This window comes from Methylobacter luteus IMV-B-3098, from assembly GCF_000427625.1.
Lineage (GTDB): Bacteria > Pseudomonadota > Gammaproteobacteria > Methylococcales > Methylomonadaceae > Methylobacter > Methylobacter luteus.
This window is the reverse complement of record NZ_KE386569.1, coordinates 4,373,798-4,543,119: the sequence shown is the minus strand read 5'-3', so window position 1 is coordinate 4,543,119 and position 169,322 is coordinate 4,373,798. Positions and strand designations below refer to the sequence as shown.

Annotated in this window: 157 protein-coding genes and 1 tRNA gene (1 of these 158 cut by a window edge); 81 read left to right on the top strand and 77 right to left on the bottom strand. The window is 48.5% G+C overall.

Annotation, left to right across the window (positions count from 1 at the left end):
- Both METLU_RS28865 and METLU_RS0123520 read left to right on the top strand, forming a co-directional pair.
- Positions 1-242 (top strand): hypothetical protein (locus METLU_RS28865; protein WP_231383687.1); only part of this gene is annotated, 242 nt, incomplete at its 5' end.
- A gap of 214 nt (positions 243-456) precedes the next feature.
- Positions 457-660 (top strand): hypothetical protein, encoded by a 204-nt coding sequence (locus tag METLU_RS0123520; RefSeq protein ID WP_027160328.1) that lies wholly within the window; start codon positions 457-459, stop codon positions 658-660.
- An 80-nt stretch (positions 661-740) separates the two neighbouring features.
- On the opposite strand, the gene METLU_RS0123515 is transcribed toward METLU_RS0123520, so the two are convergent.
- Positions 741-1,139: a HEAT repeat domain-containing protein gene (locus METLU_RS0123515; protein WP_231383686.1), complete on the bottom strand. Its 399-nt coding sequence runs from the start codon at positions 1,137-1,139 to the stop codon at positions 741-743.
- Positions 1,140-1,301: 162 nt separating this feature from the next.
- Positions 1,302-1,544: a SlyX family protein gene (locus METLU_RS0123510; RefSeq protein ID WP_407939103.1), complete on the bottom strand. Its 243-nt coding sequence runs from the start codon at positions 1,542-1,544 to the stop codon at positions 1,302-1,304.
- A gap of 283 nt (positions 1,545-1,827) precedes the next feature.
- On the opposite strand from METLU_RS0123510, the gene METLU_RS0123505 reads away from it, so the two are divergent.
- Positions 1,828-2,199 carry a DUF6164 family protein gene (locus METLU_RS0123505; RefSeq protein ID WP_027160325.1) on the top strand — a complete coding sequence of 124 codons (372 nt, stop codon included), beginning with the start codon at positions 1,828-1,830 and terminating at the stop codon, positions 2,197-2,199.
- A 230-nt stretch (positions 2,200-2,429) separates the two neighbouring features.
- On the opposite strand, the gene METLU_RS0123495 is transcribed toward METLU_RS0123505, so the two are convergent.
- The 3 genes from METLU_RS0123495 to METLU_RS0123485 all read right to left on the bottom strand — a co-directional run bounded on the left by METLU_RS0123495 (position 2,430) and on the right by METLU_RS0123485 (position 3,475).
- A complete protein-coding gene (locus METLU_RS0123495; protein ID WP_027160324.1) occupies positions 2,430-2,792 on the bottom strand; it encodes a DUF2956 family protein in 363 nt (120 codons plus the stop codon).
- Positions 2,793-2,838: 46 nt separating this feature from the next.
- Positions 2,839-3,039, bottom strand: coding sequence for a hypothetical protein (locus METLU_RS28860; RefSeq protein ID WP_051300185.1), 201 nt, complete (start codon positions 3,037-3,039; stop codon positions 2,839-2,841).
- A 124-nt stretch (positions 3,040-3,163) separates the two neighbouring features.
- Positions 3,164-3,475, bottom strand: coding sequence for a DUF3301 domain-containing protein (locus METLU_RS0123485; protein WP_027160323.1), 312 nt, complete (start codon positions 3,473-3,475; stop codon positions 3,164-3,166).
- A gap of 78 nt (positions 3,476-3,553) precedes the next feature.
- Here METLU_RS0123485 and METLU_RS27595 point away from each other — a divergent pair, with 78 nt between their 5' ends.
- Positions 3,554-3,967, top strand: a complete 414-nt coding sequence (locus METLU_RS27595) for a GFA family protein (RefSeq protein WP_081679189.1) — start codon at positions 3,554-3,556, stop codon at positions 3,965-3,967.
- Positions 3,968-4,608: 641 nt separating this feature from the next.
- Here the strand turns inward: METLU_RS27595 and METLU_RS26380 are convergent.
- The gene (locus METLU_RS26380) at positions 4,609-5,424 is read right to left on the bottom strand and encodes a sterol desaturase family protein (RefSeq protein WP_051300183.1); all 816 of its coding nucleotides are present in this window, start codon (positions 5,422-5,424) and stop codon (positions 4,609-4,611) included.
- Positions 5,425-6,156: 732 nt separating this feature from the next.
- Here METLU_RS26380 and METLU_RS0123470 point away from each other — a divergent pair.
- The 13 genes from METLU_RS0123470 (at position 6,157) to METLU_RS0123405 (ending at position 19,129) form a co-directional block, all read left to right on the top strand.
- Positions 6,157-6,666 carry an Hsp20/alpha crystallin family protein gene (locus tag METLU_RS0123470; RefSeq protein ID WP_036243438.1) on the top strand — a complete coding sequence of 170 codons (510 nt, stop codon included), beginning with the start codon at positions 6,157-6,159 and terminating at the stop codon, positions 6,664-6,666.
- A gap of 66 nt (positions 6,667-6,732) precedes the next feature.
- Positions 6,733-6,963, top strand: coding sequence for a cold-shock protein (locus METLU_RS0123465; RefSeq protein WP_036243437.1), 231 nt, complete (start codon positions 6,733-6,735; stop codon positions 6,961-6,963).
- 407 nt (positions 6,964-7,370) lie between these two features.
- Complete coding sequence (locus tag METLU_RS26375) at positions 7,371-8,411, top strand: helix-turn-helix domain-containing protein (RefSeq protein ID WP_081679188.1); 1,041 nt, start codon at positions 7,371-7,373, stop codon at positions 8,409-8,411.
- A gap of 258 nt (positions 8,412-8,669) precedes the next feature.
- On the top strand, positions 8,670-9,776 hold the full coding sequence (locus tag METLU_RS0123455; RefSeq protein ID WP_027160320.1) for a Do family serine endopeptidase: 1,107 nt from the start codon (positions 8,670-8,672) through the stop codon (positions 9,774-9,776).
- A 57-nt stretch (positions 9,777-9,833) separates the two neighbouring features.
- On the top strand, positions 9,834-10,289 hold the full coding sequence (locus METLU_RS0123450; RefSeq protein ID WP_027160319.1) for a hypothetical protein: 456 nt from the start codon (positions 9,834-9,836) through the stop codon (positions 10,287-10,289).
- 14 nt (positions 10,290-10,303) lie between these two features.
- Positions 10,304-10,843, top strand: a complete 540-nt coding sequence (locus tag METLU_RS0123445; RefSeq protein ID WP_027160318.1) for an HPF/RaiA family ribosome-associated protein — start codon at positions 10,304-10,306, stop codon at positions 10,841-10,843.
- Between the two features lie 683 nt (positions 10,844-11,526).
- A complete protein-coding gene (locus METLU_RS0123440) occupies positions 11,527-12,357 on the top strand; it encodes a hypothetical protein (protein WP_027160317.1) in 831 nt (276 codons plus the stop codon).
- 466 nt (positions 12,358-12,823) lie between these two features.
- Entirely contained in the window at positions 12,824-13,594 is a 771-nt protein-coding gene (locus METLU_RS0123435) for a HEAT repeat domain-containing protein (protein WP_196806596.1), read from the top strand.
- A 398-nt stretch (positions 13,595-13,992) separates the two neighbouring features.
- Positions 13,993-14,451, top strand: coding sequence for a hypothetical protein (locus tag METLU_RS0123425; RefSeq protein WP_027160315.1), 459 nt, complete (start codon positions 13,993-13,995; stop codon positions 14,449-14,451).
- A 92-nt stretch (positions 14,452-14,543) separates the two neighbouring features.
- Entirely contained in the window at positions 14,544-15,059 is a 516-nt protein-coding gene (locus tag METLU_RS0123420) for a TlpA family protein disulfide reductase (protein WP_027160314.1), read from the top strand.
- A 192-nt stretch (positions 15,060-15,251) separates the two neighbouring features.
- Positions 15,252-15,476 carry a DUF4266 domain-containing protein gene (locus tag METLU_RS0123415; protein WP_036243436.1) on the top strand — a complete coding sequence of 75 codons (225 nt, stop codon included), beginning with the start codon at positions 15,252-15,254 and terminating at the stop codon, positions 15,474-15,476.
- The gene (locus METLU_RS0123410) at positions 15,463-18,168 is read left to right on the top strand and encodes a DUF3570 domain-containing protein (protein ID WP_196806595.1); all 2,706 of its coding nucleotides are present in this window, start codon (positions 15,463-15,465) and stop codon (positions 18,166-18,168) included. Before METLU_RS0123415 ends, METLU_RS0123410 begins: the two co-directional genes overlap by 14 nt.
- A gap of 49 nt (positions 18,169-18,217) precedes the next feature.
- The gene (locus METLU_RS0123405) at positions 18,218-19,129 is read left to right on the top strand and encodes an FAD:protein FMN transferase (RefSeq protein WP_027160311.1); all 912 of its coding nucleotides are present in this window, start codon (positions 18,218-18,220) and stop codon (positions 19,127-19,129) included.
- A gap of 125 nt (positions 19,130-19,254) precedes the next feature.
- On the opposite strand, the gene METLU_RS26990 is transcribed toward METLU_RS0123405, so the two are convergent.
- From METLU_RS26990 to METLU_RS0123370, 7 genes are all read right to left on the bottom strand, one after another.
- A complete protein-coding gene (locus tag METLU_RS26990; protein ID WP_027160310.1) occupies positions 19,255-21,972 on the bottom strand; it encodes a glycosyltransferase family 2 protein in 2,718 nt (905 codons plus the stop codon).
- Between the two features lie 64 nt (positions 21,973-22,036).
- Positions 22,037-22,816 (bottom strand): PIG-L deacetylase family protein, encoded by a 780-nt coding sequence (locus METLU_RS26985; RefSeq protein ID WP_051300180.1) that lies wholly within the window; start codon positions 22,814-22,816, stop codon positions 22,037-22,039.
- Positions 22,797-23,963, bottom strand: a complete 1,167-nt coding sequence (locus METLU_RS26980) for a glycosyltransferase family 4 protein (RefSeq protein ID WP_081679185.1) — start codon at positions 23,961-23,963, stop codon at positions 22,797-22,799. Before METLU_RS26980 ends, METLU_RS26985 begins: the two co-directional genes overlap by 20 nt.
- A 61-nt stretch (positions 23,964-24,024) precedes the next feature.
- Complete coding sequence (locus METLU_RS0123385) at positions 24,025-25,659, bottom strand: GNAT family protein (RefSeq protein ID WP_027160309.1); 1,635 nt, start codon at positions 25,657-25,659, stop codon at positions 24,025-24,027.
- A complete protein-coding gene (locus METLU_RS26355) occupies positions 25,656-26,876 on the bottom strand; it encodes an ABC transporter ATP-binding protein (protein WP_036243434.1) in 1,221 nt (406 codons plus the stop codon). Before METLU_RS26355 ends, METLU_RS0123385 begins: the two co-directional genes overlap by 4 nt.
- A gap of 241 nt (positions 26,877-27,117) precedes the next feature.
- On the bottom strand, positions 27,118-27,984 hold the full coding sequence (locus METLU_RS0123375) for an SEL1-like repeat protein (RefSeq protein WP_231383684.1): 867 nt from the start codon (positions 27,982-27,984) through the stop codon (positions 27,118-27,120).
- A 403-nt stretch (positions 27,985-28,387) separates the two neighbouring features.
- Positions 28,388-28,474: transfer RNA gene (locus METLU_RS0123370), tRNA-Leu, on the bottom strand.
- Positions 28,475-28,691: 217 nt separating this feature from the next.
- Between METLU_RS0123370 and METLU_RS0123365 the strand changes: the two genes are divergently transcribed.
- The 3 genes from METLU_RS0123365 to METLU_RS0123350 all read left to right on the top strand — a co-directional run bounded on the left by METLU_RS0123365 (position 28,692) and on the right by METLU_RS0123350 (position 31,332).
- Positions 28,692-29,366 (top strand): DUF3047 domain-containing protein, encoded by a 675-nt coding sequence (locus METLU_RS0123365; protein WP_051300176.1) that lies wholly within the window; start codon positions 28,692-28,694, stop codon positions 29,364-29,366.
- A 5-nt stretch (positions 29,367-29,371) separates the two neighbouring features.
- Positions 29,372-30,334 (top strand): arsenosugar biosynthesis radical SAM (seleno)protein ArsS, encoded by a 963-nt coding sequence (arsS, locus tag METLU_RS0123360; RefSeq protein ID WP_027160306.1) that lies wholly within the window; start codon positions 29,372-29,374, stop codon positions 30,332-30,334.
- 296 nt (positions 30,335-30,630) lie between these two features.
- Positions 30,631-31,332: a hypothetical protein gene (locus METLU_RS0123350; protein WP_027160305.1), complete on the top strand. Its 702-nt coding sequence runs from the start codon at positions 30,631-30,633 to the stop codon at positions 31,330-31,332.
- A 132-nt stretch (positions 31,333-31,464) separates the two neighbouring features.
- Here the strand turns inward: METLU_RS0123350 and METLU_RS26975 are convergent, their stop codons facing one another.
- Both METLU_RS26975 and METLU_RS28175 read right to left on the bottom strand, forming a co-directional pair.
- The gene (locus METLU_RS26975) at positions 31,465-31,908 is read right to left on the bottom strand and encodes a PIN domain-containing protein (protein ID WP_027160304.1); all 444 of its coding nucleotides are present in this window, start codon (positions 31,906-31,908) and stop codon (positions 31,465-31,467) included.
- Positions 31,905-32,069 (bottom strand): PIN domain-containing protein, encoded by a 165-nt coding sequence (locus tag METLU_RS28175; protein WP_155920698.1) that lies wholly within the window; start codon positions 32,067-32,069, stop codon positions 31,905-31,907. The genes METLU_RS26975 and METLU_RS28175 overlap by 4 nt, the downstream gene beginning before the upstream one ends.
- A 355-nt stretch (positions 32,070-32,424) precedes the next feature.
- Here METLU_RS28175 and METLU_RS0123335 point away from each other — a divergent pair, with 355 nt between their 5' ends.
- The 4 genes from METLU_RS0123335 (at position 32,425) to METLU_RS0123320 (ending at position 37,966) form a co-directional block, all read left to right on the top strand.
- Positions 32,425-35,667 (top strand): DEAD/DEAH box helicase, encoded by a 3,243-nt coding sequence (locus tag METLU_RS0123335; RefSeq protein ID WP_027160303.1) that lies wholly within the window; start codon positions 32,425-32,427, stop codon positions 35,665-35,667.
- Between the two features lie 196 nt (positions 35,668-35,863).
- Complete coding sequence (locus tag METLU_RS0123330) at positions 35,864-36,553, top strand: TIGR04283 family arsenosugar biosynthesis glycosyltransferase (protein WP_027160302.1); 690 nt, start codon at positions 35,864-35,866, stop codon at positions 36,551-36,553.
- The gene (locus METLU_RS0123325) at positions 36,541-37,332 is read left to right on the top strand and encodes a sterol desaturase family protein (RefSeq protein ID WP_027160301.1); all 792 of its coding nucleotides are present in this window, start codon (positions 36,541-36,543) and stop codon (positions 37,330-37,332) included. The genes METLU_RS0123330 and METLU_RS0123325 overlap by 13 nt, the downstream gene beginning before the upstream one ends.
- Before the next feature lie 4 nt (positions 37,333-37,336).
- Positions 37,337-37,966 (top strand): TIGR04282 family arsenosugar biosynthesis glycosyltransferase, encoded by a 630-nt coding sequence (locus METLU_RS0123320; protein ID WP_027160300.1) that lies wholly within the window; start codon positions 37,337-37,339, stop codon positions 37,964-37,966.
- Positions 37,967-38,100: 134 nt separating this feature from the next.
- Here METLU_RS0123320 and METLU_RS26345 read toward each other — a convergent pair whose 3' ends face one another.
- Complete coding sequence (locus METLU_RS26345; protein ID WP_231383683.1) at positions 38,101-38,679, bottom strand: hypothetical protein; 579 nt, start codon at positions 38,677-38,679, stop codon at positions 38,101-38,103.
- A 132-nt stretch (positions 38,680-38,811) separates the two neighbouring features.
- On the opposite strand from METLU_RS26345, the gene METLU_RS0123310 reads away from it, so the two are divergent.
- Entirely contained in the window at positions 38,812-41,493 is a 2,682-nt protein-coding gene (locus METLU_RS0123310) for a bifunctional acetate--CoA ligase family protein/GNAT family N-acetyltransferase (RefSeq protein WP_027160299.1), read from the top strand.
- 56 nt (positions 41,494-41,549) lie between these two features.
- On the opposite strand, the gene METLU_RS0123305 is transcribed toward METLU_RS0123310, so the two are convergent.
- Positions 41,550-42,335: an OmpA family protein gene (locus tag METLU_RS0123305; RefSeq protein ID WP_081679184.1), complete on the bottom strand. Its 786-nt coding sequence runs from the start codon at positions 42,333-42,335 to the stop codon at positions 41,550-41,552.
- Positions 42,336-42,408: 73 nt separating this feature from the next.
- Positions 42,409-42,798 carry a DUF4398 domain-containing protein gene (locus tag METLU_RS0123300; protein ID WP_027160297.1) on the bottom strand — a complete coding sequence of 130 codons (390 nt, stop codon included), beginning with the start codon at positions 42,796-42,798 and terminating at the stop codon, positions 42,409-42,411.
- Between the two features lie 39 nt (positions 42,799-42,837).
- Between METLU_RS0123300 and METLU_RS28520 the strand changes: the two genes are divergently transcribed.
- Positions 42,838-43,395, top strand: a complete 558-nt coding sequence (locus tag METLU_RS28520) for a hypothetical protein (protein ID WP_196806594.1) — start codon at positions 42,838-42,840, stop codon at positions 43,393-43,395.
- 518 nt (positions 43,396-43,913) lie between these two features.
- Here METLU_RS28520 and METLU_RS0123295 read toward each other — a convergent pair.
- From METLU_RS0123295 to METLU_RS28170, 3 genes are all read right to left on the bottom strand, one after another.
- Positions 43,914-44,153 carry a hypothetical protein gene (locus tag METLU_RS0123295; protein WP_027160296.1) on the bottom strand — a complete coding sequence of 80 codons (240 nt, stop codon included), beginning with the start codon at positions 44,151-44,153 and terminating at the stop codon, positions 43,914-43,916.
- Complete coding sequence (locus METLU_RS0123290; protein WP_027160295.1) at positions 44,150-44,443, bottom strand: hypothetical protein; 294 nt, start codon at positions 44,441-44,443, stop codon at positions 44,150-44,152. The genes METLU_RS0123295 and METLU_RS0123290 overlap by 4 nt, the downstream gene beginning before the upstream one ends.
- An 821-nt stretch (positions 44,444-45,264) precedes the next feature.
- Positions 45,265-45,420: a hypothetical protein gene (locus tag METLU_RS28170; protein WP_155920696.1), complete on the bottom strand. Its 156-nt coding sequence runs from the start codon at positions 45,418-45,420 to the stop codon at positions 45,265-45,267.
- 164 nt (positions 45,421-45,584) lie between these two features.
- Between METLU_RS28170 and METLU_RS0123285 the strand changes: the two genes are divergently transcribed.
- Complete coding sequence (locus tag METLU_RS0123285) at positions 45,585-46,148, top strand: hypothetical protein (protein ID WP_155920695.1); 564 nt, start codon at positions 45,585-45,587, stop codon at positions 46,146-46,148.
- Positions 46,149-46,508: 360 nt separating this feature from the next.
- On the opposite strand, the gene METLU_RS26970 is transcribed toward METLU_RS0123285, so the two are convergent.
- The 8 genes from METLU_RS26970 to pap all read right to left on the bottom strand — a co-directional run bounded on the left by METLU_RS26970 (position 46,509) and on the right by pap (position 56,366).
- Positions 46,509-48,419: a hypothetical protein gene (locus METLU_RS26970; RefSeq protein WP_051300174.1), complete on the bottom strand. Its 1,911-nt coding sequence runs from the start codon at positions 48,417-48,419 to the stop codon at positions 46,509-46,511.
- Positions 48,416-48,748, bottom strand: a complete 333-nt coding sequence (locus METLU_RS0123270) for a hypothetical protein (RefSeq protein ID WP_027160292.1) — start codon at positions 48,746-48,748, stop codon at positions 48,416-48,418. Before METLU_RS0123270 ends, METLU_RS26970 begins: the two co-directional genes overlap by 4 nt.
- Before the next feature lie 403 nt (positions 48,749-49,151).
- The gene (locus METLU_RS0123265; protein ID WP_027160291.1) at positions 49,152-51,506 is read right to left on the bottom strand and encodes a phage/plasmid primase, P4 family; all 2,355 of its coding nucleotides are present in this window, start codon (positions 51,504-51,506) and stop codon (positions 49,152-49,154) included.
- A 145-nt stretch (positions 51,507-51,651) separates the two neighbouring features.
- Positions 51,652-51,987, bottom strand: a complete 336-nt coding sequence (locus METLU_RS0123255; RefSeq protein WP_027160290.1) for a hypothetical protein — start codon at positions 51,985-51,987, stop codon at positions 51,652-51,654.
- The gene (locus METLU_RS0123250; protein ID WP_036243431.1) at positions 51,987-52,202 is read right to left on the bottom strand and encodes a hypothetical protein; all 216 of its coding nucleotides are present in this window, start codon (positions 52,200-52,202) and stop codon (positions 51,987-51,989) included. Before METLU_RS0123250 ends, METLU_RS0123255 begins: the two co-directional genes overlap by 1 nt.
- A 180-nt stretch (positions 52,203-52,382) precedes the next feature.
- Positions 52,383-53,102, bottom strand: a complete 720-nt coding sequence (locus METLU_RS0123245; protein ID WP_027160288.1) for a hypothetical protein — start codon at positions 53,100-53,102, stop codon at positions 52,383-52,385.
- The gene (locus METLU_RS0123240; RefSeq protein WP_027160287.1) at positions 53,102-54,169 is read right to left on the bottom strand and encodes a tyrosine-type recombinase/integrase; all 1,068 of its coding nucleotides are present in this window, start codon (positions 54,167-54,169) and stop codon (positions 53,102-53,104) included. The genes METLU_RS0123245 and METLU_RS0123240 overlap by 1 nt, the downstream gene beginning before the upstream one ends.
- 715 nt (positions 54,170-54,884) lie before the next feature.
- A complete protein-coding gene (gene pap, locus METLU_RS0123235; RefSeq protein WP_027160286.1) occupies positions 54,885-56,366 on the bottom strand; it encodes a polyphosphate:AMP phosphotransferase in 1,482 nt (493 codons plus the stop codon).
- A 371-nt stretch (positions 56,367-56,737) separates the two neighbouring features.
- On the opposite strand from pap, the gene METLU_RS0123230 reads away from it, so the two are divergent.
- Positions 56,738-56,932 (top strand): hypothetical protein, encoded by a 195-nt coding sequence (locus METLU_RS0123230; RefSeq protein ID WP_027160285.1) that lies wholly within the window; start codon positions 56,738-56,740, stop codon positions 56,930-56,932.
- Between the two features lie 227 nt (positions 56,933-57,159).
- Here the strand turns inward: METLU_RS0123230 and lpxD are convergent, their stop codons facing one another.
- The 3 genes from lpxD to METLU_RS26335 all read right to left on the bottom strand — a co-directional run bounded on the left by lpxD (position 57,160) and on the right by METLU_RS26335 (position 59,396).
- On the bottom strand, positions 57,160-58,200 hold the full coding sequence (gene lpxD / locus METLU_RS0123225) for a UDP-3-O-(3-hydroxymyristoyl)glucosamine N-acyltransferase (protein WP_027160284.1): 1,041 nt from the start codon (positions 58,198-58,200) through the stop codon (positions 57,160-57,162).
- 129 nt (positions 58,201-58,329) lie between these two features.
- Positions 58,330-58,839, bottom strand: coding sequence for a DUF2380 domain-containing protein (locus METLU_RS0123220; RefSeq protein ID WP_036243429.1), 510 nt, complete (start codon positions 58,837-58,839; stop codon positions 58,330-58,332).
- Positions 58,840-59,051: 212 nt separating this feature from the next.
- Positions 59,052-59,396: an HPF/RaiA family ribosome-associated protein gene (locus METLU_RS26335; protein WP_036243428.1), complete on the bottom strand. Its 345-nt coding sequence runs from the start codon at positions 59,394-59,396 to the stop codon at positions 59,052-59,054.
- A 238-nt stretch (positions 59,397-59,634) separates the two neighbouring features.
- Between METLU_RS26335 and nhaR the strand changes: the two genes are divergently transcribed.
- Complete coding sequence (nhaR, locus tag METLU_RS0123210; RefSeq protein WP_027160282.1) at positions 59,635-60,543, top strand: transcriptional activator NhaR; 909 nt, start codon at positions 59,635-59,637, stop codon at positions 60,541-60,543.
- A 68-nt stretch (positions 60,544-60,611) separates the two neighbouring features.
- On the opposite strand, the gene METLU_RS0123205 is transcribed toward nhaR, so the two are convergent.
- The 4 genes from METLU_RS0123205 to METLU_RS28515 all read right to left on the bottom strand — a co-directional run bounded on the left by METLU_RS0123205 (position 60,612) and on the right by METLU_RS28515 (position 63,908).
- Positions 60,612-61,706 carry a 5-(carboxyamino)imidazole ribonucleotide synthase gene (locus METLU_RS0123205; protein ID WP_027160281.1) on the bottom strand — a complete coding sequence of 365 codons (1,095 nt, stop codon included), beginning with the start codon at positions 61,704-61,706 and terminating at the stop codon, positions 60,612-60,614.
- Positions 61,703-62,200, bottom strand: coding sequence for a 5-(carboxyamino)imidazole ribonucleotide mutase (purE, locus tag METLU_RS0123200; protein ID WP_027160280.1), 498 nt, complete (start codon positions 62,198-62,200; stop codon positions 61,703-61,705). The genes METLU_RS0123205 and purE overlap by 4 nt, the downstream gene beginning before the upstream one ends.
- 1,029 nt (positions 62,201-63,229) lie before the next feature.
- The gene (locus METLU_RS0123185; protein WP_027160279.1) at positions 63,230-63,595 is read right to left on the bottom strand and encodes a hypothetical protein; all 366 of its coding nucleotides are present in this window, start codon (positions 63,593-63,595) and stop codon (positions 63,230-63,232) included.
- A 139-nt stretch (positions 63,596-63,734) separates the two neighbouring features.
- The gene (locus METLU_RS28515; RefSeq protein ID WP_196806593.1) at positions 63,735-63,908 is read right to left on the bottom strand and encodes a hypothetical protein; all 174 of its coding nucleotides are present in this window, start codon (positions 63,906-63,908) and stop codon (positions 63,735-63,737) included.
- Positions 63,909-65,035: 1,127 nt separating this feature from the next.
- Between METLU_RS28515 and gltA the strand changes: the two genes are divergently transcribed.
- The 13 genes from gltA (at position 65,036) to nirJ (ending at position 76,105) form a co-directional block, all read left to right on the top strand.
- Positions 65,036-66,334 (top strand): citrate synthase, encoded by a 1,299-nt coding sequence (gene gltA / locus METLU_RS0123170; protein ID WP_027160277.1) that lies wholly within the window; start codon positions 65,036-65,038, stop codon positions 66,332-66,334.
- Between the two features lie 81 nt (positions 66,335-66,415).
- The gene (locus tag METLU_RS0123165) at positions 66,416-67,693 is read left to right on the top strand and encodes an alginate export family protein (RefSeq protein WP_196806592.1); all 1,278 of its coding nucleotides are present in this window, start codon (positions 66,416-66,418) and stop codon (positions 67,691-67,693) included.
- A gap of 175 nt (positions 67,694-67,868) precedes the next feature.
- Positions 67,869-68,582 (top strand): MBL fold metallo-hydrolase, encoded by a 714-nt coding sequence (locus METLU_RS0123160; protein WP_027160275.1) that lies wholly within the window; start codon positions 67,869-67,871, stop codon positions 68,580-68,582.
- Between the two features lie 2 nt (positions 68,583-68,584).
- Entirely contained in the window at positions 68,585-69,502 is a 918-nt protein-coding gene (locus tag METLU_RS0123155) for a sulfite exporter TauE/SafE family protein (RefSeq protein WP_027160274.1), read from the top strand.
- Between the two features lie 55 nt (positions 69,503-69,557).
- Positions 69,558-71,144, top strand: coding sequence for a nitrite reductase (locus tag METLU_RS0123150; RefSeq protein ID WP_027160273.1), 1,587 nt, complete (start codon positions 69,558-69,560; stop codon positions 71,142-71,144).
- Positions 71,144-71,455 (top strand): c-type cytochrome, encoded by a 312-nt coding sequence (locus METLU_RS0123145; RefSeq protein ID WP_027160272.1) that lies wholly within the window; start codon positions 71,144-71,146, stop codon positions 71,453-71,455. The genes METLU_RS0123150 and METLU_RS0123145 overlap by 1 nt, the downstream gene beginning before the upstream one ends.
- Positions 71,456-71,461: 6 nt before the next feature.
- Entirely contained in the window at positions 71,462-71,767 is a 306-nt protein-coding gene (locus tag METLU_RS0123140; protein WP_027160271.1) for a c-type cytochrome, read from the top strand.
- Positions 71,768-71,848: 81 nt separating this feature from the next.
- Positions 71,849-73,012, top strand: a complete 1,164-nt coding sequence (locus tag METLU_RS0123135; protein WP_027160270.1) for a cytochrome D1 domain-containing protein — start codon at positions 71,849-71,851, stop codon at positions 73,010-73,012.
- 1 nt (position 73,013) lies between these two features.
- Positions 73,014-73,472, top strand: a complete 459-nt coding sequence (locus tag METLU_RS0123130; protein WP_027160269.1) for an Lrp/AsnC family transcriptional regulator — start codon at positions 73,014-73,016, stop codon at positions 73,470-73,472.
- Entirely contained in the window at positions 73,465-73,974 is a 510-nt protein-coding gene (ahbB, locus tag METLU_RS0123125) for a siroheme decarboxylase subunit beta (RefSeq protein ID WP_027160268.1), read from the top strand. Before METLU_RS0123130 ends, ahbB (METLU_RS0123125) begins: the two co-directional genes overlap by 8 nt.
- Positions 73,967-74,410 carry an Lrp/AsnC family transcriptional regulator gene (locus METLU_RS0123120; RefSeq protein ID WP_027160267.1) on the top strand — a complete coding sequence of 148 codons (444 nt, stop codon included), beginning with the start codon at positions 73,967-73,969 and terminating at the stop codon, positions 74,408-74,410. Before ahbB (METLU_RS0123125) ends, METLU_RS0123120 begins: the two co-directional genes overlap by 8 nt.
- A 2-nt stretch (positions 74,411-74,412) precedes the next feature.
- Positions 74,413-74,919, top strand: coding sequence for a siroheme decarboxylase subunit beta (gene ahbB / locus METLU_RS0123115; protein ID WP_027160266.1), 507 nt, complete (start codon positions 74,413-74,415; stop codon positions 74,917-74,919).
- A gap of 1 nt (position 74,920) precedes the next feature.
- A complete protein-coding gene (gene nirJ / locus METLU_RS0123110; RefSeq protein WP_027160265.1) occupies positions 74,921-76,105 on the top strand; it encodes a heme d1 biosynthesis radical SAM protein NirJ in 1,185 nt (394 codons plus the stop codon).
- A 51-nt stretch (positions 76,106-76,156) separates the two neighbouring features.
- Here the strand turns inward: nirJ and METLU_RS0123105 are convergent, their stop codons facing one another.
- The 5 genes from METLU_RS0123105 to glnK all read right to left on the bottom strand — a co-directional run bounded on the left by METLU_RS0123105 (position 76,157) and on the right by glnK (position 83,158).
- Positions 76,157-79,375 carry a DUF748 domain-containing protein gene (locus METLU_RS0123105; RefSeq protein ID WP_027160264.1) on the bottom strand — a complete coding sequence of 1,073 codons (3,219 nt, stop codon included), beginning with the start codon at positions 79,373-79,375 and terminating at the stop codon, positions 76,157-76,159.
- Positions 79,376-79,466: 91 nt separating this feature from the next.
- Positions 79,467-80,771, bottom strand: coding sequence for an ammonium transporter (locus tag METLU_RS0123100; RefSeq protein ID WP_027160263.1), 1,305 nt, complete (start codon positions 80,769-80,771; stop codon positions 79,467-79,469).
- Between the two features lie 16 nt (positions 80,772-80,787).
- Entirely contained in the window at positions 80,788-81,126 is a 339-nt protein-coding gene (locus METLU_RS0123095) for a P-II family nitrogen regulator (protein ID WP_020159458.1), read from the bottom strand.
- Between the two features lie 237 nt (positions 81,127-81,363).
- Entirely contained in the window at positions 81,364-82,806 is a 1,443-nt protein-coding gene (locus METLU_RS0123090; RefSeq protein ID WP_027160262.1) for an ammonium transporter, read from the bottom strand.
- A gap of 13 nt (positions 82,807-82,819) precedes the next feature.
- Positions 82,820-83,158: a P-II family nitrogen regulator gene (gene glnK, locus METLU_RS0123085; protein WP_027160261.1), complete on the bottom strand. Its 339-nt coding sequence runs from the start codon at positions 83,156-83,158 to the stop codon at positions 82,820-82,822.
- A 656-nt stretch (positions 83,159-83,814) separates the two neighbouring features.
- Here glnK and METLU_RS0123075 point away from each other — a divergent pair.
- The 4 genes from METLU_RS0123075 to ntrC all read left to right on the top strand — a co-directional run bounded on the left by METLU_RS0123075 (position 83,815) and on the right by ntrC (position 89,264).
- Positions 83,815-84,987, top strand: a complete 1,173-nt coding sequence (locus METLU_RS0123075; RefSeq protein WP_027160260.1) for a porin — start codon at positions 83,815-83,817, stop codon at positions 84,985-84,987.
- Positions 84,988-85,161: 174 nt separating this feature from the next.
- Positions 85,162-86,571: a glutamate--ammonia ligase gene (glnA, locus tag METLU_RS0123070; RefSeq protein WP_027160259.1), complete on the top strand. Its 1,410-nt coding sequence runs from the start codon at positions 85,162-85,164 to the stop codon at positions 86,569-86,571.
- 232 nt (positions 86,572-86,803) lie between these two features.
- Positions 86,804-87,850: a nitrogen regulation protein NR(II) gene (gene glnL, locus METLU_RS0123065; RefSeq protein ID WP_027160258.1), complete on the top strand. Its 1,047-nt coding sequence runs from the start codon at positions 86,804-86,806 to the stop codon at positions 87,848-87,850.
- Positions 87,843-89,264: a nitrogen regulation protein NR(I) gene (gene ntrC / locus METLU_RS0123060; RefSeq protein WP_027160257.1), complete on the top strand. Its 1,422-nt coding sequence runs from the start codon at positions 87,843-87,845 to the stop codon at positions 89,262-89,264. Before glnL ends, ntrC begins: the two co-directional genes overlap by 8 nt.
- 344 nt (positions 89,265-89,608) lie before the next feature.
- Here ntrC and METLU_RS0123050 read toward each other — a convergent pair whose 3' ends face one another.
- Both METLU_RS0123050 and METLU_RS0123045 read right to left on the bottom strand, forming a co-directional pair.
- Positions 89,609-90,898 carry a TolC family protein gene (locus METLU_RS0123050; protein ID WP_027160255.1) on the bottom strand — a complete coding sequence of 430 codons (1,290 nt, stop codon included), beginning with the start codon at positions 90,896-90,898 and terminating at the stop codon, positions 89,609-89,611.
- Positions 90,885-91,496 (bottom strand): TetR/AcrR family transcriptional regulator, encoded by a 612-nt coding sequence (locus METLU_RS0123045; protein ID WP_027160254.1) that lies wholly within the window; start codon positions 91,494-91,496, stop codon positions 90,885-90,887. The genes METLU_RS0123050 and METLU_RS0123045 overlap by 14 nt, the downstream gene beginning before the upstream one ends.
- 78 nt (positions 91,497-91,574) lie before the next feature.
- Between METLU_RS0123045 and METLU_RS0123040 the strand changes: the two genes are divergently transcribed.
- The 4 genes from METLU_RS0123040 (at position 91,575) to rsmA (ending at position 96,071) form a co-directional block, all read left to right on the top strand.
- On the top strand, positions 91,575-92,591 hold the full coding sequence (locus tag METLU_RS0123040) for an HlyD family secretion protein (protein WP_027160253.1): 1,017 nt from the start codon (positions 91,575-91,577) through the stop codon (positions 92,589-92,591).
- 4 nt (positions 92,592-92,595) lie between these two features.
- Positions 92,596-94,212 (top strand): DHA2 family efflux MFS transporter permease subunit, encoded by a 1,617-nt coding sequence (locus METLU_RS26330; protein ID WP_155920693.1) that lies wholly within the window; start codon positions 92,596-92,598, stop codon positions 94,210-94,212.
- A gap of 70 nt (positions 94,213-94,282) precedes the next feature.
- Positions 94,283-95,281 (top strand): 4-hydroxythreonine-4-phosphate dehydrogenase PdxA, encoded by a 999-nt coding sequence (gene pdxA, locus METLU_RS0123030; protein ID WP_036243427.1) that lies wholly within the window; start codon positions 94,283-94,285, stop codon positions 95,279-95,281.
- Between the two features lies 1 nt (position 95,282).
- Positions 95,283-96,071, top strand: coding sequence for a 16S rRNA (adenine(1518)-N(6)/adenine(1519)-N(6))-dimethyltransferase RsmA (gene rsmA, locus METLU_RS0123025; RefSeq protein WP_027160251.1), 789 nt, complete (start codon positions 95,283-95,285; stop codon positions 96,069-96,071).
- A gap of 162 nt (positions 96,072-96,233) precedes the next feature.
- On the opposite strand, the gene METLU_RS0123020 is transcribed toward rsmA, so the two are convergent.
- Positions 96,234-96,563 (bottom strand): hypothetical protein, encoded by a 330-nt coding sequence (locus tag METLU_RS0123020; RefSeq protein ID WP_155920692.1) that lies wholly within the window; start codon positions 96,561-96,563, stop codon positions 96,234-96,236.
- Positions 96,560-97,111, bottom strand: coding sequence for a hypothetical protein (locus tag METLU_RS26965; RefSeq protein ID WP_051300166.1), 552 nt, complete (start codon positions 97,109-97,111; stop codon positions 96,560-96,562). Before METLU_RS26965 ends, METLU_RS0123020 begins: the two co-directional genes overlap by 4 nt.
- 545 nt (positions 97,112-97,656) lie before the next feature.
- Between METLU_RS26965 and METLU_RS26320 the strand changes: the two genes are divergently transcribed.
- Positions 97,657-99,909 carry a chemotaxis protein CheB gene (locus METLU_RS26320; RefSeq protein WP_081679182.1) on the top strand — a complete coding sequence of 751 codons (2,253 nt, stop codon included), beginning with the start codon at positions 97,657-97,659 and terminating at the stop codon, positions 99,907-99,909.
- 37 nt (positions 99,910-99,946) lie between these two features.
- On the opposite strand, the gene istB is transcribed toward METLU_RS26320, so the two are convergent.
- Both istB and istA read right to left on the bottom strand, forming a co-directional pair.
- Entirely contained in the window at positions 99,947-100,702 is a 756-nt protein-coding gene (istB, locus tag METLU_RS0123000) for an IS21-like element helper ATPase IstB (RefSeq protein WP_027160249.1), read from the bottom strand.
- Between the two features lie 43 nt (positions 100,703-100,745).
- Positions 100,746-102,287, bottom strand: coding sequence for an IS21 family transposase (gene istA, locus METLU_RS0122995; RefSeq protein WP_027160248.1), 1,542 nt, complete (start codon positions 102,285-102,287; stop codon positions 100,746-100,748).
- Positions 102,288-102,469: 182 nt separating this feature from the next.
- On the opposite strand from istA, the gene METLU_RS0122990 reads away from it, so the two are divergent.
- On the top strand, positions 102,470-103,288 hold the full coding sequence (locus METLU_RS0122990; RefSeq protein WP_081679181.1) for a PAS domain-containing protein: 819 nt from the start codon (positions 102,470-102,472) through the stop codon (positions 103,286-103,288).
- Positions 103,289-103,325: 37 nt separating this feature from the next.
- Positions 103,326-105,380, top strand: a complete 2,055-nt coding sequence (locus METLU_RS26315) for a PAS domain S-box protein (RefSeq protein ID WP_051300164.1) — start codon at positions 103,326-103,328, stop codon at positions 105,378-105,380.
- Positions 105,381-105,451: 71 nt separating this feature from the next.
- Here the strand turns inward: METLU_RS26315 and METLU_RS0122980 are convergent, their stop codons facing one another.
- Positions 105,452-105,871 (bottom strand): GNAT family acetyltransferase, encoded by a 420-nt coding sequence (locus METLU_RS0122980; RefSeq protein WP_027160246.1) that lies wholly within the window; start codon positions 105,869-105,871, stop codon positions 105,452-105,454.
- 608 nt (positions 105,872-106,479) lie between these two features.
- On the opposite strand from METLU_RS0122980, the gene METLU_RS0122965 reads away from it, so the two are divergent.
- The 4 genes from METLU_RS0122965 to METLU_RS0122950 are packed head-to-tail and all read left to right on the top strand — an operon-like array spanning position 106,480 to position 109,190.
- Positions 106,480-106,779: a DUF6763 family protein gene (locus METLU_RS0122965; RefSeq protein ID WP_027160245.1), complete on the top strand. Its 300-nt coding sequence runs from the start codon at positions 106,480-106,482 to the stop codon at positions 106,777-106,779.
- Between the two features lie 14 nt (positions 106,780-106,793).
- A complete protein-coding gene (locus tag METLU_RS0122960) occupies positions 106,794-107,645 on the top strand; it encodes a P-loop NTPase family protein (RefSeq protein WP_027160244.1) in 852 nt (283 codons plus the stop codon).
- Between the two features lie 12 nt (positions 107,646-107,657).
- Positions 107,658-108,722: a homoserine O-succinyltransferase MetA gene (gene metA / locus METLU_RS0122955; protein WP_027160243.1), complete on the top strand. Its 1,065-nt coding sequence runs from the start codon at positions 107,658-107,660 to the stop codon at positions 108,720-108,722.
- The gene (locus tag METLU_RS0122950) at positions 108,723-109,190 is read left to right on the top strand and encodes a nucleoside deaminase (protein WP_027160242.1); all 468 of its coding nucleotides are present in this window, start codon (positions 108,723-108,725) and stop codon (positions 109,188-109,190) included.
- A 63-nt stretch (positions 109,191-109,253) separates the two neighbouring features.
- On the opposite strand, the gene METLU_RS0122945 is transcribed toward METLU_RS0122950, so the two are convergent.
- Entirely contained in the window at positions 109,254-109,661 is a 408-nt protein-coding gene (locus tag METLU_RS0122945; RefSeq protein WP_027160241.1) for a hypothetical protein, read from the bottom strand.
- A gap of 280 nt (positions 109,662-109,941) precedes the next feature.
- Here METLU_RS0122945 and purM point away from each other — a divergent pair, with 280 nt between their 5' ends.
- Entirely contained in the window at positions 109,942-110,985 is a 1,044-nt protein-coding gene (purM, locus tag METLU_RS0122940; RefSeq protein WP_027160240.1) for a phosphoribosylformylglycinamidine cyclo-ligase, read from the top strand.
- A 189-nt stretch (positions 110,986-111,174) separates the two neighbouring features.
- Here purM and METLU_RS0122930 read toward each other — a convergent pair whose 3' ends face one another.
- The 4 genes from METLU_RS0122930 to METLU_RS0122915 all read right to left on the bottom strand — a co-directional run bounded on the left by METLU_RS0122930 (position 111,175) and on the right by METLU_RS0122915 (position 114,777).
- Positions 111,175-112,230, bottom strand: coding sequence for an AI-2E family transporter (locus tag METLU_RS0122930; protein WP_027160239.1), 1,056 nt, complete (start codon positions 112,228-112,230; stop codon positions 111,175-111,177).
- Between the two features lie 252 nt (positions 112,231-112,482).
- Positions 112,483-112,845, bottom strand: coding sequence for a hypothetical protein (locus METLU_RS0122925; RefSeq protein WP_027160238.1), 363 nt, complete (start codon positions 112,843-112,845; stop codon positions 112,483-112,485).
- Positions 112,846-112,978: 133 nt separating this feature from the next.
- Positions 112,979-113,515 carry a cob(I)yrinic acid a,c-diamide adenosyltransferase gene (gene cobO / locus METLU_RS0122920; protein WP_027160237.1) on the bottom strand — a complete coding sequence of 179 codons (537 nt, stop codon included), beginning with the start codon at positions 113,513-113,515 and terminating at the stop codon, positions 112,979-112,981.
- On the bottom strand, positions 113,512-114,777 hold the full coding sequence (locus METLU_RS0122915; RefSeq protein WP_036243426.1) for a cobyrinate a,c-diamide synthase: 1,266 nt from the start codon (positions 114,775-114,777) through the stop codon (positions 113,512-113,514). The genes cobO and METLU_RS0122915 overlap by 4 nt, the downstream gene beginning before the upstream one ends.
- Before the next feature lie 234 nt (positions 114,778-115,011).
- Between METLU_RS0122915 and METLU_RS0122910 the strand changes: the two genes are divergently transcribed.
- The 3 genes from METLU_RS0122910 (at position 115,012) to METLU_RS0122900 (ending at position 118,059) form a co-directional block, all read left to right on the top strand.
- Positions 115,012-115,542 carry a hypothetical protein gene (locus tag METLU_RS0122910; protein WP_155920690.1) on the top strand — a complete coding sequence of 177 codons (531 nt, stop codon included), beginning with the start codon at positions 115,012-115,014 and terminating at the stop codon, positions 115,540-115,542.
- Complete coding sequence (gene galK, locus METLU_RS0122905) at positions 115,539-116,615, top strand: galactokinase (RefSeq protein WP_027160234.1); 1,077 nt, start codon at positions 115,539-115,541, stop codon at positions 116,613-116,615. Before METLU_RS0122910 ends, galK begins: the two co-directional genes overlap by 4 nt.
- A gap of 418 nt (positions 116,616-117,033) precedes the next feature.
- Positions 117,034-118,059, top strand: coding sequence for a sterol desaturase family protein (locus tag METLU_RS0122900; RefSeq protein WP_027160233.1), 1,026 nt, complete (start codon positions 117,034-117,036; stop codon positions 118,057-118,059).
- A 52-nt stretch (positions 118,060-118,111) separates the two neighbouring features.
- Here the strand turns inward: METLU_RS0122900 and METLU_RS0122895 are convergent, their stop codons facing one another.
- From METLU_RS0122895 to METLU_RS0122805, 19 genes are all read right to left on the bottom strand, one after another.
- On the bottom strand, positions 118,112-119,503 hold the full coding sequence (locus METLU_RS0122895; RefSeq protein WP_155920688.1) for an O-antigen ligase family protein: 1,392 nt from the start codon (positions 119,501-119,503) through the stop codon (positions 118,112-118,114).
- 10 nt (positions 119,504-119,513) lie between these two features.
- The gene (locus METLU_RS26960) at positions 119,514-121,370 is read right to left on the bottom strand and encodes a hypothetical protein (protein ID WP_051300160.1); all 1,857 of its coding nucleotides are present in this window, start codon (positions 121,368-121,370) and stop codon (positions 119,514-119,516) included.
- A gap of 226 nt (positions 121,371-121,596) precedes the next feature.
- A complete protein-coding gene (locus METLU_RS0122885; RefSeq protein WP_027160231.1) occupies positions 121,597-122,880 on the bottom strand; it encodes a glycosyltransferase family 4 protein in 1,284 nt (427 codons plus the stop codon).
- Positions 122,881-123,738, bottom strand: a complete 858-nt coding sequence (locus tag METLU_RS0122880) for a dTDP-4-dehydrorhamnose reductase family protein (RefSeq protein ID WP_027160230.1) — start codon at positions 123,736-123,738, stop codon at positions 122,881-122,883.
- Position 123,739: 1 nt separating this feature from the next.
- The gene (wecB, locus tag METLU_RS0122875; RefSeq protein WP_027160229.1) at positions 123,740-124,867 is read right to left on the bottom strand and encodes a non-hydrolyzing UDP-N-acetylglucosamine 2-epimerase; all 1,128 of its coding nucleotides are present in this window, start codon (positions 124,865-124,867) and stop codon (positions 123,740-123,742) included.
- 2 nt (positions 124,868-124,869) lie between these two features.
- Positions 124,870-125,889, bottom strand: a complete 1,020-nt coding sequence (locus tag METLU_RS0122870) for a polysaccharide biosynthesis protein (protein ID WP_027160228.1) — start codon at positions 125,887-125,889, stop codon at positions 124,870-124,872.
- Between the two features lie 289 nt (positions 125,890-126,178).
- A complete protein-coding gene (locus METLU_RS26305; RefSeq protein ID WP_051300158.1) occupies positions 126,179-126,667 on the bottom strand; it encodes a helix-turn-helix domain-containing protein in 489 nt (162 codons plus the stop codon).
- 685 nt (positions 126,668-127,352) lie between these two features.
- Positions 127,353-128,444: an acyltransferase family protein gene (locus METLU_RS26300; RefSeq protein WP_051300156.1), complete on the bottom strand. Its 1,092-nt coding sequence runs from the start codon at positions 128,442-128,444 to the stop codon at positions 127,353-127,355.
- 489 nt (positions 128,445-128,933) lie between these two features.
- The gene (locus tag METLU_RS0122855) at positions 128,934-130,067 is read right to left on the bottom strand and encodes a glycosyltransferase family 4 protein (RefSeq protein ID WP_027160227.1); all 1,134 of its coding nucleotides are present in this window, start codon (positions 130,065-130,067) and stop codon (positions 128,934-128,936) included.
- Complete coding sequence (locus METLU_RS26295) at positions 130,064-131,134, bottom strand: glycosyltransferase family 4 protein (RefSeq protein WP_051300154.1); 1,071 nt, start codon at positions 131,132-131,134, stop codon at positions 130,064-130,066. The genes METLU_RS0122855 and METLU_RS26295 overlap by 4 nt, the downstream gene beginning before the upstream one ends.
- Positions 131,122-132,570 (bottom strand): O-antigen polysaccharide polymerase Wzy, encoded by a 1,449-nt coding sequence (wzy, locus tag METLU_RS0122845; protein ID WP_027160226.1) that lies wholly within the window; start codon positions 132,568-132,570, stop codon positions 131,122-131,124. The genes METLU_RS26295 and wzy overlap by 13 nt, the downstream gene beginning before the upstream one ends.
- Before the next feature lie 208 nt (positions 132,571-132,778).
- Entirely contained in the window at positions 132,779-134,641 is a 1,863-nt protein-coding gene (gene asnB / locus METLU_RS0122840; protein WP_027160225.1) for an asparagine synthase (glutamine-hydrolyzing), read from the bottom strand.
- 364 nt (positions 134,642-135,005) lie between these two features.
- A complete protein-coding gene (locus METLU_RS0122835) occupies positions 135,006-135,515 on the bottom strand; it encodes an acyltransferase (RefSeq protein ID WP_027160224.1) in 510 nt (169 codons plus the stop codon).
- Positions 135,516-135,541: 26 nt separating this feature from the next.
- Positions 135,542-136,810, bottom strand: a complete 1,269-nt coding sequence (locus tag METLU_RS0122830) for a lipid II flippase MurJ (protein ID WP_027160223.1) — start codon at positions 136,808-136,810, stop codon at positions 135,542-135,544.
- A 580-nt stretch (positions 136,811-137,390) separates the two neighbouring features.
- On the bottom strand, positions 137,391-138,407 hold the full coding sequence (locus tag METLU_RS0122820) for an NAD-dependent epimerase (protein ID WP_027160221.1): 1,017 nt from the start codon (positions 138,405-138,407) through the stop codon (positions 137,391-137,393).
- A gap of 3 nt (positions 138,408-138,410) precedes the next feature.
- Positions 138,411-139,679, bottom strand: coding sequence for a Vi polysaccharide biosynthesis UDP-N-acetylglucosamine C-6 dehydrogenase TviB (tviB, locus tag METLU_RS0122815; RefSeq protein ID WP_407939121.1), 1,269 nt, complete (start codon positions 139,677-139,679; stop codon positions 138,411-138,413).
- 19 nt (positions 139,680-139,698) lie between these two features.
- Complete coding sequence (locus METLU_RS28165) at positions 139,699-139,863, bottom strand: hypothetical protein (protein WP_155920685.1); 165 nt, start codon at positions 139,861-139,863, stop codon at positions 139,699-139,701.
- Between the two features lie 43 nt (positions 139,864-139,906).
- Positions 139,907-141,166 (bottom strand): outer membrane beta-barrel protein, encoded by a 1,260-nt coding sequence (locus tag METLU_RS0122810; RefSeq protein WP_081679179.1) that lies wholly within the window; start codon positions 141,164-141,166, stop codon positions 139,907-139,909.
- A gap of 165 nt (positions 141,167-141,331) precedes the next feature.
- Entirely contained in the window at positions 141,332-141,625 is a 294-nt protein-coding gene (locus tag METLU_RS0122805; protein WP_027160218.1) for a hypothetical protein, read from the bottom strand.
- A gap of 731 nt (positions 141,626-142,356) precedes the next feature.
- Between METLU_RS0122805 and METLU_RS28160 the strand changes: the two genes are divergently transcribed.
- The 13 genes from METLU_RS28160 (at position 142,357) to METLU_RS0122735 (ending at position 156,754) form a co-directional block, all read left to right on the top strand.
- A complete protein-coding gene (locus tag METLU_RS28160; RefSeq protein ID WP_155920683.1) occupies positions 142,357-142,518 on the top strand; it encodes a hypothetical protein in 162 nt (53 codons plus the stop codon).
- Between the two features lie 136 nt (positions 142,519-142,654).
- Positions 142,655-143,206, top strand: coding sequence for a polysaccharide biosynthesis/export family protein (locus tag METLU_RS0122790; RefSeq protein ID WP_027160217.1), 552 nt, complete (start codon positions 142,655-142,657; stop codon positions 143,204-143,206).
- Positions 143,207-143,333: 127 nt separating this feature from the next.
- A complete protein-coding gene (locus METLU_RS0122785) occupies positions 143,334-145,544 on the top strand; it encodes a GumC family protein (RefSeq protein ID WP_027160216.1) in 2,211 nt (736 codons plus the stop codon).
- Between the two features lie 124 nt (positions 145,545-145,668).
- A complete protein-coding gene (locus tag METLU_RS0122780; RefSeq protein ID WP_027160215.1) occupies positions 145,669-146,355 on the top strand; it encodes a hypothetical protein in 687 nt (228 codons plus the stop codon).
- Positions 146,339-147,106 (top strand): metallophosphoesterase family protein, encoded by a 768-nt coding sequence (locus METLU_RS0122775; RefSeq protein WP_051300152.1) that lies wholly within the window; start codon positions 146,339-146,341, stop codon positions 147,104-147,106. The genes METLU_RS0122780 and METLU_RS0122775 overlap by 17 nt, the downstream gene beginning before the upstream one ends.
- Before the next feature lie 96 nt (positions 147,107-147,202).
- Complete coding sequence (locus tag METLU_RS0122770; RefSeq protein WP_027160213.1) at positions 147,203-149,491, top strand: Tex family protein; 2,289 nt, start codon at positions 147,203-147,205, stop codon at positions 149,489-149,491.
- A gap of 57 nt (positions 149,492-149,548) precedes the next feature.
- Complete coding sequence (locus tag METLU_RS0122765) at positions 149,549-150,148, top strand: exosortase system-associated protein, TIGR04073 family (protein WP_027160212.1); 600 nt, start codon at positions 149,549-149,551, stop codon at positions 150,146-150,148.
- A gap of 242 nt (positions 150,149-150,390) precedes the next feature.
- Complete coding sequence (locus METLU_RS28510; RefSeq protein ID WP_196806591.1) at positions 150,391-150,537, top strand: hypothetical protein; 147 nt, start codon at positions 150,391-150,393, stop codon at positions 150,535-150,537.
- Positions 150,537-151,382: a 5-bromo-4-chloroindolyl phosphate hydrolysis family protein gene (locus METLU_RS0122755; RefSeq protein ID WP_027160211.1), complete on the top strand. Its 846-nt coding sequence runs from the start codon at positions 150,537-150,539 to the stop codon at positions 151,380-151,382. Before METLU_RS28510 ends, METLU_RS0122755 begins: the two co-directional genes overlap by 1 nt.
- Before the next feature lie 27 nt (positions 151,383-151,409).
- The gene (locus METLU_RS0122750) at positions 151,410-152,564 is read left to right on the top strand and encodes a toxic anion resistance protein (protein WP_027160210.1); all 1,155 of its coding nucleotides are present in this window, start codon (positions 151,410-151,412) and stop codon (positions 152,562-152,564) included.
- Between the two features lie 199 nt (positions 152,565-152,763).
- A complete protein-coding gene (locus tag METLU_RS0122745; RefSeq protein ID WP_027160209.1) occupies positions 152,764-153,855 on the top strand; it encodes an SPFH domain-containing protein in 1,092 nt (363 codons plus the stop codon).
- A gap of 11 nt (positions 153,856-153,866) precedes the next feature.
- Entirely contained in the window at positions 153,867-155,039 is a 1,173-nt protein-coding gene (locus METLU_RS0122740; protein WP_027160208.1) for a hypothetical protein, read from the top strand.
- 365 nt (positions 155,040-155,404) lie between these two features.
- Positions 155,405-156,754 carry a cytochrome-c peroxidase gene (locus METLU_RS0122735; RefSeq protein WP_231383682.1) on the top strand — a complete coding sequence of 450 codons (1,350 nt, stop codon included), beginning with the start codon at positions 155,405-155,407 and terminating at the stop codon, positions 156,752-156,754.
- A 174-nt stretch (positions 156,755-156,928) separates the two neighbouring features.
- On the opposite strand, the gene METLU_RS0122730 is transcribed toward METLU_RS0122735, so the two are convergent.
- The 3 genes from METLU_RS0122730 to METLU_RS0122720 form a co-directional block, all read right to left on the bottom strand.
- Positions 156,929-157,291, bottom strand: a complete 363-nt coding sequence (locus METLU_RS0122730; protein ID WP_027160206.1) for a roadblock/LC7 domain-containing protein — start codon at positions 157,289-157,291, stop codon at positions 156,929-156,931.
- 9 nt (positions 157,292-157,300) lie between these two features.
- Positions 157,301-157,864 carry a protoglobin domain-containing protein gene (locus tag METLU_RS0122725; protein ID WP_027160205.1) on the bottom strand — a complete coding sequence of 188 codons (564 nt, stop codon included), beginning with the start codon at positions 157,862-157,864 and terminating at the stop codon, positions 157,301-157,303.
- 716 nt (positions 157,865-158,580) lie between these two features.
- Positions 158,581-159,177: a DedA family protein gene (locus METLU_RS0122720; protein ID WP_027160204.1), complete on the bottom strand. Its 597-nt coding sequence runs from the start codon at positions 159,175-159,177 to the stop codon at positions 158,581-158,583.
- 729 nt (positions 159,178-159,906) lie between these two features.
- On the opposite strand from METLU_RS0122720, the gene METLU_RS0122715 reads away from it, so the two are divergent.
- Positions 159,907-161,040, top strand: a complete 1,134-nt coding sequence (locus METLU_RS0122715) for a Glu/Leu/Phe/Val family dehydrogenase (RefSeq protein WP_027160203.1) — start codon at positions 159,907-159,909, stop codon at positions 161,038-161,040.
- Positions 161,041-161,155: 115 nt separating this feature from the next.
- On the opposite strand, the gene METLU_RS0122710 is transcribed toward METLU_RS0122715, so the two are convergent.
- Positions 161,156-161,950: a hypothetical protein gene (locus METLU_RS0122710; RefSeq protein WP_027160202.1), complete on the bottom strand. Its 795-nt coding sequence runs from the start codon at positions 161,948-161,950 to the stop codon at positions 161,156-161,158.
- Positions 161,928-162,797: an Hsp33 family molecular chaperone HslO gene (hslO, locus tag METLU_RS0122705; protein WP_027160201.1), complete on the bottom strand. Its 870-nt coding sequence runs from the start codon at positions 162,795-162,797 to the stop codon at positions 161,928-161,930. The genes METLU_RS0122710 and hslO overlap by 23 nt, the downstream gene beginning before the upstream one ends.
- Positions 162,798-162,892: 95 nt before the next feature.
- On the opposite strand from hslO, the gene msrA reads away from it, so the two are divergent.
- From msrA to METLU_RS0122675, 6 genes are all read left to right on the top strand, one after another.
- Positions 162,893-163,540: a peptide-methionine (S)-S-oxide reductase MsrA gene (msrA, locus tag METLU_RS26290; RefSeq protein ID WP_036243423.1), complete on the top strand. Its 648-nt coding sequence runs from the start codon at positions 162,893-162,895 to the stop codon at positions 163,538-163,540.
- A 188-nt stretch (positions 163,541-163,728) separates the two neighbouring features.
- Positions 163,729-164,472, top strand: coding sequence for a CDP-diacylglycerol--serine O-phosphatidyltransferase (gene pssA, locus METLU_RS0122695; protein WP_027160200.1), 744 nt, complete (start codon positions 163,729-163,731; stop codon positions 164,470-164,472).
- A 244-nt stretch (positions 164,473-164,716) separates the two neighbouring features.
- Entirely contained in the window at positions 164,717-166,261 is a 1,545-nt protein-coding gene (locus METLU_RS0122690; protein WP_027160199.1) for a 2-isopropylmalate synthase, read from the top strand.
- 19 nt (positions 166,262-166,280) lie between these two features.
- Positions 166,281-166,997 carry a uracil-DNA glycosylase gene (locus METLU_RS0122685; RefSeq protein ID WP_027160198.1) on the top strand — a complete coding sequence of 239 codons (717 nt, stop codon included), beginning with the start codon at positions 166,281-166,283 and terminating at the stop codon, positions 166,995-166,997.
- A 2-nt stretch (positions 166,998-166,999) separates the two neighbouring features.
- Positions 167,000-167,539: a ribosomal protein S18-alanine N-acetyltransferase gene (rimI, locus tag METLU_RS0122680; RefSeq protein WP_027160197.1), complete on the top strand. Its 540-nt coding sequence runs from the start codon at positions 167,000-167,002 to the stop codon at positions 167,537-167,539.
- 453 nt (positions 167,540-167,992) lie between these two features.
- Positions 167,993-169,322 carry the 5' portion of a TonB-dependent receptor plug domain-containing protein gene (locus tag METLU_RS0122675; RefSeq protein WP_027160196.1) on the top strand. 932 nt of this gene lie beyond the right edge of the window, so 1,330 of the gene's 2,262 nt are visible here — the first part of the coding sequence; it begins with the start codon at positions 167,993-167,995; the stop codon falls past the right edge of the window.

The following is a 169,322-nucleotide window of genomic DNA, read 5'->3' as shown; positions in this document are numbered from 1 at the left end:
GAGTTCGACTATTATACAGAATCGAAACCCGTTGTCAACACCCTGTTGACTTTATTTTTCATCCTGAAAAACCGGAGCCGTTCAACCAGCCCCGAAGAGCCGACCATTATAACCGATCTGCTCCGCTTGTCAACACCCTTGTCAACTTTCTTGCCGTCGTCCCTGAGGCCCTGCCGAGGCGTCGCCCCGAAAGAACCGCATATTCTACCGATCTTTTTCCAATCGTCAAGCAATTATTTTAAGTAATTACCCGTATTGTTATCATCATACTTTTTGGAAACAATAAAAAACCAAAGATAGTGCTTATCAATTAAGATGTGCGATTTGTACTGTTTCTGCACCCAAAGCTGAAGATTAGTTTAAAATCGACATGTTTCGATAGTTCAGCTTCCAGATTTTTATCATATAAAATTTTGGAGCCTTTACTTCATACCAACATGTAAACTGGAGATAAAAATGAATAATAAGAACCCTATTCAAATTGATAGCAATATGCGACAAGAATTTATAAGTCAATTAAGCGAGGCGTTTCTTGCAACCAAAGGTTACGGCATCTATGCTTATTTAAATCCGGTAGATGTTAATAACTTGTTTAACCAATATATTAGCCTTGATATTTCTGCCAAAGATTTTGCTCGAAGATTCGTTAAATCTAAATAATAAAGACAGCCATCTCTCAGAGCTTTATAGTCTTCATAAGACTTATTGCTTAATAATTAACTGCAAACCAACAGCTCGAACTATGCTGTTTGCTGATTCTGTAGACTATACCTTGCTATAGAAGCGATTTCCTCATCCTGATCGTTAACAAACTGTTCTAACGCATGCCCTCGTTTCACCACAATAAAACGAACATAATCATTTTCGTCGTTAATTAAGGCATCCAATAGCCTCTTATCATCACAATATTTCGCAACTGTGGCGCGAACTCGCCAATTACTATCATTGATTAGTATTTCATGGCCCACTTTTTTGCGAGCTACCGCAGCTCTTACCAGTGCAGATTCATCGTTGACTAGTATGTTTAACGCAAAACATAAATCGACACATTCTAGTCTGATATATTCATCCTGCTCTTTCAATATGTCTTCTTCACCGTAACTTCTGCCTGAAATCGTTACTGTTTCATAGCTTGTCATTTTATTTGCCACCATTAATCTCTACACTTAATTCCATATTTTATTTAAAAAAATTTTATAAAACTTTAATCTAAAAGCTTTTGGGATAGAGATCACTTTTAATTTAGATCTAAAATTTTAAACCTTCTTTTTTCTCATCCTCTTTTAGATCATTATTAATTGCTAATAATGAGGCGGCGGCTGATCAATGCCCTCTTCAACATTTATAACACTTGACAGACTTTTAATGCGCTCATTAAGCAATTTACAAGTCGCTTCTAGCCGAGTAATTTGCTGTTGTTGCTGACCAACTATTTTATTCAATTCTTGAATAAGATCCTCCTGATACGCTACTTTTATTTCTAGTTCAATTATTCGATCTTCATGCATAATTAATTTCTTGGAACTTACTAATTGGCGTTTCAATTTTTTCCTTCACAGCTTATTCAATTTATAAGCTTTATGAATATCTGTGATAGAAAAATCTGACTATTAATTTTATTTATGAGCTAGAATAAGACTTAAAACTTTTAAACTTGCCATTTATTAACAATAACTTGCTCATGCGGACCTTTCCATTTAGCACTGAAACAGAAAAACATCTAGCATGATCCGTGCTTGTCTGAAAAATAACATTTTATTAAATTTATGGTCAAAAAATCACTCGCTCAAGTTCAAAATTACTTAATATTTTAATCATATTTTTGAGATGTCTACTCTACTATTCCGCCTTACGAATGTACCCGAAGACGAGGCTGATGAAATTCGTGAATTGCTACGATCGAATGAAATTGACTATTATGAAACATCCGCTGGAAACTGGGGTATATCCATGCCCGCACTCTGGCTGATAAAAGATGAAGATCTTTTTAAAGCCCAGCAATTACTTGAAGAGTACCAACGCCAAAGATTGATCACTCAACGTGAAAAATATCTGCACCTTAAAAAAACGGGAGCAAATATTTCACTTATCAGCAGCATCAAAAAGAGGCCTTTGCAATTTATCGTTTATTTAGGAGCCATCCTGTTTATACTGTATATCTCCATCAAGATGGTGTTTGAATTTGGATTAAGATTCTAGGTTTTATTATTCTCATCTCTCCTGATCTTATTGAGTCTCTGCTTGAATTTTTCTTTATTTAAAAAGAAATATAGTAAAATCAAAAGTATAGGCCAAACTAAAAAGACCAATAGTTTCAAAATAGTTCCAAAGCCCATAATCGCCACCCTAATATTGTAGATTCGCAATCTAGTGCGTTAGGTTAACCGTAAATTTACAAATTAAACTTCAAACGCATTCGCCATAATTTTTCAAATCAATAGATAAATACCTATACCCACCCATGCCAAGACTATCACCCACCAAGACAACCTCAACACCAATAACAAACACGAAAACCAGCGTCGTTGATAAATAAGTGGCTCCTGCATTTGCTGATTGTCTGACTCCACCAACCCTACATGTTGACTAGAAACTGTTTTGAGTTTTTCATTTAAGCATCTAGCGCTACTTTTCTGTTGCTTTTTTTTATATAGATCAATCCCTTTTTGGATACATTGGACAATCAGTTTGGTTTGTTGTTTGATTTGATTGGAACATTGAGCCCCTTCGGCTTTTTGCATCGCTTCATCCTGAATCTCTCGCGACGGCTTCTGACAATTCTGTTTGATCATATTTATTGATAGCCCATTGATTCTCAATAGCTTAAAACAGCGATTCTTATAAAACGGAAATCACCAAAGCAATAATCACAAAAAGAGTAAAGATGCTTTTATTAGAAGGCTCCGCTATTACTTGCTTCAGCTCAGCTATTAATTCATGTTTAACATTGCCTGACCTTATGATTCCTTTGCATTGTCCACGAAATGAACTCTTTTCCTCCAGTACCTCCTCTTCGGCAATAAGCTCGTAAATTTTCAAATAAAAACTGCCGCGTTTCGGACATTTAGACTCAGAATCGCTTCGTTTATGACCACATGGTGGTCAGTTACTCATCCCTCAATTCTCCATAAAAGACATTCTTGCATACTCGTTTATTTATCTTTTAAGACAATCGATACGGTTCCATTTGAATTGATTCAATCAGGCAGCCGAACATAATAATTTGTCCGTTATACCGCTCATTTCCAGTCGAAGAAAATTCAAACTGAAATGAACGCCAAAAATGTATTTTTCCTATTTTATCTCTTTTTAGCCAGAGACCATTCAAAGCGATATAGTCATCCAGCATTTGAACATTCATATCCAAACAATGCTGCTTGGTTGCTTTAAGCGCTATTGATTTTACCTGCTGAGCACTGAACCAGTACAGATAAGCAATTATTAATAAACTGATTAAAACGATATCAATTATCATGCAATAGATAGTTAATGTTCAGATATGTTGCGTTTATTGCACTAAAGGTTATCATAAACTATTGTTTCAGGAGATATTATGAAACTTCCTATTACGGGTGGTTGCCTTTGTGGTGCTATCAGGTATGAAATCTCAGCCAAGCCCATCAGTGGCTTCAATTGTCATTGCCGATCATGTCAAAAAGCGCTAGGCGCCCCATATTTAGCTGCCATGCTTGTGCCAGCATCCACTCTTAAAATAACCGGCGACTATAAAGAGTATGCCACTATTGCTGCCAGCGGCCATACTGTTTATCGTGCATTCTGCCCCCAATGCGGAAGTACATTGTTTGGCAGGAATAGCACTTTTACTGAATTAAGACCGGTTACCGTAGCAACACTGGATGATCCGAGTATTTTTCAACCACAACGAGATATTTGGGTAGCCGATGCTCAACCATGGGATTATATGAATCCTGATCTACCGAAATTTGACGGCAATCCTTGGCATTGATCACTTTACCCCATAAATTTATTCAATTTTACTTAATATACATCATTTTCGGGTTAACCTAGGTTTTCTCAGCTTGATGTAATTGGAATACGACCAGAATCAGTTCATGAACATTCTATTGTTTGACTTTATGGTTCTAGTGCGAATAAACATGAGTTTGTAGGTTTTTTTATATAACTGCATCTAAACAAAGTGCAGGCCATCCATTTTATTTTTCCAAATACCCCATTCAGCCTGTAGCTATCAACGGCGGCATATGAAGATGCCGCGCTTGGTACGATATTTTAGAAATGTCTGTACAACAGATAGTTATTTATCTTCTTCGTTAATTGAATGAACTTATCTGCCAACCATTGAGCAATTAACGACAGGGCGCTCAAGCGCCAACAATGCCACATCAATATAAATGACTCATGACATTGTAAACTTTGTTGTAATGATTGAACCGAGTAAGGAAGTCCTTATTACTCCCCAAGCAATAATATTTAACGTTGCATGGCATGCTTACATAATGAGGCATACCTTAAGCTTGGAAGAAATGAAACACATACCCGATTTCATTAATTCCATTTTTAAATAATATTAAAGCATAATTGGTACCTAAACAGACACTCTCGCAACAATTTTCATACAAATCAATACTATGGATAAACCCGTACAAACCCGAAAAGCAACAGTTCCATAAAACTCCGGGCTTTCACATATTTAAGACCAATTTCAGCGGGTTTTATCTCGATCATTGTATTGAATATGCGATCCCATATTGAAAATACAGCGCCATAGTTACGATCATGCTCTTCTCGCCGAACTGAATGATGAGCCTTATGTAAATAGGGAACGATGATAATCCGGCCCAGCCATTTCTCGCCTGGCACTGAAATATCCATATGATGAAATATGACAAATACAGTAATTGCAGCTTCACTGATGATCACCACGGCCTTATCCACGCCCAATACAACAATATAAAGAGCTTTTACGCCGGTAGTAAGCAATAGCTCAACAAAATGTAAACGAAATGCTGTTGAAGCGTTAAAAGAAGGATCGCTATGATGCACCTTGTGAAACATCCACAAGAAGCTAAATGTATGATTGGCCTTATGCCAGAAATACAAAGTCAAATCGAGCAGCATAAATGACACCACTATCTTGACAACGGGATTTGAAATCCGGCTCAGCAACCCTTCTGTGGAATACTGATCAGCGATAGTCAATAAAGAATAAACCGACAACAGCGACATCAAGATGCTATTAAAAATAAACATGATGATGTTGGTTAAATAATTCTGCCGAAAAGTTTTTAACGACCTATCATTATTGGCATAGAAGCTTTCAAATATTAACATGATAACGAAAGCCATTAAGATCACCAGCAACTGCAGCTGCTCATGGGTAAACTCGGGTAACAATGATTGAACACTAGGAAATGTAAGTTCTAAACAAAATTTTCGCAGCATCACATCCTCCTCATATAAGTTTGAATAAACTATACAATTTAAGAAAATTTGACGTCTTAACTAACAATTCACTTGATGCTCTAAGTTATACTGAAATTATTTATCTTTTAAATTCAAATAGTTGACATTAAAAAAAGGTAGCTAACTTCTTCAATACCCTTCAATTTACTTTATTGATATTATCGTTCAATCTAACACGTTAATCTTAGTCGCGCCTTATGATTAAACAGAAAATTTAGATAATCCTTTCCCTGTGCGCAGTTGAAATATTGCGCACACGCTGATGATCCGTGTTAGGCACTGCCTTTTATAAAATTTTTCATATTCAGCAGACAAATCACTTATCACTTGCCGAGAGTCAATGGTTTTTGGGATAAATATCTATTGATTATTATAAATAGGCACTCCTGATGACTGTTTTAAAGCCAACCGGCAGTCAAAGCACAGCAAGAGGAATTCGAGCCTAATCCAGTGGAATAGCAGCTACTCTAAGTGCCCAAAGCGTCCATAAAAGAAATACTTCAAAAACCAGTTGCTCTTGCGTTGATTTACCTAGGTATTTGCACCAATTCTACTGCTTTTGAAAATACGCTACATTTTGACTCAGGAAAAAACTTGAACCTTGCTTTAGAAGTTTTTCTATGAGTCTACGAACTGAATCACTTCATTCGATTGCACGCATAAAGATTTTTTCCGCTGGATTTGTCAGTTATACGTAGTTAGGAAGCAATTATGAAAAATAAAGATAAAGACAAAGATAAGGATGTCGCTAAAGCAACACCAACCTCATCGCCTCTAGGCACCGGGTTGATTGCTTTTGATGATTTGGATCGTTGGTTTGATAATTTACTTTCCCGTCGCTGGTTGCAATCGGACTGGAAATTTCCTAATTGGCCGGAAAGAGAATTTGCTCTAAGCCGAAATCTCCCAAAGGTCGATATTATCGGGCACGATAATGAAATAAAAGTTCAGGCTGCCCTATCGGGTGTAAAAAAAGAAGATCTGGATGTTTCAATCAACAAACAAACCGTCACTATCCGCGCATCCTCCAAACAGGAGGAAGAAACAAAAAACGCGGATTATTACTGCCGAGAAATAAGCCGCGGTGAGTTTCAACAGACTTTATCTTTACCTATTCATATGGATGGCGAGAAAGCTAAAGCGTCATTCAAGGACGGGATACTTGACATTACCATACCCAAGTCAGAGCAAAGTAAGCGCAGAAGCATAGAAATTATGTAATGTCTGATTACTTTGAGCTACTTTTTTCAAAAACCACATTTTTTAATACTTTAGGATTCTTGAATTATGTCTACTAATACATCATCTACTACTTCTTCTATTACTGGCACAGTTAAATGGTTTAATGCTGACAAAGGATTCGGCTTTATTGAGCAGGAAAAAGGCCCAGATGTTTTTGTTCATTACAGTAACATTAATAACCCAGGCTTTAAATCACTCAATGATGGACAAAAAGTACAATTCAACGTCACAAAGGGGCAAAAAGGGCTCCAAGCTGAAAATGTAATTGTTATTTAATTTTGTGCAGACGGATGCTTTTTATATCCGTTCCACGTCCGATTTAATGGCGCTAATTTCATCGCCTAAAAAGGAGGGTCAGGGTCAGATGGAGACAATAAGAAAAAACTTATTTATCGCACTCACCCCGACCCGCTCTTAGTGGTTAAAGGCAATATCTTCTGGCTGTACGATAGAGATTATGCGTTGTACTCTGAAGAGAAGATACTTTATTCAAGTCAACTGCACTAAATTTAAGCAATGACTTGAATAGCAGAAGTTTGTCGGCTTTATCTTCATTCCGAAGGGTAACTGTATTATAGAAATGGCGTGAATAGATTAACAATAATTATAAGCATCTACCAATCCCTGTAGCCGAAGCCCATCGTAAAAGGATTCCTCAACATTTGAAAAAATGGAGTTGAAAAATGACCCGATCAAAATTCATAGGCGTCCCCATTGAGTTAGATGTCGATTTGCATGATGGGGAAGAATTTCTGGGGAGGTTCAAAACCAGCGCAATCAGTTTTGACGAAATCAAGCTTGCTGCAAGAGAAAAAGTATTAGGCAGCCGTCATTGCGTTGACATTACTTTTACGATTGATCATGGCATCAATAAATATTTCAGAATGAAAGGGATTCTTTCACATCAACCGGAAAATATTCTAAAACTATCTTTTTCTCGTTCTTATCTGAAATATTTCGAAGCAATAAACCAATTGTTGATGACTATTGACGAACCGGATGTGCAACCGGCTAAAGGCCCGGCCAATAACTTTGACGTGTGCAAAGATTGTACAACCTATTCATCCTGCCTTATGTCCAGTTTGGAAATTTCCGACCGCCAGCAACTGCAAAGCATCATTTCTCAACAATATTATCTGGACAGCGGCCAACATATTTTTCACGCCGAACAGTCGTTTCGATATCTGTATCTGGTCCGTTCCGGCACGATCAAATCCTGGTGTGTTTTCGGAGATGGCCACGAACACATCATTCAATTCCATTACCCGGGCGATATCATAGGATTAAGCGCGATCAGTTCTGGCATTTATGACTGTAACGCGACAACACTGAATACCTGTAGCCTTTGTAAAATACCTTTTGATCAATATCAAAAATTGGTTGATAGCACCCCTTCACTCAGCCATCACTTTATTAAGCTGATGAGCCGGGAAATCGTTCAAAATAAACACTTGATGGAGCTGCGCGGCAATAGAAGCGCACCTGCACGTCTCGCCATTTTTCTGAATGACCTGTCTCGAAACCTGAGCGAACGCGGATTTTCCGCAAACTCCTTCAATTTACCCATGAGTCGTCGTGATATAGCTGATTATCTTGGCCTCGCTGAAGAAACCGTAAGCAGGGCTTTCAGTCAACTTCAGGAAGAAGGATTGCTGGACGTCCAACGCAAATACATCCGTATACTCAACAATAGCAATGACATAAGAAGCTTCAATATCCAGTAGTCGCTCCAGAATAAGGCATTGACGGCCCTTGCAGATATCACTTCTCTGACTGAAAAGAATCCTGTCTTGGCTGATTCTTTATCTATGCGCTGGAGTAGCGCTCATTAATTATCGAGTTTAATGTTACGCAACTGAGTTGAGTCAATGTGTAAATTCTAAAGAAAAGCATAATTTATTTAGGATTTTTTGCCCGAATACCAGTTCTAATTTGTTACTTAGAACATACTTGCCACTAGCAATGAGTGTTACGGAGCAACTATGAAAAAACCGATTTTTATATATTTTCTAGCAATTGCTCTAATAACGGCAATTTCAGCCAATTTACAGACAATAAATGCATGGGCTCAAATACCCATATCCAATAACCCTCTGCCGGAAATGCTAAAAAAAGTAATTCCAGCTGTCGTCAATATTTCTACTCGTACACGGTTCAACCATTTAGAAAACCCCTTATTGAAAGACCCTGCCTATCGCCAATTATTTGACAAGTCAAACAGGCCAATGGAGTGGGAAGTCCAAAATCTTGGATCAGGAGTTGTTATAGATGCCAACAAAGGCTATGTCATTACCAACCATCATGTTATTTACAAAGCTGATCAAATAATGGTGACACTACAGGATAACCGAAGCTATGAAGCGACTGTAGTAGGCAGCGATCCGAACACGGAAATAGCCTTAATTAAAATCAAATCCGACAGATTAATCGAACTTCCCCAAGGTAATTCTGATGTATTACAAGTCGGCGACATCGTCGTTGCAATAGGCAGTCCTTTCGGTCTTGGTCAGACGGTCACCTCCGGCATAATCAGCGCATTAGGACGCTCCAGCCTGGGCCTGGACGGCTATGAGGACTTTATTCAAACTGACGCTTCTATCAACCCCGGAAACTCCGGCGGTGCACTGATTAATTTGCAAGGTGAATTGATTGGCATCAATACGGCCATAGTCGGTCCTAACGGAAGCAATGTCGGTATTGGATTCGCCATCCCTATTAATATGGCTAATCACGTTGTTAACCAAATTATTCGATACGGCAATATAGAGAGAGGACAGCTAGGCATTCAGATTCAAAATCTCGATCCGAATCTGGCCCGGGCGTTTAACATTGATCAACAGGAAGGAGCTGTTATTTCGGGTATTGTTCCCGGCTCTCCAGCTGATAAAGCGGGATTGAAAAAAGGAGATATCGTCATTGCCATTAACGGTCAACCAGTGGATACCTCAACTAAACTGAGCAATAGCATTGCATTAATGAGAGTAGGCGATAAGGTCATTCTTCATATCTTCCGTAAAGGCCAAAAGAAAACCATAGAAACTCGAATTGCAAAACCCCATAATAAAACGAGGCTTGCTGATCAATATTAGCCACTTTCCTACTCAGGAATATACACGGTTGGTTTACGAATATTAAGGAATCCGGTTATGAAAATAACACAGCGACGGTTCATAAATATAAATCAACACATTGAATCAATGAGTGAAGTCCGGAAAAGCTTCCTACTGATGGCCTGCGTCTGGTTTATCTTCATGATGGCAAGCGGAGGGCGCATGCCGCTTACCGCCCTACTGATTAATCAAAATCGATTTTTTGCTCTCTTTACCCTGCTGCTGGGCAGCGCCATGGATGCTGTCTTAATAGTGGAACTGTTGCGATCGGCATTCCCGATGACTCGAGTATGGGGCGACATCAAACACTTCAGCATTATCGCAATTGTCTGGGTGATCTTGATACCGTTGTCGGTTCATATACTGCTATTAATCACCCAGCCCAAACCTGGCAGATCATCCAGTGCTCTACCGGACTCAAGCCAGAATACCAGCATCTATTTTATAGCCCAATCGCACAGCAGCTATTTCAGTCATTCATACTTTATCTGAGCAGGTGAATAATCATGCAAATTCCATTACAAATTACCTTTCGGGGCATACCTCATTCTGATGCCGTAGAAGCCAGAATTCGCGAGAAAGTAGCAAAATTGGAGAAATTTCATAGCCATATCATGAGCTGCCGCGTTGCCGTAGAATCGGAACATCAACGCCATCACCAGGGCAATCAATACCATATTCGTATCGATATCACCACGCCTCGGAAAGAGCTGGTCATTAGTCGGGAACATCATGACAAGCAGGCTCATGAAGATATTTATGTTGCCATACGTGATGCTTTTAATGCAGCAGCAAGACAATTGGAAGATTACGCCCGTGTTCAACGTGGCGAAGTTAAAACCCATAATTTGCAGAATTTCGGAACAGTAGTGCGCTTGCTACCTGAAGAAGATCATGGCTTTATTGAGGCCGAGGATGGCCGAGAAATTTATTTCCATAAAAATAGTGTGGTAGAAGGATTTGATCAGTTAGAGGTGGGCAGTGCAGTTCGCTATGTGGTAGAAGAAGACGATCTCGGCCCTCGGGCCAGCACTGTTTACACGTAAACTACCCTTTTTAATAACTTATCCTTGATCTGATCGGCGAAAGAATATTTAAATTCACAGACCGATCAGACTCCCGCCTTCTTGATATCTGGCAGTAGTTCGTTTGGAAAAGCGGGCACTTTATCACAAGCTCTTACTTTTTAGCCCTGCATTAATCATCCTTACCAATATGCCTTCGCAACAGTTTCTGGAGCCTGAGCATCTTAATTTTAAATACATTGACGCATCATTAACCTTAATCAATTTAATTAAACTATGTTACTTAACCTATTTTTTCTGTGTTATATAACGCACTTTAGTTTAATGCTTGCCAGAATCGACTCCCCAGGTAGACACACCAACTGAAAATCAGGGTATATCACACAAAAATACTTATGCCGGCGGGATATTCAAATCGTTTTTTACGAATTTCTGCTCATGTCATTGACAGTGATTGCTTCAATACATGCACCAGAAGCGCTTCAATCTCGGCATACTAATCAGTAAAAAATCATATAGTTAGAAATAATTACACTCCGTTCAATAAGTTCCGGCACTCCAACCAAAACCAAAAAGTCCCATGGCATACTTTGTGCTTCCTTTATATAGAGGTAATTAAACAACAAAGGCTGAGGGAGCGATTTGATATTTCGCCTTTTGCTGAAAATGTTATTAACAACAATAAAATGTCCTAGGAGGACTTCATGCTAAGCTCGACATCTTTTAAAAAACTGGCCCTTTGCTCAATGACAACTGCCATATTGGCCGCCAGCCAAAGCGGCTTTGCTCACACCCGGCTACAAACATCGACTATCCTTGAGGGTACAAGAGTCTACAATAACGTAGTCATCGGACACGGTTGCCATAATGCCACCACCAACTCAAACAGTACCCCGGTAATGGGCACAAGCGTGGTATTCCCGGACTCTACCGCTACTGTTACCTCCAAGCCAGTCGGCGCCGCCGCGGATGTTGCACCTACTGCTGCCGGTTCCGTGACGGATTGGTTAGATGGAGCCGGAGAGGGTTACAGCAAGAAAGTTTATAGCAAGGAAGTCTTTTCAGCCGAAGGTCAAAAAACCAATTCATTAGGCAATGCGGTCGGATTCTGGACGGGAGGCGGCAGCCTGCCAGGAATCGGCTATACCGGCCTCATCCCTTTCAAGACAGACGCCGTCAGCATCAAACCTGAATCCTGCGCCAAAACCGTCACTTTCGTAGTGCCTATTTCCGATGTTTGTGAGCTGACCCCTGCCAACGGATTCAGCGACGAAAATGTTAATATGTGGACACCTACAGTGGGTTCTAATTTTGACGGCATCGGACTGCATGGGGAAAATTCACCGGCCACGCTGAAAGTCGTCAGAAACACGACAGGAACTCCGGCTACTTTGACTTCTGCCGAAGTTAAAGCGAATCCACTGCCAGCATCTTGCGGCGAAGGCCTTGATATAACCATTACGCCAACTGCTGAGCAGATCAACCGCGATATGCCGGCTATAGATAACGGCGTGCAAGTGTGGCCTGCGCAATAAGACTGCCTGAATAACAAGTTCTTACTTGCAGCCATACAGGTTGCGTCAGCAGTTCGGTTCAGTTCTTTTATTGCAAAGGAAACCTGAGCTTTTACCAATCTACGGCGACGGATATCGCCGTAGATTTTCATTTTAAATTAAGGTAACGTTCCTTTTTTTAAAATACATTGAGCTTTTTCCTTATTTGTCTCAAGCCAAGGAAAAAGCCAGATCTTGATCAGCAGTTCACCATACCAAAACTAACAGAAAGTACAGGAGGCCTTATGATTTTATTCCAGTGCTTCACGCTCTTCATAAGCATTTACTCACTGACGAAAATAGAGCGCTGTTATGTTTGCATATGTCGCAAGAGGCAGCCTTGAACTCAACTAAAACCTGGATGACTTGTCTATGCTTGCTGATTCCCGGGATATTATCAGCTGCCGGGAACGCCAATAGACTGGAAGAACAAAGCGTCCGGTTCCTCATGACCGAAGACACAGGAGCCGAGCTACAGTTGGAAGCCAGACAGGCGCCATTGGCTCAGGTGCTTAACCGTATCGCAACCCAGACAGGCGTGCGGATAAATTATTCGGTTCTGCCTGAGGGACTCGTGACGGCAACTTGTGTGGGGTCCACTGTAAAACAGGTTCTGGAATGCCTGCTGGCTCATAAAGCGGATCTTATTTTTCGATATCCCTCGCAAGCCGCAAAAACTGTCTCGCCCAAGCAACCAGCGGAAGTCTGGGTGCTCGGAGCAAAATTCGATGTAAATCAAACGAATTCCGAGACGTGTATATCAACTGGATTTCAGCAACAGGCAACGCAAAAGCTGGTTGACGTAAAAATGGACTCGGCCCAAACCGAGCCGGAGCCGGATGAGACCAATGAACTGGTGGAAATGGCAAAGTCGGAAAATCCCGCGGAACGGGCAGAAGCTATCGGACGCCTAATGGCGGCGGGACGAAAAGATGATGCCTCCGTTAAAGAAGCTCTGGAAACCGCGCTATCGGATAAGGATGCAAGGGTAAGGGTGCAGGCTATTTTCAGTTTGTCGCAGCGAGAAGGCGCCGGAGCTGCGGCAGCGCTGCGAGAAGCTATTCACGATACGGATGAAGGAGTACGACTGACGGCTGTTGACCGGGCGGGAGACGATGTCGCCTTGCTCCAGCAAGCACTGACTGACGAGGCAGAGTCGGTACGGGAACTGGCAGCAATGAGGCTTAAGTCGATCTCGAAACCAAATGATTTTCGGTGATTACGCAATAACTTCCCATTTTTCCTGGATGTTCATAAGCGAGTAGAGCATGTCAAGAGCATAAAAGCCAAGAGCCATAAAATAGGGTAAAATCTCCTGTTCACATATGTCTTTCATCCTGAGGAGGAATGAGAGCGAGGTACGGATTTTGAGACAACCGCAATCAGCCTGCTGACTCAAAGAATAAATGGTTGATAAAATACCGTCATCAATTTGTGATTGGTAGCGGTTAATAATAGAGCTCCCGGCATTGACATTTTCTTTTCAGTAAGAAATGGAGCCGAAAAAGCAAGACGGGTTAAACCCCGCTTGATCAAAAAATGGCCGGGGACAAAATGAGCAACACTTGTTTAGGGTTAATTTTCCGCTAGCTTGCTAGTGGCATGAGGAGGATATTTATGAAAATTGCATCTTTAAAAAAAGCTTTTATAACGGCGTCAATCTTGGCCGTGGCAGGAAACACGGGTATCGCGTTGGCCCATAGTGGTGGCGCGATAATCGATTCCACCGGCAATAATCCCAGAGCAACCGATCTTGCCGTTGTCACTTGCTTTGATGATGGCGGTGGAGCGCCGCACCATCTTACCGCCCAGGTAAAGGACATGTCCGCTCCGGTATCAGGATTATTGCTGAGCCTTCATCTTTTCAAAGGCAACCAAATGACGAGCATTACAGATACCGTCTCTGGAGACCAATTCTATAGCCCCACTATCAGCCTTAACCGTGGCGCTGGTGTGTATTACATGTCAGTCACTAAAACCAAAGCTGGCCGTAGATCTTTTGATATCATCTGGCATTGCATGACTAGTGGCAATCAACATACGGGTACGGACATCCAAGTATTACAATTCCAGTAATTGTTAATGTTGGCGGTACCTTGCCTGATCGCTGGCGCCGCCTTCAAACAATTTAATAGCCTGCCTGCGCGATATAAAGTAAAGATCAACAGATGAACCAGCGAATATTAACCCTATTCTGCGCCATGCTGGCGCTCGGCCCAATTCAGACAGCAATAGCAGCCGAAACCGGCAGCAAAGCGCCTGACTGCACATTAACATCGATCGGCGATGGTAAAAGTTATAACTTGCAACAATTCCATGGCAAAGTCCTTTATATCGATTTCTGGGCCTCCTGGTGTCCGCCCTGCCTGAAATCCTTTCCATTTCTAAATGAATTGGAACAGGACCTCAAGGAACAAGGACTGCAAGTCATAGCCATCAATCTGGACGAATCATCTGAGGATGCTCAGGCATTTCTCGCCAAGACCCCGGCACAGTTCATTGTAGCAACCGATTCAAACGAACAGTGCGCCAGAAGCTTCGATGTCAAGGCCATGCCCTCCTCCTACCTGATCGACCGCAATGGCGTCATTCGTCATGTCCAGTTGGGTTTTCGGCAAGGAGAAGCCAAGGAGCTTCGAACGCTGGCAGAACAACTGCTGACGGAAAATCCAAAACCGAAATAACGAAGACACGTACGATAAAATAAGAATAATTTTAAAATTAAGTAAGCCTTCATTGCAGGTCAGGCAATCGCCTTATGCCTCCGGATATCGCGGTATAGCTGAATATAAACCTTAACTGCGTTTAGTAAACTGATGACAGTAGGGTTTGTAGAATTTGGTCAGCTATATCATCGATCTGATGAGAAACAAAAAATGAAAATAATAAAACAAGCGCTGCCAGCGCTATTTCTCGCCGCAAGCGCCTGTGTGTCGGGATGTGCACAAGTGGCTCCATGGGAGCGCGGCAATCTGGCCAAACCGCACATGGCATTGGATCCTCACCCCTTGCAAAGCGCATTCCGGGCCCATAGCTACGGCAGCCGTGAGGCCGCATCGGGCAGCGGCTCGGCTGAAGGGGGCGGCTGTGGCTGTTATTAAACTCAAATCAAGCAAGCCCCGCCGAAAACAGCAGAAGCCCTCGAGTCCCATAAGCACGTCCTTGCACGCATTGACTGCGGCAGCTCTGTCCCTGCCGGGGTTGATGCCGGCATCAGCCAATGCCGCGGATGAGGAAGCCAGCTTTCAATATGGCCACTACCAGGAGGGTAAACGTGATCTTGCAGGCGTGAATAGCCGGTTCGATCCTATTGAGGTCAACACTATTCAGGGCAACGCGAAAATCAAATTGTCTGACCGGATCAAATTTGCATTCAATTACATACAGGATACCTGGAGCGGCGCCACGCCGGTTGCGACTGCGCCGCTGTCTTTTGGCGGCAATAAAGAAGGCGGCATAATTGCCGGGGCGACGCCCTTCCTGCAAAACAATACGGTATTTTTTGACAGGCAACTGAATCCGCTCAAGCAGGATCCATCAACCGGCCAGTTCACAAAAGACCCGCAATTAGTGCACACGCTTTCCACCGCCTCACCGGAAACCCGCAAGCAGGGGGACTTCAAGCTGGGTTACGAATGGGATGAGGCGGCGCTGGACGTGGGCGGCGGCATTTCCTCGGAGAGAGACTATGAATCCCGATTCGGCAGCCTGGCGGGACGTTGGGACTTCAACCAGAAACTCACCAGCCTGAATCTGGGTTTAAGCTACACCAACAGTGATACCGACGCTACACTCGATCACGATGCCACGCCCTATATCTACGATACATCCGCGGGTTTACGTGCTTACAACAGTACCTCCACCAACAGCCAGATTGAGCTCGAAGGCGGAAACAAAATCCTGTCCGGCAATCGTCAGGACTGGGCTACGACGCTTGGCCTGACCCAGGTGCTGAACAAGAATGCCGTCATTGAGACCGGCGTGGGTTACACGCGCAGCACCGGGTATCTGGCCAATCCTTATAAAGCCGTGGAAACCGCGTTCATTAATCCTGATCAAACGGGCGATGTCTTGAGCGGATTCGCTATCGGCCTGCTTGAAAAACGCCCCGATGAGCGAGATCAATTGACTGCCAACATGCGTTATGTGCAGTACATTGAAGGCCTGGACGCAGCGGTGCATTTTGATTACCGATTTTTTCACGATGACTGGGGGATTAATGCCCACACTTTCGAAGCCGACTGGAGCCAACCGCTGGGCAATGGCTGGACCGTTACGCCCAGGGTGCGCTATTACTCGCAGGATGCAGCCGACTTCTATCAGCCTTACATGATCTCCCAGCAGGCATACAGCAGAACCGCCGTCGATGCGAACGGCAACAGGATTTCGCTGAACGCCGATGCGCCGAATAATGGGCTGGAGTATGTTTATGATCCCGACACCGGCAATTATGTTGACCAGAACGGTGGGCGGATCCATGAAACCCAGTTTAACCCGATACCCAAAACCGTCTATTTTGATCCCAATAAGCTGCCCGCCCATTACAGTAGCGATCAACGTCTGTCGGGCTATGGCGCCTTGAGCGGCGGCATCACCGTCAGCAAGCAATTCGCCAAAGGCGTCACCCTTGAGGCAGGCGCGGAATATTATACGCACGCCGGTTCATTGAAGCTGGGTGGCGGCGGTGAAGGCGACTATGCGGATTTCGATTTTTACATGGTCAACGCGGCGCTGAAAGTGGATTTGTCGGCGCTCGCGCCGACCGGCGGCGATGAGCACGCCCATCATCATGGTCATCACGGCGGCCACGCGCCGGCCGGCGTCATGTTCGACCACATGCTGAGCAAATCCGGCGACTTCATGGTCGGCTACCGTTATATGTACGGCACGCAGGCCGGCGACATGCTGCACGGCTCCAGCGAAATCAGCGATCAGGTCATCGTCAATAACGGCTGCGAAGGCAATCCCTGCTTTCTGGCTCCCAGCGGCATGAACATGCACATGCACATGATCGATCTCATGTATGCGCCGACCGACTGGCTGAACCTGATGCTCATGCCCCAGTTCGTCGATATGGATATGTCCATGCGCAAGCTGGACGGGGCGCCGCCGCCGGCTACCGATACCGAACGCGAGCTCATCACGCATCACACCTTGCACGAAAGCGCAACTGGCGGCATCGGCGATACAGGCCTGTATGCGATGATCAAGCTCTTCGACAGGCCTAACCATCACCTGCATGCAACCCTGGGCCTCAGCGCGCCGACCGGCGATGTTGGCATCAAGCTCAGAGATACCCATCGCATAGAGGCCGGCTTTATCCACTACGGCATGCAGCTGGGCAGCGGTACCTGGGATTTCAAGCCGAGCATCACGTACACGGGCCAGATGGACCAATGGTCATGGGGCGCTCAGCTTAGCGGTACCAAGCGCCTTGAGGATAAAAACGAGTCGGGCTTCGCGTTCGGCGATATCTTCCAGTCCACAGCCTGGGGCAGTTACAACCTGCTGCACTGGCTCTCGGCATCGGTGCGCGGTGTATATACCGTTCAGGGATCGGTACGGGGCGAATACATCGAGCCATTCAATCCGCTGGGACCGATGGATTACCCGTCCAGTCATGGCGGGCGATACTGGGACATCGGCCTCGGCCTCAACGCCGTCGTGCCCAGCGGCAGTCTTGCCGGCAACCGGCTCGGCGTCGAGTGGCTTCAGCCTGTCGATGACGATGTCAACGGCTATCAGCTCCCGCGTGACGGCGCGCTATCAGCCACCTGGAGCTACGCGTTTTAATCCGGATCGCGGCGTACTTATCTGATGAGCAGTCTTGAATGGCAATAGCATGAAATTCTATCACTCTACATTCAAGGCCATGGGCACGCCGTGCGACATCCAGCTCTACGCCAGAACGCAGGCGGAGGCCAGACAGGTTGCGGACGCGGCCATTGCCGACGTCCATCGGCTGGAAGCGCTTTATTCGCGCTACCGTGACGACAGCTTCCTGTCCGCCATTAACCGTGTGGCGGACACGGGCGGCAGCATTGCGGTAGATGAAGAAACGGCCGGGCTACTGAATTATGCGGCGACCTGTCACGATCAAAGCGATGGCCTGTTCGACATCACCTCCGGCATTCTGCGCCGCGCCTGGCGCTTTGACCAGGGCAGACTGCCTGACCCTGCGCAGATTCAGGCATTGCTCGAAAAAGTGGGCTGGCACAAACTGCGCTGGAAACCGCCGATGCTCGAATTCCCGATGCCGGGCATGGAAATCGATTTCGGCGGCATCGTCAAGGAGTATGCCGCCGACCGTGCTGCGGCGTTATGCCAGGGCGCCGGTGTCCGGCATGGCGTGATTAACCTGGGCGGCGACATCAAAGTCATCGGTCCCCGTGCCGACGGCAGTCCGTGGCGCATCGGCATACGCCACCCGAGGCACAAAGAGGCCATCATGCAGACGATTTTATTGCGGGAGGGCGCGCTGGCCAGCAGCGGCGATTACGAGCGCTGTATTATGGTGAATGGCGTTCGCTACGGCCATGTACTCAATCCCAAGACCGGCTGGCCGGTGCGGCATTTAGCTGCGGTCAGTGTAATCGCCAACTTCTGCGTCGTCGCAGGCAGCGCCTCCACTATTGCCATGCTCAAGGAAGAGAATGGACCTGCCTGGCTGGACAGCCTGGGCCTGCCGCATTTATGGGCGGATATGCACGGCAGAACCGGTGGTTCAATTGAGGCGCAGGCGGTTACCGAGTAATCCATTTTAAAGAGAACGCCCACCCCGAGGTGATACTCAATAAAAACAGGTGGTCAATTTCAACCTGAATCAGGTGTTCCATTTGGGCCGGAATATACAATGCCAGCCCATGCAGATCAGAAAATTTATAGCGTTTCGACCGCCGCCTGAGTTAATAAGCCCACCAGCTCCGCTCGCGACAAACTGTTCAATCTGTTCTCTCTCCAGACATATTCATCTTTAATGATCAAGCCGTTTTCCTTGTAAAAGCTTCTAAGGCTGGTCATCATTTTCACCGGATTGTATCGATCGTTAACATAACGATCCTTCATGTCTATGTTTTTACGATAAATCAGATGTTCGTGCCAAACCCACGAGCCAGGACTGTTAACAAGGCGTTTGCCCGCTCTTTTCAAGGCCATGGAAACGCCGGCATCTTCAAATACATTGGGATAACCATCATGTAAAAACAGCGCCGGGTTCACGGTAAATAGCGTCGCGCCGATCGGGCACCAATCGCACTCCCTGAACTGAGCGGTTTCCAGATCATAAACATGCTTTCCCTTATCATAAAGATCGAGCTGGACTAATTGATCATCAAGATAAGTGATTTCCCCCCCGCTAAACTGCAAACTCTCGTCAGGAAAAATCACTTTACAGCAAACCGCGCCGATATTGTCGTCCGAGGAAGCTCTGACCAGCAATTCCTCCAGCCAACCGGGTTCTGCAATTTCATCATTGTCAAAAATAATAAACCAGTCTCCGGCGGCATGCTTCAGCGCTTCCCGCCGTCCACCGGCCGGACCCAGGTTAGTATCGTTATAAATGACCTTTAAATTATCGAAGTGGCCTTCAATATGAAATTTAATGAAATTCACCGTCTCGGGAACGGAACCGTTATCAAACAGGATGACTTCATGAGGGATATGGACGGTTTCCTTCAAGCTGATCAAGGCTTCCAGGGTTTGCTCTTTTTTACCGTATGACAACATGATGATGGAGACAAAATGCGCGAATTTTCCATTTCTTATGTCCTGGCGCATCCTTGCTTCCTTTTGAATCAGCTGCGTATTGGCCAGTTGCTTGTCATTCATGGCCACCGTCGTTTGCTTGTTGTGCAATCGATGGAAATACAATTTATCGGGAATATGGACAAATGCCTGCGTTGGATAATGAAATGCAATGCGCATGAGCATGTCATAATCTTGGGCGGAATCAAATCGCGGATCAAATAATCCCACTTTGGCAAAAGCGTCCCGGTGGATCAGCTTGAGGTGGGTCGCAAACATCCTGTCGAGATTCTCTAAAAAATAATTCTGCCTTGGCAAATGCTCGAATGAGATCCTGTTAACTTCCAGCCCATCTTCATCAATGTTGATGCGTCCGGTATGCAAATAGACCGTATCATTTTGCCAGGCATTCATAGCCACCTGAATTGCGTTATCGGCCAGGTAATCATCGCAGTCCAGAAAAGCGATCACATCACCTGTTGACGCAATCAATAACCGGTTTTGCGTGGCCGATATACCCTCATTTTTAACCGAATATAATATTTTTAGTTTTGGCTCATCGCGATATTGTTCGATGATCTTTCTGACTTCGGGATCCGTTGATGAATCATCGCAGATGACGACTTCCAAATCCTCGTAAGTCTGCCCTAAAGCGCTCTCAATGCACTCCCGTAAGTGAGCGGCATGGTTATAGACTGGGATGACAACACTAACCTTTAACTCCCTGGAACCTTTCAAAAGCCTTCTTCCTGGAGTTCGCGGAATAAATAAGGCCTTTAAATTATGCTTTAAATTAAAAGGTATAAGTCTGATTAAAGGCTGCAAATATTTATTCTGATACGCCCTAATAAGTATTAGCCAGACAGTCTGTTGCAACATGAATATTTTTCTGGATTTTTCTGCCACGATACGCCGGAAAGCTCTTAAAGGTTTGGTTATCCGCCATGATAAAGAATTTAGTAACAATTCATTAGCCTGTTTAGTATTTTCTAGATCCTGGTTGGCAGCCGATAGTTGAAGCAGCAGTTGTTGCTTTTCCTGATCCAGGCCAAAGCGCAGCGACTCCGTCTTTTCCAAAAGTTTACCAAGTAGCCTTGCATGCGCAATAATTTCAATAATCTCGGACGTCGACCATTTATGCCGCCATTTTTCTACCAGCGCATTCAAGGCATTCACCGAGCGCGCTTCATCTGAAAATACGCCTTCGCCGGACGAGCCGTTCATTATCCTGTAATTTGCAGTAACATGCTCGTTCCAGATAAATTTTCCGTGTGCTTGCAACTGCAACCAGAAATCCCAATCTTCGAATAAATCAAACGCTTCATCAAAACGGCAAGCGGCAGGGCTCTCAATAACGCTTCGATGAAAAAGCACGGCATGGACAGGTATATAATTTTCCAGTTTTAGCGCGGCCGGATTGTAGTCCTGATTAAACAGCTTAATTGCAGCGCCTGTCTCCTGGTCGATACACCTGACGCCGGAATAGGCCGCAACACAATCAGCGTTCGGTTGATTTTCAAGTAATTCCAGCAATTGCCGGATATGTTCCGGTTCCAGCCAATCATCATCATCCAGAAAAGCGATATATTTGCCGGTGGCCTTTTCAAGCCCCGCATTGGCTGCTTTTGACCGGCCCATGCTTTCAGAAAACTGCAGTGGAATAATAGTGATACCGCCAGTATTGAACGGGCGGATTGTTTCGCTGACATCATCTCCGCCATCATTCACGACAATAATTTCAATTTTGGAATAAGTTTGCGTGGCAATAGACCGTAACGCTTCCGCCAATAACCCCGGACGGTTTTTTGTGCGAACGATTACAGTGACCAACGGTAAATTCTCGACTCTATCCATAGAAAAATTATTGTTTTTTTGCATAGTTATATAATATTTGGAATAAAGCGATGGGTCACGAAAATCATTGTTTCAGCCGTTTTTCAATATAGACTCGCAAGGTGAGCATTCTTCCTGGCATGTCTCCCCAAATGCCATTTTTTTCAGCCTCGACAAAGGCTTCCGCGAGTCCGGATTGCCCGTTTTCGGACAGATAAAGCCCCCGGTAAGCAGCCAGGCCCATGCTGGCGGTAAGATAGTCGCAATGCGCGAGCGGCAGCTCATACCGGGAAAGCGCCGACCGTTTAAGCTCGGCCACGCTACGGATATCGACCACCCAGGTGGCGGGAAGAGGGCTCCAGATTTCGTAGAAAAAAGCCCGGGCCTTTCCTTGCCATCGCCTCCAGCAAGCGCATACGGCCTGACCGATGGCTACGTGGTCGCGGTGATAGTCGAGCATCGACGGCATAAACAGCCAGTCCGGCTGAAACTGATCCAGTATTGCCATGATTTTCCGCTCGAAATCGGGCGTATTGCGGAAATGACCGTCGGGTTCGTCAAGAAATATCAAGTCATCGATCCCGAGCTCCGCCAGGGCCGCTATCGCTTCCTTTTTGCGAATTGCCACCGTGCCTTCGGGCAAACTGCCCGCTCCACCGCCATCAGTGACAAAAACAACCTTGATTTCGCAGCCTTTTTGCCTGAGCAATGCCAGAGTCCCGCCGCATCCTATGGTTTCGTCGTCCTGATGCGGCGCGAAAACCAGCACCCTGCCGTTTTCGGGCAGCGCTAATGCTTTCGGCAACGGGCACGGCCTCAGTCTGGCTATCCGGGCCTGCCACCATTTATTGATAAATCTTTTCATAATTATTTGCGATTTTTACAATGTCCGGCCACGCTTCCGCTCTTGCCAGGCCTTTTTGCGCAATTGATTGTCTCAGCGCCCCATTGTCCAGCAGACGCCGCATGGCGTCAGTCAGCGCTTCAGTTTCAGGCGGAATCAGCAGCGCGCCATCACCAACGACTTCCGGCACGCCGCCCACCGCCGTGCATAACACGGCCAGTCCGGCCGCCATGGCCTCGAGATTGGCAAGCCCGAAAGATTCGGAAGCAGAAGTGCTGACATATAAATCGGCGGCGCACAGGTATAGCCCAACGTCATCAGTGGAAGCAAACAGAATATCCCTCCCAAGACCTTTCTGTTTGCCTAAAGTCTGCAGACTACTGTAGTCCCCTTCTCCCAGAATCACCAGCTGAATATCAGCTTGTCTTTTCAGCCGGGCGCAGGCGTCGATCAGCATGGGAAACTGCTTGACCGGCGCAATGCGTCCGACTCCCAGCACATGCAGAACATCATCCTGCCAGCCCAGCCGCCGCTGCGCCTCTTCCCGGCTGTAGCGGTTCAGCGCCGGCCGTGCGTGATAAATGTGCCGCCATGTCGCCGGAATAGACGCAATATTGAGGCCAAGAGCCACTTGCTCCATGGCACTGCGCGTCGGCGATACGACCCAGGACGCAGCATGCAGTGTGCGCGCCTCCCAGCGTCGCATCCAGTGTACCACGCGCGCGCCCATCCGGACGCCGTCCGCATGAATGGCGTCCGTATAGCAGCCGAAGCCGTGTTCGGTCACGCCCCAGCGCGCCTTAAGCCCGGGATGGAAGCGTGAAAAAAAGCTGAATCCGGCGGCAATGATGGGATCATGGCAATGCACATGGGTATGCCCGTGCTTTGCCGCTATCCTGGCGGCAAGCCGGCCCATGTTCAAACGCTCCAGGACCACATAAATCAGTATCGGGAAGTCGGTATCGGCACTCAATCCTGCGAACAGGCTGGACAGCAGACGATGAAGTTTTCGCTGCCATGCCCTGGCTCTCACGCCTAAGTCGTCCTGGCAGGCGTAATCGATCACGATGTTTCTTCGCTGAAATTCATCGACTAAAGGCGCAAGGCTGCGCCCGAGGCCATAACGCCTGTCAGCCTGGGTTTCGCGGGTCACCATGAGAATTTTCATGTCTCGGACGCCAATGGCTGCCACGATATGATAGAGGCGAGCATGAAACAGCGTTTTCCCGTCATCTGAAATCCGTATCGCCGCCCAGAAACCACCAATGGTCCTGATGTTGGTCGGTCATTTCTTTTAGCGCGGGCGGGTCGATATAAACGCCGCTTATTTCAAACTGTGCGGATGGGCTCGGCAGCATCGCAATGACGCGGGTCGTCATCCAGCTGAATACCCGCTGGCGATTCGTTTGTCCGGCAATGTTCAGAGACGCTCTCAGCAACAGATCAAAGACGTCAGGCCGACCCACGAAATCCATCAGTTCCAGCCCCTGCCCGACATCATGGTCACGCAACACCACCGCGCCAATGGCCTTGCCGAACCCTCGCCACGAAACCAGATAAATATGATAGGTATTTAACGGGTGTTCCAGATAGCGCCACCTGAAAAAACCGGCATCTTTCCGAGGTAGCACATAATCCGCCATAGACTGCCGCATCCCTTGCCAGAGCTTATCCAGGACAGCAAGATTGCCCTCATGCAACGGTTCCACTTTGAGCCAGAAAGGCAGGCGCGTTGCCTGGCCTGTGGTCCAGGATGCTTCGAAGAATGTATCGCCCCGCGCATACATGCCTAATCTCTCGCCCAACTGTGCGGCTCTGCCAGTGGGGAAACCGAAAGCCAGCCGGCAAGGCTTATCGGGGCCTGTCTGCGCGCGCAGAAACGTTTCGGCCGTTTGCGCAAAAGCCCCGCGCCGGGTCAAAATGCCGCGCACTTCCGGAGCGACCATCACATCGCAGATTTGCACCGCCATCAGTTCTTTTTCATGCAGCCAGAACGGCCTGGGGATACCGCCATAATAAGCGACCGCTCTGCCTGCGATATGGGCCATAATCCCCTGTCTGCAGGATTCGGCATATTTCCAGTTCCACAAACTGGGCGGCATGGACTGGCCAAAAGCGCTAGTAAATAATGACAATAATAGGTCCTGGTCATGTGCCGATGCCCATCGGAGTTGCCAGTCCGTTTTTGTAACGGTATCAGCCGATTTGACAGCGGATTGATCAAGCCCTAGCGTAGTAAGCACGGTCTGCCAGGCTCCAGGCGCGACAAACAGAATATTTTCCGACAAAGGCCGGCGATAGCCATGTTGTTCAAGGAATGCCGCCATCTGTCGGGAAACAGCCTGATCGCCATCGGCACGATTCAGATTGCCAATGAAGTGCGTCACGGCTAAAGCCGGAATCTGCTGGAGCGCAAGGGTTATTTCATCAAAAGAGCCTGCTCGCCACGCCTTTTGATCTTGTACAAGCAGATGGAAACCCTGCGCGCGCATTTGCTCAAGAAAGGCAATCGGCGAAAAGCCTGCCGCCCACAGCGAGCATGGCGAAAATTGACACAGAATTTTCAGCTGCGGCGACCGCTTCAGGATGACGGCGAGATTATGAAACGCTGCGGGTTCACAGCCTTCCCGATTGATTCTGATGAAATCCAGCGGTGCCAGATCAAGGCTGTCATATTGCTGATCAGACTCAATGGCCGCGGCTTGCCCATCCGGCAAAACAAGATCGCTGAGCAGCCGCGCGTAATGGCCGACATGAGCGCCGATCTCGAGTACCCGATCGCCGCAGTTGATCAATTGCCGGCAAAGCGCGGCAGTTTCCGCGTCGGGTCGCTCGTCTGATCTTACCGCTAAACCGGCCATCATCGGCACCTCCAGGCATGAGGTATCATAAAATAACCCTGCAACCGGCCCTCTTGCTGTACCTGGAGATTGGCGACGGCATTGGCTGAATCGTAAATATGCAGGCCGCGCTCGCAAAGCAGATGCACGCTCAACAGATACTCGCCCTTGAGCAGGGGCAGCCGATCGAAAGCAAGACTCACCTGGCCTGATCCGTCCGGCTTCCGACGCAGGGCAAGCTCGTCTTCCCAAGTGGCCGCGCTGGTCAGCGTGCGCCCGTCCGTCGCATGTAGCGTGAACCCCACACACGGACAAGGCAAGTCAGGATCGGAAGCAAAGCCGATATGCAAGGCCAGGCATGAGCGGCCACTTATGGCGATCACGCCCTTGCTCGCCTGACCATCGACTTCCACATTGACCGATACGATATGCGCATGCCCCTGGGGCGGTGTGCTTGCGGGCTTCAGTTCATTCCCGACACTGACATTGGTCGGTTCCAGCGCCCCCCTGTCCAGAAAACTCTGATAGGCGGCTACCACAGTTCCGGAATCACCCTCCGCTATCATTCTGCCGTTGTTAATCCAGATGGCACGCTCGCACAGCGATTCAACCTGAAATAATGAGTGGGAGCAAAACAGAATGGTCTTGCCGCTATCGCGCAGTTGCATGATGCGGTTAAAGGACTTGCGGGCAAAAGCGCCGTCGCCGACCGACAATGCCTCGTCTATGACCAGAATATCGGGATCAACGCTGGTGGCGACTGCAAACGCCAGTCGCACATACATGCCGCTAGAGTAAGTCTTGACGGGCTGGTCAATAAAATCGCGGATGCCGGAGAAATCGATGATCTCCTCCAGGCGATCCTGAATCTCCTGTCGCGACAGACCCAGGATAGCGGCGCTCATGAATATATTCTCGCGCCCGGTGAATTCGGAATTGAAGCCGGCGCCCAGTTCCAGAAGCGCAGCCACCCGTCCCTTGACTGAAACCTCGCCGGTAGTCGGCGTCAACGTGCCGCAGATCATTTGCAGCAGCGTGGATTTGCCCGAACCATTGCGGCCGATAATGCCGACCACTTCGCCCGGCATTACATCAAAACTGATGTCCTGCAACGCCGAAAATTCCCGGAAATACTGGCGTCTGCCACGGAACAGCAGTTGCTTCAGGCGATCATGCGGCTGCGCGTAAAGCTGGTAACATTTACTCAGATTTTTAACACTGATGACCGGCTCAGGTGGCATTAGCAAAATCCTTGCGTGTTTTCTCAAATGCCGACCGGGCCGTCAGGGCAACTACCATAAAAGGGAAACGGGAGTTTATCTGTTTTACTGCCATGATACTTGAAGATTCGTAGTCAACTTAACAATCACTAAGTCAGCTAGATTTATATAACTTGGGAAACTCATCAGCCTGCTCTTGCCTAAAGGATTGTCCCAAATTATATCAAAAAAGAAACAAAAAATTGGGCTGTAACCCAAACTCTTAATGTTCCCTCATCCATTCCGACGCCAACCTCTGGGCTTCACTGATTTGTGCGGGCGTCATTTTCTCAGCCACGATATCCCGGTTTCTTTGCGCCGGCTCATCACCGTTGGCGCCGGCGATATTGAAAAACATATGGGCTTTGACATAATCTTGCGGGACACCTTCGCCACTGAAATACATATTGCCCAGATTAAACATCGCATCAACATTCCCTTGCTCCACCGCTTTCATATACCACATGACGGCCTGTGCATAATTTTGCATCGTGCCTTGTCCATTGCCATACATGGTGCCTAAATTGAACTGCGCGCCACTATTCCCTTGTTCGGCCGCTTTCAGATACCATTCGATAGCCTGGGAGTAATTCCGGGGAGTGCCCTGCCCATTGGCATACATGTTGCCCAAATTGAATTGCGCGCCGGCATTGCCCTGTTCGGCTGATTTGACATACCAGTTATAGGCCTGCGCGTAATCTTGCGGCGTGCCTTGCCCATTGGCATACAGTGTGCCCAAATTCAACTGCGCCTCGGCAAGGTTGTGTTCCGCGGCTTTGGTATACCACTTGACCGCCTGACCGTAATCCTGATCTGTACCGTGACCTTCGGCGTACAGCAGCCCTAAATTGAACTGCGCGCTGGCATTATTTTGTTCCGCGGCTTTGGTGTACCATTTGAAGGCCTGAACGAAATCCTGATCCGTGCCCTGCCCATTGTCATACATGATGCCGACATTAAACTGTGCGTCACCGTTGCCTTGCTCCGCCTCTTTCTTGCAGGCGATGAAATTTGTCCGATCATCCTTGTTTTCGTCATAACATTCTCCCCAGGCATTGATGGAGAATTGCGCCAAAAGCAATACTAGCAATGTTTTTCTCATTGTTTAAACATCACAGTGAATCTAAAAAGCATCAGTGGATTTCTACCTATTGGATTGGCAAGACTGTTAATCGATATTTATTATAATGATGCGCGGATATCCGGTAAAAAGCATCTTTACCAACCTCATCATGCTTTATGTCTGACTATTCATCATTAATTCCAGTTAACGAATTAGGGTCAGGCAAATCGCATCTAACAAACTCCCTGAGTGTATTTTTCAGGGTATATCCGGAATTTGCGAGAATATATTTAACCTGAAGCCAAACAAAATCTGATTATCAGGCATGAATTAAACGAAAAAATCACATTCATTCATTCAAAACTAATCGCATAATTGTCGGACATAAAAAAAGAGCTGTACAGAACACTGTAAGCCCTTGATTTGATTATGGTGCCTCGGGCCGGAGTCGAACCGGCACGGTGTTACCACCGAGGGATTTTAAGTCCCTTGCGTCTACCAATTTCGCCACCGAGGCATCGATAACGTTTGTGAAGCGCGTATTATATAGCAACAAAAAAAATAAACTAGCTCTGTATTAAAATTTTTTATCAAAAGTTCAATTTTTTAATGATATTGCCGGCGGCGCCGACGTCTTACGAAAATAACCATGGCGAAAGCAATATTTCTCATGCAACTGTAAGTTTTTTTGATCCGGAACGACACAATTATCAACATGCAACATCAAATGATTTATGAACATACTGCAAAACGCTTACGGCACAGGTAAATTTTCAGCGTGCCTGTTCCTGCTATTCTCATCCCTTGCGTCCGCGCAAGATCATGAGAAGCTCATGATCGGCCACTTTTCCGCCGGCTCACTGGCGCAATGGCAAAGCAAGGCATTCAAAGGCCAAACCGAGTATCGGATTGTCGATCTTGAAGGGACGAAGGCATTGCAAGCGGTCAGCAACGACAGCGCCTCGGGGCTGCTCAAGGAACAGCGCGTCGATCTCCGGAAAACGCCGCACATGAACTGGCGCTGGCGCATCGAAAACCGTCTCGGCAATATCAATGAGCAGGAAAAATCCGGCGACGACTATGCCGCCCGCGTTTATGTCGTGGTCAGCGGCGGATTGGCGTTCTGGCGCACCCGAGCCCTCAATTATGTCTGGGCAAGCACATCACCTAAAGGTAGAATCTGGCCCAATGCGTTTGCCGGCGACCGGGCCATCATGATCGCACTCAGATCGGCCGGCGACCAGACAGGCGTCTGGCATACCGAAAAACGCAACATCCTTGCCGACCTGAAACAACAGTTCGGCGAAGACATTCAATATATTGATGCCGTCGCCATCATGACCGATACCGACAATGCCCAGGGCAAAGCGACGGCCTATTACGGCGATATTTATTTCAGCAAAGAATGAACACCATGCACAATACCTCACAGCACCAGGAACCGACCGACTTCCCTGCCATTAGCAGAAGTACGCTGGAAATACTGCAAGTTAATCTGGGCTACCGGTGCAACCTGAGTTGCACGCACTGCCATGTCAACGCCGGGCCCAAACGCACCGAAGCGATGGATCAAGCCACCATGGATCAGGTTCTGGACTTTATTGAAAGAGAAAACATACATACGCTCGATTTAACCGGCGGCGCGCCGGAGATGAATCCGCACTTCAAATATCTGGTCAAGCGGGCGCGGGGCATGAACGTCACCGTGATCGACCGCTGCAATCTGGTCATCCTGCAGGAATACGGCTTTGAAGATCTGACCTTGTTTCTTGCCGACAACCAGGTCGTCATCACCGCCTCGCTGCCCTGCTATCTTCAGGACAATGTCGACAAGCAGCGCGGCAAAGGCACGTTCATGTCCAGCCTGGCGGCACTGAAAAAACTGAACCGTTTCGGTTACGGAATACCGGACAGCGGCCTTCAGCTTAATCTGGTCTTTAATCCGCAAGGCGTCAGCCTGCCGCCTGAACAGCAGCCGCTGGAACAGGCCTATAAAAAACACCTCAGTGAAAACTACGGCATTGTCTTCAACAAACTGCTCGCCTTGACCAATATGCCCATTCAGCGCTTTGCCAGCTCACTGTCCAGAAAAGGCCAGTTTAACAGCTATATGCAACTGTTAAAAGACAACTACCGCCCGGAAAACCTGGACAGCGTCATGTGCCGCAATACCTTGAGCGTAGACTGGCAAGGCTATGTCTACGACTGCGACTTCAACCAGATGCTGCAACTGCCGCTAGGCGCAAGCCCGGACGGCAAAACCCGTCTGAGCGATTTGAAGCGCGGCGCCCTGACCGGCTCGCCCATTACCGTGCGCCAGCATTGCTACGGCTGCACGGCGGGACAAGGCAGCAGCTGCGCCGGCGCATTGGGCTAAATCAACTGATATTACCCACGGGTGTTTTATCCGTTTGCCCCTGGCATTGCAGCTCTTGTGCTCTTTGTCGATATTCGGCGGAAATGGCCGTAAGGTACGCATCGCGTACCTTTTCAGAATCGGCAAATTTTGGAAACGGCATGCGGCCCTCATCCGGGGCATAAATGCATGCCCTACAGAACTAACTGCGCAACATCAGTTTCTTATCGTTTTTTATTGTCTAATCTGGAGTTGAAAACAAAATAAGTCGACTTTGCGGGCTGTGCAAAGGCCCATCATCCATTTAAGGAGGCAACATGAACGACCATGAAGAAGAATTCAAACGGATAATCAGCACCATCATCTATGATTATAAAACCGTTGCCACCTTACCGTGTCCTGATCAATATGTAGGCACGGCCATTTATCAGGGACCTGAACAGGGCTTCAAGTATGAGGGACAACAAAATGAAAGCCATTTCACGCAAAGGCTCGATTTGCCCGAGCACCTGGACCAGTCAACCGGCCCGCGGCTCATCATTGTTCTGGAAAGCCCGCACAAGGATGAATTCAACAAGCTGACCAAAGCCCCTATTGGCCCTGCCAACGGCGTCACCGGCGAAAACATCCGCTACTTTCTGGCCTACGCGACCAAAAACCTCAACGTTCAGGACTTTCCCGCACAGCAGTCGTTCGACCTGATCCTGATGAATGCGATCCAGCATCAATGCTCGCTGGGCAAACCGCCGCAAAAATACCGTACCGAAGTCTTTATGAAATGCTGGGACAATCCGGTCATCGGCAAGCGTTATTTCGTCAAACGACTTCGCGACTACATGAAAGACACCAAAACCGTCGTGATCAACAGTTGCACCGCGTCGGTCAGAGATCCGGTCGATGAAGCCATATCCGATGCCATAAAAGCCTCGAATTACTTCCGACTGTGCCATCCGTCAAGCCCTTGGTGGTCAAGCGGCAAGTCATGGCTGCCTAAGAAGCGGAAAAAGTCGTCGATGTGAATAGGTATAAGATTCACCAAAACGATGCGCTTGGCTCCTCAGCGCATCCTGCGGCTCTATATCAGGATTTATTTTATCAAGTTATGAGTTGGACGCTTTTCAGGAATAGGTTGATATGTTTTATTATCGCCTTTACAACTGATATTTAATGTTTTTGCCTTCAACTTTCACAATATTCGATTTAATTAACTTACTAAATTCACGTTGAACACCTACATTATCACTATTTAGACCAAGGTGAGACTTTACAAAACCTTTCAATGCTTTTTCTGTTTTTGGTCTTTTGGAATCTTCCGTGCTTTTTAATCTCTTAACTAGCTTTAATTGCCGCTCATCGGATAAAGGAAGATCTTTTTTGATTGGACTTAATTGGTTAACTACAGGTGCCTTTGCTTTAAATTTTTGTCTCTCACAAAACCTTCCATTTTCGTTAAGGTGCATTATTAAAGGATCAAAGCCAGTATCATTAGAAACTACTACAAATTTGACATCACTATCAGCTAGAGCATCAAACTTACCTAAATAATAACTTATATGAAAATCTAGATTATCAGGTGAGGTAGCTTTTAATTTCAAAAAATGAATTCAGATAATAATTCAATTTTTTCATCACCTAAGTTAATTTTATTCTGTCTCGCACCGATAAATACATAAACTTTAGAAAATGTCATCAGCTCAATGCCATCAAGAGTTGCACCGTTTTCATAATCAATAAAAGCCCATGCTTCCTTATGCATTTATATTCCTTATTATTCTTCTTCTATTCATAATAGCTTTATGTAAAAGCATTAATAAATTATTATTTAAATTTTGATATTTTATATTTTCTCCATCTCAATTGATAAGAATATCTCTTAATCCTAGTTTTTCAAGTTGAGTAACATCCAATGCGATTTCTAGGTTTTACGCGAGACGAATTGGCAATAACCATCCTTTTCACCTATACAAAGCAGGAGAAGTCAATTCCTCAACCAATCATCCCGAATCCACAAGCCCAAACAAAAAACAAACTTGCACACCCCCCTCGCCTTCCCTATAGTGCACAGCTTTTCCGTATTATTCTTCCGCCCGCCATTCAATGGGCCATGATTCATGAACAACCCTAAACAACTGCCCCTTTCCACTATACGCCACGCATGCAGCCTGAGTTCTTATGAACGCGGGCGCGATTACTATGCGAAAGGCCAGGTGGTTAAGCTGACTGTCGGCAGCGAAGGAGCTCTTTTCGTACAGATCAATTCATCGGTCAAAGGCAGCGTAAAGACTCCGTACAACCAGAATATCCGCATAGTCTGGCGCCCTGATTACAGCGCCGCGACGATAGAAGGCGACTGCTCCTGTCCGGTCGGCTTTAACTGCAAACATGTGGCGGCGGTTTGCCTGCAGTATCAGGACTCGATTCAGGCGATTTCTCCGGCCCCGGACTCGAGCTGTCTGGACTGGCTTGCCAGCCTTGACGCGCCGGCGCCCCAACGCGACACCTACCAGGAATTCATCGCTTATGTGCTGAAGCCCGGCAGGCAGATCCATGAATTCACGGTGGAATTTCACCTCACGAAAGAAAAAAAATCCGGCGGCCTGAGCAAAGGCAGAAAAACCACGCTGAACAATCTGCGCTACAGCTACGCGCACATGCCTTCCATTCAGCCGGAGGACGTAGAAATCACCTCATTGCTGTTAGCACTGAGCAATTCCTATACTGTCGGCGAACCGTCGATCAGGGGCGCCGCCGGCTCGGTTGCTTTGTCGAAGCTGGTGCAGACAGGGCGTCTTTACTGGCGGGACTTTGAGCGGTCATCGCCTCTGAAAGCGGCCGATGCGCGGGAATTACGCCTGGACTGGCAGCGGCAGAAAGACGGCGCTTACCGATTGGATGTTTCCGTCGAGCCTGAAGCACTGTTGATCTTGACCGATCCGCCCTATTATCTGGACACCGGGCTGGGTACTACCGGCATGGTTGATACGCACAATCTGAGCACCGATCAGCTCAGAAAGGTTTTATCGGCCCCGCTGATTCCACCCGAGCACGTCGAGACATTCAGCGAGCGCCTGATCATTGAACACCCCGGACTGCCGCTGCCGGCGCCGAAAAAAATCGAACTGATCCAGCTTCATGATCTTGAGCCTGTGCCCCGTTTGTTATTGCAGGGCCAGCCCATCGATGACCATTACGTGCACTTCATGGCCCTGGAGTTCGTTTACGGCGAATGGGCGCTGCCGGCATTGGCTCAGGAACCCTACAGCGTAGTAAAGACAAATCAGGGGTTCCTGCGCATCCAGCGCGATACGGAAGCCGAACAACTGGCCGTAGATCGACTGGCTGAACTGGGATTTGCCGGTGCCGGCAGCGCCCATTCGCGAGAACGGGTATTCTTCAGCAGTGCCCAGTCCCCGCTGGACAACGCGGCCCATTGGGGCGACTTCCTGCTCAATGTATTGCCGGAACTCGAGCAGGAAGGCTGGCTCATCGACACGGATGAAAGCTTCCGGCTTAACTTTCAGGCCGCCCAAACCTGGGATGTCGAGATCAGCGAAAGTCCTTACGACTGGTTTGAAATGCGCTTTAACGTCGACATAGACGGCCAGTCGTTGCCTTTGCTGCCGCTGATCATGCCGATTCTGGAATATTACGATCTGGACAACCTGCCCGACCGGCTCAACCTGCATATCGGCGATCATCGTTACCTGACCTTGCCGACCGACAAAATCAAGCCGTTCCTGACCATCCTGATCGAACTGTTCAACAGCAACGGCTCGCTGGCCAACGACGGCGCTCTCCGGCTGTCGCGCTTCAATGCCGCCAGCCTTGCCGACATGGAAGCGCACAATTACGGCCTGTTCAGGCTGAGCGGCGGCGAAGCGCTACGCGAACTGGCCCAGAAACTGAAAAACTTTGCCGGCATCGAGGAAGTCGCCGTGCCCGCCGGCCTGAAGGCGGAATTGCGCAATTACCAGCGGCACGGGCTTAGCTGGCTGCAATTCCTGCGCGAATACCGGTTTGCCGGCATTCTGGCCGACGACATGGGACTTGGCAAAACCATACAGGCGCTCGCCCATCTGCTGATGGAAAAACAGAGCGGCCGCATGACCGCGCCCTGCCTGATCATCGCGCCGACCAGCCTGATGGGCAACTGGCGGCGCGAAGCCGAACGCTTCACGCCCGACCTGAAAATGTTGACCTTACAGGGCACCGACCGCAAACAACATTTCGACGAGATCAGCCATTACGACCTGGTCCTGACCACATATCCGCTGCTGCCCCGCGATGAACAAACATTGCTCGAGCAGGACTATTACTACCTGATTCTGGACGAGGCCCAGGTCATCAAAAATCCCCAGGCCAAGGCCGCCCGCGTAGTCCGCCAGATCAAGGCCCAATACCGTCTGTGCCTGACCGGCACGCCGATGGAAAACCATCTGGGCGAACTCTGGGCTCAATTCGATTTCCTGATGCCGGGTTTTCTGGGCAACAACATCACCTTTAAAAAACTGTACCGCACGCCGATTGAAGTCCACGGCGACAACCAGCAACGCGTGCGACTGACGCAGCGCATCGCGCCATTCATGCTGCGCCGCAGCAAGCAGGAGGTCGCGACCGAACTGCCGCCCAAGACCGAAATCATCCGTTCCGTGCCCTTGGGCGAAAAACAGGCGGCGCTGTACGAAAGCATCCGCCTGACCATGGAGAAGAGAGTCCGCGATGCGATTGCCATGAAAGGCCTTTCGCGCAGCCATATAACGATTCTCGATGCCCTGCTGAAGTTGCGCCAGACCTGCTGCGACCCGCGCACGCTGCCGCTGGAAAGCGCGCAAAAAGTCAAACAGTCGGCCAAGCTCGACCTGCTGATGGAGATTCTGCCGGAGCAACTGGAAGAAGGCCGGCGCATCCTGGTATTCTCGCAATTCACGCGCATGATCGCCCTGATTGAAGATGAACTAAACGCGCGCGATATTGCCTACAGCAAACTGACCGGCCAGACGCGCAAGCGCGAGGAAGCCATCGAGCAGTTTAAAAGCGGCGCCGTGAACGTCTTCCTGATCAGCCTGAAAGCCGGCGGTGTCGGCCTGAACCTGACCGAAGCCGACAGCGTGATCATTTACGATCCATGGTGGAACCCGGCCGCCGAAACGCAGGCGGCCGACCGGGCCTACCGGATCGGCCAGGATAAACCCGTGTTCGTCTACAAACTGATCACGGAAAATACGGTCGAAGAAAAAATTCTCGTCATGCAGGAAAAAAAGCGCCAGTTGGCCGAAGGCATTTACAAAGGCGGCGGGGACGAATCACTGCAACTGACTGCCGCGGACCTGACGGCCTTGTTTGAACCTTTATGATTGACCGGTTCAAGCGGAACGGGGTTTGCAACCGCGTCCCTAACGTTTGTGCGATGCCCGAGCCGTAGGGTACGCATCGCGTACCTTTTCAGAATCCTGATAGCCGGGCGCTGCTCGGCAGCGCATAGCTTCGGTTCCAACCGCGCGGCACGGCATTGCCAATTGAACCAATTGGCCCATTGTATTAGCGACTACCATGAAGTTTTCGATCATTATCCCAACACTGAATGAAGCCCAAAACACCCAGGGCTGCCTGATGGCGCTGCAGCCGTTGCGCAGCGACTGCGAAATCATTGTCGTCGACGGCGGCAGTACCGATAACACACCGGCTGTCGCCGAACCGCTGGCGGACCAGGTCATAAGCTCGGCAAAAGGCCGCGCCCGGCAGATGAATGCCGGCGCCAGGCAAGCGACGGGCGAGGTATTGGTGTTTCTGCATGCCGACACGACTTTGCCTGACAATGCCATACCGCTGATGCGACAGCAGATCGACCAACCAGCCCCCTGGGGACGCTTTGATATCCGCTTGAGCGGCGATCATTTCATGCTCAAAGTCATCGCACGGATGATGAACTGGCGCTCCCGACTGACGGGCATCGCCACGGGCGATCAGGTTATCTTTGTCACGCGTGATGCGTTTATGGCGGTCGGCGGCTATCCCGACATCAGCCTGATGGAGGATATCGCCATTTGCAAGGCGCTGAATAAAATCAGCCCGCCGCTCTGTCTGAAAGCCAAGGTGACCAGCTCGGGCCGGCGATGGTTGCAATTCGGCCTGTACAAAACCATACTGCTCATGTGGAGCCTGCGCCTGCGTTACTTTTTCGGCGAAGATCCGCAAACACTGGCCCGGCTTTACAGTGGAGGACATTTATGGAAGCCCTGATTCGCCTGTCGGCATCGATCGGCATCTTTTTAACCATGATCGGCTGGGAGCGCATTAGCCCCCGAAGAAAATTAAACATCAGCCTGCGGCAGCGCTGGTCCGTCAATTTGGGACTTGCCCTGTTCAATATGACGATCATGAGCCTGACACTGGGCGGCATTGCCTATCTGAGCGCGGTCCATGCCGCCGACATTTCCTGGGGCCTTCTGAACCAGTGGCGCACGCCGACCTGGCTGTCGATCATCGTCACGCTGCTGTTTCTCGATTTCGCGCTCTATTGCCAGCATATTCTTACCCATAAATGGCCGCCGCTCTGGCGCCTGCACCAGATCCACCATACCGATCTGGAATTTGACGCCACGACAGCCGTGCGCTTCCATCCGCTGGAAATCATGCTGTCGATGCTTTACAAGGCGGCCTGCATTTATCTGATCGGCGCCCATCCCACAGCCGTGATCGCCTTTGAGATCATTCTGAACGGAGCGGCTACATTCAACCACAGCAATGTATACATCCCGCCGGCCATCGACAGGAAATTGCGCTGGCTGATCATTACGCCCGACATGCACCGTGTACATCATTCCACTGTCCCTGTTGAAACGGACAGCAATTACGGCTTTTCGATTTCATGGTGGGACAGGCTTTGCAATACCTATACGCCCGATCCCAGATACGGCCAGACGACCATGCCGATTGGCCTGAACGCCTACCGCAGCCCAAAGGACTTGAGTTTCGCGCGCTTGTTGCTGTTGCCATTTAAAGCGCTAAAACGCGGTTGATTCAATGACATACAAATACCCCGATACTGTATTAATGGTTTTCTGCAAGGCGCCGGTTCCGGGCCAGGTTAAAACCCGATTAACGCCGGCATTGACCGCTGAACAAGCGGCCGACGTTCATGTTCAACTTACCAAAAGAGCGCTGAAACTGGCGACGCAAAGCCGATTATGCCCCGTGCAACTCTGGTGCGCGCCATCTATCGATCATGGCTTTTTCACCGCCTCGGCGACCGCTTATCGCCTGGAGCTGAAGCAGCAACAGGGCACCGGTCTGGGCGAGCGCATGCATCTGGCTTTCGAATCGGCGCTGGCTGCTTATCCGCACGCCTTGCTCATGGGCTGTGATTGCCCGTCATTAACTGAATCCGATCTGGAAGAAGCCATAAAAGCCTTGCGTGAGGACCAGGATCTGGTTCTGGCGCCCGCCGAAGATGGTGGCTATGTCTTGATCGGCCTTAACCGGCCCTGCCCCGAATTGTTTACCGGCATGATCTGGGGCACATCGAAGGTTCTAGCGCAAACCCGCGCCCACATCGATCAATTGCAGCTACGCCATTATGAATTGAGGGAGCAGTGGGATCTTGATACGGTGAGAGATCTGGATCGTTATCGTGCCTTACTATTGATTAACTGATGTTGCGTAGTTGTAAGGTCGAATTCACTTGTGCCCTTTAGGGTATTCGACCCGGGACAAACGCTCGTGTACCGGCTCTATCCAGTGCGAATGAATTCGCACCTACACTGCACGCACCTTATCTGTGGGGCGACCTAAGCCGCCCTGTCTCCCCCCGCCGCTATTTTCCGGCTCCAGATAAAACCCAATCCCAGCATTACTAAGCCGGCCAGAACCGCCAGTATTTTATTGACCGGAACGCCCACTAAAAATACAAAGTACTGATGCCGAAGATGACCTGACTCATCCTGTATGATCACTTTCAAGGCATGAACGCCGCGTTGACGGATGGCTTGTTGAATCGAAACAAGCCCCGCCCCGAACTGTTTGGCGGGCTGCTGCTTGATAACGGTAAAAGCCTTTTCGGCATTTAAAAGCCAGTCTGACCATGAAGATAGTTCCAGCAATTCCAGCGCGATCTGGCTGTTTTCCAGCCCTTCTTCCAGTGGCTCGACCGCGATAATGATCTGCCCGAGTTCAGGAAAAACACGACAAAAATGCTCATTCTCCAGCCCCGGCTGAAACTGGTAGCCGCTCACCCGAAGCCTGGTATCGCCTACGTCAATAAAACAGTTCTGGCTGTGATGCTCTCCGGCATGCGCGAATACGGGCTCGGACATAACAAGGCCAAACAGCGCGGCCATGAATAACTTTGAGATCAAACGTGTCAACATAACCATCATTCATTCAAAAAGACCAGTGTACCATTTTGGCCCGCCCTCAGCCCTTGCCACTAAAATTTGGTTGGCCTGGAAGCGCAAAATGGTAACATTTCGGTTCTTTTTCATATTGTCACCGGAGCCACCATGGGACCTCATTATCTAAGCCCTTTTTTCACGCCCAAGACAGTAGCTATCGTGGGCGCATCCGGTCGCGAGAACAGCGTCGGCTATCGCCTGTTGCTCAATATGCAGGAAGCGGGCTTCAGAGGCGGGCTGTATCCGGTCAACAACAAACGGGAAACGATGCAGGGTTTAAAAGCCTATCCGGATCTGAGCGCCGTTCCCGAAGAACTGGATCTGGTCGTGATTGCGACACCGGCCGCCTCTGTGCCGGACATCATGCGCCAATGCGGCGAGAAAGGCGTCGCCTCGGTCATCATCATAACAGCGGGCTTCGGTGAACTGGGCCCTGAAGGCAGACGACTGCAACAGGAAGTGCTCGATATCGCACACCGTTACAGCATACGCATCGTAGGGCCGAACTGCCTCGGCATCATCCGGCCCAGCAGCCATCTGAATGCAACCTTTGGCGACGGCACGGTCAAAGACGGCCGCCTGGCGCTGCTGTCGCAATCGGGCGCCGTCTGCACAGCCATTCTGGACTGGGCCAAATCCCAGGGCATCGGTTTTTCCACGGTCGTTTCGATGGGCGCAGCCGCCGATGTCGACTTCGGTGAAGTGCTGGATTATCTGGCCATGGATGCCAAAACAACCGGCATTCTGATGTATGTGGAAGGCATACGCGATGCCCGCCGCTTTTTAAGCGGTCTGAAAGCCGCCGCGCGCCTGAAGCCGGTTATCCTGATCAAGTCCGGCCGCCATGAGGCGGGCAGCAAGGCGGCTATGTCGCATACCGGCGCGCTGGTCGGCGGCGATAATGTCTTTGACGCGGCCATCGAGCGGGCAGGCGTCGTCCGGGTTTATAGCATCGCCGAGCTGTTTTCGGCCGCGCGCGTATTGGCCAATAATTACATAGTCCGTCAGGATCGGCTGGCGATTATTACCAACGCCGGCGGCCCCGGCGTCATGAGCACCGACCGCGCCGAGGATGTCGGCATAAAGATGGCCGAGCTGAACCCGGCCAGTCTGGAAGCATTGAACGCGGTATTGCCGGCGCACTGGTCGCATGCCAATCCTATCGACATTCTCGGCGATGCCACGCCCGAACGTTACAAGCAGGCGCTGGATATCTGCCTGAAAGACAAAAACATCGACGGCGTGCTGGTTATTCTGACGCCGCAGGCCATGACGAATCCTACCCAGGTCGCCCAGTACGTTATCGAGGGCGCCAGCTCAAGTCAGAAACCTGTTCTGGCTTCATGGACGGGCGGTGCGCGCGTGCAGGAAGGCCGGAACCTGTTCGATAACAGCAAGATCGCCCACTTCAATACGCCGGAAGTCGCGGTCGATGCCTTTTCGTTTTTAGCGACTTATAGCCGCAACCAGATCCTGCTCAAGCAAATCCCTTCGCCTTCTGATGAGCTGGCGCTGCCCGATGTAGCTGGCGCGCGGCTGATTATCGAGCGTGTGCTGTCGGAAGGCCGGCAAATTTTAACAACGCAGGAGTCGAAAGCGATACTGGCGGCCTTCCATATTCCGGTCACGCAAACCGTGAAGGTATCCAGCGCCAAGGATGCCATGATTGCCGCGGAAACCCTGGGATTTCCGGTGGTATTGAAAGTCAACATGGCCGAATTCAGCCATAAATCTGATATCGGCGGCGTCAGGCTGAATATCAACAGCGCCCTGGACGTTTCCCGCAACTTCACCGAAATGGAATCAGCCATCAAACGCCAACACGCCGAGATTGCTGAAGTCGGCATGACGGTTGAGCCGATGTTCCGCTCGCCCAGCGGTCGCGAACTGATGATCGGCGTGGTCAGAGACCCGGTATTCGGACCCGCCATCAGTTTCGGCTTAGGTGGCACCATGGTGGAGATTATGCAGGACACCGCCGTCGCGCTGCCGCCGCTCAATGCCTATATGGTCGAGCATCTAATTGCCAAAACCAAGGCGGCCAAGTACTTGCAGGCTTTCCGCCAGTTGCCGCCGGCCCATATGAAAACCCTGGTTGATGTGTTATTGAATATCTCTATCATGGTCAGCGAACTGCCGGAAATTCTGGAGCTGGACATCAATCCGCTGATCGTCGACGAGCACGGCGTCATGGCCGTGGATGCCCGTATCAAGGCCGAAGTCTCTCATCAGCTCATGCCCTACTCGCACATGGCGATTCATCCCTATCCGCATGAATTGACCCAGCATTATCAATTGGCCAACGGCATGAACATCACCATCCGCCCTATTCGCCCCGAAGACGCGGACATGGAAAAGGATTTCGTACATCGCTTGTCGGAGCGCACCAAGTATTTCCGCTTCATGCAATCGTTGCAGGAACTGACACCGGAGATGATCGTGCGCTTTACGCAGATCGATTACGACCGTGAAATGGCCTTTGTAGCTATCACCGATCATGACAACATGCCCGCCGAACTGGGAGTAGGCCGTTACATGATGAATCCCGACGGCCACTCCGTGGAATTTGCGCTGGTGGTCTCCGATGACTGCCAGGGCCTGGGCATAGGCACCCGCATCATGAAGACCTTGATGCAGGCGGCCAAATACAAAGGCATGTCTTTTTTTGAAGGCGAGGTACTGGCAATCAATGAACCCATGCTGTCACTGATGAGAAAACTGGGATTCAGCATCGAAGCCATTCCCGGCGACAATGAAGTCGTGCGCGTGGTTAAGGATTTAAGGCAATGAGCAATCCCTGCACCGGCAATAATACCGGCGCAGGAACGCAGATTTCACCCAAATCATCAACGTCTCAGCCTGGACTGTTCGCCTTCGTTCAAGATAGTGACTTCCACCCGCCGGTTATTTGCACGTCCGGCTGCGGTGCTGTTGGTGTCGACAGGATACTCTTCGCCATAACCGACATCGGTTACACGCGAACTGTCCACGCCGTTGGAAATGAGAAAGTTTGCCACGGAGTGGGCACGCCTTTCAGACAGAAGCTGATTGCTCTGGCTTGAACCGACACTGTCCGTATGCCCTTCAACCATGATATTGCGCTTGGGATTTTCTTTCAAAAAGGATGCCAACCGGTAAAGGTTCTGCAACGCACCCGGCTTGAGATCGGCCCTGCCTGTCTGAAACAGCACATCCCCCATAGTGACCATCATGCCGCGATCGGTTTGCCGTGCCCTTAACTCCTCAAGCTCTTTTTTTCTGGCGTCCAGTTGCATTTGCTTACTTTTATCGCTTAACCTTTCAAACTCATCATGGCTTATCTTTTCCTGGGCATTTGCCTCGGCAATTTTTATATTCTGATTTGCCATGTAAACCAAATGATCAACATATTCTTCATCGTCGTCATCTTCCCAGGCATCATGGGCCCTATTGAGAGCCTGCTCGGCATCGTACAAGGCCACAGGCGCATTACTGGCAATTTTCGGGTCCTGTTTGATCTGGTTCAGATTCTGCCTTGCTTCCTCTAATCCCCTATGCGGCTCTGAGGCACACCCCGCCAGCATTAATACACTCCCTATTAGAATTCCTGCCTTGCAATAAACTGAAGCCGCATTCCACTTTTTAGTTGACATAGTGTTACTCCTTAATCAAGGTTAACTACCTAACGCTCAAGAACAGCCGCCTGATTGTTTATTTACCTTCATTTTATCTTTGCATCTGTTGCTGAGTCCCTATTTCTTGGCGTAATGAGCCGATGCTTTTCTTTAACTCTTCCAGTTTCTTCGTGGATGTTGCAGAATCAATTTTTGCGGCAGCCAGATTGGCGCTAATCATCGCTTCATCGGCCAGTGCCGCGGCTTTTTCGTAATGCTCTTCGAACATTGCCGCCCTGGCCTGATCCAGTTTCTCATGGGCGATTCGCATCTCTAACGGAGCATACCTATCGCCGCCGTCTACATTGGCCTGATTAAAGGCATGTTCCGCGGCGGAGATTTTGTCGACAGGGGGATTACCTTCGCAACCGCCCAGCAGGAACATAGCAGACAGCAGTAGCAAGGGCTTGGATGGGTTAAATGGTTGATATTCATGTGTCATTAATATTCTCCTTAAATTCATGCTTAGAAAAATTTCCAGATGAAGGAAGGAAATGCTGAACATCATTCCATGAGTTTTCCCTCAATTCATGACATAGATGCAATCATTTATACTCAGAATAGAGCAGGAGAAAATTCGTATGACTACTTATCCGACAATTTAATTAGTCATTTAGTAAATAGTATAAATATAATCAATAGCTTACTATGTGCTTCAGTTTCTTATTGCAGAAAATGTCGCAATTTTGTCGCACTTGCTAAAAAAATGCCGCACTTGTTGCCGATTTATCGGGCATTGATTAATGGCAGGATTTCCTGCTATCCACCAATGGTGGGAATCTCTAAAGGCGGCATCGAGTTAGTGCATCCTTGCCGCTACCGATTTTTCGGAAACGCAAAAATACCGCTCTGTCTGGCGCGGCTACTAAACTCTACATTTATGCAGAATTTCCTGCTGTTGAATCCATCCGCCAATGGCGGCCCGATACTGTGCCGTGAATCTCGTAGCGATTTAAATAGATTCCAGACTTGTGAGGCCAATGCAATATTGCGTCGGCTAAAGGTGGGAATTAGCCCCTTTTATCGGAATTGGGGCTAAGTATTGCTTAGGTCGTAAAAGGGCGATATGCCGTCCTTTTAGCTACCCTCTGCCATGGTAGTGAAATATGCCGGGATTACTTAATACTGTTTACTGATTTTGAACCACAAGTTTGACATCGCCAGCCGCCTATTTTTATTGAATGGAGAAACCACGGAATCAACCATACGCCCATGGTTACAATACTAATCAGCAAATGCAGTATGTGATTTGTTCCGGGCCTGAATACGATCACGTCTTTTTTGCAATTTTTGCAGTATCCTGATTTTCTTTGTTCGGCCATAAATGTCCTGTTTATACTGTTTATCCTATTGGCTGATATTAACCGGAATCATGGGATTTTGCATTAATACCCCGGCTAAAATTTAATATTCCCCCATTGGGGTAAAAAGGTCGGTATGTCGTCCTTTTAATTACCCCGAATCGGGGAATTAGTAGCGGAGTTTTTCCGCATCCAGAAACAAAAAAGGCCGGTGATTAGCCAGCCTTGATTGATGAAGGATTATTGCTCTTTAGTGTTATGCTTCCGCGCCTGCTGTCTTTGCTGCCCTAAAGGTATTCATATCGGTAAGTTCGGCTTTGATTGCTGGCAAAGCCCACTCAATCAGTTTTGCATCCTCAGTTGATTCGCATTTCTCAAGTAACCGGCTTAAAACGCAATAGCCCTCAAAGGTAATGCTATGAATTCTTTCAAATCTGCCTTCATTCCATAAGGCTGAAAACTCTCGTTCGCGTTTCGGACTAATATCGGCAATCATACGTTTTCCCTTGCTGCCTGTCTGTTTGCTTCGTGATATGCGTCAACAATGCACCGCATATCCTTAACCATCTGCCTCACTGACTCTAAAGACCAATACATAATTTCGTCAGACATTTTTACCGGCTCGTCATCGTCATTAACAAATTGATCGCTAATCAATGCCAGCATGCTATCGGCCTGTAACGCCAATGTATCAATAGAGTCTGATAAATTAAGCGGCGTTGCTTCTTCATCCAGGCCAGCTAGACGGTGGCTAAAGTTTGGGTTTAATTTTGTCTCTGTATTCATAGCGGTTCTTCTTGTTCTTGGGTTGAATAACGCCGCCAACTTTGGCGACTGGCTTAAATGGGTGTGAGAAATCGTTATATAGAGCGATCCAGCCGGAGCTGTCCCAAGCAAGCCAGTCATAACAGAATGGACAATAAAACGGATATGCCCACAAAACTGCGGACACAAAAAAACGCCATGTAAGGCGCTGTGCTGCCTATATAAACGGGTTCTCACGCCCGACACTGTTTGTACAGTGCAATATAAGCATAGTCGCCAAAAGTAAAACGGTCAATAGTGCAGGGGTAGAGCTTGCGCCGATAATATCAGGAAATTTAACAAAATCAGGATATTGGGGCAATAAATCAATTCTGATATGCTGCGGTTCATCGGATTGAGCGGAATACTTGCGTACTAAGCTACGCACTAAAACCGCCTGAAATCGAATCCTATGCCGCATACGGACTTAGTTCTGCCGCGAACCATGCTCGGCTTTTTCTGTTGCTTTATTCGCGTCCATAATGGCATTACAGAGCGCGCCAATCCTAGAACCAAGCGTTCACAATCATTCGGCTATTCTGTTGCGTTATTCTGTTGAAAATGGGCGTCAAAGCCGCGCCAATACTAGAATGAACTGTTGAGAATCATTAGGCTGCCGTTTCGATACTCCTGCTCACAATAAGCCCCTAAACCGTGTCCTTTCTTGACCTTGGCGCTCATGATGGCGCTCACAATCGTTTAGAAATATTCGGCTTTTTAGCTGGATATCCAGCAATTAAATAGCAGGAATTCCTGCTATTAAAGGGTGCGATTCCGTACCTTTTAGAATCGGAATTTTTCCGTTACGCTCTGACAGGGTAACGATTTTTACTCAATTTGAGAGAAAATACCGTTTGAGAATCTGTTTCTTTTGGTGTTTCTTTTGCTTCTATCCGAAGCTCAATGCCTTGAGCAATCCCGATTCTGCATAAAATAGCTGTTTCTTTTTGACGCATCATAACGCTTTCAAAGTGTGGCAATGCGCGCTGAAATCCTAGATGGTCATGTCGATATTCCCGGATATGTTCAAAAACGAGTTCTCAGATAACCATTTCGAGTAATGGTGCGAAGTTCCTGTTTGAGATATATTTGTTTTTCAACAAAAATAATAAGAGAAAACACAATGCTAATTACATGCAAGGAATGCGGACACCAAGTCAGCGATAAAGCCGATAAATGCCCGTCATGCGGTATTAAGATGCCAAAAAGATATTCTTTTATTGAGTCGATGGGCTTTATCTTGTTTGGAGGATTTGTTGTCTTTTATTTTGCGACTAATGATAATGAGACAAAATACCATAAGGAGCCAGTAGTAACCCAAGCAGTAACAACGGAACCAGCGCCAAAAGAGCCTGTTAAACTCTCCTGTGCAACTGATTGGAAATTATGCAAAACAACAAGCGATCTTATTAACGAAAATAAAGAGATGGCAATACAAATTCAAGTTGCCTGTAAAATGGCGTCCGAGGAAAAGCATACTCAATCAATTGATTGGGGAGGATTCTTTTCTCCTAATTTTTCCTCTTATATTCCAGAAGATTTTTCTGGAGATAAAAAGGAGGTTACTGTCATTGATGATGTGGCAATGTATGAAAATATATACGGGGCAAAGGTCAAGACAAAGACGTTATGTGTTTATAATTTAAATACTATGAAGGCTGTTACTGTTCTTACTACGCAGATGTAAATTAATTAAACTGACCACCGCGCAAAATGCGCGGCCTGTTGAATCAGAACCGCGCCAGATTGTTATGCTATTCGGCTAAAGCTTTAAGCAATATCTCAAGCCCGTCATCCGTTATGATGTAGTAGGTAAGCACGTTTTTAAATATCAACCGTTCAAAATTCTGCTCAAACCGGTTGTTATTGAGCTTGTCTTTGAGTTCGTCAATAAATAGACGCAGTTCTCTATGGTCTAGGTTTAGGACTTTGGCTAAATGCCATGAGGAATGATTAAACATTATTGAATTGTCTCGGTTCACATAGGGAAGTGAGACAAAACCCATTGCAGGCTTTGTCTCATCTGTCTTTTATTGAGACAGTTCCATTACTGCCGCATACCTGATGCAGCATTAAATACCAGTGTTTGACGCTGTATCTCTGGAACGATCTCTTTTGCTATTCCTGCCGGGTCTGTTGCGGCTGTCTGGATATTCACGTTTTGTATATTCGTTTCAGAAGTCACATTGCTGTTGTGACTGTTCACAGTGCTGTTGGTGGTCGATTCATGTTTAGCATTAATGGCCTGTCTTGCCGGTGATTGGATAGCCGCGCTCTGTTGCTGTGGCTGTCCGGCAAATAGAGAAACAATATCGCGCCCATATTGCGCGTACTGGCTCGCCTTTGTTCCGTTGGCATCCGAACTATCCTTGCCATTTTTATAAAGGTTGATAGCCGCGCCAGCCCCTTTTAAATGCGCCGCCATGACAAAGCCTGATATGTCCTCCGGTGAACTGCTTGCTTTCAATGCGCCCGATTTGACGCCGGTCTGAATGTTCATATTGGCGTTTTTAGCAAAAGCCCTGTCTTGGAGTTCACCAGACCGCATAAAGCCTTCAAAACCGCCCTCAGTCGTCCAGTTTTCATTGTTGTGTAAGAACTTAGCCTGCCCGCCTTTAAACCAGCCTTTGCCCGCTTCCTTTTTAGCCGCTTTCAGTTTTTCCAAGTCCACTAGACCGGCATCGGCCAGGGCATCCGCGCCAAATTGATATTTCCCGATGTAGCCGTATTTGTTCTCTGCTCTCAGGTCGCCGCCGCTTGATTCATGCTTCATCGTTTCAGCGGCCAGCGCCCGTGTCTGGTGGTCATTTAAGCCCATGATTTCACCGCCGCGATAATTCCAGGCCGCATCCTTTAGGCTCATGTGCGCGTGTGCTTTGTCGTGCTTAGTCTCTCCGTCCATGCCTACCGCATCAGTAACAGCGTTAGCGGCATCTTTAACAACGTCCGGCGCGCCAGACTCAAACACTTCATTGACCATTGCGCCGAACTTATCAGGAACATTAAGCAATTCTTCTATTTTGGTTAAAAAGCTGTCTACTTCCTTAACGGCATCAGAAAACCAGTTCTCAACATCATCAGACCTAAGCCAGTTTGAAAACTCCATTAAGTTATCTATTAAACTTTCAATCTGTGGCTCAAGCTTGGATAGAATAATCTTACCCGTGCCTTCAAATGACGCGCTTAAGTTGTTCCATTTTTCCGCGAGCTTGCCTAATTCCTCGGTCTGTTCTTTGGTAAGTCCGGTCAGTTTGGCGTATCCGTCGCGTTTTTCCTTTAGAGCAACTGAACCCATTTTTAATAGGTTGTATTGCTCTCGATTTATGCCCATTCTATCGGCAATCGCTAAGGCTTCCTGTTCGCCTTGCTTCATCATGGCCTCATGCAATATATCAGCCTTTGCTAATAGTAGAGTTTCAGCGTCTTTGAAGTCGTCAGCTTTTGCACCATATCTTCCGCCCCATTGAAAAAAAGCGTTAATGTCCTCGTTCGGCATCCCCATTTTAAAATCGGCCGCCGCTTTAGACTGTCGCTGTAACAACTCAAACATTCCCTGAGCTGTGCCGCCTGCGTTCTTTGCCGCCAATGCGTAACCGTTAAGTCTCTCTGCACCAATGCCTAAATTCTCAGATAGCCGGTCAAGTTCCGCTGATGATTGAATGGTGTCTGATGTAAAGTTAGATAGCCCCTTGCCAGCCGTAAACACGGCCAGCATAGACAATGCCTGATTTCTTATTTTGGCGAAACCTTGAGCAATTATTTTTGATTGCGATTCAATTTCTCTAAATCTGGCTTTCTGTGCTTCGGCGTTCTTTTTGTCGATAGCTTCAAGTTCATTGCCTTGGCTTCTGGATTGATTGATAAAGGCTGTTTGCGCTTTGTTAGCTTCCTGTGTGCCTTTTTTGAACTCGGTTGCGTCCAATCCGAGAGTTACTATTAAGGTGTCTATTACGTTCATTTATTAGCCTTTGGTGTGCGTTTAATCATCGCTTCATAGTGGTTTTTGGACAGGTGAAAAGCCTCATGTCCGGTTAATTCTGGTCTTTCTTGGTAGAGACTAAAGCCTGCTGCTATATAATCTCTCAGCGTCTGCTCGTTGGTGTCTTTATAAGTCAGGTCGTCATCATTGTTTATAAGGTCGATTAGTGCCGCTTCCTGCGTTACTCCTGCTCTGCTGGATAGGTAGCCGGTCACTATTGCCGTTCTAATGGCTCTTTCTTCCAGTTGTCTCACCAAAGGAAGGTGGGAATATTGGTTTATTGGGAATTGAATAGTTTTCTCTGTCATTTGTTTTCCTTTAGTCATTTAGAGATATGCCCAACAAAAGGCGCGCCGTTTTTTCTCGTCTTGTCTTGAACCCCATCCTTAAAAGAGTTTTATTAAAATTCCCCCTGGTCATAAACCTATCGGATTTAGCAAGACACCATTCAAAATAATCACCATATAGATTACATAGCCGTGTTTCGGCGCTCTTGTTCTTAATACTGCATCTTTTAGTAATCCATTCGCCAATGTTCCGTTTTGACTTTAAGTCTGTTTTCATAAATTAATGTTGTGCTTAGTTGTGATTGATTAAGATTTATATTTCAGTGCGGATAGTGCGGATAAATGTCATTTTTCAAAAGTCCCCCATATAAAGTTTGTATGGAGGAAAAAGGAAAAACTCTAAAAATCCGCACTATCCGCACTTTTACCAACCTTTAGTTGCTCTATATGAATCAGCATAAGTTGAGTCATTTACACTTGGTGACTCTTTTACGCCTATGCCAAACCATAGCCTTTTTCCGTTTGATTGGCGGCAATAAAGGCCGCGCTCCGCAAGCCTGCGCCCTAATGCTATATTGCTATTGGGTCTTAACCCGTTACTGATGCACCAGTTTTTGTAGCAGATATACATATCGGCTGATGATGTCTCATGACTTGGTGAAAGCTCGCAACATTCTTCAATCCATCTGCCAGTAATGTCCTGTTCCTGCTGATATTCTCCGGTGGCATCCTTTATAACCTTTGGCACATCGGATAAGCCGCGCTTTTGCCATTCAAGACACCCTTCAACCATCCAGGCTAAAATGTGTTCTGATTCGGTTCTGAGTTTGTTTAATAGATTCGGGTCTTTGTCCTTGCCTTTGAACTGGCGCGTAAAGGGTATTAGCATCACTCGCCGCCAGATTCCGTAATCATTGCCCTTAATGATGGGCTTATGGTTGCCGCTCATCATCAGCTTAAATTGTGGTGTGAACTGTACGGGGTTTTGATGCAGTTTCCTTGTAGTAATGGTGTCCTGTCCGGTAATGGCTTTTACTTTCGATTCTGAGAACGCTACACCATCCTCGGTTTCTGTCGTGATAGCCAGTCTAGCCCCGATTAAATCAGCCATATCAGGACTGGCAGCGCCTGCTTGCCGCTTTCCTTCCGTGAATGTGTCTACATCGGCGGCTCTGGCATAATCGCCCATGAGATAGCGTATAGTCTCGGATAATATGCCTTTACCGTTGCTTCCCAAGCCATAGCAAAAAACAAAGATTTGTTCACTTGTAGAGCCTGTTAGAAGATAGCCGCACCAGCGTTTAAACCAGCTTATTAACTCGGCGTCATCGTTAAATAGCTGGCTGATAAACTTAGTCCATTGCTCAGCCTTTGAGGAATCGCCCAGCCTTGCCACATTCACTGACTTGGTGATTAAGTCGGACTGTTGCGCTGGTCGTGCTTCGCCTGTTTTCAGGTCAATCACCATTCGCGCATTATCAAAACCAATTTTGAATAGGTCGGCATCCATCATGCTAATAGATAGCCTTATACGTTCTTCATTACTGAGTAGCGATACAGCCGCTTCAATGGTGCGTTGCTTCTGGCTGGTGCGTGACCATTTGTAGAAATATTCAGACTCGGCTAAATGAAGCGCGCCTTCGTTATATATCTGGGCCGGTAGCTTAGCCGCCAACCCTTTAGTTATTGCCCCGTCTAAGTCCCATATCCACGCGCCATCCCGCCAATGCACCCATGCTTTGGCATCATGGGTATAACGGATATTTTCACTATAAGCATCCATCAGCCGCATAGCATTACCAAGCTCGGATAATGGGCGCGTGTTGTGCGTTCCGTCTCTGGCATCCATGCCAGATAATGACGGGATAGAGAGCTCAACCGGAACAACCTTTGATTCTTCTAGGGCTTGCTCAATATGCGCCTGTACCGCTTCTAATCCTTCATCCTGCGCCATGTCGTTAAAATCCCCAGCCGATACCGGAAACACCACGCCAGCGGCTACGGCCTGCGCTGCTTCGGTGGCCTTGGTGCGCCCGGGGTTGCCTTCGGTCTGGGTGTCATCATCACCGCAGATTAAAAGCCGGGCTGATGATGTAAACGCGCTTTTTCTGACCATTTCCGCCACTGGTTTTAAATTGCCTGCCGAAAAGCACACACAGACCGGATAACCTGTCGCCTGATGTAAGCTGCAAGCGGTCGCGAACCCTTCGCTTAGAAGCAATATAGGCGCGTTTTTAGGCTCACCAATCCATATATGACCATGACGCATTTTGCCGCCTGTCATAAAGCGTTTAGCGCCGTCTGGTGCGATTCTTTGCAGGCTTTGGATAGTGCCAGCCGCGCTATAAACGGGAATCAATAACCAGCCTTTGCTATCAATGCGCGCCATGTGCGGCTTAATGCCTTTTTTGACTAAATAAGGGTGCGATTCCGGCGCGGGTGGTGCCGGTTCCCATTCCGCCCGAGCATTGGCCGCCGCTGCTTGATAGCCGGATTCCCGTTCTTGATGTGCCGATTTCCGTGCGGCTTTTATCTTACGTTTGAACTCTGCTTGCTCGATCGCGTTTAACGGCTTATCTCGTTGGGCTTGCCATGTGTGGTGTTCACCAGACCGCCAGCAACCAAACGCCGCGCCTTGTTCGTCTGCAAATAAATGAACCCATCCTGATAAATCAGAGCGTTTTCCATTGGTCGAAAAGCGGGTAGTCTTACCGGGCGGGATAGTGTCAGGCGGGTCGAAACCCGCCGCTTTCATTGCATCGGGTAAGGTCGCCATCATGCGCCCCTCACGATTACCAGCCAAACGGATAACCGGATAAATTCGGCCTTTACCTGTCGCACAGTTTCGGTAAAATGGCTTTGCAGTTTTTTGATATTGGCCGCCTTGGTATTGCTGTACCGGGCGGCCTGTTTACTGTTCCCCATCATGCCCCCCGATTGCCTTCAAAGCGCTTAACCGCTTCAATAAATTTGTCTAACCGCTCGCCTAATTCCTGCCTCAAGCCTGCCAAAATCTCAGACTCGATTAAATACCGGCCATAAGTCGCCGTCCTGCCGGTGGGGTCGCTTGTTGGGGCTGTCTCTTCCTTGGTTTGAATTGTCCAGTGGTGCCGGTTCCGTAGTTGCTCGATATAACCTGATAGCCGGTAAGAGCCGGTTTCAATCTGGAATTCTTTATGTGTGAACTTACGGCCTGTTAAAAGGCGCATTAGGGCGCGGGCTGTAAGAGTGTCGATTCTGGGTAATGTTGGGGTAATCATTACTTACCCCCTTGATTTTGACCAGCAACCCATCCAAAGAACTTTCCTTCATCAATTAAGACTTTTCGCCCAATACGAACGATCGCGCCAGCCTTAGCAAGTCCGTTTTGGGCTTCATTAAAGATTAAGGCGCGTAACCCGCCGCGAGTGAAAGCGGGGTGTTTTTCTGAAAATTGATTTACTGTTAAGTATGATAATAATGTTTGAGTGCTCATAATTTACCTTTTGTTTCTGAATTGTTCCGCTGTTTTGCTAGCGGTTGAGATAAATTATAAGTAGTTGATTTTATTAAAAAACTAGGAAATATAGGATTTCCTATATAAAGAAAATCTCCTATATCTAATGCTCTGATTTATCGGCAAGCATAAAAAAAGGGCTTATCGCCCTTTCTCTATTTAACGCCGCCTTGTATTTGGCAATAACGGCTTAGCTTCTGGTAGCTGAATCCACTTTCTAAAAACTGCATCGTTTTTCCCCCATAAGTCTGGCTTATCTTCTTGAAGCTCAGCTATTATAACCTTATCTACTTTCCCGCCCTTGTAATCTGTTCTCTTTACCCATTCCTTAACGTGCTCTGTCCGTTCCCTGTCTCTACAAATTGCCGGGTCCGTCTGGCATCCCAAGAATGCAGCTATCTCGTGCCGGTCAAATCCTATTTCCATAGACCTAATGAAGTCTGCTCCTTTATATGCTCCATCATTTGGGTTGTGGCTTCTAAGCACTAATGACTCATCTATACCTTGTTCTCTGGCGCTTTTCTGTTCCTTGATATACAGGTTATCGGCGTATATTTTTCTTTCATGCCATCCCGCCATGTGTCTTAGCATTTCCATTCCTTCAATTGATACGTCGTCACAAAATATTGGCTTGAGTGGGCCTTTTTTGGGCTTTAGCGCGTTCTCTAGCTTAAATGGCTCTTTGTTGATTTTTGCCCATTTAGGGGGTTTTGCTGAGTTACTTAAGGCTTGATAGAGATTATCGGCGGCTTCTGAAAAACGTGCTTCTTCACTGTTTGAATATTGCAGTTCGGTATAGCTGGCTAATTCCTCCATTAGTTCGTGCAGCGAAATAAAGTCTATTGTCTTTGGTGCGGCCCAGCCTGAAAAATTAACCATCACACGCCCCCAAAGATTTTAGTATTCATGGACTCAATTACTGAGCTTACATGACCGTCTGATAGGTGGGCATAGCGCCGAACCATATTTAAAGTTCTATGTCCTAGAATCTCGGCTATTTCAGCCAAGCTCGCCCCGTTCATGGCTAAATAGGAAGCTGTGCAATGGCGTAAATCATGCCAGCGGAAATTGTTTATTCCTGCGGCTTTTAGTGCTTTTTGAAAGGATGGCCTTAGGTTGATAGGCTGGTCTTTGTTTTTCTTGCCCGGGAATAATAGCTGCGTGTCAAGTCGTCTTACTTTGGCGTGATTCAGTAGCAACTCTAAAGCATGACCGGCCAACGGAACTCGGCGGCGGTCTCCGTTTTTGGTTTCGTGCAAGATGATATAGCGGTCTTTAAGATTTACGTCAGACCATTTCAAATTCATCAATTCGGCTTGTCTCATTCCGGTAGACAGTGCCAACGTGACGCATATATATAGATGCTTGTTTTTGGATTGCTTGCAGGCTTGCAAGAGCTTGTCGCGTTCTTCATCATCCAGAAATCGAACTCTACCTTTTGGCTCCGGTGGCTTTGATACGCTTTTCATAGGATTTGATTCTAGCCATTGCCACTCCTTCACGGCATGAGAAAATGCGCTAGACAATACGGCCATATATCTTACTTTTGTTGAATTGCCGCGCGGCTTCCCTCTTAGCGTTATACCTTCGCCTAGTTCATCACGGCATTGGGCAATTAACGCTGGTGTAATATCCGCTAGAACATACGCCCCAATCTTATCTTTCCACCACCCAAGCTGCTGCTTCTGAACTCTGGGCCTCTTTGATTTGCTTGGCAATACTTCATTAATGTATCTGTCCACCAGTTCAGCCAACGTATGCTTTTTTGCTGCGGCTGTCTTAAAGTGCCTGCCTTCGCGGATTGCTGACTCTGTGTCCTGAACCCATTTTTTTGCATCGGTCTTTCGTTTGAATGTTGCCGTTTGGCGCGGATAGCCTTTCAGTCGAACTTCGGCTGTATAACGGATGCTTCCGTCTTTTGATGTGCGTTCTTTGATAGTAGCCATGCTTGCCTTCTATATTTATAGGGTAGGCAATAGGCACTTGATATAATGAGTGAAGCCATTGCTTAATCCGGTTAATTAAGTATTTGGTCATGGGCTGGTTGGTGCTGGAAACACCTTCTGGCCCGCTTTGTGTCTAGGGTTCTATTATATATTTTTGTCGCAATTTTGTCGCACTTGACCATAAAAACAGGCAATAAATAGCAATATTCAGCAACAAGCAATAGACTATAAGTGATTGATTTATCTATTATTGGTTACTGCGGTTTATTGTGGTTTTTTGTGTTCGTATGACTACTTATGAACATTAAAAAATACTGATTAGCTGGTTTTGAGAAGTTCGGTGTTTTCTGTTCAGCATTAGGGAAATCTTGACCTATTTTTTTAACGTTTCCAGTTTACTGCTTAAATTAGACGCGCTCTCGATTATGATTGAGCACGCACCCTTGCCAGGATTGAGCAATGAACCGCTTTTCATATTTTTTATCAGTAACCTGTTGAAATTTAGCCCGCCTTGGGTATGAAAAGGTTATTGGACTGAAGCGATTAATTTCCAAAATTGATCAGCCTGTGCGGTAATTGTGGCCCAATGAAAGAAAAGAGGCTCAAGCTTTACTTCTGACATCTGATATAGAATTTTTGTGACAAAATTAAAAAGATGTAGATAGTCCGATTTGGCACCATAACGTCAGTGAACATATTTTAAAATAGACAGCTTTCAGCCCAAAGCCGATTCCAGCTTCTCACAATAACTTTTCAACGCTTTAATACGGGCGTATTTTTTATCATTGCCTTCAATCAATACCCAAGGTGCTGCCTGGGTACTGGTCCGGGTAATCATTTCATTAACGGCCAATTCATACTCGGCCCATTTCTCGCGATTGCGGTAATCTTCCTCGGTTATTTTGTATCGTTTATAACTGATCTGTTCACGAGCCCTAAATCGTCTTAATTGCTCGTCCTGATCAATATGCAGCCAGAATTTCAGGATGATAATGCCGTCACGCATCAATTCTTCCTCAAAATTAACGATTTCTGAAAAACCGCGCGCCCATTCATATTCCGCCGCAAAGCCTTCGACACGCTCAACCAGCACACGCCCGTACCAGCTTCTATCGTAAATAGTGATTTTGCCTGCGCGCGGGATATGGCGCCAGAATCGCCACAAGTAATGCTGGGAGCGTTCTTCATCTGTGGGTGCGAAAACAGGAATCACACGATAATTTCTTGCATCAAGCGCATGAATCAAGCGCCTGATGGCCCCGCCCTTCCCGCCGGCATCCCAACCTTCGAAAACTAATATGCTGGAGCGCTTTTTCTGGCGCGCCAGCCTTGCCAATTTGCTCAGTTTGCCCTGGTAAAAATTCAGTTGATTATGGTAAGTTTTTTCATCCAGTTTAAGCGACAGGTCGAGCTTATCCAGCGGATTATGTCTCGCATTAATGACGCCGGAAGCAGCTGTTTTTTCGATAACTCTTTTGTCTGCGTCTCTCTGCTCAATATGTCGGCTGATTCTGTCCAGCACATGCCGGCCCACCGCTAGGCGTCTGTAATGTCTATCCGTACCGTCAATGATCAGCCACGGCGATGCGCCGGTGCTGGTTTCGGACAATACCTTCTCAGCCACGTCGATAAAGTCGTCATACATTTCCAGATGCTTTTTATCGCGACTGGTTACCCGCCAACTGGTTTCCGGATTTTTTTCGAGTTTTTTCAGCCGCTTTTTCTGTGCTTCCCGGCCAAGATGCAACCAGCATTTAATGATCAAAGCGCCATCATCGATCAGCATCTGCTCGAATTGTTTGATATGCATGAGATCCATCTGCAGTTGTTCATCATTGATCTCATGATGAACATGTCGCGATAACGGCTCACTGTACCAGGAACCGGCATAAATGCCGATAGCGCCTTTAGCCGGCAAAGTGCGCCAGAATCGCCAGAATTTAGGCCGCTCCTTCTCTTCATCACTCGGTTCATCGAATGCATTGGTCTGTATATAATGCGGGTCCATCCATTCATTCAACAAATTGATCACCTCACCTTTGCCGCCTCCGTCAACACCCGATATAAGGACAACGACAGGAAAACCTGTTTGCCGGATCTCCTGCTGAGCCGTCAGTAATCGCGTTCTCAAATCAGGCACTTGCTTATCATAATCGGATTTCTTTAAGGTATGACCCAACTCGGCAATTTCAAACATTCTGACCTTCCTTCTGCCTCATCAATGCGATTTTTAACCGGCTGTACATCACCTCATGGCTAAAAATACGTTGCGACAGACTTTATGCTTGCTGTAAAAACAAAAAAATTAAATTACTTTATTATCAATAACATATTAACTAATGATTAAAAATTTTGCCAATAGATAAGGCGCTTGTGCAAGGCCAAACAACAAGGCGATCAAGAACATTTTATTTTAGTTTTGACACAACACCTTATCTCATGATAAAAATTATCCCGTCGTTTATAAAAACTTCGACGATCGACTCGGTGAATAAATAATTACTGAGTTACCCCTTTGAGGAGAGGGGACAAAAAACATTACTACAATAACTATATGAGGATTTAAAAATGGCTGAAGAACAACAAAGAGATAATTTCTGGCTGTATATTGGCGGAATCATCGTTCTAACTATCGTATTAGTTGTTATGCTCAAAGGCAGAGAAACTGAGCATTTGAAAAGCGGCGCAGTAGCTGAGCTTCAAAAAGAAACTTTCCAACAAATTGAAGCAAGAAAAGCAACTAAAAATAAAGCTGTAGAATAAGATACTGCTACCCCCCTCGTATATGTCTGCGAGGGGGGTATGTTAAAAGTTATTAGTCCTTTAGTATTTTTCCGACACTGTTATTAAACAGTTTTGCCACGTAACAGTATCCCCTTCCTAATCTCTATCAGAAAGCTTGCCGTTGTATCAGAAACGCCGCTCTCCCCAACCAGAGCAGCATTTCATGTCGATATTTGCCTGTTTTAGAATTTCTTGAGGCGTACCACTTATACGTCCTTTTCAAGAAGACTGAGCCTCTCTTCCAGGACTTTCACTTTCTTCAAAAGCTCAGGTAGTTTGCTAATGGCAACCTGTTCCTTATAAGCCACCTTCTTGTCCTTGGCAGGACTACCGAACACCTGAGTACCGGCTTTGACATCGCCGGCTATGCCCGAACGCGCCATGACTACTGCTCCACGACCGATCGTGACATGATCGGCAACGCCGGCGCTGCCGGCCAGGATGGCATAGTCTTCAATCGTGCAGGAACCGGATACCCCGGTCTGACCGCACATGATTACGTGCTTACCGACTTTGTTGTTATGCCCGATCTGCACCAGATTATCTATCTTGCTGCCCATTCCGATAACCGTACTGCCCAATGCGCCCCTGTCGATACAGGTATTGGCGCCGATTTCGACGTTATCTTCGATAATGACATTGCCGACCTGCGGCACTTTAACGTGAGCACCGTTGCGGAATTTATAGCCGAATCCTTCGGCACCGATAACGGCACCGGAATGTATGATGACGTTATCGCCGATTTCCACATCGTCATAAATAACGGCATACGGATGAATGCGGCAATTCTTGCCTATTTTTGCGTTTTTACCGATATAGACGCCAGCCAGAACTTCACTGCCATCACCAATCAACGCATTTTCACCAATCACGGCGTACGGACCGATATACAGCTCGCTACCCAATACGACATTATCTTCGAGCACGGCCTGTGGCGAGATTTGTCGGCGGTAAATTCTGGCCGGGTGCAGCAACTCGACGGCTTTAATAAAACTGATCTCAGGATCGGCGCAGACCAATAACGCCATGCCTGGCGGAACGTTTTCAACAACAAAACCTTCGGCAACAAAACAGGCGGAAGCCGTGGAATCCTTGATATGTCCGGCATAACGGCTGTTAGTCAATTGCGTGACCTGTCCGCTTTGTGCCGTCATGATATCCGCTGCGGAATGAATTAATGCTGATGCATCCCCGCCTTCAATCCGGGCTCCGCAAAAATCGGCAAGTTCTCTTAATATAACCGGCATATTGTTCCTGCTATTATTTTGTTATAGCGCCAAACTATATGGCACATAGTTACTGAAAAGAATAGTTTAGCAAAAACTTATAATTCGGTATGACAAAATACACTTTTAATAAAGAGGATTCTCCGGCATTCAGGGTTGTTTTATGGTTTTCAGAGTATTATCGATTTTAACGATCAAGCTTTCCACGCCTTTTAACGTCAGTTTTTTATCGCTGCCTTTAATCTCTGAAATGTAGTTACCTATTAATTGGCTGTCGCGCACGCTGACCAAATGTCCCATAAGATAAGCAAACAGGAAACTGGGCTTATGCAGGCGCCCGACCAGTATATAGTCGGCACCGGCTTTTCTGGCCAGTTCGGCCGCCACATCATCATGATCGAAGAGATAGCCGACCCCGGCATTGGCGCGCCGCTGAGCCTCCAGGCTTACCGGTACGACTTCATACCCGGCTTTTATCAGTCCGTTTTCCAGCATAGCTCTTATGCCAGCCGTGCGTTCAACCTCAGCCGGTATACCGGGCGCCAGAGTCAGATCTTTCAGCTCGAAATCCAAAACGGCGATACGCTGCTGGGCAAAGCTGTTCAGGCTTGTCAAACACAAGACCGATAAGGCAATCATCTGTCGTATACGAGAGTTCATGCATTCTCCTTTGGAGTATAAGTTGGATTAGCTGGACGATTCGGGCAGATACAGTAAATTAATCCCTGGGCTTGGATAAAAATTGATTCGGCAGATGGTTAGAGCGCCAAAGCTTGATTAATACTGCACTTAACTGTGGCGTTGTAAATGGCCCTCTCCCGAATGGAGAGGGCGCGTGAGTGTTTTAATTGAAAAAAATAGTATGAATTAATCTACGCAGCAGTTGAATCAACCGGGTGTAATGGGCGTTTGAATTTGCGATGTTTAGCTACATGACGCGTGACAGTGCGCCCGGCTCGATCGGTCGCATTGTCAACAGCCGCATACATGTTGTCCTCAACATCATCAATAATGACATCTGATTGATGCGGAATCACTACTTGAATATGACAGCGTTTATCAGCTCCGCCTTTAAGGCCATTGATACTGGAAAGGCGCACGATAATACGCTGAACAGAATCATTGCTGCTGACTAAGGCGCTATTAATGCGTTTAACGACATAACGCTGCAATGCTTCGGTCAAGGAAAAGTTTCGAGCTTGAATATCAATTTGCATACTGCACTCCTAGATGAGTATTACCAGATGAGCTTTTAAATTACCTCGTACCGTACCAAATAAAAAGTCGGATATTTTTTATTAATTGATCGAATTAATCGAACTTTTTTATTTTTTAAAGAAGCAAATGTCTATTGCCGTACTGGATTAAGTGAGTAAATAAAAAATCGTCGGAGTATTATTTAATCAGTGATAATGTTCTAATGACCTGAATCAGCGCATGAACTGAGCAATATTTATGATTAACTATAAGCATCTCCATTACTTCTGGATGGTCGCCAAGGAAAAAAGCATTGTCCGAGCCAGTGAACGCTTGAATCTGACACCGCAGACTATCAGTGGACAGCTAAGCCTGCTGGAAGAAACTTTAGGGGTGGCTTTATTTGATCGTGTAGGACGCCATCTCGAACTCACAGATACCGGACATAAGGTTTTAACTTACGCCGATGAAATTTTCTCGCTAGGCAGCGAATTGGAGAACGTGGTTCATGATAAGCCTACTGAACCAGTATTGACATTCAATGTAGGCATTGCCGACGTCGTGCCTAAATCCATCGTCTATCGGCTGCTTGAGCCGGCTTTGCGCATGCCGACCCTGGTACGCATCAACTGCCGGGAAAGAGATCTTGACTCGCTTTTGGGCGATCTGGATCTGCACAAGCTGGATCTGGTCATATCAGACAACCAGATTCCTGTGGATACCAATATTCGCGGCTTCAGCAGGCTACTAGGGGAATCAACGCTGACTTTTTTTGCCGCGCCCAAATTGGCAGACACTTTTGAACAGGCGTTCCCGAATTGCCTCGATAATGCTCCGCTATTATTGCCGGGCATCGCCAGCGGAATAAGGACTCAACTACAACAATGGTTTGACAGGCGGCATATCCATCCGCGCGTTATTGGCGAATTTGATGACAGCGCGCTGATGGAGAAATTTGGCCAGGCCGGTATCGGTATTTTTGCCGTACCGACGGCCATCAAGGCAGAAATAGAAGACAAATGCGAGGTGATTTCTATTGGCGAGGCTGAAGATTTAACCGTTCAATTCTATGCCATTTCGATGCTGAGAAAAGTATCCCATCCGGCCGTAACAGCTATTACTGCCAAGGCCGGAGAATGGCTATCCCGCAACAAGGCAAATTCATAAATGAATTTGCTCCGCACGAGGAATCCTCCGTCCGCGGCTTTGTCGCCGCAACCTGCAAGAGACTGGGGTTATGAATCATCAACCTGATCGGCAAGCGCAACCAATGCTCTAACCAGGTCTGATAACTTCTCCGAATCTTCCGCACGCACTGTCGCATGGGCGACTTTACGGCCCTTCCTCGGGACTTTGTCATAAAGATGCAGATGTGCGTTCGGAATTTTCAAGACATCATCGTTAGCCGGCAAGCCACCGATAAAATTCACCATGGCGGCCTTGCCAACTGGTGTCGTAGCACCTAAAGGCTGATCCAGAATGGCGCGCAGATGATTTTCGAACTGACTGGTCTCAGCGCCTTCAATCGTCCAATGGCCGGAGTTATGCACACGCGGTGCGAATTCATTGGCGACCAGCTTACCGTCCACCTCAAACAGTTCCAACGCCAGCACGCCGACATAATCCAGCGCTTCCATTAACATAGAAACATGAGATTCAGCCTGCTTTTGCAGCGTATCGCCATCACAGCATTCAGAAACCCGCAGAATGCCGCCGCGATGCAAATTTTCAGATAACGGATAGAAAACGATAGCACCTGAAACATTGCGTACCGCAATAATCGACACTTCGCGTCTGAATGGCACAAACGCCTCAACGATAGCGGGCACGCCTTGCAGCAATTCCCAGGCCGGCTCCAGGTCGTCAACCGACTTGAGCACAGACTGGCCTTTACCATCATAGCCCAGGGTGCGGCTTTTCAAAATGGCCGGCCAGCCGATGCCCGGCATAGCCTGTCTCAGATCTTCAAGACTGTTCACGGCTGCGAAAGCCGGTGTCGGAATCCCGATTTCCCGGAAAAAGCTTTTTTCAATGAGCCGATCCTGAGCAACCGCCAGCGCCTTGGGGGCAGGATGCACCTGTGTCCGCGCCGACAGAAACTCGGCGACATGCGCCGGGACATTCTCAAACTCATAGGTGACGACATCGGCGCGCTCCGCCAGTTGCGCGAGCAAGGCTGGATCGCTGTAGTCCCCATGCAGGTGTTCACCCAATTTGTTGGCGCAGGCATCGGCCGACGGGTCCAGAAAAATAAAATCCAGCCCTAACGGATAACCCGCTAACGCAATCATACGCGCCAGTTGCCCGGCTCCGAGAATTCCAATTTTCATATCCTATCCTCCCTCGGATCTGAATGCTCAAGCACTGTTTCGGTCTGTTCACGTCGATAATCGTTTAATGCCGTACGGTATTCGCTGTGCTTGTTGCTGATAATGGCTGTCGCCAGTAAAGCTGCATTAATGGCTCCTGCTTTGCCGATAGCCAATGTACCGACCGGAATGCCGGCAGGCATCTGAACGATCGATAACAAGGAGTCCATGCCGTTTAACGCCTTGGACTGTACCGGAACGCCCAGAACAGGGACGGCGGTTTTCGCTGCCGCCATACCGGGCAGATGAGCGGCGCCGCCGGCGCCCGCGATGATCACTTCCAGGCCTTTAGCTTCCGCCGCCTCGGCATACTGAAACAGTTTGTCCGGCGTCCGGTGCGCCGAAACGACTTCAGCCTCATACGGCACTTTTAGTCGATCAAGCGTTTCCGCGGCAAAGCGCATGGTTTCCCAGTCAGAGGTCGAGCCCATAATGATGCCAACCAGTGCTGTCATGTGTTACTCCTTTCAGTATCAGAATAATCCGGACACAACGGGTCCTGTTAATAGTTAAATATAAAATTATCTCATAAATGTCGCGGTGATGTTTCTTAAGTTTTTTGCATAGCCTACAGGCCATTGACGGAAGCCCTGATCAGGGAATCTGTTATGGCCATTCAAGAAAAGCAGTACGGGCAAGCACCGTGTAATTGAAATTTTTCTGGGCAGACATCTGCTTTTGGCTTCAGTAAGTTAATGTTTATAGTTAATCAAAAATACTGAAAAACAATAATGAATTGCCGGATTGAATAAACGAAATGACACGACTGAAACTGAAATAACTGGAGGGAGGGATAGTATTTCGACGTTTTTCTTCGCCGTTTGGCCGTTTCAAGATAAGCCTGTAATGGCACGTAGCGCTTTTAACTTGCCTTCGCTTATCCGATACTTAACTGGAATACTGTTCTTTGATTTAATACATGTGGAGCCAACTCTTACCGAAGTAATACAAAACAGTGTGCGCGGCCGAATATAGGATTGCTCCCTTACATAGGTCTTCAATTGGCGGTTTTTTATTTTTTATTTACAGGCCGGGATCTGGAAAATTTTGAGGATTTGGCGCTGGCACTCGCGGGCTATTTCTGATTTTGCCGGCAATTATTAAGCGGTGAATTAGTGCGATTCCATCGCCTGGGAGAATTGGCGCAGAAGAGCAATTGCCCAGAGTTTGAGGAAGAATATCAAAAAATGATATGAAAAACCGAAAGGGGCTGCAAATTTGCGAAAATCGTTATTTTCTTTCCGCTGACAAACAGTGACAGTCATTATCTTTTATCTGGCAAACGTTGCGTCGCGCCGTTTCCTTGCTTGCAGGAAAAGCCAAGTCCCATCCTGTTTCTCATATTCTGCATTGGCCATGCTAATGCGTTCGACACATCATTGACAGATATCTCTCACATCAGAATGAATTTAAACCCACTGCCCAACAATACCGTTAATGTGAGCAAGAGATCCATTCGGATCTCTTGCCGCTCAAACTTCCTGTTAGCCTTTTCCGGGCAGCATGCCTACTGAACCGGGTTTAATGCGTTTACAAGTAACGACCATATCTTCCAAGTGACATTGAGCTTTGCCCTTGCTATCGGCATCCGTACATTCGTCACAGACGGGTGTGCCGAGATTTTTCACTTCTTCAACGTGCCAGCCGTAACCTTGTGTTTGGCAAAACTTCTTGCTGAATCTGTTCACATTATATTGCTTTGAAGCAGTTTCAATCGCTGCAGACTTAGCCTCGCACTTTGCGGAAGGCAGCGTATTCGCCATAAGATCCCTGTAAATATACTCTGTCGCCGATGCGCCACCTGAAAAAAGCGATAATGCCGCCAATAGGCCTATCAAGTTAAATTTCATAATTTTCTCCTCATCATTCTATTATTTTAAGCGATCGTTGATGCGCTATATCTTCTATATTATGGTGTTGTCCCTAAACCATGGCATACTGCCTTTTCTGCAAAAAAGGGATCAACAAAATATCCCGTGTACCCAGGATTTAGTTTAAAACGCGAATATTCATAAGCGCGGATTCTTCTTGCAACTGCTCTTTGATCGGAGCAAATTTATCTTCCTCACTTTTCTTAACCAGGACCATAACCGTCACTAAAGCAAATGTTAAGCAGCCGACATACAGCCAGAATTTATCTTTTGTTTGTGATTCATCATTCATTTTTTGCACCTTTATGTTTATCAATTATCTATGGATGTCACAGCTGATAAAAAAGCTCCGGCCTAAAACCCGTGCCGGAACTAAATCACAGCTGAAGCATCTTTTTATTTACGCATCCAGTAATTTCCGCAAAGAGGACGATTTCAGTCTGATATTGCACGATCATTGGCATCAGTCACGCTCTGCTTTGCCCTATGCTGGAATAGGGCATGCTAGAAATTGCTGAACTCATAAAACCTCTCACCTAGTAGTGAATCGATACTATAGGAAAGCCCAGGCCCACTGTCAAATAAATATCGAATCAATACTAAATGAAATTGATCTTACCTTCCTCCCGCCTTCAGAGCAATAAAATCTACTTGAGCTAATCTTCGACTTTTGCAATCGGCGCCGACAAAGAGCAACCCTTTCCTACCGTAGTCTTGGCATTGTTCAGCCACAGTTTGGCGTGATTTTTTTAAAAAAGTATTTGGCGCAGTTTTATATTTATTTGAAGAGTATGAAACTAAAACGACTATTAATTACTCTTTAAATAAAAAAACTGTTTTTTTAGATAGCTCGGAAACTCTAGTTTTCCGGGAGAATCACCTTGATATCTCTTAACGATATGCCTGACTGACAATCAATAGAGGACGTTGACTAAATTTAGAGAGGCTTTCCATGTATTATTTCTGCAAAAACGCCTTGTTTGGCTCACTGACTGTTATTGTGTTTATCAGCTTTATTTTGAGCGCATTTATTGCCTCAAGCCTTTTATTTATCGGCTTTCTGTTACGGTTTACCTGGGATTACAGCAATCTCGCCATACAAAAAAAACTCAATTACATATTTGAAATTTAGCGATACATTACAGTCCTCTCTCAAACTGTTTTCCATCGCCTAATTCCAACCTTGAATATCAAGGAGTAGAGTTCTCTTCTTTTGTTATCAGTCTTGACTTCTTTATGAGACAGTCCTCTAAATTATTTTTTCTCCGGCAGCGATATTTCATCCGAGATTAACCTTCTCCATTTCGAATTATGGTTCTTTACGCGGGTCAAATAGCTGAGCATGTAATTTCTGTTTAAATATCATTTAGCTTTGTGATACTGTCATGAAGTAACATTTTTACAACGGAGATCAGTACCATGACTAACCAGCGCAGTGTTACCCTAGTTAACGAGGAAACTCAGCCCATCTGTGAGTTGCCTGTTTTATCAGGCACTACGGGGCCCGACGTCATCGATGTCCAGGAGTTGTATAAAAAGACCGGTATGTTTACCTATGACCCCGGCTACACTTCGACGGCCAGCTGTTCTTCAAAGATAACGTATATTGATGGTGAAGCCGGCATATTGCTGTACCGCGGTTATCCGATCGAGCAATTGGCGGAACAATGCACTTTTCTGGAAGTTTGCTATTTGCTGCTGAACGGCGAACTGCCAAACAGTGATCAACTGAAGCAGTTTGAACAATCCATCACCAAACATACGATGGTGCATGATCAGCTCACTAATTTCTTTAAAGGCTTTCGCCGGGACGCCCATCCTATGGCGATCATAGTTGGCGTAGTCGGCGCCCTGTCGGCCTTCTATCATGATGCCCTGGACATTACCAACAAGAATGACCGCGACCTGTGCGCCATTCGCCTGATTGCGAAAATACCCACTATCGTAGCCATGAGCCATAAGTACAGCATCGGCCTGCCATTCATGTATCCGCAAAACAAGCTGAGTTATGTGGAAAACTTCATGCGCATGATGCTGGCCACACCCTGCGAGGATTTTCAACCCAACCCGATCCTGGTGCGGGCACTGGACAGAATCCTGATTTTGCATGCCGATCATGAACAGAATGCCTCCACGTCAACAGTCCGTCTGGCCGGCTCCAGCGGCGCCAATCCTTATGCCTGCATCACTTCGGGAATTGCCTGTTTATGGGGGGCCGCGCACGGTGGCGCCAATGAAGCGGTATTGAACATGCTGGAAGAAATCGGCGATGTGTCCAATATCGATTCTTATATCAACCGGGCCAAGGATAAAAACGATCCGTTCAGATTGATGGGATTCGGTCACCGCGTTTATAAAAATTATGACCCGCGCGCCAAATTAATGCGGGCAACCTGCCATGAGGTGCTTAATGAGTTGGGACTGCATGACGACAGGTTGTTCAAGCTGGCGCTGGAACTGGAACGCATTGCCCTAGAAGACGAATATTTCATCGAGAAAAAACTGTATCCGAATGTCGACTTCTATTCAGGCATCGTACTGCGCGCCCTAGGGATACCGAGTAATATGTTTACCGCCTTGTTTGCCATGGGCCGCAGCGTGGGCTGGATTTCGCATTGGGATGAAATGATATCGGATCCGGAACAGAAAATCGGCCGTCCCAGACAGCTTTATATCGGCCAAACAAGCCGCGATGTTCTGCCTATGGCCGCGCGCTAATTATTAAACATAGCATGTAGGGCGTATTATCGGTCAGCAGCATCGGTCTTGTATTGTTCGCGATCAATCATGGGAAATAAAATGTCTTTATATAAAGCATCGGCTAATAGCACCTTCAGTGTCAAAATAACGCTTTTATCAACGACCGTTTTATCACTTTTGATAGCCCATACGACTGCCCTGGCTGCGATGGACGATTCCATCGAAAAGGCATTGAAATTCGGTCAGGCCGATGACGCCAAATACGGACAGATAAAATTCAACCTGCGCTATCGGTATGAGAATGATGACAGCAAAGCGCCTGACAAAGCCGTCGGCAATGCCTCGACTGTTCGCCTGCGCCTGGGCTATTTGACGCCCGAATTCCACAGTTTCCAGATTTTCGCCGAATATGAAGGCAATCAGGATGTAGGCGCCAATACCTACAACAGCCTCAGAAACGGCCACGATACCTATGAGACCATCGCCGATCCGCAGCAGCACGAACTGAATCAATTCTGGCTCAGCTACAATGGCCTGCCCGACACAAAAATCAAACTGGGCCGCCAGCATATCACACTGAACAACCAGCGTTTTATTGGCGATCAGGACTGGCGGCAAATGCAGCGAACCTTTGACGCGCTAACGATTACCAATAAATCATTGCACAACACGACCATCCATGCCGGCTACATAACCAGTGTCAGGGATGTTACTGCCGAAAAAATCGACATGGACAGCCAGTTTATCAACGCCGGCTATGATTTCAAGCGCATCGGCACCTTATCGGCTTACACCTACCTGCTAGACTTCAACGACCGGCCAACCGACAACATAAAATCCAGTCAGACCTATGGCGTGCGTTTCAACGGAGGCGCCACGATCAATGACGATGTCTCAACGATCTTTACCAGCGAGTATGCCTATCAACAGGATTATGCGAATAATCCCGACGATTACGAAGCCGACTATGCCCTGTTAATAGCCGGCCTGAATGCTTATGGATTCATTGTCAAGGGCGCCGTGGAACAGCTGGGAGGTAAAGGCGCCGGCCCTGCTTTCCAAACGCCTCTGGCATCGGATCACTACTTTAATGGCTGGTCGGATCAGTTCACGGTCATACCGGTCAATGGACTGCGCGACACCTATGGCTCGATCGGCACCACAGTCATGGGCATCGATATCGAAGGCATTTATCATGACTTTACCGATGACACCGGCAAAATCGACTATGGCGAAGAATGGGATTTCATGGCCGTCAAAACCTTCGGCAAACACTACAGCCTGCTCGCCAAGTATGCTTATTACGATGACAACGGCGCGCTTACCGGCCTAACCGACACGCATAACTTCTGGCTGCAAGCCGAGGTCAGTTTCTAAACCACTTGATCAGATCATTCAATTAAATACCCGAGCCCGCGTAGATCCCGGCAATTTGAAATAAAGGCTGACAGATCCGGTCTAATTTTTAATAAGATTATCAAACGCTGTCAGGTATTGTTTTATAATCAAACATTAGTTTTTTATTATTTACTTAAATAAAGAGGTTACCCCGATGATCTTCAGACAACTTTTTGAACCCGACACCTGCACATACAGCTATCTCATCGGCTGCGAATTCACTCAAAAAGCCGTCCTGATCGATCCTGTCGCAAGCGAGGTGGATAGCTATGTGGCGCTTTTAAATGAATTGGGCCTAACGCTGATCTATACAATGGAAACCCATGTCCACGCCGATCACATCACCGGCGCAGGCCTGTTGAGAGACAGGCTGGGCAGCAAAGGCATCGTTCACCGCGATGCCGGCGCCATGTGCGCCGATTTACTGGTCACCGATGGTGTGCCGCTTCAGGCGGGCGAGATTGAAATACTCGTTCTCCATACACCGGGCCACACCTCGGGCTGTGTCAGTTACGTGGTCGGAGACCGTGTTTTTTCCGGTGATGCATTATTCATCAATGGCTGCGGACGCACGGACTTCCAGCAGGGCGATGCCGGCATGCTGTATGACAGCATCACGCAAAAGCTATTCACGCTGCCGCCTGACACGCTGCTATATCCAGGCCATGATTACAACGGCAAAACAGTATCCACGATCAAACAGGAAATAGCGACCAATACCCGTTTGGGCGGCGGCAAGACACGCGATGAATTCATTGAAATCATGGCGAATCTGAACCTGCCCTATCCCAAATATATTGATGAAGCACTGCCCGCCAATCAGTCCTGCGGTAAGCCGGATAAACACGAACAAGTCATACAAGGTTAACGATGCTGCTGTTAATTGCGCTTTCTCTGTTGATCGGTGTTCTGCTGGGCCTTCTCGGTGGCGGGGGCTCAATCCTGACCGTGCCGGTCCTGGTTTATCTGGCCGGCCTGTCGGCTAAAAACGCGATCATCACATCATTAATCGTCGTCTGCCTGACCAGCTTGATAGCCGTAGCCAACCATGCCCGCCGCGGCAAGGTTTGCTGGACGACCGGGCTGGCCTTCGGCCTGACCGGCATGATCGGCGCTTTTCTGGGCGGACGGCTCGCAACTTACGTTCCGGACTCGCTGCTGTTGGTACTGTTTGCCGCCATCATGCTGACTGCTTCGCTGTCGATGCTGCGCAATGAAAAAACGCCCAAGCCCGTGCAGACGCCGCAACTGTCATCACAAAAGCCCTGCCCCCGACACTTACCGTTTATAGCGCTGATGCTTGACGGCTTTCTGGTAGGCTCAGTGACGGGTCTGATCGGCGTGGGCGGCGGTTTCCTGATGGTTCCGGCACTGAATAACCTGGCAGGACTGCCCATGCATGCCGCCATAGGCACGTCACTGTTTATTATCGTTATGCAATCTTCGGCGGCCTTGGCCGGACACGCCAACCATATGACCATCGACATTGTTTTAACGGCGTTGTTTACAGCTTTCGCCATTATCGGCAGTTTTGTCGGCAGTAGCTTGTCCGGCAAGGTCTCCGGCCACCATTTAAGACGCGGCTTCGGCCTGTTCGTTTTCATTCTCGGCTGTTTCCTGCTCTATCGCGAGATCAATCCACCCATGATTGCGCAGTTAAAAGACCTCGTCATACGCCATCAGGACTTTATTCTCGGGGCATCGACCATTCTGCTCATTATGCTGTCTTATCGGATATGGCTATGGGCACATACGGTACAAAAAAACAATGATCGTAATCAAACTTGAGCTTTCAGTGTTAATTAGATAATATTGATTCAATACTACCTGGAGTCCATAAAGAATGAAAAATACCAAAAAGCTTTTGTCTCAATCAGTCATTGCCGGCTTAACCGCTCTCGTTTTGCCTTTAGCCGTACAGGCTAAATCCGATAACGCCCAAAACATGCACCAGTTGTATGAAGATAACTGCGCCAGCTGTCACGGCTCCGATCATGGCGGCTACCTGGCGCCGGCGTTGAATGCCGATACACTGAAAGGCCGCAGTCCTACCGCTTTGCGCACCGTGATCATGACTGGAAGTTTCGACACGCTGATGCCTCCATTTTACGGCCGTTTAACGGACGATCAGATCCGCGGCCTGGTCAGTCATCTGCAAAAAACACCCACGCTGGATAACCCGGCCTGGACGATTGATGACATGAAATCGTCATTAAAAGTGTACGTCAAAGACGAGAGCACCTTGCCCGACAAACCGACCTACGAAATCAGCAGCATGGATGATGTCATCGGTGTGGCAGCGCGCGGCAAGTACGGACGCGGTGATGGCTCCAAAGCCGTTTTCATCGACAGCACCACACATAAACAAATCGGCGAAGTCCCAACTGGCACTGCAGCGCACATCATCGACTACAACCCGGCCAATCCGCGCTGGGCTTATGTAAAAACCGACACGGCGGAAATTTTCAAAGTCGACCTGTATTCCATGAAAGCCGTGCGTAGCATCAAGACCGGCTTTAACGGCCCGGGCATGGGCGTATCGCGTGACGGCAAATACATCATGGCCGGTTCATTCGTGCCGCACAATGCCGTCATCCTGGACGCCGACACGCTGGAACCTTTGAAAACCTTTGAACTGGAAGGTGTTGACCCGGACGGCAAAATGGTTACCTCCGATTCCGGCATGGTGATCGGTACGCCCTATGACGACATTTTCGCCATTGCGCTGGAAAACGCCGGCCAGGTCTGGGTGGTCGACTTGAAAAAAGATCAGGATTTCCCCGTCACTAAAATCACTGATGTCGGCCGCCATCTGCACGATGCGTTCCTGACCCACAACGGCCGCAAACTGATGATCGCTTCTTACGATGACAGCATCGTCGCCGCGATCGACCTGAAAGACCGCAAGGTCATCAAGAAACTGGAAGCGGGCTGCGTGCCGCATGTAGGCGGCGGTTCCGCCGTGAAGGTTGACGGCCGCACGCTGGGCTTCGGCACCAACTTCGGCGATTGCGACAAAACAGTCGTCAGCGTCTGGGATCTGGATACCATGGAAGTCGTCAAACAAATCCCGGTTTCCGGCGGCACCGAATCACCGGCCGCACACGCTAACGCGCCTTATGTAGCCGTGGATATCATCAGCAAAGACAGACGCGCGCGTACTGTTCAGCTGATTGACAAGAAAACGCTGGAAGTCGCAAAAACGCTGGATGTCGGTGGCCACGCCTACTTCCCTGAATACAGCGCGGACGGCAAATTCCTGTATGTCAGCGCCGGTTACAGCGGCGATGAAGTCGTAGTCTATGATTCCAACTCGCTGAAAAAAGTCGCTTCCGTCTCGATGGAAAGCCCGGCCGGTATTTTCTCGCACGGCCGCGTTAAATACATGACCCGCGGTCTTTCTCCGGACGAAATGGAAGGGGCGAAATAATGAGAATATTTGCTCTTTCCACTGTGTTGATTGCAGGTCTGGCCGTCGCTCAAAGCGCTAACGCGGCAAGCATTTATGCAGGCCATGCGATTGCGGCAGCTGTCTGCTCACAGTGCCACGGCATTACAACCCCGTCCGCCGGCGCGCCTTTTCCGCCGTTGGCCGGACGTGATGCCGAATATCTGAAATCAGCGCTGAAGCAATACCGCGATAAGACGCGCGTATCGGACATCATGAATAATATTGCCGGCTCATTAAGCGATAACGATATCGATAATGTGGTCGCCTATTATGCAAGGCTGAAACCGTAAACGCGCATGAGAAAACTGCTGCTGTTAATGCTGGTTTCCAGTACAGCTCTTGCCGGTGAACCATCGGCAGACAGGCAAAACGCGCTGCGCAACATGCTCAAGCATGATTGCGGCGCGTGTCATGGCTTAACATTAAAAGGCGGCCTGGGCCCTGCCCTGCTGCCTGAGGCATTGGCCGGGAAGTCGGATGATTTTCTGGCCGATGCCATTCTTAACGGCCGCAAAGGCACTGCCATGCCGCCCTGGCAACAATTTATCAACCGCGATGAAGCGCTCTGGCTAATTAAAGTTTTACGCAATCCTGAGCATTAATCCATACTAAGCAACAGGATGCGCCCGCGCATCCTGTCCTGTTCAAAACTTTAAGGTGCGCAAGCGCATTATTGATCCATTATGAAAAAGCTAATCCCCATTCTAGGCTTCATATTTTCCCTTAATGCCGTGGCGGAACCGCGCGCTACAGGGGATTTAGGCGTCGTTATTCAACGCGAAGACGGCAAGACCCTGATTATTAACAGCACTGAGCACAAACAACTGGCTGAAATCGAAGGACTGGGGGACTTATCGCATGCGTCGGTTGTCTTCTCTCGAGACGAGCGCTATGCCTATGTTTTCGGCCGCGACGGAGGCCTGACCAAAGTCGATCTGCTCAATGATGCCATAGCCAAGCGCATCGTTCAGGCCGGCAACAGCATTGGCGGCGCTATCTCACAGGACGGCCGCTTCATCGCCGTATCTAATTACACGCCTGGCGGCGTCAAGGTTTTTTCCTCTGATACGCTGGAACTGATCGCCGACATTCCGGCCGAATATGACGATGGCAAGCTATCCAAAGTGGTAGGGATTGTCGACGCGCCCGGACAGCGCTTTGTCTTCAGCCTGTTCGATGCCGGCGAAATCTGGGTGCTGGACCTTAAAAACCCTAAACAGCCTGCCGTGCAAAAATTCAGGAATATCGGCAAGCAGCCATATGATGCCTTGATATCGCCGGATGGCCGTTATTATATCGCCGGTTTATTCGGCGAGCCTGGCCTGGCCCTGCTGGACTTATGGAATACGTCAGAAGGCATAAAACGCATACTGCCGGAATACGGCAAAACCGATGAAAAACTGCCGGTTTACAAAATGCCGCACCTTGAAGGCTGGGCTATTGCCGGCGATTATCTGCTCGTACCGACCATCGGCAAACACGAAGTGCTGGTGATCGACAAACGCCAATGGCAACTGGTGAAAGCCATCCCGGTAGCCGGACAACCGGTTTTTGTCAGAGCCCGGCCCGATGGCCGGCAAATCTGGGTTAATTTTGCCTTCCCCGATAACAGCCAGGTGCAGGTCATTGACGTCAAGGATCTGAACATCAGTAAAACCCTGACGCCAGGCAAGGCCGTGCTGCACATGGAATTTACGCCGCGCGGCGAGCAGGTCTGGGTGGCCGTACGGGATGACAATCAGCTGGTTGTTTACGATACCGAAACACTAACTGAAATAGCTCGTCTGCCGGCAAAAACGCCCAGCGGTATTTTCTTCAGCTCGCGGGCGCACCAGATAGGTCTGTAACATGCTGACGCCATTGCACAAGCGACTGCTGAATGATTTCCAGCACGATTTTCCGCTCACGGAGCGCCCTTATCAGGCCATTGCCGATGAACTGGGCGTTGCTGAAGATGATGTGATCTCGGCCTTGAACGATCTGAACGACAACCACTTTATCAGCCGCATAGGGCCCGTTATTCCGCCCAATCACATCGGCATCAGCACGCTGGCCGCGATGGCGGTGCCAGAAGAGCGGCTGCAGGAAGTCGCCGACAAAATCAGCGCCTATGCGGAAGTCAACCATAATTACGAGCGCGAGCACAGGTTCAACCTCTGGTTCGTGGTCATCGCCTCCGATGCCGCCCACCTGCAGGACGTAATTGACGCCATCGAACATGAAACCACTTATAAAATCATGCAACTGCCTTTGCTGGATGATTTTTTTATTGATTTAGGCTTTAAGCTGGACCTGAATAATGATTGACAGCCGCGACCTTGAACTACTGGAGCACATACAAACGGGACTGCCCGTTTGTTCCCGACCGTATGCCGAAATCGGGCACTGGTGCGACATGCCCGAATCGGAAGTGATTGAACGCCTGGCCCGGCTGAAACAACAGGGCCTCATCAAACGCATGGGCGTCATTGTCAAGCATCGGAAGCTGGGTTATCGCGCCAACGCCATGGTCGTCTGGAACGTGCCCGACGATCTGGTCAAGCAACTGGGCGGCCACATGAGCCGGTTTCCGTTCGTGACACTGTGCTATCAGCGGCCGAGACGACCGGACTGGCCTTATAATTTGTATTGCATGATCCACGGCAAAGACAGAGCTACTGTCCTGCAGCAACTCGAACAGCTTGCCGACGCCTGCGGCCTGACGAGCTTTGACCACGAAGTTTTATTCAGCCGCCGCTGTTTCAAGCAGCGCGGCGCCGTCTACAAGAACATCGCAACCGTAGCTGACGCGGAAGTAGCCCATGGATAATCTGGACAGAAAAATCATCAATGCATTGCAAGGCGGCTTTCCGATTTGCGATGCGCCTTACCGGCAGGTCGCCTTGACACTGAATATCACGGAAGCCGAACTGCTGACCCGGCTCCAGAATCTGCGGGCTAACGGTATACTGACGCGCTTCGGACCGCTTTATAATGCCGAGCAAATGGGCGGCGCACTGACACTGGCTGCCGTTAAAGCCCCTGAAGACCGGGTTGATGAAATCGCCGGCATTATCAATGCCTTTCCCGAAGTAGCCCACAATTATGCACGCCAACATACCCTGAACATGTGGTTCGTGATCGCCACGGAAACGCCCGAACAAGTCTGGCAGACCATTGAAGCGATAGAGCAGCAAACTGGACTGGCCGTCTACAATATGCCGAAAATAAAAGAGTACTTCGTCAACCTGAAGCTGGAGGCCTGACCATGCTCGATGCCATAGACCGCAAAATCATCGAAGCCACGCAGGCCGGCCTGCCGCTGACGCCGGAACCTTACCAGACGATCGCCGAAAAACTGAATCTGACCGCCGATGAGGTCATGACGCGCCTGTCGGCCATGCAGGCCAGCGGCATCATCCGCCGCATCGGCGCCGTGCCCAATCACTACAAGCTGGGTTACCATTACAACGGCATGACGGTCTGGGACATACCCGATGGCAGGATCGACGAACTGGGGCGGCAAGTCGGGCAACTGGAATTCGTCAGCCATTGCTACCACCGCCCGAGACATCTGCCCGACTGGCCCTATAACCTGTTCGCGATGGTGCATGGCAAAACGCAGGCCGACGTTGACCGACAGATCCGGCAGATCGCCGACCTGCTTGGCGACTACAATCGCGGCTGCGATGTGCTGTACAGCACGAAAATCCTGAAAAAAACCGGTTTTCGCAGCCGCTCTAAAAGTACCCCATCCGATACCGTAGCCCCATAATATGTTCAGACTCAGCCACTACATGCGGGAACTGATAGCCCCGACGCCGATAAAACCGGCACGCAAGCCGGCCGCGCCGGTCGTTATCTGGAACCTGATCCGCCGGTGCAACCTGGCCTGCAAGCACTGCTACACGACCTCGGCCGATATCGATTTCCCTGACGAACTGAGCACGCAGGAAGTCTATAGGGTCATGGACGACTTGAAGGCGTTCAAGGTGCCGGTGCTGATCCTGTCGGGCGGCGAGCCGCTGCTGCGCCCTGATATTTTCGACATTTCGCGCCGGGCTAAAGACATGGGCTTTTACGTCGCACTGTCGAGCAACGGCACGAAAATTACGGCCGACAATATCGATGAAATCGCTTCGATTGATTATCAATATATCGGCGTCAGCCTGGATGGCATCAAAGACACGCATGACCGGTTCCGGCGCATGCCGGGTTCGTTCGACGAGGCGCTGCGCGGCGTGCATCTGTGTCTGGAGAAAGGCATCAAGGTCGGCATCCGCTTCACCTTGACGCAGGATAACTACCAGGACTTTCCGGCCCTGCTGCAATTAATGGACGACCATGACATCGACAAGTTCTACCTGTCGCACCTGAACTACGGCGGCCGCGGCAACAGAAACCGCAAGGATGACGCGCATTTTCAGATGACGCGAGAAGCGATGGATTTGCTGTTCGAGACGAGCTACGAATGGCTTAAAGCCGGCAAGGACCGCGAATTCGTCACCGGCAACAACGATGCCGATGCCGTTTATTTTCTGCACTGGGTCGCCAGAAAATTCCCCGATAAAGCCGACCATATCAAGGCCAAGCTGGAACAATGGGGCGGCAACGCCTCCGGCGTCAATGTGGCCAATATCGACAATCTCGGCCATGTGCACCCGGACACGTTCTGGTGGCATTACGATTTGGGCAATGTCAGGCAGCGCCCTTTTTCGGAAATCTGGATGGATGTTTCCGACCCGCTGATGGCCGGGCTTAAACAGAACCCGAGGCCCTTGGAAGGCCGTTGCGCAACCTGCCATTTCCAACGCATCTGCAACGGCAATACCCGGGTCAGGGCGCAGCAAACATCAGGTAATGCCTGGGCCGAAGATCCGGGCTGTTATCTGACTGATGCAGAAATTGGAGTTAATCCTGGGGAACAGTTTAATGGCGTAATCGATACTAATATCATGTAAAGAGACCAAACTCTTGCCGCCTCTTGAATGCGGTAAATGCGAGAGGATCCATTATTCAACCTTTAACGACAACGTGCTAATAATCTCGTCATTCTCCCGTTTAGGATCAACCGAGGGATCGAGAATAAACACGCGGTCATTATCTATGCCGCCTTGCTGAACGAGATATTTTGCAATCGCCTGAGCCCGGTCCGCGGCCAGCTCTTTAAGCCGCTTTTGTTCCGGCTGGATAGCGGCGGTCAGCTTCTGCCTGGCGACTTCGTAAAAATCGCCGGCTTTCGAATCCTTTAAGCGCGGTGTGCCGAAAAACGATCTGTCCGCCAGCAACGGAAACTTCTCTATAAACATATCTGCCAGTAAGCGCTTGTATTGTTCATCGGATAGTTCGATATATTCCGCGAGTATTTTTTTGCTACCCTCTTTGTCTATCTCCGACACCCGCCTTTTCTTGAGCTGATCCAACAAGGCTGCATCGGTCATGGCGGGCCAGTCCTGCTCCAGGAAAGCAGCGCCTTTGATGTCGACATTCAGCGCCGGCCGGTCATTGAGCGCTTTGGCCACTGCCTTCAGCTTCTTCTGTTGCTGTTCATCCAGTTCGGCCTTGCCGGCGGCGAAACTGATCGAGCTCAGATCCTCCTTGCCATTAGCCAGTGAAGCCAGCGCATTAAACGGCGACTTGACTATTTTGGTAATGACATTCACCAGGGCATCGGTAATGATCGCGCCGATGCTGAATTTCGGGTCTTCAAGACTGCCGGTAATCGGCACATCGATTTTTATTTTTCCCTCTGAATCTTTCATCAGCGCCACAGCCAATTTAAGCGGCAAGGACACGGCATCAGGATTCTCCACTTTCTCGCCCAACGTGAGCTGGTCGATCAGGATGCTGTTCGATGCGGTTAATTTACCGTCATCAACGGCATATTTCAGCCCCAGTGTCATCTTGCCTTTTTCAACCTTATAACCGGCAAACTCCACCATATAAGGCGAAATCAGCGGCATCGGCATGCCGCGAAAATTCATTTCCAGATCGAAATCGCCCTGATACGGGCTGACTTCGCCCTTGATATCGACCGGCGCCAGATCGTAGGCCATACCTTTTAAAGCGACATTGATCCGGGACTTTTCTTCCGAGGAAAATCCGCCGGCACCACCATTGAGATCGGTAATATGTGCCGCGAAAGGCAAAATCAACGATAAATCGGCGAAATCCGAAGAGCCGTCCGTTATCCGAATCCGGTCGATTTTAAAATATAACTTTTTGCGATCGGCAGATGCCTTTGTTTTGACCGGCTGCGTTTTTTTGCCCTGCTTCGCTTTTTTAGCAGCCGGCGGCGCTTTCTTAGCCGGCTTCGTTTCGGTTTTTTCACCAGCCACCATCACGTCATTGAAATTGACCGACTTGTCCTTCTTGATGATCACCCTCGCGTAAGGTTTGTCGATAGCCAATGTGCCGGCCGTATAACGCTCGGCCAGCACATCCGCCTTTATATCGTTCAAGGCCAGATTTTTCCATTTGATAAAATCCTTATTGACCAGCTGATCGCGCGTCAATAAATAGGCAATGCCGGTATTACCGTTAAACTTGATATCCGGCGGCTTTTGTTCCTGTAGCGCGACCGACAGTTTGCCGTCCATATTGAATTTGCCATCCATGATATCGAGCCGAGCAAACTTATCCAGATAAGACTGGAAGGCTTCCAGGCCGATATTCTTGACGCCGACGGACATTCGGGTGGAAAAAGGCTCGCTGACCATATCGCCTTTAAGCGCTATCGACCCATTTTTATTGACGCCTGCATTGAGTTGAAAAGGCATGCTAGTGCCAGCCTCAGTGCTGAAATTGTTCAGCTTGAAATTAACGTCGGAGAGCTTCACCGCGACAGGGTTTTTCAACGTCTTGTCTTCAAAAGCCAGCGCTGAATTATTGAGCGCGATGTTGTTGACTTTAAGTTTCCATGGCGTTTTTTCAGCGGCTGGCGGTTGAGGCGCCGAGTTGGGAGCCTGAGCTTCATCGCCTTTATTGGCCGCGAACAAAGCCTGGTAATTGATGACGCCCTCTTTGTTCAGCCAGGCCTGAACATCGGCGCCGTCGGCTGAAACGGAATCGATTCCGACTTGCTGCCGGCTCAGATCCAGGTCGATTCCGCGCACTGAAAAACTCGGCAGTTTAATTAAAACTTTATCCTGCTCTCGTTCCGAAAACTGGAAGTCGCGAATGTCAAACCGTCCCTGGCTGATCACAAGTTTGAGGTTGTCGTCCGCATAACTGGCCTTGTAATCGACTTCGAGCAGTTCTTCGCCCTTCAAGTTATAGGGAACTGAATCCTGCAACGCCAGCTTCTGAACTCTCTCAAGCGTCACCTTTTCCAGCTTGACATGGCCTTCCGAGGATATAGGGTCGGTATTTAGCGTGCCTTTCCAAGTCAGGTGCTCGCCCGTATTCAGCACTAACGACAAATCAATGCTGAATCGGCCTTTCTCTTTTAAAGAATTGATCTTGTAAGTGGTCGTCAGCAGTTCGTCGCCCTTGAATTCAAGCGGAGCTTTTTCCTGTGTGCCCAGCGCCAGGATTTTTTGCAGCTTGATTTTATCGAGCTTGATACTGCCTTCTGAAACCACCGGGTTAATGCCGGCCGTGCCCTGCCAGTCAAACTGGCCGCCCGGCGACAGCACGAGCGACAGACTTAATTTGAACAGCTTGTCGGCCAGCGTCGAGAAATTATCTATCTGGAGATTGATCGGGAAAATCTGCTCTTTTATCGGCCGCCCGGCAGAGGCATCTTCGTAAGCCAGTTTCCCTTCCGCCATCGACAGTTTCCCGATCGTTACAGGAAACATTTCCTCTTCTTCCTGTTTGGGTTCAGCTTCATCCTTGATCAAGTCGGTAAAATTGAAGTCCCCGCTTTTTTGTCTGGCGATATGAACAAAAGGCTTTTCCAGCCGTACATCGTCAATAACCAATGCGGACTGTTTGATGGATTCAAAGGCATTAATATTGAAATGGAAGTGATCGAAAGCGGCGAAAGGCTGGCCGTTTTTTTCCTGTACCTCGACGTTCTGCAAGCTTGCAAACAGTGTAAACGGATTAAACTGAACCTTTTCCACGGATGCTTTCCTGCCGGTTTGCTGCTCAATCATGTCGGGCAGTTTTGCTTTCAATACCGCCGGCACAATATAAAAACCGGCCACGGCATAGACAGCCAGAACAATGGCGATCGTCAATAAAACCTTTGCAATGATGGATACTGCTTTCCGTGTGTTTATCATAACCCCTGCAATCAGATCAGTTTCACCTGCAACCATTTTAAACAAAAAAGGCGACCCTACCGCCGCCTTTTTTGTGACAAACCACTGAGATTTAACTTATATATTCTGATAAATTCTGATAGCCGGTTTCTTCGTGCAGCACGATGTCCAGTCCCTGCATTTCCTCATCGGCTGTTACCCGCAAGCCTATCAGTTTATCCAGCATTTTCAATATCAGATAACTGAAACCAGCGCTCCAGAGCACCGTAACGGCAATCGCCAGTGCCTGCACGCCGACCTGGTCCATGATCGTTACGCCATCGGCCAATCCCAGGCCGCCCAGACTGCCCGCCGCAAACACGCCGGTCAATAACGATCCGACAATGCCGCCTACTCCATGCACGGGAAACACGTCCAGTGAATCGTCGATTTTCAGCGTGCGCTTTACATAGTGCGTCGCGTAGAAACAGACGATGCCGGCGGTAATGCCGATTGCCAAGGCGCCGACCGGACCTACGAAACCGGAAGCCGGCGTAATCGTGCCCAATCCTGCTACCATGCCGGTCACAATGCCTAAGACACTCGGTTTGCCAAAATGTTGCCATTCGACAAACATCCAGGCCAAAGAACCGGAAGCCGCGCCGATGTGCGTGACCAGCATGGCCATGCCGGCATTGCCATTAGCAGCCAAAGCGCTGCCGGCGTTGAAACCGAACCAGCCCACCCACAACATGCCGGCGCCGGTCACGACCATGGTCATGTTATGCGGCGGCATGGCCGTGGTCGGAAAGCCGCGCCGATTGCCCAGCACCAGCGCCGCCACCAGGGCCGCAACGCCGGCATTGACGTGAATCACGATACCGCCGGCGAAATCCATCGCACCCAGATCGGCCAGCCAACCACCGCCCCAGAGCCAGTGGCAAACCGGCAGATAACAGAGAATCAGCCACAAACCGCTGAACCAGAGCATTGCCGAAAACTTCATGCGCTCGGCAAAACCGCCGACGATCAGTGCCGGTGAAATAATCGCGAATGTCATTTCAAACATGAAATAAACTGTTTCGGGAATATCGCCTGTCAGTGATTCAGTCCTGATATCCGGTAAAAAAAACTTCGACGTGCCGCCTATCAGCTTTTGCAGATCGCCGCCATCAGAAAAAATCAGGCTATAGACACCGGCCAACCAGAGTATGGAAACCAGACAGGTAATTGAAAAACACTGCATCAAAACCGACAGCACGTTTTTGCTTCTGACCAGCCCCCCATAAAACAGCGACAGTCCCGGTATCGTCATAAACAAAACCAGCGTCGTCGATGTTAAAACCCAGGCCGTATTAGCCTGGTTCAACTCGCCGGCCACAGCCAACTCCGGCAGTAATAATAAAGTTAAAAACAATTTACCAAATTTAAACAACATTCTATTTCCGACATAATTAAATAGCGTCCTCCCCGGTTTCACCCGTTCTGATCCGAATCACCTGCTCCAGATTGGAGACAAAGATTTTCCCATCACCGATTTTGCCTGTATTGGCCGCTTTTACGATTGTTTCTACCGCCTTATCCAAAATATCATCCGGCACTGCGATTTCCAGCTTAACCTTGGGCAGGAAATCCACCACATACTCAGCCCCCCGGTACAGTTCGGTATGGCCTTTCTGGCGCCCGAAGCCTTTAACCTCGGTGGCAGTCACGCCGGCAACGCCAATTTCAGATAACGCCTCTCTTACATCATCCATCTTGAACGGTTTAATGATTGCTGTGATTAATTTCATGATTTCTCTCGATTATTAAGTAAAAATTAGGAATAACATCAGCGGTCATCATAGTGAATTATCAATCAACATACAATTGTCCGTCCGGCCGCCTTGGCATGCCGGAAAAACCCGTATTAATCCAAACGAAAACGGGCGCATTGCGCGCCCATCTTCTATCCGGTGTCGATGACTTCAGTTCACCGTTTCATAATGCTCCAAATATTGACTTTATTGAGCTATCCAAAAGCGCCCAAATTAAATGTTATAGGCCGTTTCGCCATGCTCCGAAACATCAAGTCCTGCGCGCTCGACCTCTTCGCTGACCCGCAATCCGACCAGCATGTCCACGATCTTATAAGCAATGAAGGACACCACACCGGACCATATGATTGCAACGCCGACCCCCCATGCCTGGCTGGCGATTTGGCCGGCCACGCTGTATTCGGCTACGCTATTGGTGACATAGTCCCAAACGCCGGTGCCGCCCAGTGCCGGATTGGCAACGATACCTGTGCCTAAAGCGCCAATGATGCCGCCGATCCCGTGCACACCAAACGCATCCAGCGAATCATCATAATTAAGCTGGCTTTTCAGGCTTGTAACTGACCAGAAACAGATAGCGCCGGCGACCAGCCCAAGAATGATAGCGCCCATCGGCCCGGACCAGCCACAGGCAGGCGTAATGGCAACCAGGCCAGCAATAGCGCCCGAAGCCGCCCCCAACATACTGGGCTTGCCGCGAGTTATCCATTCGGCAACCATCCAGGCCAGGGTAGCCGCCGAGCTGGCCAGCAGTGTATTGACAAAAACCAGAGCGGCTAGACCGTTGGCTTCCAGATTGGAGCCCACATTAAAGCCAAACCAGCCGACCCACAGCAAAGCCGCACCGACCATGGTCATCGTGACGCTATGCGGCGCCAGGGATTCCTTTTTGTAGCCGATGCGTTTGCCGATCATCAGGCAACCTATCAAACCGGCAATGCCTGCATTGATATGCACCACCGTGCCGCCGGCAAAATCCAGCGCACCTTTTTGGAACAGGAACCCTGCCGTAGCACCGGCTGCTTCAGCAGCCGCGGCATCGGTATAGGCATCAGGACCCGCCCAAAACCAGACCATATGCGCCATCGGCAGATAGGCGAAAGTAAACCAGATCAGCATGAACAATAATATGGCTGAAAACTTGACGCGCTCGGCAAAGGCGCCGACGATCAGCGCAGGCGTAATGCCGGCAAAGGTAAGCTGAAAGGCAACATAGATATATTCAGGCACATAAACGCCCTTGCTGAATGTGCCGACTGCCGACTCCGGCGTTATGCCTTTAAGAAACATCTTGCTGAGCCCGCCGAAGAAAGCGTTGCCCTCGGTAAATGCGATGCTGTAACCGTAAATTGCCCACAATAGCGCCATCATCGAAAAAATCACGAACACCTGCATCAGCATGGAAAGCATATTCTTTGCGCGCACCATGCCGCCATAGAATAGCGCCAGACCGGGCACGACCATCAGAATGACCAGCACTGTCGCAACGATCATCCAGGCGGTATCGCCTTTTTCGATCGGCGTAGCCGCCGGCGCAGTTGGTGCAGGAACAGCCGGCGTTACGGTTTCCACTAAAGCCACGCTCGGCTCTGCGAATGAAAGCCCTGCAAATCCCAGTAACGTAAACAGTATCAAGGTGTTTAAAAGTCTTCTCATATCTCCCCCTAATTTATAATGCTTCATCGCCGGTTTCTCCGGTACGAATCCGGACAACCTGCTCCAAATTAGTGACGAAAATCTTGCCGTCCCCAATTTTGCCGGTACTAGCGGCTTTGGCGATCACCTCTACGGCCTGATCGACCAGTTGGTCGCCTACCGCAACTTCAACTTTTGCTTTAGGTAAAAAATCAACCACATACTCAGCTCCGCGATACAGCTCGGTATGTCCTTTCTGGCGGCCAAATCCTTTGACTTCGGTTACCGTGACGCCGGAAACGCCTATATCTGAAAGGGCTTCGCGGACGTCGTCCAGTTTGAAGGGTTTGATAATAGCGGTTATCAGTTTCATACAACACCTCATTGCTTACGTTAACTGTTGGAATATCCAATGCACAGACTGTGCCAAGCAAAAACCCCTGATAAATGCTGAAAAAAATAGTGTTTTATAAAAAAAGCCGCACAACTGCGGTGCAAACCCGGTTTTTTCAGCACCATTTTGAAGCTTAAAACCGCTTTAAAGTAGTGCAAGTTTTTAGCCGCCCGGATTGTGGATAGCCAAAATCATTGCAAAGAACTTTAATCAAAATTTTTATTGCAAAAGACACCTAACGCCTGAGATGATTCAGCTTGCGCTACAATAAATTAAATTATTGGCATTATGTAAATTATGCGTTCCCGCGGAATAACTTCAGGGCAGAACTGCGCATATGACAGAACCGCACCAAGTTGGGTCAAATAAAGAATTTTTCGCACCATTTCTGCTCATAGCTGACAGCATCGGTTCGGCTGAATTCTTTTAATTCTTAATCCCAACCCGGCCTAAGCATATTTGGCCCGTATTTTGCTGTTGAAATTTGGACTGTATTAATAAAGCCACAATTTGCGTTTCAAACAACAATGTCTGAAATTAGTTTTATCGATATATTTTTAATTTAGACCAAGCCTGGCATCCCGACCAATTATTTTCCGGGGTGTTTTATAAGCATCTGACAAAAGGCACTACCTATGCTGACTCATCACAAAAAAAATAATGGCTGGCCACTGACTTTGTGCAGCGCCCTGCTTTGCTCATCACTGGCACAGGCGGACGACAAAGGCGCGGTTGAAAGTCTGACCGGTTTCAATATTAATGAAACAGCGCCCATGAAAAACCTGGGCATCAATGTCGGCGGCTGGATCTCAGCGGGTGTCGCAGGCAATCCAGACTCCCCAGAAAGCAGAACAAATGGCCCCGTCACTTTCAACAATCGCGCCAACGAATTCAATGCCCATCAGTTGTATGGCTTCATTGAAAGAGCCGTTGACGCCGAAAGCGACCAATGGGACCTGGGATTCAGGGCCGATGTGGTTTATGGCATAGACGCTTTTTACACCACGCAAGCCAACTTTGACGACAACCTGATTACGGACAATTCTTCACGCCTTTACAAACTCGCGTTCCCGCAAGTCTATGCGACAGTTTTCGCGCCTGTCGGCAACGGCATCACGACCAAGATCGGCCATTTTTATACCATTATTGGCAATGAAGTCGTCACCGCGCCGGACAACTTCTTTTTCTCTCATGCCTACACCATGCAATATGGCGAACCGTTCACGCATACCGGCATCATATCGTCCTACCCCGTCAACAAGAACATCAGCATTACCGGCGGTGTTGTGTCAGGCTGGGATTCGTTCTTTCAGGAACCGGCCAATTTCCTGGGCGGCGCCACCTATACCACCGACGATGAAAAAACGTCATTGGCCTTCTCGCTGATCACCGGCGACGTCAACAAGAATGATGAGCACAATCGCACGATGTACAGCGTTGTGTTAAGCCACGACATTACCGACAGTCTTCATTACAAACTGCAACACGATCTAGGCATAGAGGAAAAATCGCTAGGCGCGGATTCGGGCAAATGGTACGGCGTCAACCAATACCTGACTTATGATGTGTCCGACAAAGTCGGTGTCGGTACGCGCCTGGAATGGTTCCGCGACGAAGACGGCTTCAGGGTCAACGGCAACAAAGCTCATTTTCTGGCCGCCACTGTAGGGCTGAACTACAAGCCCATGTCCTGGCTGACACTGCGCCCCGAGGTCAGATATGACCATTCAATCGAAAACAGCGCGTACAACGATGGTTTAAGCAATGACCAGGTCCTGATTTCAGCCGATGCAATCGTTCGCTTTTAATCCCAGAGCTTTAAATTTTATGCGACACAAGGATGTGTTTCATATTTCAAGCGATGCACTAACACCGGGCTTATTCAGCCCATTTTTTTAGTGGCTAAGCTATAAAAAAAAAGGTATGTTATACCGTTTGCCTTTTATAATAATCCGTTCAAGACCATCCAGGAGACAAAGTAAATGTCTGTAGAAAAAGTACTTAAAATGATCAAAGAAAACGACGTGAAATTCGTCGATTTTCGTTTTTGTGACACACGCGGCAAGGAGCAGCATGTCACATTCCCGGCCCATACCATTGATGAAGATACCTTTGAAGAAGGCAACATGTTCGACGGTTCGTCAGTTGCCGGCTGGAAAGGCATCAATGAATCCGACATGATCCTGATGCCCGATCCGACTACCGCGGTCATGGATCCGTTCTTCGATGACAACACGCTGATCCTGCGTTGCGACATCATCGAGCCAAGCAACATGCAAGGTTACGAGCGCGACCCTCGCTCTATCGCCAAACGCGCGGAAGCCTACCTGCAATCAACCGGCATCGCCGATACCGCTTTCTTCGGTCCTGAAAACGAATTTTTCATTTTCGATGACGTCCGCTGGAACGCCGACATGAGCGGCTCTTTCTTTAAAATCGATTCACAGGAAGCCGGCTGGAACTCGGAAAAAGTCTATGAAGACGGCAACATCGGCCACCGTCCGGGCGTTAAGGGCGGTTACTTCCCTGTGCCACCGGTTGACTCATTCCAGGACATGCGTTCCGCAATGTGCCTGACGCTGGAAGAAATGGGCATGCAAACCGAAGTTCACCACCACGAAGTGGCGACGGCGGGCCAATGCGAAATCGGCGTAAAATTCAATACGCTGGTTAAAAAAGCCGATGAAGTATTGCAACTGAAATATGTCATCTCCAACATCGCGCACGCCTATGGCAAAACCGTCACTTTCATGCCTAAGCCCCTGGTTGGCGACAACGGCAGCGGCATGCACGTACACCAGTCTTTAGCCAAAGGCGGCGTGAACCTGTTCTCAGGCGACCTGTACGGCGGCCTGTCCGAAACGGCCCTGTACTATATCGGCGGCATCATTAAACACGCGAAAGCCCTGAACGCTTTCACAAACGCATCAACCAACAGCTACAAACGTCTGGTTCCAGGCTTTGAAGCCCCGGTCATGCTGGCTTATTCCGCACGTAACCGTTCCGCTTCCATCCGTATTCCATACGTACAAAACCCTAGAGGCCGTCGTATTGAAGTGCGCTTCCCTGACTCGACCGCAAACCCATACCTGGCATTCTCAGCGATGATGATGGCCGGCCTGGACGGCATTCAGAACAAGATCCATCCTGGCGATGCCATGGATAAAGACCTGTACGACCTGCCGCCGGAAGAAGAGAAAGAAATCCCGCAAGTCTGCCACGCCTTTGACCAGGCACTGGACGCATTGGACAAAGACCGTGAATTCCTGACCAAAGGCGGCGTATTCACTAACGACGTGATTGACGGCTACATTAAACTGAAAATGGAAGAAGTCACTCGTCTGCGCATGAGCACGCACCCTGTGGAATTTGATTTGTACTACAGCTTGTAAGCTCTGCAGTGGTCAACTGACCGCTTATCAAGCCTACACAAAAACGCCCCATTTTGGGGCGTTTTTCATTCTAGCGACTTGCATTGCCGTTCCGGCGTTTTATCATATAGCGGTGCAAACCCGCCTGTTCACTCAGACATTTTTTCTAAAACCGTTAAAACACAATCCATGCACCATGGTCTGATAATTGCTTGGATTAAAGCACAGCATCAATAAAGCCCTTAGAGGAACCGTGTATAAACGCATACTTGAACACCTTAACGAAGCCATTTTGCTGTTTGACCATCAGTTGAAGCTCACCTACATCAATACGGCAGGCGAGATGTTATTGGCCGACAGCGCACGCCATCTGATAGGCCTCAGCGCTCAAGATTTATTCAGGTCTTCCGATTCGGCCCTGCTCCTGAACCTGCAGCAATGCCTGACGATGGAAGAGCCGCTGGTCGATCGCGAACTGAGCCTGGACCGCATGGCTCAGACTGTCACTATCAACTTTAGCGCGACGCCCCTGCATAAGCACCAGCAACTGTCGGAAATCCTGGTAGAACTGCAACAGGTCGACACTCACCTGCGCATATCGAAGGAAGAACAGCAACTAAGCCGGCAAAACACAGCCCGACTGCTGGTCAGGGGGCTGGCCCATGAAATCAAGAATCCGCTGGGCGGCCTGCGCGGCGCGGCGCAACTGCTGGACCTGGAGCTGCACGAACCGGAGCTCAAGGAATACACGCAAATCATCATTGCCGAATCGGACCGGCTACAGGGATTAATGGACAAAATGCTGGGCCCCAACAAACTGCCTGATAAAAAAGCCTTGAACATTCATGAAGTCTTGGAGCGCGTCAGACAACTCGTGCAAGCCGAATCGGCCGGTCTCAAGGTCAGACATGACTATGACCCCAGCATCCCCGAGATTCATGCCGACAAGGACCAATTGATCCAGGCCATCCTGAATATCGCCAGAAATGCCGCACAGGCTATGGAAGGCAAAGGTGAAATCATGATCAAAACCCGTATACACCGGCAGATGACCATAGGCCGCAAACGTTACAAACTGGCCGTCAAAATCGACATTATCGACTACGGCCCTGGCATAGATGCCGACATGCTGAACCAGATCTTTTATCCGATGATTACGGGGCGCGCGGAAGGCACCGGACTGGGGTTATCGATAGCGCAATCCCTGATTAATCAGCATAACGGCCTGATCGAATGCAGCAGCGAACCTAGCCATACCGTGTTTTCGATCTTTTTACCCGTGGAGCCTGGCCATGCATAGCCTTGAAACCGTCTGGGTCATTGACGACGACAAATCCATACGTTGGGTTCTGGAAAAAGCGTTCGAAAAAGCCGCCATCACAACACGCAGCTTTTCCAGCGCGAAGGATTTGCTGACGGCCCTGCAGCATGAGTCACCCGATGCCCTGCTGACCGATATCCGCATGCCCGGCATGGATGGTTTGGAACTGCTCGATAAAATCCAGCACAGCCATCCCGATCTGCCGGTTATCGTCATGACCGCGCACTCCGATCTCGAAAGCGCGGTCTCGGCATTCCACGGCGGCGCCTTCGAATATTTGCCCAAGCCCTTCGATATCAAGGAGGTCGTCGATCTCGCGCATCGCGCCTGCGTTCACAGCCGCCAGCAGCGGGAGCGCGCCCGCGGCCATGAAGAAGCCACCCTGATAGAAACCCCGCCGGAAATCATCGGCGAGGCACCCGCCATGCAGGAAGTCTTCCGCGCTATCGGTCGGCTGGCCCGTTCGCACATTACCGTGCTGATCAATGGCGAATCGGGTACCGGCAAGGAGCTGGTCGCCAAAGCCCTGCACCGGCACAGCCCCCGAGCTCAAAAACCTTTTATCGCCCTGAATATGGCCGCCATTCCGAAAGACCTGATGGAATCGGAACTGTTCGGCCATGAAAAAGGCGCGTTTACCGGCGCGCAAGCCCGGCGAGCCGGCCGTTTCGAACAAGCCAATGGCGGGACGCTGTTTCTGGACGAGATAGGCGACATGCCGGCCGAACTGCAAACGCGGCTGTTACGCGTGCTGGCCGATGGCGAATTCTACCCGGTCGGTTCGCATGCGTCCGTGAAAGTCGATGTGCGCATTATTGCCGCCACGCACCAGAATCTGGAAATCCTGGTCAATGAAGGCCGCTTTCGCGAGGATTTATTTCATAGACTGAACGTCATTCGCATCCATATTCCGCCGCTGCGCGACAGGAAGCAGGACATACCGCTGCTGCTGCGCTATTTTCTTAGCCAGGCCGCGATTGAGCTGAATACCGAAATCAAAACCCTAAAGCCCGAAGCCGAGACATTTCTGAGTTCGCTGGAATGGCCCGGCAACGTACGGCAACTGGAAAACTGCTGCCGCTGGATGACGGTCATGGCGTCGGGCCGCGAAATTCACATCCACGACCTGCCGCCCGAACTACTGCATACCCACTCGGAAAAAGACGCCATAGACGGCGATTGGCAATCGCTACTGAGAACCTCGGTAGATCAGCAACTGCAGGCCAAAAAGCCCGAAATCGCCAAACACATCATTCCAACCGTCGAAATACTGCTGATCAAGGCCGCATTGGACTTCACGCACGGCAAACGCCACGAAGCGGCGATCATGCTCGGCTACGGACGGAATACCTTGACGCGCAAGATAAAGGAATTGGGAATAGAGGAAGAGTAATTTTGACAGGCCGGAAATACTACGACCCACATCGATGAAAGCTGATGCCGGAGTGGTTTGTGCTCCCTTACAAAGCCGTAGGATGTGCTGACGAAGGAAGCGCATCAATCGCGAATGACGGGCCTCCTTCGTCAGCCCATCCTATAGTTCTGCACTTGACTCCAAAGGAGGACAAAACCCTCGTGGAGTATATGAAAACATTCACAGACCAGTTTCGCGTCAGGAAGCCATAGGCTTTCACCATGAATTAATGCAGTAATCAAGTGCCCACGGCACGCGCCAACGTGCCGTAAGCTAACCTCGCTGTTTGTCAGACCATCGCCATTCGGGTAACTTAGGAAACCTCACAACACCCCCACCGCACGCCGCAGGCGCAAGGCAGCCAGCGCGGCATCGTAGTTGGCATTGTTGAAATTATCGTGCGATGTAGTGCGCAGGTCTTCGGCTTTCAGTACGTCGGTATTGGTCGACAGGCCCTGCTGGTAGCTATCGGTAGTCACCCGCATGTTTTCTTCAGCCTGCTCAATGGCTTGTCCGGTCACGGCGATGCGTTTTTGGGCTTCCTGCCGATCCAGCCAAGCCTGACGTACTTGCAGGCCAATCGTGCTGGTCAAGTCGTCGCGCTGCTCCTTCAGGGAGATGGCCTGCCGGGAGATAGCGTCGCTTTGATGGCGCGTGCTGCCGTCGAACAGTTTCCATTTGACGCCGGCGTTGACCATCCACATGCTTTCAGCGGCCTGGTAGCGGTTTTCCTGGTACTGATAACCGCCGTTGATGGCGACCTGCGGCAATACGCCGGCCTTGACGCTCTGCGCCTGTTGCTCCAGAGACTCGATTTGCCGCGTCAGCACGGCCAGTTCGGAACGTTGCTTAAAGGCGTTATCACTCAGCGCTTTCAGGTCTTCCTTGAGCATGTCTGGAAATTGCTTGACCAGTTTGACCTCATCGGCAAGATCGCGGTCCAGCAGCCGGTTATAGCCGGCTTTGGCAATATCGAGCCGGTTGCCGACCTGAACGACCTGCTGCTCGGCATTGACCAGTTCCACGTTCGCCGCCAGCACATCATTACGGGCCACCATGCCCTGGTCGAACAGATTGTTCACGTCGACGGCATGCGCTTTCAGACTCTCGACATGGCTTTGCGCGACCTGCAGAGAGCTTTCGGCGCGCAATACCGCGATATAAGCTTCGGCCACCTGCATTTTTATATCCAACTGGGCCGTGGTTTCATTGTGCTGCGCGGCCTGGAGGGACGCTTCGGCGGCATTGATGCTGTGGCTGATGCGGCCGCCCGTATAAATAGGCAGCGTAGCGATAGCCTCCGCATCCATGCTGCCGGGCTGCGCGGTATTGAACTGGGCCGTTCTGCCGTCTATCTGCGTCACGGCGCCCGGCGTTTCACTACGCTGAGTATAACCGCTGCTGACATTAAATTCCGGCAGCCGCTGCCCCCTGGCCGAATTCAGCTGCTCTTCGGCGGCGGACGTATCAGTTTTGGCCGCCTTGATCTGGTGGTTATTATCAATGGCGCTGTTCCAGGCCTCTTCCAGGGTTTCGGCCGATACGACAGGCGCGCACAGGCCGATTAAAAAGCTGATTAAGCTGGCGCGCAGATAGTTGTTATTGGTCAGCATGCAAAATGCCCCGCATATAAAAGGGAATGACTTGATTAATCACGCGGTTTTTCTCGTCCGTCGAGGGCAGCGGTTTGATCGCCAGCAGACAGGGAAGATACAGATCACCTTTCAGCAGATTGAAAAACGCATTCGCCGCAAACGTTGGATCGGCAATGTTAAAGCGGCCGCCGGCATTCAGTCGTCGCAGATAGTTTTCCAGCCAGTTCAAGGCCGGCAACGGGCCGCTTTCATAGACTAGTCGACCCAGCTCCGGGAAGTCGTGGCTTTCCGCGATGACCAGCCTGTAGATGGCCAGCCCGTCTTCCGCGAAAAGCAAATCCATAAACGAGGTGGCGATCTTTTTCAGATTATTTTCGACATCGTCCGATTCGGTAACGGCCTCGGTCATGGTGCGCAATAACGCTGTGCATAAGGCTGAAACGACGGCGGCCAGTAGCGCGGGTTTGCTGTCAAAGTGATTGTACAGCGTCGCCTTGGAAACGGGCGCGGCCTGCGCGATTTTGTCCATGCTGACATTCCGGTAGCCGTGCGCCAGAAACATGCGCGTGGCGGCGTCAATAATGGCTTGCCGCTTGGGATCAATGGATTTCATCATTGCCGAAAGAAAACTGTTTTGATAAATAAAGTTGATCAGCTAGACTAAACTAAACCGTTTAGTTTATCAAGGTAGTTTATGCGACGCTCCCGTTCCATTTTATTAGGTTTATTGATTGCTGCTGTCATGGTTGCCGCGGTCGGCTATTGGCTGCTTGACCGCCGCCAATATGAAACCACCGACAACGCTTACTTGAGATCCAATATTGTGTTGATCAGCCCCAAGGTGGAGGGTTATGTGACAACGCTGGCCATCGATGATAATCAGGCTGTCAGGCAGGGCGATGTGCTGGTCACGATAGACGACCGCGATTATCAGGCCAGAGTCGCTCAGGCGGAAGCGGACATCGCGGCCGAAATGGCGCATATTGACCGCCTCCAGGCCATGAAGACATCACAACATGCCCGCATAGACGCAGTCAGGGCCAACATAACCGCATCGCAAGCACGGCAAGAGCAAACCCAAAAAGATCTGCACCGATTCAGCAATCTGATCGAGCGCGGCTCGGCGCCGGCTCAGTCCCTCGACAAAATCCAATCGGAATCCAAGCAGACTGGCGCCGAACTCAAGGCGACGCATTCGACGCTGGCGGCGGAGCGCAATCAGTTGACTACGCTCGATATTGAAATCGCCGAAACCGAAGCACACCTGAAAAATATTCAGGCCCAATTGACGCTGGCTCAAATAGCGCTCGACCATACCAAGGTGCACGCGCCCGTCGACGGCATCATCGGCAAGCGCGGCGTGCAACTCGGGCAACTGGTCCGTCCGGGCGTTACCCTGGCCTATCTGATAGAAAACCATAAAATCTGGGTCGAAGCCAATTTCAAGGAGACTCAGCTGGAACACATGCGAGTGGGACAAGCTGTATCCATCAAAGTGGATGCCTATCCCGGCTTCGAACTGCACGGCAAGGTCGACAGCTTTGCGCCGGCCAGCGGTTCCGAATTCAGCATCCTGCCGCCCGAGAACGCCACCGGCAACTTCACGAAAATCGTGCGCCGGGTACCGGTCAAGATCATCTTCGATGAAGGCCAGGATATCAGCTTGCTGAAGCCGGGCCTGTCGGTCGAAGCCAAGGTTAAAGTGCTGTAGGCGTATGGCGGCGCAATTACAAAAACAGCCGGAGGAAGTACCAAACCAGTCGGCGGAAGTACAAAACCGGCCAGAGGAAACCGGGCTGACCACGACGCAGTGGATCGGCTTTTTCAGCATGGCGATCGGCGTTTTCATGGCAGTGCTGGACATTCAGATTGTCGCCAGCTCGCTCAAAGAAATACAGGCCGGGCTGTCCGCCACGCAGGATGAAATCGCCTGGGTGCAGACCTCCTATCTGATTGCCGAAGTCATCATTATCCCCCTGTCGGGCTGGCTGGGGCGGGTCTTTTCGACGCGCTACCTGTATGCCATCTCGGCCGGCGGGTTCACGCTGGCCAGTCTGCTCTGCGCGTTTGCCTGGAATCTGCCGTCCATGGTCATGTTCCGCCTGATACAAGGCTTTCTCGGCGGCGCGATGATTCCGGTCACCTTCACGGTCATCTTCATCCTGTTCCCGCCGCGCCTGCAGCCGGCCATGACCATCGTGCTGGGCCTGATCGTCACGATCGCGCCGACCGCCGGCCCGGTCCTGGGCGGCTTCCTGACCGAAAATTACAGCTGGCAATCGCTGTTTCTGGTCAACGTGGTGCCGGGCATCGTGGTCTGCGTACTGGTCTGGCTGACCGTCGATATCGATCAGCCCGAATGGCATCTGCTGCAAAAAATCGACTTCATCGGCATCGCCCTGATCGCGGTTTGCCTGGGCTGCATGCAATATGTGCTAGAAGAAGGCGTGCGTTACCAGTGGTTTGAGGATCGCCTGATCATGACGCTGACCCTGATCGCCGTGGTCAGCGGCATCGCCATGCTGATCTGGGAATTAAAAAACCCGCATCCGATCATCGACCTGCGCGCCTTCCGCAATGTCAATTTTGCCGTAGGCTGTCTGTACAGCTTCGTGCTGGGCATAGGGCTTTTTACGATCATTTATCTGGTGCCGATTTACCTGGGCAGCGTCAAAGGCCTGAACAGTCTGCAAATCGGCTATTACCTGATGGTGGTCGGCCTGTTCCAGCTATTGTCGGCGTTTATCGCGGGCCCGCTGGAGAAGAAAATGGATCTGCGCTGGATGCTGTGCCTGGGCTTTGGCCTGTTCGCGCTGGGCTGCTGGATGAATGCCGGGCTGACGGCCGAATCCGGCTATTGGGAATTCTTCTGGCCGCAGGCCATTCGCGGCACAGCGCTGATGCTGTGCTTTCTGCCAATCAACACGCTGGCATTAGGCCTGCTGCCGATCGAAGAAGTCAAAAACGCCAGCGGCCTTTATAACCTGATGCGGAATCTGGGCGGTGCAATTGGGTTGGCCGTGGCCAATACACTGGTCAGCTATTTGACGAAAAGCCATTATGCGGACTTGCGCGAATCGATGACGGCCACCGACTACCCGGCGCAGCAACTGTGGGAAGGGCTCGCCGAATCGATGGGCCAGTTCAATTTGTCCGAACCTTCGTCAGCGGCATTGAAACAGATCACCGCATTGGCCTGGCGTGAAGCGGAAGTCATGACTTTCAATAACCTGTTCCAGATTATTGCCGTAATCTTTCTAGGCTCATTGGTCATCGCGCCATTCCTGAAAAAAGTGGATAGCGAGAAAGTCGGCTCGATCCAGATGGAATGATCCGCCGGGGCGATTTTAGAATCTTCTTGACTCTTTATACTGTAAAATCTTTCATTTTATCCCGAATACTATGACCGCCAGTCCATCCATACCGCGCCTCGCATTGACGCCAGGCGAACCCGCAGGCATCGGCCCCGATCTATGCGTCCAGCTGGCCCAACAGGATTTGCCCTGCGAGATCGTCGCCATCGCCAGCCCCGATTTACTGGAACAGCGCGCCAGGCAACTGGGCCTGACAGTCAGGATCAAAACTTTTGACAGCACACTTCCGCCTAATCCCCAACAGGCCGGCAGCCTGACTGTGCTGCCGGTCGAACTGGCGGAACCGGCCCAGTGCGGCCGGTTAAACCCGGCCAACAGCCGCTATGTTCTGAAAACCATCACGAAAGCGACCAAAGGCTGCATGGAGGGTATGTTTGACGCCCTGGTGACGGGCCCCGTGCATAAAGGCATCATCAATGACGCCGGTTTCCCTTTCAGCGGCCATACCGAATACATTGCCGACATTACCGGCGGGCATCCGGTCATGATGCTTGCCACGCCCGGCCTGCGCGTGGCGCTGGTCACGACCCACCTGCCCTTGTCGGAAGTCAGCCAGGCCATCACGCATTCGCGGTTAAGAGCCGTCCTGCTTATACTGGATCAGGATCTGCGTTCGCGCTTCAAGCTGGACAATCCCCGCATCCTGGTCTGCGGCCTGAATCCGCATGCCGGCGAAAACGGCCACCTCGGCCGCGAGGAAATCGACATCATCGAGCCGGTGCTCGACAGTCTGCGCAAACAGGGCATGAATCTTCAGGGCCCGCTGCCGGCCGATACCCTGTTCACGCCGAAATATCTGGCAGCAGCCGATGCCGTACTGGCCATGTATCATGACCAGGGCTTGCCCGTGCTCAAGCACATGGGCTTCGGACAGGCCGTCAATATCACGCTGGGCCTGCCGATCATCCGCACCTCGGTGGACCACGGCACGGCTCTGGATCTGGCCGGCACCGGCAAAGCCGAAATCGGCAGCCTGCACAGCGCCATACAAACCGCATTACTCATGGCAACCAACACGACTCGATAACATGGCCCACATACCACGCAAGCGCTTCGGTCAGAACTTTCTGCACGACCACAGGATTATTTACAACATTATCTCCAGCATACAGGCCAGGCCCGGTGAGCACTGGGTCGAGATCGGCCCGGGCCAGGGCGCGCTGACCGAACCGCTGCTGAAGGAAGGCGTGCGCCTTGATGTGGTCGAGCTCGACAGGGATCTGGTCGCGCTGCTCAAGGAAAAATTCAAACGGCACGATCGCCTGCGTATACACAGTGCCGACGCCCTGAAGTTTGATTTCACGTCGCTGGCCGACGACAGCCAGAAACTGCGCGTTATCGGTAACCTGCCCTACAACATTTCCACACCGCTGATGTTCCATCTGCTGGACAATGCCGCCTGCATACAGGACATGCATTTCATGCTGCAGAAGGAAGTCGTGGACCGGATTTGCGCCGCGCCCGGCAGCAAGAAATACGGCAGGCTCAGCGTCATGATGCAGTATTACTGCGCAACAGAGCTCTTGTTTGACGTGCCGCCCGAAAGCTTTGACCCGGCGCCTCAGGTCACGTCGGCCATCGTGCGGTTGATTCCACACCAGCAACCGCCTGTTGAAGTCAATGATATCGCCAAACTCAACAAAGTCGTCACGCAGGCCTTCTCGCAACGACGCAAAACGCTGCGTAATTCCCTGAAAACATTGATTGCAGAGCAAGATATCGAGGCCTTGAACATAGACCCGACGCTGCGCGCCGAAACGATCTCCCTGAGCGATTTTGCAAAACTGAGCAATCTGTTGCAAAACGATGCCGCCTGATCTGCGACAATCTGACACGCGACAATCTGTCACATTCTAAAGAATATTATTTATTGCTAATATATGCTCAATTCTTGAGATGCAATCTCTCTTAGAGACTTTAGAATTAATCCTCCTCTTAAATGCGACCTTAATGGTCGCATTTTTTTTGCCTGCCGTTTTTCATTCGGAGAATCGAAAGGCATGCGCCATATACTGGATCATAAGAATGGCTGTCACTACACCAACTAACCAGACTGCCGCGATTCGGTTCGGACGAGGTCCTCGCACTGCCAAAACCAGCGCAGTCGCCAGCGATATTGCCAGCACGCCCGGAAATACCCAACCAAGAACAAAATGCAATAGATTCGATATAAGTAGTTCGCAGGTAACGCCTAATCCGGCAACTTGATACAAGCTGGCATAGGGCGTAGCTTCGAAGATCAGCCTGGCAAAGAATAGTGCCATGCAAGTAACGATCAGATATTGAATCAACTTGACGCCATGCATCATTTCTCCTTGGTGCCCAAGGCAGAGTTAACCGGCGTCCATTGTTCGGCAATGGATGTCCATGTAGATGCTTGGCTAGCTTTACACACGGAATAATCAAGTTTCATACTATTTTCTTTAGGCATCCTGGGGACCTGGAATGCGCCCCAGATGGCAATTGCGACAAAAAGACATGGCGCTAACAGCAGTCTTAAACCGCGAAAAGTTGCCGCTTTGCCTCTGAGTATTTTTGTCGGTTTAAATACTTTTGAGCCTTTTGGCGGATATTGCCCTTGCTTCAAAGTCTTGATTCCCGGCCAGACAGTACAAGCCCCAATAAGAAGCCCAAAGAATATTGGAAGCCCTACGAATAATCCAGCCCACAGGGCAAGAACCCCGGAGTATCCGAATACGCTGTGGCAATACGCGGTACTCGCATACCACCTTATCCAAGGGAAAACCCACTTTTCATGAGTGATATAAATAAACGCCCCAATAGCAAAGTAAAGGATTCCCAACTGGATCTTTTCCTGTTTTGTATACTCGTCAGCAAATTCCTGATCAATTGCCATGCTTACCTGCTGCTAATTGTAGCTATACGGTATATTTGCCGTATAACTGAAAATTTTGTGTCCGGAAAATATTGATACATCGTATAGGCTGAATTTAGCATGACGAATATGTCTAAAAAATAATAACGGTCAGATTAGGTATAAACTGATGTTACGCACAGACGATTTCATCCCGTTTGCCGCGCCGAGTACCGCAGCTTTCGGCGAGAACAGCCCGAAGGGGCGCTGCATGGATGCAGCGCGTTGCCAGAGGGCCAAGGATGGCCCTTCTGGCAACCCTCGTCGAAAGCGAGGAGCACAGGATACAAGCGGCAACGGGTCGCCTTTTCTTTGGTTACTTTCTTTTGGCGACGCAAAAGAAAGTAACTCGCCTTCGGGTGCGAGAACCCGATTAAACCAAACTGTCGCACTAGCGACACTTTGCTAAATGGATCTGAATTCAACTTATTGCGTAACATCAGGTATAAACTTACAAATTATCTCTACGCTGTCGAGACCGACTTTTTATTGCAATTCTTAGTTAAATAATTCAACCACTCACACCTGTGAAAAAAAAATCATCAGCTGACAAAACATTCCCTATTGTGGGCATAGGTGCCTCGGCGGGAGGACTGGAAGCACTGCAACAGTTTTTTAACGCCATGCCCGCCGACACAGAACTCGCTTTTATTGTAGTGGTACATTTGGATCCAAGCCACGTCAGTCTATTGCCTGAACTATTGCAAAAACAGACGCCGATTAAAGTCGTCCAGATCACCAACGGCATGCTAGTCGAGCCGAACAGGGTCTATGTTATTCCGCCCAATAAAAGCTTATCCATCTTCAACAGAAAATTACAGTTGACGGATCTGGAGCTCCCACGATCCAGCCACTTACCCGTCGACTTGTTCCTTCGTTCACTCGCCCAGGATCAGGGCGACAAGGCAATTGGCATTATTCTATCCGGTACCGGCTCCGATGGCAGTTTGGGATTAACTGAAATAAAGGCGGCAAACGGACTGGTGATGGTGCAGGATGAAGCCTCGGCTCAATATAATGGCATGCCGAAAAATGCGATTAACATGGGTGTTGTTGATTACATACTACCGCCCGGCGAGATGCCGGCCCGGCTAATTCAATATAGCCAATCCAAGAAAAGCATTAAAGTGCCCTCTATCCGTCAACAGGGAAATACTGAAGATCTTTTACAAACAATATTTTTTCTGATCCGCAACCAGACCCGTCACGATTTCTCGTTGTATAAAAAAAACACGATTTACCGACGCATCGAACGGCGCATGCATTTGCATCAAATCACAGACATGGCGGATTATGTTGCTTTTTTGCAAAAAAATGAACAGGAAGTTGGCACACTGTCTAAGGAATTGCTCATCGGCGTGACCAGTTTTTTTAGAGACCCCGATGCCTATGACATTCTGGCGCACAAGATTCTACAGCCATTTCTTAATGAAAGACCCAGTGATTATACCCTGCGCGTATGGGTTCCGGGGTGCAGCACGGGTGAGGAAGCGTATTCCATTGCCATTGTTGTTCGGGAATGCCTGGATAACATAAACCATCATATCAATGTACAGATTTTCGGCACCGATATTGACGAACGGGCCCTTGAAACAGCCAGACGCGGACTTTATTTCTCCGGCATCAACGTTGATGTTAATCCAGAGCGACTTAAACGTTTTTTCATCAAGGAAGACGATAGCTACAGAATCAAAAAGTCGATTCGGGAAATGCTGATCTTCGCCGCGCATAATGTCATTATGGACCCGCCCTTTACCAAACTGGACCTCATCAGTTGCAGAAATCTACTGATTTATTTTGGACCGGAATTGCAAAAAAAAATCTTGCCAGCCTTTCATTACAGTTTAAAAGAGGATGGCATTCTATTTCTGGGTCCTTCGGAAACTACCGGGCAATCTGACCATTTTTTCACCGTATTGGATAAAAAATGGAAAATTTTTCGACGAAGTCATTCAGCCGGCGCCATGCCCAGATCCCTGAATCTTCACAAAGCGGTCAATCCGATCATCAACAATGACGTAAAAATACCCAACATCATTCAAAAAACAGAAGAATTAAGTATGTTGCAACTGGTTGAAGCTATTCTCAAGCATAGCTCGGCACCTCCCTGCACCATTATTGATGCAAAAAACAACATCATCTATGTGCATGGCAAACTGGGAAAGTATCTGGAACCCGCGGAAGGAAAATTCAGCGTTAATATCTTGGACATGGTTCGCCACGGACTCAAGGTTGAACTGACTTCGGCGATTACCCAGGCGACTCAGACCAGGAAGAAAGTGCGAAAAAAGGCCCGCTCCATTCAGCAGGATGGCAGTCAAATCGGCGTGAATATGACAGTCAACCCCATTCTGGAGCACTCATCCACGCCCGGATTAATGATGGTGACGTTTGAAGATACGTTGGAGGAAACCCTGTTAAAACAGGCAAAATTACAGCGCTTACCGGCAACGACAAAAGAAATCGAAGCACTGCAAAGGCAATTGGATTTTACCAAGGAAAATCTGCAAACCACCATCGAAGAACTGGAAACCTCCAATGAAGAACTCAGATCGACCAACGAAGAACTCCAGTCCACCAATGAAGAATTGCAAAGCACCAATGAAGAGCTGGAAACCTCGAAAGAAGAACTGCAATCACTGAATGAAGAAGCCGTCACCGTTAATGCGGAGCTGCAAAGTAGAATCGATGAATTACAGTCAGCTAATGACGACATGAAAAATCTGTTTGACAGCACTGCGTATTCTGATTTATTTGAACACCGATTCTGGACAATTTGAACAGTTAAAATCCTAACGCATCCGTGGCAGTGAATTTTTATCCCAAGTGTTCAACTTGAGTCAAGGAATTCAATTTTTTACGCATCGATTCGCCTTTCAGATTGATCCGGTGCGAGTTGTGCACCAACCGGTCCAAAATGGCGTCGGCCAGGGTGTTGTCGCCGATCGACTGATACCATTGATCGGTGGGCAATTGACTGAGGATGGCGGTGGCGGATTGGTCATGCCGATCATCCATGATTTCCATTAAGTCATTGCGGGTGGCGGCTTTTAACGGCTCCAACCCCCAGTCGTCGATGATCAGCAAATCGAAGTTGGCCAGGGTTTTGAGCAGTTTGCTGTAACTCCCGTCGGCTTTGGCCTGGGTCAGGGCCAGGATGAGGCGGGAGAGCCGGACATAGCGCACGCTGTACNCTTTCAAGCANGCNTGATGNCCCAGCGCACANGCGAGATANGTCTTGCCGCTGCCGCAGGGGCCGGTCAGCAACAGGTTCTGCGCTTTGCGGATCCAGTCGCACTGCAGCAATGCCGCCATTTGGCTTTGCTGCAACCCCCGGGGATGCTGGTAATCGATGCCTGATGCGTGAGCTTTGAGTTTAAACTGGGCCGTCCGGATCAGTCGTTCCTGTTTGCGTTGCTGGCGTTCCTGGTTTTCCTGGTCGACCAGCAGTTGCAGGCGTTCGGCAAAAGACAGGCCTTCATAGGGGCCAGGTTGCTCCTGTTGCGTTTGCAGGGCCGAGGCCATGCCGGTCAGTTTCAGTTGCCGCAGTTGGCTGAGGGTTTGTGCAATCATTTTTGGGTAATCCTTGGGTTAATCGTTTATGGGGCAACGGACTTCAGTGAAAACTGTCAGGTCCGCGAATATTTTCATGATCCTGGGGAAGTAAAGAGGTTTGCACAAACATGGGATCCGGTAACTGATCGCGGTGACTGAGCAGAATGGCTTTGATGTTTTTCAATCGATACAGGCCCTCCCGATTGGCGAGGGCGCAGGCCCGGTTCAAACGTTCGGGCGGATAGCTACGCTGCAGATTCAGCAAACCCAAGCAGACGCGGTAGGCCTGTTCCGGATGCTGTTGACGGTTTAACTGAGCGTTCACCCAGCGCAGCACCTCAGGCCCCAGCGATTGCGCCCAGTTCATCAGCCGTCCCGGCGTCCATTGTTGATGCCTGGCGTGTTTTTCCGGCCTATGCGCTGGTTCTGTTGTGGTGCCGGGATGGAACTGGCGGACATGGGTGGCGATGCGCCGATTCAGAAAATAAACCTCGATCAAGCGCTCGCCGGCATGAATCTCCACCGGTTCGCCGACGCAATGATGCGGGACTGAATACAGGTGGTGCTCGTACTGGACGTGGTAATCGATAGCGACCCTGGCGGTCTTGATCGCGACATACTGATAGGCGTGTTTCGGCAGCGGTGCCAACGCCGGCCGATCGAGTTGCTCGAACCATTGCCGGCGACTGCCCGGCCACTGCTTGAACGGCTTATCGTTCAGCTCGGTCAGCAGGGCTCGAATGCACTGATTCAGTTCGGCCAGCGAGAAAAACGTCTGATGGCGCAGCCGGGCCAGGATCCAGCGTTCGACCAGTTGCACGCCGACTTCGGCCTTGGCCTTGTCTTTGGGCTTGTAAGGCCGGGCCGGCAGCACTGCCACTCCGTAATGGGCGGCCAGCTGTTGATAGGCCGGATTGAGCTCCGGCTCATAGCGGCAAGCCTTGCTGACCCCGCTTTTCAGATTATCGGGCACCAGCAGCGCCGGACAGCCGCCGAAAAACTCGAAGGCCCGCACATGGCTGCCTAGCCAGTCCGGCAGACTCTGGCTCCAGGTGGCTTCGGCATAGGTGTAACTGGAAGCGCCCAGCACCGCGACAAAGATACTGGCCGGCCGGATCTCGCCGCCAGCGCAGACGATGGGCACGGTCGGACCGGCATAATCGATGAACAGCTTGTCGCCGGCCCGATGCATTTGCCGCATGGAGCGCTGCTGCCGCTTCAGCCAGTCGGCATAGCGGGCGCAGAACTGCGAGTAGCTGTAACAGCGGTTCGGATACTGTCGGGTATATTCTTCCCACAGCAACTGTTTGGTCACGCCTTTTTTCCTCAGCTCCTGATGAATCTCCGACCACACCGGCTGCTGAAATTTTCTGGCAGGCCGGGCATCGGATCCTGGATATAACCTCAACGCCAGGGCTTGGTCATCCAGATCATCCGGCAGCGGCCAGCAGAGCTGATGCTGCTCGGCCAGCTTGAGGATGTTTTGAATGCTGCCGACACTGATCTTGGTGCCGGCGCTGATTTGCCGAATACTCAATCCGGCACTGAGACGCAGTCGTAAAACTTCTCTGATTTTTCGCATGGCAATTCGTTGGGCTGACATATCCTTTCCAAAAATCGGAACAGGATACTAAGGTTTAACAAAACAATGCGTTAGGAAGGATTCTGGCCATCTGAACAGCCATTCCGGCAACTTGAACACCGATTCTGGAAATGCTCCAAAAAGTGTTCAGCTTGAAACCAGAATCAATGTTCAACTTCGTTCAGAATCAGTGTTCAGATTGAATCAGAATAGGTGTTCAGGTTGGGCCAGAATATGCAAGCACCCAGATCGCCACGCTTTTTCTGGACATTAAAGGCTGTATCCGTCGTTTTACACCCAAAATAAAGGAGATCATTAACTTGGAAGTCGCCGATATCGGCCGCCCGATTGCTCATTTCGCTTTATCTTTGCAAGGCATAAATTTAACGGTCGTTTCCAGCCAGGTACTCAAAACCCTCGATAAGCATGAATCAGAACTCTACGATGATAAAGGCCGTTGTTTTTTTACACGTATCCTGCCCTATCGAACCACTAATAATGTCATTGATGGCGTGATTATCAGCTTTGAAGATATCACCCATCGAAAAAAGGCCGAGCAGGCCCTCATCAACAGTGAAAGACGCTATAAGAGCTTGTTCGATTTCAGCCCTGTTCCGATGTGGGAAACTGACCTTTCCGGAATTGAACTGGCCTTGCATGAACTGCGTCACCAAGGCGTAACCGATCTGAATGAACACTTGACCCAACATCCACAGGAAGCGGAAAGATTATTAAAAGTCATGCGTGTTTTGCATATCAATAATGCCGCCATGACGTTATTTAAAGCGGATAATAAGGAAAAGCTGGCATCAAGCATACCGGAATTGCTTATCAGGAGCAGCCTCCAGCCCTTTATAACGCAATTGCAGGCTATCTGGGATCAGAAAGACAAACTCAGCTATGAATGTCATTGCGACGATCTGCAGGGAAATTCATTGGCTTTAAATGTAGAATGGGTGGTGCCCTGCGAAGTCAGCCAATTAAATTATAGCAACGTGATTGTTCTAGCCCGGTTGATTTAAAAGCATACTCTATAACACAATCCGGATTTGCCTCTTTATGATAAATAAATCGGATAAATTTAATGATCTTAGAAATCGGGCGGAAGAATTATTAGCCGAGCCTCACTCATCGTCAACGCCTTATTCAATGGATGAGTTCCATGACCTGTTGCACGAACTAGATACCCATCGCATTGAATTGGAATTGCAAAACGATGAGCTGCTTAAATCCCAAAAACAACTTCAGGATATAACTCAGGAATATATCGAACTTTATAACTTCTCTCCGGGCGGCTACCTCACCCTCAACAGTGAAGGCGTCATTCTGAACGCCAACATGGCGCTGGCCAGTATGTTAGGCGTGGAAAAACAGGCCCTTATCAATAAACCCTTTTCAGACTTTGTGCTGGATCTCGATCAGGATGTCTTGTATCTCTATCGCCAGGCATTGTTGAACAATAAATTCGCGCAAAACTGCGAATTGCGCTTACGCAAGAATAATGGGCAACCTTTGTGGGTTAAGCTGGATGGCCTATCTAGAATGGACCGGGAAAGACATGATCTTAATCTGGCGCTCACGGACATCCATCAGTTAAAAGAAACGCAAGGATTGTTGAGCAAAAGCGAGGCAAACTTACGCGCTATTTTCGATAATGTGCTTGACGGCATCATCAAGATTGACGAACACGGCATCATCAAATCGGCCAATGCCGCCATCGAGAGTATTTTCGGTTTTTCCACTGAAGAATTGTCCGGAAGCCATATCAGCAAGTTAATGCCCAAACTCGACTGGCGGGAATATGAAGGCCAACTGACCAGCCACAAGAACGGAGGCAAAAACCAGATTATCGGCATCAGATGCGAACTGGAGAGTCTCAAAAAAGACGGTTCGTTGTTTCTTATGGATCTCGGTATCAGTCAAATCAGCAACGGCGAGCCGCGTTGCTTTCTTATCACCGTCCACGATATAACAGAGCGCAAGCAAACGGAAATAGCCCTTAAACAGGCAGATAGCCGAAAAAACGAATTTTTGGCCATGTTGGGACACGAACTCAGAAATCCACTGGCGCCCATCCGTAATGCAGTCCAGGTATTGAAAACCCAGGGCAACATCAACCCAACCTTGGACTGGTGCAGCAGGATCATCGATCGGCAGGTCAGTCATATGGCGCGACTGCTCGACGACTTGCTTGATGTCGCGCGCATCATGCAGGACAAAATCACGCTTAAGATTGACCGTTTTGACTTCAACGAGATTGTAGACAGCGCCATAGAGACTTGCCACCCGTTGACCCAATCGCGCCAACAGGAACTGGTCATTTCCCGCCCCGATACGCCGAAGTGGATCGAAGGCGACCGTGTCCGCTTGACTCAGGCACTGTCTAACCTGCTGAATAACGCCGCCAAATACACCGATGAGGGAGGCAGGATTACCCTGAATGTGATGCAGGAAGCTGACTATTTGGTGATTAAAGTACAGGATACCGGATCAGGCATAACGCCTGAGATGCTACCTCACATTTTTGATCTTTTTACCCAGGCCGACTCGTCTTTAGCCCGTTCTCAAGGCGGTTTGGGCATTGGACTTACGCTGACGCGCAGGCTGGTCGAGATGCATGGAGGTACAGTCAGCGCATCCAGTGCGGGCAATCTGCAGGGCAGCGAATTCACTATGCGCTTACCATTATTCAATGCGCCTTCAGCGACCCGATCACTACGACCCGACGCAGGTTCATCGGTAGCTAAACTGCGTATCCTGCTAGTGGACGATAATGCCGATGTCACGGAAAGTCTGGCCCTGTTGCTGCAGATACAAGGGCACGAGGTCGATACCGCGGACTGTGGATTAAAAGGCATGGAGAAAGCACAGACTTTCCGGCCCCAAGTTGTCCTGCTGGACATCGGTCTTCCCGATATCAGCGGCTACGAGGTTGCAAAACGGTTGCGTGAGTTGCCGGAAACACGACAAGCGTTCCTGGTCGCCATCAGCGGGTATGGGCAACCTGAAGACCATGAACAATCAAAGTCCGCCGGCTTCGACCATCACTTGCTCAAACCCATAGACCACTCGAATTTGTCCGCTTTACTGACGACTGTAATAGGTCAAACCTGATCCGACAGTTATCGATTTTTAGAAGTACCATCGCACTGCCAAGACCAGCGCTGCAATCATTGGCACTGCCTCTAATTATCGCTTTCAAGCCGCTTGCCCAGGCTAATCACGTTGTCCTTACCATACCCTATTGCCTCGTAAAACTTGATCACATCAGTATTGGACTGGCGAACCTGAAGATTTATTTTGGGGCAGCCCTTCTGCTTGATTCGTGCCTCAACAAACGCCACGAGTTGGCGGCCGTAGCCTTTTCGTTGATGCGTTGGCGAAACAGCCAGGTAGTTGATCCAGCCCCGATGCCCTTCATAGCCCCCCATTACGGTTGCGACGATAACGCCCGCAACCTCTCCAACAATAAACAGGTCCGGATCCACTTTTAATTTTCTTTGGATATCTTTGTAGGGATCGTTCCACGGCACTATCAGATTACACTCATGCCAGAGCTTAACGACACACTCCTGGTCTTTCGCCTCAAACGACCGCATTTGCATGCACTGGCTCCTGATTGTCGCTGGCTCGGTATATTCGATCTATTTGCCGCATAATCTTCAAAATAAAACCTTTAATTAGTTTATTGCCTTAATCAATAAACGGCTGCCTGGAAAAAACATAGCGCCGAGAAATACTTTCAGCCTATTGGATGGATGCAGAAGGCAGACTAATTACCGGTCCGCGACAATCTGCCACGCGACAATCTGCCACATTTCATCACTTATCATTTATCGCTAATATACACCCAATTCTTGAGATGCGATCTCGTTTAGAGACTTTAGAATTAATCCTCCTTTAAATGCGGCTTTAATGGCCGCATTTTTTTGCCTGCCGTTTTTGCTTCATTCATCAGATTGAATATCATGTTCCTACTGATGCGTTATTCTATTTAGCGGCACAGCAGCCACTTCTTGCGTTTCTGCCACAAAAAAGACTATCCTGATAGCGACTTGTCATGCTGATCAGGCATGGCCCGAACAGCAGTTTTCATCACACAGCGCGGCACGAATTCCCTCTTGCCAAGCCAAAATATTTTGGTATTTTCTTTGGCATTGTTAATAATATCGGCTATTTTCTGTAACGTCGTAACAAGCATTGAGGTAACACCATGACAACAGTAGCAGACCCCATCATTGGTAGCTGGTATAAAGACGTAGAGAACAATCTGACGTTTAAAGTCGTCGCCATTGAAGAAAGCGACGATTCAATTGAGGTCCAATACTATAACGGCGATATCGGCGAGTATGACCATGACAGCTGGTATAACTCGACCTTCGATTATATCGAAGACCCTGAGGACTGGAGCGCGCCCTTTGACGACCTCGAAAACGACGATCTGGGTTATACGGACCCTGACAACCACAGGCCTAATCCTGACGATATGGATATCGAAGATTATCTGGATTAATTAGGAATTATCACATGAAAATGAGTCCCCGAGAATTCCTGGACTGGCAAACGAAAAGAATTACCCTGTTGGCAATGTCCGGCGCGGGAAAAACCACGCTGGCTAATAAGCTGCCGAAATCCAAATGGTTTCACTATTCCGGCGACTACCGGATAGGCACGAAATACCTGGAAGAGCCGATCCTGGACAATATCAAGCGCCAGGCCATGCGAGTGCCGTTCCTGCGCGAGTTGCTGCTGTCCGATTCCATCTATATCGCCAATAAAATAACTGTGGACAACCTCGCTCCTGTATCGACTTTTCTTGGCAAGCTCGGGAATCCCGAGCTTGGCGGATTGTCCTTGCAGGAGTTCAAACGCCGGCAAAGGCTTCATCATCAGGCTGAAATCGCGGCCATGAATGATGTGCCTGAATTTATTCAGAAAGCCGAAGATATCTATGGCTATAAAAATTTTATCAATGACGCCGGCGGCAGCGTTTGCGAGCTGGACAGTCCGGAAGTGCTGGAAACCCTGGCCCTGAATACCTTGATCATTTATATCAAAATCCCGCCGGCCATGGAGCAGACCATCATTGAGCGCGCCAAAACCGATCCCAAGCCCCTCTATTACCGGGAAACGTTTCTTGATGAAAAGCTGGCCGAATTCATGTCGCTGAACGGTTACGCCGATCCCAATGTCATACCGCCCGATGAATTTGTCACCTGGGTTTTCCCGGAATTGTTCAAGTCCCGGCTGCCCCGCTACGAAGCGATCGCCGAACAGCATGGCTATACCGTCGATGCGCGCGATGTCGCCGAAGTGAAAGACGAAGACGACTTCATCAGGCTGATTGCCGATGCGATTGCCAAGCAGCAATCCAATTAACGAAGAAAAATTATGCCATTAGTCGCTCACTCTGACTTACCGACTTTCCAGCGCCTTCGAGAAGAAGGCGAAGAAATCCTGGCGCCGGATCGCGCCAGCCAGCAGGACATACGGGAAATGCATATCGGCCTGCTCAATATGATGCCCGACGCTGCGCTGGAAGCGACGGAACGGCAATTTTTCCGGTTGGTCGGCGCTTGCAATCAGATCACGCAATTCCATGTCCATCCTTTTACGATCGATGGCCTGCCAAGAGGCCCCGAGGCGCAAGCCCATATCGACAAATATTATGAGTCGTTTGAAAAAATCAAGCAGGATGGCTTGGACGCGCTAATCATCAGCGGCGCCAATGTGACTCATCCGAGATTGCCCGAAGAGGACTTCTGGCAACCGTTGACGGAAGTTTTTTCCTGGGCCAAGGAGAACGTCACCTCGGTGCTTTGCTCCTGCCTCGCCACGCATGCCTTGATCCAATACTGTTACGGCATAGAGCGCACGCGCCTGCCGGCGAAACGCTGGGGCGTCTTTGCTCACAAGGTAACAGACCGCAAACATCCGCTGGTGGCGGAAATCAATACGCGCTTTGACGTGCCCCATTCGCGCTTCAATGAGATATTCCAGAGCGATATGGAACGGCACGGGCTCAAGGTGCTGGTTGTCAGCAAGGAAGCCGGCGCACACCTGGCCGTCAGCCCGGACGGCTTCCGCATTGTTTATTTCCAAGGCCATCCTGAATACGACGACATCAGCCTGCTGAAGGAATACAAACGGGAAGTCATGCGTTTTTATCGGGCCGAAATCGAGGAATACCCGCCTTTCCCCGAAAACTATTTCAACACCTATGTCCGGCAGGTATTTACCGATTACGAACAGCATGTCAGATCCGCCAGAAAAACCGGCCGACCGCTGGATGCCTTTCCGGAAAGCCTGGTTCTGGAACATATCGATAACACCTGGCGCGATACGGCCAAGGCCGTATTCAACAACTGGCTGGGAAAAGTCTATCAGTTAACCAACCAGGATCGGCGCCTGCCCTTTATGGACGGCATCGATCCTGAAAACCCTTTAGGTCTCTAGATGCATGAAGAATTTTTGCAGCACGCCATCGATCTGGCCGTCAACAACGCCATCACAGGACTAGGCGGCCCATACGGAGCGGTCGTTGTAAAAGACGATCAGGTGATTGCGGCCAGCGCCAATGGTGTTACCCGCACACTGGACCCTACGGCACATGCAGAAATTATGGCCATCCGCATGGCCTGCAAAAGATTGAATGATTTTCAGCTCCGCGGCTGCATTCTATACACCAGTTGCGAGCCTTGCCCCATGTGTCTGGGCGCCATTTACTGGGCCCGGATGGAAAGAGTCTATTTCGGCTGCACGCGCTATGAAGCCGCTGCCGCCAATTTTGACGACAGCTTCATTTATGATGAAATTGCCGTGCCGCCGTCCGAACGCAGCATCGCCATGCTGCATTTAAACTTGCCCAATGCCCGGCAACCGTTCGACATCTGGATGGAAAACAGCCTCAAGATGCCTTATTAAGCGCTCTCGAATGAAGCCTTGAAAAGAGCGGCCGACCGGCCGCCCTGTAATTTTACCTTAGCGCTATTTCTCAGCGACTTTTACCAGCCAGCCCATCTGATCGTCACAGCCCAATACCGCCTTGACGCTGGCATTTATTCTGACGAAGCTGCCATTGAACTCCGCAGGGAGCTTGGCCTTTATACGGTGAAAGCTGGAGGTGCTTTCCACGTTAAACGGCAGGTTCTGGTTCTTGGCGGTCAGCTTGAGCGTTTTGGGGTCCGACCACGGCGATATCATAAAAGTAAGTTCGGATTCAGGCGCAACTTCAGTCTTTTCAGGCATTTTGTAGACAGGTAGACTAAAGTTCATGAACTTGGGTTTTTTGCAGACTTCTTCGGTTTCGCCCTCGCTGCTGTAAGCGAACGCCGCACCATTAAACAGAACCGCGGCAATCAATAGCGCGGCTTTTAGTACTTTTATTGTCTTCATATATCTTCCTCAACAGGGATTTCTAATTTTAATTATCTAATTTATCCAGATTCACTTTAATTATTTTTTTATTGAAATTCAACCGAGCTAAATTTTTATTATAACGTTCCCGTAACAATTGATATTACAACTACTGGCGCCTGTATTATCGTCATTATGCGAATTTGATCCCGGTCAGCGATTCAAATAAAGCATTACACTGCCTTATATCCTTCGCACAAAACCGGCGATGTCTAGTACAATATTGGCCATCAATCATTACTTTGAAGAGAACATCACATTGAGCGAACAAAATCAAGACAGCTTGAATTACAAAAGTGCCGGCGTTGATATCGAGGCCGGTAATGCACTCGTTGAACGCATCAAGCCTATTGCAGCCAGAACACGCACTGCGGGCGTACTGGCAGGCCTGGGCGGTTTCGGCTCAATGTTCGAACTGCCGCTGGACCGCTATGAAAACCCGATCCTGGTCTCCGGCACCGATGGCGTCGGCACCAAGTTGAAACTGGCCATTGAGTCCGGCATGCATGACACGGTCGGCATCGACCTGGTTGCCATGTGCGTCAACGACATCATCGTCCAGGGCGCCGAACCCTTGTTCTTCCTCGATTATTTCGCGACCGGCAAGCTCGACGTGGACACCGCCGCCTCGGTCATCGCGGGCATCGGCAAAGGTTGCGAACTGGCCGGCGCGGCGCTGGTCGGCGGCGAGACGGCTGAAATGCCCGGCATGTATGCCGACGGCGAGTATGATCTGGCCGGCTTTTGCGTCGGCATCGTCGAGAAAAGCAAAGTGCTGGACGGCAGCAAGGTTAAAATCGGCGATAAACTGATCGGCATTGCCTCGTCCGGCCCGCATTCCAACGGTTATTCACTGATCCGCAAGATCATTGCCCGCAGCCAGGCGACGCTGAGCGATGATTTCCAGGGCATACCGCTAGGCACCGCCCTGCTGGAGCCAACCCGCATCTATGTCAAATCATTGCTGGCGCTGCTGGACAAAATTGATGTTCATGCGCTCGCGCACATTACCGGCGGCGGCCTGACCGAAAATCTGCCGCGCGTACTGCCAGAAGGCCTCGACGCGCGGATTGACCTGTCCAGCTGGCAGTTCCCGGCCATCTTCCAATGGCTGCAGCAACAGGGCAATGTCTCGCAGGCCGATATGCTGACAACCTTCAACTGCGGCATCGGCATGATCGTCTGCGTCGCCGCGGAGGATGAAGAAGCGACACTGGAAACTCTGGCCAGCCTGGGGGAAACCGTTTTCGCTATCGGCGAACTGGTGGCATCTGAAGGCAAAGCGGAAGTCGTCTACATCTAAAACGCGGGACGACCGTCTCTGCGAAAAAAATTCCAGCATTACGGTTCCTGTCGGGCCGGATTCATCCGGCCCGAAATACCGCCCAGTCAGCTGTAGACTCGCTTGATAACCAGTCCTTCATCGCTGGCATTGCCTACAGAACACAATGCGGGCAATAAAAAACCGGCGCGTTTAATGACTTTCATACGCTTACTGTTTGCTGTAAAAAACACTGTCTCTATAGATGTCATGCGCATGCCGCACCAGCACCATGATAACCGATGCCACCGGCAGGGCCAGCAGTATGCCCAAAAAGCCGAATAACTGCCCACCGGCCATGATCGCGAAGATAACGGCCACCGGATGCAGGCCGATTTTATCGCCGACCAGCAACGGCGTCAGCAACATGCCTTCCAGAGCCTGGCCGACCGCGAACACAATGGCGACCGGAATCAGATACACTGCATCCTGAAATTGCACCAGGGCAGCCACGCAGGCCGTGACAATGCCGACGATTCCCCCCAGATACGGCACAAAACTGACCAGTCCCGCCACCATGCCTATCAATAAGGCGAGATCCAGCCCTATTATCCACAGCCCGATGCTGTAGATTCCACCCAGAGCCAGCATGACATAAAACTGGCCGCGCACAAACGCGGCCAGCACCGAATTGACTTCGGTAGCCAACTTGGCCGCCGTCGGCGCGATGCGGCGCGGCAACAGATCATAGATATTGGCCACCAGCTTGTCCCAGTCACGTAACAGATAAAATGTCACAACCGGTATCAGCAGCAAATTCATGAGCCAGGCCGCGATAACCGCACCAGATTGAGACAGCGAACTCATGATAGTAGCAGCAATACCGCCGGCTTTCTGCCAGTGGCTTTTAAAGACATCGATCAGTTCATTGATCTCGATTGGCTTAATGTCCAGATCAAGCTGGCGCTGAGCCCAGGGAATGACGGTCTGATTCAGCCATGCCGCGTAAGCCGGCAGATTACTGATGAAGCGTGTAATCTGATATTCCAGTTGCGGAACCAATAGCAACAAAATCAAAATTAATATCAGCGTCATGACCGAAAATACGACAATGACTGAGTTGGTTCTCGACAGGTGGTAGATTTCGAGTTTATCGGCCAGTGGATCGCCAAGATAGGCCAGCATCGCGGCAAAGGCAAACGGCATCAACACCGGCGCCAGCAAATAGATCAGCCAGGCGCCAACCGCGATAAAAGCAAAAATCAGCCATTTTTGTGAATCAGTCATCGAGAACTCCATTTATGTATTCGCCGGCCTGTTCCGGTTAACGGTCCCCGGCTTTGCTTGATCATAATCTTTAATATTAAACATGAGTATGAGTAAAGACAGGATTATGCAGTAATAACATAATAGGAAACTGTCACGAATTAAGCTTGAGGTCGAAGGAGCGCAGAAGTTAAGCTGAAGAACGCATCTGGCCGACCAAAACGGTTATCCAAGGTCGGCCAATAATGTTATATAGTGAAATATCTATCAAAACTAGACTTTTTTCTTGATGATGACTTTATCGTCAATAATGAGTTCGGAGATGCCGCCCAAATTCAGACTCAAGGTGCAGGATGCCGTTTTAAATCCGCCCTTGTTTTCGCCGACCCACTTCAGCGTAATATAAGTATCTTTATCGCTCTTGGTTTCCGAAGGGAAAAATACCTGCTCGCCGGTATGCTGCTTGATCGCCAGCGGGCACTTGCTATTGGCCATCGTCTGCATGGCGGCATAGGTTCTGATCTGCGATGCGGCCTCCATTTGTTCCGGAGATTGGCTTTTATTGGAGCCGACCATGATGAAGCCTATGACAAAGAAGCCCACCACCGCTATTATCAATTTAGTTGTATCACTCATTTGCGTTCTCTTCCTGTTTTAATAATTACGCGCCGTGCTAAAGGCGCCATGGAGCATTACCTTACGGATTCTATGCGAATTGCCTGTCCTCGGCAATGAAAGAATAAACGCTAAAAATGGCTCCTTTTGCGTCCTAAAATTCAATCCCTTGCTCGGCTTTAATGCCTTGCTCGTAGGCGTGTTTGATTTTGGTCATTTCAGTCACCGTATCGGCGCAGGCAACGACTTCGGGCGCCGCATTGCGGCCGGTCAGGATCAAATGCATCCAGGACGGTTTTTCCTGACGGACGAAATCGGCGATCTCCTGGCCCGAAATCCAGCCATAGCCGCAGCAGTAATTGATCTCGTCGAGCAAGACCAGATCGAACTCGCCGGAAGCGATTTTCTGCTTGCTGAACTCCCATATCGTCCGGCTGGTTTTGATGTCCTGTTCCGGGTTCTTGGTATCCCAGGTAAAGCCGTCTCCCAGGGCATGCCATTCGATGTTCTCGAAGCGCTCGGCGGCCTTTTGCTCGCCCGTTTGCCATTGTCCCTTGATATATTGGATCACGCAGACTTTCATACCCCAGCCCGCGGCACGAAACACCATGCCCAGCGCGCTGGATGATTTGCCCTTGCCCTCTCCGGTATTGACCACTACCAGCCCGTGCCGTCTGTCTCTCGCTTTCATAAAAACCATTCCGTAATCTGATCACTACTTTGAAAATACCAGTGCACATACGAAGCGCGCACATTTTTATAACGCACGCCGCTGTCGCCCGATGCACAATCAAAACATTTCTGAAGCCCCTCATCCTGCTCGCGCCTGGAAAAATGAAACTCATGCCCTCGCGCCCCTGAGCCGTCTTCCCGGTACCCCAGCGCGGCCAGCCTCGGCTGCATGACCGAAGCATAAGGAAAAACGCCGGCCATGGGCCAGTGGTTGCCTGCCGCATCGACCAGTTCCCGACCCAGCAGCATGGCGCCGCCGCATTCGGCCAGCACGGGTTTTCCCGCTTCAATGAATGATCTTAACGATGCCCAGCTTGCGGACTCCGACAACGGCTGCGCATACAGTTCAGGATAACCGCCAGGCAGCCAGACCGCATCAGCCTGTTCAGGCACGCTGTCGCCGGCGATCGGCGAGAAAAACCGGATAGCCGCGCCCTGCGCCGCCAGCCAGTCCAGATTGGCCGGATAAATAAAGCAGCAAGCCTCATCACGGGCCACGGCCACGGTTTTGCCTTTTAGTCGCGGTTCGCTTTGAACCGGTATCGGTGCGGCCGCTGCCATTTCAGAAAAAGCCTGTTCGAACAGCGGCTCATCCGGATGAAAAAACGGCAGAAAATCGGGCACGAAGCCTTCCTCGGGGCGTTTCAGCCCCAGATGCCGCTCGCCCAATCTTTCCTGGCTGCGCGCCATCCAGGCAATCAATGGCGGCAAGTCATAGTCATTCAATGCGGTCTTTAATAGACCGGCATGACGCTCGCTGCCAACTCTGTTGGCGACAATGCCGGCAATACTGACGCCCCGCTGTTCGGCAAACTGGCAAAAACCGCTGACCAAGGGCGCAATGCTGCCGCTCATACCGCCCGCATCGACGACCAGTATGACCGGGCAGCCCAGTACGCGCGCCAGATCAACGCTGGAGCCTGCCTGTCCGACGCCGGAGGCACCGTCGAACATGCCCATGACGCCTTCAATCAGGGCAATATCGGCATCTTTCGCCTGCTGCAGCTGTAACTTGCAAGCCTCGGCACCCATCATGCGTGTATCCAGATTGTAAGAAGGTCTGCCGGTAATGGCCTGATGCCACAATGGGTCCAGAAAATCAGGACCGGCTTTGAAAGCGGCGACAGCCTGTTTTTTCTCGCGGAGGTATTGCAGCAGCGTCAACATGACCGTTGTTTTGCCGCAGCCGGAGTGCGTGCCGGCCAATACTGCTGTTTTCATGCATGTTCCCTGGTTAATAATTTGCTCATTGTACCGGGTTGGCATTGAAATTTGTAATTCAGCCTCGACGCGTCATTTTCCCCGGCATCTGCAATGATTGATCTTATGGATTCCGAGTGAACTTACCGACCATTCAGGGTATCGATACAAAATATTACGCGAAGTGCTCTGTTGAGGCGGCCTGACGGGCTATGCAAAGTTGATTAATTATCCTGATTCAATATGGAGAACACTGTGACTTGCCCCTATCCCTGCCGTCAATTAGCAGGCAGACGCCGGAGATCACTGAATGGATCTTGGCGATTTGTCTTCGATGAAGAACGCAAATTCCGTCAACCATCCGATATTTCCCAATGGCTTCCGGTTATTCTGGCGCCGTTCCCGCCGGACTTGAAAACTCACGGCATTGACGAGCATGGATTTAATCCCGCCTGCTTTTATGAGCGTGCTTTTCATCCCAAGGCCGAAAGCAGTCACATCCTGATGCCGGCCAGATTCGGCGGCGTTGCCTACGCCGAATATGTTCACGAAGTGAAACAGACGCGGGACCACTCGATCGCCCAGAACGGCGAGGAATTCATCCGCATCTATAAAGGGCTCATCGAAGTTTTTCCCCAAACGACGCTATTCCGCAGCTTCGGCCATACACAATTTACCGATACTTTTCAGAAAGCGAACGGTATGTTCATTATGGACATGCTGCCTGAGGATAAAGCGCTCGAACTTCAGAACATTGCAGTCGATATAGGGAGTCTGCAGCCATGAAAACATTCGCCGCCATCTTTGGCACACATCCTACGGCCAGCGCCGAAGCGCCGGGGCGCGTCGATCTGCTCGGCGAACATACCGGCTACAATGACGACGGTTATGTGTTGACAACGGCGATCCCGCAATCCACACACGTGCTGCTACGGCCTAACGAGGGTAACATTTTCAGGGTTTACGCCGCCAATCTGAAGCAGTTTATAGAATTCAATATGCTTGAGATGCCGGAGGAGCATTTCGGCCATTATATTTACGGCTGTCTGCGCCAGATAGAGGAACTCGGTATCGACTTACCGAAACTGGACATTTATATCGCATCCGATGTCCCCATCGGACTGGGTCTGTCCTCCAGCGCCGCGCTTGAGGTGGCGATGCTGAGGGCTTTACGCGTACTGCTTTCGCTCCCGTTGGACGATGTCCAGATTGCCCAGCTCGCGCAACGTGCCGAGATCGACTATGCGGGCGTTTATTGTAGCCTGATGGATCAGATGGCATCCAGTCAGGCTGACACGGGCCAGATGCTGTTCCTTGATACTCGCACGCTGGAACACCAAAAACTGCCGCTGCCGGCCGGAACGGAAATTCTGGTCATCGATTCAGGCGTTACACATACCCTGGCGAGCGATAAATTCAACGAACGCCGCACCGAATGCGAAGCAGCGGCAAGGTTGCTGGGCGTGGCCACATTACGTGATGTACCGGACCCTAGCCTGACTGAATCCTTGCCGGAGCCGTTATGCCGCCGCGCCCAGCATATCGTCAGCGAAAACAACCGTGTGCAGTGCGCACGCGAAAACATCAGTGCCGAGAAATTCGGGCAACTGATGAATAGTTCACACGACAGCTTGCGCAACAATTACGAAGTGTCTACACCCGAACTCGATGAGCTGGTGTCGATTTTGCGGCACCAAACCGGCGTGTATGGCGCGCGGCTCACCGGCACCGGTTTCGGCGGCACTTGTGTTGCGTTATGCGAGCAAGGCGCAGCGCTGCATATCGGTCAGGAAAGCGTAAAGCTTTACAATCAGCCCGGCCGCTCCGGCCGCCTGCTGGTCCCGAAACCACCGGAGTGAGCATATGTTGATTTGATGCCACGCTATGGCCTGCCGTATTAGCACAATGCTGTTATATCAACACGGTCGGTTCCGATGTTTAACTATGGATAAGTTCTAAAATCAAATCCGGCGCCAAGAGATCTTATTGGTGCAAAAACAGAGACATTGCGCCTTACTGATGCACCGAACCTGTTGCTGGTCGTTCGCCCGGCCGTCTTTTTTATAAGCTTTTGTACTTTCTTGAATGCTTGTCTGGCCTTATCCGACAAGCCTTTGGCTAATTTCTCATGACTGCGATCCAGTTTATGGCATGCCTATTGCAGTTATCTCAATGTCTAGAAAAAAATTCGGAACCCACTGTCATTAAAGGTTAATAAATTTTATTTAAGCTTCTGGCCGTAGGTTGTTATATCCCTTAAACCATAAGGAAAAATCGATGTCACACTTAACTGCATTTTTTGAATCCGTTATAACGTGGGCTGCGTTGACATCAGGAGAACTGGCCACGACAGCGCTGCTTGTGTTTTTCATCATACTATCAACACTTGAGGCACGCGCCCCTAAAATCCAAAATCCTCCATCAGGGAAACGTCGATCTATTCAGGCCAATATCAACTTGTTCGTTTTTAACAGCGCCGCGCTCTCGCTATTGCCGATTTCGTCTCTGCTGATACTGGCTGAACAATATTCAGGTAAAGGGCTACTGAGTTATATTGCCAATCCCGTGTGGAAAATCATCGTATCGTTTTTGTTGCTCGATCTGATGTTTTATCTCTGGCATAAAGCCAGTCATAGCTTTGATTGCCTATGGATTTTTCACAAAGTCCACCACAGCGACCCGCATTTAAATGTCTCGACAGCGTTTCGTGTGCACTTTGCGGAGTTGCTCGTTATTACGGCACTGAAAGCTGTTTACATTGTGCTGTTGGGTACGGATAAAACGATTGTGCTGATTAATGAGACTATCATGACTCTGTTCGTCATGTTCCATCACGCGAATATTTCATTCCGCAACGAAAAACTGCTAGGCAAGATCGTTATCGTGCCCTATCTGCACCGGGTCCATCATTCAACTGAACGCCACGAGCATGACCGCAACTACGGTTTGGTACTGTCAATCTGGGATCGCCTGTTCGGTACCTGCGCGGAGTTGGAGCCGGCTGAGATTGGCATCAAAAGCAGTGTGCCTCAGGACCTGCTGAGCCTTTTGAAACTGGGCTTCACCAACGCCACTGCCCCGGCAGCGCCTGTCCTTGTCCCCGAACATGTGAAACCAATGATCGCCGAGGCCGCCTACTTCAAAGCCAAAAGGCGCGGTTTTTCTCCCGGCTATGAGCTTGGCGACTGGCTGGAAGCCGAAAGAGACATCGTCAGACTGGTTTGTAAGGACCGCCTTCAGCGAAAACCGATGCCTAAGCAGAAACTGTTCAATCCCAGACTGATACGCTCCCGCTATGTTTGAGCATCAGAGTTGGCATGTCCTCATAGTGTATAGGCCGGGCCTACAAACCGGCCTATCTTTTACTGCCCATGATATGAGGCTGAGCGGAAGAACTGAAAGACTGCGCGCAGGCAAGTCCCATCAATAAGGCATAAACATAAGGAACAGCCGGAATTTGCATGCTGAAATCAACCAACGCATGAACTCCAATCAAGACCGTAGCGGCAACACCGATTGCCGGATAAATCATATCTCTCTTTCTAAGCAGAAAGCCTTTAAAGCAAAGCCACATGATTTTTAAAAAGCAATAAAACAACGCCAGGGCAGCCGGGAAACCGAGTTCAAAAATGGTTTCCAGATACGTGTTATGGGCATAGTCATGAATCAGCGGAACTGCTTCGATCCCGGCGATCTCCATAGTCTGATACAGATGAAAAGCCTCCTCATAACTGCCCAATCCGAAACCTGTCCAGGGATTACTGGCAATGGCGTTCCAGGTCAAGCCATAGACAGTCGTTCTGATTCTGCTTTCCTCATCCAGGCGTCCGAAACGATCAAGTAAGCCATCACTGCTGACGAAAAAAATAACCGCTCCCAACGCGGTCAGGGAACCCAGGATAACCAGCGTGTTTTTATTACGGGTACGGGGATTGACATAAAAAAGTATCAAAAAAACCAACAGGGCCAGACTGAAACTTAAAAAACCGCCGCGCGAATGCGACAGGATTAATGCCGAACTGATGGTGAAAAAAGCCAACAAAGGAAACCATGCACTCGTAATCAGATTCTCAATAAAACGTTGTCTGCCCAGATTGCCGGACAGATTATATTCCGCCAATATTTCCATGCGTTCACTCAGCAAAGCCAACGAGCACAGCAGCGTTAACCCCGCAAATGTCGCAAAATGATTTCTATTGATAAAAGTCGAAGATACGGAATCGGCATAGGGCCTTTCGTGCCACAAAACCACTTTGAAATCACCCAACTGAATGATCAGTCCATATACCGAGTAAATAAAGCCGGCCACCATTAATCCGTAAAAAGCGGATCTAGCTTTGTGCCTATCCTGGCCAAAACATAATGCCAACCAAAACACTAACGCGTAGCTTAACAAGCGCATGATTGAAGTCGTCGTATCGGCCGGATTCAAAGAAATAGCACCGGAAGAAAAGTCCAGCAGTTCATTTTGCGTTTGCCATAACGGGTGAAGCCACTCAGCAGCGGCTAGACCGGTTGTTTGTATCCAGGCCCAACACAGCACGACACAGAACAACACCGCCACATCGCCAATAGAACTCAAATGCTGAAAAAAAGGCGTTTGCCGTTTTCTGACAAAGAACTGTACAGCCCAAGCCATGCCTAACAGAGCCACCGACAGTGAACACAAACTCCATGACCAGGGACGATTGGCTCCGTATGGCAAAGGCGACAAAAATACAACAGCCAGCAAACTATAGAAGATCACTGTTCTTCGCCTAGTGAACGCCAACGGTATAAGCGCGCCATTCCATTAGTTTGATCTTATGCTGATCAGCAATCTGTTTTAGTTTGGATAAGTTATCGGTTGAAATGGAGGTCGTCAGTATGACTTCATCGATATTATGTTTCGAAACCAAATCATTGAAATCGTTTAACTCGCCCAATACAGCTTTCCCGTAAACATATTTCTCCTTCAATGAGCTATTGTCATCTATAAAACCGACCACATTCACAGAACCCAACTCGACACTATGATTTAAATGACGTTCACGCATGTATAAACCGCCATGCGTACCGGCGCCATAAACCAATACGTTGCGTTTATTATGATTATGGGCAGCGGCGCACCATTCCCTGACGACTTGATGAAGAGTCCGAATGCCGATTACGCCTATCAAGGAAAATAAACAAAACAACAACAACTGATTGAATGCCGAAATGTTCGCGTTGTTCGTCAGCAAACAAATCAATGCCCAGCTAATGCTGCAACCGACAACAACGGCCAGCATCAGGGACAGATAATCCCTGAAAAAACTGTTCCGCCAGATTTTAATATAAGCCTTGGATACAAACAGTGCTAAAAGGACGGGCATCACCCATATAGGCAAACGGAAAGCCCAGTCGCTCATGCCATGAAACGGCTGCTCGCCCGATAGAGCGATGACGCCTGCCAGCCAGGCGGAAAGCGACATCCACAGCAAATCGAACAGCGGGTAAAAAATCAGCTTGAAACGCGTGAGTTGAGGCCTGTCATTGGATCGGGCCAGTAGCCTGGTGGTCTCCCATAACTCGATCTGCAGCACATACTTAACAAGCAGATAAACAGCGGTGATAAATATAATCAAAAACAAACCGCTGGCAGCCTCCTGGGCGACAATGAAGAATAACCCCAAGCCGACGATCAACATATTAACCGCGTACAAAACCAGTGCCACATGGTGCTGTTTAAGGCCATAATCAAGCAGTCTGTGATGCAAATGCTCTTTATCAGGCTGCATGATCTTAACGCCCGGCTTGCCGTCTCGATCAGCCAGTACCTTACGGATTGAACGCCGCCAGATAGCCAGCAATGTATCGGTAATTGGAATGCCCGCAATAAAGAAGGGCACGGCCAGGATGACAAAGAAAGAGCCCTTGCCGCCCGCATGCAAACTGATACTGGCCAAAGCAAAGCCCAAAAACATGCTGCCGGTATCGCCCAGGAAAACTTTGGCCGGAAAAAAGTTATAGCGGAGAAATCCTACGCAGCCTCCGGCCAAAGCCAGGCAAATCATTGCGTCTCCGGGCACTCCCCGGAACAGAAAAACAGCCGCCAGGCCCACACTGGAAATCATCGCCAATCCCGAGCATAAGCCGTCCAAACCATCTATTAAATTAAATGCATTGACTATGCCCAGGGTCCAGATCAAAACAAAAATCAAACCGCCCCAAAACCCAAAATCAAAGCCCAACAAGTTAAATTGGTAGCCCGATAATAAATAGAGAGAAACAGTCGCCAGTCCCTGCCCTGCCAGCTTGCTTACAGGTGATATGCCCTGGTAATCATCGACTAAACCAACGATCAGTAAAATAGCCGACGAGATAAAAAAAGCATGCCACCAATTGACGCCCAGCCGGCCTGCAAAGTCCGGCCAGAGATAATGATAAAGCATGAAACAAGCGAAATTAAATCCAATAAATACGATGAATCCACCGCCTAATGGCGTGACTTTTTTATGAATACAACGCTCATTGGGAACATCCATTAAGCCGACATACGGAGCCAACTTTATAAACAGCGGAGTCAGCATGATAACAATCGCGGCAGATATACCAAATACTGCCCAATATTCGAACAAATAATCAGATAGCATTTATGTGTAATCCTTTAAGTTAAAAAGTATGATGGGTAAATGAACAATAATATCTACATGAAAAGCCAGCCGGCATACCGACTGGAAATGGTTCCGCTTTTTTCTTTAAGGCAAGCCCTCTTCTTTTCCATTGATTGAATTCAACTTAAATTTTTGAAAACTGAATTGCGCCAGTGCTTTTACCTGTCTATTACGATCCGTCTGTAATGATATGGACTCTGGCGACTTATCCATTTTTAGCAATCAGTTTCGATGTAGCGTGATGGGATCGGGCTTTCGCTGATTCCGCTTCGCTATTGCTTATCCCATTAACACCATGGCCGACAGCAAACGCCGTAATTTTGTCTACTGCGGATTCAACCGAAAATTGCTCATTCAGTAGCTTGTTCGCATTTTCTCCCATTTGAATCCTCGATTTCTCATCGTGTAGCAGCTTCAAGGCATTGTTTAACAGGCCTTCATCATCGCCATTGACAGTTATCAGCCCGGCGCCTGCATTTTCTATGACAGGCTTCAGATCATTGTCCGAATTGATGCTGCCCAATATGGGCATATGCTGAACCATATAGCCTAACAACTTGCCGGGAAAATTATGGGTCGTATGATCTCGATGAAGCGTAAAAAGCCCGATATCGAATTCGGCCAGCATCTGTTTGAATTCACCCTGCGAAACAGCCGGCATGAGCGAGATATTTATCAGCCCTTCGGTTTGAATGCTGTTACGGACAAGCCCAACCTCATCTCCTTCACCGACCAGAACAAAGTACGCCCTGGCTTCTGCCCGCATGTTCTTGGCCAGACGCACAATGTTCATCATATCCTGGGCATGGCCGATATTGCCGCCATAAAAATAAACGACCTTATCCTTGAGCCCCCAGGCTTCGCGATAATGGCTGCCAGATAAGGAAACGGGCTCGTTGGCCGCCCAGTTGTAAAGCACGTCTAAAGGCTTGCCGGTTTGTGCCGTTTTAGCAAACCATTCCCTATTTTTAGGAGATTGAATTGCTATCGTGTCTGCCGCCCGATAGCTGAGCCACTCGAAAAATCTGAAATATTTGGTGATGGGCGAGCGGGCGCTCAAAATGCCGTTGTCAATGACCCACTGCGGGAAGAAATCCCGCAAGATCAGATAGCTCGGCGCACCCCAAAGCTTCTTCAGCTTCATGACCAATCCGCCCCAGAAAATCGACGGCGAATAATAAATGATCAGATCATGCCTGTTGTTTTTAAAGTACTTTTTATAGGCCTGCCAGGCATTGTACGAAAGCAATGTCTCATTAATGGCTCTTTTGACTTTGGAAACGTTTTTGATTTCACCGGAACGAAAACGGCAGACCGTAACGCCATCCAAAGTTGTCATTTGAGGTCGATTGCTGACTCTGTGATCGGGTGTGATAACGGTGACCTGATCCCCGCGAGCTACAAACTCAACAGCCAGTTCATGCATCATCTTGGCCCCCACCTTGATGCTGCCGGGCAAATAATCGTCAATTATTAACAGGATTTTCATTTATTTCGGCCGGTAATGAGGGTAATAGTCAACATGCGTATACATCCACTCACGAGCTTCAACCAGCATGGCCTCATACTCCGGTTTTGGATAATTAAAGTCAGTTCTCGTGCACACTAAGCTTTTATCAACCGCATAACCTTCATAAGGCAATATGGAAATATCCCTATCCCATACCTTGGCAATAAGCTTCAGCAATTCGTATTTCGATATTTTTTCGCTGGGGCATAACTGGTAAAGCCCTGTAATGCCCCGCTTGATCATTTCATGGGTGACTTTTGCCAGTTCCAGTGTCGTGACGCCCGACCAGTAAGCTCTGGAATAACCCTTGATCTCGCCTTGCTGTTTAAAAAACCAATCCAGCAAGCCTGTGCCATTGTGTTTGAGTTCCGGGCCAATGATGGAGGTACGAATGGTCAGATCGTAATCATTAATGACTTCGCCCAGCGCTTTTGTTCTGGCATAGTTATCGTTGCCATCTCTGAACGAATCTTCACGATACTGGCCGTCCTTGCCCGAGAACACGCAATCCGTGCTGATATGGACCAGCTTGAAATCAAGCTGTTTACCCAGCCTGGCAAGAAAATGCGGCAGATAACTGTTGATTTGTATGGCGGTGCACATGTCGTCAGCAGATTTGCTGACCAGCACGCCAATGCAATTAATCACCAGGTCCGGATTGATTACGCTGAGATAAGCTTGCAGTCCGGAAAAATCAAGAACATCCAGCTTCTTATCGACATGCCGGCCGTCCTCGCGCGCCACGCCGAATACCTGATAATCACCGGTAGTCTGCAGGTATTCGGCCATAATATGGCCGGCCATGCCGGCACTGCCTAATACGATCACTTTTTTCATATCAGTAGTGCTTCCATACCGTTCTGTTAATGTAATCCATATAACTGACGATAATCCTGACGACCTTCTGGGAAACATTGTCTACGTCATAATCTTTCACCAGATGAATGCCATTCGGATTTTCGCGCCACTGATCGGTGACGATATCAATCGCATTGACGATGTCCTCGGCTTTAAGGCCCGACATGATCAATGTGCCTTCATCCATGCCTTCGGGTCGCTCATGGGCCTGACGGATGGTAATGGCTGGAAAGCCCAGTATGGACGCTTCCTCGGTAATGGTGCCGCTGTCGGAAATCGCGCAAAAAGCATGCTTTTGCAGACAGATATAATCAAAGAAACCGAGCGGCTTCATAAACTCGATCAGTGCGCTGAACTGCTTGCCGCTGAAAGATTCCAGTTTTTTCCGGGTGCGCGGATGAGTCGAGACAATGATCCTTTTGCCGTATTTCTCGGCGATACTATTTAACGAAGCCAGAAGATCATTAAAATTTTCCTCGGAATCGATATTCTCTTCCCTGTGCGCACTGACAATAAAAAAGTCCCGTGACGCCAATCCAAGCCGTTCCAGTACGTTCGATTTATCAATATCGGCCTGATAATGATTCAGCACCTCCAGCATTGACGAACCGGTTTTTATAACCGTTTCCGGATGAACACCTTCGGACACCAGATAGCGTCTGGCATGCTCGGTCAGCGTCATATTGATGTCACTGAGATGGTCGACTATTTTCCGGTTGATTTCTTCAGGCACGCGTTGATCGAAGCAGCGGTTGCCTGCCTCCATGTGAAAAACGGGTATCTTTCTGCGCTTGGCGGAAATCACGGACAGGCAGCTATTGGTGTCCCCGTATACCAGAAGGGCATCAGGACGCACCTCAGCTAAAAGCTGATCGGACTTTATAATGACATTGCCAATGGTTTCGGCGGCATTATTGCCGGCCGCGTTTAAAAAATAATCGGGCTTTCTGATGCCCAGTTCATTGAAGAACACTTCATTGAGCTCAAAATCGTAATTCTGGCCCGTATGCACCAAGACATGATCCGTGTATTTTTCAAGCTGGGCAATCACGCGGCTCAGTTTGATGATTTCCGGGCGCGTGCCCACGATGGTCATAATCTTTTTCATGGCTATCTTAAATCTGACTTGAGTTCGTCATTGATATAATCGAGCTTCATTAATAACTCGATCATACCTTCAACATCCAAACGTTCGGTGTTTTCGGAGGTATAGTCCTGTCCTTGAGATAAAACCTGCTCACCTTCTTCAAAATATTTGGCATAGTTCAGATCGCGGGTATCCGCAGGAATTCTGAAATACCCGCCCAAGTCTTCGGCTTTCAAATACTCTTCCCTGCACAGCAGCGCTTCATGCTTTTTCTCGCCGTGACGCGTACCCAAGATACGAATTTCATTCTTGGCATTAAAAATTTTCTTCAAGGCTTTAGCTAACGTTAAAACTGTTGCTGCCGGCGCCTTTTGAACAAATGTATCGCCTTGCACGCCATGCTTGAAGGCAAATAAAACCAGGTTAACCGCATCGGGTAACGACATCATGAAGCGCGTCATATCAGGATCAGTGATGGTCAACGGCATGCCCGATTTGATCTGTTCGATAAACAAAGGGATCACGGAACCGCGTGATGCCATGACATTGCCATAACGGGTGTTGCATATGACCGGTCCTTTACCAGGCACGTTACGGGATGTTGCAACAGCTACCTTCTCCATCAAGGCTTTGCTCATCCCCATCGCGTTAATCGGGTAAACGGCTTTATCCGTACTCAACACGATGGCATTTTTCACCTGATTTTTAATGGCCGCTTTCAGTGTATTTTCCGTGCCCAAAATATTGGTTTTAACGGCCTCGATGGGATAGAACTCACAGGAAGGGACTTGTTTTAAAGCCGCCGCGCTAAAGACATAATCAACGCCGCACATCGCCGCATCAATACTATCGAAGGAACGCACATCACCAATGTAAAACTTTATCTTGTCATTGTTATACTGAAGCCGCATGTCGTGTTGCTTTTTTTCATCACGACTGAATATGCGAATTTCCTGAATGTCGGTATCAAGAAATCTATCCAGCACAGCGTTACCGAAAGAACCAGTGCCACCAGTAATCAATAGCGTTTTATTAGCAAACATTATTTATCCGATATAATTATCGTTAAGAAAAAAATCTACAGTTTTTAAGTGGTAATCTGGCACAGCCAGATTGTGATGCTCGTTTGCAAGCCATCAGCTGTTACTCATCAATCAGCCAGCAAAATCGGTGTGCATCCGGTAACAGTTGGCCGAACATTGTTAAAAAACAACTTTAACGACAAAAAGGAGTTGATTTTGGTCGTTGCTTCCTTTCCGCTTTTTGGTCATACGGAATGGTTGGGAGCTGTATGCAAAACCTGCCTCGTGGATATAGGCCAATTAAAATGCACTATTCAGTGCCCGCCTGACCCAGGCAACAATCTCTATTTTGGCCTGCATCATCGCGCTTTTTTAAACTGTACCGAGTTCGCTTCCAGACATAGCCTAGACGCTTCAGCTCTGTTCGCAAAGTGGTACTGCCTATCTGGACGCCGAATGTTTTTTCCAATCTGCTCAATAGCAGTCGAGCTGTTAACGGTTCAGCCTCAATCCAGTTTCTGAGCTGATCGCGATGTTCATCTCTCAGCTTATTCGGCGCACCGCTACGAGGCTTATCCGGCAAGCTTGCAAAGCCAGTTTTCAACCATTTCCTTCGCCGTTCGCGAATCGCTTCCCGAGTCAGCCCCTGTTTTTCGGCGGTTTCCTTGACTGAGCGCCCTTCCGCTAACATCAGGATTGTCTCCGCTCGCTCTCTCTCCCGCCAATCGGCGCCCTTTTTAATGAGTTGCTGAAGCAATTCTCGATCGGTTTCGAGTAATTCTATTGGTTTAACCCCCATTTTTTATTTGGTCCTTTATATGTGGAAAACGGGAACTTTAATGCATATTAATTTTTCAAAATTTTATATATTAAAATTAATTTTATAACATATTTATATTTAGAAAAATTATAATTTATAAAGTTTGTGACAATAATCACCTTTGTTATCACTATATAAATTATTAGTACTAGATAAACATTATCTTCTGAATTTTCATTCTTTTACATTAACTTATATGTAAAAAAGATTTTAAACACATGTCAACTTATTGATAGCAATTAACAAGGAGCTTACTTATAAAAATATAGTTTATTATATTTTTCTATTAAAAAGTTGATAACTTATAAAGTTTGTGATGAATATCACCTTTATTTTACAGCCTGGTTATACTGCTTGTTTGTTTTCAGTATTACCAGAATATGGACAGGTATTTCTAGACAGAACCAGTTTTTATATGCGCCGGTCAGATTGGAATATAGTTGATTTATGGTTAGCGTTTACTTATCTGAAGTAACGAGTACTTTTCCATATTTATAATCTTCCTATAAATCACTTGACTCAAAATAGCATATAACATGCAACTATATCCTATTGTTTGAACTCCCAAGCTAAAGTATAAAGCTGAGTACGTAGACTCGATGCAGGTTTGTAGAGCTTTGCATTTCATCATGCAGGAAACGCTTCGCGGAGGAAATGCCCAAATCTATCGCGTCTTTATACTACTCACTTCCTGTATTGCAGTGTTTACTAGGCGCTGCATGAAATTGATAGAGTTGTTAATGGCATTTTTAAGTGGTAATGAAAATTTTTTCTCAATAAAAACATGCACAGCATATGCTGCTCCGAGAGCAGCAGCTATAGTGCTCCAAAGAAGTAGATGAGGATTGATTGCCGGATAGGCAATGTTAAAAATCATAAATCCGATATTTTGGTGAAGAAGATAAAGCGGATAGGTGAGCGAACCAGCCAATAGCCAGTTATTGCGACTAAAAAAACCTGTGCGTTTTAGAGAAACCAGGAGCATCACAAAAAAGAAAACGGTAATAATTCCGGCAACTACGTCGCTACTCATAACCGTATTGTAGTGCTTCTCAAAAGTTGACAGGCGATTGACCGTCTGAAATACGGCGAGACCCCACGACAAAATAATCATCCCAACTCTTGTTAGAGAAACGCCTTGAGACCAGATCAAGAAATAGGTCGCACCAGCTATAAAATAAGCGGAGAATTCAACTATCAGAAGAGATCGCAGTGAGCTTATGGGCATGATCTCAAGAGCAATCGAGGCGATCAGCCATAAAATTAGAAATAACTGTGCCTGATGAATTCTGCCAATTGCCAAAATGACTGCAACCAAGGCGTAAAACTTCATCTCTACCAACAAAGTCCCGTAAACACCATCAATGGAAGGCACGCCGACAAAACCGTTCAGCATGGTCAAGTTAATTAGATACTGACTTATAGATGCCGAAAATCGTGAGCCCCCGATAGCAATGATTGCAGCGAATGTAATAGTGCAACACGCCCAAAAAGCAGGATAAAGCCGAACAACTCTTGAAACAAAAAAGCGTCTCAAACTTCCGCTTGCAGCGGTCATCAGAATGACAAATCCGCTGATGATGAAAAATAGCTCAACGCCAAGATAGCCATACTTGGAAAAAGGGGCCAATAATGGGTATGGCATGACTGACATCGCATCTGCGGCGTAGCCTCTAAACGAATAATGGAAAAATACAACCGATAATGCAGCAAAGAATCTCAGCAAATCGATTTCATTGACTCTGGTATTTGTCATATGTAATTACCGTCTGACTTATAGTTAGGCGCATCAAAAAGGCGCCGCACATTATCTATATGGAATTATTTGAAACATGTGGAATCACGTCTTTTAAACGGCAACGAGACACTTCAGATATAACCCAAACTATTGAAGCATCAATATCATCTCCGCCCATTCGCGCCAGCTGGCACCTAATTTTTAACAGAGTGCTAGAGCAATTCTATTTAGCCACATTTTCTAAATCTTTAATATAATAAAAATAGGAAATTTAATATTAAAAATATTTAAAACGAAATATTTCTATTACAGATAAATTTTTACACTATTACATTATAAATATAATAGCTTATAAAATTTGTGATGAAATTCACCTTTAATACTGCTTGTTTGTTTTTCAATATTAATAGGATATCGGTAAATAATTTTAGGCTGGACCTGCCTATCTGTATGGACTTGTTAGGTTGGAATATGCACTTATCTAAAATTAATAATTATTTATCTGATTTAATTATTTTTTATAAGAAAGTCTATTGTTTTTTGCGCAGTATTGCTCCAATCAAATTTTAACGCCTGTTTATACGCCCTATCAGCCATTTCATTCATCATTGAAGCATCTGTTTCCGTACTCATGATTTTTTCACACAAATCGGCTGGCTCGTAAGGATCAAAATAAACTACTGCATCCCCGCCAAACTCAGGCATCGGCTCTATATTTGAACAAAGTACCGGTTTCCCGGCCGCGAGTTTTTCAAGCAAGATATTTGGGCAGCATTCGCAGGATGAAGCAAACAGCAAGACCCTGGCAGACTTATAAAGACTGGGTAATTTTTCATAATCAACTTTTCCTAAGTAAATCACTTTATCCGCAAGCCCTAGCTGATCAATCAATGCCATGGTTTCTTCGCCATATTGATTATATTTCGGCCCAGCCAAAACCAGAGGATACGGAAAATTATTGTCCAGCAGTTTCCTCCAAGTTTTTACAATCTCTTTTTGCGCCTTATAGACATCCAATATTGAAACATACAGATAGAATTGGTTTGGCTTCAGAATATCCGGCAAATCATAAGAATCTTCAGCATTTAAAAACCGACTGTTAAGCCCATGTGGAACAACAACGCCTTTATTCTCTATATCCGGCATATATTGCTTAATAACCGACATTGAATACTCGGATATAAACACGACCCTATCTGACTTTTGATATGACTTCAAAAACACAAAGCGCAACAACCACAGTTTGAATCGAATAATTGAAATAAGCGGAAACCGCTTCCGCTCCCTGTCATCAAATGGCAGCATATTTCTTAAGGCAGTGGCGCTGAGACAGCCTTTTGGGGCGGTGGTAATCATGACACCACCGGGCGCATAATAGATCGTCGCTCGCCATTCTTTCAACTTGAAAGGCAGAGTAATCCGCTCCCACATAGTCCGGTGCAGAATGCTTTTTGACGCCCATACCGCTTCAAAGAGTTCTATACGATCTGAACTGTATTGTGAAAACAACTGTTTATTCTGACTATTTACCAAAAGCAAGACCTTAAAATCGCCTTCTGGTAAATAACTGAGCAAGTTAATCAGATAAGTCTGACCGCCGCCTCGAAGAGCACTTAGGGCGTTAATTACAATAATTTTCATTTTATTGTGCCCGTGCAGAATGTTAGATAGTCATCTGATATTTTTTCTACAGCAAAACCATTAACTATATTTGCCGCTTCTTTGGATAACTGCGTCCTAATTTCTGCGTTATTAATTAAGGTTTCTAATCGGTTAGCAAGAAGCTCAACATCCCGCACAGGCACCAGGTAGCCATTTTTGCCATCAATAATTATATCTCTTGGCCCGGCGTCACAATCAAAACTGACACAGGGAAGTCCAGCAGCCATTGCCTCTACAAGCGCATTAGGAAAACCTTCTGAGATGGATGGAAAAGCAAATACAGATGCCTTAGCTAGCCAGTTATCTATTTCATTAACTGCACCAGGCATTATTACTTGATCATTTAAACCTAACCTTTCAGCCTGTTTTTTTAACTGATCATATAACGGTCCATCACCTAATATAGCTATTTTCCATTCTGTATCTTTAATTTTTTTGAATGCCTCTAAAAGATACTTTTGACCCTTTTCATTAACTAAACGGCCGACATTTAATATAATTTTCTCTTTCTCAATATTTTCGTAAATAGAAATAGCTTTTAACGGATTTGGAATAACCATTACATTTCTATTACCTGTATTTTTTTCAAGAACTAATTTAGCCAGACTGGTTTGAGCGATAATTCCATCAGCAAATCTATAAGTAATTTTTCTTAGAAATGAGATAAGAAATGGCAACTTTTTTTTAGGATTACTTCGGTCTGAGACAAATACTTTCACATTCAGATAAGAAGCAGCAAGAATCGTCAATATATTGTACTTACTCATAAAGCTTAGTACAAAATCAGGCTTTTGTTCTTTTAGTATTTTTCTTAATTTAAAGAAAACTTTCAGTTCATTAAAAACCTTAATGAATAGCCCCGAATGACTAAACCCTAGATTATGAATAATTACATTATCGTTGATATAATAAAAGTTTTCAGATTTAGCTAATAATACAAGGTGTATTTCATGTTGTTGAGTGCTCCAGGCATTTGCCAGCTCTGACATAACTCGCTCAGCTCCACCTTGACGCATGGTGGGAATAACCAGAACTACCTTATACACTCTCTTTTCCTCCATCTAACAAAAAAATAAGATAATCCCAGGCCCCAAATAATCATTCTAAGAGGATCAAAAAAACTGCCCCGCCCCATATAAAATGCCATGCTAGCAAGCAAAGCGGCTGTTACCATCCAATAATAGTTTTGCTGTAGCTTAAGCTCGTTTTCTACTTTCTTAAAAAACATTCCTAAAAGAAATAAGCAAAACAATACGCCGATCAAACCGAAGTTTAGAAATATATCCGCTACCAGGGAAGTTCCTTCGCCCGAGGGTGGGTAAAGTCCAAATTTCAAATATGTAATATATGCCGACGAACCCATTTCATAGGTAACATCTTCTGAAAGCTGTAAATAAATATTCTGAGCAAAAGGGAAAATACTCAGTATTTTGTCAAGCCAAAGCTTGCCATAGAAATAATCATGATATTGCGGTACAGCTGATAATGTGCTGTATAGTGTTCTTGCACTATTCGCCAGTTCCAAAGTAATATCATAACCCGATGTCATTTCGAAGTTATCTAACCCTGATGATAATATATTATCGCCATCCTTAGCGCTTCTTCCTAACCCGATCAATGTTAACAATAGCGACCCGATAATAGTCATTATAATTAGTTCTATAAATTTTATAGGTCTAATTAAGCTTCCAAATAAAACAAGAAATGCAAAAATAACTTGTATCGATGCCCCTCTATCACCAATAGAAAAAAATAACAAAATATAGCAAATAGTCAGAAATAAATATTTTTTATCCAAGCTTAGCAGCCAGACCATACTATTAAATTTAAAATTATTCTTATAGTTTAATAAAATAGTAGCGGTTATAACTACTATTGAAAATGAAAGAAGTAACTGAAAATATGCTGCAATACCTTCACCCGCAGCTGAGCCTCCCGAGCCTTTATATACACCGCCTGATAAATAATCAGATCCTGCTGTAGATAGAAACAGCACATTTAATATTACAGTAAGCCATAACAATTTTTTATAACTAAAAGAATAATCGACATTAACAGGCACTGTTCTTATCGCCAGAAAAGAATGCCCTAAAAACCAGGATACAATACCTGCTGCCGCGAGCCATGTTCCATAATTGACATAAAAGGAACTCATTGTGACTTTTGCGAATTTATCCGGATAAACTTCACTAATAGAAAACATAATCGGCCATTGAAAATGAACTATTCCATAGCCTAAAAGGAACATAATGTCCAAACGAAACCAATTTTTATTATCTTTTTCACTTAATAAATGAATAAAAGTTGCAGCAAAAAAGACAATAATATAAATAAGTAAAATTTCGGGATCAGTTACACTTTCAAATTCAGGCTTTACAAAAAAAAGCACCAATAATAAGAGAATAAAAGCTAATCTAATGTATATTGCATTTATTTTTATCAAGCTATAGATTCCCAACAAAAGGCCCACAATGATTCTCATGCTACCAAGTCTTAATAATTTCGATGTTAATTCCTCAGTACTTGGATCACTATTAACAAATCATCTTTTCAACTCCGCCCCCACCTTAATTTAATTAAGACCTGATCTGTGCCAAAGTTTGTAAATTATCAAGTCCGGAAGCTGGCATATTGCAGATATCCAATACCATCTACTGTTTTTATTTTTTCGGTTAACGGATATTCAATTATTATGAAATTTGATATTCACGTCGCCAAAGTTCAAACAGCACTAAGCTAAACAACCGTTCGCTATTGTGTTTTCCGGAATCCTGCCCTTGAAGCAATTGACTTACAGCGTTTCGATCGAATAAACATTGCTTATCCAGCAAAACTTCATAAAACATTTCCCGCCACAAGCCAGCTTTCAACCAATTAGGCAACGGAATGGAAAAACCATGTTTGCGTTGCAGATCGAATTCTGGAGGCAAAACGCGAGCGGCAAGCCGCTTTAGTAGAATCTTGCGTTGATCTATTGTTGTTTTAAGAGACGACGGCACTCGACCAAAGGCAAATTCAATGATGCGGTAATCAAGCAGCGGTGCGCGGATTTCCAGTGAAGTTAACATGCTGGCTCGATCTACTTTGACTAAAATGTCTTCTGCCAGATAATTATTGAAATCCATACGAGTAACGCGTTGCAGAAGATCCGTTGTTTGAGGAACTCGCTTACTACGAATCTTTTCTGCTACTGGAGAGCAAGAATCAATGGAGCTTAACAATTGTCGGCGAGCTAAAGGATCAAAATAAGTAGCAACTGACGGCAGATCCCGGGAAAGATCAGTTCCGAGAGACTGTAACGTGTGCCGTCCTTTGAATCCTGTAGGCAGCAAACTACCGCCGATTGCAAGAGGTTTGCGCAGCGCCGTGGGAATCCATCCAAATTTTTGATGCGTCCATAAAAGCCGGTTGTAATAAGCATACCCGCCGAATAATTCATCACCCCCATCGCCACCTAACGCCACGGTGCAGTGCTGTCTTACCAACTGGCTAACCAAGTAAGTGGGAATCATGGAAGAGTCAACCATCGGCTCATCATATTGACGCGCTAAAATAGGCAATAAATCGGGACTGACATCGTCTGCTTGGAGTTCGATATGCTCAGTCCCAAAGTTCTGAGCTATTAGGCGCGCATGCGGGGCTTCATTGTATTTATCAAAACTTGGAAACCCCACGTTAAAGGTTTTAACTCGGCTAGATTCACGCACCGCCATTGCAGTTATTAAACTCGAATCAACGCCTCCACTTAACAGAACGCCGACAGGCACATCCGCGACTAATTGACGACGAACCGCATCCTGCAAGAGCACTTCCAACTCGTCCAGTAGTTCATCTTCATCGACTTGGAAGGAGGTGGGGAAAACATCCTGCTCTGGCAGACTCCAGTAGCGCCACACTTTGATTGTACCCATTGCACAATCAAACAGTATTGCATGTGCTGGCGGCAGTTTATTCACGCCCTGTATCGCGCAGTGATCGCCCGGGATATAGCCCATGGATAAATAACAATCCAGCGCTTCGTAATTAATAGCATGGTTGAATGCGGAATCAGCCAACAACCCTTTCAGTTCAGAGGCAAAACGTAATTCACCGCTAGCCTGCGCATAGAACAAAGGTTTTTCCCCGGCCCGATCACGAGCCAGAAAAATTTTTTTTACCCTGGCATCGTATAGGGCAAAAGCGAACATGCCGTTGAGCCGTGAAAGACATTCCGTTCCCCACTCAAGGTAGGCCGAGAGGATCACTTCAGTGTCACTGTGAGAATTGAAGACGTAGCCTTTTCCTTTAAGCTCTTGCTTCAAGTCGAGATAGTTGTAGATTTCACCATTGAATACGATAGTCAGATTCTTTGTCATATCGTGCATTGGCTGATGTCCAGCCGGAGAAAGATCCACAATAGAGAGTCGCCGATGAGCCAGGCCTACTCGTTTATCTGCAGACCACCATTCTCCTGCATCATCTGGCCCACGATGCGTCATGGCATCACGTCCTTTAAGCAGCCATGCTTGCTGCTCAACCGGCGAGCTAGAGGCAATACCCACAATACCGCACATTACACAGCACTCCTTATTAAAAACAATTACGTACCTTCGTGAATAGGTTTCAGTAATTGCTTCAATTGTTAATTTTTTATGTAAGCAGACACGTTAGCAGTTAGCTGGAGCGGCCAGAGTGTCTGAAGAGTTCAATTAATCACGCCTGATAGCGCACCAGCATTATCGAATGGCGCAAATAACGCGGAGGTTTCGTCTAAAATTTTTCTGTATCTGGTCTTTCACTAAAACTAAATGAACATCCGCTGTCGCTGTATCAAGAACAACGTTTTAAACTCCCTCATATCGGCTTGTGCAAACGAGCACCAACATTTTTAGCGAATATCACTAGAAGCTTATGAGCCGATTCCAGATAAAATCCTTCTTATAAATTAAACATCGTCCTTATAATTTTTTCTTTTTTAACTTGCTCTGTTGAAAGTGTATTTATGAAAAGATGACTATTTTTTTCTTTAAATTCATCAATTGAGCAAATATATTTAACTGGCACCCCGGCATAAACACTATTGGATTTTAATTCGCCTCTGACAAGACTACCGGCCCCGATAATAACATTATCTCCAACTTTAGTACCTGATAATATAGTTACATTAATACCAATATAAACATTATTTCCGATAATAATCTTTCTAAATAAATCAGCTTTTTCAAATTCCTTATGTAAATTCCTTAAAACATGCACAGCACCATCATGATTAAGAAAATATACATTTATAGAAGTTCGAATATTGTCACCGATTTCTATCAAGTAAGGCTCAGATCCAAAATACTTTGTATTAATAATAGGATTGGCTCCTAATTTAACACCTATAAATTTTGCGTACTTCACCGGACTAAGAAATTTATAAGCCAGATATTTTAATATTTTATTCATTTTAGTTTATCGAAATTATATTTGCTTCAGCATGCACTTAGTTCTTCTTTCTTTTTTAAAAACTGCTTATTTTTTATAAAATATAAAATTAGATTTGTAAATTGTGCAAATGAAAATAACAATAACATATCAACATAACTTAATGAGTAAATCTTAAAAGCCATATATGCTGAACAAATCAAAGCAAAAAACACAAAATTCACAAGCAGATTGTAATTAAATAATTTAAATATTGATATTGCTCTGGAATAGGGAATGTTTATTGCCCATACAAAGTAGAACACAGCCATATAACTAAAAATGCGTTGTATTTCTTTAATCTCTTCAAAAGAGAATTTACCTTTAAAAAACAGACCCAAAATATAAGGCAAAATGAAATATAATACCGTGAACCCTATCACAAGCAAGAGAACTGTTTGAACTAAGACATCCCTTCTCAATCCGTTAACTTCATTAAACTTTTTATGGGCAACAACTTCATTAAGCTTAGCTACGTATACGTTCACTATTGGTGCATTAGTTATCTGAAACAAAGCCACCGAGAACTTATTAGCATAATTGAATAACGAATAAACGCCGCTACCAAAGCTCGTAAAAACAGAGACTAAAATAATATCCTTGAATCCATATAGCAACAAACCAATATTCATTTTTATTGAGTTTCGGTAGATATTAGGCATATCTTTTTGATAAATGGATAACCGATATCTATAATTCAATCTGAAAAAGACCAGGTAGAGTTGCCATATAACGGCTAATATAGCGGCAACGATAGTAGAATATGCAATAATGAGTATATTGCCTTCTGAAAAAAATAATAAGACTATTAAATTAACACTTGTTATAAAAATATCAACCAGGTAAAAAACAGCAAAGTGCTTCTCAAGATTCAACAATGACTTATTAAATAAAATAATACTTTGAAGAACTAAATAATAAATAAATATATCTAGAAACTCTTTTTTACCCGGGGAAATTACACGAAAATTATCGGTGATTAAAAAATATAGCAGAATCTCTACAAAAGAGATCATAATTACATTATTGAGTAATACTGAATATAATTTTGATGCCAACTGTAAGTTTTCTACTTTTAGTTTTGCATAATAGGGACTCATAGCTCCCCATACACATTGAGCCAAAATACCCATATAACCCACTATTGCAATGGAAACAAAGTAAATATCGGTATTGGCGCCCGCACCAAATTTGCGACCCAAAAAAATAATAAACACAAATGAAATAGCTATATTTATAAGTGACAATAAATTATACTGTAAACTTTTGCTAAACATTATATTGCCAATTTTAAAATTAAAAGTTATATGTTTTTTTTGATATTTGGCTAAATTGTTTACGCTCGCTTATTGAGCATAAATCTAATCATAACGATTTATATTAAGACTTTAGTAGCTTGAGTAAGCCATTCATAATCATCAATTGTCCTGGATCATTATTTATTCAGACAAATATTTTTAAACTTCTCAGCGACAAAATAATAAGAAGAAGCCCTTCCCGGGCCATAGTTTCAATGTGACGGTTAATTGAAACTTATAAGGTTCTATAGCCTGATCCGACATCGACCACGAATCCCTTATCAACTTAGAACTTACGTCTTCGCGTCTGATTGACTTCTTTTTCAGGAGTATTTTTACGCCTTTTCTATTGAACAGGATTCGGGTGGCGCTGATATACATCAGCACATCTAACGCATCCACTAAGGATAATCACCCTCGCCCTTGATCTTTTTGTACCAAAATCACATTTCACGGAACAGGAGCTTTTTAGTACTTCGGCTATTATGTCGATAACCAATAATATTTAAGCACCCGCCTTTGCCTCGGCTTGCCGGCAAGAGTTTCCGGAAAAATGAAATTAATTGGTTGTTACGTTGTTGTACGCCAGATACCAATCAACAAATTTTCCAATGCCTTTTTCGATAGTCGTATCGGGTTTGTACCCTACATCCGTTACCAGCGCTTCCACATCGGCATAAGTATCCGGTACATCCCCGGGCTGTAATGGCAGCAGCTGTTTTTCTGCTGTTTTACCCAGGGCTTTTTCCAGGGTTTCTATATAAGTCAGCAATTCGACCGGGTTTTGGTTGCCGATATTGTAGACCCGCCATGGCGCCTTGCTGGTGCCCGGATCCGGCAGTTTGCCGGTCCATTCCGGGTTGGGCTTGGCGGGATTGTCCAGCGTTCTGATGATGCCTTCGACGATATCATCGATATAAGTAAAATCCCGGCGATGCTTGCCATAGTTAAATACCTGGATAGGCTCGCCCGCCAGTATGGCCTTGGTAAATAAAAACAGAGCCATATCCGGCCTTCCCCACGGACCGTAAACGGTAAAAAACCTTAGCCCGGTGGTCGGCAGTTGATATAAATTGCTGTAGGTATGCGCCATCAGTTCGTTGGCTTTCTTGGAGGCGGCATACAGGCTGAGCGGATGATCGACATTGTCATGCACGGAAAACGGCATGGTTTCATTGGCGCCATAAACCGAGCTGCTGGAGGCATAAACCAGATGCTCTACCTGATGATGCCGGCAGCCTTCCAGAATATTGATAAAGCCGACGATGTTACTGTCGATATAAGCATGAGGATTCTCTATGGAATATCGGACACCGGCTTGTGCGGCCAGGTTGACGACCCGTTGAGGCTGATGTTGTTTAAACAGCCGCTCCATCGTTTCCCGGTCGGCGATATCGGCGCGCACGTCGGTATAATTCTTATGATCCAGAATGCGAGCCAGGCGGGCCTTTTTCAGGTTGACATCGTAGTAATCATTAAGATTATCCACACCGATGACTTCATCGCCTCTTTCCAGTAATTTGATGGCCAGGTGATTGCCGATAAAGCCAGCGGTGCCGGTGACTAATACTTTCATGGGTTATAGCCTGTCATCAGTTTGGTTGGCGGGAAAAAGATATTTAAGGTCATAAATCACAGAATTCGGCTTGGCGTACCCTTTAATCTGTTCAATGGGCAGTTGCCTGAATTGCTCATGCGCAACAGCCAGGATGACGGCGTCATATTTTTTTGCTTCCGGTTTTTCAATTAAGGCGATGCCGTATTCATGCATGGCTTCTTCCGGACTGACCCAAGGATCATAGACATGGACATTAACTTCATAGTCCTGCAGTTCTTTGATGATATCGACCACCCGGGTATTGCGTAAATCGGGGCAGTTTTCCTTAAAGGTCAGCCCCATGATCAAGACATCGGCCTGCTGAATATGGATGCGCTTTTTCAATAGGTTTTTTATGAGCTGCGATACCACATATTCGCCCATGCGATCATTGATGCGTCGTCCTGACAGGATAACTTCAGGATTGTAGCCGACAGCCTGAGCTTTATGAGTGAGGTAGTAAGGATCCACGCCGATGCAATGTCCGCCTACCAATCCGGGCCTGAACGGCAGGAAATTCCATTTGGTTCCCGCAGCCAACAAGACTTCTTCAGTATCAATATCCAGACGGTTGAACAGGATGGCCAGCTCATTGATCAAGGCGATATTGACATCACGCTGGGTATTTTCAATGACCTTGGCCGCTTCGGCTACTTTGAGACTGCTGGCTTTATGTGTACCGGCGGTAATAATGCTTTTATAAAGGCTATCCACATAATCCGCAGTTTCTTCAGTAGAGCCTGAAGTCACTTTGAGAATGTTGGTGACGCGGTGCTCCTTATCGCCCGGATTGATACGCTCCGGACTATAGCCCGCATAAAATTGCTCGTTGAATTTGAGACCCGAGTGTTGTTCCAGTAAGGGCACGCACACTTCTTCGGTGGCGCCGGGATAGACGGTTGATTCATAAATAACCACGTCGTCGGGTTTCAGTATTGTTCCGATAGCTTCGCTGGCTTTTATCAGCGGCGTTAAATCCGGCTGTTTGTGTTCATTGATGGGTGTAGGTACGGTAACAATATAAACATTGCAGTTTTTAATATCTTTTAACGAGGCGGTATAGCTTAAAAGTGCTGCCTGACCAAGCTCTTCACTGCTGACTTCCAGCGTCAAATCCTGGCCTGACTGCAATTCCTGTACGCGTTTTTGATTGATATCAAAACCGATGGTTGGATATTTTTTGCCGAATTCTACAGCAAGGGGCAATCCTACATAACCTAATCCAACTATTGCTATTTTTGTTTGTTCCAGTGTTTTCAAAATATATCTCCTAAATATCATGAAGAGGCCAACCTTCAGGCGCAGTCAAACAATACCGAGCCGCTATCACAACCATCCGATCTTTCCATGGAAGGCTGATATTTTCTGTACCCGAAGGGCCATTATCGATTAAAAATATCTTTTTAAGTTTAAAGCCAACAGCTTTTTTAAACATAAACCAACCGTTTTTTCTGTCAGCTTTTCAATTTTAAACTGACTTACAACTGCGCACCCAATGAAAAATAAACATTGTTAATATCGTAGTCAGCATTGTTGAAGTTTGTTGATCTGGTTCTGAAGTTGTATCCACTTTTAAGAAAGAAATTGCGATTAAGCAGATATTTTGCTGATATACCTGCATAATAAATATCTTCTTGGCGGCCTGCCCCGCCTCGGTAATCATTGAAGATGTAGCCGGCACTGGCATTTAGCAATACGTTGCGCAGTAATTCATGATCGATAGTTACAGTTGATGCAGTACTGAAGTAGCCGGATGAAAAACCCTGAGTTGTCTCGTTAATGGCTCTGTCAACTCGGGCGGAAACTGTAGTCAGTCCCGTTGGCATCCATTTCAGGCCAAAACCGCCAGTTATATCACTGATAGTTTTTAACTGAGCATCATCATATTCTTGCCTTGCATACCCGATATAAGCATCACCCACTAATTTCCCGGTAAAATCTAAGGCAATACCGGTAACCACTTCATAACCATCCGACGAACGCTGGAGGCCAAAATCATCAAATTTTTGATCATATTCGATAAAGTTGTAACTGCCTCTGACAAATGCTTCATATCCCGGCATGATCTCGTAGCCAATACGTCCGGTCGACGTATTTTTCTGACGATCACGGTCATCATTATTAATAAAAGTGTTGCTACTGCTTATGCTGTTTTCATAGTCCAGATGTTGGGTATCATTTAGAACATTAAATCGAATGCGATTGATTTTATGCTCATAACCGATCAAACCGCCGGTTGTATCATACTGAACAGGTTTTGAGGCATTAAAAGGGGAATCAGGTGAGCCCCTGTCTTCGTATTGATGAGCATAATAAAATTTTGCTGTAGCGAAGTTTTCTCTCAATACATCCAGACGACCATTCAAATCGAAGGCATAATTTTCTTTATCTTCACTACTATGCGAGGAATAAAGCTGCATATCCGTGCTGACATTGGCTTCTAATGCGTGACGGTTCCAGTTGCTTCTTGCATTAACTCCTGGCTGCAAGTGAAAAATAAAGTCGTCTTGGGTGTTATTTTGCTGTGAATAAATGTTGTCCTTGTATTCATTCTGGTTTTCAAAAAAGGGATGAATCATGAAACTGCCGGCTCTGATACCTGCAGGACTATAATCCCTGATTGTCCGCTCATTGACGCCCACACCTCTTTCCACGTCCGCACCCCATACAGATGCCGAACAAACTGATGCCAACGGCAAAACAACATACTTAAAAATTCTGATTTTCTTTCTAGCCATGCAACATCTAACAATATTAAGGCGCTTACCCACCCATTGTAAAAAAGGCTTTAGTCACGGCAGCGCGACTAAAGCCCTTATCAAAAGATACTCATCACTTTCAAGCCGATTGGCTCTTATGATGTACCTATCTCTTTAATCACCCATTAAATTTCAACTGACAAATCAGCTAGGTGATACTGGGTTTCCACCACCGTTTTTAAGCGCGTTTTCAAGCCCGTTTAAAGCATTTGAACCTTCTAGCCGAGAAATAAGACCGTTTAGTACAGCATCCCGAACACTCAACTTTAATTCCTTAACAGCCTTTGCGGTCTCGTTCGCTGGAATTTTGCCATTGTTTTCCAGAATATCTTCAATAGCTTCATTCACATGCTCTTTCGCATCATTTTTTCCATTATTATCTGCATAACTTAAAGAGGAAAATGCGGCCAAGGCCAAAACTAATAAAATTTTTTTCATAATTAAATATACCTATATTCATTAAAATCGATAAACAGTATGGCCTAGATAACATAAAACGAAATAAAATCGTCAATAATATTTAATATAATTAAGAATATAAAATAATATTAATTTTATTACATAATTCAATATATCCAATACCAATTAAGTTAAAAATAGATTAACTTGTTTTCTGATGTAACCAGTCTCAATAAAATTAGACTTAATTTAAACCTAATTTAACTCAAGACTTAAAACCTGCAAGCAGTATAACTGATGCCATAAAAATAAAGGTGACTCTCATCACAAAGTTTATAAATTATGAGTTTAGATAACAGAAAATATAATAAACTTAATTATAGTTTCAACAATATGTTAAGTTCTTCACAAAAAATTGATATGCATTGCAGTTCCGTTTTTATAATATAAAGGGCAAATAAAAATGGGAATTAACCAATGAAATTGCTCGAAGCTGATCAAGAATGACTCCAGCGCCTCGTTAAAAACCATACGTTTCAAACAGGTCCACAGAGATTGCTGCATTGATCAAACCAGCGCAGATTGGTGGGATTGAGCAACCCATGTCGATAAAACGGGCTTGAGTCTAACCATCGAGTCGTCCCGCAAGAATAAAAACGGAGCAATAATTGAATATCATCGGCGCCAGATTGACGCTAGCTCCGCCATTTATGACAAAACGATGACAGGTCGTGATTTATCTGCGCTGCTTTGGATTTTAACGATAATGATTGAATGAAGTAAAAACACGAAATAGCTGTTTGAGTGATGCTCATTCAGATAACCCAGAAAGCTACAACATAATTGAAGCCATTGATGAAACTGGCGCTGTCTTTTTGAAAAAATACATGCTGACTTTTTACCATGAACTCATTATAGCCATTTATACATGACTGCGAGCCTATGGCTTTTGAGACATCAAACTCTTAATAGTAAATAATAGTTAAAATCTGATTTATCCGTATATACCATCATCTCCAGATATTACGAACTAAAGAATAGAATTAACTTAAATAAAAGGTATTTTAAGTGAAAAGAAATCTTATCTTCTTGCATTTTCCAAACATAATTTTCCTTGTTTTCTTTATTGTATTTAACACACATGCTGAAGATCAAAAAGATCAAAACTATCGTTTGGGCAGCGGCGACAAATTAAAAATCACCGTTTTCAATCATGAAGACTTAACCGGCGAATACACCGTTGATGGTGCCGGCAATGTTTCGGTACCACTCATAGGCACGATCACTGCCAAGAATCTTAGTCTCTCGGAATTTGAAGAGTTATTAAGATCCAAATTGAGTCCCGATTATATTCTGAATCCTAAATTCAGCATTCAGATGCTCAACTACAGGCCTTTTTATATTTTAGGTGAAGTGGAAAAGCCGGATTCCTACCCTTACGTAAGCGGCATGACTTACTTAACGGCTGTCGCTATTGCCGGCGGATTTACTTACCGTGCCAAACAGGGCCATGTTTTTGTGATTCATGCGAACGACTCAGCACAAAAAGAAGTACAAGCGAATATGGATATGCCGGTTATGCCAGGCGACATCATCAGAGTCGATGAACGGATGTTTTAATGTTCCGCGGAAAAGTGTTTTTGCTGCGATTTGGCGGCAAAGTCACTTTCTACAAAGCTATTACCTTTAATTTTATAAGCTCTCAAGGACTTCCCTCATGCAGCCAAGCAAACCCTCATTTGCGACAATGGACAATAATACTGCGTTTCAAGATGAAGAAACCCTATCAATAAGTCATATACTGCATGTGTTCTGGCTACGCCGCCAGATGTTCATTGCGGTTTTCGTGTCTGTTTTTATTGCCGGTGCCATTGTTTTGTTTCAATTAACACCGAAATATACGGCCGAAGCCAAGATTCTGGTGGGCGCGGCAAAAGCTCAAGTTGTTGATGTCAAAGCCGTGTTAAGCGGCGACATGAGCACTGACGATGCTGTAAAAAGTGAAGTGGAAATTTTAACCTCAAGAAGTCTGGCTAAGAAAGTTATCGCTAAACTCAACTTATTAGACCGTGCCGAGTTTAATCCAGCGCTTAAGGAAAAAAGCTTTCTTTCAAACCTGAATCCTGTCAACTGGATTCCTGATGAGTTTAAAGAAGCGCTAGGCACGCATTCCGAGCCATTAACCGAAGAAGAAGCCGAAGAACGACGTTTGGCAAAGGCGACGGATATTTATCTGGAGAAATTAACGGCGACACCGGTCAGGGGTTCTCAGGTTATCCTGATTACTTTTAAGTCTACCGATCCCAAACTGGCCGCAAAAATAGCCAATACCCATGCCGATATTTATATTGTCGATCAGCTTGAAGCCAAATTTGAAGCCACCGAGAAAGCCACTGCCTGGCTTAATGACCAACTGACCGAGTTACGCGTCAAAGTGGCCGACTCTGAAAAAGCGGTGGAAATCTATCGCAGTACCCATAATTTATCCAGAGGCGCCCAGGGTGAAGGACTGCTTCAGGGACAATTATCCGAGATTAACAGCCAATTGATTATTGCTAAGGCGGCGCGCGCCGAAGCCAGTGCCCGATTAAGCCAGGTAGAAAATTTATTGAGGAACGGCGGGGACATTGAAACGGCTCATGAAGTGTTATCCTCCAGTCTGATCCAAAGCTTGCGCCAACAGGAAGCCGAGCTTAAACGAAAAATATCCGAGATGGCCGTTGAATTTGGCCCCAAACACCCGAAAATGATTCGGATTCAGGCTGAAATCGCGGATCTGCAGGCCAACATCCAGTCTGAGATAAAAAAAATAGCCGCAGGCCTTAGGAATGAACTCAATATAGCCAGCAGCCGCGAACAAAGCCTGCAGGGCAGTTTGAACTCAATTGAATTCAAATCCGGCAGCAGCCAAAAGGATGAAGTCGCATTAAGAGCTTTGGAACGCGAAGCCAACGCCAATAAGATATTATTCGAAACCTTTTTAAACCGCTTTAAAGAAACATCCACTACACAAGGCATGGCCGAAGCCGATGCGCGGGTTATTTCGGCTGCCGAGATCCCGCAGCAGGCCTCTTCCCCAAAGAAAACCCTGATACTCATAGTCATCTTTACCATGGCGGGCGTTATCAGCTCAGCAGTCATTTTCATGCTTGAAATGCTTAATCCGGGACTAAGGTCCCCGGAAGAGGTCGAATCGCACTTAGGCATGCCCACCATCGGTTTGATCCCTATGATGAATGAACAGGATGCCATTGAGCATATTCTGACAAAGCCGCATTCAAGCCTTGCTGAAGCCATCAATTCCCTGCGGGTGTCCATCAAATTATCCTCTCCTGATAAAGAGGTTAAGTCGGTGATGATCACATCCTCTGTCCCCTCGGAAGGAAAAAGCACACTGGCCTTATGTCTTGCTCGAGGGGCAGTTCAATCAGGGCAGAGGGTCATCATTATCGATGCCGATTTGAGACGGCCGACAATCGAGCAAAAGCTCGGCTTGCTGACCAGATCCAAGGGACTGACCGATTTGCTTGTATCTGACGGGAAAAATATAGTTGATTTTATATTTAAAGACGAAAAATCGAATCTTTACGTAATGCCCAAAGGGCATGCCGACTATGTTAATTCGACCGAACTTTTCAATTCGAATCGAATGAAAAAATTCATCAGTATCATGAAGGAAAAATTTGACTTGGTTATTTTTGATATGCCTCCGGTTATGGCCGTTGCCGATGCGCGTATTCTGGCCTCGCTCATGGATAAAACCATCTATGTAGTCAATTGGGATAAAACGCCCCGCAAAGTCATTAAAGCCGGCTTGCAGCAAATGTTCAGCGCCAATGCCAATATTGCCGGCATTGCTTTGCAGCAGGTGAACTTAAAGCAATATGGTGGTTTTTCTTCCAGCAATTCCGGGCATTTTTATCATTACGGCAAGTATGGACAGTATTATTCTAATTGATGACCAATAACGGGTATTAAAGGGTCAACAATAAATTTGAGGTAGCTGAACCCGGCGCAGGATGACTTAATCGCGGTCATATAATACCTCCAACAAGTTCATTGATCATTTCCGGCTAATTTCCATGATAAGCTTCAAGCATTTTCTTTCGTTTTGCATTTTATGTCTTGGCCTGGCTTTATGTTTTATCGCATTGCCCAGGGTTAAAGCAGCGCTCAACCATATACCGGTTGAAACCGGGATTGAAAAGATTGCCCGGCATCGGCCAGTGGACGATACCGAAGCATCCCGCCTGATTAAAACCGCTCAGCAAAGTATTGCGCTGTCTGATCATCCTGACTATTGGCAGGATTTAAGCGAGCTTTTTTACTATCAGGCCCAAAAACAAAACTTCTACAGTGATGCCGGTCAGTCCTTATTGAAGCAATCAGCTGACAGCGCCCAACAATCTTTACACCGTTCTCCGGCCAATTCGCGGTTATGGTATAAATTGGCGACTATTGATGTTTTATTACACGAACAACCTGATAAAATTCAAAAGAAATTATTGATGTCCATTATGGCGGGCCCGCATGAAACGGCTGTTTTAATCCCGCGCCTCCGGCTTTGCTTATCGATGCTGCCTTCATTTACACAGCATGATAGGGATGTGTTAAGCGGCCAGGTCGTGGACGCCTGGAATCTATCTCATAAACGATTCATAAAAGCCTTTGACAGTACGCTATACATGGATACCATTAGCGCTTTGTTAACCAATAGTCATCCACTTATTCTTAAAGAGATGGTCGCAGAATTTGAAACAACTCATTAATCGATTCTTTAAAACAAAACCCTACCCGACACCTGCTTTACCCGACAACACTCGCGTTTATTGTATCGGCGACATTCATGGCCGCCATGACCTGCTGGTTAAACTGCTGAGCCAAATCAAACAGGATGCGGCCGGCTTTTCCGGCCGCGTGATCATGATATATCTGGGCGACTTTATCGATAGAGGCATGCAATCCCGGGAAGTCATCGAGGAACTGTTACAGAATGAACAGCCGGGTATCGGATACGTTTATTTGCGAGGCAATCACGAACAGACCATGCTCGATTTCCTGCGCGAAGAATCCGTTGGGCGCTCCTGGTTTACTTATGGCGGCCAGACGACTTTAGCCAGTTATAATGCCTGTGACGCCAAAATACCGTCCAAACGCGAAGACTTTATAACCATACAACAACGGTTGTTAAAAAACCTGCCGCGCGCGCATTTTCAGTTTCTGAACAATACTTTATTTTCCTATTCATTGGGCTCTTATTTCTTCGTTCATGCCGGCATCGACCCCGACCTTCCGCTATCCCGGCAAAGACCTGAGAACATGCTGTGGATACGCAATCAATTTATCAGTGTAAAGAAGTCCTATGAAAAAATTATCGTCCATGGCCATACCATAACTGATGAACCTGAACTGCTGCCTAATCGCATAGGCATCGACACCGGAGCTTATGCATCGGGCATCCTGACATGCCTGGTATTACAGGCAGACCAGCAAAGACTTATCCAGACTCGGCCTGTATAACAGTCAGATCATTCAATCGCCGTTAATCCCTAAATGCTTGCCAGCGCTACATGCTGCTACAATGCCTGTTTTTCAAACCGAACAAAACCCTAAAAAATGGACGTAATCCAACGTATAGCCGAAGAATTATCCGTCAACAGCCGACAAGTCAGCGCCGCCGTATCGTTACTGGATGAAGGCGCGACAGTACCGTTTATCGCCCGTTACCGCAAGGAAGTGACCGGCGGCCTCGATGATACCCAGCTAAGATTGCTGGAAGAGCGTTTGACTTATCTGCGCGAACTGAACGAGCGCCGCAAAAGCATACTGGACAGCATCAGTTCCCAGGGCAAGCTGACGCCGGAACTGGAAAAAGCCATCCACGAGGCCGATACCAAAACCCTGCTCGAAGACTTATACCTGCCCTACAAGCCCAAACGGCGCACGAAAGCGCAGATTGCGCGTGAAGCCGGGCTCGAACCTTTGGCCGACGCCTTGCTCGATGACCGCGGCCTGATTCCGGAACAGATCGCGGCCAGCTATATCGATGCCGACAAAGGCGTGCCGGACATCGCCGCCGCGCTCGAAGGCGCACGTCAGATCATCATGGAGCGCATTTCCGAAGATGCCGAGCTGCTGGCCGAACTGCGCGAGCGCATCTGGCAGAAAGGCATCCTGCATGCCACGGTCGTCAAGGACAAAGAACAGGGAGCAGCCAAATTCCAGGATTACTTCGATTACCAGGAAGCCATCAACAAGATCCCATCCCATCGCGCCTTGGCATTGTTCCGCGGCCGCAATGAAGACCTGCTGAACATTGCGCTCAAACCCGGCGCCGAAGAAAAAGAGGAACACGATCTTTGCGCGCAGCTGGTGGCGCGCCATCTCCGTATCACCGACGCGTCCAGACCGGCCGATGCCTGGCTGGCTGAAACGGCCCGTCTGGCCTGGAAAATCAAGCTGTTCACGCGCATCGACCTGGACTTGAAACTGCGGTTGCGCGAGGCGGCCGAGCTTGAGGCCATACGTGTCTTCGCGAGCAATTTAAGAGACCTGCTGCTGGCCGCGCCGGCCGGCCCCAAGGCCACGATGGGACTGGACCCGGGCATCCGCACCGGCGTCAAAGTCGCGATCGTCGATCCGACCGGCAAACTGCTGGCAACCGAGACGATTTACCCGCACGCGCCGCGCAATCAGTGGGACCAGTCGATAGACACGCTAGCCCGGCTGATCGCGCAGCACAAGGTGGACCTGGTCAGCATCGGCAACGGCACCGGCTCGCGCGAAACCGACCAGCTCGTCGCCGATGTGCTCAAACGGCACAGCGAGCTTAAATTCACCAAGCTGACCGTATCGGAAGCCGGCGCGTCGGTGTATTCGGCCTCGGAGCTGGCCGCCAAAGAATTCCCCGAACTCGACGTATCGTTACGCGGCGCCGTGTCGATCGCCCGGCGCCTGCAGGACCCGCTGGCCGAACTGGTCAAGATCGAGCCCAAATCGATCGGCGTCGGCCAATACCAGCATGACGTCAATCAGGTGCAATTGGCGCGCACCCTCGATGCCGTCGTCGAGGATTGCGTGAACGCGGTCGGCGTCGATGTCAACACCGCGTCGGTGGCCTTGCTGAAACAGGTCTCGGGGCTGTCGGCCAGCGTCAGCGAAAACATCGTCGCGTTCCGCAATGAGCACGGCCCGTTCCGGAACCGCGCGCAACTGAAAAAAGTGCCTCGGCTCGGCGACAAGGCTTATGAACAGGCCGCAGGCTTTCTGCGCGTCATGAACGGCGACAATCCGCTCGATGCCTCGGCGGTGCACCCTGAAGCCTATCCGGTCGTCGAAGCGATCATCGAGAGCACCGGCAAATCGATACGCGACCTGATCGGTCAGAGCCATTTCCTGCGCACGCTGAACCCGGCCAATTACACCGATGAACACTTCGGTCTGCCTACCGTGACCGATATCCTGCAGGAGCTCGAAAAACCGGGCCGCGACCCGCGCCCTGAGTTCAAAAGCGTGCAGTTCAAAGACGGCGTCGAGAAAATCACCGATATCAAACCGGGCATGACGCTGGACGGCGTGGTCACGAACGTCGCCAATTTCGGCGCGTTTGTCGACATCGGCGTGCATCAGGACGGCCTGGTGCATATCTCGCATTTATCGGATACCTTTGTCAAAGATCCGCGCGAGGTCGTGAAAACCGGCGATCTGGTCAAGGTCAAGGTTTTGGAAGTCGATGTCGAGCGCAAGCGGATCTCGCTGACCATGAAAAAAGAGCCGGCTGAAGCCGTCCCCAGGTCCGAACGTCCCCATGTAAAACCGGACAGGAAACCCAGACAGCAAAGCCCTGAGCCCCAAAAAACCAATGGTTCGATGGCTAACGCATTTGCGAAGGCGCTCAAAAAATAATTCGAAAAAGCTCTGCTATACTTGAGTGAACTATTAAACCAATGCGCAGGACTTAACATGACTAAACTTGACCGCTTTTTTGCACCGCTATTATTAACAGGTCTGCTGACGGCCTACACCCCCTTGACCCAGGCCGCCGACATGCAACAGGGTTATGGTGATACGTCTTATACAGCCGCGCCGCTGATTGACAAATCACATCAGCCGACAACTTATGGCGGCAAAGTCGGCAGAAAAGCGTCGTCCGCATTTGCGAACCTGACGACAAGTTGGCTGGAAATTCCCAAGAATATGATCAACACCACCAATCAGAGCAATGTCTTCTACGGCATAGTCGGCGGACTTTTCAAAGGCGTGGTGAATATGGCCGGTCGCCTGGGCGTCGGCGTTGCCGATCTGATCACGATTCCAATTCCTACCAAACCGGTCGCCTATCCGGTTTATATCTGGGAGGATTTTGATGTCGACACCACCTATGGCGAAGTGTTCCGTCTGGATACGACTGAAGCACCTCCTGCCAAGCCCGTAGCGGTTGCAGAGCCTGCGGCGCCAGTCGTGCAACAACCCAGCGCACCTGTAGTCGACCACTCTGATGAATACACCAGAGACACCAACAGAACGTTGGACAACTACTTCAAAAAAGAAATGATGAAGTAAACCCTATTTTCTTTTAACCCTATCAAACAAAAAAGCCCGACGGAACATCCCGCCGGGCTTTTTTGTTTGATGCGGATATACACCCCCTCAACGTTGAAAATCTGAAAATCGACACCACTATATATAGTTGGAAACTCGGGATGCTTAACCATGTCACAGAAACAGTCCGTACGTTGTTTTACAGATGTCATGACTGTAGTGGATAATGAAAATTAAATTAACGCTGATGGGAGTTGAGGTCGATGCCCGTTATATTACGCAGAGTGCTCGGTTTTATCATATTGGTTGCCACAATAGGTCTGGCGACCTGCCAATCGCTGGTGAAGGCCGAGCCATTAAATTCCAGCTATGCTGCTGAAGCCCTTCCAGCCAGCCAGCGGGCACAGTAATGAATCAATTAAGGAAACCCAAACGGTTTGTCGCCGATACCTTGCAACGCTATTCCCCACGCGGATTACTGCTTTATTTCCTGCCGTTGGCACTGATTCCGGCGACGTTTATCGCACTGGGAAAAGGCCATTTGTTGGGCGTTCTTGTCAACGCCATCGGTTTCGGGCTTTATATGCTGGCGGCCTGGTGCGTGCGCAAGGGGCTTCAGGCCGAGCATATTTATAATAAAAGCCGCATCGCCCGCCCGCCCCAGCCGCTGAAAATGACAGCGGCCATTATAGCAGCGTTGACTACCGGCATGGTTGCCTGGCTGGGTGCCGGACGCCCACTGCCGGTAGCGCTCCTGTTCGCGGTCGGCGCATTTCTGGGCATGTATTTGAGTTACGGCTTCGATCCACGCAAAGAGAAAAACATAGTCGCCGCGCATGGCTATTCCAGGGATGAAATCCTGCAGACTCTCGAGGATTCGTCGCGCATCATCCGCGGTATAGAACAGGCCAACGACCGGATTCGCAACGCCGAGTTAAACCAGCGCATCGAACGCATTTGCGAGATTGCCGACAGCATTCTGGCCGAAATCGAGGCCGACCCGCGCGATATCCGCCGCGCACGCAAATTCCTCAATGTCTATCTGGACGGCGCCAGACAGGTGACAGAAGGCTACGCCAAGACCCATCCGCAAACCCAATCCGGGGAGCTGGAACAAAATTTCCGCAATGTGCTGGAAACCATCGAATCGGTATTCCAGGAACAGCATCAAAAGTTATTGGAAGAGGATGTTTTTGATCTGGATGTGAAAATCGAGGTTTTAGCCACACAGCTCAAACGAGAAGGCATCCTTTGATGCCCTCACACCATAGAGGATTCAATCATGAGTGAACAACAGGCATCCACGACGACTCAAGCGGCAACCGACACGACCGATAGCTCCGCGTCAAGGGAGATTGTCCCCGGAGTCACAGCCGACATGGTCCCGATTGCCAAAGCGCCGGTGGAAAGGCAACAGCAGATTCAGAAATTACTGAGCGAGATCGATGTCAACAATACCCAATCGATCATTTTCTTCGGCAACAAGGCGCAGGAACAATTGACCACGATTTCCGACCGCATGCTGGACGGCGTCAAAAACAAGGAAATCGGACCGGCTGGCGATGATTTGAACGAAATGGTGGCGACGATACGCGGTTTCGAAGTCGATGATCTGGACCCGAACAAGAAACAGGGCTTTTTCGACCGCTTGCTGGGCAAGGCCAAGCCGGTCGTCAAATTCCTGCAGCAATACGAAGAAGTGCGCAAACAGATCGATACCATCACCGATAAGCTGGAGCGGCACAAAACCAATCTGCTGACCGACATCATCTCGCTGGACAAACTCTATCAGGCCAATCTCGACTATTTCCATACGCTCGAGGATTATATCGCCGCCGGCGAAGAGAAACTGCGCCAGCTGGATGAAGTCATTATTCCGGAACAGGCCAAAAAAGCCGAAACCAGCGCCGAAATCATTGACGCGCAAAACCTGCGCGACCTGCGCGCGGTCCGCGATGACCTAGAACGGCGCGTGCATGACCTGCGCCTGACCCGGCAGGTGTCGATGCAAAGCCTGCCCGGCATCCGCCTCGTGCAGGAAAACGATAAAGGACTGGTCAACAAGATCAATTCGACCATCGTCAACACGGTGCCGCTATGGCGTCAGCAACTGGCGACGGCCGTGACCATTTACCGCTCGTCGCAAGCAGCGGAAACGGTCAAAGCCGCGACCGATCTGACCAATGAGCTGCTGGCCGCGAACGCCGAAAATCTGAAACAGGCCAATGCCGAAACCCGCAAACAGCTGGAACGCGGCGTATTCGACATTGAAACGGTCAAAAAAGCCAATGAGACTTTGATCGCGACGATAGAGGAAAGCCTGCAGATCGCCGACCAGGGCAAGAAGATGCGCAGCGAAGCGGTCGCGCAACTGGAGCAATGCGAAACCGAACTGCGCAAAACGCTGGCCTCGGCGCATGCCAAGGCAGCCAGTTAAACCATTAATTATTTTTTACCATGAAGATCACGAAGATTTATGTTGTTTCCTGTAGGCTGGGTTGATAAACCCAGCATTTCGAAGCCGCCTATGCCGGGTTTATCAACCCAGCCTACATCTCTTTGTGATCTTCGTGGTTTTATATGAATTTGAGTAAAGTCAGTTTTTAACCACGTTAATCAAGAACAGGAGCAAAACAGTGGGCATTCTGGATAAGCTATTCGGCGAGTTTGTCGATGTCATCGAATGGACCGATGATTCCAGCGACACGATGGTCTACCGGTTCGAACGCTACGGCAATGAAATCAAGTACGGCGCCATGCTGACGGTGCGCGAATCGCAGACGGCGGTGCTGGTCAGCGAAGGCCGCGTAGCCGATTTTTACGAGCCGGGCCTCTATCAGCTCGAGACGCGCAACATGCCAATCCTGACCACGCTGGAAAGCTGGCCGCATGGTTTCTCCAGCCCATTCAAGGCGGAAGTGTATTTCTTCAATATGCGCCGCTTTACCGACCTGAAGTGGGGCACCAAGAATCCGGTCATGTTGCGCGACAAAGAATTCGGGCCGCTGCGGCTTCGGGCTTTTGGCACGTATTCTATCCGCATCAAGGAACCGCTCACGTTCATCAAGGAAATCGTCGGCACCGGCGGCCATTTCCAGACCGGCGACATCAGCGATCAATTGCGCAACCTGATCGTCTCGCGTTTTGCCAGCATTATCGGCGAATCAGGCATCCCGATTCTGGATCTGGCTGCCAATTATGACGAGCTGAGCAACTACATCACCCAAATGATCAGTCCGGAATTTGCCGCCTATGGACTGGATGTCCTGCAACTATTGGTCGAAAACATCTCGTTGCCGCCGGAAGTAGAAGCGGCCATGGACAAGCGCACCAGCATGGGCATTATCGGCGACCTGAGCCGTTACACGCATTACCAGGCCGCCGAAGCGATGGAAGCCGCCGCCAAAAACCCGTCCGGCGCAGCCAACGAAGGCATCGGCATGGGCATGGGGTTTGCTGTGGCCAGTCAAATGAACCGGGCCTTTTCGCAGCAGTCCCCAACCACACCGCCTCCCCTGCCGGGCTCGGTAGTTTATTACGCTGCCATAAACGGACACCAACAGGGACCTTTCGAGCGTCCCGTGCTTGAACAAAAAATCAACAGCGGCGAAATCAACCGTTCGACGCTGGTCTGGCATGCCGGCCTCGCAGAATGGACGCCGGCCGAACAGGTGCCCGAACTGGCCGGGGCCTTCGCACAGGTGCCGCCGCCGCTGCCCAACTCATAATCAGATTATCCGTGCTCAAGACCAAAACCTCATCCCGGCAAGCGCCGGGTCGCTTCCCATGCGCGCAATGCGGAGCCGTGCTCAAGTACGCGCCCGGCACGACACTTCTGGTCTGCGATTACTGCGGTTTTGAAAACCGCATCGAATACCACGCCGGCGTCATTGAGGAATACGACCTGCAAAAAGCTCTGCGGCAATTGTCGGAGCCTCGCACTGAAGCGCCCAAGGCACAGATTCATTGCAACGAATGCGGCGCCGGATTCCAGTTTGAAGCCAATATTCATGCCGGTGAATGCCCTTTTTGCGGCTCGCCGATTGTCACGACCACCACGCAAAGCAAGCCCATACAGCCGAAGTCGCTGCTGCCCTTCCGCATTAAAGAATCCGAAGCGCGACAGCGGTTCCAGCGCTGGATCGACGGTTTATGGTTCGCGCCCAATGCCGTCAAAAAATATGCGCGCAGCGAGTCAAAACTGACCGGCGTTTACCTGCCTTACTGGACATTTGACAGCGATACGGAGACGGACTATACCGGCGAACGCGGCGATATTTATTATGTCGATGAGCCCGTCCAGATCACGCGCAATAACCAGGTCGTCACGGAAATCAGGCGCGTGCCGAAAATTCACTGGACGCCGGTCAGCGGCCATGTGAGCCGTTTTTTCGACGACGTGCTGGTCGGGGCCAGCAATTCATTGCCGCGCAAAATTCTGGATGCCTTACAGCCCTGGGATATGGAGCAATTGATCCCCTACGATGAAAACTATCTGAGCGGTTTCCGCAGCGAATTTTATCAGGTCGATCTGGACGAAGGCTTTGACCACGCCAAACAGGTCATGGACAGCGTGATCTATCGCGACATCGCCTATGACATCGGCGGCGACCATCAACGGATTCATCAGATCAGGACGCGGCATAGTGCCACCACCTACAAGCACTGCCTGCTGCCGGTCTGGTCTGCTGCCTTCCGCTACCGGAACAAGTCCTATCGCTTCGTCATCAATGGCCGCACCGGTGAAGTCCAGGGCGAACGCCCCTACAGTTGGTGGAAGATCGGCTTTGCGGTACTGGCAGCACTATTGCTGGCGGCTGGAGCTTATTATTATCTGGAGAGCACGGGCGCTTTACAGCACAGGCAGAGCAGCACTTACAGTGTGCCTTATTACAACAGCGACCATTATTAAATACACGTGCAACTGCTTATATTTTTGGCGGTATAAGGTTATTAATCAATAAATTTGACCCAGTTTAAAAGCGACTATCCATCCATTTTTAAAACCAGACTATAGACCAGAAAACCCAACAAAAAAACAGGTGAAATGCCTTATTTCGGGTAAGGCATTTCACCTGTTTTTTTAATATTTTCCCGCATATTTCAATATTGCATTTGTTTTATATGGCTTTATTTATCATGGTATAAAGTTTGCTTAATCTAGTAATGCGAATTATGCATTACTAAACTAATTAAATTCATCAGTCTATTCGGTCATGTAATGTATCCCTCGCACATTCATGGCAGCTCCCTAATAACAATAACGGATAGATTACGATGATACATTTTGCTTTACCTTCCCGATTAAAACTGAAGACCATGGTTTCCGCCGTTTCGCTCGCGCTATCGGCCTTGACACCGTCTTTAACTTTTGCCGTCCCCGCCAATGATGCCGACTTTCCGGCCAGGAATACGGCCAAAGAGCAATTAGGCAAATTTCTGTTTTACGACAAGATTTTGTCAGGCAACAAAAATACCTCGTGCGCCACGTGCCATCATCCCCTGGCCGCTACCGGCGACGGCCTGTCGCTAGGGGTCGGCGAAGGCGGCAAAGGGCTGGGCGTCATGCGTGACACAGGCACCGGCAGCGATGCTATACACGAACGCGTGCCCCGCAACGCGCCCTTCGTGTTTAATCTGGGGGCGAGTGAATTTGTCCGCGTATTCCATGACGGGCGTATCGAAAAAGACAGCTCAGCTCCGAGCGGTTTCAGGACGCCGGCAGGTGATGCATTTTTGCTGGGCGTAGATAATGCGCTTGCAGCACAGGCCGCATTTCCTCCTACCTCCACTACGGAAATGGCCGGGCAAGCCGGTGAAAATGAAGTGGCAGATGCGGCCGCCGCCGGCAATTTGCCTCAAGTGTGGCATCTTTTGACTCAGCGGGTCATGGCCATTGAGGAGTATCGCACTCTTTTTGCCCAGGCTTATCCTGGCCTGAAAGGCCCTGAGCAGGTTACCTATTCTCATATTGCCAATGCCATCGGCGCTTTCGAAGCCTCCGCGTACAGAGCCGATAACAGCCCTTACGACTACTATATGATGGCGCAAACGACTGCAATGAGCAAAAACGCCGTGGAAGGCATGAAAATTTTTAATAAGGCGGGATGCGCCAGCTGTCATTCAGGAAAATTCCAAACGGATCATGCCTTTCATGCACTGGGCATGCCGCAAATTGGTCCCGGAAAAGGCGATGGCTTTGAAGGTCATGATGACTACGGTAGGGAACAGGTTACAGGCGATCCCAATGACCGGTATAAATTCAGAACGCCAAGTCTTCGCAACGTAGCGCTGACCGGCCCCTGGGGGCATGACGGGGCTTACAATACTCTGGAAGCCGTGGTCAGACACCATCTGGATCCGGAGCAAAGTCTTGAGACCTATGACGTCACCCAGGCCGTTCTGCCGTCCCGCGCGGATCTGGATGAACAGGACTTTATTGTCCATAACGACGCCACAAGCCGCTTCAATCTGGCGAACAGCATAGAAATCAATCCGGTTGCGCTTACAGATACACAAGTCAAGCTGTTGCTGGATTATTTACATGCCCTGACCGATCCAAACAGCCTGGACCTCAGGTCTACGGCACCTGCCAGAGTGCCTAGCGGTTTGCCACTGGCAGACTGAACGCTCCATTCAGTCAACATCGTCGCCCTTCAGGTTTAACGGTCAAGCAAAAAGCCGTAGATCGGGCTTTCGCCAGCCCGATCTACGGCTTTCAATTCATCACAGCCGAATCTCTACAGCCCGGAATCTATAATTTATAAGCAGAGGTATCGTTTTTTGGTCACTGGCAGACAATCAGAGCAATTCAGCGATACTGTTGGCGGCTCTTTTGACATCCAGGAAAATCAAACCCAGCTTGGCATTGGGCTTGGCCAGTACGGTCAATACCGCTTCCTTGCCGGCATAAGCCATCAGCACGTAACCGGAAGCGCCTTTAATCAGCACCTGCTCCAGTTCTCCGCGGACCAGTTCCTGCGCGGTACGATCACCCAGCGACAACATCGCGGCGCTCATGGCGCCAACCCGGTCTTCATCCATTGAAGCCGGCAGTACCGAGGCCATCATTAAACCATCGGTCGAAATAACGCCTGTCGCTTCAATATCCGCGGAAGCGCCATTCAATTCTGACAGCACCGAAACTAACATGTCTGAACGCATCGGAATCTCCTATTTGTCTTTGTAGGCCGTAGCCAGATTGGTAAATAATGCACGGCTCATGCCGGAAATCTTGAGAAATTTTTCCAGCTCCTCGGCCAGGCTGGCAGCTTGATAGGATTGCTGCATCACCAGGAGCGACATACCGGTTACGGCATTGATCGCAGCCAGTACTTGAGCGCAATATCCTTTATCATGACCATAGGTCTCAACAATCAGGCCGATCAGGCGATGATTGATCAAGGTCATCGCCCCCGCCATGAACTCAACCGGTAAATTGACTCTAACATGCACATCGCCCACTTTGTACATGTGTTCGGTATAGTTTGCATCGAAAGGTCCGCTAAATAATCCTTCCATCCAGCGGGTATGGGTTCTCTTCAATGTTTCAACCCGCCCTTCGAGAAAAGTGGATGCTTCCGGAATGGTAAGCAGATGTTGATAAAAATCTTCAGTGATTCCGGCCAGCTTGGGTTTAATCTGTCGGCCTACCTCGACTAACAAGTCTTCTCGCTCGGGCGTTAAATCGCTGAACGATTTGGCGTAGTGCGTTAATTTGCCAAAGTCATATGCCATATGGAGCTCCTAATATGTACTTATAATTATTATATTTTTTTAGCTATTCAACATGATGTCGAATAGCTATTGAATAAGGGTATTCGTTAACCCTTGTTGAAGTATATACCAAGTGTTTTAGTAGGAATTAACAGCGTTCTTTTATTTGTATTTTTTGTGAACCAGTTCACAAAAAATACAAATTTCCTTTTTGGGGATCAATTCGAGATTTGTTTAACAGTTGCTGTTAAATAATGCGGTTACCGTGTGATGTAAGAATTAAATAACACCGGATATCGAAGGAGCGCTGCTTGTCCGGCAACTGGAGGGTAGCGAGCGATCAGGTTTTATGTTTACAACAACACCGGTTCAGTTTTGAACGATGATATGACGCGTATTTTTGTAGAACAAACGTTCATCGGCAACACGCTGGGAAAGATTTGAACTGTGCTCTAAATCAAATGCGCTGCCGATACGAACAGGTCGGCAGACAGGCCGTCCTGATTGGTTTTAGGCGGCCTGAACCTGCCGCTTTCCCTAAAACCTGACTGCAGTAAATGAACCTTATTACCAGGGCTACCGTTTACAGAGTGCCATAGCCCGTTCTGTCCTGCTGAGCCAGAACGGGTAAAGATGGGGGATTAATAAAGCAATATAATTGAGCGAAAAAGCATGACCGAAATTCGCCAGCTAATTTCGCAACGGCGCCTTCGGCACCGCCACCTCGTTTCGTCTTGTTATAAATTCGAGGAGCGGTTCTGGCGTTTTTGCAAAAAGTGCTGCTCCAGCTTGTGAAAATAAGTATAAATCGCGTAAAGGAAAACTCCCGCCACAGGCAGCGCAAAATACCAATGCTGTTTGGCTATAGCCAATATATTTAATATTTCCGCGCCAAAAAAATAGGCAGGGGTTATTGTAATTGCCGCCCATACCCACGCACTAATCAGATTGATCAATGCGAACTGTTTTGAGGAGTACTTCGTGATGCCGATCGACATGGGAATAACAGTACGCAACCCATACATATAGCGCTGCATGAAGATAATAGGCCAGCCGTATTTTTTCAGCAGCAAATGCGCAATCGCAAATTTACGGCGCTGACTATGCAATTTGCGCTGAATAAAGCCCTTATTAAAGCGGCCGATATAAAAATAAATTTGATCACCAGCGAAGCCGCCCAGGCCCGCCACAAAGACCGACATAAAATACTGCATATCGCCGGTATGAGACATGATCCCGGCCATGATCAGGCCGATTTCACCTTCTAATATGGACCACAAGAACAGGATAATGTAACCATATTCCTTAAGCCAACCGATAAATAACTCTTCCATCAAATCTTTAATTTCAGTGAGATACTACTCTAATTGCAACTACGATTATCCATTCATAGTCTGACTTGTTATGTAACCTTCCATATCGCTATAGGCCCGAATGGAGGGTAGCGGAAGACTATAGGGTAATAGAGCGTTCAAATCAACAAACTAAGCATAAACTTTGGCTGAATGGACGCAATTGTGACTCTGAGGTCAAGGTATTGAAATGCATCTTTCCGCCCCATGCAGAGACGACCTTAGTTGCTCATGGGCGAGAATTTGCCCCACAAACTATAAAAATCAGCGAAAAAACCGGGCTATTGGCCTTCTTTTAAAAAATTAAAAACCGGCCAGCCCTGTACGGTTTTTTCCAGTGCAATGATTTTATCTCGGGAAAGATTTTATGCCGGGATTGCCTGCCACGGCTTTGCGACGGGCAGCCCTTGCCAATCCATCTACAGCACCACATACATCCGCTGTAACTGGGTGTATCAGAGCGCAGAGCCTATGGACTCATCATTACGATGCCATTCTGCGCCGTTAGCCGTGCAGGTCATCACTTAAGCAAGCTGAAGCTTGGACCAACGTAAACAGCGCTTCCAACGTTATAACCTGAAAATAGGATCCAATCATCAGCCAGAAATAAGCATAATTCTAAAAACTTCAGTTAAGTAATCCAGGTCTTACGTTTCAAGAACGCAACTTTTTATTAATTCCGAGATAACTCAAATCAATAAGAGAAATACTATGCAAGATCTTTTCCATTTTGCTGATGAAATAGGCCCTGCAAAAATCATCCATATCTATGAACCTTCCGCCGGCCTAAAAGGAATATTAGTCGTGGATAACGTCGCTGTGGGCCCAGCCATTGGAGGGGTGCGCATAGCCAGGGATGTTAGCCTTGATGAGTGTTTTCGTCTTGCGCGGGCCATGACCTTTAAAAACGCCGCAGCCGGCTTGCCTCATGGCGGGGGCAAAATGGTTATTTACGGTGACCCCAAAATGCCCAAACACCAGAAACAGCAAATCATACGCGCAGCCGCTGCATTATTGCGTAATGAAGAATCCTATATTTTTGGACCGGATATGGGTACAAACGAAGAATGTATGGCTTGGGTCAGGGATGAAAACGGCCGATGTATTGGCTTGCCAAGCGAACTCGGCGGCATTCCTCTGGATGAAATCGGTGCGACAGGCTGGGGCATACGCCAAGCGACAGAAATTGCGTTGCATTATCAGCATTCAAATTTAAAAAATGCGACGGTCGTGATTCAGGGCTTTGGTTCCGTCGGCAAGCATGCCGCCCGGTTTTTATCCGAACAGGGTGCAAGATTAATTGCCGCCAATGACAGTCGCGGCACTATCTACAATCCGGAAGGCCTGGATATACCCACATTATTCGCGCTTAAAGAAGAAGGTAAAAGTGTTGCGGATTACCCTGACGGCAAGCGTCTGGATCAGGACAGGATTCTCGACATAGAATGCGACATCTGGATTCCTGCCGCCCGTCCCGACGTGATTCATGAAGACAATGCGCATCGGCTCAAAACCCGTTTGATTGTAGAAGGCGCCAATATTCCTGTAACCCATGGCGCTGAAAGGCAATTGTTTGAACGAGGCATTATCTGCATTCCTGACTTCATCGCCAATGCGGGCGGCGTCATCTGTGGAGCGATGGAATACCGCGGTGCGACTGTAACGGCCGCATTACAGACCATAGAGGAAAAAATCAGGCAAAATACCGAAAAAGTCCTGAGAATTTCACTGGCGCAAAATATTCTTCCCAGGGAAGCCGCGATGCAAATGGCAACCGAGCGTGTTAAAAAAGCGATGTCTTTAAGGCGCTGGTCGCTCTTTTCATCAGCATCGCATTTCTACTAGAGCTTGAACCGGCCAACCAAGGCATAAAACCGCCCATGCGTAACACCGGAAAATTTCAGCCTGCCGCCAAGGTTTTTTAAAAATTGGCAGGCATTGATGCAAGCGTTCTGCCGGATTATGAAGCCTTTGCCGATTCACTCCCATTATCAAGAAACTTCCGGTAATTGATTGAAACCTTAAGGCCCGCGAAGCGACCAGCCATTTTAACCAGCTCCTGCGTCGACTTGTCGAAAGTCAGTTTTACCTCGCTTAAGGCGCGGTCTTCATAGCCTTCTTCTATACCGTGGGTTTCCAGCAGAAAATGATAAATATACACTTCATTTTCTTTTTCTATCTGCACTTCCAGCGGCGCGCCCAGGTGCGCGATGACTGTCGGTTTTTTGGGCAGGTCGGCGGAAATTTTATCTATCAGATCGGTATTGGCCCGCAGCTGCTGTTTTTCCTTATCGATTTCAGCGCCGCCGATCGAACGCAACGACACCTCCAGAAACTTCGGCGGCGCGATTTGCAGGAACAATGGCGAGAAAGACCAGGAGGAGATGCGATCTTCTCTGTTAAAGGTCAATTCGGAATAAAACTTGACCTCAGGCTTGACCAGCCGATTATGGCCGTCGACCTTGCGAAACCAGTAACGGAAGCGCCGCCCCTCCGAGGTAGCATCATTTTCACTGGGATACAGCTTGGCCAATGAGACAAAATCCTGGCTGTACATGATCGGCTTTTTGAATTCCAGCGTGAAATCATCGGCCGCCACTACCGTAAAGTAGCGGTCGAATTCGCCCATTTGCAAATAGGTCTGATAGGCTCGCACCCAATAAATGCAGCCGGTCAGTGAAACGGCCAGCACCAGCAGGCCGATCATGCGAAGGCCGCGCTTGATAGTGCTGTCAATGCCGCGTTTCGGATTCATTCGTAACGATCTCACGGGACAGGATGCCTTCCACGTCAACCTTATCAAAATGATATTGCTCGCTGCAAAATTCGCAACCGACTTCGATGACATCCCGCTCTTTCAGAATGTTTTCCAGCTCCGCCCGTCCCAGCGCCAGCAAGGTTCGCTCCAGCCTTGCGCGGGAACAGGCGCATTTGAATTCGACCGGTTCGGGATCGAACATTCTGACTTTTTCCTCATGAAACAGGCGATGCAGCATCTGTTCGCAATCCAGCGTCATTAACTCCTGCTCAGTCACGGTGTTTGCCAGCATCTCGATGTGGTCCCAGTCGGCCCGATAATTTTGCTGCGCCGGCAATTCCTGCAACATTAAACCGACCGCCTGTGTGTCACTGGCAAACAGCCACAAGCGCGTACGCAGTTGCTCCGATTGCGTAAAATAGGTTTCCAGGGCATTTGCGAGCCCTGTGCCCTGCAATGGCACAATGCCTTGATAAGGATCGGAATTTTCAGGCTCTATGGTCAATACCAGACGCCCGTGTCCGAACATCTGCTCCAGCGAACCGCCCGTTACCATGTCGGCGCTTCTTGCCAGCCCCCTTATTTTGCGATCATGCGTGCACTGCGCAACCAGCGTTCTCAGATCGCCGTCGCCCTGTGCCTGCAATATCATCGAACCTTTGAATTTGATAGTCGCGGACAGCATCGTGACAGCGGCCAAGGCTTGCCCCAACTGTTGCATTACGTTAAAAGGGCCTCGCTGATGCTTCTTCGCCGCCTGCCAGCTGGCTCCCAGCTTGACCCATTCACCACGAACGCCCAGCTCTTCAAATAAAAAACGGCGTAAAACGTCTTGCTCTATCATGATTCTCCCATTAATTGTATGCGCTTTATTCTCATTTCAGATCAGAGTAACCTGTGTTCAAACAGTTCCTAATCCACCTACGAAGGGCTATAGCTATGATTATCTCATCAAAAAAGCTCGTACTGCCAGACCCGACGGACGCACTGCCCGGCCGCGATACGCCCATGCCCGTCACCAACCGGCATTTCATTACCGGCAATCCGATTTTGCCGCCATTCCCGCCTGGCATGGAACAGGCCTTGTTCGGCCTGGGCTGCTTTTGGGGCGCCGAACGAAAATTCTGGGAATATCCGCACATATACAGCACGGCCGTCGGCTACAGTGGCGGCTACACGCCCAACCCGACTTACGAGGAAGTCTGCTCGGGGCTGACCGGGCATGCCGAAGTGGTGAAAGTTATTTACGATCCGGCCTTGACGTCCTACGGCGAACTGCTGCGGCTGTTCTGGGAAGCCCACGATCCGACCCTGGGCATGCGGCAAGGCCCTGATGTCGGCACGCAATACCGCTCAGGCATTTACACCTATACGCAGGAGCAGTTCGAAGAAGCGCTCACATCGAGAGTCCATTATCAGCAGCGGCTCTCCGAGGCGGGGCTCAGGGAAATAACGACAGAGATCCTGCCGGCCGGCGAATTCTATTACGCCGAGGATTATCATCAGCAATACCTGGCCAAAAGGCCCATGGGTTATTCCTGCGTGATACCTATTGAACTCAGCGGTCGGCCAAAATATGGAGATTAAAATAACGCCTGATGTTCAATAAGAAAACAGACTCAAAATTGTCACGCTACTGATCGATAATGTCGGGCTTGAATGTACTGAATTATTGCCCAGCATCGGTTATTAATTTATGCCCCGCCGGTAGGCTCATTGTATAATTCGGCGCACTGTTTTTTATTTACATACAAAGCAAGGACTGATTGAACTTTATGACCCCTGAAAAGCGCCCTACTCGCCGCCGCCGTGGCATTTACCTGTTGCCTAATCTGTTCACCACGGGAGCCATGTTTGCCGGTTTCTATGCCATTACCTCGGCGATGGGCGGCCGGTACGAAACCGCAGCCGTGTCGATTTTTGTCGCGATGGTGCTGGACGGGCTCGACGGCCGCGTGGCGCGCCTGACCAATACGCAGAGCGAATTCGGCGTGCAGTACGACAGTCTGTCAGACATGGTTTCGTTCGGTGTGGCACCCGCCCTGGTCATGTATCTGTGGGCTTTTTCCAGCCTCGGCAAACTGGGCCTGTTCGCGGCCTTCGTCCATATGGCCGGCGGCGCTTTGAGGCTGGCGCGTTTCAACACCCAGGTCGAGTCTGCCGACAAACGCTATTTTCAAGGGTTGCCCAGCCCCGCCGCGGCCGCTATTCCGGCCGGCTTTATCTGGATTTGTCTGGAATATGGCTACGACGTTGAAGTACTTAAATATGTCGCGATTGTGTTGACGATCAGTACGGGGCTGCTGATGGTCAGCAACTTCCGCTATTCCAGTTTCAAGGAAATCGATTTGAAAGGCAAAGTGCCTTTTGTCATGGCTATTGCCGTCATGCTGGGCATTGCTTTCGTTATGGCACAGCCGCAAATTATGCTATTTGCCTTGTTTTTGGCGTATGCGATTTCAGGGCCGGTCATTACACTGGTCATGCGCAAACGCCGGTTACAGGGGCGCAAGCCTTGAAAAATCCGCTTGAGAGCCCACTGTCATTCGCGTATAGTCATTATCATGTCCATCCAGTCCGTTATGCCTTTTAAAAACGTTTTTACCAGCGCCCTGTCTGTCGGGTCAGGGCTGCGCGCATTGCCGTGTCTATCTTTAAGATTCCTGCCCTGACGGGCGCATTCTTCTCTCTTGCTTTATTTGAACCCCCTTTACTAATCGCTATCAACGGAAGCGTTGATAGTTCTCCATGCATGGAGCCCCTATGAAAGACAAGTTAATTATATTCGATACCACCTTGCGCGATGGCGAACAAAGCCCCGGCGCCTCGATGACGCGGGATGAGAAAGTCAGGATTGGCAAGGCGCTGGAGCGTTTGAGAGTAGACGTGATCGAGGCAGGATTCCCCATTGCCAGTATTGGCGACTTCGAAGCCGTCCAAGCTGTAGCCAAAGCCGTTAAAGATAGCATCGTGTGCGGCTTGGCCAGGGCGCTGGACAAGGATATCGATCGCGCCGGCGAGGCGCTTAAGGGCGCCAGCCGGTCACGTATCCATACTTTCATCGCCACCTCGCCGATCCACATGCAGATGAAACTGCAGATGCAGCCGGAGCAAGTGATCGAGTATGCCGTCAGAGCCGTAAAACGCGCTCGGCAGTATACCGATGATGTCGAATTTTCGGCCGAAGATGCCGGACGTTCGGAAGAGGACTTTCTGTGCCGTATTTTTGAGGCCGTCATCGATGCCGGCGCCACGACGCTGAATATCCCCGATACGGTCGGTTACAGCATTCCGCAACAGTTCGGCGAGACGATCTCTAATCTGATCCGGCGCATCCCGAATTCTGACAAGGCTGTTTTCTCGGTCCATTGCCATAACGACCTGGGACTGGCCGTCGCCAACTCCCTGTCTGCGGTCATGAACGGCGCGCGCCAGATTGAATGCACGATCAACGGCCTGGGCGAACGCGCCGGCAATGCTTCGCTGGAAGAAGTCGTCATGGCGGTCCGCACGCGTCAGGATGTGTTTGGGTGTCAGACAGGCATCGATACGCGCGAGATCGTCACCTGTTCAAAGCTGGTCTCGTCGATTACCGGCTTCCCCGTGCAGCCCAACAAGGCCATCGTGGGCGCCAATGCCTTTGCGCACGAATCCGGCATTCACCAGGACGGCGTGCTGAAAAGCCGCGAGACTTATGAAATCATGCGCGCCGAGGATGTCGGCTGGACAGCCAACCGCATGGTCATGGGCAAGCATTCCGGCCGCAATGCGTTCAAAAGCCGCATGACCGAACTGGGTTTTGAATTCGCTTCCGAAGAAGAGTTGAACGATGCCTTTTTCCGCTTCAAGCAACTGGCCGATAAAAAACACGACATTTTCGATGAAGACCTGCAGGCGTTGATATCGGAGGTCGGTTTCGAGTCTGAAGACGAACATGTCAAATTGATCGCGCTGAAGGTCTGTTCCGAAACCGGCGAAATCCCTAACGCCACGGTCACCTTGCGCATCGGCAGCCAGGAAGTCATGGGCAACGCCAATGGCGGCGGCGCTGTCGACGCCAGCCTTAAAGCCATCGAGAAGCTGGTGAAGTCCGACGCTTCGCTGGAGCTTTATTCGGTCAACAATATTACCAACGGCACCGATGCCCAGGGCGAAGTCACGGTACGCCTTGAAAAAGCAGGCCGCATCGTCAATGGCCTGGGCGCCGATACCGACATCGTCATTGCTTCGGCGAAAGCCTATGTCAACGCCATCAACAAGCTGCAGACGCCGGATCAACGCCGGCATCCGCAAAAAGGCGATGTTTAGCCTTTGCTGATAAGACATCATGGATAACGCGCTGCGTTTGCAATACCTGGAGGCGATGGGCATCGATGTATGGGTGCCCATCGCCGCGCCCGCGTCTGACCAGAGATTGCTGCCGCTTGCTGATAGCGTAGCGCCGGCTATTGCTGCATCGGCGCCGTCCGAATACGAGCCAACGCCAGCCGATCCGGATAATTGGGAATCGCTGCAAGCCGAAGTGGCGGTATGCCGAAAATGCGTTTTGTGCGAGACGCGCACGCAGACGGTTTTCGGCACCGGCAATAAACAGGCTGACTGGCTGGTGATCGGCGAAGCGCCGGGGCAAAGCGAGGACCTGCAAGGCCAGCCGTTTGTCGGCAAGGCCGGGCAACTGCTAACGGAAATGCTTCGAGCGTTGGGCCTGGCCCGGGAGGACGTCTTCATCGCCAATATTTTGAAATGCAGGCCGCCCGACAATCGCGACCCCAAAGCAGACGAAATTGAAGCCTGTCATGCGTATCTGCAACGGCAACTAGCGCTGGTTCAACCCAAGATCATCTTGGCTGTAGGGCGCATTGCCGCGCAGTCTCTGTTAAAGACTGAGGCCCCATTAGCCAAGCTCAGAAACAAAGTGCATACTTTAGATGAAACGCCGGTCGTTGTGGTTTATCATCCGGCCTATTTATTGCGTTCACTACAGGAAAAGCGCAAAGCCTGGATGGATTTACAGTTGGCGATGAAGACGTACACAGAAGGTTGATTATGCGGGTAATGTTAGAGAAGATAAAAAGTTGGTTGGTTTATGATGCGGATAGGGAATTCTATGCCAAGGTATTTCCTGATTCCATGAGTAGAAGGGATCTGATGCGGATTAGAAGAATGACGATGTCCGATCTGCCCAGCGTGGCGGCGATCGAAAAAAAAGGTTATCAATTCCCGTGGGGCGAAGACATTTTCAGGGATTGCCTGAAAGCGCGCTATGATTGTTGGGTCTGTGAAGAGCGGGATAAAGTGCTGGGTTATTGCATTGCTTCCATCGCCGTCGGCGAGGCGCATGTCTTAAATCTTTGCGTGGACCCTGCCGAGCAAGGCCAAGGCATCGGCCGGAAATTGCTGGAAAATCTGATTGAATCAGCAAGAGGTCGGGCCGAAACCGTTTTTCTGGAAGTCCGGCCTTCCAACACAGTCGCCATTGCCCTTTACGAAAACATTGGCTTCAACGAAATAGGCATCAGGAAAGGCTACTACCCGGCTGAAAATGGCCGCGAAGATGCGCTGATGCTGGCATTGGAGCTTTTTTAACAGGATTGTTCGCAGGGACGCTTTTATTATTCACCGGCTTCAAATAACGAGGCTGATCTTTTGATTAAACATACGGTGTAGTCCTACTTCTGGCCTTTTCCTCTCCCTGCCCTGCCAAAGCCATCAATCTGAATCGACACGATTGTTGTTGATATTTCCCGTCATAAAATCCTGCCCGCCGGCAGATCTTTAAAGCCTCTTCTTGAAGCAGATCAATATATATTTTTGTTAAAACATTACCCGGCATCTGCCTGGACTTTACTTGAAAATAATTAAACTATGTTATTTAACACACTAAAGTAGGTTATTTCCCACACTCTAGTAAGTCATTAATTACATTTTTAGCAACAATCCTCATTTTCTTTGGATGAGCAAGGCCTGGCGCCTTGTTAAGTATTAGGCATGAAAAATGCTTATTATTAGAAAGTTATTAACTAATAAATAAGTAAAATAATGAAGAAGTACTTACTCTTATTGGGAGCCAGTTATTTAGGAAGCGGGATTGCTGCCGAACCTGTAACCACAGATAGATCCGACATCAACGCCAGCCAGAAGGAAGACCATGCGCAAAGCGCCGACGATGCCACGATTCTGGACACGATGATCATCAAAGGCCAATCCTCCAATATCGATGTGCCATTCGGCTCTTATCTCGACCATTCCAGGATAGCGCTGTCCAGAACGGCTATCAGCGACACGGCCAAAATGTTCAGCGATGTGCCCGGCATGAGCCTTTCGGGCGGCGGCGGTATTTCCAGTCGCCCCATTCTGCATGGCATGGCCGATGACCGCCTGCGCGTACAGGTAGACGGCATGAATTTGATTTCGGCTTGCGCCAATCACATGAATCCGGCGCTGTCCTATGTCGCACCCTCCAGCGTTCTTAGCGCCCAGATACTGGCCGGCATTACGCCGGTGAGCCTGGGCGGCGACAGTATCGGCGGCACGATTCGCGTCAATTCGGCCGATCCCGAGTTTGCCGAGGACGGCGAGATGCCGTTAATCAGAGGCCAGCTTTCAGGCTTTTACCGCAGCAACGGCGACGCTTACGGCGGCAACATTTCCGCCTCGATAGCGAACGAGAACGCATCGCTGACTTACACGGGTTCTTCGGTACAGTCGCGTAACTACAAAGCCGGCGGCGATTTCACGACTGTCAACCGCATCAACGGCAAGGACGTCGTCGGATCATCAGCTTACCGGTCCGAAAACCAGTCGCTGTCATTGGCCTTGCGCAACGACAAGCACCTCGCCGTTATTAAGGTAGGTCAGCAAAATATCCCTTACCAGGGCTTCCCCAACGTGCGCATGGACATGACTGGCGATGACAGTTGGTTTGCCAACGTCTCCACCCAAAGCCAGTTCGACTGGGGCAACCTGGAAACACGCGCTTATCACGAGGACGCCCGGCACAAGATGAACTTCCTGAAGGACAAGGGCGGCGAAACGGGCCGGACCATGCCCATGGATACGCACGGCATCAATCAGGGCTTGATGGTCAAAGCCAACATCGATGTGACCGACAGGCATTTGCTGACCGTCGGCAGCGAATATCAGCGCTATCGATTGAATGACTGGTGGGACCCGATCGGCACCAATCCGATGAAAATGATGCAGGGGCCGGGACCGTTCTGGAACATCTTTGAAGGCAAGCGCGACAGGCTGGATGTGTTCACCGAATGGGAAGGCCGCTGGAACCAGCAATGGCTGACCCTGCTCGGCATCCGCGTGGGCGGCGTGGAAATGGATACCGGCGAGGTCGTGGACTATGGCAAGCTCACTC

Bases quoted from the DNA above. Each gene is read 5' to 3' on its own strand.
- METLU_RS0123520 (WP_027160328.1), top strand. From the start codon at position 457: ATGAATAATAAGAACCCTATTCAAATTGATAGCAATATGCGACAAGAA.
- METLU_RS0123515 (WP_231383686.1), bottom strand. From the start codon at position 1,139: ATGACAAGCTATGAAACAGTAACGATTTCAGGCAGAAGTTACGGTGAA.
- METLU_RS0123505 (WP_027160325.1), top strand. From the start codon at position 1,828: ATGTCTACTCTACTATTCCGCCTTACGAATGTACCCGAAGACGAGGCT.
- METLU_RS0123495 (WP_027160324.1), bottom strand. From the start codon at position 2,792: ATGATCAAACAGAATTGTCAGAAGCCGTCGCGAGAGATTCAGGATGAA.
- METLU_RS0123485 (WP_027160323.1), bottom strand. From the start codon at position 3,475: ATGATAATTGATATCGTTTTAATCAGTTTATTAATAATTGCTTATCTG.
- METLU_RS27595 (WP_081679189.1), top strand. From the start codon at position 3,554: ATGAAACTTCCTATTACGGGTGGTTGCCTTTGTGGTGCTATCAGGTAT.
- METLU_RS26380 (WP_051300183.1), bottom strand. From the start codon at position 5,424: ATGCTGCGAAAATTTTGTTTAGAACTTACATTTCCTAGTGTTCAATCA.
- METLU_RS0123470 (WP_036243438.1), top strand. From the start codon at position 6,157: ATGAAAAATAAAGATAAAGACAAAGATAAGGATGTCGCTAAAGCAACA.
- METLU_RS0123465 (WP_036243437.1), top strand. From the start codon at position 6,733: ATGTCTACTAATACATCATCTACTACTTCTTCTATTACTGGCACAGTT.
- METLU_RS26375 (WP_081679188.1), top strand. From the start codon at position 7,371: ATGACCCGATCAAAATTCATAGGCGTCCCCATTGAGTTAGATGTCGAT.
- METLU_RS0123455 (WP_027160320.1), top strand. From the start codon at position 8,670: ATGAAAAAACCGATTTTTATATATTTTCTAGCAATTGCTCTAATAACG.
- METLU_RS0123450 (WP_027160319.1), top strand. From the start codon at position 9,834: ATGAAAATAACACAGCGACGGTTCATAAATATAAATCAACACATTGAA.
- METLU_RS0123445 (WP_027160318.1), top strand. From the start codon at position 10,304: ATGCAAATTCCATTACAAATTACCTTTCGGGGCATACCTCATTCTGAT.
- METLU_RS0123440 (WP_027160317.1), top strand. From the start codon at position 11,527: ATGCTAAGCTCGACATCTTTTAAAAAACTGGCCCTTTGCTCAATGACA.
- METLU_RS0123435 (WP_196806596.1), top strand. From the start codon at position 12,824: ATGACCGAAGACACAGGAGCCGAGCTACAGTTGGAAGCCAGACAGGCG.
- METLU_RS0123425 (WP_027160315.1), top strand. From the start codon at position 13,993: ATGAAAATTGCATCTTTAAAAAAAGCTTTTATAACGGCGTCAATCTTG.
- METLU_RS0123420 (WP_027160314.1), top strand. From the start codon at position 14,544: ATGAACCAGCGAATATTAACCCTATTCTGCGCCATGCTGGCGCTCGGC.
- METLU_RS0123415 (WP_036243436.1), top strand. From the start codon at position 15,252: ATGAAAATAATAAAACAAGCGCTGCCAGCGCTATTTCTCGCCGCAAGC.
- METLU_RS0123405 (WP_027160311.1), top strand. From the start codon at position 18,218: ATGAAATTCTATCACTCTACATTCAAGGCCATGGGCACGCCGTGCGAC.
- METLU_RS26990 (WP_027160310.1), bottom strand. From the start codon at position 21,972: ATGGATAGAGTCGAGAATTTACCGTTGGTCACTGTAATCGTTCGCACA.
- METLU_RS26985 (WP_051300180.1), bottom strand. From the start codon at position 22,816: ATGAAAAGATTTATCAATAAATGGTGGCAGGCCCGGATAGCCAGACTG.
- METLU_RS26980 (WP_081679185.1), bottom strand. From the start codon at position 23,963: ATGAAAATTCTCATGGTGACCCGCGAAACCCAGGCTGACAGGCGTTAT.
- METLU_RS0123385 (WP_027160309.1), bottom strand. From the start codon at position 25,659: ATGATGGCCGGTTTAGCGGTAAGATCAGACGAGCGACCCGACGCGGAA.
- METLU_RS26355 (WP_036243434.1), bottom strand. From the start codon at position 26,876: ATGCCACCTGAGCCGGTCATCAGTGTTAAAAATCTGAGTAAATGTTAC.
- METLU_RS0123365 (WP_051300176.1), top strand. From the start codon at position 28,692: ATGAACATACTGCAAAACGCTTACGGCACAGGTAAATTTTCAGCGTGC.
- arsS (WP_027160306.1), top strand. From the start codon at position 29,372: ATGCACAATACCTCACAGCACCAGGAACCGACCGACTTCCCTGCCATT.
- METLU_RS0123350 (WP_027160305.1), top strand. From the start codon at position 30,631: ATGAACGACCATGAAGAAGAATTCAAACGGATAATCAGCACCATCATC.
- METLU_RS28175 (WP_155920698.1), bottom strand. From the start codon at position 32,069: ATGCATAAGGAAGCATGGGCTTTTATTGATTATGAAAACGGTGCAACT.
- METLU_RS0123335 (WP_027160303.1), top strand. From the start codon at position 32,425: ATGAACAACCCTAAACAACTGCCCCTTTCCACTATACGCCACGCATGC.
- METLU_RS0123330 (WP_027160302.1), top strand. From the start codon at position 35,864: ATGAAGTTTTCGATCATTATCCCAACACTGAATGAAGCCCAAAACACC.
- METLU_RS0123325 (WP_027160301.1), top strand. From the start codon at position 36,541: ATGGAAGCCCTGATTCGCCTGTCGGCATCGATCGGCATCTTTTTAACC.
- METLU_RS0123320 (WP_027160300.1), top strand. From the start codon at position 37,337: ATGACATACAAATACCCCGATACTGTATTAATGGTTTTCTGCAAGGCG.
- METLU_RS26345 (WP_231383683.1), bottom strand. From the start codon at position 38,679: ATGTTGACACGTTTGATCTCAAAGTTATTCATGGCCGCGCTGTTTGGC.
- METLU_RS0123310 (WP_027160299.1), top strand. From the start codon at position 38,812: ATGGGACCTCATTATCTAAGCCCTTTTTTCACGCCCAAGACAGTAGCT.
- METLU_RS0123305 (WP_081679184.1), bottom strand. From the start codon at position 42,335: ATGTCAACTAAAAAGTGGAATGCGGCTTCAGTTTATTGCAAGGCAGGA.
- METLU_RS0123300 (WP_027160297.1), bottom strand. From the start codon at position 42,798: ATGACACATGAATATCAACCATTTAACCCATCCAAGCCCTTGCTACTG.
- METLU_RS28520 (WP_196806594.1), top strand. From the start codon at position 42,838: ATGAAGGAAGGAAATGCTGAACATCATTCCATGAGTTTTCCCTCAATT.
- METLU_RS0123295 (WP_027160296.1), bottom strand. From the start codon at position 44,153: ATGATTGCCGATATTAGTCCGAAACGCGAACGAGAGTTTTCAGCCTTA.
- METLU_RS0123290 (WP_027160295.1), bottom strand. From the start codon at position 44,443: ATGAATACAGAGACAAAATTAAACCCAAACTTTAGCCACCGTCTAGCT.
- METLU_RS28170 (WP_155920696.1), bottom strand. From the start codon at position 45,420: ATGATGCGTCAAAAAGAAACAGCTATTTTATGCAGAATCGGGATTGCT.
- METLU_RS0123285 (WP_155920695.1), top strand. From the start codon at position 45,585: ATGCTAATTACATGCAAGGAATGCGGACACCAAGTCAGCGATAAAGCC.
- METLU_RS26970 (WP_051300174.1), bottom strand. From the start codon at position 48,419: ATGAACGTAATAGACACCTTAATAGTAACTCTCGGATTGGACGCAACC.
- METLU_RS0123270 (WP_027160292.1), bottom strand. From the start codon at position 48,748: ATGACAGAGAAAACTATTCAATTCCCAATAAACCAATATTCCCACCTT.
- METLU_RS0123265 (WP_027160291.1), bottom strand. From the start codon at position 51,506: ATGATGGCGACCTTACCCGATGCAATGAAAGCGGCGGGTTTCGACCCG.
- METLU_RS0123255 (WP_027160290.1), bottom strand. From the start codon at position 51,987: ATGATTACCCCAACATTACCCAGAATCGACACTCTTACAGCCCGCGCC.
- METLU_RS0123250 (WP_036243431.1), bottom strand. From the start codon at position 52,202: ATGAGCACTCAAACATTATTATCATACTTAACAGTAAATCAATTTTCA.
- METLU_RS0123245 (WP_027160288.1), bottom strand. From the start codon at position 53,102: ATGGTTAATTTTTCAGGCTGGGCCGCACCAAAGACAATAGACTTTATT.
- METLU_RS0123240 (WP_027160287.1), bottom strand. From the start codon at position 54,169: ATGGCTACTATCAAAGAACGCACATCAAAAGACGGAAGCATCCGTTAT.
- pap (WP_027160286.1), bottom strand. From the start codon at position 56,366: ATGTTTGAAATTGCCGAGTTGGGTCATACCTTAAAGAAATCCGATTAT.
- METLU_RS0123230 (WP_027160285.1), top strand. From the start codon at position 56,738: ATGGCTGAAGAACAACAAAGAGATAATTTCTGGCTGTATATTGGCGGA.
- lpxD (WP_027160284.1), bottom strand. From the start codon at position 58,200: ATGCCGGTTATATTAAGAGAACTTGCCGATTTTTGCGGAGCCCGGATT.
- METLU_RS0123220 (WP_036243429.1), bottom strand. From the start codon at position 58,839: ATGAACTCTCGTATACGACAGATGATTGCCTTATCGGTCTTGTGTTTG.
- METLU_RS26335 (WP_036243428.1), bottom strand. From the start codon at position 59,396: ATGCAAATTGATATTCAAGCTCGAAACTTTTCCTTGACCGAAGCATTG.
- nhaR (WP_027160282.1), top strand. From the start codon at position 59,635: ATGATTAACTATAAGCATCTCCATTACTTCTGGATGGTCGCCAAGGAA.
- METLU_RS0123205 (WP_027160281.1), bottom strand. From the start codon at position 61,706: ATGAAAATTGGAATTCTCGGAGCCGGGCAACTGGCGCGTATGATTGCG.
- purE (WP_027160280.1), bottom strand. From the start codon at position 62,200: ATGACAGCACTGGTTGGCATCATTATGGGCTCGACCTCTGACTGGGAA.
- METLU_RS0123185 (WP_027160279.1), bottom strand. From the start codon at position 63,595: ATGAAATTTAACTTGATAGGCCTATTGGCGGCATTATCGCTTTTTTCA.
- METLU_RS28515 (WP_196806593.1), bottom strand. From the start codon at position 63,908: ATGAATGATGAATCACAAACAAAAGATAAATTCTGGCTGTATGTCGGC.
- gltA (WP_027160277.1), top strand. From the start codon at position 65,036: ATGACTAACCAGCGCAGTGTTACCCTAGTTAACGAGGAAACTCAGCCC.
- METLU_RS0123165 (WP_196806592.1), top strand. From the start codon at position 66,416: ATGTCTTTATATAAAGCATCGGCTAATAGCACCTTCAGTGTCAAAATA.
- METLU_RS0123160 (WP_027160275.1), top strand. From the start codon at position 67,869: ATGATCTTCAGACAACTTTTTGAACCCGACACCTGCACATACAGCTAT.
- METLU_RS0123155 (WP_027160274.1), top strand. From the start codon at position 68,585: ATGCTGCTGTTAATTGCGCTTTCTCTGTTGATCGGTGTTCTGCTGGGC.
- METLU_RS0123150 (WP_027160273.1), top strand. From the start codon at position 69,558: ATGAAAAATACCAAAAAGCTTTTGTCTCAATCAGTCATTGCCGGCTTA.
- METLU_RS0123145 (WP_027160272.1), top strand. From the start codon at position 71,144: ATGAGAATATTTGCTCTTTCCACTGTGTTGATTGCAGGTCTGGCCGTC.
- METLU_RS0123140 (WP_027160271.1), top strand. From the start codon at position 71,462: ATGAGAAAACTGCTGCTGTTAATGCTGGTTTCCAGTACAGCTCTTGCC.
- METLU_RS0123135 (WP_027160270.1), top strand. From the start codon at position 71,849: ATGAAAAAGCTAATCCCCATTCTAGGCTTCATATTTTCCCTTAATGCC.
- METLU_RS0123130 (WP_027160269.1), top strand. From the start codon at position 73,014: ATGCTGACGCCATTGCACAAGCGACTGCTGAATGATTTCCAGCACGAT.
- ahbB (WP_027160268.1), top strand. From the start codon at position 73,465: ATGATTGACAGCCGCGACCTTGAACTACTGGAGCACATACAAACGGGA.
- METLU_RS0123120 (WP_027160267.1), top strand. From the start codon at position 73,967: ATGGATAATCTGGACAGAAAAATCATCAATGCATTGCAAGGCGGCTTT.
- ahbB (WP_027160266.1), top strand. From the start codon at position 74,413: ATGCTCGATGCCATAGACCGCAAAATCATCGAAGCCACGCAGGCCGGC.
- nirJ (WP_027160265.1), top strand. From the start codon at position 74,921: ATGTTCAGACTCAGCCACTACATGCGGGAACTGATAGCCCCGACGCCG.
- METLU_RS0123105 (WP_027160264.1), bottom strand. From the start codon at position 79,375: ATGATAAACACACGGAAAGCAGTATCCATCATTGCAAAGGTTTTATTG.
- METLU_RS0123100 (WP_027160263.1), bottom strand. From the start codon at position 80,771: ATGTTGTTTAAATTTGGTAAATTGTTTTTAACTTTATTATTACTGCCG.
- METLU_RS0123095 (WP_020159458.1), bottom strand. From the start codon at position 81,126: ATGAAATTAATCACAGCAATCATTAAACCGTTCAAGATGGATGATGTA.
- METLU_RS0123090 (WP_027160262.1), bottom strand. From the start codon at position 82,806: ATGAGAAGACTTTTAAACACCTTGATACTGTTTACGTTACTGGGATTT.
- glnK (WP_027160261.1), bottom strand. From the start codon at position 83,158: ATGAAACTGATAACCGCTATTATCAAACCCTTCAAACTGGACGACGTC.
- METLU_RS0123075 (WP_027160260.1), top strand. From the start codon at position 83,815: ATGCTGACTCATCACAAAAAAAATAATGGCTGGCCACTGACTTTGTGC.
- glnA (WP_027160259.1), top strand. From the start codon at position 85,162: ATGTCTGTAGAAAAAGTACTTAAAATGATCAAAGAAAACGACGTGAAA.
- ntrC (WP_027160257.1), top strand. From the start codon at position 87,843: ATGCATAGCCTTGAAACCGTCTGGGTCATTGACGACGACAAATCCATA.
- METLU_RS0123050 (WP_027160255.1), bottom strand. From the start codon at position 90,898: ATGCTGACCAATAACAACTATCTGCGCGCCAGCTTAATCAGCTTTTTA.
- METLU_RS0123045 (WP_027160254.1), bottom strand. From the start codon at position 91,496: ATGATGAAATCCATTGATCCCAAGCGGCAAGCCATTATTGACGCCGCC.
- METLU_RS0123040 (WP_027160253.1), top strand. From the start codon at position 91,575: ATGCGACGCTCCCGTTCCATTTTATTAGGTTTATTGATTGCTGCTGTC.
- METLU_RS26330 (WP_155920693.1), top strand. From the start codon at position 92,596: ATGGCGGCGCAATTACAAAAACAGCCGGAGGAAGTACCAAACCAGTCG.
- pdxA (WP_036243427.1), top strand. From the start codon at position 94,283: ATGACCGCCAGTCCATCCATACCGCGCCTCGCATTGACGCCAGGCGAA.
- rsmA (WP_027160251.1), top strand. From the start codon at position 95,283: ATGGCCCACATACCACGCAAGCGCTTCGGTCAGAACTTTCTGCACGAC.
- METLU_RS0123020 (WP_155920692.1), bottom strand. From the start codon at position 96,563: ATGATGCATGGCGTCAAGTTGATTCAATATCTGATCGTTACTTGCATG.
- METLU_RS26965 (WP_051300166.1), bottom strand. From the start codon at position 97,111: ATGGCAATTGATCAGGAATTTGCTGACGAGTATACAAAACAGGAAAAG.
- istA (WP_027160248.1), bottom strand. From the start codon at position 102,287: ATGTCAGCCCAACGAATTGCCATGCGAAAAATCAGAGAAGTTTTACGA.
- METLU_RS26315 (WP_051300164.1), top strand. From the start codon at position 103,326: ATGATAAATAAATCGGATAAATTTAATGATCTTAGAAATCGGGCGGAA.
- METLU_RS0122980 (WP_027160246.1), bottom strand. From the start codon at position 105,871: ATGCAAATGCGGTCGTTTGAGGCGAAAGACCAGGAGTGTGTCGTTAAG.
- METLU_RS0122965 (WP_027160245.1), top strand. From the start codon at position 106,480: ATGACAACAGTAGCAGACCCCATCATTGGTAGCTGGTATAAAGACGTA.
- METLU_RS0122960 (WP_027160244.1), top strand. From the start codon at position 106,794: ATGAAAATGAGTCCCCGAGAATTCCTGGACTGGCAAACGAAAAGAATT.
- metA (WP_027160243.1), top strand. From the start codon at position 107,658: ATGCCATTAGTCGCTCACTCTGACTTACCGACTTTCCAGCGCCTTCGA.
- METLU_RS0122950 (WP_027160242.1), top strand. From the start codon at position 108,723: ATGCATGAAGAATTTTTGCAGCACGCCATCGATCTGGCCGTCAACAAC.
- METLU_RS0122945 (WP_027160241.1), bottom strand. From the start codon at position 109,661: ATGAAGACAATAAAAGTACTAAAAGCCGCGCTATTGATTGCCGCGGTT.
- METLU_RS0122930 (WP_027160239.1), bottom strand. From the start codon at position 112,230: ATGACTGATTCACAAAAATGGCTGATTTTTGCTTTTATCGCGGTTGGC.
- METLU_RS0122925 (WP_027160238.1), bottom strand. From the start codon at position 112,845: ATGAGTGATACAACTAAATTGATAATAGCGGTGGTGGGCTTCTTTGTC.
- cobO (WP_027160237.1), bottom strand. From the start codon at position 113,515: ATGAAAGCGAGAGACAGACGGCACGGGCTGGTAGTGGTCAATACCGGA.
- METLU_RS0122915 (WP_036243426.1), bottom strand. From the start codon at position 114,777: ATGAAAACAGCAGTATTGGCCGGCACGCACTCCGGCTGCGGCAAAACA.
- galK (WP_027160234.1), top strand. From the start codon at position 115,539: ATGAAAACATTCGCCGCCATCTTTGGCACACATCCTACGGCCAGCGCC.
- METLU_RS0122900 (WP_027160233.1), top strand. From the start codon at position 117,034: ATGTCACACTTAACTGCATTTTTTGAATCCGTTATAACGTGGGCTGCG.
- METLU_RS26960 (WP_051300160.1), bottom strand. From the start codon at position 121,370: ATGCTATCTGATTATTTGTTCGAATATTGGGCAGTATTTGGTATATCT.
- METLU_RS0122885 (WP_027160231.1), bottom strand. From the start codon at position 122,880: ATGAAAATCCTGTTAATAATTGACGATTATTTGCCCGGCAGCATCAAG.
- METLU_RS0122880 (WP_027160230.1), bottom strand. From the start codon at position 123,738: ATGAAAAAAGTGATCGTATTAGGCAGTGCCGGCATGGCCGGCCATATT.
- wecB (WP_027160229.1), bottom strand. From the start codon at position 124,867: ATGAAAAAGATTATGACCATCGTGGGCACGCGCCCGGAAATCATCAAA.
- METLU_RS0122870 (WP_027160228.1), bottom strand. From the start codon at position 125,889: ATGTTTGCTAATAAAACGCTATTGATTACTGGTGGCACTGGTTCTTTC.
- METLU_RS26305 (WP_051300158.1), bottom strand. From the start codon at position 126,667: ATGGGGGTTAAACCAATAGAATTACTCGAAACCGATCGAGAATTGCTT.
- METLU_RS26300 (WP_051300156.1), bottom strand. From the start codon at position 128,444: ATGACAAATACCAGAGTCAATGAAATCGATTTGCTGAGATTCTTTGCT.
- METLU_RS0122855 (WP_027160227.1), bottom strand. From the start codon at position 130,067: ATGAAAATTATTGTAATTAACGCCCTAAGTGCTCTTCGAGGCGGCGGT.
- wzy (WP_027160226.1), bottom strand. From the start codon at position 132,570: ATGAGAATCATTGTGGGCCTTTTGTTGGGAATCTATAGCTTGATAAAA.
- asnB (WP_027160225.1), bottom strand. From the start codon at position 134,641: ATGTGCGGTATTGTGGGTATTGCCTCTAGCTCGCCGGTTGAGCAGCAA.
- METLU_RS0122835 (WP_027160224.1), bottom strand. From the start codon at position 135,515: ATGAATAAAATATTAAAATATCTGGCTTATAAATTTCTTAGTCCGGTG.
- METLU_RS0122830 (WP_027160223.1), bottom strand. From the start codon at position 136,810: ATGTTTAGCAAAAGTTTACAGTATAATTTATTGTCACTTATAAATATA.
- METLU_RS0122820 (WP_027160221.1), bottom strand. From the start codon at position 138,407: ATGAAAGTATTAGTCACCGGCACCGCTGGCTTTATCGGCAATCACCTG.
- METLU_RS28165 (WP_155920685.1), bottom strand. From the start codon at position 139,863: ATGTTTAAAAAAGCTGTTGGCTTTAAACTTAAAAAGATATTTTTAATC.
- METLU_RS0122810 (WP_081679179.1), bottom strand. From the start codon at position 141,166: ATGGCTAGAAAGAAAATCAGAATTTTTAAGTATGTTGTTTTGCCGTTG.
- METLU_RS0122805 (WP_027160218.1), bottom strand. From the start codon at position 141,625: ATGAAAAAAATTTTATTAGTTTTGGCCTTGGCCGCATTTTCCTCTTTA.
- METLU_RS0122785 (WP_027160216.1), top strand. From the start codon at position 143,334: ATGGACAATAATACTGCGTTTCAAGATGAAGAAACCCTATCAATAAGT.
- METLU_RS0122780 (WP_027160215.1), top strand. From the start codon at position 145,669: ATGATAAGCTTCAAGCATTTTCTTTCGTTTTGCATTTTATGTCTTGGC.
- METLU_RS0122770 (WP_027160213.1), top strand. From the start codon at position 147,203: ATGGACGTAATCCAACGTATAGCCGAAGAATTATCCGTCAACAGCCGA.
- METLU_RS0122765 (WP_027160212.1), top strand. From the start codon at position 149,549: ATGACTAAACTTGACCGCTTTTTTGCACCGCTATTATTAACAGGTCTG.
- METLU_RS28510 (WP_196806591.1), top strand. From the start codon at position 150,391: ATGCCCGTTATATTACGCAGAGTGCTCGGTTTTATCATATTGGTTGCC.
- METLU_RS0122755 (WP_027160211.1), top strand. From the start codon at position 150,537: ATGAATCAATTAAGGAAACCCAAACGGTTTGTCGCCGATACCTTGCAA.
- METLU_RS0122750 (WP_027160210.1), top strand. From the start codon at position 151,410: ATGAGTGAACAACAGGCATCCACGACGACTCAAGCGGCAACCGACACG.
- METLU_RS0122735 (WP_231383682.1), top strand. From the start codon at position 155,405: ATGATACATTTTGCTTTACCTTCCCGATTAAAACTGAAGACCATGGTT.
- METLU_RS0122730 (WP_027160206.1), bottom strand. From the start codon at position 157,291: ATGCGTTCAGACATGTTAGTTTCGGTGCTGTCAGAATTGAATGGCGCT.
- METLU_RS0122725 (WP_027160205.1), bottom strand. From the start codon at position 157,864: ATGGCATATGACTTTGGCAAATTAACGCACTACGCCAAATCGTTCAGC.
- METLU_RS0122720 (WP_027160204.1), bottom strand. From the start codon at position 159,177: ATGGAAGAGTTATTTATCGGTTGGCTTAAGGAATATGGTTACATTATC.
- METLU_RS0122715 (WP_027160203.1), top strand. From the start codon at position 159,907: ATGCAAGATCTTTTCCATTTTGCTGATGAAATAGGCCCTGCAAAAATC.
- METLU_RS0122710 (WP_027160202.1), bottom strand. From the start codon at position 161,950: ATGAATCCGAAACGCGGCATTGACAGCACTATCAAGCGCGGCCTTCGC.
- hslO (WP_027160201.1), bottom strand. From the start codon at position 162,797: ATGATAGAGCAAGACGTTTTACGCCGTTTTTTATTTGAAGAGCTGGGC.
- msrA (WP_036243423.1), top strand. From the start codon at position 162,893: ATGATTATCTCATCAAAAAAGCTCGTACTGCCAGACCCGACGGACGCA.
- pssA (WP_027160200.1), top strand. From the start codon at position 163,729: ATGACCCCTGAAAAGCGCCCTACTCGCCGCCGCCGTGGCATTTACCTG.
- METLU_RS0122690 (WP_027160199.1), top strand. From the start codon at position 164,717: ATGAAAGACAAGTTAATTATATTCGATACCACCTTGCGCGATGGCGAA.
- METLU_RS0122685 (WP_027160198.1), top strand. From the start codon at position 166,281: ATGGATAACGCGCTGCGTTTGCAATACCTGGAGGCGATGGGCATCGAT.
- rimI (WP_027160197.1), top strand. From the start codon at position 167,000: ATGCGGGTAATGTTAGAGAAGATAAAAAGTTGGTTGGTTTATGATGCG.